Below are 230,210 nucleotides of genomic sequence, written 5' to 3'. Positions count from 1 at the left end.
TTGTGCAGAATATGCATGCCCTCAAACGGCTGGCCCAACCGGAGGAGATCGCTCGCTCGGCCCTTTATCTGGCGTCCGATGCATCGAGCTTTACCACCGGCATTGCCCTGCTGGCCGATGGTGGGGTATCTATTTGTCGCACATGACCTTGTCGCACCCAAGATCCTGCGGCTGCAAACTTATCGTGAGAGCGCCTTATGTCTGATTATGCCCGCATCGCCGATGCCATCCGTTTTATCGCAAGTCAGGTGGAGCGCCAGCCCACCCTGGACGAGATAGCGGCGCACGTGCACTTAAGTCCCTTTCACTTCCAGCGGCTGTTCAGCCGCTGGGCCGGGGTTACCCCGAAGCGCTACTTGCAGGTGCTGACCCTGGATCGGGCCAAGGCGCTGCTGCAGGAGTCGCGCCCGCTGCTGGAAGTGGCCGATACCCTGGGCCTTAGCAGCGGCTCGCGGCTCTACGATCACTTCGTGCAGCTCGAAGCGGTGACGCCGGGGGAGTACAAACAGCGCGGGGCCGGGCTGGTCATCGATCACGGGGTGCACGACACCCCCTTCGGCCAGGCGTTCGTCGCCCTGACCCCGCGGGGGGTGTGCAACTTCTCGTTTCTCGATGACCAGGCTCCAGAGGCGCCGCTGACCGCCCTCGCCCAGAGCTGGCCTGCGGCAGAGCTGCGAGAATCGCCGTCACGCACCCAGGGGGTCATCAACACCATGTTCGATACCAACAAGACGCTGGATCGCCCCATCTCCTTGCACGTGAGCGGCACCAACTTTCAGATCAGCGTCTGGCGGGCGCTGCTGCAGATCCCGCCAGCCAAGGTGGTGAGCTACGCCCAAGTGGCGAGCGCCATCGGCAACCCCAAGGCCGCCCGCGCCGTGGGGCTGGCGGTAGGCGCCAACCCCGTCGCCTTGATGATCCCCTGCCACAGGGTCATCCAGCAAAACGGCAAACTCGGCGGCTATCACTGGGGCGAGACCCGCAAACAAGCGATACACGCCTGGGAAGCGGCGAGGTATGAGTGAACGTGGGCTTTTTCTGTCCGGCCTGATGAGGAAAACAGGAATCTTGGTAGTGAGTCAGCAGACCATCAGGCAACACCAGACAGCGGGCGGCGATATAAAACGGGGGCATGAGCAGAATTGGGGCACAGATCGCCCCTTTTATTGCTTTGGCAAGACATGGCGCTTAGCCACACCACCCCAGCAGATTGACGAAACACGTAGGGTGCAATAAGCGCAGCGCATTGCACCAAAATTACAGAGTGGTATTTGCACAAGATATTTAGCACCGAAAGCGGTGCAATTCACGTTGTTCATTGCACCGTTTGCTGAGCGGCTTTTGTTCAAGAAAGCAGAAACCAAATTAGCGGTGCAATTTCATTGCACCCTACGGCACTAAGCCTCCATCTCTTCTGTCAGAAGTTCAACTTCGGCATTCATTGGTAAGGCTGCCAAAATACTATCTAATTTAGCTTGATCCAAGATCGGTGATGATCTCATTTTTTCTTTGGAAGTGGCGTCAGCAACATCAATTTCATTAAAACGCCCCTCTAGCTTTCTAAAGTGTGCGTAGCATCCTATATCCACAGCAAAAGCTTGAAATGTACCTTCTACTGATTTGTGCGTAAGCGCAGATGCACAGCTGTGAATAATACGATAATCAAGCAACCTGTATATAAGAGCGCGTAATGCATCATTTTGTTGAAGAAGCTTTTCTTCAATAACAAAAATGTTCACCTTTTTGTCTAAACAAAAACGCTTTATTATATAAATGCCCTTAATTAAATCTCCTTGCTCATCATCTTTTGAATCTTGTTTTAGTTCCTCGATCTTACGTTCAAAGTTATTCCTTGAAAGAAGCCGAACTTCATCCTTACCTATTTTACCACCAGAATCCTGTACACTTTCATTAAGAAGATGCAAAAAAAGCGATAATACATCACGTGGAACACCACCACCAGCCATGACTAATCTTTCGAATCCCTCCCCTTTGAAAAGGCTCATCACATCACTTTCGTTCATGCAAGCTTGCTTTCCGAATTGAACTAAAATAGCCCTGTTTTGCTGAAGGGTTTTCTGAAAATTACTGAATGTATAATCTATATCTATTGGTTGATAATCATGGCGTTCCTGTGCACCTATTGGCTGACCATCTCTATCAACATAAAGTGTTGATGAATGCCGAAGAGTTGCTATTTTGAAATAGATTGGAATATCTTTACAAAGTCTATGTACATAATCGACAACAAAGGCTTGATCAGTTCTTTTTAAATGATATAAATCATCAATTTGTAAAATAATACCTTTCACGGAACTAGATATTTCAAACAGATCACGGAGGTTTTCTTTAAGCCTTGGAAGCCACAGATCTAGCTCCTGTAACTTCTCTCGATGAACTTTAAAAGAACGCTCGACTTCTTCGTTATCTTTCCCTGATGATTTATGTGCAAGATTGATTTGATCTATTTTTAAACCTGCATCATACCCAGTGAGTTTTTCCACTGTTTTTTTGCTTTTTACATCCTCATCACGAAGATCTGCTTCGACATGAAGTGCTTCTAGTTTTTCCAAGATATCTTTAATTATTGCTTTCAGTTTTCTTTTCTTTCCAAACCATCCTGATATATTTTTGTCAAGCTCACGAAAAATAGATGATAAAATCTCTACTAAAACGTTAGGAAATGAATGTCTTTTAAAATCTTCACAATTTAAATAAATGCTTTTAAGCTCTGGTCTTAGGTTACGAGAAGAATGGTGGAGAAGCAATGTCTTGCCACATCCACGACGAGCGAAGATTGCATGATTTTGTTTTGCTTTTGCATCCTGCAAGGCGGTGCCAACACTGATGTATTCAACAGGATCACTATCTCGCTGAACACGTAGATTTTCAGAAATTACTTCTCGAAGTTTTTCTAATTTGAGCGCATCTACCATTTTCTCTCACCCTTTAAACTGAGACAGTTCGATGCTATATGAATCCGTATAAACTTACTAGGATTAAATGTTACAAGTACCTGTAATAATATATGTCATATGTACAATTCAAACTTACTCTAATGATTAAATAAGAAAGACGCCCTAAGGCGTCTTTCTTATTGCTGGGTGTTGAGGCAAACCGGTTGGAGGCTATGCCCCGCAACCCACTCAGATCGGGGTAATGGAGGTGATATGGGCATCACCGTCCAGTGATTTGAAGATCTGCACCACGGCTTCGCCATGGATCGGTTTGGCAAGCGGCACTGTGCTCTTGCACTTGAAGCGATAGTTGGTGCCGGCCACCACCTGGGTGCAGACTTCAAAGGGTACGTACTGCACCCCGACAAATCCTTTCAGCGCCTGGTCAAATACCGCCTGATCCTCGGCGGTCAGCTTGTGATATGCGGTCCATCCCCCCACCAACACTGCTTGTTCTGACATAACAAACCCTCCGTGATCTCTTGTCCCTACTCGTATGGCTGTTCGGGTTCCGCCCCGTTGATTCAAGTGGTTGCTGGTCTCCACTGGGGTGACATACCAAGAAAGTTCAATGGTATGACGATGGGCCATCTTGCGCTGGTTAACGCGCCTGTTGGCCCTCCCCTTTGCCACGATCGCCGCCTCACAGCACCGGTCTCAATTGGCATGGCAGAGCCTAGTACCGGATCCGCAAAGCGCCTCTGTCATATCTGACAGGGGCGAAGAGGTCCAAAAGCGGCTAATGAGCAGAAAATTGAGGCGCAAACGATTGGAAAAAGAAAAGACGCCGCAAGGGCGTCTTTTTTGCATTTTTATGCTCGAAGGGCAGAAGGGCGCGAGCCGCTTATTCCCATTCGATTGTTGCAGGCGGCTTGCCAGAGACGTCGTACACCACGCGGGAGATGCCATTGATCTCGTTGATGATGCGGTTCGACACATGACCCAGGAAGTCGTAGGGCAAATGGGCCCAGTGGGCAGTCATGAAGTCGATGGTTTCGACGGCGCGCAGGGCAATCACCCAGTCGTACTTGCGGCCATCGCCCATGACGCCAACGGAGCGCACCGGCAGGAAGACGGCGAACGCCTGGCTGACCTGGTTGTAGAGGTCGGCCTTGCGCAGCTCTTCGATAAAGACGGCGTCGGCGCGGCGCAAGATATCGCAGTACTCTTTCTTCACTTCGCCAAGGACGCGCACGCCCAGACCCGGGCCCGGGAAGGGGTGACGGTAGAGCATGTCGTAGGGCAGACCCAGCTCCAGACCGACGCGGCGCACTTCGTCCTTGAACAGCTCGCGCAGCGGCTCGACCAGACCCATCTTCATCTCGGCCGGCAGGCCGCCGACGTTGTGGTGGGACTTGATGACGTGGGCCTTGCCAGTCTTGCTGGCGGCCGATTCGATCACATCCGGATAGATGGTGCCTTGTGCCAGCCAGCGGGCATTTTTCAGCTTCTTGGCTTCGTCGTCGAACACTTCGACGAAGACGCGGCCGATGATTTTGCGCTTGGCTTCCGGCTCAGCTTCACCTGCCAGGGCGGAGAGGAAGCGCTCTTCGGCTTCGACCTTGATGATGTTCAGACCAAAATGATCACCAAACATCTCCATCACCTGCTCACCCTCGTTCAGGCGCAGCAGACCGTTGTCGACGAACACACAGGTCAGGCGATCACCGATGGCACGGTGTACCAGCATGGCAACCACGGAGGAGTCGACACCGCCGGAGAGGCCCAGGATCACTTCATCGTCACCCACCTGCTCGCGGATGCGGGCAACGGCGTCGTCGATGATGGTGGCCGGGGTCCACAGGCATTCGCAGCCGCAGATGTCCTTGACGAAGTGCTCCAGCATGCGGGCCCCCTGACGGGTGTGGGTCACTTCCGGGTGGAACTGCACGCCGTAGAAGTGCTTGGACTCACAGGCCATGGCGGCATGGGGGCAGGTGGCAGTCTGGGCTATGGTGGTGAAGTCGGCCGGGATGGCGGTGACCTTGTCGCCGTGGCTCATCCAGACGTCCAGCAGCGCATTGCCGTTGGGGGCGATGGCATCTTCGATGCTGCGCAGCAGGGCATTGGTCTGGCCCAGCACTTCAACCTGGGCATAACCGAATTCACGTTCGGTGGAGGATTGCACCTTGCCACCCAGCTGTTCGGCCATGGTCTGCATGCCGTAGCAGATACCGAACACAGGCACACCGGCGTTGAACACATACTCGGGGGCACGGGGGCTGCCAGCCTCGGTCACGGACTCGGGGCCGCCAGAGAGGATGATGCCGCTCGGATTGAATTCGCGGATCTGCTCTTCGGTCACGTCCCAGGCCCACAGTTCGCAGTAGACGCCGATTTCACGGACACGGCGGGCGATAAGCTGGGTGTACTGGGAACCGAAATCCAGGATCAGGATACGGTGCTGGTGAATGTCTTTAGTCATTTTATTCCTGCATCAGGCTGATGTTGTAACAAAAGGCTCGGGGATAAAAACTGGTGGAGAAACGGGGCCGCAGCCCCGTTTTATCAGCCCATCCGATAGTTGGGGGCTTCTTTGGTAATGGTCACATCGTGGACGTGGGACTCTTTCATCCCGGCGCCGGAGATGCGCACGAACTCGGCCTTGGTGCGCATGTCGTCGATGGTGGCGCAGCCGGTCAAGCCCATGGAGGAGCGCAGGCCGCCCATCTGCTGGTGAATGATCTCTTTGAGGCGGCCCTTGTAGGGTACGCGCCCTTCGATCCCTTCCGGCACCAGCTTGTCAGCGGCGTTGTCGGTCTGGAAGTAACGGTCGCTGGAGCCCTTGGACATGGCGCCCAGAGACCCCATGCCACGGTAGGACTTGAAGGAGCGGCCCTGATAGAGCTCAATTTCGCCCGGCGCCTCTTCGGTACCGGCGAACATGGAGCCCACCATGACGCAGCTGGCGCCAGCGGCGATAGCCTTGGCCACGTCGCCGGAGAAGCGGATGCCGCCATCGGCAATCACGGGCACGCCAGTGCCTTCCAGCGCGTCAACGGCGTCGGAGATGGCGGTAATTTGGGGCACACCGACACCAGTCACGATGCGGGTAGTACAGATGGAGCCCGGGCCGATACCCACCTTGACCGCATTGACGCCAGCGGCGACCAGCGCCAGGGCGCCAGCGGCGGTTGCCACGTTGCCACCGATGATTTGCAGCTCAGGATAGGCATCGCGGGTCGCCTTGATGCGATCCAGCACACCCTGGGAGTGGCCATGGGAGGAGTCAATCAGCAGCACGTCCACACCGGCTTCCACCAGGGCGGCGACACGCTCTTCGTTGCCGGCACCGGCACCGACGGCAGCACCGACCCGCAGGCGACCGCGCTCGTCTTTACAGGCGTTCGGCTTGCGTTCGGCTTTCTGGAAGTCTTTGACGGTGATCATGCCCTTGAGTTTGAAATCGGCGTTGACCACCAGCACTTTCTCGATACGGTGCTTTTGCATCAGGGCAACCACCTCTTCACGAGGAGCCCCTTCACGCACTGTCACCAGACGATCTTTCTGGGTCATGATCTGTTCGACTGTCTGGGAGAGATCGATCACGAAGCGCACGTCGCGGCCGGTGATGATACCGACCAGCAGGTTGCCCTCGGTCACGACCGGGTAGCCGGCGAAGCCGTTCTTGTGGCTCAGCTCCTTGACCTGGGCAATGGTCATGTCAGGGCGTACTGTGACGGGGTCAGTGACCACGCCGCTCTCGTACTTCTTGACCTTGCGCACTTCTGCAGCCTGCTGCTCGATGGACATGTTCTTGTGGATAAAGCCAATGCCCCCTTCCTGGGCCAGTGCGATAGCCAGACGGGCTTCGGTCACTGTGTCCATGGCAGCGGAAATCATGGGGATATTCAAGCTGATAGAGGATGTCAGCTGGGTACGCAGATCGGCAGTATTGGGAAGAACATCGGAGTGGGCGGGAACCAACAGTACATCGTCGAAGGTTAACGCTTCTTTGGCAATCCTGAGCATGGCAATATCTCACCGTTGAGGAAGTGGGGGTGTAAAATATTGCCGACGAAGTTTACTCACCGATTGGTCACTGGTAAAGAAGTTTTTTGAATTTTTTATGGCGTAGCCCGTGTTTGACGTGCCAAGGGGCCAAAAAACCAAGATTATCAGTCCTAAAAGGGCACTTTGGGGGCAGAAAAGTTGCCAGACTGCTGTTTTATGCAAAAAGTGCCCGACGACTTTTTCTTGCCAACGGCTGCGCCCCCTTCCCCACTCCCGTCCCTCAACGGCATCCCTCTCCTCGCAAACCGGAGCATGAGCCGACAACACAAGATCCTCATCTCCCATACCTGAATACGATTGTGAATATATTAATCAATATCCATTTAAAATAATGACCATCAGCTGTCACTATCTATCACCAGATCCTCATTGATTATCTCTGACAAGATAGACAACAAAACAAACGCTATTTTTGATGTTCAAAAAGCCATCAAACAAACAAATATAAAAATCCTCACCAGAATATTTAAGCGCCTTGACTTGCTCATGAAAAATCGAACTAAAAATAGAGAGGTTTAATTAATTTTATAATTTCACCTGACCCCTCTCGCGTCTTTTCATTCCAGCATTCGCTCTGAACAGGCCCCCTGATCGACGCTGAAACTTGCACCACATGATTAAAACGCGATTGATAATAGTTATTGTTTGAGGTGCTGAATATGGGGCATGCTGCCGCCATTGGGGCCTGCTTTCAGGGCTTAACGCACACTTTTGAGTATCAATATCCGGAGGATAGAGAAGTGATGGAGGCTTGTAATCCGAGGCCAGCGCTGACCGCTGACAACCCTGGTTCGGTCCGCCTGTGTTGCCTTGCCATCACTGTCGTCTTGCACCTGGCTGTTTTGTGGCTGATATATGAAAACCGCCCCGCAGCCATCACGCCCCCCCTGCCGCTGACCCTGTCTGCCCGCTGGGTCGGCGATGCCAGCGTCAATGACTCACCGGCCAAAGCGGCAGCGGCGGCAATCCCAACTCAAGCTGTCGTTAAAAAACCGGTACCCGCCCAAAAGCAGGCAGTTCAAAAACCGGCCAGCAAGCCCATTCCCAAACCGGTACCCAGACCACCAACCCCCAAGGCCACTCAGGTGGCCAGGGCAGAACCGGTCGCGGCGCCCCCGGCCTCCGCCACGCCGGTGGCTGCCAATGCCCCACAAGGCGACAGTGGCAGTGCGCCGGTCAAGTCTCAGCAGAGCGGCAGCGGGGCTGGCAGCAGCGCACCCATCGCTCGTGATCCGCGGTTGAACAACCCTGAGCCACCTTATCCCTATGAATCCAGAAGAAGAGGTGAGGAAGGACGCGTCATCCTGAAGGTGCGGGTGGCAGCCGATGGCACCGCCTCCTCGGTAGAAGTAGATAAAAGCAGCGGTTATCGGCGGCTGGATATGACGGCACGCAAGACGGTCAGTCGCTGGCGCTTTATTCCCGCCAAACAGAACAATGCGGCCGTCGAGGCCTGGACAAAGGTCACCATTCTCTTTCAATTAAGGGCTTAACTATGGATCCGGAAATAACAAGTAACGGTATGGGGGTTTACCATCTACTCAGTCAAAATACCGGTGTGGGACTGCTTCCCTTTATTTTGCTGGTGTTGATGTCCCTCGGCACCTGCTATTACACCCTGCTGAAAATAGTGCTGGGTCAGCGCGAGCGCCGCCTCAACGCACAATTCGTGACCCGCTTCTGGCAGCACGAAAGCGTGCAGGATATGGAGCGCCAGCTGGCCCATCTCCCGCCGCAGGAGGCCTATGGGCGTGTGACCAGCACGGCGCTGGCTACGGTGGCGCAACTGAACCGGGCCGGGGAGCGGACAGTGTCGCTCAAGCTGGGTTCACCGGACGAGTATCTGTTGCGGGCACTGCGCCAGGCCATTACCCATGAGCGGGTACGGCTGGAACGGGGCCTTGCCTTCCTCGCCTCGGTAGGTTCGGCAGCCCCCTTTATCGGGCTGTTCGGTACCGTCTGGGGTATCTATCATGCACTGCTGGCCATAGGTGCGGCAGGCCAGAGCAGCCTGGACAAGGTGGCAGGCCCCGTGGGTGAGGCGCTGATCATGACCGGCTTTGGCCTCGCCGTCGCCCTGCCGGCTGTGCTTGTCTACAACTTCTTTGTACGGCGCAATCGCCTGAAATTGGCAGCGCTTGAGGCCTTTGCCTACGACCTGTTTGCCCTGCTGGTGACGGGATTTGAACAGAGCGCCTCCAACGTGACCCAGCTGGCCGAGCGGGAAACCGGCAAGGGGCGCAGATAATGGCATTTGGCAAATTGTCGGACGACGGGGACGATCAGCCCCTCTCCGAGATCAACATGATCCCCATGATCGACGTCATGCTGGTGCTGCTCATCGTCTTCATGATCACGGCCCCCTTGCTCACCAATGCGGTCAAGCTCGAGCTGCCGGAGGCCAGCAGCCAGCTCAATCAGCCGGAGAAGGAGGACATCACCCTCGCCATCGATGGCACCGGCAAGATCTACTGGAACGACAAGGAGGTCGATGAGGCCGCCCTGCTCGCCCAGATGGAGACTGCCGGCAAGGCCGAGGGGGAGCTGCCCGAGATCCAGCTGCGCATCGACAAGCGGGTCGAGTACGGCATCATCGCAAAAGTGATGGCGCAGGCGTCCCAGCATGGATTGCACAAGATTGCCTTTGTCAGTCAGCCTGACGGCAAGTAATGGGACAGAGGAGGGTCATGTCAGAAGCAGGAGCCAGATAGCTGCTCCTGCCGCGCACCGGATTAAGACAGCGGCCATCGTCTTATCCCGGCGCAGCCAGGACAGACAACAGGTATTCCATTGAACCTATATACCCCATCCAGTACGGCGACAGGCCGTGAGTCGCGGGTTTTTACCATCCCCCCATCTCAACAACACCAAGCCAGTAACAACAACCCTTGCCCTCCTCTTTGCCGCTGCACACCCGACCACCTGATATTTCCCGCGACCCAACCCCCATAGAACCGGTTATTTCCGGCCAAGCATTCGCAGCAAGGTAAGGTCTTTATCCAACAGGTGATGTTTTAACGCCCCGACAATATGAACCAGCAACAGGGCCAGCATGATATAGGGCAAATAAACATGGACGGCATGGGCAATATCCCGAATGGATTCACTGTATGGAATGACATTGGCAGGATCATTGATATCTGGATTCATCGGGATAATAAACCCACCAAACAGGGCAACGCCACGCCCGGCCGCGCCGGAATAGCAGAGACCTGAAACCGGAATAAGCAGGGTTGAAACAAGCAATCCCCAATGGATCGCCTTGGCAGCCAATGCCTCGTAAGCGGGATATTGGCGAACTGGCGTCGGCCACCCTTTGCCAAGACGGATAATGGCGCGTGGCAGGATCAATACCAGTGCAATGACCCCCAGAGATTTATGCAGGGCGTAGAGATCCCATATTTCAAATTTCACCATCAGATAACCCAGCAGGGTCAAGTCAATCATCAGCAAGGCAACCGACCAGTGCAGCAAGCGGGTCGTCAAACTTAACGGGATCGAGCTTAACGAGATCGAGGAATTCATGAGCTACTCCAAACAGGGTTGTTGATCACAACGCGGCCACAGCCGGTGGTGTCGCAGATATCAGTGGCATCGAGACGATACCGCAAGATGTACAGCTGCTGCGGTCGCTGGCAATCTTGCCGGAAAACATGTTACTCGCCCCCATGGCCAAGCGCGTTTCCAATCTTGCTCTTCTGCCGCTTGCTCCTGGCAGATGACCCCTCTCTTTGCAAAGGCATGTCACCATTGCCATCCTTCGCTCCCGCCCCCCGTTTCGGGTTAAGATAGCGGCCATCGTTTTATCCCGGCGCAGCCGGAGCAGACCAGAGGTGCGCCATTGAACCGATATACCCCATCCAGTGCGGCGAACGGCCGCGAGCAGCAGGTCTTTACCGTCACCCGCCTCAACAGCGCCGTGCGCATGATCCTGGAGCAGGATCTGGGGCTGGTGTGGCTGACGGGGGAGCTCTCCAATCTGGCGATGCCAAGCTCGGGCCACTGGTACTTCTCGCTAAAAGATCTGGGCGCCCAGGTGCGCTGTGCCATGTTCAAGGGCAACAACCGCCGGGTGGCATTTCGCCCGCAGGATGGCATGCAGGTGCTGGTGCAGGCCAGAGTCTCCCTCTATGAGCCCCGCGGCGACTATCAGCTCATCATCGAATCGATGCAGCCCGCCGGCGATGGCGTGCTGGCCCTGCGCTTTGAAGAGCTCAAGCGCCGGCTAGGGGCAGAAGGATTGTTTGACGAGGGCCGCAAACGGCCGCTACCTCGCGAACCGCGCGCCGTGGGGCTGGTCACCTCCGCCACCGGCGCCGCCCTCCACGACATGCTGACAGTGCTCAAACGCCGCGCGCCGGATCTGCCCATCTTTATCTACCCGACACAGGTGCAGGGCAGCGCCGCCATCAGCCAGATAGTCGCCGCCATTGCCCTGGCCAACCACCGCGCCGAGGTGGATGTGCTGATCGTCGGTCGCGGCGGCGGCTCTCTTGAAGATCTCTGGTGCTTCAACGAAGAGGGGGTAGCGCGCGCCATCGCCAACTCTGCCATTCCGGTGATCAGCGCTGTGGGCCATGAGGTGGATGTCACCATCAGCGACTTTGCCGCTGATCTTCGCGCCCCCACACCATCGGCTGCCGCCGAACTGGTGGCACCGGATCAAAGCGCTCGCGCCCAGCGCCTCGCGCATCTGTGGCAGCGACTGGTGCAGGCGATGAATCGCTACCAAACCGCCGCCCGCCACGGCTTTGTGCTGCTGCAAAAGCGGCTCGACCATCAGGATCCCAAACGTCGACTGGAGCAGCAATCCCAACGTCTCGACGAGCTCTCCGCCCGCTTGCAGCAACTGCTGAACCAGCGGCTGCATCAGGGGGAGCGGCGCCTCGCCAACCTCGAACTTCGCCTGCAGGCCAAAAGCCCGGAGCGGCTGCTGGCAATCGGTCGTCGTCGCCACCAACTGGCCGAGGAGCGGCTGCATGCACTTATCGCCAAGCGCCAGGATCAGGCCAGCCATCGCCTCGCCATGCTGACTGCCCGCCTCGACGGCGTAAGCCCGCTCGCCACCCTGGGGCGCGGTTACTCCATCACCCGCACCCAGAGCGGCGACGTGATCAACCGCGCGGCTCAGGTGAACGCCGGGCAAACTCTGGTCACCACGCTGGCGGAAGGGCACTTGCAGGTACGGGTAGAAGAAGTGCACAACCGATAACTGAACACGAGGGCGCTTTGCAGCGCCCCCGTTTCATCCCCTTCCCTTTCGTTGACGCCTGTCCGTCACACCAGTGAGTGGCGCACCATGTCGGCCGGAGCCGGCACCGCATCAGATCCCGCCAGCGGATTGAGTTGCAAGTACTCGAACAAGCCCGCCTGCAGATTGACGTTCCAGAAACGCCCCGCCAGGGTCAACACAAGCTTGTCCTCCGTCAGCGCTACCAGCCCGTGCAACTGCCAAGCCTGAAAGAGCGGCAGCAGATGGGCCCTCAGCGGCGCGGGCAGGCGATCCAGCGTCAACCTGCCGCTGTCGAGGGCACCGCGCAGCAGGCCGTCCATAGGAGCATTGGGGTTCTGCCCCATCACCATGCCAGGCGCTCGCACACCGCCAGCCAGCGCCTCGTGCCAGAGGGCCAGATCCCGGCCATACATGAGGCCATGGCCATGCACGTTGCCTCCGGCCCCCGCCCCGAAGGGAAGGATCGCGGCACCGCGCTTGGCCATCTGGTTGTAGCGGCTCTGCTCGGCATCGCCGCGCCGCCAGTGACTGCAGGAGAGCCGCTGCCAGCCGCCCTGCTCCAGCGTCTGGGCGCCGTAGGCATACATGGCGGCCCGTTGCTGACCATCGGCCGCCCAGCCCAGTTTGCCGCTCGCCTCGGCCCGCTCGAGGTTGGTACCCGCCATGGGGATGAGCTGATAGAGATCCACGCCCTGTACCCCGCTTGCCATCACATCCGCAATATCCTGGCGCCACACGGCATCATCCTGACCCGGCAGACCGAAGATGAGATCCGCCACTATCACGGCCGCATCATCTTGGGTCAGCTCGCCGAGACGGGCCAGCAGGGTCTGCCTGTCATCGAAGCGGGCCGCCTGCTGGCGCACCCGGGTGTCAAAACTCTGTACCCCGAACGAGAAGCGGTTGAAGCCCCCCGCCAGCGCTGTCTGCCACTTGGCATCATCAAAACCGTTGAGGCGCCCTTCCAGGGTCACCTCGGCATCCAGGGTCAGTGGAAAGCGTTGAATCGCCCTGGCCAGCCTCGCCAGATCCTCGAGTGCCATGTCAGTCGGCGTGCCGCCTCCTACATAGACAGCCGAAAAGGGTCTGCTTTGGGCCAAGGGAGTATCCGCTGCCCGGTTCAGGCTGTCGCACAAGGCGGCCATATAGCGGCTCATGCGCGCCGGATTGGCGCCATTTTCGAAGAAATTGCAGAAGCTGCAGCGCTTTCGGCAAAACGGAACATGGATGTAAAGCGCACGCTCATCGGCCTGGCTCCCTTGCTGCCACCAGGCTTGCCAGCCTGCATCGTCGAGAGAAAAGGGGCGAATGCCACCCCGGCTGGCGTGGGCAGAGGTTTTGGCGCTGAAGGCAAACTTGAGAGGATCCGGTGTAGAGAGTCCGGTCATGGTCGGGGTCAGGTGTAATGTCATCGCTGGCTGGTTACCGCATGGAAATAATGCAAATGATAACCACTATCAATTAATGCCAAGTTTGTGCTGGATCAAACCAATCTCATCCAACTCACCTTTGCTACTCACTATTAACCTCTATCATGGATCCAGTTAACAGATAATTTACTCAAGATGAGGTAGGGTGTGCCGATAGAGAACCATCTCCCCCTCCCTGACGAGCGAGCGTGGGGAGAGTCGCCCACCATTGACGATCGCCCACCTGCGCATGGACCAACTAACTATGCAAAACCTGTCACTGAACTGGAAAATTTTTCTCCCTCTCACCCTGGTCATCGGCTGTACCTTCGCCCTCAGTTTCGAACTCTCAGCCTGGTTGCAGCGAGATCTTGCCATCAGGCTGGCCGGTGAAAAAGTCGACAGTGCTGCCAACACCTACATGGATCAACTCAACGTTCTCATGATGACTGGCGGCATGGCCAATCGACAAATCGTGCAGACCAAGCTCAAGAGCGAGGCCGGGATAGTCGAGGCCCGTCTGATCCGCGCCCCCGCCGTGAGCGATCTGTTCGGACCCGGCCACCCGGATCAGAAGGTGCAGGACAACCTGGATGAAAGAGCCATAGTTCAGGGAGAGACCATCCTTGAGCAGCAGGGCAACCAGCTCACCCTGATCAAACCCTTCAAGGCTTTCAAAGAGTATCGCGGCACCCAATGCACCACCTGCCATCAGGTACCGGAAGGCACCGTCATGGGGGCCGTGCGGATCAGTTACGATCTCAGCCACACCTTTGGCGAGATCCGCCATAACAACCTGATCCTGAGCGGCAGCCTGGTGGTGGTGTTCGGGCTCGGTTTCGGGCTGCTGGCCTGGGTGCTGCAACACTACATCAAGCGACCTGTGCGCCACCTGCAACTGACCATGACCCGCATGGCCAAGGAGCGGGATCTCTCCCTCCCCCTGCTCAATCCGAGCCAGGATGAGCTGGGCCAGATGACCCGCGCCGTCAGTGACATGGTGCAAGGTTTTCGCCACAGCCTGCAGGAGGTGGAGCACGCGACTCAGCAGCTCTATCAGGAGTCAAACCAGATCCGCCAGGTCGCCACCCAGACCGAAGGATCGGCCCGCCAGCAGGAGGGCATGACGACCCAGGTCGCCGCCGCCGTCAGCGAATTGGCCGCCAGCTCCCACGAGGTACGCGAGCATGCCCGCCACAGTGCCGAACTCTCCGCCCTCACCAACCAGGATGCCGCCAACACCAGCCGCCTCGCCCAGCACTCCATCACCGACATGGGAGAGATGTCGGCCGAAATTGAGCGGGTCGACCGGGTGATCCAGCAGCTCGACAGCCGCTGCCTGGCCGTCGACGGTGTGCTGGAAGTGATCAAGGGCATAGCGGATCAGACCAACTTGCTGGCGCTGAATGCCGCCATTGAGGCTGCTCGCGCTGGTGAACAGGGACGCGGTTTTGCGGTGGTCGCCGACGAAGTGCGGGCCCTGTCCAACCGCAGTCGCGCCGCCAGCGAAGAGATCTCCCAGATGATTGCCGCGCTGCAAAAAGAGGCACAGAGCGCCGTTGAGGTGATCGGGGATGCAAAATCCAAGGCAGATGAAAGCATTCACAAGACGGAAGCCACCCTGGCCGCCATGCAGAACATCATTGGCCGCATCGCCAGCATCAACGACCTCAATGCCCAGATGGCGCAATCTGCCGAGGAGCAGGACAGGGTTTGCAGCGAAGTGGACAGCTCGGTGAGCGACATTCGCAACACCTCCAACGACACCCTGGGTCAGGCCCACGCCGCCAATCTCGCCAGTATCCAGCTGGTAGAACAGTGCAAGAAGCTGGATCAGTTGCTCAAGACGTACCGCTGGTAAGACACAGCTGTACTCAGCAAAAGCGCGACCATGAGGTCGCGCTTTTTAGTTTCTTGCTGTTTGCCTGCGGGGCCAGCCGCGGGCGGGCACCGATCAGCCAGCGTTGCGGGTGGCCACCGCATCAGCCAGATTGCGCAGCAGCACTTCGGTATCGGCCCAGCCGATGCAGGCATCCGTGATGCTCTGACCGACGGTGAGCTCGCGCCCTTCCACCAGATCCTGGCGGCCTTCCACCAGATGGCTCTCCACCATGACGCCAAACACAGCCTTGCTGCCGGCACGCAGCTGACCGGCCACATCTTCGGCCACCAGCATCTGGTTCTTGAACTGCTTGCTGCTGTTGGCGTGGCTGAAGTCGATCATCACCTTTTGCGGCAGACCGGCCTTGTCCAGCCCCTTCACTACCTCGTCAACATGGGCGGCGCTGTAGTTTGGCTCGCGGCCACCGCGCAGAATGATGTGGCAATCCGGGTTGCCCCGGGTGGCGACGATGGCGGAGTGGCCATACTTGGTGACCGACAGGAAGTGGTGCGGCGCGCTGGCGGCACCGATGGCATCGATGGCCACCTTGATGGTGCCGTCGGTGCCATTCTTGAAACCCACCGGGCAGGAGAGACCGGAGGCCAGCTCACGGTGCACCTGGGATTCGGTAGTACGGGCACCGATGGCACCCCAGCTCATCAGATCTGCCACGTATTGCGGGGTGATCATGTCGAGGAATTCGGAGGCGGTCGGCAGCCCCATGTCATTGAGATCCAGCAGCAGCTTGCGACCGATGCGCAGGCCGTCGTTGATCTTGCAGGTGTTGTCGAGGTAAGGGTCGTTGATCAGCCCCTTCCAGCCCACTGTGGTGCGGGGCTTCTCGAAGTAGACTCGCATCACGATTTCCAGCTGGCCCTTGAGCTCGTCACGCAAGGTCTTGAGACGCTTGCCATATTCTAGTGCCGCAACCGGATCGTGGATGGAGCAGGGACCTATCACCACCAGCAGACGCGGATCTTCGCCGGTCAGGATCCGGTGAATGGCCTGACGGGATTCAAACACGGTAGATGAAGCTGTCTCGGTGGCCGGAAACTTCTCGAGCACCGCAACCGGGGGTAATAACTCTTTGATTTCACTGATACGAACGTCGTCGGTTTGATGCTGCATGACAAGGCTTCCTGCTAGATGACTGCGATAAAGAAACTTCAATCTAGCCCGCAGCAGAGACGGTGTAAATAGAAAATTACATCATCCATCAAGGAATTTTCTGAATGTGTCTTGCAAGTTTGGATAATGCTGCTAGTGCACTGTCTCAAAGCCGGACGAAAAGGCCAAATGCCTTGTGTGAAGAGATCCCTGAAAACAGGCCTGAAAAAAAGCCCGCGCAAAGGCGGGCCTCAAGGGATCAAACAGCCTGACTGATGTCGGCAAGCTTGTCGAAGTAATCCGGGAAGGTTTTGGAAGTACAACCCGGATCATTGATGGTGACGGCGGTATCGGACAGCGCCACCAGGGAGAAGCACATGGCGATGCGGTGATCGTTGTAGGTGTCGATCTCGGCGTGCTTGAGCTGGGTCGGTGGGGTCACGGTGATGAAGTCATGTCCCTCCTCCACCTCCACACCCAGCTTGCGCAGCTCGGTGGCCATGGCATGCAGACGATCCGTCTCCTTCACCCGCCAGTTGTAGATGTTGCGAATGGAGGTGGGCCCCTCGGCAAACAGTGCCGCGACAGCGATGGTCATGGCCGCATCCGGAATATGGTTCATGTCCATGTCGACGCCGTGCAGCGGGCCTTGCTCTGCCTCGATGAAGTCGTCACCCCAGGTGATGCGGGCGCCCATCTTCTCCAGCACGTCGGCGAAGTGGATATCGCCCTGAATGCTGTGCTTGCCGATGCCGGTCACACGCACCTTGCCCTTGATGGCACCTGCCGCGAGGAAGTAAGAGGCGCTGGAGGCGTCCCCTTCCACCAGGAAGTCACCCGGACTGACATAACTCTGGTTGCCCTTGATGTAGAACAGCTTGTAGTTGTCGTGCTCGATGACCACACCGAACTGTTTCATGATGTGCAACGTGATGTCGATGTAGGGCTTGGAGACCAGCTCCCCCTTGATGTGGATACGGGTATCACCGGCCGCCATGGGCGCCGCCATCAAAAACGCCGTCAGGAACTGGCTGGAGACGGACCCATCGACGTGTACGTCACCGCCCCAGAGACCCTTGGCATCCACCACCAGCGGCGGATAACCATCTTTTTTCAGGTACTGGATATGGGCACCTGCTTCACGCAAGGCATCCACCAGATGGCCGATGGGACGCTCCTCCATCCTGGGTTCACCACCCAGCATGTATTCACCGGATCCCAGACACAGGGCCGCACAGAGGGGACGCATGGCAGTACCGGCATTGCCGAGGAACAGATTGACCGGTGCCGATACCGCAAAGCTGCGACCCAGACCGTGCACTGTGCACTCTGTCTTGTCGGCGGAAAGCTTGTACTTGACCCCGAGCTGGGTCAGCGCCGCCAGCATATGACGAATATCATCGCTGTCGAGCAGATTGGTCAGCCGGGTGGTGCCACGGGCAAGGGCCGCCAGCAACAAAGCCCGATTGGATACGCTCTTGGAGCCGGGCAGATTGACCTCACCGGCCACACGAGAAATGGGTTCCAAACGCAACGAATTCATAGACTTCCTGTACTATCTCAATTAAATCACCTGACCGGACGTTAGCAGCCCGCGCCTTGCTCGGCAAGACCGCGCGTGGCACAAAAGCGGGCCAGACTCGCGGCCGATCAGGATCCACTGAAAAAACAGACGCCGGGGAGTCCCCAGCGCCTGCAATTGGGGAAAAACGCCTCAGCCGTGGCGCTTGGCAAAGCCATCCATAAAGCTCACCAGGGCCTTGACCCCTTCCAGCGGCATGGCGTTATAGAGGCTGGCGCGCATGCCACCGACGATGCGGTGCCCTTTCAGGGCCAACAGACCGGCGGCTTCGGACTCGGCCAGGAACTGCTTGTCCAGGGCGTCATTTTTCAGCTGGAAAGGTATGTTCATGCGGGAACGGCAGCTGACATCCACCTTGTTGCCGTAGAAGCTGGAATCGTCGAGGTAGCCGTAGAGGAAATCGGCCTTCGCCTTGTTGCGCGCGGCCATCGCCTCGAGCCCGCCCTGTTCTTTGAGCCACTCGAACACCAGACCGGCCAGATACCAGGCGTAGGTGGGCGGGGTGTTGAACATGGAGTCGTTCTTGGCAGTGAGCTGGTAGTCAAAAATCGAGGGCACGTCGGCTCTCGCCTGGTTCAGCAGATCGTCACGTACGATGGCGATGGCCAGCCCTGACGGGCCTATGTTCTTCTGGGCTCCGGCGTAGATGACCCCAAAACGGCTCACATCCATGGGACGGGAGAGGATGGTGGAGGAGAGATCGGCGACCAGGGGCACATCGCCGGTGGCCGGGATGTCGAACATCTCTATGCCATCAATGGTTTCGTTCGGGCAGTAGTGCACATAGGCTGCATCGGCGCGAAACGCCGGGCTCTGCAGCAAATGGGAGATCCCCTGCTCGTTCTTGGCAACCCCTTGCACCGTCTGGATATCACCATACTTGCGGGCTTCATCCACGGCACTCTGGGACCAGACACCGGTCAACAGGAAGTCAGCCTTCTTGTTCGCGCCTCCCAGTAGATTCATGGGTACGGCGGAGAACTGGCCGCGACCACCACCGTGCATGAAGAGCACCTTGTAGTTGTCCGGCACCGCCAGCAAGTCGCGCAGATCGGCTTCGGCCTTCTCGGCGACCGCCATATAAGGCTTGCCGCGATGGGACAGCTCCATGACCGAGGCTCCCAGCCCCTGAAAATTACAAAATTCGCGCTGGGCGCGCTCCATGACTTCAACCGGCAACATGGCTGGGCCGGCGCAGAAGTTGTAAATCTGTTTGCTCATGACGCTTTCCGTGAGTGGATGAGAGTAATCGATGACTTGTCTGGTTTTACACAAGAGCCGCCCCAGGATCAAAGGCTTTTTGGGAGCTGGCTCAAGCTTTTGTCACCCGGGTCAAGTCGGGCTGCCATCAAAAAAGCCCTGAACGGGTCAGGGCTTGCGGGGAATGTGCATGGAAATGGGGCTTTGCACGCATCCAAAGCAGCAAGCCCCCATTGTAGACAAGATCAGAGTTTGGCGGTGAGCTCGGGCAGCAGGGTGAACAGATCCCCCACCAGACCGTAGTCAGCCACCTGGAAAATGGGGGCCTCGCTGTCCTTGTTGATGGCCACTATCACCTTCGACTCCTTCATGCCCGCCAGATGCTGGATGGCCCCCGAGATGCCGACCGCGATATAGAGCTCGGGAGCGACCACCTTGCCGGTCTGACCCACCTGCAGATCGTTGGCCACAAAACCGGCGTCAACGGCGGCGCGCGAGGCCCCCACCGCCCCGCCCAGCTTGTCGGCCAGTGCCTCGATCAGGGCAAACTGCGCCTTGGAGCCAAGGGCCCTTCCGCCGGAGACCACGACCCGCGCAGCCGCGAGTTCCGGCCTGACGGACAACACGGCGCGGCGCTCGACCAGACGGATACGACATGCCACATCGGCCACCGGCAGCCGCTCAACCGCAGCCTGCCCAGTCCCGAACTCGGCTTTGGCAAAGGCGGTCGGCCTGATGGTCAGCACCTTGATGGGGGCCGAGCTCGCCACCCTGGCAATGGCGTTGCCCGCATAGATGGGGCGCAGGAAGGTATCGCCACTCTCTATGCCGATCACCTCGGAGAGCATCTCCATCCCGAGCCGTGCCGCTACCCGGGGCAACATATCCTTGCCCTGGGTGCTCGCCGCCATCAGGCAGTGCTGATAGTCCCGTGCAATATCAGACAGCAGGGGATCAACGCCGTCGTTCAACCCTTCCGCCAACATGGGATGCTCGGCCAGCAGCACCCTGTCCACTCCTTGCAGGCTGGCACCCTGCTCGCCCGCCTCGGTCAGTCCCTGGCCCAGCAGCAACAGATGCACCTCGCCGCCGAGCTGGCCCGCTGCCGTGACCAATTGGGCCACATTGTCGGCAAGCTTGCCCTGATGATGTTCAGCAATAACCAGTACGCTCATGGCTGCACCTTATCGTTAGCGACTCTTTCCGCCGCGCCAGCCCTTATCCCAGCCAGGGGGCGACACCCAATATGTTCCATCATGACCAGGATGCTCATGGCAGCACCTTGGCTTCGTTCCTGAGTTTATCCAGCAACTCGTCCACAGAGCCGACCTTGATGCCTGCACTGCGCACGGCTGGCGCCATCACACCGAGCAGCCGGGTGTGGCCGGCAGGTTCGACGCCAAGGGTCGCGAAGGGGGCACTCTCGAGTGGCTTGCGCTTGGCTTTCATGATGTTGGGAAGCGATGCAAAGCGGGGCTCGTTCAGGCGCAGATCCACCGTCACCACGGCAGGCAAGGGCATGCCGAGGGTCTCCAGGCCCCCGTCGATTTCGCGGGTCACCTGCAACTCCTCCTCCATCAGCTTGATGGCGGAGGCGAAGGTGGCCAGCGGCCAGTCGGTGAGGGCCGAGAGCATCTGGCCCACCTGGTTGTTGTCAGAATCAATGGACTGCTTGCCGAGCAGCACCAGTGATGGCTCCTCTTGCTCACACACCTTTTGCAGGGCGCGAGCAACCGTCAGCGGAGTGAGCGTCTCATCGGTTACATAGTGAAGGGCCCGATCCGCCCCCAGCGCCAGGGCATGGCGCAGCTGCTCGGCGGCCGCCTCAGGTCCGAAGGTCACCACCACCAGCTCGTTTGCGACACCGGCTTCCCGCAGCCGAACACCCTCCTCCACCGCGATTTCACAGAACGGGTTGATACCCATCTTCACATTGGCAAGCTCCACGTCGGAGCCGTCTCCCTTCACCCGGATCTTGACGTTGTAGTCGACTACCCGTTTGATCGCGACCAGCAGCTTCATGACGCGCATCCCTCGCTTTTCTTGAGTGAATCCATTGACGAACCCTCGCATTTTTTTGCTTACAATTGCTTTACGTTTACGTAAACTACCAGCACTACCCTAGGCCAAGTCGAGCGCAGAGGCAAGATGGAACGCGAAGCAATGGAATTTGATGTCGTCATCGTCGGTGGCGGCCCCGCAGGACTCAGTGCAGCCATCGCCCTGAAGCAGCACAATGCCGATCTCTCGGTCTGCGTGCTGGAAAAAGGAGCGGAAATCGGCGCCCATCTGCTCTCTGGCGCCCTGTTCGATCCCGTCGCCCTCAAGGAGCTGTTGCCGGACAGCTGGCAGCAGGCGCCCCTTGGCATCCCCGTCAACGATGATCAGGTTCATCTGTTGCAAAATGCGCGTCGCGCCCTGCAACTGCCCCACTGGGCCGTGCCGCCGCGCATGCACAATGATGGCAGCCATATCCTCAGCTTGGGCAACCTCTGCCGCTGGCTCGGTCAACAGGCCGAGCAGCTGGGAGTCGAAATATACCCGGGTTTTACCGCAAGCGAGCTCATCATGGAAGCGGGACGGGTGCGGGGTGTGATCACCGGCGATCTCGGGCTGGACAGAGCGGGCAATCCCAAATCGGATCACGTGCCCGGCATGGCGCTCCATGGTCGCTACACCCTGTTTGCCGAAGGTGCCCGCGGCCATCTGGGCAAGCAGTTGATCGCCGAGTTCAATCTGGAAAACAGCGCCCAGCCGCAGCATTACGCCATCGGTTTCAAGGAGCTGTGGCAGGTCCCCCCTGGCCAGGCCAAACCGGGCCAGGTGCTCCATGGCAGCGGCTGGCCACTGGCCGGGCTGCGCACCGGCAAGAGCCAGGGCGGCTTCTACCTCTATCATATGGATGGCAATCAGGTAGCAGTCGGGCTGATTGTCGATCTCAACTACAGCAACCCCTGGCTTAGCCCGTTCGACGAGTTCCAGCGCCTCAAGCACCATCCCCTCATCGCACAGACTCTACTGGGGGGCGAGCGCATCAGCTACGGCGCCCGCGCCATCACCAAGGGCGGCTGGCACTCCCTGCCCCGCATGCACTTCCCCGGTGGTCTCTTGATCGGCTGCGACGCCGGTACCCTGGATTTTTCCCGCATCAAGGGCATCCACACCGCCATGAAGTCGGGGATGCTGGCGGCGAAAACCGTCGCCATGACGCTGCGCGGCGGTGATGAGGGGGGCCGGGATCTGGCCGAGTATCAGGATGCGCTGCAACAGAGCTGGCTGGGGCAGGAGCTCAAAACCGCCCGCAACTTTGGGGCGGCCCTGCATCGTTGGGGCCCCTGGCTCGGCGGCGCCTTCAACTGGTTGGAGCAGCGGGGTGCCTCCTTCCCTCTGCTGGGCTCTATCACCCTGTTGGACAAGGAGCCTGACTACCGTCAGCTGCGCATGGCCAGCCGTTGTCAGCCCATCAGCTATCCCAAACCGGACGGCAAACTCAGCTTTGACAAGCTCTCCTCCGTCTATCTGGCCAACACCAGTCACGATGAGGATCAGCCCTGCCACCTCAAGTTGCAGGACTCGAGTATCCCGGTGGCGGTCAACCTGCCCACCTGGGCCGAGCCCGCCCAGCGCTACTGCCCGGCCGGGGTGTTCGAAATAGTGGAGAGCGAGAACCAGCCTTATTTGCAGATCAACGCGGCCAACTGCATTCACTGCAAGACCTGCGACATCAAGGATCCGAGCCAGAACATCATCTGGACACCACCGCAGGGAGGGTCCGGGCCCAACTATCCCAATATGTGATGAAGTGCAGCGATACCAAGAGGTGACATCAAAGATGCTCAGCCCCAGAACATCGTCTGGACGCCACCACAGGGAGGGTCAGGACCCCACTATCCCAATAGGTGATGCCTGTCCCCCCGGGTGGGCACCTGGCACAATGGGCAGTGAACAGGCAGTCACTTTTACGGCCGGATCCGCTGATCCGACCTCGCTGTTTTTTTGAGCGAACAGGCTGAACCTAGGATGAATAGGCCCTGACAAGCGCTCCCCGCCCCTGTATAGTTCGCCGCATTCAGGTTTTCCATCGGCCCGTTTCGCTTATCCACGGGATCGCTTTCTACGCGATCTAAGGCCGCATGACCTGTGCAACCATCCCTGATGACCCACGACTTTTTAAGGGGGGACAGATGATCACCGCCTACATTCTCAATAACAAGGTACTGGACATAGTCACGCTCGGGCCTGACGACATACTGCCTGACAACACCGTCTGGCTGGATGCCTACAAGCCGGACACGGCGGAGCGAGAATGGTTGACGGGCCTGTTTCTGGAAGAGGTCCCCGACAAGGAAGAGCTGGACGACATCGAAGCATCCGCCCGCTTTTACTGGGATACCGATGGTCTGCACATTCACTCCCTGTTTCCCCAGCGGATCGGTCGTGACACCAAGGGTGTCCACGTCTCCTTTACCCTGCGCAACAACCTGCTGATCAGCATCCGCGAGGATGACATCGGCCTGGTGCGCCTGCTGCGCCACTACATGCGCCAGGACAGGCTGGAAGTGGAGGATGCCCTCGACATCCTGCTGGAAGTGCAGAACCTCAAGGTGGAGTACCTCTCGGATCTCATCGAAGACGGTTACAAGACCCTGGAAAACACCGCCGATCAAATCTTCGAGCCGGATCAGATCAATCCCATGCTCAAGGAGTTGATGGCGCAGGAAGAGGCCAACGGCCAGATCCGTCTCTCCCTGCACGATACCCGCCGCGCCCTGCGCTTTCTCAAACGCAGCCTGCGCCAGCGCATGACGGGCGAGCAGAACAAGTGGATCGACGAGATGCTGCACGACGTAGAGTCCCTCTTGCCCCACACCCAGTTCCTGTTCGACAAGATCAACTTCCAGCTGGAGGCCTCCATGGGGGTCACCAATCTGGAGCAGAACAAGGTGATCAAGATCTTCTCGGTGGCCGCCGTAATTTTCCTGCCGCCCACCCTGATCGCCAGCATCTACGGCATGAACTTTGGTCGCATGCCGGAGCTGGCCTGGGAGTATGGCTATCCCATGTCGCTGGTGCTGATGGTGATGTCATCCCTCGGCACAGGCCTCTTCTTCAAGCGCAAGGGCTGGCTGTAACGCCGCCAGAAAGTGCGATAAAAAGAGACGATGGATTGGGGGGCACTGGCCCCCCGATTAATTCGTGTCACCCGGCACGCCTTGCAAAGGGCGCCACTCTGCCCCATATCCTCTTCATCATTTGCACAACCCAGGCGATAACGGGCGACCATGACCCTCTACCCCGAACACAGATATGACGATCACGGCCAGTTGCGCCCTCCCCTCTGGTTTTGGCCCATCGCCCTCTTGCTGACCCGCTCGGTCTGGCTGTTTCTGATGGCCGGGGTCACCCGCGAGAGCGGCAGCGAGATCCTGACCCTCTTCTATCCGGACAAGATCAGCCTCTACATCAGCCTGCTGACCGACGTGCCCGCCATGCTGGCACTGCTCGCCTTTGGCGGCACCTATCAGCAGACTGACAGCGTGCGCGCCTGGCTCAGACGCCGCAGCCGCGGCCTCTTGCTCTGCTCCACCATCAGCGGCCTGGTGATGCAGCTGCACAGCCTCAACCTGCAGAAATGGTCGTTCAGCTGGCCCACCGCTCTGGTGCTGATCGGCAGCCTCTGGGCACTCTGGTATCTGCTGCGCAGCCGCCAGATCCGCGAATACGCGGCCGATCAACCTCACTGAGCATGCAGGGGTCACTCATTGACGAGTGACCCGGATCTGCAGGGTCTGGCGATCGCTCTGAGAACTGCGGCCTCCCTGCAACTGGGTACCCAGGCTGCTCCCTTGCCCGGCCGAATTGGTGGATAACTCCCCTACCGTCAGCCACTGACCCGGGGCGCCGCTCACCTCGGTGGCATTCTGCCCCGTGGTGACGGTGCCCTGCTCCAGCCTGGCCTGCTCGCTGCTGAGCGCTATCTGCACCCTGTCCCCTATCAGGGTGGCGGTGGCGTAGAGACCGTTGATGAGCGGCATCAAGCCCACCACCTGACCACCGCGCCACTGATAGAAGGTGACCGGCTGGTAGGAGCCCATCTGCAGCAACACGGGCCGCCCCGACAGGCCGCGCACCTGCCAGCTGTCGTTCTGGCTGCGCTGGTATTGCCGGGCATTGCCCTCCAGCAGCCATTGCCGTTTGGCCTCGTCACGACTGATTGAGCCCCCCAGTTGCTGACCGCTGGCGGCGCCATCCACCCGCCATTCGACAAGCAGGCTCTGGGGCGGCTGGTTGAGTTTGGCCAGGGTCGCTTCGGCCTCCTGCAACTGGGCCGCACTGCCGCTCAGCACCAGCTGATTGCCCATGGCACTCACCCCGAGGTCCGGGTAGATCTCCTTGAGGGTCTGCACCATGGCCTCGGCCTCGAATACCGGGATCACCTTGACCTCGGCCCGCAGCGGCAGGCACCAAAACCCCCACAGCAACAAGATCCCGCTCCAACGCCACCTTGTCATCTCTCTCTCCTGTCCGGAAGCCCGGCTCACCGCTTCTGCCAGTCTGGCTATCACCATCATGATCCATCTGCCTTGCTTTTCAATGACTTTGCACCCCAGGGGCAATGGCGGCATGGGCCGGAGCGCCCCCCTTGGCAGCCTGCGAGCGGAAAGGACGGAGATAGATCAAATAACACAAATAAAAATGATTACCATTTGTTGTCACGTAAAAATCGCTCGGATACAATTCGGACTCATTTTTTCGAGCCCACTTCTGATGAAGCCAGCAAACGCCGTCACCACTACCCCTGCTGCCATCCATCTGGCGATGCTGATCAACATGCTCTCCATGGGCAGCATGATGATGGTGATGCCCCTTGGGCCGGATCTGGTCATCAGTCTCGGCATGCAACCGGAACAGACTGGTTATTTCAGCGGCGGCGCTACCCTGGGCGCTGCCCTGATGGGCCTCATCGCCGCCCCCTGGCTCGATCGCGTCAACCGCAAACCCGCCCTGCTGGTACTGCTGACCCTGCGCTTCTTGCTGCTGATGGCTTGCGCCCTGGTCCAGAACAGCCAGCAGCTGCTGATGCTGTTCATACTGTCCGGCTGCGTGGCCGGGCCCCTTTCCGCCATCCTGATGGCCGCCGTGCTGGACCTGGTTCCTCCGGCCGAGCGGGGCCGCCGCCTCGCCTATGTGGGGATGGCGTTCTCGCTGGCCGCCATCCTGATAGTACCTATTGCCCTCATCCTGGCCCAGTGGCTCGGCTGGCAGAGCCCCTTCCTGCTGTTCGGTGCTGGCGGCCTGCTGCTGGCGCTGCTGTGCGCCCTGCTGCTGCCCTCCCTGCCGGTCACCCGTTCTCCCCAGGGTAGCGGGCTGCGCCAGCTGCTGGGATCGCCGCTCTGCCAGGGCGCCCTGCTCATTCTCTCTTTGCAGATGTTCGGTCATTTCCTGCTGATCCCGCATTTTGCCAACTACTTCCAGTTCAACCTCGCCTTCCCCCGCGAGCAGATCGCCGCACTCTACCTGTGTGGCGGCCTTGCCAGCATGGCGACCATGCGGCTGTGCGGTGGCTGGATCGATCAGGGCCGGGCGCTGGCCGCCATTCTGATCACCAGCCTGTTGCTGGCCCTGATCACCCTGCTCGGCTTCGCCGCCCCCGTTGGCGTGCCCGTCTACCTGCTGTTTACCCTCTTCATGGCACTGAGCTCGGCACGATCCAGCACCACACTCGCCATCACGGCAGCCATTCCGGCCCCCCATCAGCGCGCCGCCTTCATGTCTTTTCAGGGCACAGTGACCAATGTGGCGGCGGGTCTCGGCAGCCTGATCTCGGCCAAGTATCTCTTCTCGGACAGCACTGGTGCCCTGCACGGCTTTGCAGGGCTTGCCTGGATCAATATTGCCTGCAGCCTGCTGGCCTGTGGTGGCGTCTGGCTCCTGCTCAAGGGACTGGCGCAGACAAGGAATAACAATAACCCCGCGTCTGGTACGGCCAGACAGGGAAGTCAGTAAGCCACCGGCCCCAGAGCCGGACCCCATAACCTCTGTTTTATTCATGGAGTTTTGACTATGCAGTTGCAGCCTGGCGTATTTCGCTTGAACCCGATTTTGCTCTCCCTCGGTCTGTTTGCCCTGCCGGGCCTGGCCCAGGCCGAGTTACCCAAAGCCAACGAGACCATGGTGGTCACCGCCACCCAGACCAAGCACACGGAACTGTCCGCCCCGGCCAGCGTCTCTGTGGTGACCCGCGCCGATCTGGACAAGATGAACGCCAACAACATAGGCGATGCCCTCAAGCATGTGCCGGGTGTCAACATCATAGGCACCAACCCCACGGGTCGCAGCGAGATCAAGATCCGCGGCATGGGTGGCGACTACACACTGCTGCTGATCAATGGCAAACGGGTCAACGCCCGCGAGACCCTGGGCAGCTCCTTTGGCAATGACTTCGACTTGAGCTCCATCCCCATGGCGGCCATAGAGCGCATCGAAGTGATCCGTGGCCCCGTCTCCTCCCTGTACGGTGCCGATGCCTTAGGGGGTGTGGTCAACGTGATCCTGCGCCAGGCCAAGGAGAAGACCGAAGCGGCCTTCGGCTACACCCACTCCATGCCCACCAAGGGTGACGGTGGCGATGCCAACCAGGGCAGCGCCTTCGTCTCCGGTGCCCTCATCGACAACAAGCTGCTGGGCAGCGTGGTGGTCGAAGGCTACCAGCGTGACCGCTGGCACAGCGATCAGTCCAACAACCTGGATGCCGATGCGCTGGAAAAACGGGAAGTGGTCAATGTGCTCTCCAGCCTGAAGTGGCTGGTCAGTGACAACCAGGATATCGATTTCGATCTGGGCTACAACCAGAACGACATGGACAGCTACTTCAACAACGTGCCCCGTGCCCCGACCGCACCGGCCACCCCGCACAACGTGCAAAAACTCGATCGCCTGAGCCTGGGGCTGACCCACAACGGACGTTGGGAACACTTCGACAGCCGCGCCCGCTACTACTTCGAGCAGACGGATCTGATGGATGACTCCCAGCTCAACGGCGGCGCCGCCGATGTCACCCAGACCAACCACACGGTCGATGGCCAGCTGAGCGGCTATCTGGGGGATCACCTGCTGACCTCGGGTGCCGAGATGCGCAAGACCGAGCTGGAGCACAGCCGCAGCATCACCAACGGCAGCGTGGATGCCAGCCAGAGCGCCCTCTATCTGCAGGACGAATTCAGCCTGGGGGATCTGGCGCTGACCCTCTCCGGCCGCCTCGACCACCACGAAACCTATGGCAACGAGTTCAGCCCGCGCGCCTATGCGCTCTACAAGCTGAGCGACGAGTGGGTGATCAAGGGTGGCGCCGGCAAGGCGTTCAAGGCACCGACCCTGGCCCAGTCCAGCGAAGGCTTCGCCACCACCGCCTGCCGTGGTGCCTGCAAGGTAGTCGGCAACCCGAACCTGAAACCGGAAACCGCCGTCAGCTATGAGCTGGGCACCGCCTACGAGAGTGAGCGTTTCGGCGCAGGTGTGACCGGCTTCCACAACGACATCGAAGATCTGATCCAGAGCGATCAGTGGGGTCCGGGCTACCGTCCGACCGTCATGACCTACCTCAACGTCAAGAAGGCACGGGTGAAAGGGCTGGAGCTGACCGGCTGGGTCGATGTACTGGACAACGTCAAGCTGACCGGTAACTGGAGCCTGCTGGATTCCCAAGACAAGAGCACGGGCGAGGATCTGGCCAAGACTCCGGATCACACCGGCAACCTCAGCCTGGATTGGCAAGCCACCGAGATCGTCAGTACCAACCTGGCCTGGCAATACGTGGGCAGCCAGTTCATCAAGGTGCCGATGCACAACTCCCAGGCGCTCAAGTCCAAGCACTATCAGACCCTGGACCTCAACACCAACTGGAAAGTCACGCCGGCGCTCGACTTCAAACTCGGCATCACCAACCTGACCAACACCCAGCGTGACCAGGTCGCCACCGACGCCGACTTCATTCTGGAAGGTCGCACCGTCTATGCCGGGGTGAATTACAAGCTGTAATCCCCCGTTCGGGAGCCCAAGCGGGCTCCCTTTTTCCGTTTTTATCGCCTCGACAATAAGGAGTATCCGGGTGCTCAGACACCAAACACAGCTGTTCTGGCTGGGAGTTGTTCTCCTGTTCATGCTGATCTGTCTGTCACTGGCCACGGGTGCCGGTGTCTATGGTGGCCGCGAGGTCGCCGGATTTTTGCTGGGCGATCCCGCCCTCATGGCCGACGAAAAGCTCGCCATGATCATTCATACCCTGCGTCTGCCCCGCACCCTGTGTGCCCTGGTGGTGGGCGTCTGTCTCGCGCTGGCGGCTTCCATGCTGCAAAGCGCCACCCGCAATCCGCTGGCCGAGCCCGGCCTGCTCGGCGTCAACGCCGGCGCCGTCTTCGCCCTGGTGATAGGGCTGACCTACTTTGGCGTTGAATCGGCCTACGGTTATCTGCTCTGGTCCGGCATGGGTGCCCTGCTTGGCAACCTCATCGTACTGGGTCTCGGCCTCATGGTGGGTCGCTCCAATCCGCTCAAGCTCATCCTGGTGGGGGTCGCCCTCTCCGCCACCTTTGGCGGCCTCTCCAACTTCCTGCTGCTCTCCAACAAGGTGGTGCTGGAGCAGTTCCGCTTCTGGAACCTGGGGTCTCTGGCGGCCTCGGATCTCGACGCCGTGCTCACTGTGGTGCCCTTCGCCCTGGCCGGTCTGCTGCTGACCCTGGCCCTGTGCCGCCAGCTCACCCTGATGCAGATGGGAGACAACCAGGCCCAGGCCCTCGGCATACGGCCGACCCGGGTGCGGATCGGCGTGCTGCTGGCCGCCACCCTGTTCACCGCCTGCGCCATCGCCATCGCCGGCCCCATCGGCTTCGTCGGCTTTCTGGCCGCCTACTGCGCCCGTCTGGTGGAGCCGGTGCGCCTCGCCATCCAGGTGCGTTTCTCCGCCCTGTTTGGTGTGCTGTTCCTGCTGGGGGCCGACATACTGGCCCGCTGGCTGATCCAGCCGTTCGAGCTGCCCAACGGCGTGATCCTGGCGCTGATCGGCGCCCCCGTGCTCATCATGGTGGTGCGCAGCGGTGGCTTCCGCTCCCTGCTGGCCGTCAAATAAGGTCACCCTGCCTCATGAACAATCCAATGAACACATCGCTGAATGCTTCACTCCCCTCCGGCACCCTCTGCCTGCGACTGGGTGACCGCACCCTGCTGCTGCACCGCCGCGCCTGGCTTATCACGCTGGGCTTGGTGCTCACACTGGCGTTGGTCTCCCTGCTGGCGCTGACCCTGGGCTCAAGCAAACTCACCATGCTGGGGGTCATGCAAACCCTGCTTGGCGAGGGGAGCCGGCTCGATGAGGTGACTGTCTTCAAGATCAGGCTGCCGCGTATCGTCGCCGTCTTGGTGGCAGGCGCCGCCATGGGCCTCTCCGGCTGCCTGGTGCAGACCCTCATTCGCAACCGCCTCGCCACCCCGGACATGATAGGGGTCAACGAGGGGGCGTCGCTGGCCATCATCGCCTTCTCCCTCTACCTCACTCTGGGCAGCTGGCCCTGGTGGGCCGCGCCACTCGGCGCCCTGTTTGCCGCCGTAGTGCTCTACGCCCTGTGCAACAAGCCGGGGGAACAAGGCTATCTGTTCGTGGTGATCGGTATCGGCGTCTCCGAGCTGATGAACGCCATCGGCCAGTTCGTCATGTCCACCCAGTCGCTGGTGCACCTCACCAGCCTCTACCTGTGGAACATGGGCAACTTCGTCGGCCAGGGCTACGGCACAGTGGTGCCTGTGGGGATCCTGATCCTGCTGGTCTGCCCCTGGATCATTTATCTCTCCCGCGCCCTGGGCGTGCTGCGTCTGGGCCCTGTCACCGCACAGAGTCTGGGGGTGAACGTCAACCGGGTGCAGCTCGGCGTGCTGGCCCAGGCCATCGTCGTGGCAGCCCTTGGCACCGCCATCGGCGGTCCTGTGGTGTTCATCGCCATGGCAGCCCCCATACTCGCCTCCTGGATGAGCCGGGATCGCATAGTGCCGCTGTGGATTGCCGCCCTGTGTGGCGCCCTGCTGCTGCTGGCAAGTGACACCCTGGTACGGGTACTGGCCAGCCCCCATGAGGTCGCCACCGGCATCATGACCCGTATTCTTGGCGGCATACTGCTGCTGTTTATTCTGATCAAAGACAGACAGAGAACCGACTGATGACCCTCACCCTAAATCGCCTCCACTTCGGCTATCAGCAAAAGCCCGTCTTCAACGACATCTCCTTCACCATTCCCAAGGGCAAGCTGGTCGGCATCGTCGGCCCCAATGGCGGCGGCAAATCCACCCTGCTCAAGCTGTTGGCCGGCCAGGAGCAGCCCCAATCCGGTGAGATACTGCTCAAGGGCAAACCGCTGGAAAGTTACGGCATGAAGGCGCTGGCCCGGGAGCTGGCCTACCTGCCCCAGCGCCCTCTGGTGCCCTCCGGCATTCAGGTCGAGCAGCTGGTGCAGTACGGCCGCCATCCCCATCAGGGCTGGTTCAATCAGTGGAGTGAAGAGGATGCCCGCATGGTGCGCTGGGCCTGCGAGCGGATGCAGCTTGGCGACATCTTGCAACAGAGCGCCAGCTCCCTCTCCGGCGGCCAGGCCCAGCGAGTGTGGCTGGCCATGGTGCTGGCACAGGATGCGGACATCATCTTGCTGGATGAACCCACCAGCGCGCTGGATATCGGCCACCAGACCGAGGTGATGGAGGCCATCCACCAGATCACCGCCGAGGGCAAGACAGTGCTCATCGTCATCCACGATCTCGCCACCGCCGCCCGCTACTGCGACGAGCTGATCGCCATTGGCGAGGGCAAGATCCAGGCCATGGGCCCGGCTCGCGAGGTGGTGACCAAGCCCCTCATCGACCGCCTCTACCAGACCGACGTGGACATACTGCACGCCCCCGGCGATGGCGCTCCCATCATAGTGCCGCGCCGTCGCCCGCAGGCCTTTGCCATGAAGCAGCAGGCCTGAACTCAGGATCAAAAAAACCGTCTGATGACGGTTTTTTTGATCCCGTGATGCTGGTCAGCAGGTGGCGCGGCAGCGGCCTGCTCAGAGCAGCAGCGTGGTCAGCACGCCCCCCGGCAAGCGTTGCCAGTGCAGGGTACAGTGCCAGCCGACAGACAGATCCGGGGTCAGCTCGCTTTTTAGTTCGAGGGTGAGGGTCTGCTCCGTCATGGCCAGCCAGCGAGCATCGAGAAAGTCAAAATAGCGCCCCACCCTGGGGTAGAGCGCCTTGAACAGGCTCTCCTTGGCAGAGAACACCAGGGTCAACCCCTGGGCCGGACCGAGCGGACAGCGCTGCAACCGCGCCCACTCCTCATCATCCACAATGCCTGGCCAGAGCTCGCACGCCTGCTCATCCTCCAGCCAGGCTTCCAGATCCAGCCCGATACCAGCCTGGCCTCGGCGCACCGCACACAGGGCCATGCCACGCCCCTGCAACAGACTGTGGCTGATGCTGCCCTCAAACCCCGCAGGCCAGCGCGGCTCGCGGGCCGAGCCTATGGCCACCACGTGATCACCCAGCCCAAAGCCGCGCAGAGCCTCACGGGCCGCCAACCGACCGGCCAGAAACTCCCCCAGCCGCTTGGGGGCCGCACGCTGCAAGCTGGCGGGCAGCAGGATCTCGGCCTGCTCATAGCAGGCCGGAGTGAAGGAGGCGGGATCGAAGCAGACCCGCTGCAGCGCAATATGTGCCGCACCGGGCAGCGGCAGGCCGTCGGCATGCAGGATAAAACTGCCTCGGGATCCGGCAGCCATGGGAGCGATTGGCATCAAAAAGGCCCTTGGTTCGAGAGCGGTCATGGTAGCAAATCACCCCCTCTCAGCACCACAAACGCAAATGACAATTTTTATCATTTGAATATGTGATAGCATAAGTCCGCCCGTTTGGGGCCCGGTTTTTCGCTGATTTCACCAAGAAGGATGTAACGATGAAGATCTCCTCCCCTCTGGCCGCCGCGCTCATGCTGGCCAGCCTGGTCGGTTTTCAGGCCCAGGCCAGCACCGAGACCCGTCAGGTGACCGATGCCGATGGCAAGACCCAGGTCGTGCCCACCCAACCCAAGCGGGTGGTGGTGCTGAGCGAAATCGATCTGGATACGGCCCTGACCCTGGGGTTGCAGCCGGTCGGCACCGTCAACGGTCGTGGCCAGGGCACATTGCCCCGTTACCTGCTGAACAAGGCCGGCAAGGATATCGCCGTGGTCGGCGATCTGGACAACCCCAATCTGGAACGGCTGATCGATCTGGAGCCGGATCTCATCCTGACCGGCCAGACCAAGCCCGAGCTGCTGACCCTGCTGCAAGAGATAGCCCCCACAGTGGTCACCGGCAACTGGGGTGATTCCTGGAAGGAGATCTTCAATCGCAGCGCCCACGTGCTGAACCGGGATGCCGAGGGCAAGGCCTTCCTCGCCCAGTATGACGCCCGTCTGCAGGAGGCACGCAGCAAGCTTGCCAAGCATCAGGGCGAGCGCCTGAGCATAGTGCGCTGGAACCCGAAGGGCCCAAGCTACATGCACAGCGGCACCTTCGCCAGCAGCGTGGTGGAAGAGATGGGGCTGGCCCGTCCGACCCACCAGATCGGCGACAAGACCCCCCACTCCCCGGCCCTGAGCCTCGAATCCCTCAACCTGCTGGACGGTGACTGGCTGGTGATAGGCACCCTGAGCGCCAGCGGCGATGCGGTGGATGCCATGAAGCAGGCCGAGCAGACCCCGGCCTTCCAGCAACTAAACGCCATCAAGGGCAAGCGCTTTGGCGCCGTGGACGGCTCGCTGTGGACCTCCACCGGCGGGCCCCAGGCGGCCCTCAAGGTGATCGACGACGTCGAGCAGCTGCTCGCCAAACCGGACGCGGCCCCCATCACCCAATAAGCCCGCGCTCATATGACAGCCAAAAAGAAGCCCGCATCATGCGGGCTTCTTTGTTTATCAAGGCACTCGGACAGAGAGCTCACTCGGGTAACGGCAGCGCCTTTCTATCCAATTTCCCGCTGCCTGTCTTGGGCAGGGCATCGAGCAGGAGGATCCGCGCCGGCACCATGTAGTGCGGCAGCGTGGCCTGCAACCCCTTGCGCAGGGCGAGGCGGTTGAGGACCACCCCGGCTTTGGCCTCCACATAGCCCACCAGCATGGCCTCGTCCCCCTCGCCAAAGAGGCGCACCGCCGCCTCCTGCACCCCGGCTTGGCGGCGAAGGCCCGCCTCCACCTCCCCCAGCTCGATGCGAAAACCGCGCAGCTTGACCTGATCGTCCCGCCGCCCCAGATAGAGGAAGCGATCCGCCCCCAGTCGTCGCACCCGATCGCCAGTACGATAGAGCCGATGGGCATCGACCCGCAGGAAGGCCGCCGCCGTCAGCCCTGGCTTGCGCCAGTAGCCTTCACACAGGGCAGGGCTCTCGATGCAGAGCTCCCCGCACTCCCCCTCAGGTACCGGCAACCCTGCTTCGTCCAGCACCCAGTGGCGATAGCCGGGCAGGCTGTGGCTGATGGTGATCTGCCCATCCGCCGGTGGCCAGCGCACCTCGCTCACCAGCGACCAGACGGTGGCCTCGGTCGGCCCGTAGCAGTTCCACAGCCGCTGGGTACGACTGCAAAGCTGCTCGGCCAATCCCGAGTCCAGCGCCTCGCCGCCACACAGGGCGGTGAGACGCTCGCGCCCCTGCCAGCCTGCTTTGAGCAGCATGCGCCAGCAGGCCGGGGTGGCCTGCAGGAAGTTGATGGAAGGATCCGCCTCGAGCAGCGCCATCATTCCCAGGGGGTCCTTGTTGTGCTCACCGCCGGCCACCGTCAAGCGGCCGCCGCCCCAAAGCGGGCCCAGCATCTCTAGCAAGGAGATGTCAAAGGCCGGGGTGGTGATAAAGAGCCAATGGCTGTTAGGTGATAGCCCGAGCCGCTCGCGGATCCCGTCGAGGAAGCAGATCAGGGCCCGCCGGCTGATAACCACCCCCTTGGGCTCGCCGGTGGAGCCCGAGGTGAACATCATGTAGGCCGTCAGCGCATCGTCCACATTGGGCCACTGCACGGTCGTAGCCCCTGCGTGACCGAGGCCGGCGAGGGAGCGCAGCGGACAGCCAAACGCGGGCACATCGCCATGCCCATCACAGATCACCGCCGAGAGCCAGGCCTGACGGGCGATACCCTGCAGCCGCTCCACCGGAAAATCCGGATCGAGCGGCACAAAGGTGAGGCCGAGGCGCAGGCAGGCGAGCAGGCAGGCCACCAGATCCGGGCCTCTCTCCAAGTAGAGGCCGACCCGCTCTCCCACCGCCAGCCCCTGCAGGCGGGCGGCGATCTGACCGACCCGCAGGCTGAGCTCGCCATAGTTGAGCCAGGCGCCGGGACCGGCCTCGCCCGTGCCTTGCTCACTCATGCCGCGCTCATTCACACCAACCCCGCCCATGCCGATGGCGGGGGCCAGCGGCGTGGCGGCGAGGCAATCGGCCAGACGCGAGCCCAGGGTCTGCTCTGTTGCCAGCCCCCCTTGCGGAAGGCTCAACTCCCGATTGGCTTTCGGTTTGACGGGAGCCTGGTCAATCTTGGTCAGGGCCGTCATAGCACCTCCTCGGGCAGCCGCACCAACCAGTGCTGATAGAGCCGGCTGGGGGATGAATGGGCCTTGAGATCCCGCAGGGTGAGCGGCGCACGCTCGCCGGCAAAGGCGGTATTGAGAGCCGCCAGCAGGGCGAGCTGCTGCACCGAATCCACCCCGAGTTCACACAGGGTCTGTTGCCAGACGCCGGGCACGCCGCACTGGCGCTCCCACAGGGCCACCAGCGGACGAGCCGCGGGCGGACAGGGCCCAGCGACTGGCGCCGCGACGCGCGCGGCCACGGGGGCAGGCAGGCTCATCTCATTGGGTCTGGCCGGCAGCGCAAGGTGCGCCCCCGCCAGCCAGCCGAGCTCGGTCAGCCAGGTGGCCAGCACGGCTTCCGCCTGCGCCATGGGGATCAGATCCCCGTCGAACTCGAGGCGCAGATTGAACTGGCCGCTGCAGGCGTTCACCACCAGGGAGAGCGGCAGTTCCACCTTCTCCACCACGGCGCCAAAGCGCGGCACCAGCTGATGGGGTTCTGGCTCCTCTGGCAGCGCCGGCACAGGGTAGTTCTCGAACACGAACAGGCTCTGGAACAGGCGCGCCCTGCCTTGCGTCAGCGCGGCGAGCGACTGGGTACCGTGCTCGTTGAGTGCCATCAAATCCGACTGCAGCCGGGCGATATGCTCGGCCAGAGTCGCCTCGGTGCGCCAATCCAGGATAAGCGGCAGGCTGTTGATATAGAGGCCGACGCTCTGGGTGATCCCCTCGATGGGGAAATCCCGGCCCGGCGTCACGTTGCCAACCAAGGTGATGTCGTCGCCACAGCGGCGGGCCAACAGGCGATGCCAGGCGTATTGGGCCAGCAAGCCCGTACTCACCCCCAGCTCGCGGGCGCGGGCTTCCAGTTGAGCCGACACGTGTGGCGCCAGGGTTTGGCCGCACACAGCAGGCCTGTGCTGCGTCAGCTGCGGCTCCAGCGCCACCCCGAACAGGCGGGAGAGATCATTGGGTCGGGCCAGCAGTTCGGCGCGCCCCTGCCAGTAGGCCTCGCTGGCGCGGGTTTGGCTCGCGATATGGCGGCCAAATTCGAGCCAGGCCCCATCCGCTTCGGCTTGCGGCAGCAGGCCGTTCATCAGGGCTTGGTAGCAGCGATGCAGGGAGCCCAGCAATACGGGGCCGCTCCAGCCATCCAGCACGCCATGGTGGGCGCTGAAGATGATCTTGTGGTGATCGGGCGCCAGTTTGAAGCAGGCGACCCGCAACAAGGGAGCCTGATCAAGCGGGATCGGGCGGGCCAAATCCTGCTGGCGATAGGCCGCGATGCGCGCCTCGGCCTGCTCATCCCCCACCAGATCCTGATAGTGGAATGGCAGCTCGGCATGGCGCAGGATGCGCTGCAGCGCCACCCCATCCGCCAGCACCAGCTCGCTGCGCAGGGCCGGCCAGCGGGCGATCTGCGCCTGCCAGGCCTGTCGGTAGACGGCCAGGTCCAGTGGCTGGCGGTACTCAATCTCGGTCTGCAGGTGATAAGCCGTGTCACGAGGCGCCAGCGCCCTGTGATAGAGCATGCTCTGCTGCAAGGACGTCATGGGCAGCAGTGTCTCCACCTCGCGCCCGCTCAGCACCTGGTCGAGCGCCGCTTGCGAAAGGCCAAGCCCCGGGAAGTCGCTCGGGGTGTGGCGCGGGGCGCTCACTTCACAGCAGTGATCCACCAGGGCACGCAGGTTGGCCGCCAATCTCACCATCAGGGCATCGCTCCCTTGCTGGTTGAGGGCGCCGACCTGGCGCAGGGTGAGACAGCCGTCATAGACGCCCCCGTGCAGGCTGACAAGCTCTCGCGGCAGGTTGTCCGGTGAGGAGGGCGACCCCGGTGCCATGGGCAGGGGCTGCCAGGGCTGACCTGCGGCGCCTTGCGCTCGTGATGCCTGATGGCTGACCCCCAAGTAGTTGAAGACGATGAGGGCTTCGGGCAGCTCCCAACCACGGGGATGGTGCAGACGAAGGGCGTTGAAGCCTACCCCCTTGTCCGGTACGGCCCGCAGCCGCTCCTTGGTGGCGCACACCAGCGCATCCCACTCTGGCTCATCGGTCAGCGCCAGCGGATAGGTGCTGGTGAACCAGCCCAGGGTGCGGCTCACATCGAGTTCAGCATCGATGGCCTCGCGGCCGTGCCCTTCCAGCATCACACAGTGACGTGTGCCATAACCCAGCTCGCTCAGGGTGCGGGTCAGGGCGGCCAGCAACAAGTCGGGTACCCGGGTGAAGAAGGCCTGATTGGCCGGGTCGATCAAGCGGGCCGTGGTCTCCTTGTCCAGTTGCAGCAGGCTGGCGGCGGCGCGGCCATCTTCGGCGCGCTGTGCTTCCAGCAGTCCTCGCTGGTTGCCCTCCCCCTGGGCCAGCCAGAACGCCAGCTGATCCTCTTCGCGCAGGGCGTAGGCGGCCAGCCCTTCGCCCCACTGGCGATAGCTGCTGCCCTTGGCGGGCAGGGGCTCGCCCCTGCTCACCCGGGCCAGATCCTCGGCCAGAATGCGCCAGGAGACGGCATCGATGACCAGATGGTGGAAGGCGAGGAAAAGCCCCTCCACTGGATCGATCTCACCTTCGATGGCCAGGTTGCGCAGGCGGGCCCAGGCCAGGGTGTGGCCGCTGGCAGGATCGAGATCCCCCTGCAGCTCGGTCAGGCGGGCCTGCAGTTCAGCCCCGCCGAGTGCCCCTGCATCCAGGGTCGGCAAGGGCGGCAGCGCCAGCTCGGCCAGATAGCGCTGGCCGGTCGTGGTCACCGCCAGACGCAGGGCGTCGTGGTGCTGGCGCAGTGTGGTCAGCCAGCCGGCCAGGGTGTCATCATCGATCCCGGCGGGCAGGCGCAGTATTACCCCCTGGTTCCAGTGGCCTGGCTTGGCGAAGCCCTGCTCGAAGAACCAGTGCTGGATGGGATGGAGCGGGAAGTCGCCGACCAGGTTGCCCTGTTCGGTCTGGTGGCTGACCGCCTGCTGCTGGCCGAGCTGGCGGCAGAGGCGGCGCACCGTCTTGGCCTCGAACACGTCCTTGACGCTGCAGTGCAGCCCCGCATCCCGCAGCCTTGTGGTGAGCTGGATGCTGAGGATGGAATCGCCGCCTAAGCGGAAGAAGTCATCCTCCACTCCGAGGGGCTGCTTGAGCACCCCCTGCCAGATGGAAAGCACAGTCTGCTCCAGCTCGCTTTGTGGCTCACTCTTGCTCTGCTGCCAATCAATGGCGGGCAGGCGGCGCAGGTCCAGCTTGCCGTTGGGGGTAAGCGGCATCTCGGGCAGCCAGCAGAGTCGTACCGGCACCATGTATTCGGGCAGGCATTCGCCGGCCCGTTGCAGCAGGGCCTCGCCGTCCGGCTCACTCGCCCCCTCATGCAGGCAGGCGTACGCCAGCAGGCGGCCGTCCTGCACCACTACCTTGATCTGGCGGATGGCCGGGCAGAGCGCGGCGACTTGCGTCTCTATCTCGCCGGGCTCGATGCGATAGCCGCGCAGCTTGATCTGCTCATCAATCCGGCCCAGATATTGGACCTTGCCGTCGCGGCGCTTGAGCGCCCGATCGCCGGTGCGGTAGAGGCGATGGGTACGACCGTCGAGAGCCAGCTCGATAAAAGCCTCTTGGGTTCGCTCAGGCAGATTGAGGTAGCCACGGGCAAGGCCAAGACCACTCAGGCAGAGCTCGCCGGGCACCCCCACGGGGCAGAGGTTGCCCCCTTCGTCCAGGATCAGCGCTTTTAAATTGCTTATAGGCTGGCCTATGGTGATGGGCTGACCCGGCACCAGCCGCGCGCAGAGCGCCGTGACTGTGCACTCGGTCGGGCCGTACATGTTGTAAAGCGCAACCCGCTCCCCCCAGCGTTCCACCAGGCTGCTCGGGCAGGCTTCACCGCCGAAACCGATAGCCTTGAGGGAACCGAGATCCGCCGGTGGCAACAGGTTCGCCAGCAGGGCGGTGGGCAGGATCATATGGCTGGCGCCACAGTTGATCGCGGCCGTGATGGCCCCCTCACCCGGCTCGCCAAAGTGCAGGGCAGCGCCGCAGTAGAGCGGCAGCAGGGTGGTCATGTTGCCTGCATCGAACGACAGAGACATGCAGTTGAACATGGCGCCATCCTGATCAAGGACGATGCGCGCGCCGTGATCCACCATCAGGTTGACCAGGCTGCCCTGCTCCACCATGACCCCCTTGGGCAGGCCGGTACTGCCGGAGGTGTAGATGATCTGGGCCAGCATGGCTGCGTCCCGGGGGATGGCGGGAGTGCTGGTTGGCAGCCCATCCAGCGCCAGCCGATGCAGGTTGTGGTAACCGGCATCTGTGCCCTTGATGGCCTCGGCGAGCTGGACATCCGGCTCTCCCCCCAGCACCAGCGCAATGCTGGCGTCGCTCAGGATATGGGCCAGCCGCTCGGCGGGATAGGCGGGGTCAAGCGGCACATAGGCCGCCCCCGCCTTCCAGCAGGCGAGCAGAGCAACCACGAAGGCCACATCCCGTTTGGCCTGGATGCCGATGGCACTCCCCGGGGTCACGCCGCTGGCCAGCAGCCAGTGGGCCAGCCGGTTGGCGCGCGCCTCCAGCTCGCCGTAACTCAGGGCGCCTTCGCCATCACTCACCGCAAACGCATCGGGAAACTCCGCTGCGCGGCGCTCGATGTGGCAGAGCAGGGTGTCGCGGCTGGGGTAATCCAGGGGCAGGCTGGCAAGCTCGGCGGCCAGCGCTGCCTGGTCTGTGCCCGCCTCCAGCGGCAGTTGCCAGATGTCGGTCTCGGGAGCCGCCACCACGGCGCGCATCAGGTGCAGCAGACGATCGGCGTAAGCCTGGATGGTCTCTCGCTCGAACAATGCGGTGGCAAACAGCCAGTCCACCCTGGCGGAATCCATCAACTCGGTCACCTTGACCGAGATGTCGGTCTTGGCAGGCAGCACCGGCGAGGTCTCCTCCACCAGCTGACAGCCGGGGATGAGATCATTGAAATCCACCTTGGCCTGATAGACCAGCATGATCTGGAAGATGGGGTTGATGGCGGTGGTGCGATCGGCGCCTATGGCCTCGGCCAGTGCCTCGAAGCGGTAGAGCTGGTGATCGAAGGCCGCCAGATCCTCCTCCCGGCACTGCTGCAGATAGTCGACAAAGCTGGGGCGACCGTCGAGCCGGGTGCGCAGCACCAGGGTATTGACGAAGAAGCCCACCAGGGACTCTATCTCGTGACGCTCGCGGTAGGCGAGCGGCGTGCCGATCACCACCTCCTTCTCGCCACTCTGGCGCACCATCAGCAGGGCAAACAGAGCGTGCAGGCCGATGAAGTTGGAGGTGTTGTGGCGCTGGCACAGCCGCTTGAAGCTCTCCCACAGGGCATTGTCTATGGTGGAGAATACCAGCTCGCCGCCGCTGGCCTGATGGGCCGGGCGGGGCTTGTCCAGCGGCAGACCGTGCACCTCGGGGCTGCCACCGAGCCTGTCGACCCAGAACGGCTTGAACTCGGCGTGGTAATCCAGAAAGCGCGGCGAGTTGAACCAGTGGGCATAGTCGAGGTAGGTGAGCGGCAACTCGGGCACGCTCAAGGGCTCCCGGTTCTGATGGGCCAGGAAGGCACGCTTCAAGTCGGCAAACATGTTCTTGACCGACCAGCCGTCGGAGACGATGTGGTGCTGGGTAATAAGCAGCACATGTTCATGAGACCCCAACCGGATAAGGTGCACCCGGCTGAGGTCCCCTTGAGTCAACGAGAAGGGCTTCCCTATCTCCTCACGTACTCGTCTGGCCACATAGGCCTCGCGCTCGGCTGCGGGCTGCTCACTCACGTCCTCAATATGCAGCTTGAAGGGCACGTGGGGCAGTATCTCCTGGGCCCCCCTGCCCGCCTCGTCCTTGACGAAACGGGTTCGCATGCTGGGGTGGCGGGCAAACAGGTGGTCGAAGGCAAATTCCAGAGCTCGGGTATCCAGCTCGCCGATCACTCGAAAGTAAACCGGCATATTGTAGAGATGGGAGGCCTCCTCGTACTGCTCGATAAACCAGAGCCCGCTCTGGGAGGAGGAGAGCGGCCCGCTCTGAACACCTTGAGCGACAATGGGGGCCTCGAAGGCGGCGCGAGCAGCCAGGCAGCGCACCAGCTCATCCTTGTGCGCCTTGATTTGGGCGCCGATGGCGGGGGTCAGTGCCTCCTTGCTCGACTGGGAAATCAGCTGCCCTTTCTCGTTGAGGGCCAGCCTGACACCTTGGCGTTCCAGCTGTTTTAACAGCGTTATCATATTGTTCATGACTTACCTCAGGCGCTCAGGGTGGCGCCGCCGTCGACGACCAGATCCTGCAGCGTGATATGGCTGGCCAAGTCCGAGGCCAGGAAGAACACTGTATTGGCGATCTCCGCCGGGGTGGCGATTTTGCGCAGGGGAATACCGAGCTTGAACTGATCCGGCAGCCCGGCAATGGTGCGGGCCATGGCCCCCTCGTCCGGCAGCATGCCGCGCAACATGGGGGTATCCGTCGAGCCCGGCGACACCAGGTTGACCCGCACACCGAAGGGGGCCAGCTCCAGCCCCACCGTCTGGGTCAGGCTGGTGACCGCCGCCTTGGACGCGCAGTAGGCCGCCATCTGCATGCGCGGCACATGGGCGGCGTTGGAGCCTATGGTGACGATGGCGCCGCGCCGCTGCGTCTTGAAGTGGGGCACCAGGGCACGCAGCAGATAGAAGACCCCCGTGGCGTTGACCGTCATGCAGTCGTGCCAATCCTGGTCGCTCAAGTTTTCGGTGGGCCCGAGGCGCAAGACCCCGGCCCCGTTGACCAGCACATCCAGCCCGCCGTCCGCCAGCAGCGCTGCGCAGCAGGCGTTCACCACCGCCGCATCACCGATGTCGAGCAGCCGGGTGGCATAGGGGTAGTCTGCCTCGGGGAACGCCAGATCCAGCCCCACCACGGCGGCGCCGGCGGCCACGAACTGTTCGGCCACCTCGCGCCCTATGCCACGGCCAGCTCCGGTCACCCAGACCCGCTTGCCACTGAAATCAAAGGCCATCGCTTGTTGCTCCTTGCTCATCACCACACCATCTCCACGCTCTCTTCATCCTCGGTCAGCTTGCCGTCGAGGAAGCGGCAGAAGTCGTCCAGACGGGGGTGGTCGAACACGTCGGAGACCTTGACCTGCACCCCGAACTCGGCGCCGAGCCGGTTCACTATCTGTATGGTCTGCAGGGACTGGCCCCCCAGCTCGAAGAAGTTGTCCGCTGGCGCCATGGTGGCCAGCCCCAGGATCTGCTGCCAGATGGCGCCGACCCGGTTCTCGGTTTCACTGCCGAGGGTCAGTGCCTCATCCGTGGACTGGTACTGAGCCAGCAGGGCCTTGCGATCCAGCTTGTTGGAGCCGGTGCGGGGCAGCTGGTCATAGTGGCGATAGTCAGTGGGGATCATGGCGGCAGGCAGCACCTTGGCCAACTGCGCCTTGATGACCCGGCTGTCGCACTCCGGCCCCGCCACGAAGGCCACCAGCCGGCGCACGCTGCCGATGCTCACCCCCTGCACGCAGGCCTCGTCCACCCCCGGCAGGGCCAGCAGCTGGGCCTCCACTTCGCCGGGCTGGATCCGATAGCCGCTTATCTTGAATTCGTTGTCGCGCCGGCCGAGGTAGACCAGCCGGCCGGCCACCAGGCGCACCCGATCGCCGGTGCGATAGACGGGCATCAGCTCCGCGCCAACCCGCAGGGTGCCAAAGCTCCCTTGCACGCCCCCCACATAGCCATTGGCCAGCTGCGGGCCGAGCAGCACCAGCTCCCCCTCGTTGGCGGGTTGCTCCCCCGCCCCCAGAATGAGCGCCTGCATGCCGGGCAGCGGCAGGCCGATGGGTAGCTGGACCTGGCTCAGATCTTCCTGCTGCAGCTCCTGAGTGGTCACCACCACGGTCGTTTCGGTGGGGCCGTAGGTGTTGAAGAGGCGCACATCGGAGCGGCCCTGACGCTGCCACTGGGCCAGCTGCTCGGGATAGACCGCCTCGCCGCCGATGATGACGGTGGTAAGCCCGGCAGGAATGTGGGCCTGACCCGCCGTCAGCGCCACCACCCACTCATTCCAGAACGCGGTGGGCAGGTCGAGGTGGGTGATCCCCATCTGCTCCACCCCGGCCGCAAAGGCGGGCATGGATTCGAGCAGGGCGTCGGTGCGCAGCACCAGGGTGGCGCCGGCGCTCAGGGTGGCGAACACCTCCTCGATGCTGGCATCGAAGTTGAAGGGGGCGAATTGCAGCATCCGCGCCTCTTCATCCAGGTGATAACGGCTGCGGGCGGCGGCGGCGAAGTGATCCAGCGCGCCGTGGCTCACTGCCACCCCCTTGGGCAGGCCGGTCGAGCCCGAGGTGAACATCAGGTAGGCGACGGCGCGGCCGGCAGCCGGTTGGTTCAAGCGGTTATCGCTCACCAGATCCCCCGCCAGGAGCGTGCGCCCCTCAAACAGGCTGGCCAGCTTGTGGCGGTACTCGGCCTGGGTGATCAGGGTCTTGACCTCCCCCAGCCGCAGAATATGACCCTGGCGCTCCAGCGGCTGCTCGGGGTCGAGCGGCACGTAGACGGCGCCCGCCAGCAACACCGCCAGCTGGGCGAAGATGGCCTGGGGGGTGCGGGCCAGCATGACCCCTACCTTGTCGCCGGGGACGACGCCTGCGGCCTGCAGGGCGGCCGCCATCTGTTCGCAGCGGGCCAGCAGCGCCTCGTAGCTGAAGCGGGCCTCTCCCTGCGCCGTGCTCTGAATCAAGGCAATCTTGTCCGGGGTCTGGGCGGCGAAGTGGCAGAGCGCCTCCAGCACCGGCCGTGCCTTGATCACTTCATGGGCGGGGCCGGCGATCAGGGCGCGGGCCCGCTGCTCGGCCAGCCAGTCGGCCTTGAGCGCCCCCAGGGTCTGGGCGGGCTCGGCCAGCCAGCGGCCCAGCAGGGCAAACAGGGTATCGGCGATGGCCGCCAGCTCCCCCTGCTGGTAACAGCCGGGGTTGGCGTCCAGATCCAGTCTGGGCTGGCCATCGACGCCGACCTGCACCTCGATGGTGAGATCCTCCACCGGGCCGGCGCTGATGTTGAGAATATGGGCAGATAGCGGCCCGAAGCGGCGAGCGTGATCGAACGGCATGATGTTGACCAGCGGGCCGAACAGGCGCTTGTCGCCCCCCACCAGGCCAAGGTCGCGGCGCAACAGCTCGTAACGGTAGTGCTGGTGTTTCCGCACCCCGCGCTTGGCCTTGGCCACGGCGCCGGCGGCACCTGCCAGATCCAGTTCTTCACCCAGTGTCAGCGCCAGCGGGGTGATATTCATCTGCATGCAGGGCACGGTCAACGATGCCGAGCCGATGCGGTTCATCATCATCAGGCCGAGCAGGGTCTTATCCTGGCCGCTCGACAGCGACAGCTGGGCAGAGAGGCCGGCCAGCAGCAGATCGGGCCAGCCCAGCTTGTGCTCGTCGGCAAAGCCGGTCAGGGATTGCCACAGCGCCGCCGGCAGCGGACGGCTCTCGCGGATAAATTCGGCGGCGATGGGGGCGCGGATCTCGCCAAAGGATTTCACCTCGGGCCAGCCTTGCAGCTGCTCCTGCCAGAAGGCGCAAGCGGCGGCGTTCTTGCCGCTTAGCTCGCGGCTCGCCTCTTCGGCCAGCACCTCCGCCAACGAGCCGAAGGGCGATGGGGAGTCCATCTCACCGGCCAGCCCCTCTGCATACAGCTCGGCGATGCGCTGGAACAGCAAGGTGGTGCCAAAGCCGTCGAGGGCGATGTGGTGCACGCAGCTGTAGAGATAATCGCGGCCAGGGCCGCGCAGCAGGGCGAAACGGCTGGGCGCCTCTTGGGTCAACTCGAACGGGCGGCGCAGATCGGCCCATGCCCAGGCGCGGGCGACGACCTCATCATCGCTTTCAAGGTTCACCTCGTCATAGGCGAGTGGCGCCTCGTCCGAGACGAAGCAGACCGCCTCCCCATCGTCTTCGAAGTGGCCCTTGAGCGCCTCGCACTCACCCACAGCCCGGGTGAGGGCAGCCACCAGCACGGCCACGTCGACCTTGCCATCGAAGGAGATACACTCGGCGGTGTTGAACATGGCCTTGTCATCATTGAGTAGATGACCGGACCAGAGCCCCTGTTGGGGTATGGTCAGAGGGAAGCGGCTCATGGGGTCACCTCCAGCGCCTGTGCTGCCAGCTTGGCCTCGATGAGGCGCCACCAGCCGTTGAGGGTCGGCAGCTTGGCGAGATCCACGAAGCCAAGCTCCACCCCGGCGGCGCGCCACTCGGTGAGCAGGGCCATGATCCGCACCGAATCCAGGCCGTAGTCGATGAGGTTCTCGTCCGGGTCAAACTCCCCTTCGTCTTCATCGATATGGCTCAACAGCCGCGCTTTGAGTCCCTCATACGTCAGCAACGGATTAGTCTGGACGGCGAAAGTGGAAGCCGGGGCAAGTGCCAGCACCTCCTCGCAGGGGATCACCTTGCCGCAGCGGGTCGCCACATAGTCGAGCGCCATCTGGTGATCGGCCAGGGAGAAGTCCGCTATCCCGTCTGCCAGGAAGAAGGGCTGGATGTCGCGCATGAAGGCGTCACAGGCGGTCATCATGCAGCCGATATGGCCGTAGATGCCGCCTATGATGAGCTGATCCCGCCCCAGGTCTTTGAGCATCTGTTCGAGTTCGGAGCGCTGGAAGGCGCTGTAGCGCCACTTGACCAGCACTGTGTCGTCACGCTCCGGGCGCAGCCCTGCCACCACCTGTTGCAGCTCTGGACTCTTGTTCAGACCCGGGCCCCACATGTCGTTGAGCAGGGCGCGATCTTCGGGGGATTGATCCTTGGGCTGGGCCGTGTAGAAGACCGGGATGCCGAGGGCCTTGCACTGTTTGCGCACCGCGGCGAGCCGCTCGGTGAGGGCCTGGATCAGCGGGCTGTTCTCGCCATAAAACGCGGTGAAGTACTCCTGCATGTCGTGGATCAGCAGGGCGGCGCGCTTGGGATCCAGGGTCCAGTTGACCTTGTTGGCCTTCCACTGGCTGGGCATGGCGTAGTTGTTCAGGGTTGGGATAGCCATAACGTCATGATTCCTTTTTAGTTTTAAGCTGTTGTCAGGGGTTGGCTGGCGGCGATGACTTGCGCGATGCGCGCTCGCAGCCCCTGCTTGTCAATCTTGCCCACCGCCGTCATGGGCAGGGCATCCAGAGTTTCGAAACGGTCGGGCAGCTTGAAATCCGCCACGCCGCGCTCACGCAGAAACTTGCGCAAGGCCAGCGGCTTCAACCCGGGATCCGTGCTGACGATGAAGGCGCAGCTCTTCTCCCCCATGGCGCTGTCGGGCATGGAGACCAGGGCCGCCTGGGTGATGGCCGGGTGGTGCAGCAGCTGGTTCTCCACCTCTTCCGCCGCTATTTTCTCGCCGCCCCGGTTGATCTGATCCTTCTGCCGCCCCACCACAGTGAGGTAGCCATCGGCATCCTGCACCACCAGATCGCCGGAGCAGTAGAAGCCATCGGCATCGAACACACGGGCGTTGTGGGCCTGGCTCTTGTAGTAACCGCGGAAGGTGTAGGGACCACGAGTGTGCAGAGCGCCGGGCTGGCCCGGGGCGACCGGGTTGCCCGCTTCGTCCAGAATGCGCACCTCGTCATCCGGGCTCATGGGGCGGCCCTGGGTGTGAATGATCTTCTCGTCGGGGTCAGAGAGCCGGGTGTAGTTGACCAGCCCCTCCGCCATACCGAACACCTGTTGCAGCCGGCAGCCGAGCAGCGGGGTGATCTTGCGCGCCACCGCTTCGGCAAGCTTGGCGCCGCCCACTTGCAGCAAGTCGAGGCTCACGAGCTGACTGCACACTGACGGGTCAGATTCAGCCGCCTGCAACCAGAGAGAGACGGCCGGTGGCACCAAGGAGGTCAAGTTGACCTTGTGGCGGGCCACCAGCGGAAAACAGCTCATGGGGCCGGGATCCGGCGCCAGCACCACGGCGCCGCCCGCCTCGAACACACCGAGGGCACCTGGGGAGCTCAAGGGGAAGTTATGGGGAGCCGGCAGGGCGCATAGATAACGGGTATGGGGGCCGAGTCCACAGATTTCATTGCTGCGGCGCACGCTGTAGTAGTAGTCGTCATGGGTGCGCGGGATCAGCTTGGGGGTGCCGGTGCTGCCGCCGGAGAGCTGGAAGAAGGCCACCTCGTCCGCAGGACTCGGGCCATAGGCGGGGACGGCCAATCCCTCGCTCTTGGCCAGATCACTCAGCCAATGAGTCAGCCCCAGCTCCCCGCTCTCACCATCGAGCAGCACCAGCTCGGCGCCTATGCCTCGCAGCAGGTCACTGTGGCGCGCCCCATTGGCAAACAGCGCATGGGCGAGCGAGCCGATAAAGAGGCGGGGGGTGATCTGCTCGGCGTAAGAGATGAGCTCCAGCCGGTTGTGGCTAAAGAGGGCGTTGACCGGCGCTATGCCTGCTTTGAGCAGGGCAAAGAAGACCAGATAGAATTCGGCCACATTGGGCAGTTGCACCAGGGCTGTGTCCCCGACCCCCAGACCATGGCGGGCCAATCGCCCGGCCAGTCGGCTCGAGGCGGCGTCCAGCTCGCGATAACTAAAAATGCGTTCGCCGCAGAGGATAGCGGTGGCATCCGGCGCCACTTCGCACTGGCGATCCAGCATGGCGGTCAGCGGCTCGCCGCGCCAATAGCCCTTGGCGCGGTACTGCTCTGCCAAGGCTTCGGGCCAGCGGGTATAGGGCAGGAAGCGGTTGGCCTGAGTCATTGCGCCACCTCCAGATCCAGACCAAGAGCCTTGAGCATGGTGCCCAGCTTGGTGCCGGTCTCGGCCCACTCCATGGCAGGATCCGAGCCTGCCACTATGCCGGCGCCGGCAAACAGCTCTACCTGATGACCATCGAGCACGCCGCAGCGGATCACCACGGCCCACTCTCCATTGCCCTGGCTGTCGCACCAGCCGACGATGCCGCTGAACAGGGCACGCCTGAAGGGCTCCTGCTCGAGGATGAACTGGCGCGCCAGCTCTGTGGGATAGCCGCACAGGGCCGGGGTCGGATGCAGCTGACAGGCCAGGGAGAGCACAGAAGCCTGACCCGGATGCAGCTGGCCGGCGATGGGCGTGCCCAGATGCCAGAGGGTATCCGTGCTCATCAGGGTGGGATTGGCGGGAATGGCCAGCTCGCGACAGTGCGGTGTCAGCACCCGGCGGATCTCGTCGATCACCAGACGGTGTTCATGCTGATCCTTGCGGGAAGCCAGCAGATCCCGGGCCACCCGTTTGTCCTGTTCTGGCTCGTTACCACGCTTGGCAGAGCCCGCCAGCGGGTGAGTGAAAACCTCTCCCCCGCTGACCCGCAGCAGCAGTTCGGGGCTGGCCCCAAGCAGACGGCGATCTTGCCCGAGCGGCAGGGAGAAGTGGAAGGCATGGGGGTTCTGGCTCATCAGGCGGGCCAGCACCTGCTCGGGATCGGCTGGCTTGTGCAGCGTGAGCGATAGCTTGCGCGACAGCACCACCTTGGAGAGACGACCTTGTGCAAACGCATCCAGCGCCGAGCTGACCGAGGCTATGAACTCGGCCGCCGCCGGTGTGCTCTGTACCGAAATGACCTGGTTGCTCGCAGGTGCGCTGGCCAGGGCGGCTTTGGCTGCAAACGTCATCGGCTCGGAGGCCATGCGTACGCCCCGCTCATAACGGCCAGGCACATAGAGGCAGGAGGCTTCGGCCGGATCGAAGGCGAAGGCACCGATCAGCAGCGGATTGGCTTGCCCTGCGGCCTCGGCCGCCGCCAGCGCCCGGGCTATCTGTCGCTCCAGCAAGGGCCATTCACAGGCGGGGGTGGTGATAGGCTGGCCCAGGTCGTAGGCACTGATCGTGCCCTGACCTGAGGTAAACAAGAAATCGGGCGGGGACGCAGCCTGGGCAGGCGCGCTATTTTCCATCACAAGAGTATCCACGTTACACCCTCAAACATGATTCAAAATGATAATGATTATCAATTTGCATTTGTGCGGCGGTAAAATACTCGCTTTGAAATCACCCGGTCAATGGGATTTTTATATCGTTAAAACGGGAACTTATCTGTGGATATTGGGTGGGCCGCGCCAGCCGCGGGCTGCCTTGTCATTACACCCGCAGTTACTCGTATGAACATGCAGCTCACACCCCATATGAGGCTGCGACAAAAACGGGGGCTAGGTGCTCATGCTGGCAGCCAGGGGCGTTTCCCCCTAAGATGGCGCCATCTTTTTGGTCATGTATCTCAACTCACGGAACTGTCGATGTTAAAGCACCTGCTTCTGCTTCCCCTCAGCCTGCTGCTGGCAGCCTGTTCGCTCACCCAGTACAACGTCAGCGAAAGCGAAATCAACCAATACCTCAAAGAGAGGGTCGCCTTCGAGAAACAGCTGGGGATCCCCGGCATCATGTCGAGCAAGGTTCGTCTCGACGAGATGCAGAGCCGCATCGGCCGCAGCCGCGCCGATCGGATCGAGCTGGATGCTGCCGGTGATCTGCAGGTCAGCAGCCCCCTTGGCAGCCAGCAGATGAAGATCCGCTTCTCCCTCAGCGCCCGCCCCGACTATGTGGCCGAGCAGGGTGCCATCTATCTGCGCGATCTGGAGCTCGTCTCGGTCAAGACGGAGCCAGCCGACGTGGGCGCCGCCCTCACTCCCCTGCTCTCCACCTTCAACCAGTCCCTCTCCCTGTTCTTCTCCCAGACCCCCGTCTACCGTCTGGATGGCAGTCGCAAAAACGAAGCCAGGATCAAAGACAAGATAGAAGCACTCAAGGTAGAACCGGGTCGACTGGTCATCCCTTTCAAGCTGCTGTGACCCTCTGGCCGCGCCCCTCTTCTCTTCAACCCCCGGGGCGCGGTTTTTTCTTCTCAAGCTCCCCCCTTTGTCTCATAATGCACACCATTCTCATTTAGATTCATGAGAAGCGTCATAATAAAATCAAACATATGGTGAGAAGGGACATGAGAAAAACCGTACTGGTACAGGCGATCGCCTGCGCACTGCTCAGTGGCGCCGCACAGGCTGCCGTCAAGGTGGAAGACAAGACATTCAACACAGCCGCCAACATGCTGGCCTATACCGAATTCGAGCTCTCCGGCGAGCCGCTGGCCGAAGCGCTGGGACTGGATCTGGATGTGCTGGATGCCAACCGCGCCGATGAGCCGACCCCGTTCGACTTCGCCGCCGGCATCGAATCCTATGAATATTCCGAAGAGGCCATGTACGCGCTGAACTATCAGTCCGGCATGGGCCCCCATCTGGTGAACGGTCCGCAAAACCTGGCCCGCGGCGGCACCCTGGCCGACCTTGGCAAGCGGGTGCTGGCCATGGCAGAGGCTGTCGGCTTCCCGGCCGATGAAGTGCCACAGGGCATGTATCCCCTCTCCCTGCCCTATGCTTCCGCCAATCCGGAGTTTGCCCAGGCGGTAAACACCACCCCGGTCAACGGCGATCAGGTCACCATCAAGACCGCCAAGGGCACCGAGAAAACCGTCAAGACCCAGGTGCCCGCCTATTTTCGTGACTACGCCACCCTGCGCTGGAGCGGTGCCGACAACCTGCTGAACCCGGCAGCCGTGGGCGGCATACTGCTCAAGGAAGTGATGTGGTCCCAGGATTTCCTCGGCGGCATGCACGTGGCCGAGAGCGATGAAGAGGTGGAAGCCGCGTCCGCCACCATGGATCAGGACGGCAAGCACAAGCTCGGCGTCTCTGCCGCCGACGGCTTCAACGGCATGATGCTGACCGAGCAGTCCATCGACAAGCTGGCCATCATGCAGGGCCAGCTCGGCTTCGATGGCAAACAGCTGGGTGCCAACATCACACCGCAATACGATCCGTCCAAGGGTATCGTCTACTTCCCCCATCAGGTGAAAGTGACCGAAACCAGCAAGAATGAGGTGGGCGCCATCGGCAAGCTGGAGGTGGTGGATAGCTCAGCCCAGCTGCGCGATGCCTGGATGATGCTGTGGCCGCTCTCCGAATTCTACGCCTTCAGCGATCAACGCACGGCCAACACCAACCAGAACCCGGCCTTCCACGCCGTGTTTGACGGTGCCCCGTTCGCCGCTGCCCCTGCCGCCAACAAGGGCAGCGATGCCGCCAAGCTGGTGGTAGGGGAAGATGCCTTCTCCCTGGCGCTGAACCTCTCCGGCATGGTGTTCAAGAACCTCAACGCCCTGCACTTCGAGCCCAAGGCCGGTACCCTGGTCGACAGCTGGCAGGCCGGCAAACAGGGCAAGCACGTCACCACTTTCGACGCCGCTTACGCCCTGGTCGCCTTGCAGATTTTCCAGCGGGCGCAGGATGCTCTGCCGGTCGGTTATGCCGCCGGTGACAACGGCGAGCTGGATCTGAAAACCGCACAAGGCCAGCAGGCGCTGGTGCTCATTCGTCAACAGGCTGATTTCATTCTCGGCCAGTTGATGGGCAAGAACGGCCTGGTGTATGACGGCCTGACCCTGGGTGGCAAGCCGGATGCGGGTCAATCTGTGGATGCGCAATTTGCCGCCGTGCGCGGGCTGACCGCGGCCTTCCTGGCCACCTCCGATGCCAAGTACCGCAATGCAGCACGCGAGCTGTTCATCGCGACCGACAAGGCGTACTTCAATACCAAGGCAGGCACCTGGCTTGCGGGCAAGCAGGGTGAATACACTCCCTGGACCCAGGCCGCCATCTCTGGCGCCCTGCGTGCTGCCATGCTGAACCTGCGCAACGAAGGCACGGAAAAGGCCCCCGAGCTGGAGCTGACACAGCTGACCCAGCGCTATGTGGGCTGGTTCCGTGGCACAGTCAACGGCGGCATGCAGATGGCCGAGTGGATCGGCGACTCCGGTGAAAACGTCATCGAAGGGGCCGGTGGCGACACCGACGAAGATGGCGTGCCGCAAGTCACCGCAGCCGGTGGCAAGCACGGCACCGCCATGGTGATGGCCGCCAAGGCCATTGTGAGCGAAAAATAAGTCCGCGAGTAAATCCAGCGATCACACCATAAAGAAAGGGAGCCGATTCGGCTCCCTTTGCATTACAACGTCTGACACAGTTTCACGTTTCTCTCTCACGCCAGCTTGGCCAGCATCTCCTTGGTCACCAGCACGATTCCCTGCTCTGAACGGTAGAAGCGACGCACATCCTCATCGGCGTTCTCACCTACCACCAGTCCATCTGGCAACACGCAGCCTTTATCCACCACCACCCGGCGCAGACGGCAACCGGCACCTATCTCGACACCGGGGAAAATCACCGCCTGATCCAGGGTACAGAAGGAGTGCACCCGCACATTGGTAAAGAGTACAGAGTTGAGTACGAAAGAGCCGCTGACAATCGATCCCCCCGCGAACATGGAGTTGATGGTCATGCCGTGCTGGCCGTTTCTGTCCTGCACGAATTTGGCGGGGGGAGACATGTTCTGGCTGGTCCAGATGGGCCAGCTCTCGTCATAGATGTCGAGCTCGGGCACCACGGAGGCGAGATCCATGTTCGCCTCCCAGAACGAATCCAGGGTCCCCACGTCACGCCAGTAGGGTTCCTGCCCCTCCTTGGCACCGACACAGGACATGGTGAAGGGGTGGGCAAACGCCTTGCCCTCGCCCACGATGCGCGGGATCAGGTCCATGCCGAAGTCATGTTTGGACTCCAGATTGTTGATGTCCTCTTCAAGCAGCTGATAGAGGTACTCCGCCTCGAAGATATAGATGCCCATGGAGGCCAGGGAGCGATCTTCGCAGCCGGGCATGGCCGGTGGATTGGCCGGTTTCTCCACGAAGGCGCGGATCTTGCGCTGCTCGTCAATGTCCATGACACCGAAGGCAGACGCCTCGGCGCGCGGCACCTCGATACAGGCCACTGTCACCTTGGCGCCGAGGCGCACGTGATCGAGCAGCATGGCGGCGTAATCCATCTTGTAGATGTGATCCCCTGCCAGCACCACTATGTATTTGGGACCGTAGTCGCGAATGATGTCGACGTTTTGATAGATGGCATCGGCGGTGCCGCGATACCAGTGCACCTCGTCCACCCGCTGCTGCGCGGGCAGCAGGTCGATGAATTCGTTCATCTGGTAGCGCAGGAAGGACCAGCCCGATTGCAGGTGGCGCAGCAGGCTGTGGGACTTGTACTGGGTCACCACACCCACCCGGCGAATGCCCGAGTTGATGCAGTTGGAGAGCACGAAATCGATGATCCGGAACTTGCCGCCGAAATGGACGGCAGGCTTGGCGCGGTTGTCAGTCAACTGCTTCAAGCGACTGCCGCGTCCCCCCGCGAGCACCAAGGCCATACTCTGATTCAATAGTTGCCGTGCTTTGGCAGTATTTACGGGTTCTAACAACATAATTACCTCTGCCTTGTTTGATCTATTTTCAACCCATCTTCGCCTTTTTAAGGGCTTATGAAAGTGGTTTCACTCACATTTAGCCGATTTCAATTGGCCCTTTTCCAGGAGTTGAGCGGTATCCCATGCTTTGCGTCGTGAGCTTGGTTAGAATTTCAGCATCACAAACATCATCAAGGATGACAAGATGTTGAACAAGCTCGGGAGTAACCTGTTACTGATCGCAGCCGTTACCTGTGCTCCTCTGCTGCTGTTGCAAGGCATCTGGCTCGCCGCACAGGCAACCCCTCTGACCCTGACACTCATTCTTGGCACCTCTCTGCTCGGTTTCGGCCTGCTGTTCATGCTGGCCTATCGCGCCCGCAATGCCGAACGGGCCCAGCAGGACCGCGTCTGGATCAAAGCCCTGCAACTGCGTGACCCTGCGGTTCTGGAGACGGCAGAGGCCCAGGCGGCACTGCAGCAGTTGCTTTCTCACTTCAATGAAGCCGATCTTGATGCCCATCGCCAGATAGACGAGTTGCACAATCTGGCGACTCAGGATGAGCTGACCCAGCTGCAAAACCGCCACGCATTTCGCCGCGACATGACGGCTCTGCTGCAACGGGATCAGGATACCCAGACCGCCACCCTGGTGCTGATCCGTGCCACCGAGCTTGGCAAACTCAATGCCCAGCGCGGCTTTCAGTCGGGGGATGCCTATATCAAGGACATCGCCAATCTTATCACCCGGGTGGTGAGCCGCTTTCCCGGCCATCAGGTCTATCGTATCTCGGGGGCCGACTTCGCCGTGCTGGTGCAGCCGGTGGCCAACATACCGCCCCCCCTGCTCGGGCGAGATCTGAAGATTGCCTTTGACCACTATCAACAGCAGCACGAGCTGGAAAGCGCTGCCTATTCGGGGCTGACGCGCCTGAGCAGCGGGCAGAAGATAGAAGCCATACTGGCACGGGCCGATCTGGCACTCGCTCGCGCCCAGACGGAGACAATCAACGGCTGGGCCATCCAGCAGGACGATGATGAGGTAGTCGACTTGCAGGGTCAGCACCACTGGAAACTGGTGCTCAACGAGCTGCTGGATCAGGAACGGATAAGCTTCACCTATCAACCCATCCAATCCATGCACCGCAGCATGCTGGCCTACAACGAGATTTATACCCGCTTCAGCAGTGCTGACGGCACTGTGCTGCCAACGGACACCCTGTTTGCCATGGCCCAGCGCCTCGACATGGTGATGAAGCTGGAACAGATGCTGGTGGTTCACATCATGCGCCAGTACCGGGCATTTGGCGCCAACCAGAGCCGCTGGGGCATCAACCTCTCCAGCAACCTGTTGCAAAACAGCACCTTCCTGATCTGGCTGGACAGGCAGCTGCTCAAGGATCCCAACACCAGCGCCAATCTGGTGTTCGAACTGGATGAGGAGCATCTGGAGCGCAACATGACGGGGGCCAAACGGGTGTTCGAGCTGCTCAGGCGCAACGGCAGTCGCTCCGCCATCTGCAACTTCGGCAAGGGAATAGGATCATTCAACCTGTTTCGTGAACTCAAACCCGATTACATCAAGCTGGATCCCGCCCTCATCACAGGGCTGGAGCAGGATCTGACCAACCAGCAGTTCGTGCGGATGATCGTCGATGTGTCACACCGTATGGGTTGCCAGGTGATAGCAGAAGGGGTGGAGCAACTGGGGCAGAAGCAATTGCTGCAAGGCATGTATGTGGACGGATTGCAGGGCTATCTCATCGCCAGGCCGCAACCGCTGCGACCGGACATCAGCCAGCTGGGGCTGTTTACTGAGGACGTTTCAACTTCAGCAGAGTCAGAATGATGTCGTTGAGCTGGCGATAGCGCTCCAACTCTTTCTGATCGTAACGGGTCGCCAGGGTGGTGGGATTGTGGCGATTCTTGAGGTAACGGTTGATCTGCAGACGATTGAAACCCGCCACCTGATAGATTTGACCCAGCAGCGCATTGAGCTCTTCATGTTCAAAGCCGGCTCTGGCGAGGTAATCGGTCTGGGCCGGGCTCTCCAGCTGGCTGCTCTGCCTGGCGATACGGCCAGTCTCCTGCAAATAAGAGAGCCACTGTTCCACATAGAGGGGCTTGCTGCCGGCCAGCAGATTGAAGAAGCCGACCGCATCACAGCGACAGTCGGTGAGCAGCAGCACCGCCAGTTTATCGTCATCACAGCTGAAGGTGACAGGGCCTGTCTGCCCCCAGTCCAGCGCCTGGACCCGGATCTCGGCACGCTCCCCTGCAACGCCGGTTACGTCAAATACAAACATGGCTCCTCCCGATCGGCAAAAGAGTGATGATGGACCATCCCCCTGACAGGTGCAAAGCCAAATCGCCTTTTAATCCATCATGATGGCGCTGGGCCACAAAAAAACCGACATCCTTGCGGATATCGGTTCTTTGTTGCTGCCGGTGACCTTGTTAGGGGCCATCCATCAATGCAGAACTGTTCAGGCGTCCAGTTCAACCAGCGCCTTGGCCAGCTCGATGGGCTCGAGCTCCTGGCCTTCCAGATCGGCGTTCCAGTTCGGGCCGATCAGCACATCATCCTCGTTCAGGTCATTGATCCAGATGTCGAGGAACTCTTCCAGCTCGATCACTTCCGGCTCGTAGTCAGCCCACTCGTCTACGCAGTGCAGACGGGCATCTACTTCGGCGGACCAGAGCGGCATCACATCGGCATCTTCGAATTCGGCAGAGCGGCAGACAACCCAGTCTTCACCGTAACGCAAGCCCCAGACCTGACCCGACTCGCGGACTTCTTCGATGAACAGTTTGAAATTGGCGTCAAGATTGTCAGTTAGTTTGCTCATGGGGTCTCTCTCTTACAGGCTGTCGGCCAGTGCTGGCCAAGAATGGGGCAGATGGTGTCCCAAAAGCCCCCCAGACTCAAGTCAAATCCCTAAAAAGGCGGGAGCCCCCCTCATTAAGTGCGATATCGCACCACCAGGGCACTCAGCTCATCGCTGGAGTGAGCCAAGGTACCTGCCGCCTGCCCTGTGCGCTGATTTTCAGCAAGTGCCTTGTTGGCTAGCTGGGTGATGGCGGAGAGGCGTTGCGTGATCTCGTCCGTCGATCGACTCTGCTCACTGGCGGCCTCAGCTATCTGATTGTTCATGGCCATGATGGTGCCGACCGCCTCATCAATGTCACCGATGGCGCCCTCGGCATCCCCGGCCTTCTCTGCCGTCGAACGCGAGAGTTGTTGCAACTGCCCAATCCCGGTCGCCACCTTGCCAGCCCCCTCTTGCAACCGCTGGATCATCTGCCGGATCTCGTCGGTCGAGTTATGGGTGCGGGTCGCCAGTGTACGCACCTCATCGGCCACCACCGCAAATCCACGCCCCTGTTCACCGGCCCGCGCCGCTTCAATGGCCGCATTGAGCGCCAGCAGGTTGGTCTGCTCGGCGATCCCCCTGATCACGTCAAGCACTGAGCCTATCTGCTTGGTGTCCTGCTCAAGACGCGCCACCGCCTGCACTGTCTCCTCCATCTCATCGGCCAGTTGCCCTATGGTGGCAATGGTCTGCGCTACGACCTGGCGGCCATGCTGAGCCAGGTGCTGCGCCGTGTCGGCTGCCGTTGCGGCCTGCTCGGCATTCACGCCGACGGCGCGACTGCTGATGGTCATCTGGGCCATGGCATCGGCGACCCGCTGGGTATCCTGTTCCTGATCCGTGACGATGGCGCTGGTTCGCACCACAACCTGCTCCAGTTGATGAGCCGCCTCCCGGTTCTGATAGGCGATCTGCTGGGTGCGAGCCACCAACTGGGCCATCTGGTTGGCAAAGAGGTTGAAATTGGCCGACAGCAGACTCACCTCGTCTCGTCCGCTCTCTGGCAGACGAAAACGCAGATCCCCCTCACCCTTTGCAATATTGCCCAGGGCCGAGACGGACTGAGCCAGCGGTGTCACTATGCTGCGCCCAATCAGGGTCACGGCGCCCAGCAACAGCAAGGCCAAGACGGCACCGATCCCCAGCAGGGTGCGCAGCACTTCCTGATACTGGGCATCGACATCATCCACATAGACACCGGTACCTATGATCCAGTCCCAGGGGGCAAAGAGCTTGACGTAGGAGATCTTGCGAACCGGCTCGTCAACGCCGGGTTTGGGCCAGTAGTAAGCCACCTCACCACCGGCAGCCTGCTGCTTGACCCGCTCGACAAACGCAACAAACAGCTTGAGCCCCTGCTTGTCTTCCACCCCGGAGAGATCCTTGCCATCGAGTTCGGGTTTCATGGGATGCATCACCATGGTGGGATGACTGTCATTGACCCAGAAATAGTCGTCCTGGCCATACCGCAATCCCCGCAGGGCCGCCAGGGCCTGGGTCCTGGCACTAGCGTCGTCCAGCTCACCCTGTCTTGCCCTCGCCTCGAAACCGGCGACCAGACTGTAGGCGGTCTCCACCTGGGCGCGGGTCTGATTGCTCTTCTCCGCCATCAATCCCTGATGATAAACCCGCAGGCAGGTAACGAGGAGCGCAGCCACTATGACCAGCACCATCAACGCCACCAGCAATAACCGGTGGCCAATACTCCATTGCCTCAACATAGCGTGAACCCGACCTTGGTACAGTTTGTTAACAAGGTATGTCGCCAGCTTGATAAATGTCCATGACCATAGCCAATTGAGCGTCAGAAACATGATCCAGCCCCAAAACAGAAAGGCGCCCTGTTGGGCGCCTTTCTCGATACGGGAAAACGGGGGGGATCAACGCTCCCAGTAAACCTCTTCCAGGCTGTCTTCCTTCTCGGGCAAACCACGGGAAAGACGTGGGCTGCTCTGGGCCAGCACCTCATAGCTCACCCGGTTGGCGTACTTGCACACCTGGGCGAGGGAGGAGTAGGTCAGGAACTCGGACAGGTGCTTGGCGGAGTTCGGCACATTCATCCGGTGATAGGCGTTGGCCACCATGTCATGCAACACGGCAGACAGGGCCCCATCCCCTGCCCCGTTGGTGTTCTTGATCTTCTCCGGGCCCCCCATGTAAGGGGAGATGTGGGAGTAGATGCGCGCCGGATTGCGGCACTTGTCACGGGCCATGGGGCGGCTGAACTCATACATGTTGAACTCGGGGATGACGCCGGGCAACAGGGTATGGGTGGTCTCGCGCTTGTAGTCTTCCTCGGTGTAACTCGCCATGTAGAGGCCGATGGGGCCTGCGGTGCAGAGCACCATGTCGGCCCAGTCCAGCGCCTTGTCGGCGGCGCCGAGGGGATCGGCGATACCGGTCAGGGCCTCGGCCTCATCTTCATTCATCGCCAGCACTGTCACGTTCTCGGCGATGAAGTCGCGCCACCACTGGGGATTGCCTTCAATCACGAAGCGGGTGCCCAGGGTCAGCACCACGGGCACACCGGCCTCGCGGGCGTAGCGCACGGCGGCCATGGCGGCCTCCTTCATGGGCGTGCCATCTTCACCGCGCACCAGATAGGCGGTGATCACCAGAGCGGAGGACTCCTTGATGATGGCTTCGGGAATGTGCGCCACATCGAGGTGATCCATCTTGCCGGCATTGATGCCGAAACTGCGCTCTCCCCCCTCGGTAATGAAGGTGAAGCAGCGACCGACCGGGCCATTGACCGGCTGCAGGTAGTCGAGGTTGACGCGAGAAGAGGTATTGCACAGATAGCGGTAGGCGTAGCTGCCGATGCGGATGTCCTGGCTCATGACCCCGAGCAGGATGGAATGGGAGTCGGCCAGCACTGAGTAGTTGTGCATTGTGTTGCCAATGGTGCCACCGGCAAACTCGCTCACCACCATGTTGTTGGCCTTGAGCTCTTCGTAAACACGCTCGGCCACGTCGTCGCTGATCACCACCGAGTGGCCTTTGCTCAGGCCATAACGGTTCAGGAAGTCTTCATCCACATGGGCTTCGATGTCCACCAGTGTCTGATCGATACCCACTACATAGGCTTTGCCCAGTTCGGTAAGCAGGGGATTTTGCGGGATCAGAGGATCGCGTCTGTCGACCGGGAAGTAGTGTTTGGACTTGCGCTGACCGGGAAATTTCATGGCAATCTTCTGTGCTCTGGGGGAAAGAGGGGCGGGATTTTAACACAATCCGCCGTGCCGAAAAGTCGCCTGATTAAAATATGGGGTCAGTATAGACAAGGGCTGCAGAGGAAAACGTTTACCGGGATTCATCTTAAAAACCACCTCGCAGGGAGGTGGTTTTTCGGATCGGCCGAGACGAGGCGATCAGCCGAACGAGAGCCCCTGTACCAGTGCCAGCACAGAAAACAGCCCCAGTGCCAGCCAGAACAACAGGGTGCCAAACAGCCGCGGCATGTTGGGGGCCTTGGGGATCTGGATACCGATGGCATGCAGGATGCGCCCCACCAGCAGGCAAAGACCGCCGACATGGAGCCAGAACGCCCCCACCCCAGCCAGTTCACACAGGGCCATCAGCAGCAGGGTCAGCGGCACATACTCGGCGAAGTTGCCATGAGCCCGGATCGCGGAGCGCATCTCGGGCGCCTCCCCTTCCCCTATCATCACCTTGAACTGGGCACGGCGCTTGACCACCCAGAAGGAGAGCAACAGAAACAGCAGCCCCAGCAGGCCTGCGTAAATCAACGTGATATGCATCATCATGACACTCCTTATCCTTGGGTTCTGAACGCGGGAAACTTATGCCAGCTGGCGGCACATGAAAGAGACCATCATGCCAGCTCGCGGCAAATAAGGGAGACCATCATGCGAATGTGGGCCTGATCGCTGTTGAGCGCAGGTATGTATTCAAACTGCTCGCCACCGGCTTCCATGAAGATCTCCCGGTTCTGCACTTCGATCTCTTCCAGGGTTTCGAGACAATCGGCGGCAAAGGCCGGGCAGACCACATCGAGCCGCTTGATGCCCGCTGCCGGCAAACCGGCGATGGTCACATCTGTGTAGGGTTTGAGCCACTCCTCCTTGCCAAAGCGGGACTGGAAACAAGCCGTCCACTGCCCGGCTTCAAGCTCGAGCGCCTCGGCCAGCAAGGCGGCGGTACGACGACACTGGTGACCATAAGGGTCGCCTTCGTTTTCGTAACGCTCGGGAATGCCGTGAAACGACATCAGCAGGTGCTCGCCCTGGCCGTGCTGCTCCCAATGGCGGCGCACGCTCATGGCCAGCGCCTGAATGTATTCGGGGTGGGCATGGTAATCACGAATGAGCCGCACCACAGGCAGGTTGCGCTCTTTCTTCATCGCCTTGGCCCAGGCATCAAACACAGAGGCTGTGGTGCTGACCGAATATTGCGGATAGAGCGGCAACAGTATCACCCGGTTGACCCCCTTGGCCTTGAGCGCCTGCCAGCCATCGTCCATGGAGGGCGAGCCATAGGTCATGGCCAGTTCCACCGGCACATCGACCCCTTCCCGCTTGAGCTCCTGCTCCAGTGCAGCACGCTGCTGCTTGCTGATCACCATCAAGGGTGAACCCTGCTCGGTCCACACCTGCTGATAAAGCTTGGCGACTCTGGGAGAGCGGGTTGGCAATATGATGAAGTGGAGCAGCGGGCACCAGAGATAGCGAGGCAAGTCGACCACTCGCGGGTCGTGCAGAAACTGGCTGAGAAAGGCCTTGACGGCCGCCGTGGTTGGCGCGGCTGGGGTACCCAGATTGACCAGCAAGATCCCGGTTTTTGTGGTCACGATTGCTTCCTGTCTTTCTGTTGTTCTATCTGAATGCAAGAAAGGGCCCTGCATGGACCCTTGTCTAATGGCACAGTGCCATTGCTCATTTTCGCAATGTCGGGCTTAGCCCAGGATGCTCGCCAGCTGCTTGCTGACCTGATCCACCGGCTGGGTACCATCAATCTTGACGTAACGGGTGTTGCCCGCCTCCGCCTCTTTACCGTAGAAACCGATGAGCGGCGCAGTCTGCTGATGATACACATCCAGACGCTTGCGCACAGTGGTCTCTTCGTCGTCGGCACGGATCACCAGATCTTCGCCGGTCACGTCATCCTTGCCTTCCACTTTCGGCGGGTTGAACACCACGTGGTAGGTACGGCCGGAGCCGGAGTGAACGCGACGACCGCTCATGCGCTTGACGATCTCTTCGTCCGGCACATCGAATTCCAGCACGAAATCGACCACGACACCGGCATCCTTCATGGCTTGCGCCTGGGGAATGGTGCGCGGGAAACCGTCCAGCAGGAAGCCGTTGGCGCAATCTGGTTGGGCAATACGCTCTTTGACCAGGCCGATGATGATGTCGTCAGAGACGAGCTGACCTGCGTCCATCACGGCTTTGGCCTTGAGGCCCAGCTCGGTGCCCGCCTTGATCGCCGCACGCAGCATGTCGCCGGTGGAGATCTGCGGAATACCGTGTTTTTCCATGATGAACTGAGCCTGAGTACCTTTGCCGGCACCCGGAGCCCCCAACAGAACAATGCGCATACACGCTCCTATTGATTGGTTATTCAATTCTTGAGAAGGCAAAAAACTACACGGTTTCGCTCATTTTCACAAGCTTGCCCCGTGTGAGTGGCTTATTTTTCACCATGTTCCCGCAGCGGCGAGGCGACTCGAGCCGCAATGCTGCCCTGAAAAAATGAGTGAAAATGCAGCGCCCCTCAATAACGAAGAGAGGCGCTTGCCCCTTGTCGGACAAGCGCCACATAAAAAAAGCCCACTGCATGCAGTGGGCCGAAACATCATGCCTGGAGTAGCAGACGGTTGATACGGGAGACGAAGCTCGCCGGATCATTCAGACCGCCCTGCTCTGCCAACTGGGCCTGTTCGTGCAGCAGGGTGACCCACTCGCCAAACAGCGCCTCGTCTTCGATGGTGTCGAGTTTCTTCACCAGAGCGTGATCCGGGTTCAGTTCCAGAATGTACTTCTGCTCCGGCACCGGCTGGCCGGCGGCGCGCATCAGCTTGATCATCTGGGTGCTCATGCCGTGGTTATCGGTGACGATGCAAGACGGTGAATCGGTCAGACGGTGGGTGACACGTACCTCTTTCACCGCTTCACCCAGGCTGGTCTTGACCCGCTCCACCAGGCCGGCGTTGGCCTTCTCGGCATCGATCTGCGCCTGCTTGGCGGCTTCATCTTCCAGATCGCCGAGATCCAGCTCGCCACGGGTGACGGAGACCAGCTGCTTGCCATCGAACTCGGTCAGGTGGCTCATCAGCCACTCGTCCACACGCTCCCACATCAGCAGCACTTCGACGCCCTTCTTGCGGAAGATCTCGAGGTGCGGGCTGTTCTTTGCAGCGGCGAAGCTGTCGGCGGTGATGTAGTAAATCTTCTGCTGGCCTTCTTTCATACGGCCAACATAATCCTCGAGAGAGACGGTCTGGGCTTCGCCCTCGCCCGCCGTGCTGGCAAAGCGCAGCAGCTTGGCAATCTCTTCGCGGTTGGCGTAATCCTCGGCCGGGCCTTCTTTCAAGACATTGCCGAATTCGCTCCAGAACTTGGCGTACTTCTCACTGTCATCCTTGGCCAGCTTGGCCAGCATGGTCAGCACCCGCTTGGAGCAGGCCTTGCGCAGGGAGACGGTCACCTTGTTGTCTTGCAGAATTTCACGGCTGACGTTGAGGGGCAGATCGTTGGAGTCCAGCACCCCTTTGACGAAGCGCAGGTAGGTCGGCATGAACTGCTCGGCGTCATCCATGATGAAGACGCGCTGCACGTAAAGCTTCAGGCCGTGCTTCTGCTCGCGGTTGTAGAGGTCGAACGGTGCACGGGCCGGCACGTAGAGCAGGCTGGTGTACTCCTGCGCCCCTTCCACCCGGTTGTGACCCCACAAGAGCGGATCTTCGAAATCGTGGGCAACGTGCTTGTAGAACTCCTGATACTCCTCGTCCTTGATCTCTTTCGGGTTGCGGGTCCAGAGTGCGGTCGCGCGGTTGACCTGCTCCCACTCGCCCGGCGTGCCGACGACGGTCTCGCCATCTTCTTCGCGATCCGGGGTGCCCTCTTTGAACATCTCCACCGGCACGCTGATGTGGTCGGAATACTTGGCAACCACGGCGCGCAGACGCCAGTCGTCGAGGAACTCCTCCTCTTCGGCACGCAGGTGCAGGATGACGTCAGTACCACGGCCTTCCTTGGTCACATCGGCCACGGTGAAAGAGCCTTCCCCTTCCGATTCCCACTGTACGCCCTGCTCTGGAGCAGTACCGGCGGCGCGGGAGACCACTGTCACCTTGTCGGCGACGATGAAGGCGGAGTAGAAGCCCACACCAAACTGACCGATCAGCTGGGAGTCGCGGCCCTGATCACCGGACAAGTTTTTGAAGAACTCGGCGGTGCCGGACTTGGCGATGGTGCCCAGATGCTCGATCACCTGATCACGGGTCATACCGATACCGTTATCAGAGATGGTCAGGGTCCGATTTTCTTTATCAACCACCAGGCGAACGCGCAACTGGCCGTCGTTTTCAAACAAAGAGGCATCGGAAAGCGCCTTGAAGCGCAGCTTGTCCGCCGCATCGGAGGCGTTGGAGATCAGCTCGCGCAGGAACACTTCTTTGTTGGAGTAGAGGCTGTGGGCCATCAGGCTCAGCAGTTGTTTGACTTCAGTCTGAAACCCGTGGGTTTCGGCATGAACGCTTTGGGTCATCGACACTATCCTCAGGCGATTCGGGTTGAACATATTCCTGATACAAGATGGGGCCGTGGATCCCCATTTCAAGGGGGAAAAATATCTTGGCAGTGCGAATGGCGATTTTTACGCCAACGCCCCCGATGCGCCGAACAGCAGCCAAACAAAAACCCGCCGAAGCGGGTTTGAGAAACAGTGAGCCTGACACGGACTCAATTAAGGGGCTGACGCGGACTCAGTTCAGGGGCTGACGCGGACTCAGTTCAGGGGCTGACGCCCCATCAAGGAATGAGAGAGGGTGGTGCCATCCACCAGCTCCAGCTCGCCACCTACCGGCACCCCATGGGCAATCCGGCTCACCTTGACACCAGCGGCGCGGGCCATGTCGGCGATATACCAGGCGGTGGCATCCCCTTCAATGGTGGGGTTGGTGGCCAGGATCAGCTCGCTGATGGACTCCGCCTTCAGACGCCGCTCCAGGATCTCCAGCCCCAGCTCCTCGGGGCCTATGCCATCGAGGGGGGACAGGTGCCCCATCAACACGAAGTAACGGCCGGAGAACTGGCCCGTGTGCTCGATGGCAGCCACATCCGCCGGGCTCTCCACCACACACAGCAAGCCGCTCTCTTCGCGCTTGGGATTGGCGCAGATCTCGCAAAGCGCATTCTCGGTGAAGGTGCGGCAGTGGCTGCAGTGGCCTATCTCGGTCAGCGCCCGGTTGAGCAGCTGGGCCAAACGCAAGCCGCCGCTGCGCTCACGCTCGAGCAGGGTAAAGGCCATGCGCTGGGCCGACTTGGGGCCGACACCCGGCAGCACCTGCAGGGCTTTCATCATCTCATCCAGCAGGGGGCTGAATTTCATGGGCTAAGTATCCTTTGACGCTGTGTCGGCGGGCGGCCACCTCAGGCACCCTTACGGGTGCGGGTTGCTCTTCGCCCGGCCGAACCAATCTTGTTGGCGCAGGACTATACCCGAGCCGCCCCCCGTCCGCCAATGGCCTTGTGCCTGCCGGCCCTCGCAAACCACCGATCGGATAACCCGGCATCCATGGCTGCACTACCCCAGCCCGATTCGCTGACGACCGCTGTAGATCTCGGCACGGCCCGGGCGGCAAAAGCCCACCAGGGTGAGCCCGGTCTGCTCCGCCCGCTCGACCGCGAGTTCGGTAGCAGCCGAGATGGCGAGCAGGATCTCCACCCCGGCACTGGCGCACTTTTGCACCATCTCGAAGCTGGCGCGGCTGGTCACCAGGATGGCGCCGTCACGCCGACCGGTGCGCTGCAGGTGCCCCACCAGCTTGTCGAGCGCTATGTGGCGCCCCACGTCCTCGCGAATGGCGAGAATATTGCCTTCCCCGTCCACATGGACGGCGGCATGGGTGGCGCCCGTGCTCTGCCCCAGCAACTGCAAGGGCCGCAGCGCCGCCAGCACCTTGTCGATCAGGGTCACCTCGAAGCGCTGGCTGTCCGGCAGTTGCGGCAGGGTGCGCACCACCTGCTCCAGGCTCTCGCTGCCGCAGATGCCGCATCCCGTACGCCCCGCCAGGGTGCGCCGCTTCTCTTTGAGGCGATGAACGCATCGATTGGCCAGGGTAATGTGCAGCTCGATCCCCTGACAGCCGTCAACTTGCTCGATATCGTGGATGTCCTGCAGACCGTCGATGATCCCCTCAGAGAGCGAGAAGCCGATGGCAAAATCCTCCAGATCAGCGGCTGAACACATCATGACGCTGTGGGCGATGCCGTTGTAGACCAGTGCCACCGGTGTCTCCGAGGGCAACAGCATATCGCTGTCCGTGGTAACGCCGTGGCGCTGGTAATGAACCACTTCCCGGTGGGCGCAAAGCGCCTGCGGGGTATCGCTATCGAGTTCGAGCAACATCTGTAGTGCCCCTTAGTTGAGGGTCTGGGGGGCTTTCGCCGAGATACCGAGCCGTTTCATCTTCGACAGCAGTGTGGTGCGCTTCATACCAAGCCGGTTGGCGGCGCCCCGCTCCCCCGCGACTATGCCGTTGCATTCGCGCAAGGTGTCTATGATGGTCTGGCGCTCGTCCTCCTTCCCATCAGGCTGGCCGTTGCCGCCCTTGAACAAGGCCTGCTCGGGCTCGTCATAGACCAGAGTCTCAATCTTGTGAAAGCCCTTGAGCGGCATCAGCTCGTCGGGGGAGAGGTTGAGCACATGGCCCCGGGTCATCACCACGGCGCGCTCTATGATGTTTTCCAGCTCGCGGATATTGCCGTACCAAGGGAGCGACACCAGCATCTTCATGGCATCGGCCGAGATCGAGGTGATGTTGCGGCGCATCCGCTTGGCGATCTTCTTGATAAAGAAATTGACCAACAGCGGTATGTCTTCACGCCGCTCGCGCAGCGGCGGCAACTCGATGGGAAAGACGTTGAGCCGGTAGTAGAGATCGCTTCTGAAGCGCTTGTTCTTGACCATGGAGAGCAGGTCGCAGTTGGTGGCCGCCACCAGCCGCACGTCGATGGCGATGGGGTTGCTGTTGCCGACCCGCTCCAGCTCGTGTTCCTGCAATACCCGCAAGAGTTTCGGCTGCAAATCCAGCGGCATGTCCCCCACTTCGTCGAGGAACAATGTGCCCTTGTGGGCCCGCTCGAAGCGACCAATACGCTGGGCCAGGGCGCCGGTGAAGGCCCCCTTCTCGTGGCCGAACAGATCGCTCTCGATGAGACCGGTGGGAATGGCGGCGCAGTTCACCTTCACCATCTCCTGTGCGCGGCGATCGCTCAGCCTATGGATGGCCTGGGCGATCAGCTCCTTGCCGGTGCCGGTTTCTCCCAGGATCAGCACGGAGCAATCGCTCTGGGCCACCAGTTTCACCTTCTCCAGCACGCTCTCCATGGCGGCGCTTTGATAGATGATGCTGGAAAAATCGGCGTTGGGCTCGAGCTCCGCCACCCGGATCGTCTTCTCGCGGGCACCGTTGGTGTTGGAGATCTCCTGCTGCGCCTGCACGTTGTTCATGGCAATGGCGGTGCGGGCCGCCACCTGTTCGAGCAGGGAGATATCGATGTCGGCAAAGAAGTCCGCATCCGGGTGGGAGAGGATCAAGACCCCCAGCAGATTGCCCCGATAGCGCAGCGGCAGTATGCAGGAGCTGTCCGCATCGGCCGGCAGTATCTGGGTGCTGAAGCGGCAGCTCGAATCGCAACCGTGACCATGCTCGCGATAAACGAAGAAGGGCTCGCTATGGCCGAGCGCCCCCTGCAGACAGTTCTTCTCGAAACAGGAGTGGTTGATGATGCCGGGCTGATCGCACTCCTGCTGATTGACCAGATAGCTTTTGAAGCTGTCGGAGGTGGCGTTGTACTCCGCCAGACACAGGCTGCTGATGGCAAAGTGGTGCTGCAGGATAGTGAAGAGACTCTTGGGCAGCTCGGCGATGCGCACCAATTTAATCACCGCATTGGTGACATCCACCAGGATCTTGCAGCTGTCGCGCTCCAGACGCAGGGAGTTGGCCTGCTCCAGGGTGCGCTCCTTGTCGAGCACGTTTTCGAGCGCAATGGCGACGATGGCCGCCAGCTGGGTCAGCTTGGCCAGGGTCTCCATCGGGAAGGCATTGGCCTGCGGGCTGATGAACTCCACGCCCCCCAAATGGCTGCGTGCCGTGGTGATGGGCAGCTGGCAATAAGATTGCAGCCCATCATAGACGGGCGTACTGGCCAGCAGATCGCAACGGTTATCAAAACGGGCCGCTGGCAGCACTATGGCCTGCTCTTTGGAAAAATGAAGATCAGCCTTGGCGCAGATCAGGTGCTGTGGGCCCCTCTCTTCCATGAAGTAGAAGAGGGCCTCCTCCCCCGCCCCCAGATTGAGGATCAGGTTGACCCGGGTCACACCACCAAAACAGGCGTCAATCCGGTTCAGCTTCTTGATGAAATCATCCAGGGTGACGGCGGAGAGCAGGTTCTTGGAGAGGGAGAGAAAGCCGTCATCCCAGATGGGGGAGATGTCGGTTAACGGAATGGCACTCACATTCAGCATTCTGGCCTCACGTTACATCTATATGGGCAAAAGATTGCAGTCAGCCACGACGGTAAGCACAGCGTCAGCCATATTCGTCAGATGTTATAATTAATTTTTAAAAACTTAACGCTTAATTATAAAAACTAACATACTTTGAAATAGCGTCGCACTGGCTGATGCATAATAAAGTAGTGCCACTGGCATTACAACCAAGCCAGCCTTGGCCTATATCCACTCACCACCTTGAAATATGTCAACATTGACCGTCAATATTGCGCCACTATCGCAACATCATTATCGCCACAGCGCTATCAGAGCCGCACTATCGGTACCGTTCGCTGTATATCGTGACCAAACAGCCCCCATGCTGCCAGGGTCAAGATGAGATAATCTGGTAGTGATAGAGCTTGAGCCCACCCAGGATGAAACCGGCCGACAGCAGTTGAAAGGCCATCAATAACCCACTGATATTGTCAGCTATTTCTGCCGAGACGACCTGATGGGTCAGGTAGATGGTCAGCGTCATCAGACACATCAGCAGGCAGTTGACCAGGGTGGTGGAGAGAAAGGCAATCAACCAGGCCAGCTGCACGCTCAGTGCCGCCAGTACGGCGCCCATGGCGATGCGCGCGGCGATAAAACAGCCGAAGAAACCGAACCCCAGCAGAAATATCAACTCATCGTGCCACCAGAAGCAGACCAGCCCCAATAACATCACCAGAAAATAAGCGGAAACATAAAAGATCCCGAATGAGAGAGTTAATTCATTTTTCATGAAGGACACCTGCCAGCTGAAAAAAGGATGAGGGGATCCGGGCCCTGTGAACAGAGCCTGGATCCACTTTATTTAACGACGATTACCCTTTGGCGGCGCTGCGCAATTTCGCCTTGAGCGCGCTGTATTCAGTCTGGACGTACACTTCCGCCTCAGGCTGATCCTCAATGCGCTCAATCTTCACCGCGCAGTACTTGTACTCTGGGGTGTAGGAGACGGGATCAAGGTGCTCTATGGTCAGCTCGTTGCACGCCCCGATCCACCACTGGTAGGTCATGTAGACCACTCCGGCGTTGACCCGCTCGTTGTAGTTGGCCCGGGTGATCACCTTGCCGCGTCGCGACGAGATCCACACCAGCCCCTGATCCTTCACCCCAAGCTTTTGCGCATCGCTCGGGTGGATCTGCACATAGCCGGGCTCATCGGCCAGGGTCTGCAGCGCCGAGCAGTTGCCTGTCATGGAGCGGCATGAGTAGTGCCCTACCTCCCGCACTGTGGAAAGCACCAGCGGATATTCGGCGCAGGGCTGCTCCAGCGGTGCACGCCACTCGGAGGCAATCAGCTGACCCTTGCCACTCGGGGTGGTAAACACATTCCCCTCGAACAGGGTACTGGTGCCCGGATGATCCTCGGTCGGACAAGGCCACTGCACGCTCTTGAGATCCGCCATCTTGTCGTAGCTGACCCCGGTATAGAGGGGGCAGAGTGCTCGCATCTCGTCCCAGATCTCTTGTGTGTTCTGGTACTCCATGGGGTACCCCATGGCGGTGGCCATCAGCGAGAAAATCGCCCAGTCGGGTTTCACGTTCTCGGGCGGCGTCACCGCCTTGTAGAAGCGCTGGAAGCCGCGATCCGCCGAGCTGTAGACCCCCTCATGCTCGCCCCAGCTGGTGGCGGGCAGAATGACGTCAGCCATCTCGGCGGTCTGGGTCATGAAGATGTCCTGCACTATCACCAGCTCCATGCCGCCCAGGGTGCGCCTGAACTGGGCCAGATCGGCTTCAGTCTGGGCCGGATCTTCACCGAAGATGTAGAAGGCCTTGCACTTGCCCTCCTCCACCTTGTGACTGAGTTCGGTCAGACGATAACCGGGCTGTTGGGAAAGGGACGGCACGCCCCACGCCTTGGCAAACTTGGCGCTGATGGCGGGGTCGCTCACGGACTGATAGCCCGGGAACTGGTGCGGCAGCATCCCCATGTCGCAGGTGCCCTGCACGTTGTTCTGCCCGCGCACCGGGCCGCAGCCGGTGCCGCGGCGACCGAAGTTGCCGGTCAGCAGCGCCAACCCTGCCAGTCCTTTCACCACGTCCACCGCCTGACCGTATTGGGTCACCCCCATGCCCCACAGGATCATGGAAGCGGGTGACTCGGCATAGGTGCGCATGGCGGCGCGGATATCCGCGGCTTTCAGGCCGGTTATCCCCTCCACGTATTCCGGAGTGTACCTGGCCACCGTGGCCTTGAAGGTGTCGAACCCCTCCGTGTAGTTGGCGACATACTCCTTGTCGTAGAGCCCCTCCGTGATCAGCAGATTGGCAAAGGCATTGACCAGCGCCATGTTGGAACCGTTGTTGAGCGGCAGCCACTGATCGGCGATGCGGGCGGTTTCCACCATGCGCGGATCACAGACGATCAGCTTGGCGCCCCTGGCTTTCGCCTTGAGGATATGGCGCGCCACTATGGGGTGAGAATCGGCAGCATTGTAACCAAACACCAGCAGACACTTGGCATCTTGAATTTCGGGAATGGCGTTGCTCATGGCGCCGTTGCCTACAGTTGTCTCCAGACCGGAGACTGAGGGTGCGTGACACACCCTCGCGCAGTGGTCGACGTTGTTCGTCCCCAGCACTGCGCGGGCAAATTTTTGCATCACATAGTTGGCTTCGTTGCCCGGCCCCCGGGCAGAGCCGGTGGTCATGATGGCGTCGGCACCATACTTGGCCTTGATGGCCGCCAAACGGCTGCTGGCATAGGCGATAGCCTCATCCCAGGAGACGGATTCGAGCTTGCCACCGCGCTCGCGGCGGATCATGGGGCTCTTGAGACGGGGGGTCAGCAGATTGGTGTCGTTGAGAAAATCCCAACCGTAGAACCCCTTGAGGCACAGCTGCCCCTCGTTGGTTCGGCCGTTGGCGCCTTCGGCGCCCACCACCTTGTCGTTTTCAACCAGCAGGTTGATCTTGCAACCGGTGCCGCAATAAGGGCAGACGGTAATGACTTTTTTCATGACTCACACTCTTGTTTGTTTACGATAAACGGAGGGCACCACCAATGGGTGGACCATCACGCTCCGGGCAAACAGGACGCCATCGCCTCGACACTGGCCAGCTGTTTCTGCCGGCTTAGCGTCTCCAGGATCTCGGGGGTCACCAGACGCAGCGCCTGGGTGGGGCACACCTCGACGCAGGCTGGGCCCGCCTCGCGATGACGGCAAAGATCGCACTTCAAGGCTTGCGCCTTGGTCTGCGGGCGCTTGAACAGCGCATCCGCTGCGGGCGCCACCTCTTTCATCACCACGCTCATGGCGCCATAAGGGCAGGCCACCACACAGGATTTGCAGCCGATGCAGCGCGCTTGTATGACCTTGACGCAACCATCCTCGCTGACGATGGCATTGTTGGGGCAGGCCAGGGCACACGGCTTGTCTTCACACTGGCGGCAGAGCACGGGCGTGGTCACCTTGCTGCCCACAATCACCTTCAGGCGCGGCTGAAAATAGCTGTCCCTGGAGACCAGATGTCCATCCTCGATGGCAAGATGCAGGCCGCCTCCCCGCTCAAGGGTTCCCGTACAGGAGCCTGACTGGTGTGACACGGCGCACGCCACCTCACAGGTACGACACCCAATACAGAGACTGGGATCTGCAATCACGAAGCTGTTCATAGAGAGGGATCCTAAATGGTTCGTTACTGCCGCACTGGCATCGCCCTGCGTGCCCAAGTGTCATCGCCCAGGGGGCGCACACTCGAACACCGACGACGCAGCCGGCTCACCCACAAAGCATTTATCAGACCAGAAAAGGAAATGAGCGAAATGAAGTTGGCAAGCAACTGAAAATAAAGGAGTAATCAGAATCGTAGACTAAGACTCTCAGGCCGGTGACGATGACGACAGCAGGCCATCACTGTGATCGACACGACAAAAGTGACGAGCTCGACACCGGCTGACAGGCACGCCAGATCGAACGTCGAAAACCTCTGACAAGCGTTCACAAACACGCGGTTACGATGTAGGGCCAAAAAGGATAAGGTCAGCGCGGCAGGAATGCTGGCCTTGATAAACCAGAACAGGGAGAGGAAGGATGTTAACCCGCAACCACGGGATCATCAGGTATATGATGACTCTCCATAAACTCACGCCACTCTGGCTCCAGCGCAAGATCAGCCTGTTCTTGCAGACTTAGTGAAACCCAGAAGGGCAACCACAGATAATCCCACCAATACTCCACATCCCCCTGTAGTGACCCCACGTTTTCGGGCTCAAACCAGGGAAATGACTCTGCTGGCAGTGGCGGCTGCAAAGCACTGCACTGAACAGCGGCAAGCACGTCAAGATCATTGCAAGCAAACGAGACAATAACACCTCCAAATGCGGGGTACAGAAAGAGCATCATTTTTTGGACGGGCAAATGCTGCGCATTCTTCATCATGACCTGAGTGCTCAGATTTGGATTAACCACATAACCAGCATGCAGGCAGATCTGAAATAACTGCGTCAGGCTCGCCTCTGATACCAAGAATCGGACTACATAAGCCTCAATTGTCATGCCAGGCGGAATTGGCACAGGGTATTGGTCACACACACAGGGTGGCAAACTGGTAAAGCCACTCCCTTTGAATACTTCTCTCATATGCAGGGATGCTCGCGCATGCGTCCCTTTAAATAATTTTTTAAACACACGCCTCAAATCGATGAACACACCTCTCCCCCCTATGCCCGAAAATTTCAAATCTGCAAACAGAAAGGCATTCAAGCTACAACTCGAGTACTGTGACACAGTACACGCAGGCCAAGAGGAGAGCACTCACAAGAGTGCATAATACAGCGGTTCCTTGAAGGCTAGATCAGCTAACCAGTACCGTAGGGTGCAATAAGCGCAGCGCATTGCACCTCTGCTCTTACGCATTTAATTAGCGGTGCAATTCACTTCGTTCTTTGCACCCCACTCCCTACCGCAGACGAATAACCCTTCCGCCCTTCATCACTACCCCGTATCCCTCCCTGTCGACACCGTTTTTACGGGGTGACGAAACCTCTCCCGCCCTTCGTCACAAGTGACGAATGTCACAATTCGACACTGTGCTGCGTCCTCGCCATGGCTCGATATAAAAATTAAAGCCATTTAAAAACAGTAGCTTAAACTCATTTCTGGCATCACCTCAGATTTGGCCCGCATTTTGCCATCCTGCCCCTATTCTCTCCGTTCGCGACACGACAAGGTAGGCTATGAACCGCTTCGTTATCGCTGACCCCAAGCTGTGTATCGGCTGTGGCACCTGTATGGCGGCCTGCAGCACGGTTCACAAGGCGCAAGGTTTGCAGCAAGCCCCCCGATTAACCGTTATGCGACACGAGCAGGCGACCATGCCGGTTCAGTGCCGTCACTGTGACGATGCTCCCTGCATCAAGGTGTGCCCGGTCGAGGCAATTGCCCAGACCGGCGATTGCGTGCAGCTCAACGAATCCCTCTGCATCGGCTGCAACCTCTGCGCCGTGGCCTGCCCGTTCGGCGCCATCCAGAGCGGTGGCAGCCGTCCAGTGGCCATGGCCAACAGCTACGACACCTATATTCCCTGCTCCATCCGCTCCAGCAACCCCTCCACCTCCGCTGGTCTGCGTTGCTTTGGCGAAGATCTGCTGAGCTGGGAGCCGGGCGTGCGCAGCATTGCGGTCAAGTGCGATCTTTGCGAGTTTCGCGCCGAAGGCCCCGCCTGTGTCAGTGCCTGCCCCTCCCAGTCACTGAGCATCGTCAACGACATGGCCTGTGCCAACGCCGCCCGCGATCGCCGCCTGCAAGCGGCCAATGCTCACCCGCAAGGTGCCCCCGCCTTCTCGGCCTCTGCTTGCACGACCGCATCTTGCTCGACCGCCACGACTGCGCCTGTTTCACCCGACGCTTCAATCACTGAAGGAGCCTGCTGATGTTGTCCCCCCTTGTTATGGCCACGCTCCTGCTCTTTTTGCTGGGCGCTGCCGCCGGTCTGCTGCTGCAAAAGCAGCCTTGGCTGGCAAACCGTCTCAATAGTGGCTTCGCCCTGCTGGGCTCGCTGGTCGGCGTGGTTGCCGCCATCAAGGCCCTGGCCCAAGATGCACCGATCGACGGCCAGATCTGGCTGCTGGGCTCGGTCCATCTGGATATGTTGGCCGCGCTGATGCTGCTGGTGATCACGCTCGTGGGCTTGGCTGTCTCCCTCTACTCCTTTGCCTATATCCGCGAATATCAGGGCAAGGGGGATGTGGCCATTGGCGTCTTGATGAACCTCTTCCTGTTCGCCATGGTGGGCATGGTGCTGGCCGACAACGCATTGGGCTTTTTGCTCTGCTACGAGCTGGTGACCCTCACCACCTACTGGCTGGTCAAGACCAATCCGGATGCCGCCAAACAGAGCCGCCTCTATCTGGTGATGAACCATATCGGTATGGCGCTGGTGCTGGTCGCCTTCTGGCTGCTCTGCCGCGAGTCTGGTTCGCTGGAGTTCGCCGCGCTGCGTGAACACCATCTGGCGGGCGCATTGGCATCCCTGGTCTTCCTGCTCAGCTTCTGCGGCTTTGGCCTGCGCGCCGGTTTCGTGCCGCTGCACGGCTGGCTGCCAGTAGCAGAGCCCGTCGCCCCCTCCCATATTTCGGCGCTGATGTCTGGAGTAATGGTGAAGCTCGGTCTGTTCGGCATTTTGCGAGTCAGCATCGATTTTCTCGGTGCCAGCCAGCTCTGGTGGGGCTACATGGTGCTGATCTTCGGTGCCTGCTCGGCAGTGCTCGGGGTGCTGTTTGCGCTGGCGGAGCACGATCTCAAGCGGCTGCTCGCCTACCACACGGTGGAGAACATCGGCATCATCCTGATGGGGATGGGGATCGGCATGATCGGAATCGCCAACCAGCAACCGGCGCTGGTGGTGCTGGGGCTGCTCGGCGCCCTTTATCACCTGCTCAACCACGCCATCTTCAAGAGCCTGCTCTTTATGGGCACCGGCTCCGTGATGTTCCGCCTCCACACCCGTGACATGGACAAGATGGGTGGCTTGGCCAAACTGATGCCCTGGACCGCGCTGGCGTTCCTTATCGGTGCCATGGCCATCTCGGCGCTGCCGCCCCTCAACGGCTTTGTCAGCGAGTGGTTTATCTATCAGGCGCTCCTCTCCATGACCAAACTCGGCACCTCCGTCGTCGCCCCGCTGGCGGTGGTGATGCTGGCGGTGACCGGCGCCATGGCGGTGATGTGTTTCGTCAAGGTGTATGGCATCTGCTTCTGCGGCGCACCGCGTAGCGAAAAAGCGAGTCAGGCCCGCGAAGTACCCAATGCCATGGTGGCAGGCACCCTGCTGCTGGCAGCGGTCTGTCTGGTGCTGGGTCTGGGCGCCCCCTGGATTGCCCCCTTTGTCAGCGGCTACGGTCAGGCCCTCGTCTCTTCTCAGCTCATGGGCCAGATGAGCGTGGCCACTGGCGCAACCCTGCTGCCGCTCGACAGCTCACAGGCGATCCTCTCCCCGCCGGTGATTGCCATCACCCTGCTGGGGCTGTTCCTGATCCCGCTGCTGGTCGTGGCCATCTTCAAGGGGCCCAAGCTGGGTCGTCGTCACGCCGGTACGCCGTGGGCCTGCGGTTACGCCTACGAGGAGCGCATGAGCCTCACCTCCGGCGGTGTCACCCATACCCTGCGCCAGCTCTGCGCACCGCTCTATCGCAAACAGCCCCAGCTCGATCTGGCCACCGCCCTGCACGGGGTGAGCGCGTCTCCCTCGGCCGCTGGCTGGCTCTTGCACGGCCTGGTGCTGGCGCTCTTTATCCTGATGGCTGTAGGAGTCTGATATGCCTGTTCTTGAAATGCCGAGCTGGGGCATGGTTGCCCTCGCCCTGACCCAGGCCATCGCCATGCTGGCGCTGGCGCCGCTGGCCACCGGTTTCAACCGGGTGCTGCGGGCCAAGATGCACTCCCGTCAGGGGCCCGGCCTGCTGCAGGATTACCGGGATATCGGGAAGCTCCTGCGCCGCCAGGAGGTGACCCCGGAGCCTGCCGGTATCATCTTCAACCTGATGCCGGCGCTGCTGATCGCAGCCCTCTTGCTGGTAGGGATGGCGCTGCCGACCCTGACCCACGAGTCCCCCTTTCCCATCGCCGGGGATCTCATCACCGACATCTACCTGTTCGCCATCTTCCGCTTCTTCTTCTCCCTGGCGGGGCTGGACAGCGGCAGCATGTTTGCCGGGATCGGTGCCCGCCGCGAGCTGACCTTAGGGATTTTGGTGGAGCCCATTCTGGTGCTCGCCTGCTTCATCATGGCGATGATGGTGGGCAGTTCGGATCTGGGCAACATCAGCAGCTACGTCGCCACCCAGCCGCTGGCCGCGCCCATCGCTACCCTGTTGGCGGGGGCCGCCTGCGCCTTCGCGGTGTTTGTGGAGATGGGCAAGCTGCCCTTTGACTGCGCCGAAGCCGAGCAGGAGCTGCAGGAGGGGCCGCTCACCGAGTACTCGGGCGCAGGTCTCGCCCTGCTCAAGCTCTCCATCGGCCTCAAGCAGCTAGTGGTGGTGCAGCTCTTTTTGGTGATCTTCCTCCCCTTCGGCAAGGCGGCGAACTGGAGCCTGCCCGCACTGGCGCTGGCCACCCTGATCCTGCTCTGCAAGCTGCTGGTGGCCTTTGGACTTGCGGGCATTATCGAGAATTCCATGGCCCGCACCCAGTTCGTGCGCACCCACAAGCTCACCCGCTATGGCTTGGGGCTGGCCCTGCTGGCGCTGCTCGCCTATCTGGTCGGGGTATAACTCATGCCCGCCATCACAGCTGATTTTTTCGATTTCACCTTTTCCGATTGCTCATTCCCGAACATAAAGTGAGAACTGCATGACCATCGCCATTTCGGATCGCATCGGTTGCGACTATATCCAGCAACTGCGACAGCAACTGCCCCACGCCATTATCGACGAGCAGTGGCAGACCGCCGATCAGGCCACCCTGACCGTCAAGCCCACCAGCCTGGTGGCCCTCACCAGCCTGATCTTCCACAAGCAGGGCGGCTGGCTCTCGGTTTCGTTTGCCAATGACGAGCGCAGCCTCAATGGCCACTTCGCCGTCTACCACGTCTTCTCCATGGAGGGCGACACCAAGAGCTGGATCACCGTCAAGGTGCTGGTCGAAGCCACCTCGCAGGAGTACCCCTCCATCACCCCGACCATACCGGCTGCGGTGTGGGGCGAGCGGGAGATCCGCGACATGTATGGCCTGCGCGCCGTCGGCCTGCCGGACGAACGCCGTCTGGTGCTGCCGGATGACTGGCCCGAGGATATCCACCCCCTGCGCAAGGACGCCATGGATTACCGCCAGCGCCCGATGCCCACCACCGACACCGAGACCTACCCCTTCGTCAACGAGCTGGGCAATGAGGCCAACCGCATCGTGCCGGTCGGCCCGCTGCACATCACCTCGGACGAGCCGGGCCATTTTCGTCTGTTCGTCGATGGGGAAGACATCATAGATGCCGACTACCGGCTGTTTTATGTCCATCGCGGCATGGAGAAACTGGCGGAAACCCGCATGGGCTACAACGAAGTGGCATTTCTGACCGACCGGGTCTGCGGCATCTGCGGCTTTACCCACAGCGTTGCCTACACCACCTCGGTGGAGAACGCCATGGGCATTAAGGTGCCCGAGCGGGCCAAGATGATCCGCGCCGTGCTGCTGGAGGTGGAGCGCCTGCACAGCCACATCCTCAACATCGGCCTGTCGAGCCACTTCACCGGTTTCGACACCGGCTTTATGCAGTTCTTCCGGGTGCGGGAGAAATCCATGACCCTGGCCGAGCTGCTGACCGGCGCGCGCAAGACCTACGGCCTCAACCTGATTGGCGGGGTGCGCCGCGACATCTTCAAGGAGGATCGCATCAAGGGCGCCCAGCTGGTGCGCGAACTCCGTGATGAACTCAAACCGCTGGTGGCCATGCTGCTCGACACCGCCAACATCACCTCCCGTCTGGTGGGGATAGGCCGCCTCGGCCCGCAAATCGCCCGCGATTTCAGCTGCGTCGGCCCCATGGTGCGAGCCAGCGGCTTCAAGCGTGACGTGCGCCGGGTCCACGACTTTGCCGCCTATCGCGAATTGCCGATGGAGATCCAGACCCTGGCGGGTTGCGATGTGCAATCCCGGGTGCTGGTGCGGATCCACGAGCTCTACGACTCCCTCGACATGATTGAGTTCGGCCTTGAACACCTGCCGGAAGGGCCGCTGCTGACCGAAGGATTCACCTATCAGCCGGGCAAGTTTGCACTGGGCTTTACCGAAGCGCCCCGTGGCGAGAACGTCCACTGGAGCATGACCGGCGACAACCAGAAGCTGTTCCGCTGGCGCTGCCGCGCCGCCACCTACGCCAACTGGCCCGCCCTGCGCTACATGCTGCGTGGCAATACCGTCGCCGATGCGCCGCTCATTATCGGCAGCCTGGATCCCTGCTACTCCTGTACCGATCGGGTCACCCTGGTCGACCCCAAGAAGGGCAAGTCCACCGTGGTCTCCTACAAGGAGATCGAGCGCTACGGTATCGACCGCAAAAACTCTCCGCTCAAGTAAGGGGTCATCATGATCAAGCTGTTCAAGACCATCCTCAAGGCTGGCACCCCGACCGCCAAGTACCCCTTCGCACCCATTGATGTGAACCGGGATTTTCGCGGCAAACCGAAATATCAGGCGGATCAGTGCATCGCCTGCGCCGCCTGCACCAAGGCCTGCCCGGCCAACGCGCTGGTGATGGAAGTGGACATGGAGACCGGCGAGCGGCGCTGGGAGATCTCCATGGCCCGCTGCATCTTCTGCGGCCGCTGCGAAGAGGTCTGCCCGACCCATGCCATCGCCCTCTCTCCCGAGTTCGAGCTGGCGGTGACCAACAAGGCCGACCTGTATGAGGAGGCCCGCTTCGCGCTGGCCCCCTGCACCCTGTGTGGCACCTACTTTGCCCCGAGTAAACTGGTGGCACTGGTGGAGGACACCCTCAAGCAGGCGGGCACGCCGCTGGCGACCCCGGAGCGGCTACAGCACTGCCCCGACTGCAAACGAAAACAGAGCATGCTGAGCCAGCCTGACTCGGCCATGACCACACCGATTGCCACACCGATGACCACACAACAGGAGTGGATGTGATGAGCAAGATCAAAGGCATAGAACCGGTTGTCGGCCATGCCCATACCCGCGCCGTGCCGCTGGCACAGGATCCCGAGATCACCAAACTCAAGAAGACCCTGCTCAAAGACATTCGCCGCTCGGCCTATGTCTATCGGGTCGATTGCGGCGGCTGCAACGCCTGCGAGATCGAGATCTTCGCCACCATCACCCCGCTGTTCGATGCCGAGCGCTTCGGCATCAAGGTGGTCGCCTCCCCCCGTCACGCCGACATTCTGCTCTTTACCGGCGCGGTGACCCGGGCGATGCGAGTACCGGCCCTGCGCGCCTATGAAGCAGCCCCCGATCCCAAGATCTGCATCGCCTACGGCGCCTGCGGCTGTGACGGCGGCATCTTCCACGATCTCTACTGCGTCTGGGGCGGCACCGACAAAATCGTACCGGTGGATGTCTATATTCCGGGCTGCCCTCCGACACCGGCGGCTACCATCTACGGCTTTGCGGTGGCGCTCGGTCTGCTTGAGCAGAAACTCAAAGCCACCAGCCACGAGGTGCAACCGGGTGAGCGGGTCGAACTGCGCCACACCGGCATCCCCAATGAAATTCGGGTGATGATCGAGCGCGAAGCGCGCCGCATGGCCGGTTATCGGCAGGGACAGATCATCGCCGACGAGTTTATGGCGCTGCTCGAAGGGGCGACCCAGCAGGATGTGGATCTGCGCATCCAGAGCTACCTCGATCAGCACGACGATCCGCGCCTGGCGGAGATCGTCAACAACCTGGCCAACGCCTGCCTCAACCGGGCGGCAGGCAAGGGAGAGGCGGTACATGGCTGATCAGATTTTCTTCTACCGCCTCTCGCGCAAGTTCGTCGACGAGCAGTTCGACGTGCCGGAAGAGGCCAAAGAGGTGATGTACTACAGCCTCGCCATTGGCCATCACCTCGGCATCGTCGATTGCCTGAGCGCCGATCTGGTCTGCCCGCTGGCGGGTTATCGCGACTGGGTGGCCAAGCTGCCAGAGGGAAGTGAGGCGCGCCGCAAGATGGAGGGGTTTCTCACCTTTGGCGAGATCACCATCTATCGCGAGCACTGCCATATGCTGGCCTGCGCCTTCGACCGGCTGCGCAAAGCCGACAAAGTGCTCGATGAGCAGCAGCTGGGCTGGACCAACACCTTTATGGATCAGCTCACCGCCCTCTATAACGACCCCCATATGTACCTGATGGTAAGGAGCCGCTGATGGGCTGCAATCTCGTGTTGACCGTAGGCAATGCCATGATGGGGGACGACGGTGCCGGCCCTTATCTGGCGGACAAGCTGCAAGCCGCCCCCCTGCCCAGCTGGATCCACATCGACGGCGGCATAGCGCCGGAAAATGCGGTCTACAAGGTGCGGGAGCTGCAACCGGAGCGGGTGGTGCTGGTGGATGCTGCCGAGATCGGCGAGAAGGCGGGCACCCTGCAGGTGATCCCTCCCGAAACCATCGCCGAGATGTTTATCTTCTCGACCCACAATATGCCGCTCAATTTTTTGATCGACGAGCTCAAGACCTTTGTCCCCGAGGTGATATTTGTCGGGGTACAACCGGCCATCGTTGCGTTCTCCTTCCCGATGACCGAGATGGTGAGCGAGGCGATGGATTATCTTTATCAGCATCTTGATACCGCCACGGATGCCAGCTTGTTAATAGAGCGACTGGACCAGTGGAATATTACCAATGCCGAGCGATAGTTATTTTACCAGCTGTTAAACAAGTTATTTATTCGTAACACTGGAGATATAAAAAGAGCCTGGCGTTGTATTCAAACGTCGGGCTAACTGTCCTTTTATTGATATGAAACAACCTCACGCCATATTTACCAAATATCTATAAAATATTAAAAAAATCATTGCCAGTCTGATTTTACTGGCTCAAAATATCAGCCATTACGGAAGTTGATGGGGTCTGGTGGCCTCCTCGGTCTACAAAACCGATGTTAGCCGAGAAGGCTTTGGCAGGTTCGATTCCTGCCTCTTCCGCCAATTTAATATAGTGAATAGTCGAATTCACCTTGTTTAATAACGGTGCGTACTGCTTGCCAATATAATCCGGACATCGGTGTTCAGCCTGGCCAATTATTAGTTTGCCAGCATGAATCAACCATTAATTCATGCTGACATTGCCAGCGCAGAATAATCCGTCAACTCGGCCTCTCTATCGGCGAAGCTGCGTGCATCTCAAACCCACGCACTGCTCTGGTAATCCCATGCCAAACCCGTCTCACGCACCATCCCTTGCTCATCCGCACGGTCAAGCCGAACCCCGGCCTAACGCAAGCAATTCCTTGCCACAGCGCCGCCTGCCACAAGTGGAACAGCTGCTGCAGCAACCCTTTCTCGCAGGTTTTATCGAAGCGCTGAGCCGCCCGCTGGTGACTCAGGCGGTGCGCGATACCCTCAGCGAGCTGCGCCAGAGCGAAGATTTTCGCCAGCATGGCATCGCCCCCGAGCAGATCGAGGCGCTGATTGCCAAACGCTGCCGACAGCAGTTGCTCCAGCGTCAAACCCGGGTGATCAATGCCACCGGCACCCTGGTGCATACCAATCTGGGGCGCTCGCCATTAAGTCATGAGCTGTGGGACGAGGTGCGTGACCTCAACACCGGCTACAACAATCTGGAGCTGGATCTCGCCACCGGCAAACGCGGCGGGCGCAAGGGGCTGATCGCCCCCCTGCTCCGTTGCCTCACCCAGGCCGAGGATTCGCTGGTTGTCAACAACAACGCCGCTTCACTCTTTTTGCTGCTGCAAGAGGTAGCCAAGGGGCGCGAGGTGATCGTTTCGCGCGGCGAGCAGATCCAGATTGGCGGCGGCTTTCGCATTCCCGATATTCTGGCCCTCTCCGGCGCCAAACTGGTGGAGGTGGGCACTACCAATATCACTACCGCCAAAGATTACCTCGATGCCATCACCGATCAGACCGCGCTGGTACTGATGGTGCACAGATCCAATTTCGCCATTCGCGGCTTTACCGAATCACCCGATATCGGCGAGGTGGCCCGCGCCCTGCCCGAGCAGGTGGTGCTGGCGGTGGATCAGGGCTCCGGTTTGACCACCGAAGAGTTTGCACCGGACGAAACCTCGGTGCGCCAGTACATCAAGGCGGGGGCGGATCTGGTCTGCTACTCCGGCGACAAGCTCTTGGGCGGCCCGCAATCGGGCATCATCAGCGGCCGCAGCGACCTTATCAAGCGGCTGGAAAAACACCCCATGATGCGCACCTTCCGCCCGAGCCGCATCGTCTACTCCCTGCTCGAACGGCTGCTCATCCACAAGCTCAACAAGTCCCCCATCGGCGAAGGCATCGCCCAGCGCACCTTGAGCAACCCGGCCGCCATGCAGGCGAGAGCCTCCCAGCTGATGGCCGCCCTGCCCGGCTGTTTTGTGCCGGTTCCCGCCCAGCTGGTGGTAGGTGGCGGCACCTTGCCGGACGAGTTCTACCCGGCGCCCGCGCTCGAGTGCACCGACCCGCGTCCGGCCCAGCAGTTGCTCGATGATTTGCGCGAACTGCCGGTGCCGGTCATCGCCACGGTGCGCCAGCAGAAGGTACTGCTCAATATGGCCACCCTGCTACCAACCGAGATGGGCCTGCTGATCGCCCAGCTTAACGAGCTGCTGCTGCCCGCCCCGATCAATGCAACAGAGGAGCCCTGATCCCATGATCCCATATCGCGCCGTTATCGGCCTTGCCGGCCACGTGGATCACGGAAAGACCCTGCTGATCAAGGCCCTCACCGGCATCACCACCGCCCGCGCCCACGAGCAGGCCATCGGCATGACCCAGGATCTCGGCTTTGCCCACTTCGACGACGGTCAGGGCAACACCATAGGTGTCATCGATGTGCCCGGCCACGAGCGCTATATCCGCAACATGGTGGCGGGGCTCTGGAGTCTGGATCTGGTGCTGCTGGTGATTGCCGCCGACGAGGGGTGGATGCCGATGACCGGCGATCACCTGCGCCTGCTCAAGGCGATGGGGGTGCCGCGCCTCTTGGTCTGCATCAACAAGTGCGATCTGGTCTCCCCCGACGAGCTTTTGCTGTTGGAAGAGAGCCTGCTGGAGCGGGTGATGGACGAGAGCGGCATGGTGCCCGATATCGTCAGCGTCAGCGCCAAAACCGGCGTCAATATGGCTGCCCTGCACGCCGCCATCGTCTGCCAGCTTGCCGATCTGCCAGCCTCACAAGAGGCTCGCGAGCAGGGCGCCCCGCGCCTCTATGTTGATCGTGTCTTTACCGCCAACGGCACCGGCACAGTGCTTACCGGCACCTTGCAACAGGGCCGCCTCAAGGTGGGAGACAAGCTGCGCCTCTACCCCGCCGATCGGGAGGTGCAGGTGCGCTCCCTGCAGGCCTATCACCAGAGCGTCGACGAGATCGGCGCCGTCTGCCGGGTGGCGGTGGGCCTTAAAAAAGTGCCCCACAAGGAGGTGACCCGCGGCCACTACCTGACCAGCGCCGCTGGCCAGTGCGAGGCGGCGACTCACCTGATCGTGCGGCTCAACGCCGAGAGCCTGAGTAGCAAGACACTGCGCCCCTCTCTGCACAACAAGGAGGTCGAAGTGGCCCTAGGCAGCTGGCATGGCCGAGCCCGTTTTGTTCCCATCAAGGATACCCGGCTGGCACGGCTGATCTTTACCAGCCCCATCCCCTGCTTCTTTGGCCAGCCGCTCGCCATCATTCGCCATGGCAGCAGCGAACTGCTGCACGGCGCCCGCATCGTCTGGTGCGGCGACATCTACCCCGCCAGACGCAAGGCGCTGCACGCCCTGCTGGGCGAGCTGCCAGATGAGCTGGAGCGCTACAACCCGGCCACCCTACAACTGGGGCTCAATGGCTATGTGCTGGCCAGCCGCTTTGACCAGCAGCCCGAGCAGGTCACCCCCCTCGGTGAGTGGCTGTTGGACAACCACTGGCTGGCCCAGAGCCGCGACCAGCTGCTCGCCACGCTGGCCAGCGAACCGCTGAGCGCCGCCGAACTGGCAACCCGCTTTGGCATCGCCCTGCCGGTCATTCAGGCCCTGCTCCAGCAGCTCAAGAGCGAGGAGCTTGTGCGCCTGCACCATGACAAGTGGCAGCAGGGCAGCGGCGAGTCGGAAGACGATCTGGGAGAAGAGGCGCAGCTGGTGCTCAAGGTGGTGCGAGATCAAGGCAAGGAGGGTTACGAGCCCGGTAAACTGGGCCCCGGCGGCGTTGAGCTGGATCCCTTTATCACCCGCCAGCTGCCCGCGGCCCTGCAGCAGGGCTTGCAGCAAAAAGGCGCATTGCAAAAGCAGCTGCGCAATCTGGCGCGACTCAAGTATCTGGTGCAGCTCGATGGCCCCATCTACTACGACGCCGAGCTTTACAACCAGATGGTTGCCGCCGTGCTGGCGGGCCAGCAGGTGGGAGATCTGATTGACATGGCATCCTTAAAGGAGATCACCGGCTTGTCGCGCAAATACGCCATTCCGTTCTGCCTGCGCATGGAGATGGATGGCTGGGTGCGGCGCGAGGAGAACGAGCGCCGGGTGCTGCGTTTGCCGCAGACTCAAGATGAGATGGAGCCGGCATGAGCGCCACCATTGCCCCCTCTATCTCTCCGAGTCATGCGGCCAACCGGCTACGCCGCGAGTTTCATATCGACGGTATAGTGCAGGGGGTCGGCTTTCGCCCCTTCGTCTATGGACTGGCGCTGCGCCACAGCCTTGCCGGCTATGTGCTGAACGATGCCAATGGCGTCACCATCGGTGCCGAAGGATCGCCTGAGCAGCTGGCCAGCTTTGCCCGCGAACTGCGGGAACTGGCGCCGCCCTTAAGCCGAATCGATCATTTTAACGAGCGGGAACTGCCCCAAAACCCGAATCCCGATTACAACGGCGCCTTTCATATCAAGGCAAGCCAGCAGCAGAGCGCGGCCACGGTCGCCATCTCGCCGGATCAGGGGATGTGCGAGGCGTGCGCCCGGGACGTGGCCAACCCTTCGGATCGCCACCACCACTACCCCTTTACCAACTGCACCCACTGCGGCCCGCGCTACACCATCATCCGCCACCTCCCCTACGACCGCCCCCACACCGCCATGGCGGGCTTTGCCATGTGCCCGCGCTGCGCTGCGGCCTATGAAAACCCGCTGGACAGACGCTACCACGCCCAGCCGGTGAGCTGCCCCGAGTGCGGGCCCCATCTCAGCTGGCGAAATGGCCGTGGCGATGCCTTGGCCGAGTGCGAGGATGCCCTGCAGGCCGCTGCCAGCGCCCTGCAGGCGGGGGCGCTGATTGCGGTCAAGGGGATGGGGGGTTATCACCTGATATGTGATGCCCGCAATGAACAGAGTGTGGCCAGATTACGAATGCTCAAACGGCGCGAACGCAAGCCGCTGGCGGTGATGATGGGCTCCCTTGCCGAGGCCAAACTGCATGTCACCGGCAGCGAAGACGAGTGGAAGCTGCTCGCCTCTCAGGCCAGACCCATCACCTTGCTGCGCAAGCGCAAAAACGATGATCGGTTCTCAGAATCCCTACTGACAACCGCGCCACTGGCCGAGGGGATCGCCCCCGGCATTCCCTACCTTGGCATCATGCTCCCCTATACCCCGCTCCATCAGCTGCTGCTGGACGCCTGCGCCATACCGCTGGTAGCCACCAGCGCCAATGGTCGCGGCAGCCCGATCCTTATCGAGTGCGAGGTGGTGGTCAAGGAACTCGGCAGCGAGATTGACGGCATCCTGGATCATAACCGCCCCATCCTGCACCCGTGCGACGACAGTCTGGTGCAGTGGGCGGGCGGGCGACGCCAGACGTTACGGCTCGCCCGGGGCTATGCCCCCTGCACCCCCAGCCTGCAACAGGCGGTCAAGGCGCCGCTCTTGGCAGTCGGGGCGCAACAGAAGAACCAGCTGGCGCTCGCCTTCGGCCGCCAGCGCATCTACAGCCCCTATATTGGCGATCTGCACAGCCTGCCGATGCAGGAGCACTTTGAGCAGACCCTGGCGACCTTTCGCGAACTCTACGATCTCAAACCCGAAGTGCTGGTCTCGGATCGCCACCCGGGCTACCTCAGCCACCAGTGGGCCAAAAGCTATTGCCAGGATCAGGATGCAACCCACCTCGAGGTGCAGCACCATCACGCCCACCTGCTGGGGGTGATGGCCGAGCACGACATCACGGGCCCGGTGCTGGGTGTTGCCTTCGATGGCACCGGCCTTGGCGATGACGGCACCCTCTGGGGCGGCGAGCTGCTGCTCGCAGACGTTCAGGGCCTCGAGCGGGTTGCCCATCTCAGGCCCTTCAAGCTGATCGGCGGCGAGGCGGCCATCCGCGAGCCGGTGCGCCAGCTACTGGGGCTGCTGTTTGAATCGCATAGCCCTGAGCAGATCAGCGCCCTCGATATTCCTTTGATCAAGCAACTGCCCCTTAAGCGGATCAGCAATCTGCACCAGCTCTGGCATCTCGGTCGCAACGCCCCTTACACCAGCTCCATCGGCCGTCTGTTCGATGCGGTGGCGGCGCTCTTGGGGGTGATCGACACCCCCGATTACGAGGGCGAAGCAGGACTCCTGCTGGAAGCGGCAGCCTTGCAGCTGGCCCCCGATGAACAGCCCTTCCCCCTTGCCTTTGATCTCAGCCAATCAGCAGAGGGGGCACTGCATATCGAGTGGGTCGAGCTGATCCATACCCTTGTCAGCGAGCTGTGCAAAGGCATCTCCACCGCCAGCCTGGCCGCCGGTTTTATCCGCGCCATCAGCAATCTGGTTATCGCCCTTGCCGAGCGCTTCCCCGGCTATCCGGTGGCGCTTGGAGGCGGCGTTTTTCAAAACCGGGTGCTGATGGACCAGCTGGTGCCCGCTCTCGAAGCGGCCGGCCGGCAGGTATTGACCAGCGAAACCCTGCCGCTCAATGACGGTGGCATCGCCGCCGGTCAGCTCTGGTTTGCCATCCACCATCTTGCCACGCACCAGCCTGTCACAACCGGTTGTGCCACCTTGTCGGAGTCCTGAAATCCATGTGTCTATCCATCCCCTCTCAGGTGGTGCAGCTGCACCCTGAAGATAACTGCGTCACCGTCGACACCCTGGGGGTGCAGCGGCGCGTCAGCTGCATGCTGCTCGAAGAGCCCCTCAACCTTGGCGACTATGTGCTGCTCCATATCGGCTTTGTGATGAGCAAGATTGACGAAGAGGAGGCGCAGGCCAGCCTCGAGAGCTTCCGCCAGATGGTGGCCCTGATGCCCAAACAGGATATCTTGCCATGCTGACCTTGAATGACCTGTTTCAGGGCTTTCGCCAGCCCGAGGTGATCCGTGCCCTCGCCGCCCAGATAACCGAACTGGCCAAATTACTCCCCGAACCGCTGCGGGTGATGGAGGTGTGCGGCGGTCATACCCACACCATCATGAAGTACGGCCTGCACCAGCTGCTGCCAGCCAGCATCGAGTTCGTTCACGGCCCCGGCTGCCCGGTCTGCATCATGCCGAAAGAACGCATCGATCAGGCCATCGAGCTGGCCCGCCAACCCAACGTCATTCTGGTCACCCTGGGGGACATGATCCGGGTGCCGGGCTCCAAGGGCACGCTGGCCCAACAGCGGGCCAAGGGGAGCGATATTCGCCCCGTCTATGACCCTCTCGATGCCCTGCGCATCGCCAAAGAGAACCCGGAGAAAACCGTGGTCTTCTTCGCCATCGGTTTCGAGACCTCCACCCCAATGACTGCAGCGCTCTTGGCAGCAGCTGAAGAGCAAGGGGTCGAGAACCTCTTGTTTCATATCAACCATGTGCTGGTGCCCCCCGCCATTCACGCTGTGATGGCCGACGGGGTTGCCAAGGTGAACGCCTTTATCGGCCCCTCCCACGTCAGCGTCATCACAGGCGCAGATATCTACCTGCCCATAGTCCAACGCTATCAGGTGCCTGTGGTGGTGAGCGGCTTCGAGCCGGTGGATGTGATGGAGGCACTGCTGATGATGGTGCGCCAGAAGGTGGAAGGCCGCTACGCCCTGGAGGTGCAGTACAGCCGCGCAGTCACTACCAGTGGCAATAAAGCCGCCCAGCGGCTGGTCGAGCGCTTTTTCGAGACCCGCGAGCATTTTCGCTGGCGAGGTCTGGGGGACATCAACGCCTCCGCCCTGCGCCTGCGCGATGCCTTCGCCAAGCGCGATGCGGAGCGTCACTTCCAGCTGGACCAGACCCCCATCGATGACCACAAGGCGTGCCAGTGCGCCGATATCCTGCGCGGGCTGGCCAAGCCGAATCAGTGCAAAGTCTTTGGCCGGGGCTGCACCCCGACCCAGCCCATGGGCAGCTGCATGGTCAGCTCCGAAGGGGCCTGCAATGCCTACTACCGATATATGGGGATCCAGCAACAATGAGAGAAATCCAACTTAGCCACGGCGGCGGTGGTGTGGAGATGAACCAGCTGATCAACCAGCTCTTCTTTCACCACTTTGGCAACGAGATCCTGCTGTGCGGTGAAGATGCCGCCCTGCTGCAGGTAGAGGGCCTCGTCGCCTTCACCACCGACAGCTTTACCGTCTCGCCGCTCTTCTTCGAGGGGGGTGATATCGGCAAGCTAGCCATCGCCGGTACGGTCAACGATCTGGCCATGATGGGGGCCAAACCCGAGTATCTGAGCGCCAGCTTTATCATCGAGGAGGGTTTCCCCTACGCCGATCTGGCCCGCATCGTCGAGTCGATGGCGGCGGAGCTTGCCAACAGCGGCGCCCGCATCGTCTGCGGCGACACCAAGGTGGTGCCCAAGGGGGCGGCCGACAAGATCTTCATCAACACCAGCGGGGTCGGCACTTTCCCGCTGCCTGAGCAGAGCCGGGGCATCTCGGTACGCAACCTCAAAGCCGGTGACGCCATTCTGGTGTCGCGGGATATCGGCAGCCACGGCGCCTGCATCCTGATGGCCCGCGACGCCCTGCAACTGGGATCTGATCTCAAGAGCGACTGCACCACCCTCTGGCCGCAGGTAGAAGCGCTGCTGCAGGCGGGCATTACCCCTCACGCCCTGCGCGATGCCACCCGCGGTGGCCTTGCCGCCGTGCTCAACGAGTGGAGCAGCGCCTCCGGCGTTGCCATTGAGCTGGAGGAGTCCGCCATCCCGGTCTGCGATCCGGTGCGCGGCCTGTGCGAGCTCTACGGTTTCGAGCCCTATGATCTCGCCAACGAGGGGACCATGGTGCTGGCCCTGCCTGCCGAACAGGCACAGGACGCGCTGGGCATCTTGCGGCAATTCAACCCAGCAGCCAGCCAGATCGGCGTGGTGCAGGCAAGCGATCGCCACAAGGTGATCCTCAACAACCCCTGGGGCAGCCGCCGTTATCTGGAGTTGCCGCAAGGAGAACTACTGCCGCGGATCTGTTGATCGGCCATGCCGTTCCGTCAATTACAGGGAGGAGTCACTGCTCCTCCCCATATCGGTTAAGGAGTCACCATGCACGAAATGTCTCTGGCCATGGCCGCCATCGATCTGGCGGCCGAGCAGGCCACCCAGCGGGGCTTTAACAAGGTGACCGCCCTCTGGCTCGAGGTCGGCAGCTTCTCCTGCGTCGACCCGGACACCATTGCCTTCTGTTTCGAGGCGGCCGCCAAGGGCACCGCCGTCGAAGGGGCCCAACTGCACTTTCAGCACCAGGCGGCAGAGGCCTGGTGTTACGACTGCAACCAGACGGTCACCCTCACCGAGCGCGGGCAGGCCTGCCCCGGGTGTGGCGGGTACAAATTACGAGTCGCGCAGGGTGATAGCCTGCGCATCACCGACATCGAGGTAAGTTGATATGTGTAGCGTATGCGGATGCGGCCAGGCGCGGATCGCCGACCATGAGCATCATCACGAACATGAACATCACCATGAACATGGTCATGAACACGACCATCATCATGCTCATGACGCCCATCACCATCATGATCACGAGCAGAGCGCGCCGCGCACCCTGATCATTCACCACCACTATCACCATCAGGGGGATGTCCATCACCACTACCACGGGGTGCGGGCTCCCATAAGCCATGAGGGGCATGATCACCCCCACGACCATCATCATGATCATCAGCAGGGTGATCTGCACTACGGCAAAGGGGAAGCGGGATTATCGGTCCCCGGCATGGGACAGCGCCAGCTGATCGCCATCGAGATGGATGTGCTGGCCAAGAACAACGCGCTGGCGGCCCACAACCGCGAACACTTCACAACCGCCGACCAGCTGGTGCTTAACCTGGTCTCTAGCCCGGGTTCAGGCAAAACCACCTTGCTGTGCGAAACTCTGCGCCAGCTGGCCGACAAACGCCCCTGCGCGGTGATCGAAGGGGATCAGCAGACCAGCGCCGATGCGGATCGCATTCGTGCCACCGGCGTCCCTGCCGTGCAGATCAACACCGGCAAGGGCTGCCATCTGGACGCCAAAATGGTCCACGACGCCTGTCACCAGCTGCCCGCCAATGAAGGAGGCATCCTCTTTATCGAGAACGTGGGCAATCTGGTCTGCCCCGCCAGCTTCGATCTCGGCGAGAAGTACAAGGTGGCGATCCTCTCCGTCACAGAGGGGGAAGAGAAGCCGCTGAAATACCCGGACATGTTCGCCGCCGCCCAGCTGATGGTGATCAACAAGATCGATCTGCTGCCCTACGTCAGCTTTGACGTGGCCCGCTGCATCGAGAACGCCAAACGGGTCAACCCCTATATTCAGGTGATCCAGGTCAGCGCCACCACGGGTGAAGGGATGGATGCCTGGCTGAACTGGCTGGCCACGGCCTGATCTCGAACGTCCGATTACGCTGCGCTAATCGACACCACATCTGCACCACTAATGTGCTGTACATGTTGATGAAAAAGAGGGAGGCATCAGCCTCCCTCTTGGGTTGTAACAAGAAGCGCGTTGTCATTAACCCGCAAACCACTTTTCCACGCTGATGTAATAGGTGGTGAAATCACGCCCCGAGAGCGTCGTCTTCTGCACCCTGGTGGATCGCTTGGTGAGCGCCCGATACTCTGGGCGAGTGCTCAGCAGATGGAACATGACCTCCTTATGCCCCATCTGCCTTGCCCATCCAATCATCTCCTTGAAGATGGCAATCCCCGTCCCCCAACCCGCTTTAGCGATCACAACGGCAATCTCGACGCCATCGTCGTCGGGTTGTATCCCGCACCATCCAATCAGCACACCGTCAATGAGCACGGCACGCACCCGGCAACCGGGTAACCTGTCTATTCGCATCTTTTCATCCATCCAGGTGCGTACACTGACCGCATCGAAGGGGGGATGATCAATCAGATGCGTTCTCACTGTGTGATCGTTGACCACGGACAGAAAATCGCCCGCACCCACATCACTGAACAGTTTAAATTCCATACAACTCATAGTGAATCGTGTCCAAAATGGTGGGCTCTGCCATATGATGACTTCCCCGCAAGATGTTTATTGCCCCCCTGATAGGGCGCACAGTCATTATGCCAATCAGGCCAAAACATTTGCAAAGGATGCAAGAATAGAGTGAGTACCTGCCGTGATGCTGAAGGGAAACGCCAGCCCTCAGGCTACATTGCAGACCATCAATTCCTGCTCAGCCGTCTCCTCGCCAAAACGCAGCACCCGATGGCAGATCTGGCGCAGCAGCGCCTGCTGATGACTGAATATCACCATACCAAGCCCGCGCTGCTCGCACTCAACCATCAACTCCCGCCAGAGTTGGCGCTGAATCTGCGGATCCAGCTGGGCGGTCACCTCGTCGGCAATCAGCAGACGAGTGCGGGGATCGAGGGCGCGCAACAGCGCGATGCGGGCCAGCTCGCCACCGGATAGCTGACCGGGTTTGCGACCAAGCCACTCAGGTTTGACCATAAAGCGGGCCAGCATGGCGTCATCGGGGCGCCATACATCCCAGAGCGCCTGCCCGGTGGTGCGATAGGGATTGAAGGTGAGCTCCGGGTGCTGGGGCACCAGCTGGATGGGGTTATAACCTTTTACCTGTTCAGGTACTGGCTGCCCATCCAGCAGGATCTGCCCGCCAGCCCCAACCGGTTGCCAACCGGCCAATACCCGCCCCAGCGTGGTCTTGCCATGGCCGCTCGGTGCGGAGATGCCGAGCCGCTCGCCCGCTTTCACCGTCAGCGATAACCCCTGCCAGAGGGGACGTTCCCCCTGGGCGATAGTGAGATTCCGTACTTCCAACATCAGGAAACCTCCGGCACAGAGAAGAGCGCGTTGAACCCCGGCAGCGCCTGCCACTGAATGTCTGCCACGCCACACACAGCCTGTCTCAGAGAAGCAATCATCAGGAGACCTCCGACGTAGCAGGAAAGAGCGCGTTGAACTCCGGCAGCGCCTGCCAGTGAGCACGGAGCATCTCGCTCCCCTGCCCTTGCCGAAGGTGGTGGCTACTCAAGGTATCGCTCACCTGCCCCTGATGGAGCGCCACGATGCGATCGGCAAAACGGGCCGCCAGCGCCAGATCGTGGGTCACCCAGAGGATACCGCAGCCCTGATTGGCCAATTCACGCAACTGGCCGAGCAGCAGACAGGCCAGCTCCTCGTCGAGCCAGGCGGTGATCTCGTCTGCCAGAATGTAGCGAGCGCCGCCGAGGGCCGCAGTGCAGGCCAGAATGCGCTTGGCCATGCCGCCGGAGAGCTGGCGTGGGAATCTGTCCAGGGTGGTCGCGGGCAGCTGGTAGCGCAGCAGTTGCTCGCCGAGCCGCTCGCGAGAACCGCTCTGGCCGCAGAGGCGTGCCGCACGCCCCAGCTGGCGCTCCACCGTCAGCAGCGGATTGAGGGCGCTCACCCCCTGCGGCACATAACAGAGGGTGTGGCCGCGCAAACGGGCCCGGCTGGTATCGCACAGAGGCGTGCCATCGAGGGAGATGCTGCCGCGCATCCGCAGATTGTCCGGCAGCAATGTCAGGGCGCTTTGCAACAGCAGGCTCTTGCCCTCGCCGCTCCCCCCCACCAGTGCCACTATCTCCCCCGGCGCCAGTTGCAGGCTGATATCGGTCAGCAATGGCTGCCAGCTGCGCCGCCCCAGCCAGGAGTAATGGGCCGCCTCTATGGTCACCTGATCAAAACTCAGCATGGTTCACTCCTGTGCCACAGCAGCTGTTGCAAGGCCCGCGAGTAACCTGATCGAACAGCAGCGCCAGCCAGACTGCGCTGACGCCAGATGGCGGTTTCAAATATCAGCATGGTTCACCCCCAAACCAGAGCTGCTGCAGGGCGCAAGTAGCCTGATCAAACAGCAGGACCAGCAGCAGCAACATCAGCCCCGGGAAGAGGGCCAGCCACCAACCGCCACCGGCCAAATAACGCAGGGCATCGGCCAGCAGCAGGCCCAGCGAGGCCTCGTGGGCCGCCAGACCAAAGCCGAGAAAGCTCAAGGCCGCGCTGTGCAGTACCGCATGGGGAAACATCAGCAGGGTGCCGATAATCCACTGGGGCAACAGGCCCGGTAGCAGGTGGGTGCGCCAGCGACGTAGCGCTCCCATCCCCTGACAGCGGGCCAGCACCACATAGTCGCTGCAAGCTATCCGTCGCGCTTCTGCGCAGAGAATGAGCGCCAGCTTGGGCCAGTGGGTGAGTGCCACCGCCAGGATCACCCCGCGCATGCCGCCCCCCAAGGTAAAGCAGATGAGGATCAGCAGCAGCATATGGGGCAGCGCCAGCATGGCGTCGATCACCATTCGCACCGCCGCATCACATCTGGGGTGAATGAGCGACACGCTTGCCGCTACCATGGCCAGCAACCCGCTACAGAGCGCCGTGCTGATGCCAAGCTCCAGACTGGTGAGGGTGCCCTGAAAGGCGCGCAACCAGAGATCCCGCCCCATCTGATCGGTGCCGAACCAGTGGGTCAGCGAGGGAGGCTGCTGGCGCGCCAGCAGATCCATCGGCACATCCTGATGAGAGAGGCTCCAGCCGTAAGTGGCCAGCAGCGCCAATCCGAGCAGGGCAAAACCCAGCCGCAGTATGGAGGGAAACGGATTAAACAGCATGCTCGCCCTCCCAACCCCGATTGATGCGCGCCAGCAGCAAACTGGCCACAGTGTTGCCAATAAAGACCAGCAGGGTGCAGAAGAGCACGATTCCCATCAGCAGGGGGATATCGCCCCGCAGCCCCGCATCCACGGTGGCCTGGCCGAGCCCCGGATAGGAGAAGACCTTCTCCGCCAACAGCGAGCCGCCAATCAGCTCGCCAAGGGAGGCAAACTGCAGGCAGAGCGCCGGGGTCAGGGCGTGGCGCAGCACGTGAAAACGCAGCATGGGCCAGCCACCATCACCTTGGGCGCGGGCATAGCGGATAAAGTCGCTCTCCAGCACCTCAGCCACCCGCCCCCGGGTATGCAGGGCAATATTACCCACCCCCAGCAGCGCCAGGGTAGTCACCGGCAGCAACAGATGGCGCAATCGCATCAACCAGTCAGCCTCATCGGCAGCGAGCCCCGGCGTCCAGGCGCAGCAGACTGGCAACAGCGGCCAGTGCACCGCAAACAGGGCGAGCAGCAACAGGCCAACCCAGAAGGTGGGCAGGGAGGCGAGCAGGTAGGCAAAGCGGCAGATAAGGCGATCGGGCCAGCGGTTGAGATAGCGACCGGCGTAGAGGCCCAGCAAAATCCCGAAAAAGCCGGAGAGCAGCCAGGCACCCGCCAGCAGCAGGAAGGAGGCAGCAAAGCGCTGGCCTATGACTTCACCCACAGGCGCGTTGTAGAGCATGGAGTAGCCGAGATCCCCCCGCAGCACCTGGGTAAACCAGTGCCAGTAGCGCAGCCAGAGCGGTTGATCCAACCCCCAGCGGGCGGCAATGCGGGCGTACTGCTCGGGCGGCACATGGAGCAGATCGTTGCCGATATAGGCCTTGATGGGGTCGATGGGGGAGTAACTCAGCAACACAAAGGTGGCGACCGAGACCAGACACAAGAGCCCTGCCAAACGCAGCAGGGCTTTTAGCAACAGATAACCTGAATGACACAAGGGCGAACTTAACGGCACGTCCACCGCCAATCCTGCAGGTTGTTGAGCAGGGACCAGCTGCCGTGGATTTCCGGCGCCCCCTTGCCAAGATCGATGCAACGGTTGGCGAGATAAGTGTGCTGCACATTGAGCAGCCAGGCCCAGGCGGCATCTCCCTGCACTCCGGCGCCTGTCTTGCCATCCCACTCCACCTGCTGCCAGAACGGCACGGCCGCCTGCCAGTTCGGGGCATCCAGCGCCTGCTTGAGGTGGTCATCCACCACAGGGTTGCTGTAGTAGCCCGGGTTGTAGAACTCCACCCCACCGGAGCCGCTCTGGTAGTGGTGATAGAGTTCCATGGGATCCAGACTCCCCCACCCCATCAGCACCGGGTTGGCGTGCATCTCCCGCTCCACCTGCTCCCAGCTGCCGGACTTGAGGCTCACCTCAAGACCGATGGGCTTGAGCATGGCGCGCACCGCTTCCGCCAAATCCCGGCGGGTACTGTCGCCACTGGTGTACCAGAGGGTAAAGGCGGCGCGCAGGGAGCCCTTGTGGCGAATGCCGTCGCTGCCCATCTTCCAGCCAGCCTCGTCGAGCAGGGCGTTGGCATGGGCGGTATCGCCATCCTTGAAGGCGGTGGCTTTGTTTAGCCATGGCAACCCTTCCACCGCGCTGTAAGCGGGGATGGCGTGCCCTTCCAGCAGCTGATCGGCCAGCAACTTGCGGTCGATGGCATAGTTGATGGCGCGGCGCACCGCCACATCGGCGGTCACGTCGTTACCAACGGGATAACCCTTGGCATCTTTTTTAGCCTCTTCGCCACGCTTGCTCGCTGCAGGAATGGGGAAGACGATGCCACGGTTCTCCACGCTCGGCCGCACCCAGAGCCGCAGCGAATCTGGCACGGTGGGCGCCAGCGACGGGGGAATGCGCACCAGATCGAGCTGGCTGCTCTGGGCGGCAGCATAAGCGCTCTCTTCATCGATAAAGACAAACACCAGCCGTTTGAAATCATTGTTGCCACCGGCGTAATAGGGGTTCGCCTCAACCACCAGTTGCTGACCGGGCAGGAAGCTCACTAGCCGGTAAGGGCCGGCGCCGACAGGCTTTTGGGCGTACGCTTTTGCGTCGTAATCCTTCTTCGACACTATCCCCAAGGATCCCAGCACGTTGACGAAGGTGCTCTGGGGGGCGCTCAAGACGATGGCGACCTCGGTGGGCGAGAGCACTTTGGCCGAGACAAAGTTGCCCATGTCGATCTTGCCGCCGCCCTTGGCTGCGCTGTTGTAGGTAAAGACCACATCCTCGGCGGTGAGCGGTGCGCCGTTGGAGAATTTGAGATCGGGCTTGAGGGTGATAAGCCACCCCTTGCCATCCTGGTTCGGGGTCACCGATTGGGTGAGCAGATCCTGCCAGCTGAGGTCCGCGTTTTGCTTGAGCAGCGGGCTGTGCAGCAGCAGGTAGCTGCCGTGACTCCAGCCAAGCAAGGGGTCAAACCCTTCGGTGGGCTCGGCGCCGATGGCGAGCTTGAGCTCGGCGGGAACCGGTTGGGCGGCCAGTACGGAATGAGAGAGTCCGCTTGAGAACAGGGCCAGCAAAGTGGCCGCGACGACAGGCACACACTTGCGGCGGCCATGGCATTGAATGGTCATAAGATTCCTTGTTCGTTTGTACCACTCACCTCGAAGAAAAACGTCAAACGAAGAAGCGAGTGAGGGGCCAAAACGGGCCCCTATTCTAAACTTGATTTCGCGTGAAACCTAGCGGCTATGCCGGTTGGCCACGACGAGCACCAAACAGCCGTCTGCGCCCCAGATCCACGCCGATGGCACCTTGCTGCAGCGGCAAGGAGTGCAGCATTTTGAGGGTGCTGCTCACCAGCGAGCGCCCCTCCTCGGCCCCGAGATGGGGATCGAGCGGCGACATCAGGGAGCTGGCCAGCAGCTGTCCCGTCTCGGGCAGTTCGCCCACCATAAAAGTCATGTTGCCGCAGGGGAGCTGCAGAGCGAGCCGATCGCTGCTGCTGCGCACCGGCCACCGTTGATCCGGCCCCGGCAGCACCACCAGGCTCAGCATCCAGGGAGTGAGCACGCAGCCGAGCCACTGCTCTTCAAACAACACGCACTCGGCCACTATGGGCATGGTGGCGTGATAGAAGAGCAGCCCTTGCATTTCTTCCCGGGCGATCCGCTCGTACTGAACCACCAGCAGGGGTGCGGGATTGCTGGCAAAACCGGCAAACTCCTGTACGGCATCAACCTCGCTTAAATGGGACTGCGCCATAAACCCTCCTGCTCTTGTTTTGCCTTTTCCTGTTCGGAAAGCGGCATTGCGGGGGCGCCAACGCTGGCCAGCAGGGTCAGAATCCGATCCTTCGCCTCCCCCATGGCCGCCGCCACTAGCGGGGTGAGGCCGATGCGGGGTTCGAGAGATTCAGGCTCTATGCCTATCAGAGTGAGCCGCTTGGGGGATTCCTCCGTCATGTGCAGCGCCGAGAGCACGTCCGCCAGCCCCAGCTGGTGCGGTGAGATCTTGCGGCCAAACAGGGTCGGGATCTCCTCGCCCTGCAGGGTCACCACTGTGCCCGGCGGGTTACCGCTGCGCACTGCGTCCGCCAGTATGATGTGGTCACGACTGGCCATGGCTTCCAGCAACTCCATGCCGGCGGTACCGCCGTCCAGCAGCTCTATGCCGGGGGCAAAACGGTATTCGCGCCCCAGCGCCTCGACGATGCGCACTCCCACCGCCTCGTCGCTCAAGAGCAGGTTGCCCACTCCCAGGATCAGGGTGTTCATCACAGCACCTTCACCTGAGTCGTTTCGCCATTCTGGGTATCCACCACGTGGACCGCGCAGGACATGCAGGGGTCGAACGAGTGGATGGTACGCACCACCTCCAGCGGTTTGGCGGGATCCGCCACCGGCGTGCCCACCAGTGCCTGCTCGTAGGGGCCGGGTTCGTCGTTGAAGTTGCGCGGACCCGAGTTCCAGGTCGACGGCACCACCGCCTGATAGTTGGCGATCTTGCCCTCCTTGATAACGATCCAGTGGGAGAGCATGCCGCGCGGCGCCTCTTCAAAACCCACCCCGCGAAACTCCTTGTCCGCCGGGATCTCGGCCTTGATGTAGGCGGTGAAGTCCCCCTTGCCGATGTTGTCGATGAGCGCCTTCCACTGGTGCGCCAGGGTGTCTTTCAGCACGCAGCAGCGCACCGCCCGGCCGATAATGCGCCCCATGGTGGAGTGCAGCTGTTCGGTCTTGATGGCAGAGCCGGTGAGTGCCTTGTAGATGCCGTTCAACTGGTCGAAATGCGCCACCGTCTCCGGGTGCTTGGCAGCCAGTTTAACCAACAGATCTGCGAGCGGCCCCACCTCCACCACCTTGCCGTAGAAGGTGGGGGATTTGACCCAGGAGTACTTGCCATCATCCTGCCAGCCGGTGTAGCTGGGTTCAGTTTTGCCCTCCCACGGCTTGAGAGGCTCATCATCCTTGTACCAGGCGTGCTTGTTGCTCTCGGCAATGCCGTCCATCAGCCAAGCATCCTGATGGCTCTCTATGGGGCGATAACCCGCAAGATTGCCATTCTCGATATAGCCGCCCGGCATCAGGAAGCTGCCGCCGTCGGCGTCGGTGGGGAGCTCGGGCACGCTCAGATAGTGCTTGGCCCCCTGCCCCAGCGCCAGCCACTCGGGGTAGTGCGCGGCTATGATGGCGGCATCCACCTTGTAGACCTGCTCGATGAACTCGCCGAGCCGGTCAATAAAGCTCTTCACATAGAGCAGCCGTTCCAGGTTGAGCACACTCGGCGCATCCAGGTTGATGGGGTTGGCCACCCCCCCCACCGCCAGGTTTTGGATATGGGGCGTCTTGCCACCCAGGATGGCGACGATGCGGTTGGCATCGCGCTGGCACTCCAGCGCCTGCAGGTAGTGGGCCACTGCGATGAGGTTCACCTCCGGGCTCAGCTTCATCTCCTTGTGACCCCAGTAGCCGTTGGCAAAGATGCCGAGCTGACCGCTGGCCACCAGCGCGCGGATCTTGTCCTGCACCTTGGTCAGCTCTTCGGCGCTGTTGAGGGACCAGGTAGACACCCCTTTGAGGATGTCCGCCGCCTTTTGCGGATTGGCCTGCAGCGCCGCCGTGATGTCCACCCAGTCAAGCGCCGAGAGCTGGTAGAAGTGGACTATGTGATCGTGGATGTTGTGGGCCGCGATGATGAGGTTGCGGATGTACTGGGCATTGACCGGCACCTTGGCACCGATGGCGTTCTCCACCGCCCGCACCGAGGCGATGGCATGGATGGAGGTGCATACCCCGCAGATGCGCTGCACTATCATCCAGGCATCGCGCGGGTCGTTGCCCTTGACGATCTCCTCCATACCGCGCCACATGGTGCCAGACGACCAGGCCTTGGTGACTATGCCGCCTTCGATTTCGCAGTCGATACGCAGGTGCCCCTCAATGCGGGTGATGGGGTCTATGGTGATACGTTGGCTCATACGTTGGCTTTCCCTCGGGCCTGATAATCTTGGTGAACACGTTCAAGTGATGGCAGTACCGGCAAGAGCCGGATCAACAGCAAATAGGCACACACCTCGATGGCGACGAAGCCCAGGGAGATCAGCACCTCCTCCGCGGAAGGGAAGTAGTGGTAGCCATTGCCGGGGTTGAAGGCGAGCAGGGAGTAATCCAGTCGCCAGAGGGCTGCGCCCAGCAGCATGCTGAGGGCCCCCAGGAACAACATGCGCGAATCCCGGCGGCTCTTGTCCCAGTGGAACACCAGCAGCGGGAAGAGCATCAGCGCAATCTCGCTCCAGAACATGATAGAGAAGCGATTGAACTCGGAGAGATAGGCCGACTTGTCGTTGATGACGATCTCGGCAAAGCGCAGCGCCACAAACAGGATCAGGAAGATGTCGATCACCTGGGTCAGCTTGTAGAACAGCGACTTCTCGTTGGGGCCACGCCCCGCCAGTCCCGCCTGCACCAGGGATCCCTCGAACACCACGATGGAGAAACCCATGATGAAGGCAGTCAGCAAGGAGAAGACCGGCAGCAGCTCATAGCTTTGCCAGAGCGGATGTATCTTCTCCCCCGCCACTATCATCAGGGAGCCCATGGAGGACTGGTGCATGGTGGGCAGCAGGGCCCCCAGCGCCAGCACGAAGAACATGATCTTGTTGAGGCGAATGAGTGACGCCTTCCAGCCAAACTTTTCCAGCAGCACGGGCGCGAACTCCAGCGCCATCACCCCGATATAGATGGTCATGCAGACCGCCGTCTCGAACAGCACAGAGGAGGTGTTGAAGTGGCCGGGCAGGTAGAAGTACGGCAGGTTCCAGTAACGCCCCACGTCTATGGTGATGGAGAGGCCCCCCAGCGAATAGCCGAACAGACTGGCCAAGAGCGCCGGTCGTACCAGGGGGTGATACTCGCCCCGGTTGAACACATAGACCGCCCAGGCCAATGCCCAACCGCCGCAGGCGAAACCGGTACCGATCAGCAGGTCAAAGGAGATCCAGAGCCCCCAGGGATAACCCCCGTTGAGATCGGTGACCGAGCCCAGCCCGAAGAAGAGGCGTTTGAGGATCAGCATGCCGCACAGCACGGCAAAGGGGGCCAGCACCAGCACAGGCCAGCTGACCAGCTTACCGCCGAGCGGGTGCGCCTTGTGATTACTCATGATCCTTGCCTCCCTTTTCATGGCCCTGTTTGCCCGAGCCCTGATCATGGCCATCGCCTTGATGGTGATCGTGGCCATCGCCTTGATGGTGATCGTGGCCGTTCTGCTTGCTGTGGCGACGAATGAGCACAGAAAGACCGGTCAGCACCACCATGGGCAGCACCATCCCCTTGTAGAGGGTGTGCTGAATATGCTCGGAGCGGGCACCGGAGGAGAGCTCCGGCAGGTCGGGCATGTCGAGCTTGGTATAGGGCACCCCGGCCAGCACCAGTACCTGGGTACCGCCTCCCTCCTTCTCGCCATAGACGTAAGGCTGGTAGCTCGGCACCTCATGCAGATAAGGGTCGTTGGCGGTAAGGGTCTGGCGCGGATAGGCGTATTCGCTGCCGGGGCTCGCCAGCAGGCGGCGCTTGGCCTCGGCCATCAGATCCTCGCGGGTGCCAAAAATCACGGCGCCGGTCGGGCACACCTCGACACAACCGGGCAGCTTGCCCTGAGTGATCCGCTCAAGCCCTTTCTGGTTGCAGAGTTCGCACTTGTGGATGGCCCCGAGGGGGTTGTCGTAGTCATATTTGGGCACATCGAACGGGCAGCCCACCATGCAGTAACGGCAGCCGGTGCAGACGCTCGGATCATAATGAACAATGCCGGTCTTGGGATCTTTTGTAAGGGCCTGCACCGGACAGACCGAGACGCAGTTGGGATCGACGCAGTGCATGCACTGCTTCTTGATGTAGGCGTAACCATCTACCAGCTGATCCTTGTGCTCACCCGTGCCGCTCTTCCACACCTGAATGATGTTGTTGGTGTAGGGCGTCAGCTTGTCGTTGGTGGACCAGGTCTGTGCTCCCTCCGGATTGGACGAGTTGCCATTCAAACGCTGGCACTCCGCCACACAGGCCTGACAGCCAACGCAGAGGGTGGAGTCGTAGAGCATGCCGAGCGACCCGGGAATGGGCGGCTTGTTCTTGGCCGCCGCCAGCGCAGTGCCGGGCACGCTTGCCCCTGCCGCCAGTGCGCTGGCAGAGGCGAATTTGAGGAAATTGCGTCTGTTCACGGTTACTCCTCCCGTGATGGGTGCTGCCCGGCTTCGTGGCGCTTCTGCTGGCGACCGAGTTCACGCACCGTCATCAGACTCACCCCCACCAGCACCCCGAGGGCCCCCCCGATGAGACCCGTGGCGGTGGGCGAGGTATAGCCCCCCTCCTGGATCTTCACATCGGGTTTATCCACCCGCGGGGTCGGGTTCTCGACCTTGGCCAGCTGGAAGATCCCCTTGCTGAAACCCACCCCCTGCTCGTTACAGCCATAACAGGGGTGGCCGATGCCGACCGGCCAGATGCCACCGCCCACATCGCAGAACTCCAAAGTCGAACAGTTGCCGTAGGTCTCCGGCCCCTTGCAGCCCAGATGGTAGAGACACCAGCCCTGACGGTGGCCCTCATCGCCAAACTCCTTGGCAAAACGCCCTGCATCGAAGTGCGGACGACGTTCGCAGTTCTCATGGATAAGGCGCTCATAGGCAAACAGCGGGCGCTTCTTGCTATCCAGCGCTGGCAGCTTGCCGTAGGTGATGTAGTAGGCGACCGTGGTGAGGAAGTTGTGGGGGTTGGGCGGGCAGCCGGGAATATTGATGATGGGGGTGCCGATATTGCCGAGGGCCTCTTCGAGGCTGACGGCACCGGTCGGGTTGCCACCGCTGGCAGGCACGCCACCCCAGGCTGCGCAGGAGCCGATGGCGATGACGGCGGCGGCATCGACGGCAGCACGGCGAATATGGTCGACGATGGGCTCACCGGCCACCATGCAGTAGACGCCGCCATCTTTGAGCGGAATGGAGCCATCCACCACCAGCACGTACTTGCCTTTATAACGTTTGATGGCGTTGTGCTTGTTCTCTTCCGCCTGATGACCAAAGGCCGCCGAGAGCACCTCGTGATACTCCAGCGAAATGGTATTGAGGATCAGGTTTTCGATGGTGGGGTGGGTGGCGCGCAGCAGCGACTCGGTGCAACCTGTGCACTCCTGCGCCCCTATCCAGATCACCGGCGGCCGCTCGGGGCTGGTGAGCGCGGTGGCCATCTTGGCCACGGCATTCTGGCTTAGACCCAGGGTTGCGGCCATCCCGGCACACAATTTCATAAAATCACGGCGATTAATTCCATGAGCCGATAAAAAATTATCCTCGACCATTCTTCTTATTCCCGTTAATGAGCACTTGTTTGATAAATGCTTAATGACGGAAATGCTAAGGACTCCCCTCTCCTCACGTGTTGATCTTTATCAAGCCACAGGGCATTACCAAAATATAAAACCCATCGCCATTAATCAAAAAAACCATATGTAGCAAACTCTTAACTATTCCAGCACTGGCACGCACAAATACCCACAAGGGGGTAATTAATGTTGTAATTGAATTAACAACATTAAAATTACGCGTTAATTCTCGATGCTAAATATTCAGAGCGGATATCTGATCACACAAATTATCCCATGCAGATGTTATTGACTCTGAGTAATCCCGGTGAAAATAAACACCGCTACCAGATACACCTTTATTTAATGTAAATGAAATATTACCGAAGCGAACGGAGGTACCAATAAGACGCGCTATCACATGGCCAGGTATTTAATCGACAGACATGAGAAGCTGACACGAAGAGCCTCAAAAGGGTCGTCCACTTGCTGCGTAGGCTCCTCCAATGGCGACACCGTATCATAAGCACGCCAACAAATGACTCATACGAGAGCCTTCATCCTTGCCTCGGAGGCCCTGCTTGTGCATATTGCCCAGTTCCAAATACCAGCGACATATCATCGCTCATCAACACGGGGTTTCTCATATCAGGCATACAGAGATAATGGAGAAGAGGGGGGAAACCACTGTGGATTTTTCTCTTGTCGCTATGTCCCCTTGCGATCCTCCGGGAGCAATTCGTTTCCTGGCTGCAGACAGAAATAATTCCCCGACAAGAAAACGCGATAGAAATCACCAGTCAAAAAACATTGGCAGATGAAAATGCCATGATTTTGTCAAAAAACGATTATTCATCATACACTATTTACCATTACAAGCACGACTGGTAACATAATTAAAACATAGGCAGGTGTATGTGCTAACAGTGTAGTGACCATGCCCCCTACAAAGTCGCTACCTGTATTGAAGCAGTTCACCATGGAGGGCTCAGACAAACTGGCCGATATTTTATATCCATATACCAGTGATGGTTTATTTGTAAAATAGGTATTAGCTCGTCATCACATGGTTGAATATAAAGATAATGCTTATGCCAATTAGATATTCAAATGACATTGTAAATCTTTAATCGCACAAGGAGTGCGATGACTGAATGACGTTTGCCAAACACGCCATGCTTATTGTGCTGCCGGCAATATCCATCTTCATTTTCATGGAAGAAATAACCCATCATGAATACTGTTACTGCCAGCATCGATGTGGATGCACTGCACCATAATTTTGCCGTTGTGCGGCGCCATGCTCCCCACAGCAAGATCATCGCCGTGCTCAAAGCCAACGCATATGGACATGGTCTGTTGCAAGTCGCCAATACCCTGTCTCAGGCGGATGCCTATGGGGTGGCGCGGATCGAAGAGGCGCTGGTTCTGCGGGCAAACGCCATCACCAAGCCCATTCTGGTGCTGGGTGGATTCTTCTCGGCAGAGGCACTCCCCCTGCTGGCGGCTCACGACTTACAGACCACCATTCATACCTGGGATCAGCTGGCACTGCTTGAGCAGGCCGACCTGCCGACACCGATCACCGTCTGGCTCAAGCTTGATACGGGAATGAACCGGTTGGGGCTCAGGGCGCAGGATATTCCCGCCTTTGTCGAGCGGCTGGCCAACTGCAAGAACGTGGTGCAGCCCTTTCATCTCATGACCCATTTCAGCCAGTCCGACGAGCAGGACAGCCAAGCCACCCCGCAGCAGATCGAGGAGTTCAATGCACTCACAGCACGGATGCAGGGCGAGAGGGCCATGGCCAACTCGGCGGGGATCCTGGCCTGGCCAGACTCTCGCAGCGACTGGATAAGGCCGGGAATCATGCTCTATGGCGCCTCCCCCTTTGGCGGACAGCTGGCATCCGAACATGATTTGCGTCCCGTCATGACCCTCAGGAGCCAGCTCATCGCCATCAGACCATGCGAGCAAGGGGAGTCGGTAGGATATGGTGGCCATTGGGTGGCCCATCATGACACCACTCTGGGCGTGGTTGCGGTCGGCTATGGGGATGGATATCCACGCATGGCACCTCAGGGAACCCCTGTGCTCATCAATGGTCGGCGGGTCCCCATAGTGGGGCGAGTGTCCATGGACATGATCACGGTCGATCTTGGGCCCGGTGCCGGTGACAAGACGGGGGATGAAGTGATCCTGTGGGGGGATGGCCTGCCGGTGGAGCAGGTGGCAGAAAAGATAGGAACCATCCCCTATGAGCTCCTGACCCGGCTCACGTCGAGAGTCGTCATCAAACCCGCCAGCAAGCGGGGCTTGTTGACGACAGCAAGCTGATGTGGCCTGCATTGTCATCTCTCACGCGCACAATGGCGTACCTCCACCATTGAAGTGAATAAACCAGCACCATCATTTTGCCTGGCGTGTGGCTGGTATCATGACCAGCCACCTTTTGCTGTCCTGTTGCATATTCCATGCGTCGATTCACGCGAGAGTCGCTGCATGCAGCCGGGCCTGACACCCAATGTATTCATGCCTTCCATGCACAGATTGCCCGACTCCGCCATGCAGATGCCACGTCGCGGCTGACAATATCTCCTCTGCCACACCATCAGCCGGTGCATCTTCAGGCACAAAAAAGCCCCATGGATCTCATGGGGCTTTCTCAATTCATCGCGGTACGAAAGACATGACCAAATAGCATTACACACAAGGGGGATATCGCAGAAAAATGGCATATCTGAAAACAAAAAAACCGACCATCAGGTCGGTTTCTTTAAATATGGCGGTGAGGGAGGGATTCGAACCCTCGATACGTTGCCGTATACACACTTTCCAGGCGTGCTCCTTCAGCCACTCGGACACCTCACCAAATTTTTACTTCTTTGAAGTGGCTTTCGGAGCACGCTACGCGCGCTTTCTTGCCGACTTCGTCGGTGGGCAGCCACTTGGATACCTCACCAAATTTTGGTCTGTTGATTAACGTGTTCAGCCAACACTAGGTTCGCAGCACTGTTGCGCTGGAACGGGGCGTAATTTAGGGGAAAGCCCCGCCTGCGTCAACGGCTTTTTTCGCCAAAGAAACCGTTCGCACATTTAACGCACAAATCAATGCACAGATTCGGATCCGACCTGTATTTCAGGCAGATTCAGGAAGCCGAGGCGCTCGCATTCAGAGACCACTTCGTGGGTCGCGGCCGTGGTGCTTTCAACGAACAACAGGAACTGCTCCACGGAGAGGCCCGCCTTGGTGAAGACGGTGTGACCTACTATGAGGCGCGGCAGGTTGTCGTCGATGATATCGAGGAACACCTTGAGCGAGGGGTATTGCATGTTGAGACGACCCAGTTCGGCCATCAGCGGCAGCAGCGCCGAAGGGCGCACTTCCAGCTCGGATGAAAACAGCAACCCTTCCTCTTCGACAAAGATCCGGCTCTCCTGAATGCCGTCGACAGACTGCAGGGAGACAATGTGGATGCCATGACACTGGTCGCAAACATAGTGCTCGATGCGAGCCTGCTGCAACCAACGCATTATCATTTCAGAGCTGGGGATATTCATCATTTCCACGACACGATAAGGATCAAGGGGCGCAGTCTAAACCAATTTTCCGGCAACCAAAAGTGCAGTGGCCGGATAAGCGGGGGCTCCGCTTCTTTTTGGCAAGCGCTATGCATATACTCAGCCCATTCTCGCACCACCTTCGCTCGACAGAAGGACAGATGACCATCCAAGAAAAGTATCGCCTGCATCTGAAATCCCTCTCGGATGAACTGCTGACTCTGCAAAAGCCCATCCGTATTCTGGATGCCATCAAGTGGCCCCGTCATCTTCAGGCCGAGTTTCTGGCCAAGGGGGGACGAGCGTTGCCCGCCATCGGCCAGCACTTCTACGAAACCCTCCCCCTTGGCTTCGATCCACGCAACAAGTATCTGGAGCTCAAGGAGCTGAGGGACAGGATCCGCAGAAAGCTGGGCCCCCAGGACGATCTGGGCCGCATTCTGCAAGAAACAGTCGATCAGTACATGGTGGTGATCGAGATGCTCCGCCAACGCGGGCAACCTGACTTTCTGCGCTACAGCCAATTGCTCTATGGCTCCGCCAGCGACCACCTGCGCGGCGATCGCAAGACTCTCAAGGAGCTGGGTGCCCGTCTGTGCGATATCTTCTCCCTGCCCGGTGCCCGTCATCTGGTGCGCCCCTACCCCAAGGAGTTTGAAGGGGAAGCGGCGGTCGCCAAGCTGCAGGGCAAGCTGTCGAGCTACTTCAGCGAGGGGACTGTGCAGGTCAAGTTGAGCGATGGCATCGTCTCGGATGCCGCCGCCGGCGGGGATTACATCAAGCTCAGCTCCCACGCCCGCTTCTCCGAGCTGGATCTGCAAGTGCTGGAAGTACACGAAGGCTGGGTCCACGTGGGCACGACCTTGAACGGCCGCCAGCAACCCTACGCCACCTGGCTCAGTGCCGGCTCGCCGCGGATCACCGCTTGTCAGGAGGGGCTGGCAGTATTGATTGAAACCCTTACCTTCAGCTCCTTTCCGGATAGGGCCAAGCGTATCTCGGACAGGGTGATGGCCATCGACATGGCGGAGCACGGCGCCGACTTTGTCGAAGTGTTCCAGCACTTTGTGAAACAAGGCACCAGCGAGCACGATGCCTACAAGATCACTCAGCGGGTATTTCGCGGCGGCATGGTCGAAGGGGGGGCCTGCTTTACCAAGGATCTCTCCTACGTGCGTGGCTACGTGGAAACGGTCAACTTCATTCGCAGCGCCGTGCTGGAAGGGGTACCTGAAATCCTGCCCATGCTGTTCGTCGGCAAGGTGACGCTGGATGACATTCCAGTGCTCTATCAGCACTATCTGGAGGGCTTGATCGATGCCCCCCGCTATCTGCCCCCCATGTTTCGCGACCTCACCGGACTCTATGTCTGGTTTGGTTTCGCCTCCGGCATGTCTCTGGTGGACATAGGCCGGGTACAGCACCATTTTCGCCAACTGTTTCACCGCCTGCCGGTGGCCGACCCCATCATAGCGCCGGTGGATATAGAGATAGACTGAGCCGCTGGCGGCAACAAAAAAGGCGCCATAGAGGCGCCCTTGCTGTCATTCCTATCAGGCTATTTATATGCCCGCCCGGCCAGATAGTGCTTGCGGCACAGAGACACATAGCGATCGTTGCCGCCTATCTCCACCTGCTCCCCATCGCGCATCACCTGCCCGGCTTCGCTCACCCGTGAGTTCATGTGGGCCTTGTTGCCACACCAGCAGATGCTTTTGAGCTCCTCAAACTTGTCAGCGAGGCATAGCAGATGGTAGGAGCCGGGGAACAGCTCCCCCCGAAAGTCGGTCTTCAGACCATAGGCGATCACCGGAATATCCTGCTCATCGACGATGCGGGCCAGCTGGTAGACCTGTTCGCGGGTCAGAAACTGGGCCTCATCGACGATGAACACATCGATGCGTTTTACTGCATGGCGCGCCTTGACCATGTCGAACAGATCGCAGGTATCACTGAACACCTCCACCTTCAACTCCAATCCAACCCGGGCACTGATCACCCCGGCGCCGAAGCGATCGTCGATGGCCGGTGTCATGGCCAGGGGCTGCATGCCACGCTCCAGATAATTGAAGTGGGCTTGGATGAGCTGGGTGGATTTGCCTGAATTCATGGTGGCAAATTTGTAGTGCAGTGAAGCCATTATGCTGTTCCGAAACTGAATTTATGGGGCGCATGCTAACCAAAGCCCCGGACAAAACCAAGGGGCCCATGGGCCCCCTGCTCTTCAAGTGTGTTTTTTGTGCGTTATGCGGTGGCCAGCGCCGGTCGTGTTTTCGCTTTGCGCAGGTGATAAGTGGTAAACACCACGAACCAGAGCGCACTGACGCTAAAGCCCGCCAGCACGGAATGCATCAACCCCATGGCCAGGTAGCCGAGCGCGGCACCAAAGGCGATGGTCAGCGCATAGGGCAGCTGGGTCATGACGTGATCGATATGATGGCAACCGGCACCCGTGGCCGACAATATGCTGGTACTGGAGATGGGCGAGCTGTGATCCCCGAACACTGAGCCTGCGAGTACGGCGGCCAGCATAGGCAACATCAGGCTGATGTCGCTGGCGGCCGCCATGTCACCGGCCAGGGGCAACATGATGCCGAAGGTGCCCCAGCTGGTACCTGTGGCAAATGCCATGGCGCAGGAGAGGATAAACACCACAGCAGGCAGCACTTCGATCGGCAGGTTGCCGTTCGCCAGGGAAGCCAGATATTTACCGGTCTCCACATCCCGCACCACAGAGCCGATAGCCCAGGCAAACAGCAGAATAGTGATCGCCGGCAGCATGGCCATCACCCCTTGGGGCGCGGCCTTGATCCAGTTCTTGGCACCCAGCTTGAGGCGCAGCGCCAGACCGATGGAAACCACCAGGCTGCACAGGGCACCGTAAACCAGAGAGGAGCCGACATTGGTGTTCTCGAACGAACCGAGCACGCTGAAGGGCAGCCCCTTCTCGCTCAGCACGGCAGCCCCTGAGTCAATCATGAAGTAGACGGTTGCGGCGGTCAGCGTCAGGATCGGCAGCACCATGTCAATCATACCGCCATTGCTCTCCTCCGGGCTCTCCATATCCAGACCGATGGGACGGCCCTTGGATTCATCCCACAGCTTGCCTTCCAGCGCCCACTGCTCATGTTGACGCATGGGGCCGATATCGAACTGAAACGCGATCACCACCAGCACCATGATCAGGGTGAACACGGCGTAGAGGTTCATCGGGATCATCTCGACAAACGCAGCAATCGGGCTCTGCTCGGTCAGACCATGCGCCGCCATGATGCCGCCTACCAGGGCGATAATGTAGGCCCCCCAAGAGGAGATGGGCATGAGCACACAGACGGGAGCCGCAGTGGAGTCGAGCAGATAAGCCAGCTTGGCGCGGGAGATCTGGAAGCGATCCGTCACCGGACGGCAGATTGCTCCCACCGACAGACTGTGAAAGAAGTCATCAATAAAGAAGGCAAACACCATCATGCCGGTGAGCGCCTTGGCCCCCTTGCGGGTCTTGGCACGGCGCTCGGCCCACTCGGCAAAGGCGCGGGTGGCGCCGGAGACACTCATCAGGCTGATGAGGCCACCCAACAGCAGCATGAACAGTATCATGTTGACGTTGTCACGATTGAGTGCACCATCGACCCAGAAGATCTTGAGCACTGTGTTCAAGATGTAATGCAGGGAGTCGAGGGGAGAAAACTGATTGAGCAGCAGGCTGCCGGTCAGGATCCCCGCCCCCAGCGACAGCAGGACGCGGCGGGTCAGGATCGCCAGGGCGACGGCCAACAAGGGGGGAACGACAGACCAACCTGAGTCGGCGTACTGAATGATGTCCATGATCTCTTTGCACCTAAAGACAGCAGGTGGAGATCTACCGAGAGGATAAAGAAACAAAACCCATGGGGAGGTTATACTCCTCAGCCCCTTCAGGTAGCGCTCCATAGTGGATGACTATGGCAGTCCTGCACCTGTTCGATGCAGAACCAGCAGCCCGGTATGATGGCCTGGCTACTTCGGCGCTGACTCCTTTCCTTGTGCATCACAGGCATCACCCTCCGCACAAGTAGTCATAGGCAGCGCGCCTCTACTTAAAGGTATTCGGGGCACATTTTATCGTGCTGGCACGTTATGGCAAGTTTTTTGATTAAATCCCCACGTTGGCCATTTTAAAATGGGGAAAAGGTAGTCAAATGGTGCAAATATTTTGGTTTTGTCGCTATTTTCACCTACTTGGAACTCAGTCGGGTATGACGTATTCAATATTACTGAATCCAGTCTGAACTCAAAACAGTTCACTTATTTTGCACGCTGAATTTATTATTTTGCTTATCTTGACTTAATAGCAAGCTGGCGTATAAATTACCCAAAATTACTCTTTTCATTTAATTCCCTCCTTTGCTCGCGTGGTGGACACTATGAACGAATTTTTGAAAGTACTGCTGAATATCCGTAGCTTGCGCGCAGCGTGCCGTGAGTTGACTCTGGAACAATTGGAAGAAGGTCTGGAAAAACTCTCTGCTATTGTTGCCGAACGTCAGCAGGATGAAGCCGCCGATCGTCAGGCCCGTGAAGAACATCAGCGCAAAATTAACGAATATACCGAAATGCTGAAAGCCGCTGGCATTGATCCTGCCGAGCTGGTTGGCACAGTGGCTAACGAGCCGGCCAAGGCTGCGAAAAAAGGCAAGCGTGCCCCACGCCCTGCCAAATACCGCTATCTGGATAATGGTGTTGAAAAAACCTGGACCGGTCAGGGCCGTATGCCTTCCGCGATTGCCAAGGCCGTTGCCGAAGGCAAATCCATCGAGGAATTTGCCATCTGATTGGCAAATCACCGACCAATAAAAAACCTCGCACTGCGAGGTTTTTTATTGCCTGATATAACGCCATCAGCCCCGTTCGGCCGCCTTGATCCAGAGCACTTCCGGCGTCCCGGTGCAGGCCAGCAGGTAGCGGGCTATGGTGAAGAACCAGTCACTCAGCCGGTTTACATAGGGCAGTATGGCCGGGTTGATCTGCTCTGCACGACTCAAACTCAGCAGCAGGCGCTCACAGCGACGGGTCAGGGTTCGCACCACGTGAGCTTGTGACGCAGCACGGGAACCACTGGGCAAAATGAAATTGCGCAGCAGAGGTAAATTGGCGCTGTAGGCATCGATTTGCTGCTCAAGGCGCAAGGTCCATTCGTTATTTACCTGCCAGATGGCCTCATGCTGGCCATCGCTGGAAAAAGCCAACTCCCCACCCAAATCGAACAACTCTTGCTGCAATAATACCAGGTCGGCTAATAAACCGGTTTCAGCTGCGGGCACCTCCGCAATGAGCAGACCTATATGAGAATTCAATTCATCGATATAGCCATAGGTTTCTACCCGCAGCTCATCCTTGGCCAATTGCACACCATCGGCCAGTCGGGTCATGCCTTTATCGCCCTGCCTCGTATATATCCTCATACCGACATCCTGTTAATAATGGGAACAATCATGGATTCGAGCCCGTTCAGCTTGATTTCATAGGCAAGGGCCAGCGTTTGACCCAGCGCACCGGCAGGAAAACCGGTGCGTGCCATCCACACCAGATAGGGCTCCGGAATATCGATGATGCGTCGCCCTTGATATTTGCCGTAAGGCATCTTGTTGGCCAGAGTGAGCAGCACGCGCTCGTCGGATAACCACTCCATATTAATCAATATCCAGATATTTATGAGTCTGGATAGATAGCCGCCAATTACGGGCAATACAGACTGCCATCGCCAGCTGGGTAGCACGGGGCTTCTGGCTGATGGGCTGCAGCGCAATTTCCACATCCGGGCGCAAAGTGGCGGTTGCCAGCAGGACATCGAGCTCCTCGATATGGCGCTCGGTCGCGACCGGGTGCTTTATTTCGTTGGCACGCTCAAGCGCCGATACCAGCACGGGCAGGCCCCCCTTCATACCAATCTTGGGCGAAACTGTGACCCAGGTACTGTCGTGAGTCTTGATCTCGCTGGTACCACTGGTTTCGATCTGCACCTGATATCCCGCCGCCAGCAAGACGGTAGAGAGCTCATGCAGATCATAGAGGCAAGGCTCGCCCCCCGTGATCACCACATGACGAGCCTGATAACCCAGCTGCTGGAAACTGGCCAGGATCTGATCCGTGCTCATCTTGCTCCAGCTATCAGACTCATTGGAGCAGTCCAGCACCGCCTGTACCCCCACTTCACGAGCAGGATCGACAATCCAGGTATGACGGGTGTCGCACCAGGGGCAACCCACGGGGCAGCCTTGCAGGCGAACGAAGATGGCGGGCAGGCCGGTGAAGATGCCCTCCCCCTGGATGGTCTGGAATATCTCGTTGATTGGGTAGTGCATCACGGTCACGGCTTGTTGCAAAAGTCGCGGATTATACCCCAAGCAAGGGCAAGACGCAGGCTCACAGTCCGCTTTTCTCACACAATCCGGTTTTCTCGTACAGCCGGGCCATGATCCCCGCCTTGTCGGCCAGATACAGATCCAGCCCCCGGCTACGCAGTTCGCAGGCAGGACAGTGGCCACAGCCATCGCCAGCAATGCCGTTATAACAGGTGAGTGTCTGCTGGCGCACCGTCTCCAGGTGGCCGTAGTAATCCGCCAGCGCCCAGGTTTCAGCCTTGTCGAGCCACATCAGCGGGGTTTCAAAACGGATGCCGCGATCAAGCCCCAGAGAGACGGCCTGATTGAGCGACTTGACGAATTCGTCACGGCAATCTGGGTAGCCGGAAAAATCAGTCTCGCACACCCCTGTGATCACCGCCTCGGCACCCACCTGGTAGGCATAGATGGACGCCAGGGTCAGAAACAATATGTTGCGGCCCGGTACGAAGGTGTTGGGCAGGCCGTTGTCCTGCAATTCACCACTGACCGGGATCTCGTCCCGGGTCAGGGCCGAGACGGCCAGTTCATTGAGCAGGGTCACATCCATCACCTTGTGGGCTGCGATCCCAAACTGAGTGGCCAACCGGCGAGCAGTCTCAATCTCCTCCCGATGGCGCTGGCCATAATCGAAGGTAATGGCGTGCACCTCGTCATAATGGGCAAGAGCCTGTACCAGACAGGTGGTACTGTCCTGCCCACCACTGAATACCACGACGGCTTTTTTCACGTTCATCACTCCTGGTTTGCAATTTACACGCGGCGACCTTTTACAAAGTCATGCCACTGCTGGTTTAAATGGGTAAAGAGGGTCATCAGCGGGGCGAAGCGTTCGGGTTCACCCTCCCACTGGGACAACAGATGGTAGCCAGTCTCCAGGGTCGACAGCGCCTCGGGAAAGGGTTTCTTGCGAATGGAGTACTGGCCGGGGATAGCGCCGAGCTTGATCCTGGGCAACCGCAGCAAGGCCGGATTGCTGTGCAACATGCGATACGCCTTGCGCCAGGTGCCATCGAGCAGGATGAAGCAGACCTTGCCGCCCTCATCGTTTTGCACTATTCGCTCTCGCACCTGATCCAGCCCCAGAGCCTGCTCGTCGGGCCAGAGCAGATAACAGTGCATCTTGGGATCCGCCAGCAAGGCATTGAGCCACTGAGCCCCGGCAAAGTCTTCTCCCACATGAATACAGGCCTGAGTCAGGGACGCGGCCAGCAGAGCGGCTGTACCCTTGGGATGCCCTGCTTCGCTCGGGTGCTGCAGAATATGAAGGGGAGCGAGATGGGATACCTGCCGAATATAATCACAAAGGCAGGCTTTGAGGGCTCTGGTGCAACGTGTACAGTATCGACTCTTCTTGTCGTTGGGCCGTTTCATGTTGTCTGAAAAATCAGGATTGCTCTGGGTTATCACGCTTTCACTCGCCAGCTTGTTGCTCTTTTTCACCGTACCGAATCACCTGCTCTCCTTCGAGCGAGCCCTGATCGCCCAGGGCGAAGGGTGGCGCATCATAACAGGCAATCTGGCCCATACCAATCTGTGGCACCTGCTGCTCAACCTGAGCGGTCTGTGCGTGCTCTACAGTCTGTTTCGGGAATACCTGACGGGTTGCCGCCTGCCGGTACTGCTGCTGCTCTTGGGTTGCGCCGTCGGCCTCGGGATCTGGTGGTGGTGTCCGCAAACCCAGTGGTATATGGGGTTGTCAGGGGCCTTGCACGGCCTGTTCGTATGGGGAGCCTTGCAGGATATCCGCTATCGCCGCTATTCGGGCTGGCTGATGTTGCTGGGGGTGACCATCAAACTGGGGGTGGACTTCTACAGTGCGGGGGGGAGTCCGGTATCTGCCCTTATCGGCGCCCGGGTACACATAGAGTCGCATCTGATTGGTTCGGGAGCGGGCCTGTTGCTTGGCCTGCTGCCCGTCAGTCTGGGTACCCAAACCGTCAAGGAGTGACTTCTACCGGCAGAGTGCTGTGCCGGTAGAACAGGACAGGCCGGGCGGTCAATCGGCCTGTCCCCTTCAAACCTTATCGCCCTGCCAGCTCGGTATTGATGCTTGAGAGGGTAGCGGCGGGATCGTCTGCCTGGGTGATGGGTCGACCAATCACCAGATAGTCAGCCCCTGCATCCATCGCAGCACGCGGCGTCATCACCCGACGCTGATCACCTGCATCAGAGCCCGCAGGACGAATACCAGGCGTCACCAGCTTGAAGTCTGCACCAAGCAAGGCCTTCAGCTCACAGGCTTCATTGGCGGAACAGACCACCCCATCCAGTCCCGAGGTTTTGGCCAGTGTGGCCAGACGGATCACCTGCTCGGCAGGGCTCACATCCAGACCAAGCGGCACCATGTCGGCTTGCTCCATGCTGGTCAACACTGTCACACCGATCAACAGGGGAGCCTTGTCACCATAGGGAGCCAGCGCCTCCTTGGCAGCACGCATCATCCGCTCTCCACCGCTGGCATGGACGTTGACCATCCAGACACCCAGCTCGGCACTGGCGGCCACAGCCTTGGCCACGGTATTGGGAATGTCGTGAAACTTCAGATCCAGAAAGACATCGAATCCCCTGACCACTAGCTGGCGTACAAACTGGGGACCAAACAGGGTGAACATCTCCTTGCCGACCTTGAGGCGGCACTGGGCCGGAGAGATACGTTCAATGAACGCGAAGGCATCGGCCTCGTGCTGATAATCCAGCGCTACCAGTACTTTGGGATCTAGCATCTCACTTCCTATTGATTGTTATCACTATCTGGTTTGTCGCTCACCATCCAGACCCGGCCTGATGGCGCTGCCGCAGCACCGGAAGTACCTGGCACCTCATTTTTTTTCTATCGATTACTCACCATCCAGGCCACGGATCGGCTTGATGGAACCCCACTGGCGACAGGATGGGCATTGCCAGAACAGCGAGTGGGTGGCAAAACCACACTGCCGACACTTGTGGGTTGATTTGATCTTGATCTGATCGCCGACCAGTTGTTGCAGCAGCTCCAGACTCTCCTTGGCGGGCCCCTCCTCAGCGCTGGCCAGCTGAAAGCCCACCAACTGGTAGAACCCCTTCATGGAGGGGTGACGGCGCAACTGACGCAATACCAGAGCACGGGCCTGGTTCAGGCCATCGCGCTCCTCCACCAGTTTGGCAAGGGCCAGAGTCACGCTCACTCCGGCGTGATCCTCTACCGCCTGCTCCAGCAAGGGAATGAGTTCGAGGGAACGCCCCTGGCGCTGGTAGCACTCTGTGAGGTGAGGGATGGCTTCGGAGGCAAAATCCATGTCCTGCTCGAACACCCGCAGCAGATCCTTGCCGGCCTGTTCATAGTCTTGTACCACCATCGCCAGCTCGGCCAAGCGCAGGCTGGCACGGGCACAGGCAGGATTGACCCCCAGCGCACGTTTGAGCTTGGCGCGCCCCATAGACTCATCGCCATCACGCAAGGCACTCTCCGCCTGTTCGCAATAGAAATGGGAAATGGGATCGGCCAGCTTCTTGCCCTGATATTTCTGCAGTCGCACTGCGACATCGATGGCCTTGTCCCAGTCACGCAACTGCTGATGGATGATCAACAACTGGGCCAGCGCCGTCTCTTCATAGTCGCTGTCTTCGCACAGCTCGTTCCAGAGCGCTTCGGCGCGGTCGAGCAAACCGGCAGCCAGAAAGTCACGGGCCAGCTCCTGCAACGCAAGCTGACGCTGTTCACGGGTCAGCTGACGGGTGACCAGGTTCTGGTGGATCTTGATGGCTCTGTCCACCTCGCCACGCTGGCGAAACAGGTTGCCAAGAGAGAGGTGTGTTTCGATGGTTTCGCTGTCCACTTCCAGCAGCTGGATAAAAAGATCCACCGCCTTGTCCGACTCGTCAGACAGCAAATAGTTGAGGCCCGCCACGTACTGGCGGGAGAATTGATTACTCTGTTTCTGGGTGTCCTGGCGAACACTCCTGCGCCCCATGTACCAGCCATAACCGGCGGCAATAGGCAACAGCAGGAAAAGCAGTTCAAGCATCGAGGGACATTATTCCTTGACTGTCGACCGAGCCAGCTCCAACTCGCGGGATTGACGACGCATGGTGCGATTGAGGGTGCGGTTCTGCATCTTGAGACGCAAAAACAGCAGACCAAAGACCAGCCAGCCCAGCAGGAAGCCACCGCCAAAGAAGAGACCCAGCAACATGGAGAGCGAAAACTCCCCTTGGGCAATCAAATAATTGAACTGCACCAGCTGACCATTTTGCGAACCGATGGCCAGGGTCAGAATAAACACCAGCACCAGCGGAATGAGGGCCAAGATACGCTTCATAGGAGCTCCCTGTCAGTATCTAATGAAAGGCTGATTATCCTTAAAATCATGGGCAGACTCTAGAGCGAATGGGAAAAGACTTGGAGAAACCAGACAATTGACACAAGAGAAGCCACAAAAACAAAAAAGGCATACCCAAGTATGCCGTTTTCTGCATTATTCAATAATGTTCACGCGCTCGCGCAACTCTTTGCCAGGTTTGAAATGAGGGACATATTTCCCGGTCAGTTCAACCTTGTCCCCGGTCTTGGGATTACGACCCACGCGGGGGGCACGATAGTGCAGTGAAAAACTTCCAAATCCACGGATTTCAATCCGGTCGCCGTTTTGCAAAGTCGATGCCATCTGCTCAAGGATCTCCTTGATGGCAGCTTCGACATCTTTGGCCGGCATATGCATGCGGCTCGCAGCCAATTGTTCGATGAGATCTGATTTGGTCATAACGTTAAATCTCCTTCCCCGATCACATGCAATATTCATTACGCCAATATAAAAAAGGGCGGCGTGAAGCCGCCCTTTTCTTGCATCAAGGATTATTCACCCTTGGCAGCTTTGAACGCTTCCATCATAGCATTGCTGAACACAACTTCTTCTTGTTGGTTCAGGCTATCGATAGCAACACGCTCGTCAGCCTCGTCCTTCGCACGGACAGACAGGCTTACGGTGCGGTTCTTACGATCAACGCCCATGAACTTGGCTTCAACTTCATCACCAACGGACAGTACCAGAGTCGCGTCTTCGACACGGTCACGAGCAGCGTCGGAGGCACGCAGGTAGCCTTCTACGCCGTCAGCCAGTTCGATTACGGCACCCTTGGCATCAACCTCGGTAACCTTACCCTTCACAATAGCACCTTTCTTGTTATCAGACAGGTACTTATTGAACGGGTCTTCTTCGATCTGCTTGACACCCAAGGAGATGCGCTCACGCTCCGGGTCCACTTGCAGAACAACGGCTTCGATCTCGTCGCCTTTCTTGAATTCACGAACTGCTTCTTCACCCTGGTTGTTCCAGGAGATGTCAGACAGGTGAACCAGACCGTCGATGCCGCCGTCCAGACCGATGAAGATACCAAAGTCAGTGATAGACTTGATTTTACCGGAAACACGGTCGCCCTTGGCGTGAGTTTCGGCAAACAGCTGCCACGGGTTGGATTTGCACTGCTTCAGACCCAGGGAGATACGACGACGTTCTTCGTCGATATCCAGAACCATCACGTCAACCACGTCGCCAACGTTAACAACTTTGGACGGGTGGATGTTCTTGTTGGTCCAATCCATCTCGGATACGTGTACCAGGCCTTCAACGCCTTCTTCGATTTCAACGAAGCAGCCGTAGTCGGTCAGGTTGGTCACGCGGCCAGACAGACGGGTGGTCTCCGGGTAACGCTTGGCGATAGCAACCCAGGGATCTTCGCCCAGCTGCTTCAGACCCAGAGATACACGGGTACGCTCGCGGTCGAACTTCAGAACCTTGACTGCGATCTCGTCGCCAACGTTGACGATTTCGGAAGGATGCTTAACGCGCTTCCACGCCATGTCGGTGATGTGCAGCAGGCCGTCAACACCGCCCAGATCTACGAATGCACCGTAGTCGGTCAGGTTCTTGACGATACCCTTGACTTCTTGACCTTCTTGCAGGTTGGCCAGCAGGCTCTCGCGCTCGGAGGTATTCTCGGTCTCGATCACGGCACGACGGGAAACAACAACGTTGTTGCGCTTCTGGTCCAGCTTGATGACTTTGAACTCGAGTTCTTTGTTTTCCAGGTGAGCGGTGTCACGGATCGGACGCACGTCAACCAGAGAACCCGGCAGGAAGGCACGGATGCCATTCAGTTCAACGGTGAAACCACCCTTGACCTTGCCGTTGATGATACCGATAACGGTAGCTTGCTCTTCGTAAGCTTTTTCAAGCTGCAGCCAGGCTTCGTGGCGCTTGGCTTTTTCACGGGACAGCTTGGTTTCGCCGAAACCATCTTCGATAGAGTCCAGAGCTACGTCAACAGTGTCACCCACACTGATTTCCAGCTCGCCCAGGGCGTTCTTGAATTCTTCAGCCGGGATGGCGGACTCAGATTTCAGACCGGCGTCAACCAGTACGAAACCGTTCTCGATAGCAACGACAGTACCCTTGACGATGGAACCTTGACGGGTTTCAACGGAGTTCAGGGACTCTTCAAAGAGTTGAGCAAAAGATTCGATCATTGTTTATTTCACAAATGAAACATCCACTTGCAATCCGGCACAAGCGGGGCTGTTTTAAATAATCTGCGCCATCCTTGGTGCAGACGACCGGATGTCAGCTTGCGCTGGCATCACCAAGTTGTTGCTCTGCATAGGCGAGCACTGTTGCCAGCACTTCATCTATGGTCATGGAGGTAGAATCCACCACGAGAGCATCTTCTGCCGCTTTAAGGGGCGCTACGGCGCGATTTCTGTCGCGATCGTCACGTTCCCGAATCTCGGTTAAAAGACGCTCAAAGTTAACATCAAAGCCCTTATCTTGCAACTGCTTATAGCGGCGCTGGGCCCGTTCCTCCGCACTGGCGTCGAGGAAAATTTTTACCTCTGCCTCCGGAAAAACCACGGTCCCCATGTCTCTGCCGTCGGCAATCAGGCCAGGGGTTTGACGAAATGCGCGCTGGCGGCGCAGCAGGGCTTCACGCACTCGCGGAAAGGCAGCAATTTTGCTCGCGGCATTGCCCACCTCTTCGGTACGAATGGTGCGGGAGACATCCTCCCCTTCAAGCACCACCTTGACCTGTTCGCTATCCACCTGGAACTGCACATCCAGATTGGCAGCAAGGGGGACTAGCGCAGCTTCAGAATCGAGTTCCACATCATGGTGCAAGGCAGCCAGGGCTAATACCCGGTAGATGGCGCCGGAATCGAGCAGGTGCCAACCCAGTTTTTCAGCCAGCAACTGACACAAGGTGCCTTTACCGGCACCACTCGGGCCATCGATTGTCATCACGGGGGCCATCTGAGGCATAACTTATCTCCTGCACACTTGTTGCACACATCCCGGAGGGAATGAGGTAATGGGCGCCGATTATACCCAAATGTGCCGAGTCTGGCAGTCGTCAGGGCGCACATTTGCGCAAAAGCCGTCGCGACTGCGTTGTTTATATACAACTGCTCAAGTCATTAAATAGCACAAGGTTTTGTTCTTATGGTTGTTATGGACAAGGCGCGCTAAACTGGCCGCCCTTTTTAAGCAGCTGTAGTAAGGAGCAACCTATGAGCAGCGTTACCCTCGTGGCCAAATCCAAGTTGCCGACCCCCTGGGGCACCTTCACGCTAGTAGGCTTTCAGGAAGCCGGCACCGGCAAGGATCATGCTGCGCTGGTGATGGGCGATGTCACAGGCGATGAGCCTGTGCTGGGCCGTATTCACTCTGAATGCCTGACCGGAGATGCCTTGTTCAGCCTTCGCTGCGACTGCGGCTTCCAATTGCAGGCAGCCATGGAGAACATCGCCAAAGCGGGTCGTGGCGTTTTGTTGTATGTACGCCAGGAAGGGCGTGGCATCGGCCTGCTCAACAAGATCCGGGCCTATCATCTGCAGGATCAGGGCGCCGATACCGTCGAAGCCAATGTGGCGCTGGGCTTTGCTGCCGACATGCGCGACTACACCATCTGTGCCGATATGCTCAAGGCGTTGAACGTCACCAGCCTGCGCCTGATGACCAATAATCCACGCAAGATGAAGGCGATGGAGAGCTTTGGCATTCCGGTGACGGAGCGGGTTCCCCTGCAGGAAGGCCGCAATCCTCACAACGAGTTCTACCTCTCGACCAAAGCAAATAAATTGGACCACATGTTCAAGAAGTGAGCCTCACAACGAGGCCTGCCTTTTGGCCAAAGCGAACGAGCTGGATCACAGGTTCAGAAAATGACTCCTGTGATCAGACGCTGGCATAAAAACGCCTCCCATCGGGAGGCGTTTTTATTGATCTATGCTGCTGGCTGGTATGACGCTAGCGAACCGGCAGCTCTATGTCGGCAAACATGGCATCCACGTCATCGCTCGAGCGCAGCGCGATGGCGCGCTCCACCACATCTCGAGTCAGGTGCGGGGCAAAACGGGTCATGAAGTCGTACATATAGGTGCGCAGGAAAGATCCTTTACGAAATCCTATCTTGGTGGTGCTGTGAGCAAACAGATGGCTGGCATCGAGAGCCACCAAATCGGTATCAACCTGCTGATCCAGCGCCATGGTCGCCATCACCCCTATCCCGACGCCCAGTCGAACATAGGTTTTGATCACATCGGCATCGGTCGCGGTAAAGACGATATTGGGCTCGAAACCGGCCCGATTGAAGGCAAGATCCAGCTCGGATCGGCCGGTAAATCCGAACACATAGGTCACCAACGGGAAGCGGGCGATATCCGCAATGGAGAGCTTGCCAACCTGGGTCAAGGGATGTCCCTTGGGAACAATGACGCTGCGATTCCAGTGGTAGCAAGGCAGCATGATGAGATCTTCATACAGGTGCAGCGCCTCGGTGGCGATGGCAAAGTCGGCTTGCCCCTTGACCACGGCTTCACTGATCTGGGTCGGGGTACCCTGGTGCATGTGCAGAGACACCTTGGGGAAGCGCTTAATGAAACCCTTGATCACATCGGGCAGCGCATAACGAGCCTGGGTATGGGTGGTCGCAATATGCAGCGTGCCTTGCTCGGGATGAGTATGCTGGCTCGCCACCGATTTGATGCTCTCCACCTTTCCCAGGATCTCGTTGGCAATCTTGATCACGTCCCGCCCTGCCGGAGTGATCTGGGTCAGATGCTTGCCGCTTCGCTCGAAAATCTGGATCCCCAGCTCATCTTCCAGCATGCGCACCTGCTTGCTGATCCCTGGCTGAGAGGTGTAGAGGCTCTCTGCCGTTGCCGACACGTTCAGTCTGTGATTGGCAACCTCAACGATATAACGCAACTGTTGGAGTTTCATGATGTTAGGCTCTAAAGGCGACTTGAACTAATACTAACAAACTTTTGCCTGATAGCCTTTCCTTCTTGGCCATTTATGGCCGGGCCTGCGCCAGCAAAAAATCTCGCAAGGCGCGGTTCGCCATGGAGAGCGGATCGCCCCGCCGCCATGCCACACAGAGATCAAGAAAAATGGGGGGAGCAAACGAGATTCCAGTGAGTGAAGGCTCCTCATCCAGCACCATCCGCAGGAAGGTAGTCACCGCAAATCCCTGCTTGACCACCGCCTTGAGCAGGGGGATCAGATTGCTTTCAAACGCAATGTCAGGCTCACACCCCAGCTCCTGAGCCAATGCTTCCATGTGTTCACGGTGGTAAAAACCTCGTCGGAACATGGCCAGTTCCTGGTCAAAAAACTGGGTCAGGGAGACGGCCGAGGCCTGCCGCAACGGATGCTCTTCCCCCACCACCATCAACATCTCTTCACGCAGCAACTGGGCCCCTTCCAGCGCAGGTGGCAGATCGCTGGTGATCAGGATGGCCAGATCCAGGGTGCCATCCACCATGCGGCTCAGCAACTCGCGTGAGCCGGCCTCTTCTACCCGGATCTTCAGACCGGGGTAACGATGCTTGAAGGCCATCAGGATCGGAGGAAAATAGTAAGAACCCATCATGTAGGGGATACCGATGCGCACCTCGCCACGCTCCAGCCCTTTCAGCTCGGCCATCTCGGCTTGCGCCTGATGCATCTGCAATAACAGCCGCTCGGCATGACGACAGAGCACCTCCCCCTCCGGAGTAAGCCGCACGTTGCGATCCTGCCTGTCGAACAGCCGCAGCTCGAGCTGCTGCTCCAGCTTGGCAATGGCCATGCTGATGGCTGGCTGGGCTACATGGAGGCCGTTGGCCGCCTTAGTGAAGGAACCGGCATCCCGTACCGCCAGCAAATAGGTGAGCTGCTTCAAGTCCATATCAATTAATCTTATTAGATGGATAACTTAAATATATTATATTTATGCCCTGTGGCGCACTACTCTGCACAAAAGCCGTCAGGACAACTGCACATGATCGAAGTAGGTAGCCGCGAATGGACGCGCGCCACCCTGGCCCTGAGCCTGGGTTCCTTCCTGGTATTTCTCAACCTCTACCAGACCCACCCCTTGCTGCCACTGCTGGCAAATGTCTTCTCCGTCAGCTCGCTGTCGGCAGGCTGGACACTGGCTGGCTGCACTGCGGGGCTTGCCACCTCCTTGCTGATTTGCGCCCGCCTCGCGGACAGGTTCGGCCGGCGCCGTATCATGCTGTGGACCCTGGGCGGTGCTATTTTGCTCTCCCTGCTCATCAGCCTGGTAAACCAGTTTGAACAGTTATTGCTGTTGAGGATATTACAAGGTGTACTGCTGGCCGGGTTACCCGCCACCGCCATCGCCTATATGGGAGAAGAATTCAGCAAGCGTGCCCTCCTCTCAGCCGTCGGTGTCTACATCGCCGCCAACTCGCTAGGGGGCATAGCGGGCCGTGTCGTCGGCGGCTTGCTGGCAGGCTGGTTTGGCGACTGGCAGCACACCTTTCTCGGCATTGGCTTGATAAGCCTGACCCTGCTGCCCCTCGTCGTCTGGTTATTGCCCGCCCAGACCCGCTTTGTGCCCGTCATTGCAGAACCTGGTCAATTCCAGCGGGCCATCAGCAGCCATCTCGGCAATCCGCTGCTGGTCGGTGCCTATCTCATCGGCGGGCTCAACTTCATGGTGTTTTTGAACCAGTACAGCTACCTCACCTTCCTGCTGGCCAAGGCCCCTTTCTCCCTGCCCACCCAATGGCTCGGCATGCTGTTCCTGACCTATCTGTCAGGCACGGTCGCCTCCTCCTTAAGCGGCCGTTGTGCTCACCGCTGGGGGGCACAGCGCCTGCTGCTGGCGGGGATCTCGCTGATGGCGCTGGGCAGTGCACTGCTGCTGCATGGCTCGCTGGCAGCCATACTGACGGGGCTGCTCATCTCAAGTTTCGGTTTCTTTCTCGCCCACGCCTGTGCCAGTGCCTGGGTCGGTCAGCACGTGGAGCACAACCGGGCGCTGGCATCGTCACTCTATCTGGTGGGGTATTATCTGGGCGCCAGCCTGGGAGGCCTCTACCTTCACCCTTTCTGGGAGCGGGGCGGCTTGGGGGGATTGGTGCTCGGCATCGAGCTGATACTGGTGATCACAGCGGGCTTGAGCCTCTGGCTCGGTCATTTGAAGGGGCGCAGCGCTCGCCCCCGAACCTGCCATACCTGACGACGACAACAGGGGAAAACATGAGAATCCTCCCCCTGCACGGATCAGATACCGTCGTAGTAACCAGCAGGCACAGGCACAACAGCGCCGGTATGCAACTCTTCCCCAATTACCTCGGCCAAGGATCTCAGGTGAAACTTGATCTGACCAGAGGCCAGCATCATGCCCACATCCGGGTTGCGAAGGTCATCGATATTCGCGGTCTTGAACGGCAGATCGGGATACGCGGCCACCAGTTCATGCAGTGAAGGCACTACCAGCTCGATATGCTCCAGACCTGCCTGATGGTTGCGCCCCGGCTTGGGTGCGGCCAGTTCTATGCAGGGCACGCTGACATGACCACATAACACGGGCTGGTGAAGCTGATAGGTGGCGATGGGGCGACCCCCAATCATGCCTTCCACCAGCAGGGTGCCCTGCTTCGCCAGTTCGGCATTCAGCTTCTGATACTCGGCAAGACTCGCCGCCCGGTAACAGAGGTGGTCAACATTGATGCTATCAACGTGAACTGCCAGTTGGTCCAGTTCAGCCAATAGCTGACAAACAAATGGGGCCATGGGCCCCAAAGTGGTATCGAGTGGGTGGAACATGATCACCATTTCTTCTTGGGTTGGAACAGGACGTCCAGTTCGTCCGCCTCTTTGTCCTTGATGTTCTGCAGCTCTTTATCGCTGTGCTGCTGCAAATGTTCATCAAGGCCTTGCAGGCCTTGCCGCATATCCTCTTCCCTGGCCATCAGATAGGGATCCTTGTCGGACACGCTGGCCAAGGCGGCTAGCCCCTTGGTATAGAGCTGGCGGCAGGTGCCGTACTGCCCCTGGATCTGCGCATCCATGGCCCGTTTGACCAGGTTGGCGATGTTGATCTTGAGCTGCATCAGCTCAAGGCGACGATCTTCCTGAGCAAAACCGTGAGGGTCTATCTTGCCCTTGTTGTGCTCAACACGCAGCACTGCCCGCATCTTCTTGACCAGTTGCAGCATCTGAATGGCCTGACGGTCGGATTCGGGGGTCTTGAAGTGCCCTTCATCCTGGCTGCTGTAGTTATCTTGCACATTCTTTATCTGGATCTGCACATCGGCGATACGCTGCTTGATCTGACCATTGGGCATCACCAGGGAGATCGCCCGGTAAGCATCCAGGATCCGGTGTTGCAGCAGCAGAACTATGTTCTTGGAGAAGGGTACCAAATTGACATTCAGTAGCACCTCTTCGGTCTCGTCCGCCACCGCCTTGTGACGAGCAATCGTCTGGCGCTTGTCGGCTTCTGCCTTCTGCTTATATTGCTGCATCACGTTATAGGCGATAACCAGAAACAGGAGTGCGCCAATAGACAGCAATACCAAGGTTAAAATCATAGGATGTTCAAACTCCTGTCCCAATCCAATTGCGTGATCCTACAACAGCTTACCCACTTAAGGTAGTCCGCACCGCAGAGCTTACCCACGATTTATTATCCTCCCCTGTCTCAAAACAGGCAGAGGAGCTCAGGATCATGCAGCGATGGCAACACTGTCATTACCTCATAGTATCGCCCATAAGGTCCATTACTTGAGGTTGAACCCTTTCGATTGCAGGAATTCCTGCATGAAAGGACGCGCCTCCTTGCCGAGAATGGACCGGATCTGGCTGCTCCAGGTCTGCTGCTTGTTGTTGCTGCTGCGGGCCTCATAGTACGACTGGATCTGCTGATCATATTGTGCGAGCAAGGGGCGATCCAGCTCGGCGCTATAGTGGTTCTCATGTACCACCAGCGCCCTCGGCAGACGGGGCTTCTGCTCTGGCTCCTGCGCCGGATGGCCCAGACACAGACCAAACAGCGGTATTACCTGATGGGGCAAGCCCAGCGCCTCGCTCACGGCGGCTGGATTGTTGCGGATACCACCGATATAAACGCCACCCAGCCCCAGTGATTGGGCTGCCAGCAGGGCATTCTGGGCCATCAAGGCACCGTCGATGGCGCCGATCAGCAGTTGTTCGACAAAGCCGGTCTGGGCATCCGGCACGATTTGGGTGTGGCGATGATAATCGGCGCAGAACACCAGAAACTCGGCAGCCTGGGCAACATATGCCTGATGCCCCGCCAGTTCGGCGAGCCGGGTACGCAAGGCCTGGTCCGTCACCCGAACTATGCTGTTGGCCTGCAGGAAGCTGGAGCTGGATGCCGACTGGGCTGCACTCAGTATCTGGTCGAGCTGCACCGGCGTAATGGGCTCAGGCGTAAACTGGCGGATGGATCTGTGGGAGAGAATAAGGTCGATGGTCGGGTTCATGATGCCTCCTGGAAGAAGGTCACACTCTACCCAAAAAAACGCAGCGGCCCAAGGCCATCCCGGAGGAGGAAGATGACAGCATCTGCGTTGAACCTATTCCGCCAATGGATAAGTACCAGCCTTGCAACAGACCGCAAACCGGTTCTCTTCCACCTGAGCCACTGTCATCGGCTTGCTGAACAGGAAGCCCTGAAAGACGTGGCAACCCTGAGCTCGCAGCGCTGCGAGTTCGTGCTCATCTTCCACTCCTTCCGCCATGATGCCAAGCCCCAGGCTGGTTGCCATGGCCACTGTGGCCCGGATCACCGGCAGGTTCAGCCCCACCACGAATGAGCGGTCCAGCTTGATGGTATCGATGGGCAGCCGGTTCAGGTAGGCCAGCGACGAATAGCCGGTACCAAAATCGTCGATGGCGATCTTGATGCCCTGCTCGCTCAGGCCATCGAGGATCTCGATGCAGCCTTTCATGTCCAGCATCAAGACGGTTTCGGTCAGCTCCAGGGTAAGCAGGCTGGCATCCACGTCATACGCCTTGAGTTGCTGGGCCACCAGTTCCGGCAAGGAGGTAGATAGCTGGAAACCGGAGAGATTGACCGACACAGGCACCCTTACTTGACATGCCTGCTGCCAATGGGCCATCTGGGCCAGTGCCGTCGAGAGCACCCAGCTGCCTATCTCCCGAATAAGGCCCATCTCCTCGGCCAGCGGAATGAACTCCACCGGTGAGACATGGCCAAGGACGGGATTGTGCCAGCGCAGCAGTGCTTCAAAGCCAATCAGTTTGCCCTGTGCCACATCCACCTGGGGCTGATAACAGAGGCTCAGCTCCTGCCGACCGATGGCCTTGGCCAGAAATTGCTTCAGGGTCAGCTTGCGATGCAAGGTCTGTTGCATGCTGGGGGTAAACCGCTGCCAGCGCAGGCGTCCCATCTGCTTGGCCTGATACATGGCCATGTCGGCGCGAGTAATGAGGGTGTCACCGTCATCGGCATCGTCCGGGTAGATGGCGATGCCTATGCTGCCGCCTATGGTCACCTCGGGTACACCGCTCAGCTGCAACGGTTTGGTCATCTGGGAGAGCATGAGATCGGCTACCTCCTGCGCCCTGTCGCTGGAATGGGCCAGCGGCACCAGGGCGGTAAACTCGTCGCCGCCGAGACGCGCCAGTTCCACATCCCGCGGACAGACTTGTTTGAGCCGACCGGCCACCCGTTCCAGCAGGCGATCGCCAGCCTTGTGGCCATAGTTGTCGTTGACCAGCTTGAAGTTGTCCAAATCCATGAACACCAGCGCAAAGCGCCCGCCCATGCCGCAATAAGCCTCGAGGGACTTCATCAGACCATAGCGATTGAGCAGCCCGGTGAGCGAGTCGTGCCAGGCCAGATGGCGGTGCTCCAGCTCTTCGAGTTTGCGGTCGGTAATATCGCGCATGGTGAGCAATATCTGTGCCCCCTGCTGGATATGCCGAAACTGATACTGGAACCAGCGCATCCCCTTCCGGGTACGGCACTCCCCTTCTGCCACCACCTCGTCGAGGCGTGAGAGCTTCTGGTAGAAAGCTTCATTGTTGCCGGAAAACACCTGGGAGAGCTGACTGACCTGATCGCCGAAGCAAGTATCGAAGTGGTGGTTGCCGCTCTCAAGCTGGCCCTGATTGTCAAAGAGGCAGGCAAGGGTATCGCCGGTGGCGAGGGAGGACTCCTGATAGAGGGTATCGGCGTCGATCACCGCCTCTGTCATCATCATCAGGCGGCCGGCCAGCTGAATGCCAGACAACCGCAGGTAGATCTGTTTTTTGATCCCCCTGGGGGAGAGCGTCCACCACTCGCTGTAACTGCGCCCCTGCTGGAAATCACCGAGGTAGCGTTGCAGGAGCAGATCGATGGCGGCAGCCATGTCGGCAGAGAAGTCCCGCGCTTGCAGTTCAGCAAGCGAGCTGGCTTCCCATACCCCCAATGCGGTACGGTTGGCCCAGTAAATATGATGATGCCGGATGTCATAAACCCAGATAGGGGTATGCAGGACATCCATCCCGCTCAATAACCGTTCGTCTAGCGTATTCATCTAATGTGGTGATTCATGATGTGTGATCACTGAGAAAGCCTGCTACAAGGTACCCTTTCGGGGCACCCCATGCTGGTACAAAATAGGATCCAGCCCATAATCTGAAAATAAGCTTGCGCACAAGGGCTGACTTCATATGAAAACGCTACATGTGAAACCCATGGTCAGGAAAAACGGACTCACCTTGGTATTGTTGGGCATCATAGTAACCATTACTATGATTTTTATACTTTTTTTCTTCCGTGAACAACCACTAATCCCCTTCATCTCCGGCCTGTTGGCGGGTCTGATGATGATCTTTATCGGCTCGTTGAAGCTGGTCGAACCCCATGTCAGCCTCTCCCTCTGCCACGATTGTTTGCAATATCACCACAAATACGGCGGTTGGATCCTGAAATGGAGAAATATTCAGCGAATTGACCAACCGCGCATCCATCTCGGCTGGGATCTGGTCCCCCTGCCCTACATTGGATTGAAGATAAAAGATTACGATGATTTTTTGACATTGATCACACCCAGATTGGCCGTTCGCCTGCTGACCGAGCAAAGATCCGTGCTGTTGCAGGCCCTGCGCAATGAACAACAGGATTGTCCGAGCGGTACCTGTGGTGGTGTACTGCAGGGGGAAGGCTTGTTGGAGGAGAGCCGTTTTCGCTCTTCGTCAGGCCAGCGTTATGAGGGGGTTATCGCCATGCTGGCCAATCGCATGACCCGGCTGCGTGAGCTGTTTGGTTACGATCTGCTGGTGCCGGACAATAGCCTGGATCGGGATCCAGCCGAATTTATCCGCCTTTTGCACCAATACCAGCGGGAGTCGAATCTAATCCAGATCAATTAAACGCCGGATTGAGCTTGCCAAGGCGGGCAGCTCTTTTTAAGGTCTCCCCCCTGTTACACCCAGAACACCGCTTATGAAGTACATCGAAGAGTTCTATCTGTTCGTCAAGGTGGTGCAAGAGGGAGGCTTCTCCCACGCAGCTGCCGCACTGGGCATGCCGACCGGCACCATCAGCCGACGTATTTCTCAGCTCGAAGAGCAACTCGGCTGCTCTTTGCTGCACAGATCCACCCGCAAGCTCCGCCTCACCGATGAAGGGCTCAGATATTACGAGCGCCTGTGCACCCCGCTGGCCGAGATTGAACAAGCCACGGGGGAGATCCAGGGGCGGGAAGCCGATATCAATGGCGTGATCCGTCTCGCGGCGCCAATCGCCCTCTCCAATACCCTCCTGGTCGACATGCTGGCAGATTTCGGTCTGCACTATCCTGAAGTACAGTTCGACATCACCCAGACCAATGACCATCAGCACCTGTTTGATAACGATAGGGATCTGGTGTTCTTCAACGGTGAGCTGCCGCAATCCATGACCAATGCCCTCTGCCTTGGTCACATCGAATATGGCCTGTTCGCCTCCAGGCTGTATCTGGAGAAAATGGGCACGCCAGCCCACCCAGCCCAGCTGGAAGAACATGCGCTGATCTACTGCTGGCCCCACCAGCACTGGCAATTGATCAGCCAGGATGACCAGACAATACAGATAAAGCGCGCCGCCAAGCTGACCGTCAACCAGACACAGGCGGCCGTCAGGGCAGCCAGACGGCATCTGGGTATCGTCAATGCCCCGCTCCATTATGTGCATCCATTCTTGCAAGATGAGCAGCTGGTGGCCGTGCTGCCGGACTGGAAAACCGGCCATCGCCCCTTCTACATGGTGCGCTGCCAGCCTCAGTTTGCTCCGCTGCGTGTTAAGATGTTCGCTGAATTCGTTGAAAAATACTCGGCGCACTACCGGAACCGCCAATGGGACAACCAATTTTCACCAGCAACCAGTCTGGCCCATTGCATCTGACCGTGAGCGGGCCACACTTATAGCAATCCTCGTTGACCAGGCCAGCCTAACACTATGAATGTATTGATATGTGATGACTCAGGATTCGCTCGTAAACAGCTGGCCCGTGCCCTTCCCGCTGACTGGGATGTGACGCTGCATTACGCCGCAAACGGACTCGAAGGGATAGAGCAGGTGCTGATGGGGCATGGAGACCTGATCTTTCTGGATCTGACCATGCCGGAAATGGACGGCTACGGTGTGCTGGAGACCCTGCAACAGGAGGGACTGCGCAACAAGGTGTTCGTCGTCTCTGGCGACATCCAGCCTGAAGCGCATCAAAGGGTCATGAGCCTCGGTGCGCTCGACTTCATCAAGAAACCCGCCGCCCCCGAAACCCTGACCGCCCTGCTCAGGCAACACGGCTTGTGGCAGCCAAACGGCGTGGCCTCGACCCCCGCCCCCCTCCTCACCGGTATAGCAACAGCTGAGCCCGATGCCGACGTTGGCATCAAGATCAGCCCCGAGATCCGCGACGTATATCAGGAGCTCGCCAACGTCTCCATGGGCCAGGCCGCCGATTTGCTGGCCCGCCTGCTCAATGCCTTCGTGGTACTGCCCATTCCCAACGTCAACGTGCTGGAGGTCTCCGAGCTGCACATGGCCCTCTCGGCCGCCGCAGATTCGGATACCCTTTCCGCCGTCTGCCAGGGCTTCATCGGTGCAGGTATCGCCGGCGAAGCGTTGATCCTGTTCCACGACTCCAGCTTCAAAGACCTTGCCCGGCTGATGAAGCATCAGGGAGCACTGGATCGCAATGCCGAGCTGGAGCTCTTGATGGACACCGCCAACGTGCTGATCGGTGCCTTCCTGCGCGGTTATGCCAGCCAGCTCGACACTCCCTTCAGCCAGGGCCACCCTGTGGTGCTCGGCCAGCACAGACCCATCAAGGATCTCATCAACACCAACAAGAGTCTCTGGCGTCGTACCCTGGCCATCGAGATCAACTACCGGGTCCAGGATTACGCAGTGCAGTGTGACCTGCTGCTGCTGTTTACCGAAGATTCCATCGCCACCATGAACAACAAAATCATGCACATGCTCTAGGGAGTGACCATGGATATTCGTGAATTTCATTGGCTGATGAACATAGTCCAGAACCTGGACGTAGGGCTGGTGGTACTCGACAAGGAGTACAAGGTGCAGGTGTGGAATGGCTTCATGGAGAGCCACAGCGGCCGGATGGCGGGCGAGGTGCGCGATGGTGTCCTGTTCGAACTTTTCCCCGACGTTGACAGGGCCTGGTTCGAGCGCAAGGCCAACATGGTGTTCCAGCTCAACAACCGCGCCTTCAGCACCTGGGAACAAAGACCCTATCTGCTGCGTTTCTCCAACTATCGCCCCATCACAGGCTCGGCTCCCCATATGTTCCAGAACCTGACCCTGGTGCCGCTGGCCGATTTTGGCGGCCAGGTGACCCACATCGCCGTGATGATCTACGATGCCACCGACGAAGCCATGCTGATGACAGGGCAACGGCAGATATGACGAACAAGACCATGCAGTAACAAAACAGGGCGCCGAAGCGCCCTGTTTCATTTCATGGCATTGTCACGCGCCGAGATACTCGGTAAAGGCGTCGATCACCTCTTCGATGTCGTCGTCATTGATCTGCAGATGGGTCACCAGCCGCAGCTCGCCATAACCGGAGAAGAGGATCCCCCGCTCCTTCATGAAAGCCAGCAAAGGTGCACTCTCACCACTCGTCAGTTGCAAGAACACCATGTTGGTCTGCACCTGCCCCAGATCCAGCCTGACGCCCGGCAGCGCCGCCAGCCCTTCGGCCAGCCGTCTGGCGCGGCGGTGATCGTCACCAAGGCGCACCACATGCTGCTGCAGGGCAAACAGACCGGCCTGGGCCAGGATCCCCGCCTGGCGCATGCCGCCACCCACCATCTTGCGCAGCCGTCTGGCACGAGCGATGAAGGCATGAGAACCCACCAGCAGCGATCCCACCGGCGCTCCCAGCCCTTTGGAAAGACAGATGGAAATACTGTCAAACGGCGCGGCCAGCTCACGCACCGAGTGGCCACTCGCCACGACTGCGTTGAACAGGCGAGCGCCGTCCAGATGCAGCAGCAGGCTGTGCTCGTCGACAAACTCACGCATCTCGTGCAAATAGCTTAACGGCAACACCTTGCCGTTATGGGTGTTTTCGAGGCAAACGAGGCGAGTCTGGGCAAAATGGGCATCGTCAGGGGCAATGGCTGCGCGCACGTCGGCCAGCGCCAGTGAGCCATCGGCCTGCATGGGCACGGGTTGCAGGGCCACAGACCCCAGCACGGCAGAACCCTGAGCCTCGTAGCGATAGATGTGGGCTGCCGAGCCCAGCACGGCACCTTCCCCACGCTGGCAATGGCTCATCACCGCCAGCAAGTTGGACATGGTGCCGGATGGCACGAACAGCGCGGCTTCTTTGCCAAGCAGGTCGGCACCATAGGCTTCCAGCCCATTGACGCCCGGATCCTCCCCATAGACATCATCCCCAACCTCGGCATGGAGCATGCTCTGACGCATGGCATCCGTGGGTTGGGTGACAGTATCACTTCGTAAATCGATATAGCGCATGACATCCCTCCTGGTGCAGGAGGATGACGTTAGCCAGCGCAGGCTGGCTTGGCAAGCAGGGAGTTTCTGGAATGTGAGCCCGGTGACCGCCTACCAGGGCAGCGGCTGCCCCTGCAGATCAACAAAAGCGCCAGATTGAGTCAGGGACATGCCTGCAATTAAAGTCAGCAAAGAGGGGGCAACCTGGGCGGGGTCCTGCAACGGAGCAGATGCCAGTGCATGAAAAAAAGGTTGGTTCATGGGGGTTGCCATGAGGCCAGGGTGTATCGTGATCACGCCGGACTTGGGAAAGCGCTCGGCCCACTCATGGGCAAGGGTCCTGACCCCCATGTTGAGGGCCGCCTTGCTCATGCGGTAGCTGTAACGTTCCCCTTGTTCATTTGCGCCTATGGCTCCCGCCAGATCAGAAATGGCACAGAGCCAGACTTGGCTATCCTCCGCCATCAGGCGGCCAAGCCGGGCAGCCACGGCCAGAGTGGGCCAGGCATTGGCCAGCAGGCTGTCACACAGCCACTTGGGATTGACCTCCTCTACCCGCTTCTCCGGCATGAAGTTGATATCGTGCAACAGGCCTATGGTGTTGATCACCACGCTCGGCAGGGCGACTGTGTCATAGAGGGTGAACAGCGCATCGAAAGAGAGCGGATCCACCTCCTGCAACGGAAAGTAGCAGGCCGGATCCAGTCCTTTTGGCAGTTGCCTGCCCGCCAGTACCAGCTCCTCGCCACGGGCTGACAGCTCCCTGGCCAGCGCCGTGCCCAATCCACCACTGCCCAAGATCAGATAGCCCATCACCCTCTCCCTGGATTGACTGCCTGTTTAGAGGTTATCAGAATAATGACCGCTTGCCGCCAAGGGGAGGCGGCAACCCCCATGCGGCTTTATGCCTCACCCAGATGTTTGCCAAACTCCCGTGCCAGCGCCAGATCCAGAAAACCATCTGCCTTCTTGTGGCTGCGCAAGAACTGGTAATACGCGAGCAGGGTGACCAGCTGTTTTTCATCTGGCAGGGATTGCTCGGGAACCAGCTCCTGCAGCAGGGTGCCGGCGGCGGCCAACGCCTCCCGATCCACTACTTCCGCCTGTCGATAGAGGTAGCCGCAACCGGTGGCGAGCCACTCCAGCGAACAGTTGGCTCCCATGGCAATCTGGTTTGCCTTGCCAAGGCCGGGCTCGGCTCCCTTCAGGTACTTGCGGATCAGGGCTTCACTTAAACCCACCTTGCGGGCGAAGGCGCTGACACTGCCCTCCCCGATCAGACTCTGCAACCGCGCGGCAAATCCGTCCATCATGAATCCCGTCAGAACTAAAGTTCGAATGAACAAAAACCACATTATTGCCTTGCCTGGCAGAAGAGACCAAGATGCTGGCAGCATTTATTCCCCTAGGAGTCACCCATGTCTGTATCTCGCCTCGCCCTGCACGCCCAGGGCCCGACCTTCTCTCGCCTTATCATGGGCTACTGGCGTCTGATGGAGTGGCAGCTCTCCCCGGCCGCCCTGCTCGATCTGATGAAGTACCACCTGGACCTGGGGGTGACCACCATAGATCACGCCGATATCTATGGTGGCTACCAGTGCGAAGAGGCATTTGGCCATGCCCTGCGCCTGGAACCCTCCTTGCGTGACCGGATGGAAATCGTCAGCAAGTGTGGCATCGCCCTCACCGCCAAGCCTGAGCATGCCCTCAACCACTACAACACCGGCAAGGCGCACATCATCGCCAGTGCCGAGGACTCCCTGCGCAAACTCGCGACCGATCACCTGGATTTGTTGCTGATCCACCGTCCGGACCCCCTGATGGATGCCGATGAGGTGGCCGATGCCTTTATCAGCCTCAAGCAGGCGGGCAAGGTGAAACATCTGGGGGTGTCCAACTTCAGTGCCCGCCAGTTCGAGCTGCTGCAGTCCCGCCTGCCCTTCCCGCTGGTCACCAATCAGCTGGAGATATCGCCTCTGAATCAGAGCACGACGCTGGATGGCACCCTGGATCTCTGTCAGCAACTGCGCATCAAGCCCATGGCCTGGTCCTGCCTGGGTGGCGGACGCCTGTTCGATGGCCAGGAGTATGCGCCGCTGCGCACCGAGCTCGAGCAGATCCGTCATGAAGTGGGAGCCCAGAACATAGAGCAACTGGTGTACGCCTGGGTAATGATGCTGCCGAGCCAGCCGCTGCCGCTGATTGGCTCAGGCAAGCGGGAGCGGATTGCCGCTGCCGTGGCAGCCGAGTCCATAGCGCTCACTCGCCAGCAGTGGTTCCGCATTCGCAAAGCGGCGCTTGGTTACGACGTACCCTGACCCCTGCTTGATGGCCCAATCGCGCACAAACAAAAACGGCATGGGAAAACCCATGCCGTTTTGCATTAACGAGGCAACTCAACGATGACGCTGGGGGCGACCACGTGGTGCATCTGTCTTCGGTTTGGCTTGGTTGACTGTGATGGTACGGCCACCGATCTCGGTGCCATGCAAACCGGCGATGGCCTTTTCGGCATCGCCATTAACAGGCATTTCAATAAAGCCAAACCCCTTGGACTGACCGGTATCTCGGTCGATGATGATATCGACCTTGTCTACCTGTCCAAATTGGCTGAACACGGTTGTCAGTTCGTCGGCCGTCATCCGGTACGACAGATTACCTACGTAAATCTTCATGCCATCCACTCTCGATTCAAGGTGCCTTCTCTATCCCATCACCAACACAAAGGTAAGGGCACAACCCCCATGCCGGACCTGCCAGGGCGTCATGCCTTGGCACTCCCCGTTCTGCTCACTCAAGTCATTGATCTCTTGGGTGAACAGAACAGGCAAGATCAATTCGAGTCACTGGCAGTATCTGAGCTTTGAGCTGGATTGTCGAGAAAATAGTCAGTTCAAACCGGGAGCAGCTCGTTCAGTACCCCCTTGATCGCCCGGCGGCTATGCCAGGCTCGTTTAAAGCCAAAGCGGTAGATGCCAGGGGCAACCTCATGGGTCCCTTCGCGGCCCAGCCCCATAAGCGTGGTCGCCGCAGCAAGCTGTGCACAGTCGAGTCGAAGGTCCAGACTGAACGCCAGCCACTGGCCGTCGTGACCTACCTTGTACTCCCGTTCGATGGCCACCAGCGCTGTTTTAGGCAAGGCCAGCGCCTGATCATCGCTGCCGTTGAGCAGATAGAGGTGCTCGTCATCCCAACCCAGTTCGGCCAGCCGCCAGCGTTGCCAACTGCGTGGCAGAGAGACCAGGATCCCAGTGATGCCCCCGAAGATGACCCCAACCCAGTGGAGCAACCCCATGGCACCCCGTCCATACCACAAGGAGGCAGCCACCACGCCCCAACTCGTCAGCAACAACAGAAAAATGACGCAGCGATAGGGCATTGCCGGCGGCATCAGCAAGCGAACCCCGGGGGTTGCCAGCAAGGATGTAATTCGCATGAAAGGTTCCTGTGACCGTGAAATGGCGCCATTGTGAATAGACCTCACGGGACTGACAAGGGGGTTTTCTTTGTCATCCCCCTATAAAATCAATACCATGGCATCAATGATACTCAATGGAACTTGTTTCTTGACCAGCTCGCAGCCTTGTGTGCGCTTTTGTGGCGTCAACAAATTCTACGGTGACTTCCAGGCCCTGCATCAGATTGACCTCACCATAGCGCGGGGGGAGAAGTGGGTTATCTGCGGCCCGTCAGGTTCGGGAAAGTCCACGCTGATCCGCACCATCAACGGCCTGGAGGGGATAGACAGCGGCCAGCTGTTCCTGTTTGGCGAGCCCGTTACCCCCGCCTACCTTCGTCGTCTGCAAGGGCGAGTCGGCATGGTGTTTCAGCAGTTCAACCTGTTTCCCCATATGACGGTGCTGGAAAACCTGATGGTGGCCCCTGTACATACGCTGGGACTGAGCACGCAAGCGGCCAAAACCCGTGCCCTCGGCCTGCTGGAACGCGTACGCATTCAGGCACAGGCCGACAAGTACCCCCACCAGCTCTCAGGCGGCCAGCAGCAGCGCGTGGCCATCGCCCGCTCCCTCTGCATGCAGCCGGAACTGATGCTGTTTGATGAGCCGACGTCTGCCCTCGATCCCGAGATGATCCGCGAGGTACTGGATGTGATCCGCGAGCTGGCTGACGAGGGAATGACGCTTATCTGCGTCACCCACGAGATGGGTTTTGCCCGCCAGGTGGCGGACCGGGTGCTCTTCATGGATGAGGGCAAGATCATCGAATCCGCCCCGCCGGCTCAGCTGTTCAGCAAGCCTGCTCACCCGAGAACCCGTGCCTTTCTCGAGCAGGTGCTCAGCTACCATGGCTGATACCCGACCCACCCGCCTCGCCAGCTGGTTGCTGGCAATCCTGTTGCTGATCCTGCTGCTGGGCTGGGTGCTCTACAGTGGTGCCCATCAGATGGGTTATGAGTGGCAGTGGCAGCGGGTCGGCCCCTTTCTCGGGGAGTGGGAAGATGGCGACTTCTACCCTGGCCCACTGCTCAGCGGCTTGCTGGTTACCCTGCAAGTCGCCTTGCTCAGTCTGGTTGGCACCCTGGTCGTCGGGTGTTCCGTCGTCAGCCTGCGTCTGCTTCCCTCTCGTCTGGGCCCCTGGCTTGCCGTCACCTATCTGGCGCTGGTGCGCACCACGCCCCAGCTGGTGCAACTCTACATCCTCTATTTTCTGCTGGGCCCCATGTTGGGACTGGCCCCGCTCGCCTGCGCCGTGCTGAGTCTCTCCCTCTATCAGGGGGCCTTCACCGCCGAAGTGTTGCGAGCAGGAATACAGGCCATCCCCAGCGGACAGTGGGAGGCAGCGCGCTCTCTTGGTTTGTCACGGGCCATCACACTGCGCAAAGTGATACTGCCGCAACTGGTTCGTATCGTGCTGCCTCCGCTCACCAACGAGCTGGTGTCCCTCATCAAGCACTCGGCGCTGGTGAGTGTCATCGCCATCTTCGATCTCACCAACGAAGGGCGTACTCTGGTGGCCGATACCTTCCTCACCTTTGAGGTGTGGTTCACCGTGGCCGCCCTCTATTTGCTGTTGACGCTGACACTGTCAGCCTGTTCGCGGGCGCTCGCCCGTTATCTGGATCCGGAACAACAAGGACGCTAACCATGTCACTCTCGTTCAAAACCGCCCTGTCGGGCGCAGCCCTGCTCTTTACCGCTCTCTTTACCCCTGCCCAGGCAGAAGGCGAGGCATCTGCCACCCTGGCGCAGATAGAACAAAGCGGCACCCTGCGGGTTGGCATGTCCACCTTTGCCCCCTGGGCGATGCGCGACAAACAAGGCGCCCTCATCGGCTTCGAAATCGATGTTGCCCGCCGCCTGGCCACCGATAACGGCTGGCAGGTCGAATTCGTCCCCACCGCCTGGGATGGCATCATTCCTTCCCTGCTGGCAAAAAAATATGACGTCATCATAGGCGGCCTCACCATCACACCCGAACGGGAGAAGAGCGTGCGCTTCACTCAGGCCTACTCCCACTCAGGCATCCAGCTGGCCGCCTCAAAGGCGCAGGCCCAGGACAAAAAGACGCTGTCCGACTTCAACCAGCGCGGCGTGATCCTGGCGGTGCGCCGTGGCGCCTCACCGGTGCAGGTCGCCAAGGAGAACTTCCCCAAGGCGACTCTTCGCCAGTTCGATGATGAATCTCAAGTGTTTCAGGAAGTACTGAACGGCCGCGCCCACGGCGCCCTCTCCTCTTCCCCGAAACCGGAACAAGAGACACTGCGCCACCCCGAAGCTCTTTTTATGCCGTTTGCCGAACCGCTGTCGCAAGGCAGCGAAGGCTTTGCACTGCGCAAAGGGGATGACGCCCTGGCCGAGCAGTTCAACGAGTGGATCGCCGCCCGTCAGGCCGACGGCTGGCTCAAGGTCCGTCATGACTACTGGTTCAAGTCGCTGGCATGGGAAGCCCAGGTCGCCAATCCCTGATGCTGATTGCCATCAAACGCGCTACCCGAGCCGTCGGCTGGCTCGACGGGATACTCATGCTGATACTGCTGCTGGCAGGCATGTGGCTTGCCAGCAGATTGCACCTTGGCGTGGCCTACCAATGGCACTGGCAGGCCGCCTTTGAGTTGCTGTTCACGCGCGGCCCCCAGGGTGAGTTGCCCTATTTTTTCAGCGGCTTGCTCACCACCTTGCGCATCGCCCTGCTCGGCATGGCACTGGCGCTGCTGCTGGGCACTGCGCTGGGTCTGGCGGCATTCAGCCGCCGTCCCTGGCTGGTGTTGCCGGCGACCCTGTTCATCCAGTTGATCCGCAATCTGCCGCCGCTGGTGTTTATCTTCATTTTCTACTTCTTTATCGCCAATCAATTACTGCCGGCGAGCGGCCTCTCCCGCTGGCTCGGCACTCTGTCACTCTCCCCCTGGCAAGAGGCGCTGCTGGGCCCGCCCGCCAGATGGGAGAACCTCATCTCTGGCACCCTCTGTGTCGGCATGATCAGCGCCGCCTTCGTCGCCGAGATAGTCCGTGCCGGTCTCGCGGCCGTGCCCAAAGGGCAGTGGGAAGCGGCGCAGAGTCTGGGGCTCTCGCCTCGGGTGCGGCTGCGCCGGGTGATCCTGCCCCAGGCCATGTTGCTGATGCTGCCTCCCCTCACCGGCCAGCTCATCGCACTGGTGAAGGATACCGCCATCGTTTCCCTCATTTCGGTGCAAGAGCTCACCTTCGTCGGCACCGAGATGGCCAACTCCAGCGGGCTGGTTTATGAAATCTGGCTACTGGTGGCGGCCGCCTATTTATTGATATGTTTGAGTCTGTTTGTGCTGCTCAGCCGACTCGAAGCAAAACAAGGAGCCCATAGATGCTGACGTCCCTGTTACTGGCCTCTGTACTGCAGGCCGAGGCGATCGGCGGTTATGCCGCCGGTTGCCTCAAAAACGGCATGGCCCTGCCACTGGAGGGACCCGGGTATCAGGTGATCCGCACCAAGCGGCTGCGTTACTACGGTCATCCCGACCTCATCCACTATCTGCAGGGGCTGGCCAACCAGACCCGCATGGCGGGCATGCCGGATCTCTATATCGCCGATCTGGCGATGGCCCGCGGCGGCCCCTTTACCTCGGGCCATCGCAGTCACCAGACGGGCCTGGATGCCGACATCTGGTTTCGCATGGCCAACCGCCCCATCAGCAAGTGGGAGCAGGATGCCCCCAAGGAGTGGGCGCTGATCGACGAGCCCAGCTATCGGGTATTGCCGGGTCGCTTCGGTCCGGAGCAACTGAACCTGTTGCGACTGGCTGCCAGCAAGCCCGAGGTGGCGCGCATCTTTATCAACCCCGTCATCAAGGGAGAGGTGTGCAAACGGGCCGCCGATGAGCCCTGGGTTGCCAAACTGCGCCCCTGGGTCGGCCACTTCAGCCACTTTCATGTGCGGTTGCGCTGCCCCGTCGGCAGCCCGGATTGCGAGCCACAAGCCCCCATTCCCCCCGGCAATGGCTGCGGCGCCGAGCTGGCCTCCTGGCTCAAGGACAAGCCACAGCTACCCAAGGTCTCAGGTATCAACAAGATGCCCATCCTGCCCGCCCGTTGTGGCAACTGACCCCAAGCTGGTATGGTGTGCCCATATCCGCTAGAAATTTCAATGGAGAACAACAAGATGGCCACTTCACTCTGGCGCAGCACCACGCAGAGCCTGTTGACACTGACCCTGCTGCTGGGATTGACCGGCTGCGGCATGAACAATATTCCGACCCTGGATGAGCAGGTCAAGGCGAGCTGGGGCCAGGTCGAGAATCAGTATCAGCGCCGCGCCGATCTCATTCCCAATCTGGTGGCCACCGTCAAGGGCTACGCCAGCCACGAACAGGAGACCCTCAAAGCAGTCACCGATGCCCGAGCCAGGGTTGGCAGTGTGCAGGTGAGCGATCCGGCCCAGCTCAAGGAGTTTGAAGCGGCCCAGAACCAGCTCTCCAGTGCCCTCTCCCGCCTGATGGTGGTGGTGGAGCGCTATCCGGATCTCAAGGCAGATCAGCAGTTCCTCACCCTGCAGGCGCAGCTGGAAGGCACCGAAAACCGCATCTCGGTAGCACGCCGTGACTACATAGAGGCGGTGCGCCAGTTCAATACCGAGATCCGCACCTTCCCCGGCATCATCTGGTCCAAGCTGCTCTATTCGGATCTCGAAGCCAAACCGAGTTTCAGTGCCAAACCCGGGGCTGAAGAGGCGCCCAAGGTCAGCTTCCAATGAGCAAATTTGCCCGCTGGTTACTGCCCTGTCTGTTGCTCTGGACCGCAGTACTGCAAGCCGCTCCCGACTTTCCAGCCCTCAGCGGCCGGGTCGTGGACGAGGCGAACCTGATGTCCCGCAAGCAGGCCCACCAGCTGACCCAGCAACTGGCCGCGTTTGAAAAACGCAGCGGCATCCAGCTGGTAGTGGTCTCCATCGACAGCCTGGATGGCGAGACCATAGAGGAGTACGGCTATCAGCTCGGTCGTCATTGGGGCATAGGCCAGAAGGGAAAGAACAACGGTGTGCTGCTGCTGATCGCTCAAGATGAGCGCAAAGTGCGTATCGAAGTGGGCTATGGGCTGGAGGGTGCCCTGCCCGATGCCATTGCCGCCAACATCATCCAGACCCGGATCCTGCCCGCCTTCAAACGTGGCGACATGGTTGCGGGCGTAGTGGCTGGCAGCCAGAGCATCATGCAGGCATTGGCGGGTGAATATCAGCCAGTGGACACCGCCAAGAAAGAGGACAAGCTGGGTGGTCCCTGGCTGTTCATTCTGATGGTGATTGTGATGATAGTGCTGCATAACCTGCGCGGAGGCGGTGGGGGCGGTGGCGGTGGTCGACGCCGCGCGGCTTTTCTGGCCGGTGGTTTTGGCGCCGGTAGCTTCGGCGGCAGAGGAGGTGGCGGCGGTGGCTTCAGCGGTGGCGGCGGCAGTTTTGGTGGCGGTGGTGCCTCCGGTGGTTGGTAACAGGAATAAAGAGACAGACCATGATTTCTAAACAGTTCTTTCACACCCTGCAGGCCAAGGTTCGCGAAGCGGAGCTGGAAACAGACGCCGAGCTGGTCACAGTACTGGCCCCGGCCAGCGACGGCTATCGCTACATTCCCACCCTGTGGGCAGCCCTGATTGCCATGCTCACGCCCCTGCTGGTGTTCGAACTCGGCTTCTGGCTCGGCTGGTACGAGATACTGCTGGCACAGTGGTCAGTCTGGTTGCTGCTGAGCATACTGTTCCACTGGACTCCCATCAAAATGTACCTGATCCCGAAGAAGGTACGCAGGCACAGAGCCGCCCTGATGGCGCGCCTGCAGTTTGTCGAGCAGGGGCTGCACCGCACCCGTGACAGGCTGGGGGTGCTGATCTTTGTCTCTGTGGCCGAGCACTACGTCGAGATACTGGTGGATGACGGCATCGCCCAGCACATCGACAATGACCAGTGGCAGGCGATCATCGATGACTTCACCCGCCGGGTACGCAACAAGGAGGTGGAGCAGGGATTCCTCGAATGCGTGGAGCGCACCAGCGCCATCCTGACCGACGCCTTCCCGGCTACCCGGGATCAAAACGAGCTGCCTGACAGCCTGATCATCCTGGACAAGCCCTGATCGGGTTTAAAATATCGGCATTTTGTTCAAGGGATAGCCGCTCGATAAAGATTATGAAAAATAAGGGGAAAAGTGGTTGACCCAGGCAGCCCTTTCCCCTAAATTACGCCCCGTTCCGGCGCAACAGCGCAGCGAACTCAGTGTTGGCCGAACACGTTAAACTCTGGTCGAAAATTTGGTGTGGTGTCCGAGAGGCTGCCCACCGACAAAGTAGGCAAGAAAGCACGCACAGCGTGATCCGAAAGCCACTTCAAAGCAGTAAAAATTTGGTGAGGTGTCCGAGTGGCTGAAGGAGCACGCCTGGAAAGTGTGTATACGGCAACGTATCGAGGGTTCGAATCCCTCCCTCACCGCCAAATTCAAAAGAACCGACCTGATGGTCGGTTTTTTGCTTTTGGGGAAACCGCAACGCTGATGTCGACGAGGGAGGGTGAGAACCCTCGCTGGGTTCGAGCAGAGCAGCTTGCTGCGATGAACGGCCAACGGCCGCCCCGAAGGGGTGAGCCACGCAGTGGCGAATCATCCCTCCCTCACCGCCAAATTTAAAAAACCGACCTCAGGGTCGGTTTTTTGCTTTTGGGCCGGCCTATCCTCTGCTGCCGACTCTCCTTCCTCTACTCTTACCAAGATTGCATGCTGCAGTGTTGGACGCTCTCCCCTCTGCCCGACCAAATTCCCTTCATTCCCCTCTCGCTGTGTAAACCCGCCATCTTTGCCCATCTCTACGAAACACTGTTTTGCGGGCTTGTTCCAGCCGTTGAAAATCATTCTCAAATGAGAAAATTGACCTTTGTAGCAAAAAACAATTTTACCCCCGCCGATTAATTATTAATCCGCTGAAATGACATGTAAATCAGTATGAAAGTGCCATAATGCGTAACATTATTGTTAAGTCACGTGATTAATTTGGTTAGGGAAAATCTCTATGTTTGCTGATATTGCTGTTCAACATTGGGCTTTTGCCATTTATGTCATTGCAGCCATCTGCCTCTGTCTGGTGATGATCGGCCTCGCCGCCCTGCTGGGTGGCCGCGCCCACGGCCGTGCCAAAAACAAGCCCTTCGAGTCTGGCGTCGATTCGGTGGGTAACGCCCGCCTGCGCTTCTCCGCCAAGTTCTATCTGGTTGCCATGTTCTTCGTCATCTTCGACGTAGAGGCGCTTTACCTGTTTGCCTGGTCTGTTTCCGTTCGGGAAAGCGGCTGGGTCGGCTTCATTGAAGCCGCCATCTTTATCGGCTTGCTGCTGGTAGGACTCCTCTACTTGTGGCGTATCGGCGCCCTCGACTGGGCACCGAAAAAACGCGCCCTGACCGACAAGAAGCCTGACTGACTTACTGATTCTCTTTTTGAGGTTGCACCATGAAGTACACCCTGACCCGGATTGACCCGGATGCGCCCGTTGAGCGCTATCCACAGGAACAGAGCCAGACCGTCGATGACCCGCTGGCACAAGACGCGACGCGCGGCATCATGATGGGGCGTCTCGAAGAGGTGTTGCAAGACACCGTCAACTGGGGTCGCAAAAACTCCCTCTGGCCCTACAACTTCGGTATATCCTGCTGCTATGTGGAGATGTGTACCGCGTTCACTTCCCCCCATGACGTGGCCCGCTTCGGTGCCGAAGTGATCCGGGCCTCGCCCCGTCAGGCGGATTTCATGGTGATCGCCGGTACCCCCTTCATCAAGATGGCGCCTGTCATCCAGCGACTGTATGAACAGTTGCTCGAACCCAAGTGGGTCATTTCCATGGGCGCCTGCGCCAACTCGGGCGGCATGTATGACATCTATTCAGTGGTACAGGGGGTAGACAAGTTCCTGCCGGTCGACGTCTATATTCCGGGCTGCCCGCCCCGTCCCGAGGCCTTCCTGCAAGCCCTGATGCTGCTGCAGGACTCCATTGGCAAGGAACGCCGCCCCCTCTCCTGGGTCGTCGGCGATCAGGGTATCTACCGTCCCGACATGCCGGCCGAGAAAGACCGCAAACGGGGCGAGCGGATCAAGGTGACCAACCTGCGCACGCCGGATGAGATCTGACCATGAAACTGACTCGCGATTTTCCCAGCAATTACACCATGGCCCAGTGGCAACCCAGCGATCACCAGGATACCCAGGTTGTCGGCGAACTGTTTGCCCACTTCGGTGCCGAGCGTTTCACCGTGCAGAGTACCCGTACCGGCGTACCCGTGATCTGGCTCGCCCGCGAACTGCTGCTGGATGTGGTGGGCTTTTTGCGCAAGCTCCCCTCCCCGTTCGTGATGCTGTATGACCTGAGCGCCACCGACGAACGGCTGCGCAGCCATCGTGACGGCCTGCCCCAGAGCGACTTCACCGTCTTCTATCACTTCATCTCCATCGACCGTAACGCCGATGTGATGCTCAAAGTGCCCCTTGCCGAGAGCGACCTGCATCTTCCCACCCTCACAGGCCACTTCCCCAACGCCAACTGGTATGAGCGGGAAGTGTGGGATCTGCTGGGCATAACCTTCGACGGTCATCCCCATCTGACCCGCATCATGATGCCCAAGAGCTGGCAGGGTCACCCGCTGCGCAAGGACTATCCTGCACGGGCCACCGAGTTCGATCCCTTCATGCTCGATGCCGCCAAGCAGGACATGGAGCAGGAGAACCTGCTGTTCAAACCGGAAGAGTGGGGCATGGCCCGTGGCAACGAGAACGAGGACTATATGTTCTTGAACCTCGGTCCCAACCACCCGTCCGCCCACGGCGCCTTCCGACTGGTGTTGCAGCTTGATGGAGAAGAGATACGCAACTGCGTGCCCGACATAGGTTATCACCATCGCGGTGCCGAAAAGATGGGTGAGCGCCAGTCCTGGCACAGCTATATCCCCTACACAGACAGGGTCGAGTATCTGGGCGGGGTAATGAACAACCTGCCTTACGTGCTGGCAGTGGAGAAACTGGCCGGCATCAAGGTGCCGAACCGGGTCGACGTGATCCGGGTGATGATGGCGGAACTGTTCCGCATCCAGAGCCACCTCCTGTTCCTTGGCACCTATATCCAGGACGTGGGGGCCATGACCCCTGTCTTCTTTACCTTCACCGACCGGCAGAAGATCTACACCATCATCGAAGCCATCACGGGTGCCCGCATGCACCCGGCCTGGTTCCGTATCGGTGGCGTTGCCCACGACTTGCCCAAGGGATGGCAGCGACTGGTGCAGGACAATCTGCTGAGCTGGCTGCCCAAGCGTCTGATGGATTATGAAAAAGCCGCCATGCGTAACAGCATTTTGCGCGGGCGCACCATTGGCGTCTCTGCCTACACCACTGAGCAGGCGCTCGCCTGGGGCACGACGGGGGCGGGTCTGCGGGCCACGGGCCTCAACTTTGACGTACGCAAATGGCGCCCTTATTCGGGTTATGACCAGTTCGACTTCGAAGTGCCGGTGGGCAGCAATGGCGATGCCTATGACAGGGCCACGGTACGCATCGAGGAGATCCGCCAGAGCCTGTCGATCATAGAGCAGTGCATGAAGAACATGCCGGAGGGGCCCTTCAAGGCGGATCACCCCCTCACCACACCGCCCCCCAAGGATCGCACCCTGCAAGACATAGAGACGCTGATTACCCACTTCCTGCAAGTGTCGTGGGGCCCTGTGATGCCGGCCGCCGAGTCGTTCCAGATGATAGAGGCCACCAAGGGGATCAACAGTTATTACCTGACCAGCGATGGCTCCACCATGAGCTACCGGACCCGGATCCGCACCCCGAGCTTTGCTCACCTGCAACAGATCCCCTCCGTGATCAAGGGCAGCATGGTGTCGGATCTCATCGTCTATCTGGGCAGTATCGATTTCGTTATGTCGGATGTGGATCGTTGAGTCCTCGGGTAATCAAACCACAGCACTCAACAACCGTGACGAGACAAAAAGAATAAGCCACAAAAGGTTAAGCCATGAGCCAGCAATGTCAGTGCCAAAACAGTCAGACCCCGCAGGGGCAGAGTGCGTGCGGGGGCAAGGGGGATGGACCCGTCCTTGGACCAACAGACGGCTTCGTCCTGAGCCAGGCCGAACGGGACGCTATCGAACATGAGAAACACCACTACGAAGATCCCCGCGCCGCCAGCATTGAAGCGCTCAAGATCGTGCAGCAGGCCCGTGGCTGGGTACCGGACGGTGCCATTTATGCCATCGCCACCGAGCTCGGCATTCCCGCCAGCGACGTGGAAGGGGTTGCCACTTTCTACAGTCAAATCTTCCGTCAGCCGGTAGGCCGCCACATCATCCGCGTCTGTGACAGCATGGTCTGTTACATCAACGGCCACGAAGGGTTGCTGGCCGGCCTCAAGGAAGGGATGGATCTCGCCCCCGGCCAGACCAGCGCCGATGGCCGCTTCACCCTGCTGCCCGTCTGCTGCCTCGGCAACTGCGACAAGGGCCCGGCCCTGATGATCGATGACGACACCTATGGCGGGCTCGATGCCGCCACACTGATCAAGACGCTGGAGGCTTATCCATGAGTCTTCCAATCAACAAGATCCTCGCCTCTCTCGGCACCGCCAACCGCACGGCCCGGGCCCCCGAGACTCATCCGCTCACCTGGCGACTGCGTGACGACGGCCAGCCGGTCTGGCTGGATGAATACCAGAGCAAGCAAGGCTATGACGCTGCCCGCAAGGCGCTGGGCCAGATGAGCCCTGATGAGATAGTCGGCACCGTCAAGGATGCCGGTCTCAAGGGTCGTGGCGGCGCCGGCTTCCCCACAGGGGTGAAGTGGGGGCTGATGCCCAAAGACGAGAGCATGAACATACGTTACCTGCTCTGCAATGCCGACGAGATGGAACCCAATACCTGGAAAGATCGCCTCTTGATGGAGCAGCTGCCCCACCTGCTGATCGAGGGCATGCTCATCTCCGCAAAGGCGCTCAAGGCCTATCGCGGCTATATCTTCCTGCGCGGTGAGTACGTGGATGCTGCCATCCATCTGCGCCGTGCGGTGATCGAAGCCAAGGCCGCCGGCCTGCTCGGCAAGAACATTCTGGGATCCGGCTTTGATTTCGAGCTGTTCGTCCACACCGGCGCCGGTCGTTACATCTGTGGTGAAGAGACTGCGCTGATCAACTCACTGGAAGGCCGGCGCGCCAACCCGCGCGCCAAGCCCCCCTTCCCCGCTGTTTCCGGCGTCTGGGGCAAGCCCACCTGCGTCAACAACGTCGAAACCCTGTGCAACGTGCCAACCATCATAGGCAATGGCGTGGCCTGGTATCAGGGACTGGCGCTGCCGGGCTCTGAAGATCACGGCACCAAGCTGATGGGTTTCTCCGGCAAGGTGAACAACCCCGGGGTCTGGGAGCTGCCCTTTGGCATCACGGCCCGCGAGCTGTTTGAGCACTACGCCGGTGGCATGAAGCCAGGCTACCGCCTCAAGGCGTGGCAACCGGGCGGGGCTGGCACCGGCTTCCTGCTGCCAGAGCACCTGGATGCCCAGATGTATACCGCCGGTATCGGCAAGGTGGGCACCCGCATGGGCACCGGCCTCGCCATGGCAGTCGATGACAGCATCAACATGGTAGGGCTCTTGCGCAACATGGAAGAGTTCTTCGCTCGCGAATCCTGCGGTTGGTGCACCCCGTGCCGTGATGGCCTGCCCTGGAGCGTCAAGCTGCTGCGGGCACTGGAGCGTGGCGAGGGACAGCAAGGGGATCTCGCGACCCTGGAGCAGCTTTGCAATTTCCTTGGGCCGGGCAAAACCTTCTGTGCCCACGCGCCCGGCGCCGTCGAACCCCTTGCCAGCGCACTCAAGTATTTCAGATCCGAATTCGAGGCCGGTATCAAGGGGCCAAGCGACCATCACTCGCTGCTCAAAGGGATCCAGCCCAATCTGCTGGGCGAACGCTGGTAAGCGCCAAGGCGCATCGGGCAATAGCCGATTTCACCATAGGTTTCAGGAACGTTGTATGGCGACCATTTTTGTAGACGGTAAAGAGTACGAGGTAGACGGGGCAGACAACCTGCTGCAGGCCTGTCTGTCGCTGGGTCTGGACGTCCCCTATTTTTGCTGGCATCCGGCGCTGGGTAGCGTGGGTGCCTGCCGCCAGTGTGCGGTCAAGCAGTATCAGAATGCCGACGACAAGCGCGGCCGGCTGGTCATGTCCTGCATGACCCCCTCTACCGATGGCACCTATATCTCCATCGAAGACGAAGAGGCGAAAGAGTTTCGCAAGTGTGTGGTGGAGTGGCAGATGACCAACCACCCCCACGACTGCCCTGTCTGTGAAGAGGGCGGAGCCTGCCACCTGCAGGACATGACGGTGATGACAGGCCACAACAGCCGTCGCTACCGTTTTACCAAGCGTACCCACCAGAATCAGGAACTGGGCCCTTTCATCAATCATGAGATGAACCGCTGCATCGCCTGTTATCGCTGTGTGCGTTACTACAAGGATTACGCCGGTGGCGAGGATCTGGGGGTCTATGGCGCCCACGACAACGTCTATTTCGGCCGGGTCGAAGATGGCACCTTGGAGAGCGAATTCTCCGGCAACCTGGTGGAGATCTGCCCCACCGGCGTGTTCACCGACAAGACCCACTCAGAGCGTTACAACCGCAAGTGGGACATGCAGTTTGCCCCCAGCGTCTGCCAGCAGTGCTCGGTGGGCTGCAACATCAGCCCGGGTGAGCGTTATGGCGAACTGCGCCGCATAGAAAACCGCTTCCATGGCGGCATCAATCACTACTTCCTGTGCGATCGTGGCCGCTTTGGCTATGGCTACGTCAATCTCGCGGATCGCCCGCGTCAACCTCTGCTGAAAGAGGGCAGTGACCAACTGGCCATCACTGTGGATGGCGCCCTCAACCGCGCCGCCGATGCCCTGCGCACCGCCAGCGCCGTCATCGGCATCGGCTCACCGCGCGCGTCGCTGGAGAGCAACTTCGCCCTGCGCGAACTGGTCGGGGCCGACAACTTCTATTGCGGCGTTGAGCAAAGCGAGTGGGCGTGCCTGCAAAAGATGCAGCACATACTGCAGCACAGCGGTATTCGCACGCCGAGCCTGCGGGACATGGAAGAGGCCGACGCCATTCTGGTGCTCGGTGAAGATGTCACCATGAGCGCCGCCCGTATCGCCCTGGCGCTGCGCCAATCGGTCAAGGGCAAGGCCCGTGAAATCGCCCGCAAAATGAAGGTGGACTTGTGGCAGGTCGCCGCTGTGCAGACCCTGGGCCAGAATGAGCGCTACCCGCTGCTCATCACCAGCCTGGACAGCACCCGCCTCGACGACGTGGCGGCAGAAAAACTGCACGCCCCCCATGCGGATCAAGCCCGCCTCGGCTTTGCCATCGCCCATCTGCTCGACAGCTCGGCGCCAGCCCTGTCCGATCTCGGCCAAGAGCAGCAGGCGCAAGCCGCTCGCTGGGCCGACCTGCTTGGCAATGCCAAAAAGCCGCTCATCATCGCAGGCTCAGGCGCCCGCACCCCGGCATTGATCGACGCGGCCAGCAACATCGCCCGCGCCCTCAAAGGCCGCGGTCAGGACGTCAGTCTGGCACTGGTGGCACAAGAAGCCAACAGCCTGGGGCTGGCCATGCTGGCCGGCAACGCCGCCCCGCTGGAAGCCGCACTCACCCGCATCGAGGCCCAGGATAATCTGGCGCTGGTGACCCTGGAGAACGATCTCTACCGCCGTGCCCCGCGCAATCGGGTCGATGCCGCCTTCAATCGTCTGCAACACCTGCTGGTCATCGATCATCAGGCTACCCAGACCGCTCAAAAAGCCGATCTGGTGCTCCCTGCCGCCAGCTTTGCCGAGGCCGATGGCACCCTGGTCAATATGGAGGGGCGCGCCCAGCGCTTCTTCCAGGTCTATGCCCCCGCCTTCTACAACGCCGACATTCAGGTGCGTGAAGGGTGGCGCTGGCTGGCCGCGCTGCAAGGCGCCCTCCTGCGCCAACCGCTGCGCTGGCAGACCTATGAGCAGATAAGCCATGACTGCGCCACCAGCCATCCGCTGCTGGCCACCATGCAGGAAGCGGCCCCCAACGCCGGATTGCGGATCCGTGGCATGAAGCTGGCCCGTGAACCGCACCGCTACAGCGGCCGCACCTCCATGCTGGCAGATCAGAACGTCAGCGAACCCAGAGTGGCGCAAGACCCGGATTCCCCCTTCAGCTTCTCCATGGAGGGCTATGCCGGTGCCCGTCAGCCGATGCAACAGGTGCCATTCGCCTGGGCGCCGGGGTGGAACTCCCCCTCTGCCTGGAACAAGTTCCAGAGCGAGGTAGGTGGCAACCTTAGGGCCGGCGATCCCGGTCGCCGTCTGCTGGAGCCGGGCGACGACACCCTGGCTTGGTTCGATACCATTCCTGCCCCCTTCACCGCCCAGGAAGCCCTGCAGGTGGTCAACTATGACCAGCTGTTTGGTGGCGAGGAGCTCTCCGCCAGAAGCCCCGTCATACAGGCGCGCATGAACGAACCCGAGCTGGTGCTGAACCCGGCCGATGCGGCTCGCCTTGCCCTCAAGGCGGGCAACCAGGTGAGCTTCTCCTGGGGTGGCAACCACTGGCGTCTGAAGCTGCGACTGAGCCATGCCCTGGCGCAGGGCCTGCTGGGACTGCCCCTTGGAGTGAACGGTCTGCCGACCGCACTGCAACAGGCCTATATCAACAACCTGCAGGAGGCCATCGCATGAGTGATTCCCTGATCGACCTGTTGCTGGAGGTTGGCAAGGCATTGATAGTGCTGGTGGGGATAGTGGGGGCTGGCGCCTTCATGAGCTTCATCGAACGCCGCCTGCTAGCCCTGTGGCAGGACAGATACGGCCCCAATCGGGTGGGCCCGTTCGGCCTGCTGCAACTGGCAGCCGACATGATCAAGATGTTCTTCAAGGAGGACTGGATCCCGCCGTTCGCCGATCGCCGGATCTTCATCCTGGCCCCCATCATCGCCTTCACAGCTTTTATTCTGGCGTTTGCGGTGGTACCCATCACCCCTACCTGGGGCGTGGCGGATCTCAACGTGGGGCTGCTCTACATCCTGGCTATCGCGGGGCTCGCTGTCTATGCCGTGCTGTTCGCCGGCTGGTCGAGCAACAACAAGTACTCATTGCTCGGCAGCCTGCGCGCCTCTGCCCAGACCCTCTCCTATGAAGTGTTCCTGGGGCTCTCCCTGATGGGGATAGTGATCCAGACCGGCAGCTTCAACCTGAGAGACATTGTCGAGGCCCAGGCCGGCTTGTGGAACGTGGTGCCCCAGATACTGGGCTTCATCACCTTCCTGTTTGCCGGTGTCGCCGTCACCCACCGTCACCCGTTTGACCAGCCGGAGGCCGAGCAGGAGCTCGCCGACGGTTATCACATAGAGTACGCGGGCATGAAATGGGGTCTCTTCTTCGTGGGCGAATACATCGGCATAGTGCTGATTTCCTCCCTCATAGTGACCCTGTTCTTCGGCGGCTGGCATGGCCCCTGGTTACCCCCTTTCATCTGGTTTGCCCTGAAGACGGCCTGTTTCATGGTGTTCTTCATCCTGCTGCGGGCTTCCTTGCCAAGGCCGCGCTTTGACCAGGTGATGTCGTTTGGCTGGAAAGTCTGCTTGCCGTTGACCCTTGTCAATATGCTGATCACCGGCGCTGTGGTGCTGATAAATGTGCAGTGAGGCACGACTATGAAAATCATTAACATCATCAAGGGTGTCGGCACCCAGTTACGTAGCCTGGGCATGGTGTTCTCCCATGCCTGGCGTCCCCGCGAGACCCTGAGCTATCCGGAGGAATCCGTCTATAGCCCGCCCCGCTACCGTGGTCGTATCGTACTGACCCGTGATCCGGACGGTGACGAGCGCTGCGTGGCGTGCAACCTGTGCGCCGTGGCCTGCCCGGTCGGTTGCATCTCGCTGCAAAAAGCCGAACGCGACGATGGCCGCTGGTATCCCGAGTTCTTTCGCATCAACTTCTCCCGCTGCATCTTCTGCGGTTTGTGCGAAGAAGCCTGCCCCACTACCGCCATCCAGCTGACGCCGGATTTCGAAATGGGGGAATACCGCCGCCAGGATCTGGTGTATGAGAAAGAAGATCTGCTGATCAGCGGGCCCGGCAAATACCCGGACTACAACTTCTATCGCATGAGCGGGATGGCCATCGACGGCAAGCCGAAAGGGGATGCCGAGCACGAAGCCAAACCCATCGATGTCAAAAGCCTGCTGCCCTGAGGAGTCAATCATGGAACTGGCATTTTATGCCGCGGCCCTGGTCGCCGTTTACAGCACGCTGCGGGTGATCAGCACCAGCAATCCCATGCATGCGCTGCTCAATCTCATCATTTCGATCATCGCCGTGGCCATGATCTTCTTCTGCCTGGGGGCCTCTTTCGCGGGCGCCCTGCAGGTGATCGTCTATGCGGGCGCCATCATGGTGCTGTTCGTGTTCGTGGTGATGATGCTGAACCTGGGGTCGTCCCAGGCCCAGGAGAAGAAGTGGCTCACCCCCATGACCTGGGGTGGCCCCGCCCTGCTCTCTCTCATCCTGCTCGGCTTTCTGGCCTACGGCATCCTGGGCGTGACCGGTGGTCAGCTTGGTCTGAGTGACGTCAGTGCGAAAGAGGTGGGCATAGCCCTGTTCGGCCCCTATGTGCTGGCGGTGGAGCTGGCCTCCATCCTGCTGCTGGCGGGTCTGGTGACCGCCTACCATCTGGGTCGTGAAGACAAGAGCGGCGAGGTGCTTTCTGTCCCCCGCGCCTCATCACGTTCGTCACAAGAAGGAGGACCGCTATGAATGGCATTCCAATGGAACACGGCCTTCTGCTGGCTGCGATCCTGTTCTGCATCGGGTTATGCGGTCTGCTGATCCGCCGTAACTTGCTGTTTATTCTCATGAGTATCGAGATCATGATGAATGCCTCGGCGCTGGCGTTCGTGGTGGCTGGCAGCCGCTGGGCCCAGGCCGATGGCCAGATCATGTACATACTGGTGATTTCTCTGGCGGCAGCGGAGGCCAGTATCGGCCTCGCCCTGTTACTGCTGCTCTATCGTCGTTACCACACCCTCAACGTGGACACTGTGAGCGAGATGCGCGGATGAGCCTCTTATACCTGACGTTTCTATTTCCGCTGCTGGGATGGCTGGTGCTGGCCTTCTCCATCGGCCGTTTCGGCGAGCGCACCTCGGCCCTGATCGGGGTTGGCAGCATAGGGTTGTCGGCCCTCATCACCCTGTGGGTCGGCGTCGATTTCCTCACTGCCATGCCGGTCGGCGGCGTCTATACCCAGACCCTGTGGCAATGGATGGCGGTGGGCAACTTCAGTCCCAGCTTCCGCCTCGCACTGGACGGCCTGTCGCTGACCATGCTGGGGGTAGTGACAGGGGTGGGTTTCTTCATCCACCTGTTCGCCTCCTGGTACATGCGCGGGGAAGAGGGCTATTCCCGCTTCTTCACCTATACCAACCTTTTTATCGCCAGCATGGTGTTTCTGGTGCTGGCCGATGACCTGCTGTTTGTCTACCTCGGTTGGGAAGGGGTGGGGCTGTGCAGCTACCTGTTGATCGGCTTCTACTACCGCAACCCGGCCAACGGGGCTGCCGCCCTCAAGGCGTTCGTGGTGACCCGGGTTGGCGACGTCTTCCTCGCCATCGGCCTCTTCATCCTTTACCGGGAGCTGGGCACCCTCAACATCCACGAGCTGCTGGTGCGTGCCCCCGTCATGTTTGCCGAGGGCTCCCCTGCCCTCTCCCTGGCCTGCCTGATGTTGCTGGGCGGTGCGGTCGGCAAATCTGCCCAGCTGCCGCTGCAAACCTGGCTGGCGGATGCCATGGCAGGCCCGACCCCGGTCTCGGCCCTCATCCACGCCGCCACCATGGTGACCGCCGGTGTCTACCTGATTGCCCGCACCCACGGCCTCTTCCTGCTGACCCCCGAGATCCTGCATCTGGTGGCGCTGGTCGGTGCCATTACCCTGGTGCTGGCCGGTTTCGCAGCCCTGGTGCAGACCGACATCAAGCGGATCCTCGCCTACTCCACCATGAGCCAGATCGGTTACATGTTTCTGGCCCTCGGGGTCGGTGCCTGGGAAGGGGCCATTTTCCATCTGATGACCCACGCCTTCTTCAAGGCGCTCTTGTTCCTCTCCGCCGGTGCCGTCATCGTTGCCTGTCACCATGAGCAGAACATCTTCAAGATGGGGGGCCTGCGCAAAAGCTTGCCACTGGTCTATGCCTGCTTCCTGGTGGGAGGCTCGGCGCTGGCTGCATTGCCGCTGGTGACCGCCGGTTTCTACAGTAAAGACGCCATCCTGTGGCAGGTGCAGGCATCCGGCCAGACCCCCCTGTTGTGGGCGGGTCTGGTGGGCGCCTTCCTGACCTCGCTCTATACCTTCCGCCTCATTTTCATCGCCTTCCACGGCAAGGTGCAGACGCAAGCCCATGCCGGTCACGGTCTGGCCCACCAGCTGCCGCTGCTGGTGTTGCTGGTGCTCTCCACAGGTATTGGGGCCCTGATAGTGCCGCCACTGGCCGGAGTACTGCCAGCCGGGCCGGGAGACAATATCGAAGCGGGTCGCCATACCCTGGAGATCGTCTCAGGCATTGTTGCCATCGCGGGCATTGCCCTGGCGGCCTTCCTGTTCCTCGGCGAACGACGCCTGGCAAACAAGATTGCATCCAGTGCGCCGGGCCGGCTGCTCAGCACCCTCTGGTTCAATGCCTGGGGCTTTGACTGCTTGTATGAACGGCTGTGGGTCAAACCCTATCTGCTGGGGACCCGACTGCTTGGCAAGGACCCGCTGGACTGGATGATGAACCTGCCCGCCTGGCTGGCACAGCGCGGCCACCAGCTGTTGGTCTGGACCGTTTCCGGCAAGTTGCGCTGGTATGCCGCCTCCATGGGGATGGGTGCCACCCTGATCCTGGCTCTGTTGCTGCTTGGCTGATCCCATGCGGCCCCTGAACGCGGACTAGTACCATTACTCGCACATAAACGAGAGCTGATATCGTGACCTTACTCTGGATCTTGTTAATTCCTTTCATCGGCGGTCTGCTCTGTTGGCAGATGGAGCGCCTTGGTGAGCAATTCGTACGCTGGGTTGCCCTGTTGTCGATGAGCGCCTGCCTGTTGCTCTCCTGCGCCATCTGGTGGAGCGGTGACTTCACCCTGATCAACCAGACCGGCGTGCCCGTCTGGGCCGCCGAGCTGCAACTGCCCTGGATCCCCCGCTTTGGCATCTCCTTGCACCTGGCGGTGGATGGCCTCTCCCTGTTGATGGTGATGCTCACCTGCTTTATCGGGGTGCTGGCCATCCTCTGTTCCTGGAAGGAGATAGTGCAGCGCATCGGCTTCTTCCACCTCAACCTGCTCTGGATCCTGGGGGGCGTGCTCGGTGTCTTCATGGCCGTGGACCTGTTCCTGTTCTTCTTCTTCTGGGAGATGATGCTGGTTCCCATGTACTTCCTGATCGCGCTGTGGGGCCATTCGGTCACCGATGGCAAGTCACGGATCAACGCCGCCACCAAGTTCTTCATCTACACCCAGGTCAGCGGCCTCATCATGCTGGTCGCCATCCTGGGTCTGGTGCTGACCCACCATGCCGCCACCGGCGTCTTCACCTTTAACTACGAGGATCTGCTCCACACGCCCATGAGCACGGGTGTCCAGTGGCTGCTGATGCTGGGCTTCTTCATCGCCTTCGCGGTCAAGATGCCGCTGGTGCCACTGCACGGTTGGCTGCCGGATGCCCACAGTCAGGCGCCGACCGCAGGCTCGGTTGACCTGGCAGGCATCTTGCTCAAAACCGCTGCCTACGGCCTGCTGCGTTTTGCCCTGCCCCTGTTTCCGGAGGCCTCTGCCGAATTTGCCCCCTACGCCATGGCGCTGGGTCTCATTGGCATCATCTACGGCGCCCTGGTGGCCTTTGCCCAGACCGACATCAAGCGGCTGGTGGCCTACACCAGCATCTCCCACATGGGCTTTGTGATGATCGCCATCTACTCAGGCAGCGAACTGGCATTGCAAGGTGCCGTGGTGCAGATGATTGCTCACGGACTCTCTGCCGCTGGCCTCTTCATCCTGTGTGGTCAGCTTTACGAGCGGCTGCATACCCGGGATTTGCGCCTGATGGGTGGCCTCTGGGGCCGACTGCGTTACCTGCCCGGCGTCATGCTGTTCTTCTCGGTGGCTTCCCTTGGCATGCCGGGCACCGGCAACTTCGTCGGCGAGTTCCTGATCCTGATCGGCAGTTTCCAGGTCGCCCCCGTCATCACTGTCATCGCCACCTTCGGGCTGGTGCTGGCGTCCGTCTACTCCCTCATCATGCTGCAACGGGCCTGCTTCGGTGCGCCCAAAGAGACCACCATGCTCAAGGGGCTGGATCGCCGCGAACTGGTGATGATGATGACCATAGCCGGCCTGCTGGTACTGCTCGGTGTCTATCCCCAGCCCATTCTCGATACCGCTGGCAGCAGCCTGATGAGCGTGCTGCACTGGTACGCACTGCCATCCGCAGGAGCCTTGCAATGACACCTTCCTCTCAACGGCCCACCCTGTTGCCTTTCTTGCACACGACAGGAGCACTGCAATGACCTTCACCGCTTCTCAACTGCTGGCGCTCTTGCCCCTGCTGCTGACCACGGGGACCATGGTGGCCCTGATGCTGGCCATCGCCTGGCGGCGCTGTGACGACACCGCCTTCATCGTCACCATCACGGGCCTGAACCTGACGCTCTTCTCACTGCCCATCGTCATGGCACAGGGTGACCAAGGGATCACTCCCCTGCTGCAGATCGATGGCTACGCCATCTTTTACATGGGACTGGTACTGGTCGGCGCGCTTGCAACCTGTACCTTCGGTCGCTCCTGGCTCAAGGGTTATCCGGACAACCGGGAAGAGTTCTACCTGCTGCTGGTGATCGCTACCATAGGCGGGCTTGTGCTGGCCGGCTCCCGTCATCTGGCGTCGCTGTTCATCGGGATCGAGATGCTGACCCTGCCCATGTTCGGTCTGGTGGGTTACGCCTACCGCGAGCGCCATTCGCTGGAAGCCAGCATCAAGTACATGGTGCTCTCCGCCGCCGCCACCGCCTTTCTGCTGTTCGGCATGGCCTTGCTCTATGCCCAGGCAGGCAGCCTGAGCTTCAGTGATCTGGGGCTGACCCTGGCACAGAGCCCGGCCCATCATCCACTGCTGATGGGCGGTCTCGGGTTGATGCTGGTCGGCTTTGGTTTCAAGCTGTCGCTCGCTCCCTTCCACCTCTGGACACCCGACGTCTATGAAGGCGCACCGGCGCCGGTGGCCACTTTCCTCGCCACCGTCAGCAAGATAGCCGTGTTCTGCGTGCTGCTGCGATTCTATCTGGCGGTACCGGCGGCGGCGGATCCCATGATCCACTGGTTGCTGGCGGCCATGGCAGTTATCTCCATCGTCATCGGCAACCTGCTGGCGCTGCTGCAAACCAACATCAAGCGGATGATGGGGTACTCCTCCATCGCCCATTTTGGTTATCTGCTGGCAGTGGTGGTGGCGAGCCGCCTCGGCCAGATACCGGTGGAAGCCGCCGGTGTCTACCTGTTGATGTACCTGTTCACCAGCCTGGGTGCCTTCGGCGTCATCAGCATGATGTCCAGCCCGTATCGCGGCAAGGATGCGGACTCCCTGCACAGCTATCGCGGCCTGTTCTGGCACCGTCCTTACCTGACCGCAGTGCTGACAGTGATGATGCTCTCCCTGGCCGGTATTCCCATGACATTGGGCTTTATCGGCAAGTTCTATCTTATTGGCGTAACGGTCGAAGCCCGGCTGTGGTGGCTCTCTGGCGCCATAGTGCTCGGCAGCGCCCTGGGGCTCTACTACTACCTGAGGGTCATGGTCACCCTCTATATGCGCGAACCCGGCATGCAGATGCGTGACGCCAGGGGCGACTGGGCCCTCTCCTCGGGCGGGCTGGTGGTACTGCTCTCCGCCATCATGGTGGTGGCCATGGGCATCTATCCCCAACCGGTCATCAGCCTGGTGCAGGGCTTGCAGAACGTGGTCTTGCGCTAACCCGCCCTGATAGCCAATGCCCCTTGTGTCAGGCACCATTGGCCATCTTCCAGATATGAAAAAAATCCGAAACCAGCTTGGCTGGTTTCGGATTAATGTGATTGTCAGCAGATGAAGCCAACAGATTCAGAATAGAATTTTAGTCGACACATGCTATTCATGTGTTTATTAAGATCCTTTATATTCATGACAAGAATCTATTTTTTCAACGTAAAGTTATAGTTCCCCTCGCCATTATAAGAATAAACTTTAAACCGATAATAACCACTGCTTGCAACATAGTTAATCGCTTCATTCGAGGTGACGCTGGTGGATGTTGCCACAGATATCCAGGTACTGTTCTGCCATTTTTCCAGTGACAAATCGAAGTCAGCATTGCCGGGACCGGTCAACACACCATACAGGGTTCCACCATCATATTGAAACCAGCTGCCATTCGGAATGATATGACTAACGCCTTTCCCACTCAGATAACCTGAGTAATTTTCTTGATTTGAATTACCATCACCACCGATGTCGAATGTCATTCGACTTGAGACAGCGCTAATATTCGTCAGTTCCAACCCTGAATCAGCACCACTCCACCAGCGTGAGTTGGTTCCTCGACTGGACAGCGCATTGGGTTGAGTATCACCAAACGTGTCTTTCCCAGAAGCATGATACATATCATAAGCATCACCAAGATTAATATTTTTCTCTGGGTCACGATTCCCGTCCGCATGTTCCATCTGAACATATGGATACCACTCATTATTATTGGAGCCATCAGGATCAACATGCCATACAATCAGACCTTGCCCTGGCATATACTGATTTTGCCCGGTCTGAGTTCTTGTCTCTATATAAAAAGCTTCACCGGCTTTATTCGGGTTGGACCAGCGGTATAGTGTGTTGCTGTTAGCCTGGTGACTCAATAGACCTGAAGGTGCATTGCTATTAACCGCAGGATTGAGCTCAGTGATCGTTTCCCAGCCACTCAGTGAGCGAAAGTAGCCATTGGGTGGAACTGGTTTTTTATGTCTGTTACCGGTTACACCGCCATATCCCATAATGCAGTGCGAGCCAGCGGATCCTCCTGAACTGCCATCGTAATCGTAAAGATCAGGCCAGCCGAACAACAGGTGTCCTGACTCGTGGATGAAGGTCCCGATAGATAAACTGCTATCCATGTTGGAGATCTGGTATTTGGATGCACAGACCCCATCGGCACACCAGCGGTTCAAGCCACCTTGATGAGGCCATAGGCCCTGAGCCCAGCCACCACCAGTACTGCCAGAATAGAACACATTCAAACCACGAATATCGCCGTTACTATCTTTCGAGATGGTCGAAAAGTCGAAACCTTCGGTGTATTCAAGCCAATCCAGCGCTTCGACGATCAACTCTCTTGCTCTGGCACCATAGGTTATCGTGGGGTCTGTGTAGTAGGACTTATATTTCTTGGCCGTATAATATCCAACCACAGTATTGGTATAGTCCAATTTATTACCAGACACGGCACGAAAATAGTCCCTGATTGATTGTGCATTTCCATGGCCTGTGTAACCGATTTGGTTGGTGTAGTTGATGACCTCACTGGATGGAATGGAGCCGGATTCATCAGGAAATTGAATCAATATGGTCAACCCTCGAACATTACCTGTTACATTGGCATATTGATTGGCAAAACCACTGATTTTGGGTGATTGGGCTTGATATTGTAAAACTTGTAATTGCTTGGCGTTACGTTGCACGATAGAACGCTTGGCATGTTGAGGAATATCAGTGTCCTTCTGTATGGACCTGGTGCTAATACCATTCGATTCGGTAACCAGAATTCCGGTCGACTCAAACATCTCTTCATTTTCTGAAAGCTTGGCATAAGCGTAACCTTTCAGGGTATTGTCATAGATAACCGGATAGCCATCTTTAGTTCGTTGATCTGCGTAAAGAGTTGAACCATTGAGGATCAACTCAAGTGTCGAACCATCCGGCTGCGTAACCGTATGGTGATAGTTGACGTAAGGTACTGCGGCTTCCGTTTGAACAGCGAACATGACTGACCCTATGATGGTTAAAATATTTAACCATACTGCTCTTCCATTTTTCATTTTATCTTCCTTGTGAGACCCGTGCAGAATAAGTCTTATATCCAGTTCACCAAGGGATCAAATTTTATTTTCAAACTGGGATGTGTGTAACCATTCACCGACGTGAATTCAAACAGAACCATGTCATTTTTTGTGGTTATATCCCAGATCAGAGAAGCGCCCCGCTATTCCCATGACATTGCACTTATTCGGGACTTTGCCACGCTCCCAGCCGGTGGCAGTGCCGTTCAGCACATGCCCTATGTCTGTACCTGAACACAATGCTGGATAAACAGCAGGCCAGCTCGCTGGGTCATACCCGCCAGCCAATAAACAAAGAGGGAGGCACAATGCCTCCCTCTTGTTATTCACACCTGTCACAAAACGGGCCAAGGATTGGATCCCCTGAGCACATTGCCCAACAACCCGTTTTGCCTGCAAGGGCTGGCGAGTCAGGTCATGCCGCTTCCGCCAGCTCTTCCTCTTTTTTCTGGTACGCCTGGGGCGTGAGTCCCAGCAGCTCCTGTACGGTCGATGCTACCGTGATGGAAGAGATGGTACCCACCAGGACGCCGGTAAACAACGTGAAGGCGAAGCCGAACAAGGCATCCCCCCCGAACAGCAGCAGGGCTCCCACGGTAAAGAGGGTGGTCCCCGAGGTGATCATGGTGCGGCTGAAGGTCGCCTTGATCGCCACATCCGAGCACTCGTAGATGGAGAGTTTGGTGCGTGAGCTCAAGATGTCCCGCAGCCGGTCCGAGATGACGATGCTGTCGTTGAGCGAGTAACCGATCACCGCCATCAGGCCGGCGATCACGTTGAGGTCAAACTCGATGTGGAACAGCGCCAGCAGCCCTATTGCCACCAGACCATCGTGCAGCACAGAGATCAGGATGCCGATGGCCTGGCGCCACTCGAACCGTACCGCCAGGTAGGCGGAGATGGCCAGTGAGGCCACCAGTACCGCCAGCATCCCCTGCTGGAACAGCTCGGCGCCCACCTGGGGGCCGACTATGGTGGTGCGCAGCAGCTCTACCGGCACATTCAGCTGTTGACCCAGCATGACCGCCAGCTCCTCGGCCGGCCAGGGCAGCTCGTGAGGCGGCAGCTTGATGAGCCACTCTCCCGGAATGCCGGCGCCATTCAGTTCGATGGCCCCTGCCAGCGGCGCGCTCAACAGGGTGTTGAGTTCATGGGCCTCTTTCAATGTCTGGATACGAAACTCCAGCAAGATACCGCCGGTGAAGTCGAGCCCGAGCTCCAGGCCGTTGATGGCCAGCACGGCTATGCTCGCCACTGTCAGCAACACGGAAATCCATAATCCAATGTAACGCCAGCGGGTCAGGCCCATGGCAACGATCATTCTCAGCATTGTTCTACCCTCGGCAACAGGTGACTCATGCTTCCCGCTGGGAAGCGCGTGGCGCAGACGTTGAGTTGGCTCAGCCGTGCGGCGCTATGGCTCGGATTGGATGCACAAATCATGGTCACACCCTCAGCAGCTTGGCGCTGCTCTTGCCCCACAAGGGGTTGATGATGGCGCGAGTACCCCAGATACCGGTCACCATGCTGGAGATGAGGCCCAGGATCAGGGTGATGGAGAAGCCCTGCAGCGGACCAGAGCCGATGGAGTAGAGCACAACGGCACAGATCAGTGTGGTGATGTTGGCATCGAAAATGGTGCGAAACGCCGAGCGATAGCCAAAGTCGATGGCATTGGCAAGGCTGCCCCCTTCACGCAGGCGGTCCTTGATCCGCTCAAAGATCAGCACGTGGGTATCCACCGCCATGCCGACCGTGAGCACCAGACCGGCGATCCCCGGCAGGGTCAGTACGGCTCCCGGCAGCACGGCCAGCATGCCCACCTGCATCAGCAGGTTGGCGATGAGCGCCGTGATGGCAACCCAGCCAAACTTGCGATACCAGGCCATCATGAACAGCATCATGCCCGCCATACCGAACGCCAGCGCGGTGAAGCCAGCCTCGATATTTTGCAGCCCCAGGGTCGGCCCGATTGAGCGCTCCTCCAGGATCTTCAGCGGCGCTGTGAGGGCACCAGCCCGCAGCAGCATGGCCAGTTCCTGGGCTTCGGGTACGCTGGCAAGGCCAGTGATGCGGAACTGGTTGCCAAGGGCAGTCTGTATGGTGGCGACGTTGATCACTTCGCTCTGGGCACGCAGCTTGCCCTGGGCATTGGTCTTGTATTCGGTGAAGACGGTGGCCATGGCGCTGCCCACATGCTGGCGGCTGAACTGGTTCATCTTGCTGCCACCCAGGGTGTCGAGCACTATGCTCACCTGGGGTTGTCCCATCTCCCCCATACCTGCCCGCGCATCGACTATGTGCTCACCGGTCAGTACCGGCTTGCGCGCCATGCCGACCGCCTGACCGTTGCGATCCGCCATGAAGAAGCGGCTCTCCGGCTGGGCCTGATAGAAGGCGAGTGACGCCGTGGCGCCTATCACTTCCTTGGCTTGCTTGGGATTGTGGACCCCTGGCAGCTCGATGCGAATGCCATCTTGGCCCTGACGCTGGACCGAGGCTTCGACGATGCCTAGCTCGTTGATCCGTTTTTTGAGGATCGACAGGTTCTGGGTCACGGCGTTATTGGCCAAGAGGGTGCGCTCGGCCTCGCTCATCACCAGTCGCAGCTCGTTGCCGCTGCGATTGAGGGTCCACTGATCCTGTCGGGTACCGGCAGAATCCTTGATGATGTTGAGCCAGGGAGCCTGATCGGCCACCTCGGGCAGTATGACCCGCACCTCACCCTCGCTCACCCGGGCCACGTTGGCACCCCGCAGGCGCGCTTCACGGAACTGGCTGCGCAGCATGTCCACCAGGTTTCTGGTCTGGTTGTCCACCACGAAGCTGAGATCGACCCCGATCAGCAGCTGGGAGCCGCCACGCAAGTCCAGCCCGAGCTTGATGGGAGCCGCGCCGAGCTGGCTGATCCAGGTCGGGGCATTGGAATAGAACTCCAGGGTCAGGGCGGCGCTGTCATAGCCTTGCTGCTCCAGCAGCTGCTTGGCCCTTTGCTGTTCAGACTGGCTGCTGAACACCAGTTCGACCCGCTCTTTTTGTTGTACCTGTTTGACCGGCGCTATCTGGTTGTCGGCCAGCAGGGTGCGCTGCGCTTCGGTCAGGCTGGTCTGGCCGTGCAGGCCCAGTGAGGGTTGCTCACCGAAGAAGGTAGGCAGGGAGTAAAACGCGAAAGTGAACAGCATGAGCAGCAGCAGGGCGTACTGCCACTTGCTCATGCGGTTCAGGGTGATACGACTCTTTTTTCTCATGGCAAAAGCCTCTGTCAGGAGAAGGCGGCGGGCACGCACACCAAAAAGGTGAACGGCACGCAAGAAAATACAAATGAGACAGTGAGCCTGTTCACGCGCGGTGAGCAGGCTTTACGGGAGGCGATGAGGCTGTGCAGTAAGACCGGACCCCATCGGGATCAGGCGAGGTAGCTCTGGGAGAAGCGATATTGCAGGTGTTGGCGTTGCAACCTGTGCCGATGAATGGTGGCAAAGCGGTCGCGGAAACTGTTTTTGGGGGAGTAGAGGACGGCGTAGAACAGCAGGCCGCACAGCAGCAACAGGATCGCCTGCTGCGACCAGCTCATGATCAGCTCGTAAACAACGCGGCCGGGCTGACTATCGCTGCGCAGGGAGTGCTCGAGACGCAACAGGTGATTCTGGTGGGATCCGACAAACTTGACGATGCCGTCATCGCTGTCACTGGCACTGTGGAGCGCCCGCGAGCTGTCTGACGGCTCGCCTGTGCCGGCATCATTCATCACTTGAGCGTGCTGGCTGGCAGACGGATGAGCGGATACCTCGAGCCCCTCCACCGAGACGGTAGAGAGCAACAGAGTGAGCGAGATGAGCAGTGTCATCAGCGCCAGTTTCACTTTGTCCAGCAGGCTCAAAAAGTTAATTCCCAAATTATAGAAAGGGCAAACTACCACAGAGGCCCGCCAAGGACAAGGCGGCAAGGCGCATCACCTCGCCGCGCTGACCTTGCAATGCCCCCCTGCGCTTACCCCTCGGACATCTTTCTAAAGTCCCGGGCATAGTCCTTGAGCAGGGAGTAAAGATGGGCGCGCTGGGAGATATCCAGCGACTGGCTCAAGGCGCTCAGCCAGTTGACGGTACGCTGGCGGGATTGATCCGTGTAGCCGGTGAAACGGCCATCCATGAGCCCATCCCCCTGCTGCAACAGGGCGGTGAGCTGGGCACCGAAGTCCGGGCTCTGGCGCTGCTTCATCAACCGGGCCAGCTCCTTGGTCCAGGCGGTCTGGAACTCCAGCCAGGGGGCTTGCAGCTCATACTGCCACTCCACCCACTGCGCCACCAAAGGCGCCTGCGCCGGTTTCACTTCGCCAATCCAGAACACCAGTCGCTCGTTCATCTTGTCGGTGAACTCCTTGAGCATCTCGGCCTTGGGCTTGCGGGCAAAGTCCTGCTCCCGCTCGGCCTGACGGGTAAGCCTGTCCTTCATGAACATGGCCACCTGGTCTTCGGTCAGGGTGCGGGCCAGCCGAACGGCACGGGGAACCGTGTTCTCCAGGGTACGAGTCAGGCTCTGCTGGGCCGCATCCAGATGGCGGGAAACCTGCGCCGGGCTCATGGGGCTCGCGACCGCCTTGGCCAGGGCATCGAGATCATTGGCATAACGGGGCACCTCGTGCTGACGGTGCCAGGCCATCAGCCCTTTTACCTCATGATCCAGCAAGCGCTTCTGGCTAGAATCCAGCGAGAAGTAATCATCCAGCTGCCAGACGATGGCCACGTCCAGCCAGTAATAGACAACGCGGGTGGAACAGCCCACCAGCAGCAGGCAGAGCAACAACAGACTCCAGCTGCGGGGCTGACGCCAGGAAAAGGTGGTCATCATGCACTACTCCAAACGTTGACGATTCATGTCGATCAGGGCCTGATAATCAGGCTCGGCTTGTTGCTCGGCCATCAGCAGGGCCCACAGCAGGCCAATGTAATCGACCCAGGGCAAGAAGGCCTGACTCTGAAAGCCCTTTGCTCCCAGCGTCCTCCCTGCCCGCTCAAGATAGCGCTGTTCCAGTGCCGCTCGCCGCTCGTCATCCCAGCCGTGGGTGCGCTGTATGCTGGCGACCTCGAAACCGGGGTGACCGGCGGCGCCATACTCCCAGTCGATGACCCAGGGGCGCGACCCCAACAAATTAGCCGGATTGAGATCGTGATGGCAAGGGAGCCAGCAGTCGTCAGGCTCGCGGCTGGCAAGCAGCGCACGCTCCAGCGCAGGCAACCACTCAGGGATCCGGGCCAGACGGCCGCGATAACCAGCGGCATGAGCCCGCACCGCCATCACGACGGCGGGCACAGGCAGCCGGTGCAGTCGCACCAGCACCTCAGCCAGCAGACCGGGCTGCTCGGCCAAGGGGGGTGGCGCCTCGGCCCAGTTTGGCTCGTCGCACCAGTCCAGCAACATCAAACCGGTGGCGGGTTCACTGTGGTGGCAGGGCAGCGCCAGCCCTTGTGCCATGGCGCCCTGATAGAGCTGCCACTCTGTGGCTCTGTCGATGCCAAGCCGATAGGGGTCGGGGTGACCAAGCCGCAAAAAATGACTGCGCCCCGAGGGGAGGCGCAGTCGATAGTTGCAGTTGGTCAGGCCACTGGCCAGGGATTCCAGCCGCCCCGAGCACCAGGGGACGGGCAGGCTGGCCAGCAGCTCGAGCTCTGCCAGATCACCAGCCAAAGGTGGATTTCTTCGCCTGTTTGCGGATCTCTTTCTGGTCGGCCCACAGCAGTTCGCCGTTTTGCAGATCCATCAGGTTCATGGTCATCTGGTAGTAAACGTCCTTCACCTTGCCGTTGTCCTTGACGATGCTGCTGAGGTTGCCATAGACCATGTAGCGGGCACCGGTCTGCTTGCCCAGACGCACCATGGAGGCAGGATCCACCATGCCGCTGCTCTGCTGGTATTCAAGCTGCTGCTTGACCGCGGCCACCTTGCTCATGTCGACGAAGCGGAACTTGCCAACGCGCAGCAACTTGGTGCGGATGGTATCCGTGATGGCTTCGGTATCGATGTGCTCCGAGGTCTTGTTGCGGATGGAGTCCATGAACATAACGGGACGACCACCTGCAGTGATCTCGCTGGTCGCCGGTGAAGCGAGCATGGAATCCGCCATCTTGTCGGCAATGGCCTGCAGATCCGATGAGCCGTAATCCACGGTCACCGTCTCGGTTTCGGTGGGGTCGCCATAGCTGACGGTGGTACTGGAACAGCCGCCAAGCAGCAGGGCGCCGCTCAATATCAGCAGGGCATGATTCATTTTCATCAGTTGGATTCCTCAATCACTTCGCGTACATAAATCCGGTATCCCTGAGCGGCCGGGCTCGGCGCCAGAGCAGACAGGGTGCGGCTCTGATAGCCGTGGAGCTTGATGGGTGTCCAGCCGCGACCATCACTGGCCACTTCCTGCCCCGCCTCATCATACCAATAGAACATATATTGCAGCTTGTTGTCGCCACGCTGGGTACTGGCAGCGGCCACATTGACCTGCAGCAGGCCGTTTTGCTCGCGCCGGCTCAGCTCGGTCAGGGTCACATTGACGTTCTGATGCTGCTCCTGCACAGGTGCCACGCCCGCTGCGCCATAGAGCGCCACGCCGGACGTATTGGTAGCGCAGCCTGCCAGCAGCATAACCAACCCCAGGGCCAACCCGTATGCTTTCATCTTGATCTCCTTAGCCGGCGGCCACAGGGGCCCAACCGATCAGTCATGGGTGTCATTGTCGTTTGAGTGCGTACCTAGAGCGGCATCACCCGGGTAGTCAGGCCAGCGCCGAGCCGTTGCACCCACACCAGGGTGGTGCGTCCGCCATGTATGGTGAGCGGCAACTGGCGCATGGCACTCCCCGCCCCCAGAGTGAGTTGCACCTCGCCTGCCGGCAGCATGCCCTGCCAGCTGGATGCCTGAGCAGGCAGCGTCAGCCAGCTGCGGGTATCGGCCCGCTCAGAAAGGGTGTTGAAGATGCCCACCAGAATATTGCCCACATCACCTCCCTCCTTGGCGGCTGTGCGCCTCAACTGCTCCTTGGCCACCAGCCGCAGCGCCTGACGGGTCAGCATGCCCGGCAGTCGCTCCTGCAGATCCTTGGCGGCCAGCGCTTCCAATCGCACCAGCTCGCTGGTCTGCTCGATTCGCTTGCCAACCGAGACCACAAGGGGACCAGTCTGACTGGCTCTATTGTCGTAATAGGGGACGGCCACGGTAAAGGTACGAAAATCACCGCTGGAGGTAGAAATGGGCAGCGGCAGGAACAGCTCCCGCCGCGCCGGGATCAGCCCATCTTCAAACAACACCACCAGCTGACCCTGATCCTTGGCAAGCAGCGGCGCTTTGCGGCCCACCTTTTTCTCGGTCTCTTTCAGCTCATCCGGCGAGCCACGCAGCCGTGCCAGACGCAGCAAGGCGTCCTGCAGGCTCTGGTTGTCCGGCGCTATCTGGTAACCCCGCTGATAGTCGACCCAGGCGTCGTTGAGATCCCCGGCCGCCTCATAGAGCACGCCGGAGAAATAGAAGGTGTAGGCGTTCTGAAAACCGTTTTTCACCTTGCCGATCAGCCGATCCAGGTCCGGTGCCCCGCGCGACATGAGCTGGCGCATATTGCGCTCTGTGCTGGCTTCGGCGCCTTTTTCCCGGGCCTTGCTTACCTCCCCCGCTCGCGCCTTGAAGGCCCGCTCCTGCACCTGGTTGGCACGGCGTACCTCCACCAGCGCGCCGTCGGCATCCCCCCGTTGCAGGTAATTAAGCGCCAGATAGTGATGCAGCATGGTGCGCTCATAATCCGGCGTCAGGTAGGCCATGCTCTGATCGTTGGTAAGCAGGCTGCCCGCCTGACTCAGGCCCTGGCTCAGCCGATACTCGGCCTGATTGTCTTCCCACTCGAGGCGGCTGTCGGCGGCGGCAAAGGCCTGCTTGCTGCCCGCATCCTGCCCGGCCAGCCAGGCGATGCGCCCCTGCTCCAGCCGGTCCAGCACATAGGTGTCATCACCCAGGGTGGATTCACGCACCTCGGGCAGGGCCTCGGCGGCGTGTCCCAGCAGCAGCTGGTTGCGCAGGGGCACCATCTGATCGGAATAGGAGACGAACATATCCTGCCACTGGGAGGCGCAGCCCCCCAGCAGGGTACTGGCCAGCAACAGACCGGCCAGACGGGGAAACGGACTCATCACCGGCAGAGCAGCGGCCCCAGGGATTGACCACCCACCAGATGCATATGGATGTGGTAGACCTCCTGCCCGCCGTGGCGGTTGCAGTTCATGATGAGGCGATAGCCATCCTCGGCGATACCGGCATCGGCGGCCAGCTTGCGTGCCACCGTGAACATGCGGCCAAGGGCCAGCTCATGCTCGGGCTCTACATCGTTGACGGTGGGGATCAGCACGTTCGGCACTATCAGGATATGGGTCTTGGCCTTGGGTTGAATGTCCCGGAATGCGGTCACCAAATCGTCTTGATAAAGGATGTCGGCGGGGATCTCTTTACGGATGATTTTGCTGAAAATGGTTTCTTGCGCCATGGATAACTCCCTTATATGAAAAAGAAAATTCTAAACCCACCTCAAGCGGCTCCCAAAGTTGCCGTCAGGGCCGGTCAAGTGTGACACAAGCCGATATTTGACACAGCCGTTGTCCCATTCTCTTCAGTTATTGTTAAAAATACCGATAGCCGGAGGACGTCTGCCGACGTCGCTCGCCCAGGGTGATAGCAGGGTATCAAATGGACGGGGTATTCAGGCAAGGGACTTTTGCATATACAGCGGGACAATAATGAAACAATCCATGTCAGACCTCTCCATCTTGCAGAGGGTCTATTTAGGCTTTGCCATTCTGGTGGCCGTGATGGCGGCGACCTCGGTACTCACCTTTCGCAGCCAGAGCGAGCTCAATCAGGCGCTGGATCAGGTTACCCGGCAATCCATGCCGCTGGTGATCGCCAGCAGCCAGACCCAGATCAGCCTGCTCAGCGCCAACAAATGGCTCACAGACGTGTTGACCGAGCAGGATCCCAAGCAGATCCCGGCCGAAGTGGCCGAGCTGCAACAGGCCAAGGCCCAGGTCGACAAGACACTCGCCACCCTCAGCCAGCAGGCCGCGGCGCACCCGCAACTGCAGGGTGACATGGCAACACTGACCAAACTGGTCAGCGACTATCTGCAGCTGACCGGGACGCTACCCACCGAACACCAGGCCCTGCTCACCCGTCTGCACAAGGTGAACCAGGCCAAGGGACAGTTTCAGGTCAGTCTGCCCCAGTTCAAGAAAAACCTCGGCGACATGATGATCACCATCGACGACAGCTTCATCAAGATGCTGTCCGAGACCTTGACCACCAAGCTCTCCGCCATCGAGCTCTCCACCATGGATGCGCTCAACCAGAGCATCCCCGCCCCCATAGAGGCGGCGCTCAAACGCAACAAGATGCAGATAGAGGGCTTCAACAGCACCATCAAGGATCTGCAGGGGGAGCTCAAGGATTTCGACAACAACATGGGGCACTACGTCCATGGGTTCGTGCGCGACACCACTTCCAGTGAAGGGGTGCTTGCCCAATACCTGGCGTTGATGAAGCAGCAGCAGACCATGCGCGAGCAGAGCAAGCAGGCCAGCCAGCTCATCGTCAACATTCAGAGCAAACTGGAAGGGATCACCGATCAGAGCCAGCAGCTGATGAACAACAGCATTCGCGCCTCCGGCAAGGTGCAAGCCCAGAGCACCCTGACCCAGGGGCTCAGCATCGCCATCGCCATTTTCATCGCCATCCTGGTGGCCTACACACTGGGCAAAGCCATACGCCGCCCCCTCAAGGAGCTGCTGCGGGTGCTGACCGAAGTGACCCAGGGGGACATGACACAGCGCGTCGGTTTCAAGAGCCAAAATGAGTTCGGCCAGCTCGGCAGCCAGGTCAACCTGCTGATCCAGCAGATGGGGGATGTGCTCACCCAGCTCTCCCAGGCCTCAACCCAGCTCAATAGCGCCGCCCACGACAATCGCCACACCACGGAATCGGTGCGGGCGGATCTGGAAACACAGCGCCAGGAGACCGCCTCGGTCGCTGCCGCCATGACCCAGATGGAAGCCTCGGTGCGGGAAGTGGCCCAGGCCGCCAACCAGACCCTGGAGCGGGTACAGGACGTGGAGAAAGCCTCCGAGACCGGCCGCAAGGTGATGGCGGGCAACATCACCACCACCCATCAGTTGGCAGGCAAGTTGCAACAGACCGGCAAGGTGATAGGCGATGTCAGCGCCATGAGTGGCCAGATTGGCAATATCCTCGACGTCATTCGCGGTATCGCAGAGCAGACCAACCTGTTGGCCCTCAATGCCGCCATTGAGGCGGCCCGTGCCGGCGAGCAGGGCCGCGGCTTTGCCGTGGTGGCCGACGAAGTGCGCAGTCTGGCGGGGCGTACCGCCCAGTCCACCAGCGAGATCCAGACCATGATCGAGAACCTGCAACAGGGGGTCGCCAAGGCGGTGACAGTGATGCAGGAGTGCTCCCGCGAGATGGACAGCTGTGTGGATCAGAGCTCCCACGCCAATACCGCCATGGAGGAGGTGCAGGCCATAGTGGTGCTCATCAGCGACATGTCGAGCCAGATCGCCTCCGCCGCCGAGCAGCAGCAGGCGACCAGTGCCGACATCGCCACCAACCTCAACCGCATCTCGGATATTTCGGATCTCAACTATCAGGGCATTGAACGGGTCGCCGAGACCAGCCAGCAGCTGGACGCCCTGGCCGAGCAGCAGGAGAATCTGGTCAAGCGCTTCAAGCTCAGCGCCTGAGTCTCTCTCGCTGAAACAACAAGGCCCCGCTGTTGGCGGGGCCTTGTTTATCTGGTGGCAGTGCGGTGGGATCAGGCGTAGGCGATGGCACCCTTGCCGACCCCTTCATAGGCCACGACCTTCACAAACTTGTCACCCACCGCTTTTTTCACTTCACGGGCTATGTAGCACGCCAGCAGCTCTATGGTGGTGTCGGTGTCGATCATCTCCACCTCGGCCGCCGGCATGGCGAGCTGAAACAGCCCCTGGGGGGCCACATACTTGAATCCCAGGTGCTGCTCGCCCAGTTGGGCCCGGGCGACATCGCTCAAGTTCAGCTCGCTCAGGTCCACCTTGTCTTCGTCGGTGCCGAGGTAGATATCGGCCCAGCGCTCGGCCCAGTTCAGCTCGAGCTCACCGTCACGCATCCCATCCACATGGATTTCGATGGGAGAACGGTGGCCGTGGGCGATCCGCTGGCAGTTGCCATCGTGCTTCTTGAGACCGTGGCTGTAGTGATAGAAGGCACCGTCGATCTGCTCCTGACGCAGGGTCACCGACAGATCCCGGATGTTGCCGGGCAGACGCTGGGCCAGCACAGCCAGCAGGTAGCGGGTGACGGACTCTTTATCGACCTGGGGCGCCGGTATGAAGGCAAAGCCCTGAGTCGGGCAGCGCAGGTGAATGGACCCCTGGGGGCGCAGCAGATCGACCGTGCTCTCCTCCCCCTCCAGATGCGCCACATGGATCAGGGCGCACTCGGCCGGCACCAGCAGCTTGTGATCCACCTCTTCGTCGATGATCGACTTGATCAGCTTTTTCACCCGACCAAAGTCCAGCAACATGCTCATCTCGTTGAGTTCGCCGCTCATCTCGACGTCCACCAGCCAGCTCTCCCCCACCATGCCGCGGCGTTCGCACAGGTAGCTGGAGTCGATCACGGTCAAATCTCTTACAAATAACTTCATCAGTCAGACCTTGCTACAGAGAAAGTACAGTTTGCGATATTATGACCCGCGATCACTGACAAAGGAACTGGACTCCCCCATGAACAAATTGCTTATCAAGAATGCCACCCTGGTCAACGAAGGCCGCATCTACGCCTCTGATGTATTGATTGAAGGGGAACGGATCGCCCGGATCGCCCCCCATATCGAGGCGCCCGATGCCGTTGTGATCGATGCGGCAGGCCGCCACCTCATCCCCGGCATGATCGATGATCAAGTCCATTTCCGGGAACCTGGCCTGACCCACAAGGGGACCATCGCCAGTGAATCCCGGGCCGCCGTGGCAGGTGGCACCACCAGCTTCATGGAAATGCCCAACGTCAATCCCCAGACCACCACCCTCGACGCCCTCGAAGCCAAATACCAGATAGCCGCCAACTCCTCCGCCGCCAACTACAGCTTCTATCTCGGCGCCACCAACGACAACCTCGACGAGATCAAGCGCCTCGATCCCAAGCAGTCCTGCGGGGTCAAGGTGTTCATGGGGTCGTCCACCGGCAACATGCTGGTGGACAATCAGGAGACACTGGCGGCGATTTTCCGCGAGAGCCCTGTGATGATAGTCACCCACTGCGAGGACACCCCCTCCATCAAGGTGCTGGAAGATGAGGCCCGCGCCAAGTGGGGCGAAGATGTACCGATGCGCGAGCACGGCCGCATTCGCAATGACGAGGCCTGTTACAAGTCCTCCAGCATGGCGGTGGGTCTGGCGAAAAAGTACGGTGCCAAGCTGCACGTGCTGCATTTGACCTCCGCCAAGGAGCTGTCGCTCTTTACCGCCAGCCACGACTTGAGCGAGCTGAAAGACAAGAACATCACCGCCGAGGTATGCGTCCACCATCTCTTCTTCAACGAGGCGGATTACAACACTCTGGGCAGCCAGATCAAATGCAACCCGGCGGTGAAGACAGCCGCCGACCAACACGCCCTGCTGGATGCTGTGCGGAGCGACGTGCTGGACATCATTGCCACCGACCATGCCCCCCACACCTGGGAGGAGAAGCAGAACAGCTACTTCAAGGCGCCGTCCGGCATCCCCCTGGTGCAGCACTCCATGCTGGCGCTGCTGGAGCTCTACCACAACGGCGTGTTTTCACTGGAGACTATCGTCAAGAAGACATCCCATGCGGTAGCCGAGCGCTTCCAGGTGCAGGATCGCGGCTACATTCGTGAGGGCTACTTCGCAGATCTGGTGCTGCTGGATCTGGGCAAGCCTTATGTGGTCAACGACAGCAACCTGCTCTACCTGTGTGGCTGGTCACCCTTCAACGGTTACCGCTTCCACAGCACGGTGGAGATGACCCTGGTGAATGGCCAGATCGCCTGGCAAAACGGTCAGGTCACCGATCAGGTGCTGGGCAAGCGGTTGACCTTCAACCGCTGATCAGATCACCACTGATGCAAACGGCCGCCTCCAGGGCGGCCGCTTTTTTATGGTGCCTTGAAAAATACGTCACAACGCCCCCTGAAATGCGCTATCGATGGCCGAATTCAACCACTGTGGCGGCACTTTGAGCGTCAATTGCTCGCAAAGCAGGCAAACAGTCTCAGAGCGGGATTTCCCCTGTTGACAGGGTCGGAGCATCTCCATAAACTCAGCCCCCGTCAGCCGAGCTGACTCCGTCGGTGTGTAGCGCAGCCAGGTAGCGCATCTGCATGGGGTGTAGAGGGTCGGAGGTTCGAATCCTCTCACACCGACCAAATTCCCCGGTAGAGGCCTTGTCAAACGACAAGGCCTTTTCTTTTGTGCCGCGTCTCTGGCACTGCCCGTTGATGACCTGAGCGACGATTGTCTCACTGATCAGTTTGTGCTGTAGTGACAAGGTGTTTCGCCAACCGGCCATCGAGATGCAACGTCCGCTCCTCCTCTCCTTTTGCTCACCCCTGCATGTTCTGCTGCTTGTCGTCAGCCTGTTCGGCACCCTACTGGGCGGCTGTGCCACCTCCTATCACAGCGAAAAGTCATTCTGGAACGGCAGGACCGGCTTCTCAAAGACACAACTTGGCCCCGACAAGTGGCAGCTGGAGTTTGTCGGTAACGATCTGATCGACCGGGAAACGGCTCGCAAGTATGTGCTCAAGCGCGCGGGCGAGATGGCGCAAAGCCGGGGCTATGAGTGGATTGAGGTGAACGAACTGACGCTGCAGCGCGATGCGGTCAGGGTCACCCCCTCGCGCCCCGTGTTCGGCTTTGATGAAGAGGAACCTGACCTCTTCCTGGCACAGATGCAGGTGCAACACACCACCTCGGCCCTGCTAATTTTTACCCTGCTGCATCAGCCCTTACACGAACAGTGCATGGAAGCCAAATATCTTGTTAACATCAAAATAAACGGCGATTAATATCGATAAAATGCAAGATCCATATCACATACAACTAACGACAGCATAAAACACTGATACAAGACGCTGGATTTACCCCCCCGAATTAGGCATGCTGCAAGCACACCGGCTGTCAGGAATCTACGGCCCGGATCACAAAAACGGACTGAAGTGGCACCCCTGCCACTCAAAACGCTTTGCACTTATCAAAACTGGGACCACCTCATGAAAATGAATAAATTGACGGCTGCCATCATCATTTCGATGTTATGTGGCATCCTCACTGGTCAAGGCTATCGCGTGTTCGCCCCGGAGCAGGCCGCAGGCTTTGCCGACGATATCACCATACTGACCGACATTTTTTTGCGTCTGATCAAGATGATCATCGCCCCCCTTGTCTTCACCACGCTAGTGGTCGGCATCGCCAAGATGGGCGACACCCGCACCGTCGGTCGCATCGGCGCCAAGACCCTTGGCTGGTTCATGCTGGCCTCCCTGCTCTCCCTGACACTGGGACTGGTGATGGTTACCCTGCTGCAACCGGGCGTGGGCCTCTCTCTCTCCTTGCCGGATGATACCGCCAGCTCAGGTGTGGTCGTCACCGCCATCTCCCTCAAGGACTTTGTCACCCACGCCATACCGAAAAGCGTGGTAGAGGCCATGGCCACCAACGAGATCCTGCAGATTGTGGTGTTCTCCCTCTTCTTTGGACTGGCCTCCGCCGCCTTGGGCGATACCGCCAAGCCAGTGGTCAAGCTGATGGCCAGCGGCGCCGAGATAATGCTGAAAGTAACCGGCTACGTGATGAATTTTGCGCCGTTCGCGGTATTTGGTGCCATCGCAGCCATGGTCGCCAAGGAAGGTCTGAGCATTCTGGCCACCTACGGCACCTTCATGGCGCAATTCTATCTGGCGCTGGGTTGCCTCTGGCTGCTGCTGATTGCCATGGGCAGTCTGTTTATCCGCCGCCGCATCCTGACCCTGCTGGCCATGATCCGCGAACCCATACTGCTCGCCTTCTCCACCGCCAGCTCCGAAGCTGCCTACCCCAAAACCCTGGATCGATTGGAGAAGTTTGGTTGTGACAAGCGCATCGCCAGCTTCGTGCTGCCCATGGGCTACTCCTTCAACCTGGACGGCTCCATGATGTACTGCACCTTCGCGGTCATGTTCATCGCCCAGGCCTATGGCATAGAGCTCTCCCTGGCTCAGCAGATCACCATGCTGTTGCTGTTGATGGTCACCTCCAAGGGAATGGCCGGTGTGCCACGCGCCTCGCTGGTGGTCATCGCTGCCACTCTCAACCAGTTCCACATCCCGGAGGCAGGCATTCTACTGCTGCTGGGTATCGACCATTTCCTCGACATGGGCCGTTCAGCCACCAACGTGCTGGGCAATGCCATCGCCGCCAGCGTGGTCGCCAAAACCGAAGACAGCCTGGGGGAAACCGAACCTCTGGGTGAGGTCGATACCGCCAAGGCGTGATCCTTCCCACGAAAAGCAGAACGGCCCGCTGATGCGGGCCGTTTTTTATCTGTATTTTTTCAGCGTGTCCCGCGGCTCAGCACCAGCGACGAACCCGCCGGCAGTACTCTGCATACGCCTCACCGAAGCGAGCCTGCAGAGCCCGCTCTTCCGGCACGATTTGAAAGCGATTCAACCAGCCCCACAGCACCAGGGGCCCGATCCAGACCCCCATGCCACCCAGATAGCAGGCCAGCGCCATTGTCCAGCAGAGCAGCCCCAGGTACATGGGATTGCGGCTGAGCCGATAAAGCCCTGCGGTCACCAACACGCTGGCCTGCGCCGGCCGGGTTGGACTGACGGTGGTGCCATGCTGGCGAAAGCGCAGCACGCCGCCAAAACCGAACACACAGCCGACCACCGTCAGCAACAGGGCCAGCTCTGGCCACCCCTTCCCGCTACCGCCCCCCAACACCATGGCCAGCACCACTATGCCAAACAGCAGGACAGGCGGCACACGACACTCCAGATCTCTCATCTACTGGCTCCCATGAGACGTGCCACAATCGACACCTTGCGATACACTTCCCACGGGAATAATGCCGCAGGAAATTGACAAAGTTCATAACAATAACAATGCCTTGGCTACACTCTATCCCATCTGCATGACAAAGGCCGTCATAAGGTCGTCATGCACCTCAACGCCAACAATAAAAAAGGAATCACCCCATGCACAAGAAGACACTGCTGGCCACCTTGATCCTGGGCCTGCTGGCCGGTCAAGCCGTCGCAGCCCCCTATCTGCCGCAGGCGAGCGATCATCGCAACGGCGAAGTACAAACCGCCAGCAACGCCTGGCTGGAAGTAGACCTGACCGCGTTTGAACAGAACCTGCAGACCCTCAAGACCCGCCTCGGCGACAAGGGCCCGCAGATCTGCGCCATCATGAAGGCGGATGCCTACGGTCACGGCATCGACCTGCTGGTTCCCTCCGTCATCCAGGCTGAGATCCCCTGTATCGGCATCGCCAGCAACGAAGAGGCCCGCGTCGCCCGCGAGAAGGGGTTTACCGGTCGCCTGATGCGGGTGCGTGCCGCCACACCTATCGAAGTGGAACAGGCCCTGCCCTTCAAGCTGGAAGAGCTGGTTGGCAGCCTGGTGAGTGCTCAGGGGATCTCCGAGATCGCCCTGCGCCACAATACCCGGATCCCGGTGCATATTGGCCTCAATTCCGCCGGCATGAGCCGCAACGGCATAGACCTGCGTCTGGCCGATTCCAAGCAAGATGCGCTGGCCATGCTCAAACTCAAGGGGATCACCCCGGTCGGCATCATGACCCACTTCCCGGTGGAGGAAAAAGAGGACGTCAAGCTGGGGCTGGCCCAGTTCAAGCTGGACTCCCAGTGGCTGATCGAGGCGGGCAAGCTGGATCGCAGCAAGCTCACCATCCACGCGGCCAACTCCTTCGCCACCCTGGAAGTGCCGGAAGCCTACTTTGACATGGTGCGCCCGGGCGGCCTCATCTACGGCGACTCCATCCCCTCCTACACCGAATACAAACGGGTGATGGCATTCAAGACCCAAGTGGCGTCGGTCAACCATTATCCGGCAGGCAACTCCGTCGGCTATGACCGCACCTTTACCCTCAAGCGTGACTCCCTGCTCGCCAACCTGCCGCTCGGTTACTCCGACGGCTATCGCCGTGCGCTCAGCAACAAGGCCTATGTACTGATCCAGGGTCAGAAGGTACCTGTGGTGGGCAAGACCTCCATGAACACCATCATGGTGGACGTGACCGATCTCAAAGGGGTGAAACCCGGTGATGAAGTGGTGCTGTTTGGCCGTCAGGGTGAGGCCGAAGTGAAACAGGTCGATCTCGAGGAGTACAACGGTGCCCTGCTGGCGGACATGTACACCATCTGGGGCTACACCAACCCCAAGAAGATCAAACGCTAAGACATGACAATCTCACCAGCAAAGAGGGCTCCCGCGGGAGCCCTCTTCACATTCACCGTTCTGCGTTGACCGACGGCTGGCTGCGAGTAGTCCAGAGGCTCAGCCCCATGGAGATCAGCAGGATCAAGCTCACGACCCCAAGGGCAATGCCGGTCGGTATCTTGAAGATATCCAGCAGCAGCATCTTGACCCCGATAAACATCAGGATCAGCGCCAGACCGTATTTCAGCAGGGCGAAACGCTCGGCCACACCGGCCAGCAGGAAGTACATGGCGCGCAGGCCCATGATGGCGAAGATGTTGGAGGTCAGCACGATGAAGGGATCCGTGGTCACCGCGAAGATGGCCGGGATACTGTCTACCGCGAAGATGAGATCGCTCACCTCCACCAGCACCAGAATGAGCAGCAGCGGCGTCGCATACCGCACACCGTCACGCCAGACGAAGAACTTCTCCCCCTCCAGGGTCTCGGTCACCTTGAAGCGACGGCGCATCCAGCCCAGCAGCGGGTTGTTGGCCAAGTCAGGCTCCTTATCGGCTGCCCACAGCATCTTGACCCCGGTCAGCAACAAGAAAATCCCGAACAGATACAAAATCCAGTGAAACTCCTCGATGAGCCAGCTGCCCGCGAACACCATGCCTGCCCGCATCACTATGGCACCCAGTACCCCATAGAGCAGCACACGGCGCTGCAACTCGGCCGGGATGGCGAAGTACCCGAACAGCATCAGCCAGACGAAGACGTTGTCCACCGCCAGCGCCTTCTCGAGGAGGTAGCCGGTGAGAAACGCCAATCCCTTCTGGTTGGCGATTTCGCGGCCTGCGCTGTGATCCAGCCAGAGCCAGATTGCCAGGTTGAAGAGCAGCGCGACGCTGACCCAGACCAGAGACCAGATGCCCGCCTCTTTGAGGGATACCTTGTGCGCCTTGCCACCACCGACAAAACGTATATCTATCCATAACAGGACCAGCACTATGCTGAAGAAACCGGTCCACATCCACCATTCACCCATGTTCATCTCTCCCAAAAACGACAAAACCCACGACCGAGAGGCGTGGGTTTGCGTTTGGAGCAGATACACCTTGCCTCTCGGCAAGGTCTCACTTACAGCTGATTTGCATCAACTGCCCGGCTGCCGGGTGCACTGCAGGAAATGAGTGCACCGTAATGACGACAAACCAGCGAGAAGTTACTCCCCTTGTTAAAGCGGATAGTAACAGCAGCAAAAGATAACGCCAAGATGCATCTTGTCCAAATGCAAAATGAATCGGGGCGCCACCTGGGCGCCCCGTATCGGATGCTCACACTCAGAGCGGATCGGCCTTGAGGCAGGATACGGCGTGGTCGAAATTTCCCTCCAGCTGGGGCCGGGTCTTGGCACACTCGGGACCCGCCACTGGGCAGCGGGTACGGAACACACAGCCGGACGGCGGATTCATGGGGGATGGCAAGTCCCCTTCCAGGATCTGGATGACCTTGCTGCGCTCCAGATCCGGATCCGGAATGGGCACGGCCGACATCAGCGCCTTGGTGTAGGGATGCAGGGGGTTCGCGAAGATCTCCTTGCGCGTACCCAGCTCCACCGCATTGCCCAGATACATCACCAGCACCCGATCCGAGATGTGCTTGACCACGGACAAATCGTGGGCGATGAAGATGAGCGACAGCCCCATCTCCTTCTGGATTGCCTTGAGCAGGTTCACCACCTGAGCCTGGATGGAGACATCCAGCGCCGAGACAGGCTCGTCACAGATGATCATCTTGGGTTCCAGGATCAGCGCCCGGGCGATGCCGATACGCTGGCACTGGCCGCCAGAAAACTCGTGGGGATAGCGGTTCACCAGGTTGGGCAGCAGACCTACCTTGCTCATCATGGCGCGCACCTTCTCCTTTACCTGCTCTTTGGAGAGGTTGGGATAGAAGGTGATGAGCGGCTCGGCGATGATGTCGCCGATGGTCATGCGCGGGTTCAGGGAGGCCAGCGGATCCTGGAAGATCATCTGGATCTCTTTGCGCTTCTCCCGCAACGCCTTCTGGTCAAGCTTGGTCAGATCGTTGCCCAGCCACACCACCTTGCCGTCGGTAGCCGGCACCAAGCCTATCAGGGCACGGGCAAACGTAGACTTGCCACAGCCTGACTCCCCGACTACGCCAAGGGTTTCCCCTTCATACAGGCGCAGGGTTACCCCATCTACCGCCTTCAACGCCGAGGGCTTGGCCCAGGGCCAGGCCTTGTCACTCTTGATGCTGAAGTGGACCTTGAGGTCGGACACTTCCAGCAGCAGTTTCTTGTCAGTACCCATTTAATTCGCCCCCTTGATCATGGCATCCGATACCCAACGACATGTCCGCTCACGCCTGTCGTTGAACGGCGTCAGGATCATGGAGGATGGCTGGCCGCATATAACCGCATTCATACGCTCACCTCCTTGGCGTTGATGGCATCCGATACCCAATGGCAGGCCCGCTCACGCCCGTCGTTGAACGGCGTCAGAACAGGTGACTGCTGGCCGCAAATCTCGCTCACCCGGTGGCAGCGCTCCTGGAAGGGGCAGCCGGTGGGCAGACGCAGCAGGTTGGGCGGATTGCCCGGTATGGTGGGCAGCTCTTCCCCTTCGGTGTCGAGGCGGGGAATGGCGCGCAGCAAGCCTTCGGTATAGGGATGGCTCGGGCGATAGAAGATATCGTTCACCCGGCCGTACTCCATGGTTCGACCGGCGTACATCACCAGCACCTTGTCACAGATACCCGCTACTACGCCGAGATCGTGGGTGATCATGATGATGGAGGTGTTGAACTCGTGCTTGAGCTCGTTCATCAAGGTCATGATCTGGGCCTGCACCGTCACGTCCAGCGCAGTGGTCGGCTCATCGGCGATGAGTAGCTGCGGCCGGCAGAGCAGGGCCATGGCGATCATCACCCGCTGGCGCATGCCACCGGAAAACTCGTGAGGATACATATTCATCCGCTTGCGCGACTCGGGGATCTTCACCGCATCCAGCATGCGCACCGACTCTTCGAACGCCTCGGCCTTGCTCACTCCCTTGTGCAGCATCAGCACTTCCATCAGCTGATCCTTCACCTTCATGTAGGGATTGAGCGACGTCATGGGGTCCTGGAAGATCATGGCGATCTTCTCGGAGCGGATCTTGTTGAGCTTGTGCTCCGGCAGGTTGAGGATCTCGTCACCCTGAAACTTGGCCGACCCCGTTATGATGCCGTTTTTGGCCAGCAGCCCCATGATGGCAAATGCCGTCTGGGACTTGCCGGATCCTGACTCGCCGACGATCCCCAGGGTCTCGCCAGCCGCCAGGGAGAAGTTGAGGTCGTTGACCGCCACCACATTGCCATCCGGAGTCTTGAACTCGACCCGCAGATCTTTTACATCCAGTAATTTCATAAAAACTCCTTATCGATCTTTGGCCGCTCTTGTTATCGATCCTTCGGATCGAGTGCGTCACGCAGACCATCCCCGAGGAAATTGAAGCAAAACAGGGTCACCACCATGAAACTGGCAGGGAACAAGAGTTGCCATATGGCCACTTCCATCGACTTGGAGCCTTCATCCAGCAGGGCACCCCAGCTGGTCATGGGTTCCTGGACGCCGAGGCCCAGAAAACTCAGGAAGGATTCAAACATGATCATGCCCGGCACCAGCAAGGTGGCGTAGACGGCCACGATACCGAGCACGTTCGGCACTATGTGACGGGTGATGATCTTCCACTTGGAGACGCCACAGACGTGAGCCGCCTCGATAAACTCCTTGCTCTTGAGACTCAGGGTCTGGCCTCGCACTATCCGCGCCATGTCGAGCCAGCTTACGGCCCCGATGGCAATGAAGATGAGCGCCAGATTGCGGCCAAAGAAGGTCACCAGCATGATCACGAAGAACATGAAGGGGAAGGCGTTGAGGATCTCGAGAATGCGCATCATCAGGCTGTCGACCCGACCACCGATGAAACCGGATGCCGCGCCATACAAGGTGCCGATGACCACGGCCACCATGGCCCCCATGATGCCGACCATCAGCGAGATGCGGCCACCCAGCAGGGTGCGCACAAACAGATCACGCCCCAGACTGTCGGTACCGAACCAGTGGCCGGCTTCCATATCCGGCGCAGACTGCATGGCGCCCCAATCTGGATCGTCGAAGGTGTATTGGGACAGATGGGGACCGACGATCACAGCCAGACCGATAATGGTCAGTATGATGAGGCTGGTCAGTGCCGCCCTGTTACGCAGGAAACGGCGACGGGCATCCTTCCACAGGGAGCGTCCCTCCACCACTTCCACTTGCTGTGCGAACGCCTCGACGGCCTCGCGTTTTTCAGTTGTGACAACCATGATGAACTCCCGACTTAGTAACGGATCTTGGGATCGATAAAGGCATAGAGAATATCGACCACGGCGTTAAAGGTAATGGTGAGGGCACCGACCAGAATGGTCAGGCCAAGCACCATGGAGTAATCACGGTTGAGGGCACCGTTGACAAACAACTGACCAATTCCCGGCAGACCGAAAATGGTCTCTATCACCACTGAACCCGTGATGATGCCCACAAACGCAGGCCCCAGATAGGAGACCACTGGCAGCATGGCCGGACGCAGCGCGTGTTTCAGTATGATGTGACGCAGCGGCAAGCCCTTGGCACGGGCGGTACGGATGAAGTTGGAGTTCATGGTCTCGATCATGCTGCCACGCATGATGCGCGAGATGGCGGAGATGTAATACATCATCATGCCAAATACCGGCAGTACCATGAATTGCACCCCGCCCCCCTGCCAGCCACCGGCCGGGAACCAGCCCAGATAGATACTGAAGAAGAGCACCAGCAAGGGTGCCAGCACAAAGCCCGGGATCACCACACCAGCCATGGCCGACGACATCAAGAGATAGTCGATGAGGGTGTTCTGTTTCAAGGCTGCAATGGTGCCAAAGGTCACCCCCAGCAAGACGGCAAAGACGAAGGCCGCGCTCCCGATCTTGGCGGAAACAGGCAACGCCTGGCTCACCAGATCATTGACGCTGAAGTCCTTGTACTTGAAAGAGGGGCCCAAATCGCCCTGTACCAGGTTGCCCAGGTAGGTGAGGTATTGCACGCCTATGGGCTTGTCCAGGCCGTACTTGGCCTCGATGTTGGCCAACACTTCCGGCGGCAGGGCACGTTCGCTGGTAAAGGGGTTACCGGGCGCAAAACGCATCATGAAGAAAGAGACGGTGATCAAGACCAGCAGAGTCGGGATCGCTTCCAATAGACGTTTAAAAATGAATTTCAACATAGACAATTCCTGTCCTGTACTGCTTCCAAAGGGTCGCGGTTTTAATACTAAGGCCCGCCGTCTGGCGGGCCTGCTTGTTATGCGACTTGTTATTTTACTCAGTGAGCAACGATGTACATGTCTTTGCTGTAGAGGTTGTCCAGCGGGTTGGCCGGATAGCCGCCCACATAGGGTTTTACCATACGGGCAGTCACGTACTGGTAGATAGGCGCTATCGGCATGTCCTTGGCCAGGATCTCTTCAGCCTGGACATAGAGCTGGTTGCGGGCAGCCACATCGACCTGATCACGGGACGAATCCATCAGCTTGTCGAACGTCGGGTTGGAGTACTTGCCATCGTTGTTGCCATGAGTGGTCTGCATCAGATCCAGCATGGAGGAGGCTTCGTTGTAGTCGGCGATCCAGCCAGCACGGCCCACATCAAACTGGCCCTGTTTCTTGGTTTCCAGGTAAGTTTTCCACTCCTGGTTCACCAGGCTCACCTGCACACCCAGCTTCTTCCACATGGAGGCCACGGCAACCGCTACCTTCTTGTGGTTGTCGTCAGTGTTGTAGAGCAGCTCGAATTTCAGCGGCTTGCTGGCATCAAAGCCTGCCTCTTGCAGCAGGGCTTTTGCCTTGGTGTCACGCTCAGCCTGGGTCAACTTGGACCACTCGGGGGCAACCGGCTTGAAGCCATCCACAAAATCAGGCACCAGGGTGTAACCCGGAGTCTGGCCCTGCCCCATCACCTTGTCGGCAATCACGTCACGATCGATGGCGTAGGAGAGCGCTGTCCGCACCCGCACATCATCAAACGGCTTCTTCTTGACGTTGTACTGGTAGTAGTAAGTACCGACATAACCGGTCACTTTCAGCTCATCCGGCTTATCTTTCTTCATCTGCTTGAAGCGTTCGATGGGCATCTGATAAGTCATGTCCACTTCGCCTGCCAGATAGCGGCTCAGCTCGGCATTGGTGGATTGGATCGGCAGATAAACCACCTTGTTGATCACCGTCTTGGCGTTGTTCCAGTAGTTGGGGTTGCGCTCGACGTCGACGCGCTCGTTCACCACCCAGTCTTTCAGTTGATAGGCACCGTTGGATACCATATTTTCCGGCTGGGTCCACTTGTCACCAAACTTCTCGATCACCTTCTTCGGCACCGGGTAGGTGGTGGTGTGGGAGAGCATGCTGACGAAGTAAGGGATCGCTTTTTCCAGCTGCACTTCGAAGGTGTAATCATCGACCGCCTTCACGCCAAGGGTATCTGACGGCTTCTTGCCGGCAATGATCTCGGTGGCGTTGATTATGGTCGGGATCTCCAGATACCAGGAGTAAGGAGAGGCGGTCTTGGGATCCACGGCCCGCTTGAAGGCGAACTCGAAATCGTGGGCTGTCACGGGATCCCCGTTGGACCACTTGGCATCTTTGCGCAGGTGGAACACGAACTTTTTGTTGTCCTTGGTTTCCCAGGACTCGGCCACAGCAGGGAGCACTTCTCCCTTGGGGCCGGAAGTAACGAGACCTTCGAACAGGTCACGCAGAATATTGGATTCAACCGTTCCTTCGGTTTTGTGGGGATCGAGCGTTGCGGGCTCGGAGCCGTTGCCTTTCACCAACTGCTGAACATCAGACAGTTTGGTACCTGCGGGGACATCAGCAGCGTGCGCCGCATTCATTCCGCCAAATAGCGCTGCCACCAATAGGGTATTAATCATTGTTTTTTTATGAGTCATTTCCATTTACTCCAACAAGAACATTCCATGCATTTGTCCATCAACGAGATAAGTACCCCGCTGCCAGCATAATTCCCTGACAATTCTAATAATGCAATAGATATCATCAGGCTAGGCTAGGCTTCATGGTTAAAAAAACAGCTTTTAGCCAATTATTCAGCATTTAAATATCGCGCCGCGGACGTTTTTTATACAAACCCGCTCGATTCTAGGAAATGACTAACAAAAAAGAAACAATAAAAAGCCGGTCACGAGGACCGGCTCCGACAAAACAGACCTGAATCACATCAATCCGGGGAAGACTCCCTTGATCCCTGCCACCATGATCTCGATGCCCAGCGACATCATGATAAGGCCCATGATCCGGGTAACCACGTTGATGCCGGTGTTGCCCATCAGCTTGAACAGCAAGGGGGCAGCGCGGAAGATGAGCCAGGAGCAGAATGCAAACACCATGACCACCAGCGACATGCCCAGCATCTGGGACCAGGTGCTCTGGCTGGCGTAGACAATAGAAGAAGAGATGGCACCCGGACCCGCCATCAACGGCAGTGCCAAGGGCACCACAGCGACAGATTCGCGCGCGGCCAGCTCACCCTTCTCCTGTTTGTTATGCTTCACTTCCCCCAGCTTGCCCTGCAGCATGGACCAGGCGATCAGGGTAATCAGGGATCCACCGGCGATGCGAAACGATGCCAGCGAGATGCCAAAGCCATCGAGGATCAGCTGCCCCATGTACATGGAGACCAGCAAGATAATCATCACGGCAATGTTGGCAGTGGTGTTGGTCTTCATCCGCTCTTCCGGCGTTTGATGGCCGGTCAGACTGACAAACACCGGCAACAACCCCAATGGGTTGATGATCGCGAACAAACCGATGAAGAACTTCAGATATAAAGAGACGTCAATTGCTGCCATAGGCGCCATCCAGAAGTAAGCAAGGCCACGGGGATCCCCCCGATAAATCGTGCGTAAATTTACACCATGCCAATGCCCTTCACCAATCAAATAATCTCACCCTTTCCGTGGCTTTTCAGTTAGTTCCTCTAATGCATGGCCAAAATTCAACACATTGATTTGTTAATAAAGATTGTCGCCATTTAACACTCTGGTAAAATCACGTCGAGCTTTATGCGGCCATGGAGTTTTGGCGCAAGATTTCATCTCAGCAAACAAGGATTTTGTAATGATTGATACGGACATCAAGTTGAAATGGCACCTGGATGCGCTGCCGGCAGGCACGGTCGACCCCCTGCTCGGCTTTTTTGATCGACTGCCGGTCGATCCCTATATTCAGGGCACCTTTCGGGAACGCCGCTATGGCCGTGTCGAGAAAGAGGGGGCACGCTTCTTCCCCCTCGACAACGGCGTCTTCTTTCAGGCCGCCGCCATCAACAAGTTCCTCGGGGATGTGCCCAGAACCTATGCCGAGCTGGATCCCGCTTTTGTCGCCCATCCCGCCTTTGGGCAGATGCTGACCCGCTTTGCCCGTCATGTTCGACTCGCGGATGGCAAGGCGATCGGCATTCACCAGATGCGGATCACCACGGCCCAGGGCGAGAGCGTGCCTCCCGCACCGGAAGGCGTCCATCAGGATGGCTTCGACTTTATCGGCGTGTTCTTTTGTGGCAGCGAAGGCGTCAGTGGCGGCGCGCTTCAGCTTTATCATGGATTAAAAGAACAACCATTTTTCCAACAAGAGTTACATCCTGGAGAATATCTGGTCCTGGATGATCGCCGTTTCTATCACAATGCAGCCCCTGTACTCCCCCTGACCCCGACCCGTGGACACTGGGATGTAATCGTGCTAACTGCTTGAAAAATAGTACGTGACACTCTGTTCACCCATGATTCATCCCGCTTTTGTTTCACTCTACATCCTAGTAACATCCGGAAAACATGTATTGTGAAACAAAATTTCTTTTGTTCTTTTGTTACACATGATCCAGATCAAATTTTTCTGAGCCAGACCCGCTCTATAATCGGCTCAGAAAGCAATTTAGTAAGGCATGTAAATACCCCCTTATAGTGATTCTCGCCTTGACAGGGCGACTATAATTGCCGGGCATTGCCAAACTCTTACTAAACAGTTTTCAAATCATCAGGAGATAAACATGGCAGTAACCAATTTGGCTGAACTGGATGCACTGGTCGCCCGCGTCAAAGAAGCCCAGCGTGAATTCGCCAGCTTCTCGCAAGAGCAGGTAGACAAGGTTTTCCGTGCCGCCGCCCTGGCCGCCAGCAATGCCCGTATCCCCCTGGCCCAGATGGCCGTGGCAGAATCCGGTATGGGTATCATCGAAGACAAGGTTATCAAGAACCACTTCGCCTCCGAATACATCTACAACGCCTATAAAGACGAGAAGACCTGCGGCATCCTGAGCCAGGATGACGAGATGGGCACCATGATCATCGCCGAGCCGGTAGGTATCATCTGCGGTATCATTCCGACCACCAACCCGACCGCTACCGCGATCTTCAAATCTTTGATTTCCCTGAAGACTCGTAACGCCATCATCTTCTCCCCGCACCCCCGCGCCAAGAACTCCACCAATACCGCTGCCAAGCTGGTGCTGGATGCAGCCGTTGCCGCCGGTGCACCGAAAGACATCATCGGCTGGATCGATCAACCGTCCGTTGAGCTGTCCAACGCACTGATGAAACACAACGACATCAACCTGATCCTGGCCACCGGTGGCCCGGGCATGGTGAAAGCCGCTTACTCTTCAGGCAAGCCTGCCATCGGTGTAGGTGCCGGTAACGTGCCAATCGTAATCGACGAAACTGCCGATGTGAAACGTGCCGTCGCCTCTATCCTGATGTCCAAAACCTTCGACAACGGTGTGGTCTGTGCTTCCGAGCAAGCCGTCATCGTCGTTGACTCCATCTACAACCAGGTAAAAGAGCGTTTCTCCAACCACGATGGCTACATCCTGTCCAAAGATGAAGCGGACAAGGTACGTAAGGTGCTGCTGATCAACGGCGCGCTGAACGCAGATATCGTCGGTCAGCCAGCCACCAAGATCGCCGCCATGGCCGGTGTGACTGTGCCTGCCACCACCAAGATCCTCATCGGTGAAGGCCTGGAATTGTGCGCTGAAGATGAGTTCGCTCATGAGAAGCTCTCCCCGACTCTGGGCATGTTCCGCGCCAAGAATTTTGAAGACGCTGTCGAGATGGCCTGCACCATGGTCAACATCGGTGGTATCGGTCACACCTCAGGTCTGTACACCGACCAGGATCGCAACCAGGACCGTATCAGATACTTCGGCGACAAGATGAAGACCGCCCGTATCCTGATCAACACCCCTTCCACCCAGGGTGGTATCGGTGACCTGTACAACTTCGCTCTTGCTCCTTCCCTGACCCTGGGTTGCGGCTCCTGGAGTGGTAACTCCATCTCCGAAAACGTCGGTCCCAAGCACCTGATCAACAAGAAGACAGTCGCAAAACGGGCAGAAAATATGCTGTGGCACAAACTTCCGAAATCCATCTACTTCCGTCGTGGTTCCCTGCCGATCGCCTTGGGCGACCTGGAAGGCAAGAAGCGCGCCATGGTGGTAACTGACCGTTTCCTGTTCAACAACGGTTATGCCGATGACGTGGTTCGTCTGCTCAAGAAGCTGAACATGGAAGTGGAAGTATTCTACGAAGTGGAAGCTGACCCGACCCTGTCCATCGTCCGCAAGGGCGCCGAGATGGCCAACTCCTTCAAGCCGGACGTTATCCTGGCGCTGGGTGGTGGTTCACCCATGGATGCGGCCAAAATCATGTGGGTCATGTACGAGCACCCGGATACCGCGTTTGAAGACTTGGCCATGCGCTTCATGGACATCCGCAAGCGTATCTACAAGTTCCCGAAAATGGGCGTGAAGGCCGAACTGGTCTGTATCACCACCACGTCCGGTACCGGTTCTGAAGTCACTCCGTTTGCAGTCGTGACCGACGACGCCACCGGCATGAAGTACCCGCTGGCCGACTACGAGCTGACCCCGAACATGGCCATCGTGGATGCCAACCTGGTCATGAACATGCCCAAGTCCCTGTGCGCCTTCGGTGGTGTGGATGCGGTCACTCATGCCATGGAAGCCTACGTTTCCGTACTGGCCAACGAATACTCCGACGGTCAGGCGCTGCAAGCCCTGAAGCTGCTGAAAGAGTATCTGCCTTCCAGCTACCAGAATGGTGCCAACGACCCGGTTGCTCGCGAGAAGGTGCACAATGCGGCCACCATCGCCGGTATCGCGTTCGCCAACGCCTTCCTGGGTGTCTGCCACTCCATGGCGCACAAACTGGGTGCTGAATTCCACATCCCGCACGGCCTGGCCAACGCCCTGCTGATCAGCAACGTCATCCGCTACAACGCGAACGACAACCCAACCAAGCAGACTGCGTTCTCCCAGTACGACCGTCCGCAGGCTCGCCGTCGTTACGCCGAAGTCGCCGACCACCTGGGTCTGACTGCCGCCGGTGACCGCACCGCTGCCAAGATCGAGAAGCTGCTGGCCTGGCTGGACGAGCTGAAAGCCACCCTGGGCATCCCGGCCTCCATCCGCGAAGCTGGCGTGAACGAAGCCGACTTCCTGGCCAAGGTTGACCAGCTCGCGCTGGAAGCGTTCGATGACCAGTGCACCGGCGCCAACCCGCGCTACCCACTGATCACCGAGCTCAAAGCCATCCTGATGGACACCTACTATGGTCGTCCCTTCACCGAGGAAGCTCAGGTAGCGACCAAGGTAGAAGCCAAGGTTGAGACCAAGGTAGACAGCAAGAAGAAATCCAAGGCCTGATAATCGGACTTGAACTCGAGAGCCCGCGCACATGCGCGGGCTTTTTTGTTTGTCTATCTCTCTAATTTTGCTAGCTTGTTGGTAGGCATTCATGAAATGCGAGTTAGCACATGGCGCTGATACAAGCCTCGATAGAGCAGTTACGGATCGGCCACTACATCCATCTCCCCACGGGATGGACCAGTCACCCTTTTATGTTCAATGCCTTCAAGATCAAGGATCAGCAACAGCTCGACATCATACGTCACCTCGACCTCACCCTCTTGATGGTGGATCCGGACAAGAGCGATCTGCCCATCGAACCCATCTTGCGGGGCGATGTCCCTTCTGCCGGCCCTGATCTGTCGACCATTGACGAGATAGTAGACGCAGGCCCTCCCCCTTTTGATGAGAAAGCCTTCCGCCGCTCCCTGCGCGCCGCAGACAAGGCCTTTGGCCAATCCATGTCCGATCTGCGCGATGCGCTGGGGGCCCTCAACCTCAAGCCTGACGAGGGGCTGGCCAACACGGCGCAGATAGTGCGCAACGCAGCCGCCCGCATCAGTGAACATGAAGGGCCACTCGGCCTGCACCTCATTCGCAGCCCGCACACTGACATCCTGCTGCAGCACAGCCTGAACGTGGCTTTCATTGCCATGCTGATGGCACGGGAACTCGGCATGAACCCGGTCGAAATCGAGGAGACCGGGCTGGCAGGCCTGATCCATGACATAGGGGAGATGAAGATACCTAGCCAGATCACCCAGAAACGGGGAGAGCTCAACAAGTCGGAGCAGAACTTTCTCAACATGCATCCCCAGTACGGACTGGAGATGCTGACACAGTTGCAGGCATTCGAACCCAAGATCCGCCAGGTGGCCCATCTGCACCATGAGCGTCTCGATGGCAGCGGTTATCCTCTTGGCATCAAGGGCGGCGAAATCCCCCCGCTGGCCAGGATAATAGGGCTGGTAGACTACTATGACGAACTGCTGCATCCACGCAACAGCTCCACACCTGCGGCACCCAGCCAGGCCATCAGTCTGCTCTACAAGCTGTCACAGAAGAAGTTCGATCAGGATCTCGTCAAGCTGCTGATCAAGGTGTTGGGGGTCTATCCTCCCGGCTCGCTGGTTAAACTCTCAGATGAAAGCATTGCACTGGTGCTGTCCACCGAGCCCACCATGCCCCTCAAACCCAAGATACTGCCCTATATCAAGGCACAACGACCGGAAGGGGTGGCCATGCTGGACTTGCGGGAGGATGAACGGACCATTACCGGTGTGCTGAAGCAGGAAGATCTGGATGAAGGGCAACGGCTGTTTTTTAACCTGACCCGGCGCTTCTGTTACTATTTTGCCTTCTGAGTTATCCCCAGAAGCTGGGGATAACTCATTGGACAAACCTGAATAATTGCCCGATTACCCTCAAAACGGTTCACTGTCGACCCTGGATAAAAAACGCCCAGCCAAGGGGCTGGGCGGAGCATGCCACTTCCATGTGGCGTATCCAGCGGATACATTCATGCTCCACCCAGCAATATCAACCCTTTGGCGATTACACAAATATCAATTTAACATGCTGATTTAATATGGTTTTATTTCACGTTTCTGGCAAACTGCGCACGTGTTCGGGTCGGGGGCGCCCGCAGAACAAGATCCTGATCACATTTGTCCATCCCGGCCACCTTTTTTGGTATGAACTCTGAGGAACGTTTTTTATGCAGTTGGTCCTCTCTCTGCTTCAACAGATGAGCGTCAGCCTGGTGATCGCCTACCTCTTCTCCAAGAGCCCCCTGCTGCGTCCCCTGGCCAACTATTCCGTAAGACTTCCTCACAAGATACTGATATACATCATTTTTTCTTGTTTTTGCATCCTGGGCACCTATGTGGGACTGGATATTGACGATGCCATCGCCAATACCCGTGCCGTCGGTGCCGTGCTGGGGGGACTGCTGGGGGGGCCGCTGGTGGGTTTTTTGGTCGGACTGACCGGGGGTCTGCACCGCTACACCCTGGGGGGATTTACCGACCTCGCCTGCGCCATCTCCACCACCTGCGAGGGGCTGCTGGGCGGGCTGGTGCACTGGCGGCTGATGCGCTCGGGGCGTATGAATGCGCTGTTCGAACCCAGAATTGCGTTCTTCACGACATTTGGCGCTGAAATATTGCAGATGGTCATCATACTGCTGGTGGCGACCCCCTTTGACAAATCCCTGCTGCTGGTACGCACCATAGCCACTCCCATGATCCTGGCCAACTCCTGCGGTGCGGCGCTATTTATCAGCATGATCCGCGATCAGCAGCGGATGTATGAGAAGTTCTCCCGGGTCTTCTCCGCCAAGGCGCTCACCATTGCCAACCGCACCGTCGGTATCATGAGCCAGGGTTTCACCGCTGAGGCAAGCAGCAAGATAGCCCATATCGTAAAAGAGGAGACAGGGGTCGGCGCCGTCGCCATCACGGATACCGACAAGATCCTCGCCTTCATCGGCACGGGGGAAGATCACCACAAACCGGGTACTCCCATTGCCTCCGCCATCACGCTGCAGGCCATTGCCCAAAACAAGGTGCTGTTTGCCGATGGCAACAGCCAGCCCTACCGCTGCAGCCTCTCGCCCCAGTGCCAGCTTGGCTCAGTATTGGTGATACCGCTGCACGGTGATGAGGGGGTGATAGGCACCATCAAGCTCTATGAGCCCAAGAAGCGGCTGTTTCTCAAGATCAACCACACGCTGGGGGAAGGGATAGCCAACCTGCTGTCACAACAGTTGCTGGCCGGGCGACTGGAGCAGCAGCAGCGACTGCTGGTGCAATCCGAGCTCAAGCTCATTCAGGCCCAGATCAATCCCCATTTTCTGTTCAATACCCTCAATACCATCAGCGCCATTACCCGGCGCGATCCGGACAAGGCCCGGGAACTGCTGCTGCACCTGTCGCTGTTCTTTCGCAAGAACCTCAAGCGCCAGAGTGGCCTCGCCACCCTGCAGGAAGAGCAGGAACACTGCCAATCCTATCTGGAGATAGAGCTGGCCCGCTTTGGGGACAGGCTGACCGTCATCAACGAGATCCCGCCTCATCTTGCCAACCTGAAGTTGCCGAGCTTTACCCTGCAGCCGCTCATTGAGAATGCCATCAAGCACGGCATCTCGACCTTGCTGGAGCAGGGATACATCCGCCTTTATACCGAAGAGCATCAGGAGAGCGTGACTATCTGCGTGGAGGACAATGCCGGCACCTGGCAGGAGAAACCCGCAGGGGATGGTCTGGGCATGACCATAGTGGATCGGCGCCTCAAGAGCGCGTTTGGCAATCGTTATGGCGTCAGTGTCAGCTGCGAGCCGGAGCGCTGGACCCGCGTCTCCTTCACCCTGCCCAGAGACGCATCCGGATGCTGAACCTCCTGATATTGATGGGGTGCACTCCCTCCCCCCATGGCCACTCACCCATTGTCACTCTGTTCAGGAGATCCCATGATCCGCACACTCATCGTCGATGATGAACTCTATGCCCGTGAGGAGCTGGCCCTGCACCTTGGCCAGGACCCCGATATCGAGATCCTGGGCCAGGCGGCCAATGCCATCGAGGCTTTGCCACTGATACAGCGGCTCAAGCCGGATGTGGTGTTTCTCGACATCCAGATGCCCAAGCTGAGCGGCATGGAACTGGTCGCCATGCTGGATCCCCTGCCCCGTATCGTGTTTGTCACCGCCTTCGATGAATACGCCATCCAGGCCTTCGAAGAGAACGCCTTCGACTATCTGCTCAAACCGGTAGAGCCAGCCAGGCTGGCCAAGACGCTGGCTCGCCTCAAGCAGGATATCAGCCCCCAATCCATGGCGATGCTGGCTCCGGCTATCCGCCACATTCCTGGCTATTTGCACAACCGGGTGCGGCTGCTGCCCATCGAGCAGGTGGAGTACGCCTTCTCCGATCTCGGCGGTGTGCACGTCGCCTGTCAGGGCGAGCTGTTTCATACTCAGCTCACCCTTAAATCTCTGGAAGAGAAGACCCCCCTGCTGCGCTGTCACCGCCAGTATCTGATCTCTCCCGGCGCCATCTTCGAGATCCAGCTGCTGGAAAACCAGCTGGCCCAGATCGTTACCCCAAGCGGCGCCCGGGTACCGGTCAGCCGTCGCTACCTCAAGGAGCTCAAAGACGAACTGGGACTGGAATAGTGGCGTGGGACTGTGCGCCGGATCACAGCCGGCGACCACTCGAGTCACCATGGCGCCGCTCGGCGCGTTTCACCTGCCCTTGACAGACAACCCCATTAGACTGGCTGCGCACACCATAAAATAACAATGCAGGAGCGTAGCAATGATCTGGTTCTTCCTCTGTGTCGGCTTACTTGTCGCCGGCTATTTTATTTACGGCAAGTTCATCGAGCGGATATTTGGCCCGAAACCCGAGCGCGCCACCCCCGCCATCACCATGGCTGACGGGGTGGACTATGTGCCCATGTCGGACAAGAAAGTCTACCTGGTGCAACTGCTCAACATCGCCGGCGTCGGCCCCATCTTCGGCCCGATCCTCGGCGCCCTCTATGGTCCGGTCGCCATGCTATGGATCGTATTCGGCTGCATCTTTGCCGGTGCTGTGCACGACTACTTCTCCGGCATGCTGTCGGTGCGCGCCAAGGGCGCCTCCGTACCGACCGTGGTCGGTGAACATCTGGGCACGGTCGCCAAGCACTTCATGAACCTGTTTGCGGTCGTGTTGCTGATGCTGGTAGGCGTGGTCTTCGTACTGAGCCCGGCGGGCCTGCTGGCCAACCTCACCTCCACCGATCTGGTCTACTGGATTGTGGCGATTTTTGCCTACTACATCCTCGCCACCATAGTCCCCATCGACAAGATCATCGGTCGCTTCTATCCCATCTTCGGCGCCCTGCTGGTGTTCATGTCGGTCGGCCTCATCATAGGTCTCATCGTCTCCGGCAAAGGCTTCTACAACACAGGGATGGACTTCTCCAACCTGCACCCCACCGAGCTGCCGCTGTGGCCGCTGCTGTTCATCACCATCGCCTGTGGCGCCGTCTCCGGTTTCCATGCCACCCAGTCGCCGCTGATGGCGCGCTGCATGCAAAACGAGAAATCCGGCCGCTTCATTTTCTACGGCGCCATGATAGGTGAAGGGGTCATCGCCCTTATCTGGTGCACCCTGGGACTCTCCTTCTACGACAGCACAGAGGCGCTCAACGCTACCATGGCCAGCGGCGGCCCGGCGGCAGTAGTGCATGAAGTGTCCACCAGCCTGCTCGGCACAGTGGGCGGTATTCTGGCCATCCTCGGCGTGGTGATCCTGCCCATCACCTCCGGCGATACGGCGTTTCGCAGCGCCCGCCTGATTGTGGCTGACTTCCTCAACCTGACCCAGAAACCCATGGCCAAGCGTCTGCTCATCGCCATTCCCATGTTCATCCTTGGTTTTATCATCTCCAAGGCGGAGTTCGGGGTGATCTGGCGCTACTTCGGCTGGGCCAACCAGACCACGGCCGTGATCATGCTGTGGGCCGCGGCGGCTTATCTGGCCAAAGAGGGCAAGCTGCACTGGGTCTGCACCATTCCCGCCATGTTCATGACGGCTGTGGTGTTCACCTATCTGGCCAATGCCCCCATAGGTTTCGGGCTGGAGATGGGCATTTCCACCGTTATTGGCCTGGCATCCACCGCCGCCATTACCATTGCCTTCCTGCTGAAATACCGCCCGACCCTGGTCAGCAACCCAGGCGAAAGCTGAACATCACGCTGCAAATAAAGGGGGAGCCAAATTGGCTCCCCCTTTTTCGATCATCCGCGGCGGCTGGCAAGCACAAACAGGCGGCCTGTGTCACCAACCAAACGCGCACCTTTTCGCTCGTAAAAATGAGTCCTGCATCAATGTTTAATTATTCCATTCTGCTTAAGCTTCGATACAAGATCAGGCTGTAAAATCCCGCCGCATCCCGGATAAATATGTGATCTTTAATTGCTTTATCTAAAATTGAATCCAATGATTGGTTGTGCATCAAACCTGTGGAGACACCCATGTTCCTTGATTATTTTGCCCTTGGCCTGCTCTTCTTTGTCGGGCTGGTCATGTTCTACGGGATCATAGTGATCCACGATATTCCTTATGAAATAGCCAAACACCGTCAGCACCCCCATCAAGATGCCATTCATGTGGCGGGATGGGTCAGTCTGTTTACCCTGCATGTGCTCTGGCCCTTCCTCTGGATCTGGGCCACCGTCTATCGTCCTGATCGCGGCTGGGGCTTCAACCAGCGTCTGCAACAGGATGAAGACGAGATACAGCTTCTCAAGCAGGAACTCGCCGATCTCAAGGCACGCATCGATACCATCCAACAGACTGAACAACAGGGATAAATCATGGACCTGCTACTGATCCTGACCTACACGGCCCTGTGTGTGGCCGTGTTCAAGATTTTTCGCATCCCGCTCAACAAGTGGACTGTGCCCACGGCAGCGCTGGGTGGCGTGCTCATCATCGGCACCCTGATCATGCTGATGAACTACAACCACCCCTACTCCGAAATGGCCCGCAACTACTACGTCTCCACGCCGATTGTTCCCCTGGTGAAGGGGCGGGTCGTCGAGGTACCGGTACAAGCCAACCAGCCGGTGAAAAAAGGCGACGTACTGTTTCGTATCGAGTCCGAACCTTTCCAGCTGAAGGTGGATAGCCTGAGTGCGCGACTCGACGCCAACCGTGAACACCTCAAATCCATCGAGGCCAGACTGCGTTCTGCCAGACTGGACAGGGATCGCGCCAGTGACTTGATGCGGCGGGGAGTTGGCAAGCAGCGGGATCTCGATGTCACGCAAGCGAATGTGGACGACATAGTGGCCCAGATTGACCAGCAAAAAGCCACCCTGGAAGATCTGCAAGCCCAGCTGAACGAGGCAAAATACCAGCTGGCACAGACAGTGGTTTATGCCCCCAGTGATGGCCATGTGGTGCAGCTGGCCCTGCGCCCCGGCATGATTGCCACCCCTTTCATGTACCGCCCCGTGATGACCTTCATCCATAAAGACGATACCGCCTATGTCGGCTGGTTCTGGCAAAACAGCATGCAGCGTCTGGCAATTGGTGACGAGGCCGAAGTGGTGATCGATGGTATCCCCGGCAAGATCTTCAAAGGCACTGTCACCGCCGTGGTACCGGCTATCGCCGCCGGCAATGTCCAGGCCAATATTGGTCTGCTGGATCAGACAACAGCGGTACGTCCGGGTCGTCTGCCTGTGGTCATCTCCATCACGGATCCCGAGTGGCACAAGTATCAGGTGATCGCTGGCGCAAGTGGTCAGGCCGCCATCTATACCCAGCACTTCCACCATGTTTCCGTGATGCGCAAGGTGCTGCTGCGCATGGCAAGCTGGATGAACTACGTCTTCCCCTTCCATTAATCAGAATAAGGGATCCCAGCGGGCCGGCATCATGCCGGCCCGCTGTTTTTGTGGCGCCAAGATCCCTATAATGGCGCCATCCTGCACCACATCCGTTCCCCATGTTTGTTCTCAGACCCTATCAAATCGAGGCCGTCAACGCCGTTATCAGCCACTTTCGTCGGCATCCTGACCCTGCTGTGGTAGTGCTGCCAACCGGTGCGGGCAAGAGCCTGGTGATCGCCGAACTGGCCCGCAAGGCCCGTGGCCGGGTGCTGGTGCTGGCGCACGTCAAGGAGCTGGTGGAGCAGAACCACGCAAAGTACGAAGCCTGGGGGCTCAAGGCCGACATCTTCGCCGCTGGTCTGGATCGCAAGGAGGCCAAGGCCCAGGTGGTATTTGGCTCGGTACAATCGGTCGCGCGCAATCTGGATGCCTTCGATGGCGCCTTCTCGCTGCTGATCATCGATGAATGTCACCGGGTGTCGCTGGATGACGAGAGCCAGTACCACCAGGTGTTGGGCCATCTCAAAGCCAGCAATCCGGCCCTGAAAATTCTCGGCCTCACCGCCACGCCTTACCGCCTGGGGCTGGGCTGGATCTACCGGCGTCACTATCACGGCATGGTAAAGAGCCATGGCGAGCGTCTGTTTGGCGATTGCGTGTTCGAGCTCCCCTTGCGCTTCATGGTGAAAAATGGCTACCTGACGCCGCCACGGCTCATCGACGCCCCCATAGTCCACTACGACTTCAGCAAGCTGGTTGCGCGGGAGAATGGCCTGTTCAGCGAGGCGGATCTCAACGGCGAGCTAAAACGTCAGCAGCGGGTCACCCCCCATATCCTGAGCCAGGTGCTGGAATATGCAGCCGATCGACAAGGGGTCATGATCTTCGCCGCCACCGTCGAACATGCTGGTGAGATCCAGGGGCTGCTGATTGCAAAATCCCAGACGGCAGCCCTCATTACGGGCGAGACACCGGGCCCGGAACGCGATGCCCTCATCAGCGCCTTCAAGGCGCGGGAGATCAAGTTTTTGGTCAATGTGGCTGTGCTCACCACAGGTTTCGATGCTCCCCACGTCGATCTCATCGTCATGCTGCGCCCCACTGAGTCGGTGTCGCTCTATCAGCAAATCGTGGGCCGCGGTCTTCGCCTCTCACCAGGCAAGGCCGATTGTCTGGTGCTCGATTACGCGGGCAACAACTTCAACCTGTTCGCTCCCGAGGTGGGTGAACCCAGACCCCACGCCGGCACCGAGCCGGTACAGGTGCCCTGCCCGGCTTGCGGTTTTGCCAACACCTTCTGGGGCAAGACTGATGAAGAAGGCAAGGTGATTGAGCACTACGGCCGTCGCTGTCAGGGGCTGTTTGAAGATGACGAGGGCCACCGCGAGGAGTGTGACTACCGCTTTCGCGCCAAGGTGTGTCCCGCCTGCGGCGCCGAAAACGACATCGCCGCCCGCCGCTGCCAGAATTGTGATCAGCTGTTGGTGGATCCGGACGACAAGCTCAAGGAGGCCCTCAATCTGAAAGACTGCATGGTCATTCGCTGCGCCGGTCTCACCCTCACAACGGGCCGTGGCAAACAGGGGGAGCGGCTGGAGGTGACCTATCACGATGAGGATGGTCTTACCCTGATGGAGTACTTCGGTTTTCACTCCCCGGGTGCACGGCGCTTGTTTCAACAGCGCTTTGTGCGTCATCATTGGCCCGCCCCGGGCCTGGAGCCGGAATTCACCACTCTGGAGAGCGTGCTGGCCGCATCAAACCAGTTTCGTCACCCCGACTTTGTCATCGCCCGCAAGTCAGGTCGCTTTTGGCAGGTGAAAGAGAAAATTTTTGATTATGAAGGCCGGTACCGCGCCGCCAATGCCCTTGGCTGAGCGTGGCTCATACCTTGGCCGGTGAACGTAAACATAGTGATTATCAGGGTGGGTAGCGCACTACCGACCCCTTCGTTAAGTTAGAGGATCTTATGCAGCGGCTGTTGATTGGTTTTTGTGCTCTATTTTCCACACTTGTTCCGACTCTGGTTCAAGCCGCCACGCTGACGCCGCCCAAGGGGGGCCAGTACGCCATCATAGTGCAGGGCAATGGCGGCATAGAGTTAGCCCGCAATGCCGATGACATGATAGCCCCCGCCTCCACCATGAAGGTGCTCACCGCCCTGGCGGCACGGCTCGAGCTCGGTGCCGACTTCCGTTTTACCACCGACATTCAGGCCCAGCCAGGTGCCAAACAGGGTGATGCCATCAATGGCGACATCTGGATCAACTTCGTCGGCGACCCCACCTTGTCACGGATGGATCTGCTGGCCCTGTTCAAGCAGCTCGGCGTCAACCGCATCAAGGGCAATGTCTACGTCAATACCGGTGCCTATAACGGTTACGAGCGAGGTAACGGCTGGTCCTGGGGGGATCAGACCCTCTGCTTCGCAGCCCCCGTCTCCTCTGTCATCATCGACAAGAACTGCGCCTACGCCACCATTACAGCCACCCAGATTGGTCGCCCCGCCACCGGCAACGTCGCCACCGGCGTGCCCATCGGCATTGGCACCGACAGGGTGGAGGTGATGAGCTATGGCGACATGGCACGTCAGTTCTGCGCACTGGAAGTCGACATGGCCAAGGGCAACTTTTATGAGCTCAAAGGCTGCATCACCCCCAACAAGGAACCCCAGGGGCTTCGCTTTGCCATCCACGACGTGGAAGCCTGGGGCTGGGACAACATCCGCTGGGCAATGGACAGAGCAGGCATAGCACACGAAGGGCTGCTTCAGGTCACCCACAAGGCACCAGGCAGTGCCGAGACCCTGGGTACCCATTACTCTGTCTCATTGCCCATCATGCTCTCCAAGATGCTGAAGAAATCGGACAACCTCTACGCCGATACCTTCCTGAAAACGGTAGGCCGCCACTACTACAACAAGCCGGGCAGCTATCGCAGCGGCACCATGGCGGTACGCGCCATCCTGACCAAGCAGGGCATCGACCTCGGTAATGCCACCCTGGCCGACGGCTCCGGCCTCTCTGCCCATAACCTCATCAGCGCACGCCAGATGCTGTCTGTGCTCAACTTCATCCAGAAAAATGATGCCGAACTCGGTCTCATCAAGTTGCTGCCCAGCTCTCAGGTGGATGGCACCCTGGCCTGGCGTCGCAGCGTTACCGCCCCCATGATGAAAAACCGGGTGCATGCCAAGACAGGCACCATCACGGGTACCTCCAATCTGGCCGGTTTTATCGACACAGTCGGTGGCCAGCGCAAGGCGTTTGTCATGTTCCAGCGCGGCCTGTCGCAGGACCCGGCCACCCACGAGCGCTACCGTGCCAGCAAGGCACCCTGGCCCTGGACCGTATTTGAAAAGGGAGTGCTGGAGAGCATCTACCAGCAACAACCCATCCAGATCATCGAGCAGTAATGCGGGGAGCCCCCTTGCCAACAAGATGACTCTTATGCCCTGAACAAGGTTCTAGAAAGGAGTGCTGGAGAGCATCTACCAGCAACAATTCATCCAGGTCATCGAACAGTAATACGGGGAGCCACCTTGCCAGCAAGGTGACTCTTATGCCCTGAACAAGGCTCGGGAAAGGAGTGCAGGAGAGCATCTACCAGCAACAACCCATCCAGATCATCGAACAGTAATGCGGGGAGCCACCTTGCCAGCAAGGCGGCTCTTATGCCCTGAACAGGGTTCGAGAAAGGAGTGCAGGAGAGCATCTACCAGCAACAATTCATCCGGCTCATCGAGCAGTAATGCGTCGGCTTATCGGAAATGGCGAATGGTCATATCGACAATTTGCACTTTGATCGATACCGAGGCGGGGCTATGCTGTGCCCTGCCTCAATTCAACGGAGAGAGAAGATGTTTGCAGTGATTTTTGGTCGTCCCGGTTGCCCCTATTGTGTCCGTGCCAAGCAGATCGCCGAGCAACTGGTTGAACAGCGTGACGATTTCAATTTCCGTTACGTGGATATCCACGCAGAAGGCATCACCAAGGAAGATCTGGCCAAGAGCGCCGGCAAGCCGGTCAATACAGTGCCACAAATCTTCCTGGACGAGCAGCACATCGGTGGCTGCACCGATTTTGAAGCCTATGCCAAAGAGAACCTGGGTCTCTACCAGTAAGCTCTACTCCATAGAAAACAGGCGCCTGATGGCGCCTTTTTTTATGGTGAAAGTGACAGACTCAACCCCCCATCGGCGTGAAGCGGCTCACCACCTGCCCTTGATGCTCGATCCACTCCATGAACATGGCCACAGGGCGGGCATAGACGACCCCATCCTGCTCGGATTGGTAGACCACCAGCTGCTCCCGGGTTTCGGTGTGCAGGGCCAGGGTGAGCACCTGATAATAGCCCCCCTTGAAGTGGCGATAACGGCCGGGCGCGGGTGCATGCATGGACATACCTCTGTGAGTGGGGACTCGATGAACAAACGAAGAAGAAAGCCGCAGGCCCTGTTGTCTGCGCCCTCTTTATTATTCGCTGGCACGGGCGAGAAGGCGATTTAGGGCCCAAGCCAATCGTGCCATTGGATACGAATATTTCAACACAGTCGGGTAGCTTTGTTAATCAGCCCCTCATCTTTCACTAGTGAACCTCGGTTCACACAAACGATCGTGCTGAATTTAACGTTTCAGCAACCCTGTTTTAGGGCTAAAAATCAGGGAATTCTACTAAAAAGAAGATTGTTCTAGCATTCAATTCTGTGAAGAATAGGGGAAAAGAAATTTGATACTAAAAATCGCATTTTTCGCCAACGCGTCCCCACGGGGAAGGAAGCACACTCACCATGTTCACTATCGACAAGTCGCACAAGCTCGACGATGTCTGCTATGACATTCGCGGCCCGGTGCATAAAGAGGCTCGCCGTCTCGAAGACGAAGGCCACCGCATCATCAAGCTCAATATCGGCAACCCGGCCCCGTTTGGTTTCGATGCACCAGAAGAGATCATCAAGGATGTGATCCTCAACATGCCGCTGAGCCAGGGCTACTGCGACTCCAAGGGGCTCTTCTCGGCCCGCAAGGCAGTGATGCAGTACTACCAGCAAAAAGGGATGCGCAAGGTCGATATCGATGACATCTACATCGGCAATGGCGCCAGCGAACTGATCGTGATGGCCATGCAGGCGCTGCTCAACAACGGCGACGAGATGCTGGTGCCCTCCCCCGACTATCCGCTGTGGACCGCGGCGGTGACCCTCTCCGGCGGCCATGCGGTGCATTATCGCTGCGATGAAGGGGCCGACTGGTATCCGGATCTGGATGACATCCGCGCCCGCATCACACCACGCACCCGTGGTCTGGTGCTGATCAACCCCAACAACCCGACCGGCGCCGTCTACGGCAGCGAGTTCCTGCTGGAAGTGATCGAGATAGCTCGCCAGCACAACCTCATCATCTTCGCCGACGAGATCTACGACAAGATCCTCTACGACGACATCTCCCACACCAGCGTCTGCACCCTGTGTGACGATGTGATGGTGGTGACCTTCAACGGCCTCTCCAAGGCCTATCGTGCCTGTGGCTTCCGTCAGGGCTGGATGGTCATTACCGGGCCCAAGGGCCGTGCAAAGGGGTATATCGAGGGGCTGGAGATGCTGGCCTCCATGCGACTGTGTGCCAACGTGCCCATGCAGCACGCCATCCAGACCGCCCTTGGCGGCTACCAGAGCATCAACGAGCTGATCCTGCCGGGCGGTCGCCTGCGCAAGCAGCGGGACAAGGCGTGGGAGCTCTTGAACGAGATCCCCGGCGTCTCCTGCGTCAAACCCAAGGGGGCGCTCTACATGTTCCCGCGCCTCGATCCCAAGGTGTACGACATTCGTGACGACCAGAAGATGGTGTTCGACCTGCTGCAGCAGGAGAAGCTCTTGCTGGTGCAGGGTACCGGCTTCAACTGGCCGGCGCCGGATCACTTCCGGCTGGTATTCCTGCCCCGGGAAGAGGAGCTGGAAGAAGCCATCGGCCGCCTCGCCCGCTTCCTCAAGGGCTACAAGCAGTAAGCACGGCTCATGAAAAAGGCTCCTTCGGGAGCCTTTTTGCTATCTGTCATGTGCAGCTGAATCATCAGCCATGCAACAGGGTGCCCGCCACCAGCACCGCCATTGTGATGAGGGCCACCCCGACGATGAAGGGCAGCACCCAGCGCACGAAGCGATCGTAGGGGATCCTGGCCAGCGCCAACCCCGCCACCAGATGGGCAGCGGTGGGAGCGAACAGGTTGATCCAGCCGGAGGCGGATTGATAGGCGGTGATCACCAGATCCCGCGAGATACCGGAAAAATCCGCCAGCGGCCCCATCAGCGGCATGGAGACGGTCGCCAGCCCCGAGGTTGAGGGAATAAAAAAACTAAGAATGATGTGCACCAGATAAGCCATCAGGATGAACACCGACGAGGAGAGACCGCTCACCAGCCCTTCGGCCCAGTGCAAAATGGTGTCTATGATGACGCCCTGCTCCATCACCACATAGATGCCACGCGCCACCGCCACCACCAGCGCCACCCCGATGAGATCCCGCGCTCCGCTCAGGAAAGTCGCCACATAGTTGGACTCGGGCATCCGGTTGATGAGCGCTATCAGGATGGAAGCGCTGAAAAACAGGGTGGAGAGCTCGTCAAACCACCAACCCAGGGTTGGCAGCAGATCTATCCCCAGATCCGACCAGGGCACCACCGCATAGATCATCAGCAGGAAGGTGCCGAAGAACACCAGCATGGTGAGCTTCTGCTTGCCGGTAAAGGCCGAGTCGCTGCGCTTCATCTGGGAGAATTCATCGTCATAGACGATGTCCGCCAGCACGGAGCGGGACTTGTCCTGCTGCACCTGCTTGGCGTAGCGCATCACGAACCAGGAAGCGAAGATCACCAGCAGCAGCCACTGGATGACCCGCAGCCCAATCCCCTCCCCGATGGGAATACCGGCAAAACCGGAGGCGATGCCGGTGGCAAACGGGTTGACGGTGGAGGCGAGCACACCGACGCCGGAGCCAAGCAGGATGATCCCCGCCGCCACCATGCGATCGAAGCCTGCCGCCATCATGACGGGCACGATGAGCGCCCAGAAGGCCACCGTCTCTTCCGCCATGCCGAAGGTGGAGCCGCCGAGGGCAAACAGAGCGATCAGCACCGGGATCAGCAGCCGCTCGCGCCCGGCGAAGGTGCGCACTATGGCCCCCACACCCGCATCCAGCGCGCCGCTTTGCATGGTCACCGCCAGAAAGCCGCCGATGATGAGCACGAACAGCGCCACGTCGGCCGCCTTGTGAAAGCCCTGAATGGGTGCCTCGAGCACCTCGAACACCCCTTGCGGCTGGGAGGGCAGCTCGGTATAGCTGCCGGGCACAGGCAGCAATCGCTCATCGCCGCTGTAATCGGCCACTGTGGCGGCCGCAACCGGCTGCTGGCTCTTGGCGGTGACATAGTCATATTTGCCCGCTGGCAGCACCCAGGTGAGGGCCGCCATCAGAGCGATGATGATGAACAGCAGTGTGTATACGGTGGGGAGTTGGCGCTTCTTGGGCGCCTCATGTGGGGTGGTCATAGCTTCCATTCCTCGGCAGCGCCGTCATGTGATCCGACAGCGCAAGATTAGCGGGTTTGATATGGGGAAAAGGTGATCGCGGATAATAAAATTTCGTGATTTCACCAGATTGTTGACAAAAAAACAGGGCCCCGCAGGGCCCTGTTTTCACCTGAGTCAGACTCAGAGCTCAACCACGTCGAATTTCACGTCCGGGTTCACATCAGCCTCGTAATCCACCTCGGCCAAACCGAAACCGAACAGGCGCAGGAACTCCTGCTTGTAGCCGGTGTAGTCGGTAAGCTCGGAGAGGTTCTCGGTGGTGATGGAAGGCCAGAGATCACGGCAGGTCTGCTGCACGTCTTCACGCAGTTCCCAGTCATCCATGCGAATGCGGGCCTGCTCGTCCAGCGCCAGCTCTTCCCCATAGAGACGGGTACGCATCATGCGGTAGACCTGCTCCATGCAACCTTCGTGGATACCCTTCTCCTTCATGATCTTGAAGGCCATGGAGATATAAAGCGGCATCACCGGAATGGCAGAAGAGGCCTGGGTCACCACGGATTTCAGCACGGCCACGTGAGCGGTGCCGCCCTTGGCGGCCAGATCGCCACGAATGGCGGTGGCGGCGCGATCCAGATCTTCCTTGGCGCGACCCAGGGTACCGTGCCAGTAGATGGGCCAGGTCAGGTCGGTGCCGATATAGGAGTAAGCCACGGACTTGGCGCCGTCGGCCAGCACACCTGCATTGCGCAGGGCCGCCATCCACAGCTCCCAATCCTGACCGCCCATGACGGTGATGGTGTTCTGGATCTCTTCCTCATTCGCCGGCTCGACGGTGGCGGTGATGATCTGATCCTTGTTGGTATCGATGGCGGTGGTGGTGTAGGTCTCGCCGATGGGTTTCAAGGCTGAGCGCACCACTTCACCGGTATCCGGCATCTTGCGTACCGGCGAGGCCAGGGAGTAGACAACCAGGTCAATCTGGCCCAGATCGGCCTTGATAAGCTCGATCACCTTGGCGCGGCATTCGTTGGAGAAGGCATCGCCGTTGACACTTTTCGCATACAGACCCGCCTCTTTGGCGGCCTTGTCGAAAGCGGCCGAGTTATACCAGCCCGCAGTCGCCGTCTTGGTTTCGCTGCCGGCTTTTTCGAAGAAGACGCCTATGGTGGCAGCACCGCTACCGAAGGCAGTGGCAATCCGGGAGGCCAGACCATAACCGGTGGAAGCGCCAATCACCAGCACTCGCTTGGGACCATTGGCAATCATGCCCTGCTCCTGGGTGTAAGCAATCTGACGACGAACATTGGCTTCACAGCCGACCGGGTGAGTGGTGGTGCAGATAAAGCCGCGAACCTTGGGTTTGATAATCATAGAGGGGTCTCGACACCGTTAAATGGATGAAATCGGGGCATAAGATACCTCATCTTGCTGCCCTAGGGTGCTCTGATGTGTTGGACTGCGGGGAAAATGAACAGATCCACGGTATCCGCACGGCCAAAACCGGGCCGGCGCCAGGGAGATGGCGCAGGAATAAGCCAAGGCATGAGGCCTGTGCCGGCCGCACACCCGAGTCTGCTCACCCCGATGGTGACCAGAATAAATAAAATAAAAACAGATAATTACCCTCCATATCCGCGCCATTGGACAAATATTCTGTACTAGTATCCAGCCGGTCGACTATTGTCACGACAAGTCTCACAAGGGTCTCACGGAGGAGCTCCACCATGTTTTGGAAACGTAAGCACAGCAATGAACAACGCGAGCAAGAGGCGGCACTGGCGGAACTGGGCGCCTTCGAACAAGCCATTCAGTCCCGGGTACCCTATATCCAGTTCACGCCGGAGGGCGTGGTCACCTTCGTCAACGATCTTTTTCTCGATATCGTGGGCTATCAACGCGAGGAAGTGGTAGGCAAACACCACAGCACGCTCTGCTTCCCGGAAGATGTCAGTACGCCCGATTACGAGCTGTTGTGGAGCGCTCTGCGCAACGGCGAGTTTCGTAATGGCCGCTTCATTCGCCAGGCGAGGTCAGGCAAAGCCGTCTGGCTGGAAGCCACTTACTTTCCCATCATTGTTGATGGCAAGGTCATCAGGGTAGCCAAGGTCGCCTCGGACGTGACCCAGCAGCAGTCATCCCTGGAGCGGACCCAAGCCCTGCTGGCGGCGCTGGACAAGTCACTCGCCGTCATCGACTTTCAGCCTGATGGCACCGTCATCAACGCCAACCAGAACTTCCTGCTCTGTTTCGGATACCGGCTGGATGAGGTGGCGGGCAAGCACCACAGCATGTTCTGTGATGACGAGTTTTATCGGAAAAACCCCGACTTCTGGCGAGATTTGGGCTCGGGAAATATCCAGTCTGGTCTCTTCATGCGCCTTGGCCGCCACGGTGAAAAGATCTGGCTGGAAGCCACCTACAACCCCATCTTCAACCACGAAGGCAAGGTGATCAAAATCATCAAGCTGGCGAGCAACATCACTGAGCGGGTCGAAAAATCCATCTCGGTGCGCGAAGCGGCGCAAAAAGCGTGCGCCATCGCTGGTGAAACAGTGTCGAGCGCCGCCAAGGGGCGCGAGGTGATCGACAAGGTGCTGGAGACCTCGTCGCACATCAACACCTCGGTCAACGAGGTCAGCAGGCAGATTGAGAACCTCAACCAGCAATCGAAAAGCATCGAATCCATCATCTCGACCATCAGCGGTATCGCGGATCAGACCAATCTGTTGGCACTCAATGCCGCCATCGAGGCAGCCCGGGCCGGTGAGCAGGGTCGTGGCTTTGCCGTAGTGGCGGATGAGGTACGCCAACTGGCTGCCAGAACCTCCAGCTCCACTGGCGAGATCATCTCGGTCATCAAGCTCAACTCGGACATCACCTCCAGGATCACCCAGACCGTCTCTGTGGTCTCTGACAAGGCCATGGCGGGCCAGGAGCAGGCCAGCATCATTGCCACCGTCATCAAGGAGATCATCGAAGATGCCAACTCCGTCTCCGCCACGGTCAAGGACTTGTCCATCTGATAAGGAATGGCGATGCAAGGCAACAAGCGGCGGGGATCTCGTCGCTTGTTCCATTCTGTAGAATGGTTGTCCGCAAGGCGACACAACCGCAGGGCGGCGCAGATGGCCATATTGATGTGGGCGGCAAGAGTGTGGCGAGCAAGGGGTGAACAGGCGCTATGCCCTCGCCCATCCCCGGCGTTCGAGATAACCAGACCCGATACTCAGCCTTCCCCCTTCATATAATGGCGAGCCGCTTCGTCAGCCTGCATCAGGGCGGCCTCCCACAGTTCAGCGATCAGCAGCCCCTCCTCTCCCACCGCCGCCTCCTCCAGTGCTTCCAGCGACCTGGCATCGTCCAGCGTAAAGGGATTATGGGTCAACAGGGCCTGTGCCCTGGTCAATAACATCATGCTGTTCATCGGCATTCTCCCGGATAAAGCCTGGCCAAGGTGATGAGCGACACACGCCCTTTGACTGTGCTGACTCTAGTCCATCGATCAGCCTCCGGGATAGATCAGCTGTCGGCGATAACCGGCTCGCGCACTTTGCGCCGAGCGGGCAGCTGGCCCACGGCAATCCCCAGCAGGACGGCGCCACAGGCAAGCCATTGCAATGGCGTCAGAGTTTCACCGAGCAGCAGATAGGCCAGCAACAGAGTAAAGACCGGAATGAGGTTCACATAGGCCGCTGCCAGGGTCACCTTGACCTGGGTCACCGACCAGTTGTAGAGCAGGTAGGCTCCGAGCGTCACAAAGGCGCCAAGAAAGACGATGACCGCCATGTCCTGCCAGGCCCAGGCGGTGGGCCAGGGTTCGCTGAAGGCGAAGGGGGCGAAAAAGAGGGTACCGACGAAGGCCTGCAGCGCTGTCAGGGTCAGCACGCCATAGCGGCTGGAGAGCTTCTTGAAGACCACAGAATAGGTGGCGGCGCACAGCATGGCCGCCATCTCCAGGCTGTTGCCGAGCAAGGCGTTGGGGGCAAACTCATCCACGCCGCTACCCAGCCCCAACAGGGCAATGCCAATGATGGCGATGGCAAAGCCGAGCAACTGGCGGCGACTGACCCGCTCCTTGAGCAGCACAAAGGCCACCAGGGCCACGATGAGCGGCAACAGGGCACAGACCATGCCCGCCTGACCGGCACTGGTGTAACGCAGGGCATTGACCTCCAGCAGGAAATAAAGGCAGGGCTCCAGTCCCCCCATCAGGGCCAGCCAGCGCCAATCCCACTTTTGATAGGTGAAACTGCCCAGATAGCGGTAGCAGAGCAGCCAGCAGAGCGCCGCCACACTCATGCGCATGAACAGCACCTGACCGAAACCCCAGATCCCCAGCACGTGCTTGAGGGCGATAAAGGAGCTGGACCAGAGCAGCATTGCCAGGGTCAGGGTAAAAATGGGTAAAGGGCGCACATTTCCTCCATGAAATTGGCCATTTGAATAATAACCATGCGGCCTTGCGGTTGTTTAAGGAGACCTAAAATCAGATAATACCGCCGCCTTCAAACCGGATAACCCATCTCCCATGACTGAGTACCTGCTTTTATTGGTCAGTACCGTGCTGATTAACAACTTCGTGCTGGTGAAGTTTCTTGGCCTGTGTCCCTTTATGGGCGTCTCCGGCAAGCTGGAGACCGCCGTCGGCATGGGGCTGGCGACCACCTTCGTGATGACGCTGGCCAGCGCCAGTTCCTATCTGATGGAACACTATATCCTGATCCCGCTGAACATCGCCTACCTGCGCACCCTTGCCTTCATTCTTGTGATCGCCGTCGTAGTGCAGTTCACCGAGATGGTTATCCGCAAGAGCAGCCCGACCCTCTATCGCCTGCTGGGCATCTTCCTGCCGCTCATCACCACCAACTGCGCCGTGCTGGGGGTGGCACTGCTGAGCATCAACGAGCGTCACAACTTCATTCAAAGCATCATCTACGGATTTGGCGCAGCCGCAGGCTTCTCGCTGGTACTGATACTGTTTGCCGCCATGCGTGAACGCCTGGTGGCGGCCGACGTTCCCACTCCGTTTCGCGGTGTGTCGATTGCCATGGTCACCGCCGGCCTGATGTCGCTGGCCTTTATGGGCTTTACCGGCCTGATCAAGATATAGCGCTATGACTCACATACTCTTTGCCGTTCTGGTACTGGCCCTGCTGGCCCTTGCCTTCGGAATCATTCTGGGCTTTGCCGCCGTCAAGTTTCACGTGGAAGCCGATCCCATCGTCGATCAGCTTGACGCCCTGTTGCCGCAAACCCAGTGCGGCCAGTGCGGTTACCCTGGCTGCAAACCTTATGCCGAGGCGCTGGCCAATGGCGATCAGATCAACAAGTGTGTGCCCGGTGGCGATGCCGCCATGCGCAAGATAGCCGACCTGATGGGGGTCGACCCTCAACCGCTGGGCAGTGCCGAGGCCGCCATCCCGGTCAAGAAAGTCGCCTTCATCCATGAAGATCAATGCATCGGCTGCACCAAGTGCATCCAGGCCTGTCCGGTCGATGCCATCGTCGGTGCCACCAAGGCGATGCACACCGTCATCACCGACGAGTGCACCGGCTGCGATCTCTGTGTCGATCCCTGCCCGACCGACTGTATCGAAATGATCCCTGTGCCGACCACGGTCGACAACTGGAAATGGGATCTGGCCAGCGTCGCCATTCCGGTCAAGATAGTGGAATAAACAGCGGAGTAACCATGCAGCATCTGCTCGAACGCATCAAAGCCGGCACTCTGTGGGATTTTCACGGCGGCATTCACCCTCCCGAGAACAAGCACCAATCCAGCCTGACACCCGTGGTGGACGCGGGTCTGCCGCCCCAGCTCATCATTCCGGTGCGCCAGCACGCAGGGCCGGCCGGCGATCTGCTGGTGCAGATCGGCGACAAGGTCAAGAAGGGTCAGCCGCTGACCCGCTATGACAAGGGCCGCATAGTGCCCGTGCACGCCTCGACCTCGGGCACCATCACCGCCATCGGCCACCATACTGTGGCGCACCCCTCGGGTCTCGATGATCTCTGCATCACCCTGACGCCGGATGGGGAGGATACCTGGGGTGAGCACCAGGGCAAGCCAGACTACTGGAATCTGGATCGAGGCGAACTGCTCGAGCGCATCCAGCAGGCCGGCATTGCGGGTCTGGGCGGCGCAGTGTTCCCGACTCACAGCAAGCTGGACGGCCGCGGTCAGCTCACCGAGATCCTGATCGTCAACGGGCTGGAGTGTGAGCCCTACATCAGCACAGATGATCGGCTGATGCAGGAGTATGCCGACGAGATCATGGACGGCATCCGGGTGCTCAAGCATCTGCTCAAACCCAAATTGACCCTGATCGGGGTGGAAGACAACAAACCCGCCGCCATTGCCGAACTGACTCGCCACGCCACCGACGAGGACGTGCTGGTGAAGACGGTGCCGACCAAGTACCCCTCGGGTGGTGCCAAGCAGACCATAGAGCTGCTTACCGGCCGTCAGGTGCCCAAGGGTGGGCGGGCGGTGGACATGGGCATCATGGTGCTCAACGTGGCAACCGTGTTCGCCATCAAGCGCGCCATCATCGACGGCGAGCCGCTCATCTCCCGCATCGTCACCCTGACTGGTGACGCCTTCAAGAAGCCAGGCAATGCCTGGGTACTGCTGGGCACGCCAGTGCGCTGGCTGTTGCAGCGTTTCGAGCTGCAACCCGAGGTGGACCAGAGGGTCATCATGGGAGGCCCCATGATGGGCTTCACCCTGCCCCACGCCATGGTTCCCGTGGTCAAGGCCACCAACTGCCTGCTCTCCCCGACCCGTGCCGAGCTGCCGCCCCCCGGTCCCGAGCAAGCCTGCATCCGTTGCAGCGCCTGTGCCGATGCCTGCCCGGCCAATTTGCTGCCCCAGGAGCTCTACTGGTACAGCCGCGCCAAGGAGTACGACAAGGCCGAAGGGCTCAACCTGTTCGACTGTATCGAGTGCGGCGCTTGCGCCTGGGTCTGCCCCAGCCAGATCCCTCTGGTGCAGTACTACAAGATTGCCAAGGATGATATTCGCGAGGCCCGTGCCGAGGCCGAAAAAGCCGAGCGTGCCAAGCTGCGTTTCGAGGCCAAGCAGGCACGCTTCGAGCGGGAAAAAGCGGCCCGAGAAGCCCGCCATGCCGAGGCTGCGGCACAGCGCCGCCAGGCCATGACGGCCAGTGGAGGGGAAGATCCCGTCGCTGCCGCCCTCGCCCGCATCAAAGCCAAGCAGGAAGTCACGGCCAGCGCTGTTGGCGAGCAGCCAGACAACAGCGCCATGATTGCCGCCCGCGAGGCGCGCAAGCAGGAGGCCCTCGCGCGGCGCGCCGCCAAGGCCGCCAGCAGCGGTGAACCCGCTGACGTTGCCGCCGTCGTTGCACCAACGCCAGAGACGCAGGATCCGAAAAAGGCCGCTATCGCAGCAGCCCTTGCTCGTGCCAAGGCCAAGAAAGCCGCGCAAGCTTCGGATGAAAACATCGCCAAGCCCGAGGCTATGGCTAACGAGGCCCAGCCGCTCAGCGAACCCGCACTGGCGACTGCCGAGGTCGACCCCAAGAAAGCAGCCATTGCCGCTGCCATCGCTCGGGCCAAAACCAAGAAGGCCGCTCAAGCTGCGGATGAAAACGTCGCCGAGCCTGAGGCTATGGCTCACGAGGCCCAGCCGGTAAACGAACCCGCACCGGCGACTGCCGAGGTCGACCCCAAGAAAGCAGCCATTGCCGCAGCCATCGCACGGGCCAAGGCAAAAAAAGCCGCGCAAGCGGCGGATGAAAACGTCGCCGAGCCCGAGGCTATCGTTACCGAGACCCAGCCGGCCAGTGAACCCGCACCGGCAGTTGCCGAGGTTGACCCCAAGAAAGCAGCCATTGCCGCCGCCATCGCTCGGGCCAAGGCAAAAAAAGCCGCGCAAGCGGCGGATGAAAACATCGCCGAGCCCGAGGCAACGGCTACCGAGGCCCAGCCGGTCGGTGAACCCGCACCGGCGACTGCCGAGGTCGACCCCAAAAAGGCAGCCATTGCCGCCGCCATCGCCCGTGCCAAGGCCAAGAAGGCCACTCAAGCGGCGGATGAAGACATCGCCCAGCCCGAGGCTATCGCTACCGAGGCCCAGCAGGCCAGCGAACCCGCGCTGGCGACTGCCGAGGTTGACCCCAAGAAAGCAGCCATTGCCGCCGCCATCGCGCGGGCCAAGGCCAAGAAGCTGGCAGCAGAGGCTGCCGCACAAGGCCTGACCACCCAAGCACAGTCACCTTCTCCATCGCCAGACAAGAGCCACTGATCCATGTTCAATATCGCGAGTGCGCCGTTTGCCCATAACCGCAAACAGACCCAAACCCTGATGTTGCTGGTGATCCTGGCTTGCCTGCCCGGCCTGCTGGCCCAGACCTGGTTCTTTGGCTGGGGTTCCTTCATCCAGATCCTGCTGGCGCTGGTGACAGCGCTGGGAGCTGAGGCGCTGGTGCTTCGCTTGCGCCGCCGCCCCATCAAGCCCGCCCTGATGGATGCCAGTGCCGCCTTGACCGCCGTGCTGATCGGCCTCTCTTTGCCCCCCCTGCTGCCCTGGTGGATGCTGGTACTGGGCACCGCCTTTGCCATCATCATCGCCAAGCACCTCTATGGCGGCCTGGGCCAGAACCTGTTCAATCCGGCCATGGTGGCCTATGTGTTGCTGTTGGTCTCCTTCCCCGTGCAAATGACCAGCTGGTTGCCGCCAGACACCATTCGCGCCTATGACATCGGCTTTGGCGATGCAGCGTCCGTCATCTTTACCGGCTTCAGCCTGGATGGCTACAGCATGGCGCAGCTCAAGCAGGGGGTGGATGGCCTCACCATGGCTACGCCACTCGATACCCTGAAGACAGGGCTGAATCAGGGGCTCACCACGGGTGAAGTGATGAGCCACGCCGTATTCGAGGGCTGGGGCGGCATCGGCTGGAGCTGGGTCAACCTGGGTTACCTGCTGGGCGGCCTGTTCCTGCTGCAGCAAAAAGTGATCAACTGGCGTATTCCGGGTGCCATCCTGGGCTCCTTGTTGCTGGCCGCAACCCTGGGTTATCTGATGACGCCGGATGCCACCGCCACCCCCATGTTCCATCTGTTCAGCGGTGCCACCATGCTGGGGGCCTTCTTCATCGCTACCGATCCGGTCAGCGCCAGCACCACGCCCCGTGGCCGTTTGGTATATGGCGTACTGATCGGCGTGCTGGTCTACCTTATCCGTCGCTTTGGCGGTTACCCTGATGCCTTCGCCTTCGCCGTGCTGCTGGCCAACTTGTGTGTTCCGCTGATCGACAGCCTGACACGTCCTAAGGTCTATGGAGACCGTCGCAAATGACCCCGGCGCAAACCTCACTCTCAGGAAGTATCCAATGTTAAAGAGCATGCGCAAAAACGGCGTCACGCTAGCACTGTTTGCCCTGGCCTGCACCGCCGTTGTGGTGCTGACCAACGAGCTGACCCGTGACAGGATCGCCCATCAGCAGCAGCTGGAAAAGCTGCGCACCCTCTCCGCCCTGTTGCCAGAGGGAAGCTATGACAACGACCTGGTGGCCAGTTGCAAGCTGGTACAGAGCAAAACCTATCTGGGCAGCGATCAGGCCATGCCGCTCTACACTGCAACCCTGAAAGGCGAGACCACGGGTTATGCGCTGGAAACCGTGGCACCTGACGGCTACAGTGGGGCCATTCGCCTCATCGTCGGTACCGATGCCAAGGGCAGCGTCAGTGCTGTGCGGGTGCTGGCCCACAACGAGACGCCGGGCCTGGGTGACAAGATAGAGCTGAAGAAATCGAGCTGGATAGACAGTTTTGTCGGCAAGTTCCTCAGCCGCGACAACGAGGCAAGTTGGGCAGTGAAAAAAGATGGCGGCGAATTCGATGCTTTCACCGGCGCCACCATCACCCCCCGCGCCGTGGTCAAGGCAGTGAAAAACCTGCTGCTGCTGGAGCAAACGCACCCTGAGTTGCTGCGTGATGCCCCTCCGTGCGACCCCACGCCATAAGCCTGGGCCCACACATATGAAACAGACTGATGTGCTATGCATATCCATGTGCCATCTCAGCCGGAGCCGATAAATGGAACACTCTCATACACTGGATGACCAGACCCCGATCAGTGAGGGCAAGGGCCGTCGTGAAGAGCTCAAGGAGCTGATGCTGCAAGGGCTGTGGAAGAATAACCCCTCCCTGGTGCAGGTGCTGGGGCTCTGCCCTACCCTGGCAGTTTCCTCCACCTTTACCAATGCGCTCGGACTGGGATTGGCCACCATGGCGGTGCTGGTGAGCTCCAACCTGGCCATCTCACTGGTGCGCGACCTGGTGCCCAAGGACATTCGCATTCCCATCTACGTGATGATCATCGCCGCCCTGGTCACCAGCGTGCAGCTGCTGATGAATGCCTATACCTATGGCCTCTATCAGGCGCTCGGTATCTTCATCGCCCTGATTGTCACCAACTGCGTCATCATAGGCCGGGCCGAAGCCTATGCCTCCAAGAATCCGCCCCTGCTGGCGGCATTGGACGGTTTCATGATGGGGCTGGGCTTTACCCTGGTGCTGCTGGTGCTGGGTGGCCTGCGGGAGATCATCGGCATGGGGACCTTGTTTGACGGTGCCGAATTGCTGCTGGGTGACTGGGCCAAGTCCCTGCGCATCGAGCTGTTTCATGCCGATGCCAGCCTGCTGCTGGCGATCCTGCCGCCGGGGGGCTTTATCGGGCTAGGCCTGATGATCGCCGGCAAGAATGCCATCAATGACTGGCGTGATCGCAAGCAAGCCGCCCCCCTTGCCGATAGCAGTGTGCCGGTGGCGGGTGTGCGCGCCACCCAGCTCTGACCTGAGATGTGAGAAACCATGAACAACCAGAAACGCAGGCAGATCCTGGAGCGACTGCGGGACAACAATCCCCATCCCACCACAGAGCTCAACTTCACCTCGCCCTTCGAGCTCTTGATTGCCGTGTTGCTGTCAGCCCAGGCCACCGACGTAAGCGTCAACAAGGCCACCGACAAGCTCTATCCGGTGGCCAATACCCCGGCCGCCATACTGGCGCTCGGGGTGGATGGGCTGAAACAGTACATCAAGACCATAGGCCTGTTTAACACCAAGGCCGAAAACGTCATCAAGACGTGCGCCATCTTGCTGGAACGCCATGGCGGCGAGGTGCCGGAGAACCGCGAAGCGCTGGAAGCGCTGCCCGGTGTGGGTCGCAAAACCGCCAACGTGGTGCTCAATACCGCCTTTGGCTGGCCCACCATCGCCGTCGATACCCACATCTTTCGGGTGTCGAATCGCACCGGCTTCGCGGTGGGCAAAAACGTTGATCAGGTGGAAGAGAAACTGCTGAAAGTGGTGCCTGCCGAGTTCAAGCTGGATGTGCACCACTGGTTGATCCTGCACGGCCGTTACACCTGTCTGGCTCGCAAACCGCGCTGTGGCTCCTGTATCATCGAAGACTTGTGTGAATACAAAGAAAAAGTCTATCCACAGGAATAAGGCAGCACGCAGGCTGTACGCTACAGCCCGCAAACTTCTGCTGCGATTCCTGTATCATCCAAGACTTGTGTGAGTACAAATATCTACCCGGAGAACTGAGCAATGAGAATTCTGCATACCATGCTGCGTGTTGGCGATCTGCAACGCTCCATCGACTTCTACACCCGAGTGCTGGGTATGAAACTCTTGCGCAAGAGCGAAAACAGCGAATACAAATACACCCTGGCCTTCGTTGGCTACGGTGACGAGAAAGACGAAGCCGTCATCGAGCTCACCTACAACTGGGGTGTCAGCGAGTACGAACTGGGCTCGGCCTACGGCCACATTGCGCTGGAAGCGGACGACATCTATGCCACTTGCGACGCCCTGCGCGCCGCCGGCGCCAAGATCACCCGCGAGCCAGGTCCAGTGAAGGGCGGTACCACTGTCATTGCCTTTGTGGAAGATCCGGATGGTTACAAGATTGAACTGATCGCCAAGAAAGATGCAGGCAGTGGCCTGGGTGACAGCTTCTGAGGCAATACCTCAAGTAACACCCAATAAAAAAGAGCGCTGCGGCGCTCTTTTTTCATCTCAGTCTACAGGCTGTCAGATGGCGCCATTGCGGCCCATATTGATCACCACCCGCCTGTTCTTGGCGCGACCGTCTTCGGTTTCATTTGAACGGACATGACGCTTCTCGCCATGCCCTTCCACCGAGATCTTGCCCGGATCGATCCCCAGATCCACAAACACCTTCTTGATGGCATCGGCCCGCTTCTCGGAGAGTTTCTGGTTGGGCCAGCGGCCGCCATAGCTGTCGCTGTAGGCGTTGATCACCACCACATCTATGCTCTTGTCGACCTTCACATACTCGCCGATCATCGCCAGTCGCCGCCGGGAGGCCAGTGACAGCTGATCGCTGTTCTTGTCATAGGAGAGCACGCTGAAGGCGATGTCATTGAAGCTATAGGGCAACAATCCACTCAGGCAATCCACAAAGGCCTGGTACTTGACCCGAAAGTTGACAGAGGAGAGGGAGACCCGCACCGGCCGGTTCTGACGGTACCAGTCACGATACTGGAAGGTTGGCATGCGGCCACCCTCCAGCTCATCGAGCATGGTCCAGGCAGTCTGCCCCTCCACCAAGCCATCAAACTGCTGGTAAAAGCGCAACTGGCTCACTTCCCGCCCGGCAACACCGGGACGCCAGAGTGGCGGCATAATCCCCAGACTGACCGTCTGGGTCTGGGCTTGCTGTCGCAGCCCCTTGAGTTCGAAATCCAGATTGATCTTGCGACCGGCTCGGCTGACGAAAGCCCCCGTCCCCCAGTTGGGAATAGGGTGTTCTAGGCGGCACTCCACTTGCGTATCCGAAGTCAAACGCCAGACGGATTGATCCAGGCCGGCACCAAACTCGGTAACCCCCGCCTGTAATTGCATACTCACTGATATGCTGACCAACCCGACTATCCAAGCGTTCAAGTGCCTGCCCTCCACACGATCTCACGTTAGGTATCGGCAGGGGCAGGGCAAGCTTTAGGGCAAAGCACTCAGTGGGGGGCTGGACGATCCATCAGCTTGAAGCTGGCAATGCGACCCGCCAGCTCGCGAGCCAGCAGATCCAGCTCGGCGCTGTTTTGCTGCAAGGTTTCAGAGTGCAGGCGATGAGCTTCATACACCTCGCGTATGGTCATCACATTGTGCTGGATATCGTCAGTGACGTAGCGCTGCTCCTCCGTCGCGGTGGCCACCTGGGCAGTCATGTCGCTCACCTTGCGCACCTCGCTCACTATGTCGCTCAGCTCGCTCCCCGCCCGTTTGGCTTCGGTCACGCTCAAGCCCGCCTGTTCAGTGCCCAGATGCATGGCCGTGACCGCCTGATCCGCACCCTGGCGCAATCGGGACAACATCCGCTCTATGTCCTCTGCCGCCTGCTGAGTGCGAGAGGCCAGTGCCCTCACCTCTTCCGCCACCACGGCAAAACCACGACCAGATTCACCGGCCCGGGCAGCCTCTATGGCTGCATTGAGGGCAAGCAGATTGGTGCGATCCGAGATCTGCTTGATGAGATTAAGCGCCTCGCCGACCGACTCTGTATCCTGATACAGGCTATCCACCAGTTGCTGGGTGTTGGCCAGGGTGCCCGCCACCAGCTGGATGGCGTCTATGGTCTGATCCACCTCCTTGTCGCCCTGACGGGCACGTCCGATAGCCTGCTGGGTCGCCAGCGACGTCTGGGTTGCATTGCGCGCAATCTCGGCCACCGTCGAAGCCATCTCGGTGGCTGCCGTCGCCACCAGGTCCACCTGACCGAAACCTTTGACGACGCCAGCATTCACCTCGGCGATCACGCCTGCCGAGGTGGCGGCGCTGCGGGCCAGCACCTCGCAGGAGCGACGTACCGCCAACAACAGCCCCTCAAGGTGCGCGAGGAAATGGTTCAGATCCTGCGCCAGGGCGCCCAGTTCGTCACCGGACCGCCAGTTGACCCGCACCGTCAGATCATTCTCCTGTACCAGCCGTTTGAAGGTCTGGTGCAACGCCATAAAACCCAGGTGCAGGTCTCGCACCACCCGCCAGCAGACGAAGGTGGTCAACGCAACGCACAACAGCACACCGAGCGCCGCCCACCAGAAGTCGCTGGCACTCTTTGCTCGCATCTGCTCGACCCGCTCGAACAACTGCTGATAAAGGCGATCTTCACTCTCCTTGAGCAGACCTATCTTGTCGGTACTCAAGGCAAACCAGGCTTCGGCATCGACCCCGAAGCCGCCTGAGGTGGCTTTGTCCAGCGCCAGTTGCTCCATGGCGGCGACCTTGGCTACCACGGGAGAGGTCAGGCTGTCGGCCAGCAGTTGACGTTGTGACGGGCTCGCCACCGCCTGGAAACGCTCGAGATAGGTATTCTGGGCCGCCAGCAGGGAGATGAATTGCTGCAACAACGCGGGGGTAAAGTGGTCACGGCCGAACACATTGCTCAGGGTTGCCCGCTCCAGCCCCATTCGTTCCTTGCTCTGCAAGAAGGCGGCGTAGGCATTGGTCTGCAGCGCTATGGTGGCATCCTGACTGTTGAGACTGACCTGGTCCACCACCGCCAGCAGCTGGCTGATAAGACGGCTGTAAAAGCCAACCTGCTCGACCACTTCGACCCCCAGCGCGCCAACCCGCTCACGCATGGCGGTGAGCCCGGTCAGCGCCTGTTGCACCTCTCCCAACGCCAGCAAGGCGGGATCCTCGTGAAAACGGACCAGCAGGGTATCGACCAGCTTGCGCTGGGCAGGCAGGGCGTCGCGAAACTTGTTGCCACCAGAGCCCAGGAAACCTGCCGACATGCCGCGCTCCTTTTGCAGCTCGTGGGCCAGTTGCGCCGCCTCCCGCACGACATAGAGTGCCGCTTGTGCCTGGCTCATCTCCTGTTCAACCTGATAACGCTCATACACGTATCGGCCAGAAAAAAACAGCAAGGCCAGCAGTGGCAGGCAGACCACCAGCAACATCTTGTGTGCCAATCCCAGCTTGTTCATCCCCTCTCCCCATTCCATTGTTGAAGTGGTCAATTATAAGCACGAGTGCCGAGAATAGAATCTGACGTCCGTCTCATGGCTGCTGATGAGGGACAAAGGCTGGCTTTTTTGCCATAATGCCGCCTCATTTCACGCCGACCGAGATACCATGACCGACGCTGTACACACTCTCAAGGGCCGTTTTCGTGGCTTTTACCCCGTCGTCATCGATGTTGAAACCGCCGGGTTCAATGCCAGGACAGACGCCTTGCTGGAGATAGCCGCCTATACCCTCAAGATGGATGAGGATGGCTGGCTCGCTCCCGATCAGGTCTTTCATTTTCACGTCGAGCCGTTCGAAGGCGCCAACCTGGAAAAGGCGGCGCTGGAGTTCACCGGCATAGACCCCTTCAATCCGCTGCGCGGCGCCGTCAGCGAGAAAGAGGCGCTGACCGAGATTTTCAAGGGCATTCGCAAAGGGATGAAGGAGAGCGACTGCAACCGCGCCATCATAGTGGCCCATAACGCCACCTTCGATCATGGCTTCGTCATGGCCGCCGCCGAGCGGGCCGGCCTCAAGCGCAATCCGTTCCATCCGTTTGCCACCTTCGACACTGCCGCCCTCTCCGGCCTGGCCCTGGGTCAGACAGTGCTGGCCAAGGCGTGCCAGAGCGCTCGCATCCCGTTTGACAATAAAGAGGCGCACTCGGCCCTCTATGACACCGAACGCACCACTGAGCTGTTCTGTCATATCGTCAACCGCTGGAAGAGCCTGGGTGGCTGGCCGCCAGCCCACCCGGATGATGCCCCCGTCGATGACGCGAACGAACAAGCGGGATAAGCAACGAGCAAGAAGGCTGCCATGGCAGCCTTCTTCTATTGGGATACGGCATCAACGTGGTTTGACCAGAATGGCAGGCAGACCCGGACAGCACAGTTTTCAACCGCTCTGCTCCCCTCGCTCACCCCAACCCTGCGGGGATGCGTCTCACAGGCCAATTGCCTGATTTTTTACTCGACATTTGTCGTGATTTTCGCAAACTAACTGCCTTTCAAAAGACAGACAACCAATAACCATTAAAAGGAAGTCACATGAACCCTGTTGTTGTCGCGGTCTCGCTGATGCTGGTGCTCAGCCTGCTGCGGATCAATGTGGTGGTCTCGCTCTCCATCAGTGCCATCGTAGGTGGCCTGCTGGGTGGCCTGTCCCTGGCCGACACCCTCAGCACCTTCAGCGGTGGCCTGGGCGGTGGCGCAGAGATCGCTCTCTCCTATGCCATGCTGGGGGCCTTTGCGGTCGCCATCTCCCGCTCCGGGATCACCGACCTGCTGGCCCGCAAGGTGATCAACCAGCTGGGGCAAGATGCCAGCAGCTCGCGCATCCTCTGGGTCAAGACACTGCTGCTCGGCGCCGTCCTTTGCGTATCCGTCGCCTCCCAGAACCTGATCCCGGTCCACATCGCCTTTATTCCCATCCTGATCCCGCCGCTGCTGCATGTGATGGCCAAGATGAAAGTCGACCGCCGCCAGGTGGCCTGTGTCATCACCTTCGGCCTGACCGCGACCTATATGCTGTTGCCGGTGGGCTTTGGTGGCATCTTCCTCAACAACATACTGGCCAAGAACCTGATCGACAACGGGGTACCGGTCAAGCTTGGCCAGCTGCCGATGGCCATGGCAATCCCTGTGCTGGGGATGTTCCTTGGTCTGCTGGTCGCCGTGTTCATCACCTACCGCAAGCCACGCCAGTATGACATGGACAAGATCCTGGCCGCCGAGCCCGAATCCACCGAGCTCAATCTCAACCATATCTGGGTTGCCCTGCTGGCCATCGCCGTCGCCCTCGGGCTGCAGCTGATGACCAACAGCATAGTGCTGGGTGCATTGGCGGGCTTTGTCATCTTCACCTGTGGCGGTGTCATCAAGTTTCGCGAGAGCCAGGACGCTTTCACCCAGGGCGTGCGCATGATGTCCCTCATCGGCTTCATCATGATCTCAGCCGCCGGCTTCGCCGCCGTGATGAAGGCGACCCAGGGGGTGGAGAGCCTGGTGCAATCCGTCTCTGCGGTGATCGGGGATCAAAAAGGCCTCGCCGCCTTCCTGATGCTGCTGGTTGGTCTCTTGATCACCATGGGGATAGGCTCTTCCTTCTCCACTGTGCCCATCATAGCCACCATTTATGTGCCGCTCTGTATCCACCTCGGCTTCTCCCCCATGGCGACCATGGCCCTGGTCGGCGCCGCCGGTGCACTGGGGGATGCAGGTTCACCCGCCTCGGATTCGACCCTGGGCCCCACGTCGGGTCTCAATGTCGATGGTCAGCACGACCATATCTGGGACAGCGTGGTGCCCACTTTTATTCACTACAATATCCCGCTCATCCTCTTTGGCTGGGTGGCGGCCATGGTGCTCTAGCACTCGGGCAAGATGCAGACATGCAAAAGGCGACCTCGGGGTCGCCTTTTCATTGGATGCAAACCTTGGCCTATATCATCAGCCGACAGAGTGGCTCTCCCCCTTGGTGACCAGGCCATACCCCAAAGCCAGCAGCGCACCAGCAATTGCTACCGGCCTGGAGCCAAGCGTGTCAGCCATTCGTCCCGCCAGGGGCGCCGCCAGCACGCCCACTATGCCGATCACCCCGAACAAGCCGGCAGCTGCCGCACCGAGGTGGTACTCGGAATGGGCGAGATAAAAAGCCAGCACTGTCCAGAAAGCGCTGAACGAGGCGAACAGCAGAGCCTGGGCCAGGGTTGCCCGACGCAAAGCAGGCTCTTCTCGCCACAACACCAGCAGAGAACGCAGCAAGCTGGCATAGCTCATCGTGGAACGGGGCAGATGCAGCGGTATCATACGCGCCATCAGCACGGCCCCCAGCAAGGCCAGCGGCACACCGAGCCAGAACATGACTCGCCAGCTGGCATAGGCGGTGATAAAGCCCGCCAGGGTACGGCTGAGCAGGATCCCGCTTAGCAAACCGCTCATTACGCTGCCGACGACGGCTCCCCGTCTGGCGGGATCGGCCAAGGTCGCCGCAACCGGCGCTATCTGCTGGACCGCGGTTGCACCGATACCCAGCACAATGGAAGCCAGCATCAATGCTGCCTCTCCCGTCGCCATTGCCGCCATTGCGCAAGCCGCTGCAATCAGCACGAACTGCGCCACAATCAACCAGCGACGCTCCAGCACATCCCCCAATGGAACCAAAAACAACAAGCCGGCGGCATAGCCCAGTTGAGTCAGCATGGTAATCATGGCAACCGCTGGCTGGCCGGGGAAATCCCGCGCCATCACCTCCAGCATGGGCTGGTTGTAATAAATGTTGGCGACCGCCAAACCACAGGACATCGCCATGGCGAATACCAGCGATGAACTGATCCCGGCGCTCGGCAGGACCGCCGGGCGGCTTGATACCGATAAAGTCATGACACCATCCTCATACATGATTGAAATCCCGTGACGAACACGATCTTGATGAGCACAGGGTAACGAAGATGAGGAAGACTCAGTAGACAAGCGGCGGCAATAACACCTATTCCGCCGGGGAATGGATCAAGGATGGGTTGATGGCATATGCAATACGGGGAGTGCTGTCACGAACGCCAAAAACGCTTGAGACTTGGCGCTGATCTGCCGCCCCGAGGGAAACAGAGCCCACAGATCAAGCCGGGGAAGCTGCCAGTCAGCAAGAATTGCCATGACTTCGCCACTGGCAAGCTCGGGGGCAAACATACACTCGGAGGTAATGCCCAGTCCCACTCCCGCCAGCACGGCGGCTCGCATCCCTTCGGCGGCGGAGACAGTCAGCCGCCCCTGCACAGTCAATGTGACCTGATCTTCACCCTGTATAAAGTGCCACTGCTGCCCCATACCGGGCTTGGGGCTGTAGACCACCAGCAGACATCCTTGCAACTCGCCGGGGGATGAGGGCGTACCATGGGTTGCAAACCAGGCCGGCGCCCCCACCACTCTCATGGCGCAGTGCCCGAGCTTGCGGGAAACCACACCAGAATCGACCTGCTCACCGAGACGCAAAGCCACATCGATGCCTGCGGCGATCAAGTCGACATTGCTGTCATCCAACGGGCGCTCACCCGCAGGCGGCCGCTCAAGCTGCTGCGGCACTGCGCAACAGTAGCATCGGCCTCTCTGATATCGTCGAGGATCTGCCTGGCTCGCAGATAATACGCCTCACCTGCCTCTGTTGGCATCAGGCCGCGGGTCGAACGCAGCAATAGACGACTGCCAAGCTGTGCTTCCAGCTGGGCAATCAGCTTGGATATGGCTGGCTGACCCAGCTTGAGCCGACGTGTCACCGCAGAGAAAGAACCGGTCTCCACCGCCAGCACAAACGCTTCCATTGCCCCGGGCCTGTCCATTATCCCCTTCCCCTTCTTTAATACCATCATGCGGCTTCATGCAGGCCACTGCTAACGTCACCCCAAAATGCGCTCTTTAAACGCCTGTCATGCCCATGGGTCAGCTATCGCTGATCTCTGGATAAATGCAGCCGGAACCGAGACAGGTCTACAGTAGCGCAACCTCATGTACAAAAACAAAAAAGGCCGCTCGATGAGCGGCCTTTTTATCAATGCAGTCAGGACTTAGCTGTCGCGGCGCTTGTTGCCACCGAACTTGCGATCTTTGTTGAAGCCACCCTCACGGCGCTCCCCGCTCTTGTTGAACGGACGGTCACCGCTGGGGCGGCGATCCTTGTTGAAAGGACGGTCGCTGCGGGGCGGACGGGGAGCAGTATTGCTGCCAGCCGGCACCTCTGTGTAGCGAGTGATCATCAGCGGACGCTGGCAAACACGAGCTTTCTTGATCACTTCCAGTACATCGGCGGTCATGCCCTTGGGCAGGTCGACAGTGGAGAAGTCATCAGCGATATCGATGTTGCCGATGAAACGGCTCTCGATGTTCGCTTCGTTGGCGATAGCGCCCACGATCTGGCCCGGCTTGACACCGTGATGGGCACCCACGTCTACGCGGTAGCGCTCCATCTCGACATCCGGGTTGTCTTTCAATGGACGCGGCTCGAGGGACGGCATGCGACGGGCAGGACGATCACCACGGTCAGCAAAATCGCTGCCACCGTCACGGCGTTCGAAATCACGACCACCACGATCATTGCTGCTGAACTGCGGCTCAGGGATGGAGTCATCCAGCAGCAGCGGTTGATCACCTTGAACCAGCTTGGCCAGGGCGGCAGCCAGTTCCAGCGGATCGGCAGAATCTTCTTCGATCAGCTCGTTCACTAGGTTCAGGTAGAGCTCAAGCTCTTCGCCCATCATGGTTTCCCGGATGCGCTCTTTGAACTTGGTCATACGGTGCTGGTTGATGTCCTCGGTGCTCGGCATCTTCATCGGCTCGATTGCCTGACGAGTGGCGTGCTCGATGGCGCGCAGCATACGACGCTCACGAGGGGCAACAAACAGGATGGCCTCACCCTTGCGACCAGCACGACCGGTACGGCCGATACGGTGAACATAGGATTCGGTATCGTACGGAATGTCGTAGTTCACCACGTGGGTGATACGCTCGACGTCCAGACCACGGGCGACAACGTCGGTGGCGATCAGGATGTCCAGCTGGCCTTGACGCAGCTTGTCAACGGTACGCTCACGCAGCTTCTGCGGGATGTCACCGTGCAGCGCTTCACAGGCGTGGCCACGAGCGGCCAGTTTGCCAGCCAGCTCTTCGGCAGCATTCTTGGTGCGCACGAAGACCAGTACGGCTTCGTACGGTTCGACTTCCAGCAGACGGGTCATGGCGTCCAGCTTGTGCAGACCGGTTACCTGCCAGTAACGCTGGCGGATGGTCGGTGCAGTGGACGTCTTGGTGATGATCTTGATCTCTTTGGGCTGCTTCAGGTGTTTCTGGGCAACGCGACGGATCTGGTCCGGCATGGTGGCGGAGAACAGGGCAACCTGACGGGTGGCCGGGCACTGCTCCATGATCCAGTCCACGTCGTCGATGAAGCCCATACGCAGCATTTCATCGGCTTCGTCCAGTACCAGGGCTTTCAGGCCGGAGAGGTCCAGGTTCTTGCGACGGATCAGGTCCATCACACGGCCAGGAGTCCCCACGACAACCTGGGCACCGCGACGCAGGGCGCGGGTCTGGGTTTCGTAAGAGGAGCCACCGTAGATGGGCAGTACGTGGAAGTCAGGCATGTGCTTGGCGTAACGTTGGCACGCCTCAGCAACTTGCAGGGCCAGTTCACGGGTCGGAGCCAGCACCAAAACCTGGGTGTTGCGGTTACCAGCTTCCAGACGAGACAACAGAGGCAAGGCAAAAGCAGCGGTCTTCCCTGTACCGGTTTGCGCCTGCCCCAGCAGATCGTGTCCCGCCATGAGGTGGGGAATTGCTGCGGCCTGGATCGGTGACGGGCGCTCATAGCCCACGTCTTGCAGCGCTTTCAATACAGGCGCGGCCAGTCCAAGCTCACTAAAAAGGGGCAGTTGTTCGGTATCAGACATAGATTCTTCCAGATTAAGGCAGGCGGCTAAGCACCGCGGAATAGCAAAAAGGCGGCGATTATAGCGCCACTTTGTTCTGCTGTCTTGAAAAATGTGATAGGCCTCTCAAGACGTTGGCAATTATAGAGGGATCTCGCGACTATGGCTTGCTTATTTTGCACTACTGGTGCGTTATTGCCGGTCACTCCCCGCTGGAGTCCTTGTCCCGCTTGTGTTTGAGCACCGCCATGGTCAACCGACTGGTGCACAACAAACGCCCACGTTCATCCCGAATTTCAATCTGCCACACCTGGGTCGTTGCCCCCAGATGCAGGGGCGAGCAACGTCCTGTGACCACCCCTTCCCGCTTGGCGCGCAGATGGTTGGCGTTCACCTCCAGTCCCACACAGTAGCTATCCGGCCCGACCGCCATATTGGCAGCCAGCGACCCGAGCGTCTCCGCCAGCACTACAGAGGCGCCGCCGTGCAACATGCCAAGGGGCTGATGGGTTCTATGGTCCACCGGCATGGTGGCTTCGAGCCAGTCGGGGCCAACATCCGTGTAGATGATATCGAGGTGGGCCATCAGGGTGTTGTGCGACGAGGCATTGAGCCCTTCCAGACTCATGGGCTTGCGCCAGATAGGGGCAGTATCGTGACTCATGGGGGTAGTGACTCCTCTGAGGTGAGAAACAGGTTGAAACAATCGGCAGGAAGCAAAGATGGGGCCCGGCAGCACAGCGGCAAGGCCCCATGGAAATAATCGCATTACCAGGGATAGGTGACGCCAGGCCACTCACTCCAAGGCGTATCACGCCCGGGCAGGCGCGGCGCAGACCAGCGCCATGCCTTGCCAAGCCAGGCACGCAGCTCGGTTTCCAGCTCGGCATCGGTCAGCGGCGCGTCGGCCACCTTCCAGAAGAAGATCTCCACTTCCACCTCCGGCAATACCGAGGGGTAGAGATAGACGCCTCCCCAGAACTGCAACTCCCGATCCGGGCTCCAGAGGCCATAGGAAAAGGAGCGCTTGGCCAGAAACTCGGCCTGCTGCCACTCCAGATCCCCCTCGTGCTGGCTCAGGCTGAACTGGTCAGAGGGCCAGACATCCTGGGGGCGAAACAGTTGATGAAGCTGCTCCCGTTCACGCTGCATGGCCACAAACTCCACCACGGCCTGAGCCGGGGTGGCTGGCAACAGCAGGAAGTGCGGGTGCCGGTAGGCTTGCGGTACCCGAAAGCGCTTGGGAAAAGTCAGCATCAGAGCAGTTCCAGCAACGCCTGCAGCGGATGCTTGAGTTTCTCCCCCTCCATCCGCTTGACCTGACTGCGACACGAATAACCGGTAGCCAGACAGCGATCGTTGGGCAACCTCGACAGGGGCTCTGCCCAGCTGAGACCATAGATCCCCTTGGAATTCTCCACCTGTTTTGCATCGTGGCCATAGGTACCGGCCATGCCGCAGCAACCCACAGAGACAGGCTGCAAACGAGCACCGAAGCGGCGGAACAGAGTGCCCCAGTCAACGTGAGTCGAGGGCTTGGCCGTCTTCTCGGTGCAGTGGGCAAACAAATACCAGGGCTCAGCCTCTCCTTTTTCATCGACATCCGCGGTGGGCTTGGCAAGGGGCAGGGTGTCGGCCGGAAGAGAAAGCAGCCACTCCTGGGGCAACAACACCTGAAAATCGCCACGGGCCGCGCCGAGGGCCTTGGCATATTCGTCGCGATAGCAGAGCACCAGAGAAGGATCGACGCCCACCATGGGGATGCCGAGCGCCGCTATCTTGTTGAGGAACTGGGCGCTGTTGGCCGCGGTGCGGGCGAAGGCGCGCAGGAACCCCTTCACGTGCTGGGGTTTGCCGTTGGGCTTGAATGGCAGCAGATAGGGTTGCAGCCCAAGCTTGCTGGCGAGCTTCACCAGATCGCGTACCACGGGGGCGTCGTAATAACTGGTGAAGGGATCCTGCACGATCAGCACCACTCTGGCACGCTGCTCGGCACTCATGGCCTCAAGGCCCGGCAGGTCGAAATAGCGCGCCTTGTTGTCGTGCAGGGATTCGGCCAGGGTCGGTACCGAGAGCAAGGGCACATCCACCATGCCGATGCTCTTCTCGGTCGCCTTCTGGGCCCACTCTTTTTCCAGGAAAAAGTTGACCAGTTTCGGCGCCTTGGCCAGCAGCGGCGCATAGCTTTCCACTGTACCAACGAAGTAATCCTTGGGGCCCCGCAGATAACGGCTGTGGTAGAGCTGCATGAAACGGGCACGGAAGGTGGGCACATCCACCTTGATGGGGCACTGGCTGGTACAGGCTTTACACGCCAGACACCCCTCCATCGCCTCCATCACCTCGTGGGAAAAGTCATACTGGCCACGGGCGCGGGCCAGGGTGTTGCGAAACTTGTCGACGATCGCCTTGAAGCGCAGGCCACCCGATTGCAGCGCCACTTCTTCGGCCAGAGGATCGAAGCCCTGCTCCGCCAACTGGCGCAACCATTCGCGCATCAAGCCGGCACGCCCCTTGGGAGAGTGACGTCTGTCTTTGCTGATCTTGACCGAAGGACACATGGGGGAGTCGGTTTCGAAGGTGAAACAGAGGCCGTTGCCGTTGCAATCCATGGCGCGGGTATAGCTTTCCCGCACGGCGATGGGGATCTGGCGGTCGAACTTGCCACGCTTGGGGCCATCCACTGACACAAGCGGAGCTCCGCTGCCATAAGGCATGCAGATCTTGCCCGGGTTGATGCGGTTGTCGGGGTCAAAGGCGCCCTTGACCCGCTGCAACTCCTCCCACAGCTCGCCGAAGAAGGCGGGGCTGTATTCGGAGCGAAAACCCTTGCCGTGCTCCCCCCACATCAAGCCGCCATATTTGGCGGTGAGCGCCACCACCTGATCCGAGATGCGGCGCAGCAGCACCTCCTGCTCCGGGTCGCACA

At 59.6% G+C, this 230,210-nt stretch carries 202 protein-coding genes, 4 tRNA genes, 1 other RNA gene and 1 riboswitch (2 of these 208 cut by a window edge); of the genes, 99 read left to right on the top strand and 108 right to left on the bottom strand.

Annotation, left to right across the window (positions count from 1 at the left end):
• Together GWQ31_RS05360 and GWQ31_RS05355 are read left to right on the top strand one after the other, a co-directional pair.
• On the top strand, positions 1 to 146 hold the end of the coding sequence (locus GWQ31_RS05360; protein ID WP_275908833.1) for an SDR family oxidoreductase. It extends 619 nt beyond the left edge of the window; 146 of the gene's 765 nt are visible here — the last part of the coding sequence; its start codon lies off the left edge, out of view; the stop codon is at positions 144 to 146.
• A 51-nt stretch (positions 147 to 197) separates the two neighbouring features.
• Complete coding sequence (locus GWQ31_RS05355; protein WP_275908832.1) at positions 198 to 1,025, top strand: methylated-DNA--[protein]-cysteine S-methyltransferase; 828 nt, start codon at positions 198 to 200, stop codon at positions 1,023 to 1,025.
• Between the two features lie 372 nt (positions 1,026 to 1,397).
• On the opposite strand, the gene GWQ31_RS05350 is transcribed toward GWQ31_RS05355, so the two are convergent.
• From GWQ31_RS05350 to guaB, 4 genes are all read right to left on the bottom strand, one after another.
• A complete protein-coding gene (locus tag GWQ31_RS05350; RefSeq protein WP_111587744.1) occupies positions 1,398 to 2,936 on the bottom strand; it encodes a hypothetical protein in 1,539 nt (512 codons plus the stop codon).
• 210 nt (positions 2,937 to 3,146) lie between these two features.
• On the bottom strand, positions 3,147 to 3,419 hold the full coding sequence (locus tag GWQ31_RS05345; protein WP_021141118.1) for a hypothetical protein: 273 nt from the start codon (positions 3,417 to 3,419) through the stop codon (positions 3,147 to 3,149).
• Positions 3,420 to 3,801: 382 nt separating this feature from the next.
• Complete coding sequence (gene guaA, locus GWQ31_RS05340; protein WP_131730798.1) at positions 3,802 to 5,382, bottom strand: glutamine-hydrolyzing GMP synthase; 1,581 nt, start codon at positions 5,380 to 5,382, stop codon at positions 3,802 to 3,804.
• A gap of 83 nt (positions 5,383 to 5,465) precedes the next feature.
• Positions 5,466 to 6,929: an IMP dehydrogenase gene (guaB, locus tag GWQ31_RS05335; protein ID WP_017412971.1), complete on the bottom strand. Its 1,464-nt coding sequence runs from the start codon at positions 6,927 to 6,929 to the stop codon at positions 5,466 to 5,468.
• Positions 6,930 to 7,714: 785 nt separating this feature from the next.
• Between guaB and GWQ31_RS05330 the strand changes: the two genes are divergently transcribed.
• Genes GWQ31_RS05330 through GWQ31_RS05320 form a run of 3 tightly spaced genes read left to right on the top strand, consistent with a single transcriptional unit; the run spans position 7,715 to position 9,641 of the window.
• Complete coding sequence (locus tag GWQ31_RS05330) at positions 7,715 to 8,464, top strand: energy transducer TonB (RefSeq protein ID WP_275908847.1); 750 nt, start codon at positions 7,715 to 7,717, stop codon at positions 8,462 to 8,464.
• 2 nt (positions 8,465 to 8,466) lie between these two features.
• The gene (locus tag GWQ31_RS05325) at positions 8,467 to 9,219 is read left to right on the top strand and encodes a MotA/TolQ/ExbB proton channel family protein (RefSeq protein WP_275908831.1); all 753 of its coding nucleotides are present in this window, start codon (positions 8,467 to 8,469) and stop codon (positions 9,217 to 9,219) included.
• Complete coding sequence (locus GWQ31_RS05320) at positions 9,219 to 9,641, top strand: biopolymer transporter ExbD (RefSeq protein WP_219598913.1); 423 nt, start codon at positions 9,219 to 9,221, stop codon at positions 9,639 to 9,641. The genes GWQ31_RS05325 and GWQ31_RS05320 overlap by 1 nt, the downstream gene beginning before the upstream one ends.
• 288 nt (positions 9,642 to 9,929) lie before the next feature.
• On the opposite strand, the gene GWQ31_RS05315 is transcribed toward GWQ31_RS05320, so the two are convergent.
• Positions 9,930 to 10,496 (bottom strand): cytochrome b, encoded by a 567-nt coding sequence (locus GWQ31_RS05315; protein ID WP_275908830.1) that lies wholly within the window; start codon positions 10,494 to 10,496, stop codon positions 9,930 to 9,932.
• A 316-nt stretch (positions 10,497 to 10,812) separates the two neighbouring features.
• On the opposite strand from GWQ31_RS05315, the gene xseA reads away from it, so the two are divergent.
• Positions 10,813 to 12,183, top strand: coding sequence for an exodeoxyribonuclease VII large subunit (xseA, locus tag GWQ31_RS05310; protein ID WP_275908829.1), 1,371 nt, complete (start codon positions 10,813 to 10,815; stop codon positions 12,181 to 12,183).
• A 65-nt stretch (positions 12,184 to 12,248) separates the two neighbouring features.
• Here the strand turns inward: xseA and hutW are convergent, their stop codons facing one another.
• A complete protein-coding gene (gene hutW, locus GWQ31_RS05305) occupies positions 12,249 to 13,616 on the bottom strand; it encodes a heme anaerobic degradation radical SAM methyltransferase ChuW/HutW (protein WP_275908828.1) in 1,368 nt (455 codons plus the stop codon).
• A 262-nt stretch (positions 13,617 to 13,878) separates the two neighbouring features.
• Here hutW and GWQ31_RS05300 point away from each other — a divergent pair, with 262 nt between their 5' ends.
• Entirely contained in the window at positions 13,879 to 15,474 is a 1,596-nt protein-coding gene (locus tag GWQ31_RS05300) for a methyl-accepting chemotaxis protein (protein ID WP_265421488.1), read from the top strand.
• A 93-nt stretch (positions 15,475 to 15,567) separates the two neighbouring features.
• On the opposite strand, the gene aroG is transcribed toward GWQ31_RS05300, so the two are convergent.
• From aroG to GWQ31_RS05275, 5 genes are all read right to left on the bottom strand, one after another.
• On the bottom strand, positions 15,568 to 16,623 hold the full coding sequence (gene aroG / locus GWQ31_RS05295; protein ID WP_169046001.1) for a 3-deoxy-7-phosphoheptulonate synthase AroG: 1,056 nt from the start codon (positions 16,621 to 16,623) through the stop codon (positions 15,568 to 15,570).
• A 238-nt stretch (positions 16,624 to 16,861) separates the two neighbouring features.
• Positions 16,862 to 18,145, bottom strand: coding sequence for a 3-phosphoshikimate 1-carboxyvinyltransferase (gene aroA, locus GWQ31_RS05290; RefSeq protein WP_058394033.1), 1,284 nt, complete (start codon positions 18,143 to 18,145; stop codon positions 16,862 to 16,864).
• A 171-nt stretch (positions 18,146 to 18,316) separates the two neighbouring features.
• Positions 18,317 to 19,405: a 3-phosphoserine/phosphohydroxythreonine transaminase gene (gene serC, locus GWQ31_RS05285; RefSeq protein WP_005315304.1), complete on the bottom strand. Its 1,089-nt coding sequence runs from the start codon at positions 19,403 to 19,405 to the stop codon at positions 18,317 to 18,319.
• A 224-nt stretch (positions 19,406 to 19,629) separates the two neighbouring features.
• Positions 19,630 to 20,559 carry an FAD-binding protein gene (locus GWQ31_RS05280; protein ID WP_113721526.1) on the bottom strand — a complete coding sequence of 310 codons (930 nt, stop codon included), beginning with the start codon at positions 20,557 to 20,559 and terminating at the stop codon, positions 19,630 to 19,632.
• Between the two features lie 94 nt (positions 20,560 to 20,653).
• A complete protein-coding gene (locus GWQ31_RS05275) occupies positions 20,654 to 21,406 on the bottom strand; it encodes an electron transfer flavoprotein subunit beta/FixA family protein (protein WP_275908827.1) in 753 nt (250 codons plus the stop codon).
• 126 nt (positions 21,407 to 21,532) lie between these two features.
• Between GWQ31_RS05275 and GWQ31_RS05270 the strand changes: the two genes are divergently transcribed.
• From GWQ31_RS05270 to GWQ31_RS05260, 3 genes are all read left to right on the top strand, one after another.
• Complete coding sequence (locus GWQ31_RS05270) at positions 21,533 to 23,182, top strand: electron transfer flavoprotein-ubiquinone oxidoreductase (RefSeq protein WP_275908826.1); 1,650 nt, start codon at positions 21,533 to 21,535, stop codon at positions 23,180 to 23,182.
• Between the two features lie 386 nt (positions 23,183 to 23,568).
• Positions 23,569 to 24,516: a magnesium/cobalt transporter CorA gene (corA, locus tag GWQ31_RS05265; protein ID WP_005315297.1), complete on the top strand. Its 948-nt coding sequence runs from the start codon at positions 23,569 to 23,571 to the stop codon at positions 24,514 to 24,516.
• A gap of 150 nt (positions 24,517 to 24,666) precedes the next feature.
• On the top strand, positions 24,667 to 25,128 hold the full coding sequence (locus GWQ31_RS05260; RefSeq protein WP_219598905.1) for a DUF2919 domain-containing protein: 462 nt from the start codon (positions 24,667 to 24,669) through the stop codon (positions 25,126 to 25,128).
• Between the two features lie 15 nt (positions 25,129 to 25,143).
• Here GWQ31_RS05260 and GWQ31_RS05255 read toward each other — a convergent pair whose 3' ends face one another.
• Complete coding sequence (locus tag GWQ31_RS05255; protein WP_275908825.1) at positions 25,144 to 25,896, bottom strand: hypothetical protein; 753 nt, start codon at positions 25,894 to 25,896, stop codon at positions 25,144 to 25,146.
• 256 nt (positions 25,897 to 26,152) lie between these two features.
• Here GWQ31_RS05255 and GWQ31_RS05250 point away from each other — a divergent pair, with 256 nt between their 5' ends.
• The 5 genes from GWQ31_RS05250 to GWQ31_RS05230 all read left to right on the top strand — a co-directional run bounded on the left by GWQ31_RS05250 (position 26,153) and on the right by GWQ31_RS05230 (position 32,394).
• Entirely contained in the window at positions 26,153 to 27,391 is a 1,239-nt protein-coding gene (locus GWQ31_RS05250; RefSeq protein WP_275908824.1) for a siderophore amonabactin export MFS transporter, read from the top strand.
• Between the two features lie 57 nt (positions 27,392 to 27,448).
• Positions 27,449 to 29,422, top strand: coding sequence for a siderophore amonabactin TonB-dependent receptor (locus GWQ31_RS05245; RefSeq protein ID WP_169045994.1), 1,974 nt, complete (start codon positions 27,449 to 27,451; stop codon positions 29,420 to 29,422).
• 70 nt (positions 29,423 to 29,492) lie between these two features.
• Positions 29,493 to 30,509 (top strand): amonabactin ABC transporter permease subunit 2, encoded by a 1,017-nt coding sequence (locus tag GWQ31_RS05240; protein WP_005315288.1) that lies wholly within the window; start codon positions 29,493 to 29,495, stop codon positions 30,507 to 30,509.
• 14 nt (positions 30,510 to 30,523) lie between these two features.
• Positions 30,524 to 31,591, top strand: a complete 1,068-nt coding sequence (locus tag GWQ31_RS05235) for an amonabactin ABC transporter permease subunit 1 (protein WP_275908823.1) — start codon at positions 30,524 to 30,526, stop codon at positions 31,589 to 31,591.
• Positions 31,591 to 32,394 (top strand): amonabactin ABC transporter ATP-binding protein, encoded by an 804-nt coding sequence (locus GWQ31_RS05230; protein ID WP_275908822.1) that lies wholly within the window; start codon positions 31,591 to 31,593, stop codon positions 32,392 to 32,394. The genes GWQ31_RS05235 and GWQ31_RS05230 overlap by 1 nt, the downstream gene beginning before the upstream one ends.
• A gap of 81 nt (positions 32,395 to 32,475) precedes the next feature.
• On the opposite strand, the gene amoD is transcribed toward GWQ31_RS05230, so the two are convergent.
• Positions 32,476 to 33,201: an amonabactin biosynthesis phosphopantetheinyl transferase AmoD gene (gene amoD / locus GWQ31_RS05225; RefSeq protein WP_275908821.1), complete on the bottom strand. Its 726-nt coding sequence runs from the start codon at positions 33,199 to 33,201 to the stop codon at positions 32,476 to 32,478.
• 158 nt (positions 33,202 to 33,359) lie between these two features.
• Here amoD and GWQ31_RS05220 point away from each other — a divergent pair, with 158 nt between their 5' ends.
• A complete protein-coding gene (locus GWQ31_RS05220) occupies positions 33,360 to 34,304 on the top strand; it encodes an amonabactin ABC transporter substrate-binding protein (RefSeq protein ID WP_065403230.1) in 945 nt (314 codons plus the stop codon).
• A 79-nt stretch (positions 34,305 to 34,383) separates the two neighbouring features.
• Here GWQ31_RS05220 and GWQ31_RS05215 read toward each other — a convergent pair whose 3' ends face one another.
• Genes GWQ31_RS05215 through GWQ31_RS05185 form a run of 7 tightly spaced genes read right to left on the bottom strand, consistent with a single transcriptional unit; the run spans position 34,384 to position 49,902 of the window.
• Positions 34,384 to 35,985, bottom strand: a complete 1,602-nt coding sequence (locus GWQ31_RS05215; protein ID WP_275908820.1) for an amino acid adenylation domain-containing protein — start codon at positions 35,983 to 35,985, stop codon at positions 34,384 to 34,386.
• Entirely contained in the window at positions 35,982 to 42,233 is a 6,252-nt protein-coding gene (amoG, locus tag GWQ31_RS05210) for an amonabactin biosynthesis non-ribosomal peptide synthetase AmoG (RefSeq protein WP_275908819.1), read from the bottom strand. Before amoG ends, GWQ31_RS05215 begins: the two co-directional genes overlap by 4 nt.
• Positions 42,234 to 42,241: 8 nt before the next feature.
• Positions 42,242 to 42,991, bottom strand: coding sequence for a 2,3-dihydro-2,3-dihydroxybenzoate dehydrogenase (gene dhbA / locus GWQ31_RS05205; protein WP_265461874.1), 750 nt, complete (start codon positions 42,989 to 42,991; stop codon positions 42,242 to 42,244).
• A 20-nt stretch (positions 42,992 to 43,011) separates the two neighbouring features.
• A complete protein-coding gene (amoF, locus tag GWQ31_RS05200) occupies positions 43,012 to 46,113 on the bottom strand; it encodes an amonabactin biosynthesis non-ribosomal peptide synthetase AmoF (protein ID WP_275908818.1) in 3,102 nt (1,033 codons plus the stop codon).
• Positions 46,110 to 47,018: an amonabactin biosynthesis bifunctional protein AmoB gene (gene amoB, locus GWQ31_RS05195; protein WP_275908817.1), complete on the bottom strand. Its 909-nt coding sequence runs from the start codon at positions 47,016 to 47,018 to the stop codon at positions 46,110 to 46,112. Before amoB ends, amoF begins: the two co-directional genes overlap by 4 nt.
• A gap of 23 nt (positions 47,019 to 47,041) precedes the next feature.
• The gene (locus GWQ31_RS05190) at positions 47,042 to 48,712 is read right to left on the bottom strand and encodes a (2,3-dihydroxybenzoyl)adenylate synthase (RefSeq protein WP_275908816.1); all 1,671 of its coding nucleotides are present in this window, start codon (positions 48,710 to 48,712) and stop codon (positions 47,042 to 47,044) included.
• Entirely contained in the window at positions 48,709 to 49,902 is a 1,194-nt protein-coding gene (locus tag GWQ31_RS05185; protein ID WP_275908815.1) for an isochorismate synthase, read from the bottom strand. The genes GWQ31_RS05190 and GWQ31_RS05185 overlap by 4 nt, the downstream gene beginning before the upstream one ends.
• Before the next feature lie 324 nt (positions 49,903 to 50,226).
• Here GWQ31_RS05185 and GWQ31_RS05180 point away from each other — a divergent pair, with 324 nt between their 5' ends.
• Together GWQ31_RS05180 and GWQ31_RS05175 are read left to right on the top strand one after the other, a co-directional pair.
• Positions 50,227 to 50,778: a lipoprotein gene (locus tag GWQ31_RS05180; protein ID WP_059168051.1), complete on the top strand. Its 552-nt coding sequence runs from the start codon at positions 50,227 to 50,229 to the stop codon at positions 50,776 to 50,778.
• A gap of 146 nt (positions 50,779 to 50,924) precedes the next feature.
• On the top strand, positions 50,925 to 52,925 hold the full coding sequence (locus GWQ31_RS05175; RefSeq protein ID WP_275908814.1) for a hypothetical protein: 2,001 nt from the start codon (positions 50,925 to 50,927) through the stop codon (positions 52,923 to 52,925).
• A gap of 95 nt (positions 52,926 to 53,020) precedes the next feature.
• Here the strand turns inward: GWQ31_RS05175 and glgC are convergent, their stop codons facing one another.
• Entirely contained in the window at positions 53,021 to 54,295 is a 1,275-nt protein-coding gene (gene glgC, locus GWQ31_RS05170; RefSeq protein ID WP_087755565.1) for a glucose-1-phosphate adenylyltransferase, read from the bottom strand.
• Between the two features lie 187 nt (positions 54,296 to 54,482).
• Here glgC and GWQ31_RS05165 point away from each other — a divergent pair, with 187 nt between their 5' ends.
• Entirely contained in the window at positions 54,483 to 56,126 is a 1,644-nt protein-coding gene (locus GWQ31_RS05165; protein WP_275908813.1) for a GGDEF domain-containing protein, read from the top strand.
• Here the strand turns inward: GWQ31_RS05165 and GWQ31_RS05160 are convergent.
• The 15 genes from GWQ31_RS05160 to GWQ31_RS05090 form a co-directional block, all read right to left on the bottom strand.
• Positions 56,089 to 56,583, bottom strand: a complete 495-nt coding sequence (locus tag GWQ31_RS05160) for a hypothetical protein (protein WP_005315253.1) — start codon at positions 56,581 to 56,583, stop codon at positions 56,089 to 56,091. The two genes, GWQ31_RS05165 and GWQ31_RS05160, sit on opposite strands and share 38 nt — an antisense overlap.
• A 180-nt stretch (positions 56,584 to 56,763) precedes the next feature.
• On the bottom strand, positions 56,764 to 57,126 hold the full coding sequence (locus GWQ31_RS05155) for a DUF2750 domain-containing protein (protein ID WP_005315249.1): 363 nt from the start codon (positions 57,124 to 57,126) through the stop codon (positions 56,764 to 56,766).
• A gap of 113 nt (positions 57,127 to 57,239) precedes the next feature.
• Entirely contained in the window at positions 57,240 to 58,871 is a 1,632-nt protein-coding gene (locus GWQ31_RS05150) for a methyl-accepting chemotaxis protein (protein ID WP_275908812.1), read from the bottom strand.
• Positions 58,872 to 59,030: 159 nt separating this feature from the next.
• Positions 59,031 to 60,335, bottom strand: coding sequence for an inosine/guanosine kinase (locus GWQ31_RS05145; RefSeq protein ID WP_021139168.1), 1,305 nt, complete (start codon positions 60,333 to 60,335; stop codon positions 59,031 to 59,033).
• A 186-nt stretch (positions 60,336 to 60,521) separates the two neighbouring features.
• Complete coding sequence (locus GWQ31_RS05140) at positions 60,522 to 60,914, bottom strand: MAPEG family protein (protein ID WP_021139169.1); 393 nt, start codon at positions 60,912 to 60,914, stop codon at positions 60,522 to 60,524.
• A gap of 71 nt (positions 60,915 to 60,985) precedes the next feature.
• Positions 60,986 to 61,960, bottom strand: a complete 975-nt coding sequence (gene hemH, locus GWQ31_RS05135) for a ferrochelatase (protein WP_275908811.1) — start codon at positions 61,958 to 61,960, stop codon at positions 60,986 to 60,988.
• A 105-nt stretch (positions 61,961 to 62,065) separates the two neighbouring features.
• A complete protein-coding gene (gene adk, locus GWQ31_RS05130) occupies positions 62,066 to 62,710 on the bottom strand; it encodes an adenylate kinase (RefSeq protein ID WP_021139171.1) in 645 nt (214 codons plus the stop codon).
• Positions 62,711 to 62,967: 257 nt separating this feature from the next.
• On the bottom strand, positions 62,968 to 64,881 hold the full coding sequence (gene htpG, locus GWQ31_RS05125; RefSeq protein ID WP_275908810.1) for a molecular chaperone HtpG: 1,914 nt from the start codon (positions 64,879 to 64,881) through the stop codon (positions 62,968 to 62,970).
• 240 nt (positions 64,882 to 65,121) lie between these two features.
• Positions 65,122 to 65,724 carry a recombination mediator RecR gene (recR, locus tag GWQ31_RS05120; protein ID WP_042871452.1) on the bottom strand — a complete coding sequence of 201 codons (603 nt, stop codon included), beginning with the start codon at positions 65,722 to 65,724 and terminating at the stop codon, positions 65,122 to 65,124.
• A gap of 195 nt (positions 65,725 to 65,919) precedes the next feature.
• Complete coding sequence (gene fdhD / locus GWQ31_RS05115; RefSeq protein ID WP_275908809.1) at positions 65,920 to 66,744, bottom strand: formate dehydrogenase accessory sulfurtransferase FdhD; 825 nt, start codon at positions 66,742 to 66,744, stop codon at positions 65,920 to 65,922.
• A gap of 12 nt (positions 66,745 to 66,756) precedes the next feature.
• Complete coding sequence (locus tag GWQ31_RS05110; protein WP_275908808.1) at positions 66,757 to 68,871, bottom strand: sigma 54-interacting transcriptional regulator; 2,115 nt, start codon at positions 68,869 to 68,871, stop codon at positions 66,757 to 66,759.
• A 358-nt stretch (positions 68,872 to 69,229) separates the two neighbouring features.
• Positions 69,230 to 69,628 (bottom strand): hypothetical protein, encoded by a 399-nt coding sequence (locus GWQ31_RS05105; RefSeq protein ID WP_275908807.1) that lies wholly within the window; start codon positions 69,626 to 69,628, stop codon positions 69,230 to 69,232.
• A gap of 82 nt (positions 69,629 to 69,710) precedes the next feature.
• Positions 69,711 to 71,855, bottom strand: a complete 2,145-nt coding sequence (gene fdhF, locus GWQ31_RS05100; protein WP_275908806.1) for a formate dehydrogenase subunit alpha — start codon at positions 71,853 to 71,855, stop codon at positions 69,711 to 69,713.
• A 56-nt stretch (positions 71,856 to 71,911) separates the two neighbouring features.
• On the bottom strand, positions 71,912 to 72,511 hold the full coding sequence (locus GWQ31_RS05095) for a 4Fe-4S dicluster domain-containing protein (protein ID WP_275908805.1): 600 nt from the start codon (positions 72,509 to 72,511) through the stop codon (positions 71,912 to 71,914).
• A gap of 421 nt (positions 72,512 to 72,932) precedes the next feature.
• On the bottom strand, positions 72,933 to 73,601 hold the full coding sequence (locus GWQ31_RS05090) for a hypothetical protein (RefSeq protein WP_146612909.1): 669 nt from the start codon (positions 73,599 to 73,601) through the stop codon (positions 72,933 to 72,935).
• A 473-nt stretch (positions 73,602 to 74,074) separates the two neighbouring features.
• Between GWQ31_RS05090 and GWQ31_RS05085 the strand changes: the two genes are divergently transcribed.
• From GWQ31_RS05085 to hypA, 16 genes are all read left to right on the top strand, one after another.
• On the top strand, positions 74,075 to 74,770 hold the full coding sequence (locus GWQ31_RS05085) for a 4Fe-4S dicluster domain-containing protein (RefSeq protein WP_275908804.1): 696 nt from the start codon (positions 74,075 to 74,077) through the stop codon (positions 74,768 to 74,770).
• Positions 74,770 to 76,653, top strand: a complete 1,884-nt coding sequence (gene hyfB / locus GWQ31_RS05080) for a hydrogenase 4 subunit B (RefSeq protein ID WP_275908803.1) — start codon at positions 74,770 to 74,772, stop codon at positions 76,651 to 76,653. The genes GWQ31_RS05085 and hyfB overlap by 1 nt, the downstream gene beginning before the upstream one ends.
• A 1-nt stretch (position 76,654) precedes the next feature.
• Positions 76,655 to 77,608 carry an NADH-quinone oxidoreductase subunit H gene (locus GWQ31_RS05075; RefSeq protein ID WP_275908802.1) on the top strand — a complete coding sequence of 318 codons (954 nt, stop codon included), beginning with the start codon at positions 76,655 to 76,657 and terminating at the stop codon, positions 77,606 to 77,608.
• Between the two features lie 79 nt (positions 77,609 to 77,687).
• Positions 77,688 to 79,406: a hydrogenase large subunit gene (locus GWQ31_RS05070; protein WP_275908801.1), complete on the top strand. Its 1,719-nt coding sequence runs from the start codon at positions 77,688 to 77,690 to the stop codon at positions 79,404 to 79,406.
• 9 nt (positions 79,407 to 79,415) lie between these two features.
• Positions 79,416 to 79,973: a formate hydrogenlyase complex iron-sulfur subunit gene (locus GWQ31_RS05065; RefSeq protein WP_275908800.1), complete on the top strand. Its 558-nt coding sequence runs from the start codon at positions 79,416 to 79,418 to the stop codon at positions 79,971 to 79,973.
• Positions 79,973 to 80,788 (top strand): NADH-quinone oxidoreductase subunit B family protein, encoded by an 816-nt coding sequence (locus GWQ31_RS05060; RefSeq protein ID WP_271774786.1) that lies wholly within the window; start codon positions 79,973 to 79,975, stop codon positions 80,786 to 80,788. Before GWQ31_RS05065 ends, GWQ31_RS05060 begins: the two co-directional genes overlap by 1 nt.
• Positions 80,781 to 81,194 carry a formate hydrogenlyase maturation HycH family protein gene (locus tag GWQ31_RS05055; RefSeq protein WP_275908799.1) on the top strand — a complete coding sequence of 138 codons (414 nt, stop codon included), beginning with the start codon at positions 80,781 to 80,783 and terminating at the stop codon, positions 81,192 to 81,194. The genes GWQ31_RS05060 and GWQ31_RS05055 overlap by 8 nt, the downstream gene beginning before the upstream one ends.
• On the top strand, positions 81,194 to 81,685 hold the full coding sequence (gene hycI, locus GWQ31_RS05050) for a hydrogenase maturation peptidase HycI (protein WP_275908798.1): 492 nt from the start codon (positions 81,194 to 81,196) through the stop codon (positions 81,683 to 81,685). The genes GWQ31_RS05055 and hycI overlap by 1 nt, the downstream gene beginning before the upstream one ends.
• 199 nt (positions 81,686 to 81,884) lie before the next feature.
• Positions 81,885 to 81,976, top strand: a tRNA-OTHER gene (locus tag GWQ31_RS05045).
• Between the two features lie 224 nt (positions 81,977 to 82,200).
• Positions 82,201 to 83,646, top strand: a complete 1,446-nt coding sequence (gene selA / locus GWQ31_RS05040; RefSeq protein WP_275908797.1) for an L-seryl-tRNA(Sec) selenium transferase — start codon at positions 82,201 to 82,203, stop codon at positions 83,644 to 83,646.
• A gap of 4 nt (positions 83,647 to 83,650) precedes the next feature.
• A complete protein-coding gene (gene selB, locus GWQ31_RS05035) occupies positions 83,651 to 85,546 on the top strand; it encodes a selenocysteine-specific translation elongation factor (RefSeq protein ID WP_275908796.1) in 1,896 nt (631 codons plus the stop codon).
• Positions 85,543 to 87,969, top strand: coding sequence for a carbamoyltransferase HypF (gene hypF, locus GWQ31_RS05030; protein ID WP_275908795.1), 2,427 nt, complete (start codon positions 85,543 to 85,545; stop codon positions 87,967 to 87,969). Before selB ends, hypF begins: the two co-directional genes overlap by 4 nt.
• 5 nt (positions 87,970 to 87,974) lie before the next feature.
• Positions 87,975 to 88,226, top strand: a complete 252-nt coding sequence (locus tag GWQ31_RS05025) for a HypC/HybG/HupF family hydrogenase formation chaperone (RefSeq protein ID WP_043136559.1) — start codon at positions 87,975 to 87,977, stop codon at positions 88,224 to 88,226.
• Positions 88,220 to 89,338, top strand: coding sequence for a hydrogenase formation protein HypD (hypD, locus tag GWQ31_RS05020; protein ID WP_275908794.1), 1,119 nt, complete (start codon positions 88,220 to 88,222; stop codon positions 89,336 to 89,338). Before GWQ31_RS05025 ends, hypD begins: the two co-directional genes overlap by 7 nt.
• On the top strand, positions 89,335 to 90,339 hold the full coding sequence (hypE, locus tag GWQ31_RS05015; RefSeq protein WP_275908793.1) for a hydrogenase expression/formation protein HypE: 1,005 nt from the start codon (positions 89,335 to 89,337) through the stop codon (positions 90,337 to 90,339). Before hypD ends, hypE begins: the two co-directional genes overlap by 4 nt.
• Positions 90,340 to 90,408: 69 nt before the next feature.
• The gene (hypA, locus tag GWQ31_RS05010) at positions 90,409 to 90,750 is read left to right on the top strand and encodes a hydrogenase maturation nickel metallochaperone HypA (RefSeq protein WP_042658210.1); all 342 of its coding nucleotides are present in this window, start codon (positions 90,409 to 90,411) and stop codon (positions 90,748 to 90,750) included.
• Here hypA and GWQ31_RS05005 read toward each other — a convergent pair.
• The gene (locus GWQ31_RS05005) at positions 90,728 to 91,042 is read right to left on the bottom strand and encodes a hypothetical protein (RefSeq protein WP_275908792.1); all 315 of its coding nucleotides are present in this window, start codon (positions 91,040 to 91,042) and stop codon (positions 90,728 to 90,730) included. The two genes, hypA and GWQ31_RS05005, sit on opposite strands and share 23 nt — an antisense overlap.
• Between GWQ31_RS05005 and hypB the strand changes: the two genes are divergently transcribed.
• Positions 90,965 to 91,729, top strand: a complete 765-nt coding sequence (gene hypB, locus GWQ31_RS05000) for a hydrogenase nickel incorporation protein HypB (RefSeq protein ID WP_275908791.1) — start codon at positions 90,965 to 90,967, stop codon at positions 91,727 to 91,729. The genes GWQ31_RS05005 and hypB overlap by 78 nt on opposite strands.
• A gap of 126 nt (positions 91,730 to 91,855) precedes the next feature.
• Here the strand turns inward: hypB and GWQ31_RS04995 are convergent, their stop codons facing one another.
• The 12 genes from GWQ31_RS04995 to hybO all read right to left on the bottom strand — a co-directional run bounded on the left by GWQ31_RS04995 (position 91,856) and on the right by hybO (position 103,786).
• Positions 91,856 to 92,323 (bottom strand): N-acetyltransferase, encoded by a 468-nt coding sequence (locus GWQ31_RS04995; RefSeq protein ID WP_265461830.1) that lies wholly within the window; start codon positions 92,321 to 92,323, stop codon positions 91,856 to 91,858.
• Between the two features lie 180 nt (positions 92,324 to 92,503).
• Positions 92,504 to 93,145, bottom strand: a complete 642-nt coding sequence (locus GWQ31_RS04990; protein WP_275908790.1) for an ATP-binding cassette domain-containing protein — start codon at positions 93,143 to 93,145, stop codon at positions 92,504 to 92,506.
• A gap of 100 nt (positions 93,146 to 93,245) precedes the next feature.
• The gene (locus GWQ31_RS04985) at positions 93,246 to 94,037 is read right to left on the bottom strand and encodes an ATP-binding cassette domain-containing protein (RefSeq protein ID WP_275908789.1); all 792 of its coding nucleotides are present in this window, start codon (positions 94,035 to 94,037) and stop codon (positions 93,246 to 93,248) included.
• Between the two features lie 103 nt (positions 94,038 to 94,140).
• On the bottom strand, positions 94,141 to 94,953 hold the full coding sequence (locus tag GWQ31_RS04980) for an ABC transporter permease (RefSeq protein ID WP_275908788.1): 813 nt from the start codon (positions 94,951 to 94,953) through the stop codon (positions 94,141 to 94,143).
• Complete coding sequence (locus tag GWQ31_RS04975; protein ID WP_275908787.1) at positions 94,943 to 95,953, bottom strand: ABC transporter permease; 1,011 nt, start codon at positions 95,951 to 95,953, stop codon at positions 94,943 to 94,945. Before GWQ31_RS04975 ends, GWQ31_RS04980 begins: the two co-directional genes overlap by 11 nt.
• Positions 95,938 to 97,563 (bottom strand): ABC transporter substrate-binding protein, encoded by a 1,626-nt coding sequence (locus tag GWQ31_RS04970; RefSeq protein WP_275908786.1) that lies wholly within the window; start codon positions 97,561 to 97,563, stop codon positions 95,938 to 95,940. The genes GWQ31_RS04975 and GWQ31_RS04970 overlap by 16 nt, the downstream gene beginning before the upstream one ends.
• A 115-nt stretch (positions 97,564 to 97,678) precedes the next feature.
• Positions 97,679 to 98,194 carry a hydrogenase-2 assembly chaperone gene (gene hybE / locus GWQ31_RS04965; RefSeq protein ID WP_275908785.1) on the bottom strand — a complete coding sequence of 172 codons (516 nt, stop codon included), beginning with the start codon at positions 98,192 to 98,194 and terminating at the stop codon, positions 97,679 to 97,681.
• Positions 98,176 to 98,706, bottom strand: a complete 531-nt coding sequence (locus tag GWQ31_RS04960) for a HyaD/HybD family hydrogenase maturation endopeptidase (RefSeq protein ID WP_275908784.1) — start codon at positions 98,704 to 98,706, stop codon at positions 98,176 to 98,178. Before GWQ31_RS04960 ends, hybE begins: the two co-directional genes overlap by 19 nt.
• Complete coding sequence (gene hybC / locus GWQ31_RS04955; protein WP_275908783.1) at positions 98,706 to 100,409, bottom strand: hydrogenase 2 large subunit; 1,704 nt, start codon at positions 100,407 to 100,409, stop codon at positions 98,706 to 98,708. The genes GWQ31_RS04960 and hybC overlap by 1 nt, the downstream gene beginning before the upstream one ends.
• Positions 100,406 to 101,593 (bottom strand): Ni/Fe-hydrogenase cytochrome b subunit, encoded by a 1,188-nt coding sequence (gene hybB, locus GWQ31_RS04950; protein WP_275908782.1) that lies wholly within the window; start codon positions 101,591 to 101,593, stop codon positions 100,406 to 100,408. Before hybB ends, hybC begins: the two co-directional genes overlap by 4 nt.
• A complete protein-coding gene (gene hybA, locus GWQ31_RS04945; RefSeq protein WP_111588736.1) occupies positions 101,586 to 102,650 on the bottom strand; it encodes a hydrogenase 2 operon protein HybA in 1,065 nt (354 codons plus the stop codon). The genes hybB and hybA overlap by 8 nt, the downstream gene beginning before the upstream one ends.
• A 2-nt stretch (positions 102,651 to 102,652) precedes the next feature.
• The gene (gene hybO, locus GWQ31_RS04940) at positions 102,653 to 103,786 is read right to left on the bottom strand and encodes a hydrogenase 2 small subunit (protein ID WP_219598866.1); all 1,134 of its coding nucleotides are present in this window, start codon (positions 103,784 to 103,786) and stop codon (positions 102,653 to 102,655) included.
• A 1,236-nt stretch (positions 103,787 to 105,022) separates the two neighbouring features.
• Here hybO and alr (GWQ31_RS04935) point away from each other — a divergent pair.
• Entirely contained in the window at positions 105,023 to 106,126 is a 1,104-nt protein-coding gene (gene alr, locus GWQ31_RS04935; RefSeq protein ID WP_275908781.1) for an alanine racemase, read from the top strand.
• Between the two features lie 446 nt (positions 106,127 to 106,572).
• On the opposite strand, the gene GWQ31_RS04930 is transcribed toward alr (GWQ31_RS04935), so the two are convergent.
• Both GWQ31_RS04930 and GWQ31_RS04925 read right to left on the bottom strand, forming a co-directional pair.
• A tRNA-Ser gene (locus GWQ31_RS04930) sits at positions 106,573 to 106,660 on the bottom strand.
• Between the two features lie 237 nt (positions 106,661 to 106,897).
• A complete protein-coding gene (locus tag GWQ31_RS04925; protein WP_080561576.1) occupies positions 106,898 to 107,353 on the bottom strand; it encodes a YbjN domain-containing protein in 456 nt (151 codons plus the stop codon).
• Positions 107,354 to 107,511: 158 nt separating this feature from the next.
• On the opposite strand from GWQ31_RS04925, the gene GWQ31_RS04920 reads away from it, so the two are divergent.
• A complete protein-coding gene (locus GWQ31_RS04920) occupies positions 107,512 to 108,849 on the top strand; it encodes a flavohemoglobin expression-modulating QEGLA motif protein (RefSeq protein ID WP_113721246.1) in 1,338 nt (445 codons plus the stop codon).
• A 59-nt stretch (positions 108,850 to 108,908) separates the two neighbouring features.
• Here the strand turns inward: GWQ31_RS04920 and GWQ31_RS04915 are convergent, their stop codons facing one another.
• Together GWQ31_RS04915 and GWQ31_RS04910 are read right to left on the bottom strand one after the other, a co-directional pair.
• The gene (locus GWQ31_RS04915) at positions 108,909 to 109,490 is read right to left on the bottom strand and encodes a thymidine kinase (RefSeq protein WP_005315094.1); all 582 of its coding nucleotides are present in this window, start codon (positions 109,488 to 109,490) and stop codon (positions 108,909 to 108,911) included.
• Between the two features lie 104 nt (positions 109,491 to 109,594).
• Positions 109,595 to 111,175, bottom strand: coding sequence for a Na+/H+ antiporter NhaC family protein (locus tag GWQ31_RS04910; protein ID WP_058394088.1), 1,581 nt, complete (start codon positions 111,173 to 111,175; stop codon positions 109,595 to 109,597).
• Positions 111,176 to 111,261: 86 nt separating this feature from the next.
• Positions 111,262 to 111,433, bottom strand: a riboswitch (Lysine riboswitch).
• A gap of 320 nt (positions 111,434 to 111,753) precedes the next feature.
• Between GWQ31_RS04910 and GWQ31_RS04905 the strand changes: the two genes are divergently transcribed.
• Positions 111,754 to 112,161 (top strand): H-NS family nucleoid-associated regulatory protein, encoded by a 408-nt coding sequence (locus GWQ31_RS04905; protein WP_058394089.1) that lies wholly within the window; start codon positions 111,754 to 111,756, stop codon positions 112,159 to 112,161.
• A 66-nt stretch (positions 112,162 to 112,227) separates the two neighbouring features.
• Here the strand turns inward: GWQ31_RS04905 and GWQ31_RS04900 are convergent, their stop codons facing one another.
• The 5 genes from GWQ31_RS04900 to GWQ31_RS04880 all read right to left on the bottom strand — a co-directional run bounded on the left by GWQ31_RS04900 (position 112,228) and on the right by GWQ31_RS04880 (position 115,104).
• Entirely contained in the window at positions 112,228 to 112,791 is a 564-nt protein-coding gene (locus tag GWQ31_RS04900; RefSeq protein ID WP_275908780.1) for a cob(I)yrinic acid a,c-diamide adenosyltransferase, read from the bottom strand.
• On the bottom strand, positions 112,788 to 113,018 hold the full coding sequence (locus tag GWQ31_RS04895; protein ID WP_005315061.1) for a DUF3820 family protein: 231 nt from the start codon (positions 113,016 to 113,018) through the stop codon (positions 112,788 to 112,790). Before GWQ31_RS04895 ends, GWQ31_RS04900 begins: the two co-directional genes overlap by 4 nt.
• Before the next feature lies 1 nt (position 113,019).
• Positions 113,020 to 113,691, bottom strand: a complete 672-nt coding sequence (gene queE / locus GWQ31_RS04890) for a 7-carboxy-7-deazaguanine synthase QueE (RefSeq protein WP_165484261.1) — start codon at positions 113,689 to 113,691, stop codon at positions 113,020 to 113,022.
• 61 nt (positions 113,692 to 113,752) lie between these two features.
• Entirely contained in the window at positions 113,753 to 114,460 is a 708-nt protein-coding gene (gene queC, locus GWQ31_RS04885; protein WP_021140295.1) for a 7-cyano-7-deazaguanine synthase QueC, read from the bottom strand.
• A gap of 23 nt (positions 114,461 to 114,483) precedes the next feature.
• Entirely contained in the window at positions 114,484 to 115,104 is a 621-nt protein-coding gene (locus GWQ31_RS04880) for a tRNA-uridine aminocarboxypropyltransferase (protein WP_275908779.1), read from the bottom strand.
• Here GWQ31_RS04880 and rrtA point away from each other — a divergent pair.
• The gene (gene rrtA / locus GWQ31_RS04875; protein WP_011898635.1) at positions 115,103 to 115,681 is read left to right on the top strand and encodes a rhombosortase; all 579 of its coding nucleotides are present in this window, start codon (positions 115,103 to 115,105) and stop codon (positions 115,679 to 115,681) included. The genes GWQ31_RS04880 and rrtA overlap by 2 nt on opposite strands.
• 73 nt (positions 115,682 to 115,754) lie before the next feature.
• Here the strand turns inward: rrtA and pyrF are convergent, their stop codons facing one another.
• The 6 genes from pyrF to cmk form a co-directional block, all read right to left on the bottom strand.
• Entirely contained in the window at positions 115,755 to 116,456 is a 702-nt protein-coding gene (gene pyrF / locus GWQ31_RS04870; RefSeq protein ID WP_169045946.1) for an orotidine-5'-phosphate decarboxylase, read from the bottom strand.
• Between the two features lie 114 nt (positions 116,457 to 116,570).
• Positions 116,571 to 117,737, bottom strand: coding sequence for a lipopolysaccharide assembly protein LapB (lapB, locus tag GWQ31_RS04865; RefSeq protein ID WP_275908778.1), 1,167 nt, complete (start codon positions 117,735 to 117,737; stop codon positions 116,571 to 116,573).
• Positions 117,738 to 117,746: 9 nt separating this feature from the next.
• Positions 117,747 to 118,031, bottom strand: coding sequence for a lipopolysaccharide assembly protein LapA domain-containing protein (locus GWQ31_RS04860; RefSeq protein ID WP_005315045.1), 285 nt, complete (start codon positions 118,029 to 118,031; stop codon positions 117,747 to 117,749).
• A 156-nt stretch (positions 118,032 to 118,187) separates the two neighbouring features.
• Positions 118,188 to 118,472 carry an integration host factor subunit beta gene (gene ihfB, locus GWQ31_RS04855; RefSeq protein ID WP_005299934.1) on the bottom strand — a complete coding sequence of 95 codons (285 nt, stop codon included), beginning with the start codon at positions 118,470 to 118,472 and terminating at the stop codon, positions 118,188 to 118,190.
• Between the two features lie 92 nt (positions 118,473 to 118,564).
• Positions 118,565 to 120,235 carry a 30S ribosomal protein S1 gene (gene rpsA / locus GWQ31_RS04850; RefSeq protein ID WP_005315043.1) on the bottom strand — a complete coding sequence of 557 codons (1,671 nt, stop codon included), beginning with the start codon at positions 120,233 to 120,235 and terminating at the stop codon, positions 118,565 to 118,567.
• A gap of 94 nt (positions 120,236 to 120,329) precedes the next feature.
• A complete protein-coding gene (gene cmk, locus GWQ31_RS04845) occupies positions 120,330 to 121,022 on the bottom strand; it encodes a (d)CMP kinase (RefSeq protein WP_159166617.1) in 693 nt (230 codons plus the stop codon).
• A gap of 248 nt (positions 121,023 to 121,270) precedes the next feature.
• Between cmk and ribA the strand changes: the two genes are divergently transcribed.
• Positions 121,271 to 121,864, top strand: a complete 594-nt coding sequence (gene ribA, locus GWQ31_RS04840; RefSeq protein ID WP_021140653.1) for a GTP cyclohydrolase II — start codon at positions 121,271 to 121,273, stop codon at positions 121,862 to 121,864.
• Positions 121,865 to 122,009: 145 nt separating this feature from the next.
• Here ribA and cysB read toward each other — a convergent pair whose 3' ends face one another.
• Together cysB and GWQ31_RS04830 are read right to left on the bottom strand one after the other, a co-directional pair.
• Entirely contained in the window at positions 122,010 to 122,984 is a 975-nt protein-coding gene (gene cysB, locus GWQ31_RS04835) for an HTH-type transcriptional regulator CysB (protein WP_005315034.1), read from the bottom strand.
• A gap of 73 nt (positions 122,985 to 123,057) precedes the next feature.
• Positions 123,058 to 123,933 (bottom strand): LysR family transcriptional regulator, encoded by an 876-nt coding sequence (locus GWQ31_RS04830; RefSeq protein WP_265461847.1) that lies wholly within the window; start codon positions 123,931 to 123,933, stop codon positions 123,058 to 123,060.
• Positions 123,934 to 124,026: 93 nt separating this feature from the next.
• Between GWQ31_RS04830 and GWQ31_RS04825 the strand changes: the two genes are divergently transcribed.
• Positions 124,027 to 125,235: an MFS transporter gene (locus tag GWQ31_RS04825; protein WP_275908777.1), complete on the top strand. Its 1,209-nt coding sequence runs from the start codon at positions 124,027 to 124,029 to the stop codon at positions 125,233 to 125,235.
• Positions 125,236 to 125,279: 44 nt separating this feature from the next.
• Here the strand turns inward: GWQ31_RS04825 and GWQ31_RS04820 are convergent, their stop codons facing one another.
• The 4 genes from GWQ31_RS04820 to GWQ31_RS04805 all read right to left on the bottom strand — a co-directional run bounded on the left by GWQ31_RS04820 (position 125,280) and on the right by GWQ31_RS04805 (position 129,538).
• Complete coding sequence (locus GWQ31_RS04820) at positions 125,280 to 125,834, bottom strand: VOC family protein (RefSeq protein ID WP_275908776.1); 555 nt, start codon at positions 125,832 to 125,834, stop codon at positions 125,280 to 125,282.
• The gene (locus GWQ31_RS04815; RefSeq protein WP_275908775.1) at positions 125,828 to 126,592 is read right to left on the bottom strand and encodes a DNA repair protein; all 765 of its coding nucleotides are present in this window, start codon (positions 126,590 to 126,592) and stop codon (positions 125,828 to 125,830) included. Before GWQ31_RS04815 ends, GWQ31_RS04820 begins: the two co-directional genes overlap by 7 nt.
• Before the next feature lie 189 nt (positions 126,593 to 126,781).
• Complete coding sequence (gene nfsA / locus GWQ31_RS04810; protein WP_271774757.1) at positions 126,782 to 127,507, bottom strand: oxygen-insensitive NADPH nitroreductase; 726 nt, start codon at positions 127,505 to 127,507, stop codon at positions 126,782 to 126,784.
• Positions 127,508 to 127,600: 93 nt separating this feature from the next.
• Complete coding sequence (locus GWQ31_RS04805) at positions 127,601 to 129,538, bottom strand: EAL domain-containing protein (protein WP_275908846.1); 1,938 nt, start codon at positions 129,536 to 129,538, stop codon at positions 127,601 to 127,603.
• A gap of 169 nt (positions 129,539 to 129,707) precedes the next feature.
• On the opposite strand from GWQ31_RS04805, the gene GWQ31_RS04800 reads away from it, so the two are divergent.
• From GWQ31_RS04800 to GWQ31_RS04785, 4 genes are all read left to right on the top strand, one after another.
• On the top strand, positions 129,708 to 130,409 hold the full coding sequence (locus tag GWQ31_RS04800) for a DUF2982 domain-containing protein (protein WP_345893581.1): 702 nt from the start codon (positions 129,708 to 129,710) through the stop codon (positions 130,407 to 130,409).
• 73 nt (positions 130,410 to 130,482) lie between these two features.
• Positions 130,483 to 131,421: a LysR family transcriptional regulator gene (locus tag GWQ31_RS04795; protein ID WP_275908773.1), complete on the top strand. Its 939-nt coding sequence runs from the start codon at positions 130,483 to 130,485 to the stop codon at positions 131,419 to 131,421.
• Between the two features lie 54 nt (positions 131,422 to 131,475).
• Positions 131,476 to 132,507 (top strand): response regulator, encoded by a 1,032-nt coding sequence (locus GWQ31_RS04790; protein WP_125601988.1) that lies wholly within the window; start codon positions 131,476 to 131,478, stop codon positions 132,505 to 132,507.
• Positions 132,508 to 132,516: 9 nt separating this feature from the next.
• Positions 132,517 to 132,948, top strand: a complete 432-nt coding sequence (locus GWQ31_RS04785; RefSeq protein WP_005314981.1) for a PAS domain-containing protein — start codon at positions 132,517 to 132,519, stop codon at positions 132,946 to 132,948.
• Between the two features lie 63 nt (positions 132,949 to 133,011).
• Here the strand turns inward: GWQ31_RS04785 and ltaE are convergent, their stop codons facing one another.
• The 3 genes from ltaE to GWQ31_RS04770 all read right to left on the bottom strand — a co-directional run bounded on the left by ltaE (position 133,012) and on the right by GWQ31_RS04770 (position 135,317).
• Complete coding sequence (ltaE, locus tag GWQ31_RS04780) at positions 133,012 to 134,028, bottom strand: low-specificity L-threonine aldolase (RefSeq protein WP_275908772.1); 1,017 nt, start codon at positions 134,026 to 134,028, stop codon at positions 133,012 to 133,014.
• 90 nt (positions 134,029 to 134,118) lie between these two features.
• Positions 134,119 to 134,820, bottom strand: coding sequence for an SDR family oxidoreductase (locus GWQ31_RS04775; protein ID WP_265421547.1), 702 nt, complete (start codon positions 134,818 to 134,820; stop codon positions 134,119 to 134,121).
• Between the two features lie 89 nt (positions 134,821 to 134,909).
• Positions 134,910 to 135,317 (bottom strand): hypothetical protein, encoded by a 408-nt coding sequence (locus GWQ31_RS04770; RefSeq protein ID WP_005314974.1) that lies wholly within the window; start codon positions 135,315 to 135,317, stop codon positions 134,910 to 134,912.
• A gap of 108 nt (positions 135,318 to 135,425) precedes the next feature.
• Here GWQ31_RS04770 and GWQ31_RS04765 point away from each other — a divergent pair, with 108 nt between their 5' ends.
• Entirely contained in the window at positions 135,426 to 136,325 is a 900-nt protein-coding gene (locus GWQ31_RS04765; protein ID WP_275908771.1) for an aldo/keto reductase family oxidoreductase, read from the top strand.
• Positions 136,326 to 136,403: 78 nt separating this feature from the next.
• On the opposite strand, the gene GWQ31_RS04760 is transcribed toward GWQ31_RS04765, so the two are convergent.
• Positions 136,404 to 136,682 (bottom strand): RNA-binding protein, encoded by a 279-nt coding sequence (locus tag GWQ31_RS04760; RefSeq protein WP_011898630.1) that lies wholly within the window; start codon positions 136,680 to 136,682, stop codon positions 136,404 to 136,406.
• 218 nt (positions 136,683 to 136,900) lie between these two features.
• Positions 136,901 to 137,443, bottom strand: coding sequence for a hypothetical protein (locus GWQ31_RS04755; RefSeq protein ID WP_275908770.1), 543 nt, complete (start codon positions 137,441 to 137,443; stop codon positions 136,901 to 136,903).
• 106 nt (positions 137,444 to 137,549) lie between these two features.
• Between GWQ31_RS04755 and GWQ31_RS04750 the strand changes: the two genes are divergently transcribed.
• The 23 genes from GWQ31_RS04750 to nuoN all read left to right on the top strand — a co-directional run bounded on the left by GWQ31_RS04750 (position 137,550) and on the right by nuoN (position 159,546).
• A complete protein-coding gene (locus GWQ31_RS04750) occupies positions 137,550 to 138,320 on the top strand; it encodes an amino acid ABC transporter ATP-binding protein (RefSeq protein ID WP_011898629.1) in 771 nt (256 codons plus the stop codon).
• Entirely contained in the window at positions 138,313 to 139,110 is a 798-nt protein-coding gene (locus GWQ31_RS04745; protein WP_275908769.1) for an amino acid ABC transporter permease, read from the top strand. Before GWQ31_RS04750 ends, GWQ31_RS04745 begins: the two co-directional genes overlap by 8 nt.
• Before the next feature lie 2 nt (positions 139,111 to 139,112).
• Positions 139,113 to 139,934 (top strand): transporter substrate-binding domain-containing protein, encoded by an 822-nt coding sequence (locus GWQ31_RS04740; RefSeq protein ID WP_275908768.1) that lies wholly within the window; start codon positions 139,113 to 139,115, stop codon positions 139,932 to 139,934.
• Positions 139,934 to 140,815 (top strand): amino acid ABC transporter permease, encoded by an 882-nt coding sequence (locus GWQ31_RS04735; protein ID WP_345893293.1) that lies wholly within the window; start codon positions 139,934 to 139,936, stop codon positions 140,813 to 140,815. The genes GWQ31_RS04740 and GWQ31_RS04735 overlap by 1 nt, the downstream gene beginning before the upstream one ends.
• The gene (gene mepA / locus GWQ31_RS04730; RefSeq protein ID WP_058394109.1) at positions 140,809 to 141,546 is read left to right on the top strand and encodes a penicillin-insensitive murein endopeptidase; all 738 of its coding nucleotides are present in this window, start codon (positions 140,809 to 140,811) and stop codon (positions 141,544 to 141,546) included. Before GWQ31_RS04735 ends, mepA begins: the two co-directional genes overlap by 7 nt.
• A gap of 42 nt (positions 141,547 to 141,588) precedes the next feature.
• Positions 141,589 to 142,194 (top strand): LemA family protein, encoded by a 606-nt coding sequence (locus GWQ31_RS04725; RefSeq protein ID WP_275908766.1) that lies wholly within the window; start codon positions 141,589 to 141,591, stop codon positions 142,192 to 142,194.
• Positions 142,191 to 142,925 (top strand): TPM domain-containing protein, encoded by a 735-nt coding sequence (locus tag GWQ31_RS04720; RefSeq protein WP_125601964.1) that lies wholly within the window; start codon positions 142,191 to 142,193, stop codon positions 142,923 to 142,925. The genes GWQ31_RS04725 and GWQ31_RS04720 overlap by 4 nt, the downstream gene beginning before the upstream one ends.
• 20 nt (positions 142,926 to 142,945) lie before the next feature.
• Positions 142,946 to 143,563: a TPM domain-containing protein gene (locus GWQ31_RS04715; RefSeq protein ID WP_005314938.1), complete on the top strand. Its 618-nt coding sequence runs from the start codon at positions 142,946 to 142,948 to the stop codon at positions 143,561 to 143,563.
• A gap of 268 nt (positions 143,564 to 143,831) precedes the next feature.
• Positions 143,832 to 143,919 (top strand) — tRNA-Ser (locus tag GWQ31_RS04710).
• Positions 143,920 to 143,973: 54 nt separating this feature from the next.
• Positions 143,974 to 144,102: non-coding RNA, RtT sRNA (locus GWQ31_RS04705), on the top strand.
• Positions 144,103 to 144,488: 386 nt separating this feature from the next.
• Positions 144,489 to 144,893, top strand: coding sequence for an NADH-quinone oxidoreductase subunit A (locus GWQ31_RS04700; RefSeq protein ID WP_021140926.1), 405 nt, complete (start codon positions 144,489 to 144,491; stop codon positions 144,891 to 144,893).
• Positions 144,894 to 144,922: 29 nt separating this feature from the next.
• Positions 144,923 to 145,597, top strand: coding sequence for an NADH-quinone oxidoreductase subunit B (locus tag GWQ31_RS04695; RefSeq protein WP_005314925.1), 675 nt, complete (start codon positions 144,923 to 144,925; stop codon positions 145,595 to 145,597).
• Between the two features lie 38 nt (positions 145,598 to 145,635).
• Complete coding sequence (gene nuoC / locus GWQ31_RS04690) at positions 145,636 to 147,405, top strand: NADH-quinone oxidoreductase subunit C/D (protein ID WP_338149975.1); 1,770 nt, start codon at positions 145,636 to 145,638, stop codon at positions 147,403 to 147,405.
• Between the two features lie 74 nt (positions 147,406 to 147,479).
• Positions 147,480 to 148,046 (top strand): NADH-quinone oxidoreductase subunit NuoE, encoded by a 567-nt coding sequence (nuoE, locus tag GWQ31_RS04685; RefSeq protein WP_275908765.1) that lies wholly within the window; start codon positions 147,480 to 147,482, stop codon positions 148,044 to 148,046.
• Positions 148,043 to 149,428, top strand: coding sequence for an NADH-quinone oxidoreductase subunit NuoF (gene nuoF / locus GWQ31_RS04680; protein ID WP_275908764.1), 1,386 nt, complete (start codon positions 148,043 to 148,045; stop codon positions 149,426 to 149,428). The genes nuoE and nuoF overlap by 4 nt, the downstream gene beginning before the upstream one ends.
• A 55-nt stretch (positions 149,429 to 149,483) precedes the next feature.
• Positions 149,484 to 152,213: an NADH-quinone oxidoreductase subunit NuoG gene (gene nuoG / locus GWQ31_RS04675; RefSeq protein ID WP_275908763.1), complete on the top strand. Its 2,730-nt coding sequence runs from the start codon at positions 149,484 to 149,486 to the stop codon at positions 152,211 to 152,213.
• Positions 152,210 to 153,178 carry an NADH-quinone oxidoreductase subunit NuoH gene (gene nuoH, locus GWQ31_RS04670; RefSeq protein WP_021140921.1) on the top strand — a complete coding sequence of 323 codons (969 nt, stop codon included), beginning with the start codon at positions 152,210 to 152,212 and terminating at the stop codon, positions 153,176 to 153,178. Before nuoG ends, nuoH begins: the two co-directional genes overlap by 4 nt.
• A 9-nt stretch (positions 153,179 to 153,187) precedes the next feature.
• Positions 153,188 to 153,730, top strand: coding sequence for an NADH-quinone oxidoreductase subunit NuoI (gene nuoI / locus GWQ31_RS04665; RefSeq protein WP_021140920.1), 543 nt, complete (start codon positions 153,188 to 153,190; stop codon positions 153,728 to 153,730).
• Between the two features lie 10 nt (positions 153,731 to 153,740).
• The gene (gene nuoJ, locus GWQ31_RS04660) at positions 153,741 to 154,292 is read left to right on the top strand and encodes an NADH-quinone oxidoreductase subunit J (protein WP_058395411.1); all 552 of its coding nucleotides are present in this window, start codon (positions 153,741 to 153,743) and stop codon (positions 154,290 to 154,292) included.
• Positions 154,289 to 154,597 (top strand): NADH-quinone oxidoreductase subunit NuoK, encoded by a 309-nt coding sequence (nuoK, locus tag GWQ31_RS04655; RefSeq protein WP_005314891.1) that lies wholly within the window; start codon positions 154,289 to 154,291, stop codon positions 154,595 to 154,597. Before nuoJ ends, nuoK begins: the two co-directional genes overlap by 4 nt.
• Entirely contained in the window at positions 154,594 to 156,441 is a 1,848-nt protein-coding gene (nuoL, locus tag GWQ31_RS04650) for an NADH-quinone oxidoreductase subunit L (protein WP_275908762.1), read from the top strand. Before nuoK ends, nuoL begins: the two co-directional genes overlap by 4 nt.
• Positions 156,442 to 156,503: 62 nt before the next feature.
• Positions 156,504 to 158,024, top strand: a complete 1,521-nt coding sequence (gene nuoM, locus GWQ31_RS04645) for an NADH-quinone oxidoreductase subunit M (protein ID WP_021140917.1) — start codon at positions 156,504 to 156,506, stop codon at positions 158,022 to 158,024.
• A gap of 58 nt (positions 158,025 to 158,082) precedes the next feature.
• A complete protein-coding gene (nuoN, locus tag GWQ31_RS04640) occupies positions 158,083 to 159,546 on the top strand; it encodes an NADH-quinone oxidoreductase subunit NuoN (RefSeq protein ID WP_111588703.1) in 1,464 nt (487 codons plus the stop codon).
• Positions 159,547 to 159,743: 197 nt separating this feature from the next.
• Here nuoN and GWQ31_RS04635 read toward each other — a convergent pair whose 3' ends face one another.
• From GWQ31_RS04635 to hinT, 10 genes are all read right to left on the bottom strand, one after another.
• Positions 159,744 to 161,636, bottom strand: a complete 1,893-nt coding sequence (locus GWQ31_RS04635; protein ID WP_275908761.1) for a M6 family metalloprotease domain-containing protein — start codon at positions 161,634 to 161,636, stop codon at positions 159,744 to 159,746.
• Positions 161,637 to 162,072: 436 nt separating this feature from the next.
• Positions 162,073 to 162,987, bottom strand: a complete 915-nt coding sequence (gene secF, locus GWQ31_RS04630) for a protein translocase subunit SecF (RefSeq protein WP_275908760.1) — start codon at positions 162,985 to 162,987, stop codon at positions 162,073 to 162,075.
• Positions 162,988 to 163,102: 115 nt separating this feature from the next.
• Positions 163,103 to 164,905, bottom strand: coding sequence for a protein translocase subunit SecD (secD, locus tag GWQ31_RS04625; protein ID WP_046400730.1), 1,803 nt, complete (start codon positions 164,903 to 164,905; stop codon positions 163,103 to 163,105).
• Positions 164,906 to 165,063: 158 nt separating this feature from the next.
• The gene (locus tag GWQ31_RS04620; RefSeq protein WP_275908759.1) at positions 165,064 to 165,537 is read right to left on the bottom strand and encodes a hypothetical protein; all 474 of its coding nucleotides are present in this window, start codon (positions 165,535 to 165,537) and stop codon (positions 165,064 to 165,066) included.
• Positions 165,538 to 165,647: 110 nt separating this feature from the next.
• Positions 165,648 to 166,505 carry a DUF6279 family lipoprotein gene (locus tag GWQ31_RS04615; protein ID WP_275908758.1) on the bottom strand — a complete coding sequence of 286 codons (858 nt, stop codon included), beginning with the start codon at positions 166,503 to 166,505 and terminating at the stop codon, positions 165,648 to 165,650.
• A gap of 3 nt (positions 166,506 to 166,508) precedes the next feature.
• A complete protein-coding gene (locus tag GWQ31_RS04610; protein WP_275908757.1) occupies positions 166,509 to 167,342 on the bottom strand; it encodes a phosphotransferase in 834 nt (277 codons plus the stop codon).
• Entirely contained in the window at positions 167,332 to 167,928 is a 597-nt protein-coding gene (lpoB, locus tag GWQ31_RS04605; RefSeq protein WP_005314873.1) for a penicillin-binding protein activator LpoB, read from the bottom strand. The genes GWQ31_RS04610 and lpoB overlap by 11 nt, the downstream gene beginning before the upstream one ends.
• On the bottom strand, positions 167,928 to 168,326 hold the full coding sequence (locus GWQ31_RS04600) for a YcfL family protein (protein ID WP_275908756.1): 399 nt from the start codon (positions 168,324 to 168,326) through the stop codon (positions 167,928 to 167,930). The genes lpoB and GWQ31_RS04600 overlap by 1 nt, the downstream gene beginning before the upstream one ends.
• Before the next feature lie 74 nt (positions 168,327 to 168,400).
• Entirely contained in the window at positions 168,401 to 169,825 is a 1,425-nt protein-coding gene (locus GWQ31_RS04595; protein ID WP_275908755.1) for a hypothetical protein, read from the bottom strand.
• Positions 169,825 to 170,175 carry a purine nucleoside phosphoramidase gene (gene hinT, locus GWQ31_RS04590; protein ID WP_271774739.1) on the bottom strand — a complete coding sequence of 117 codons (351 nt, stop codon included), beginning with the start codon at positions 170,173 to 170,175 and terminating at the stop codon, positions 169,825 to 169,827. Before hinT ends, GWQ31_RS04595 begins: the two co-directional genes overlap by 1 nt.
• 262 nt (positions 170,176 to 170,437) lie before the next feature.
• Here hinT and GWQ31_RS04585 point away from each other — a divergent pair, with 262 nt between their 5' ends.
• Positions 170,438 to 172,438 (top strand): methyl-accepting chemotaxis protein, encoded by a 2,001-nt coding sequence (locus GWQ31_RS04585; RefSeq protein WP_275908754.1) that lies wholly within the window; start codon positions 170,438 to 170,440, stop codon positions 172,436 to 172,438.
• 71 nt (positions 172,439 to 172,509) lie between these two features.
• Here GWQ31_RS04585 and GWQ31_RS04580 read toward each other — a convergent pair whose 3' ends face one another.
• On the bottom strand, positions 172,510 to 173,385 hold the full coding sequence (locus GWQ31_RS04580) for a 6-carboxytetrahydropterin synthase (RefSeq protein WP_198315470.1): 876 nt from the start codon (positions 173,383 to 173,385) through the stop codon (positions 172,510 to 172,512).
• A 79-nt stretch (positions 173,386 to 173,464) separates the two neighbouring features.
• Between GWQ31_RS04580 and GWQ31_RS04575 the strand changes: the two genes are divergently transcribed.
• The 4 genes from GWQ31_RS04575 (at position 173,465) to GWQ31_RS04560 (ending at position 177,231) form a co-directional block, all read left to right on the top strand.
• Complete coding sequence (locus tag GWQ31_RS04575) at positions 173,465 to 174,808, top strand: dihydroorotase (protein WP_275908753.1); 1,344 nt, start codon at positions 173,465 to 173,467, stop codon at positions 174,806 to 174,808.
• 240 nt (positions 174,809 to 175,048) lie between these two features.
• A tRNA-Pro gene (locus GWQ31_RS04570) sits at positions 175,049 to 175,125 on the top strand.
• Positions 175,126 to 175,272: 147 nt separating this feature from the next.
• Positions 175,273 to 175,767, top strand: coding sequence for a hypothetical protein (locus GWQ31_RS04565; protein ID WP_234593193.1), 495 nt, complete (start codon positions 175,273 to 175,275; stop codon positions 175,765 to 175,767).
• A 204-nt stretch (positions 175,768 to 175,971) separates the two neighbouring features.
• Entirely contained in the window at positions 175,972 to 177,231 is a 1,260-nt protein-coding gene (locus tag GWQ31_RS04560; protein WP_059112229.1) for a dicarboxylate/amino acid:cation symporter, read from the top strand.
• Positions 177,232 to 177,307: 76 nt separating this feature from the next.
• On the opposite strand, the gene GWQ31_RS04555 is transcribed toward GWQ31_RS04560, so the two are convergent.
• Positions 177,308 to 177,748, bottom strand: a complete 441-nt coding sequence (locus tag GWQ31_RS04555; protein WP_265434104.1) for an isoprenylcysteine carboxylmethyltransferase family protein — start codon at positions 177,746 to 177,748, stop codon at positions 177,308 to 177,310.
• 191 nt (positions 177,749 to 177,939) lie between these two features.
• On the opposite strand from GWQ31_RS04555, the gene alr (GWQ31_RS04550) reads away from it, so the two are divergent.
• Entirely contained in the window at positions 177,940 to 179,166 is a 1,227-nt protein-coding gene (alr, locus tag GWQ31_RS04550; RefSeq protein ID WP_275908752.1) for an alanine racemase, read from the top strand.
• A gap of 52 nt (positions 179,167 to 179,218) precedes the next feature.
• On the opposite strand, the gene GWQ31_RS04545 is transcribed toward alr (GWQ31_RS04550), so the two are convergent.
• From GWQ31_RS04545 to GWQ31_RS04515, 7 genes are all read right to left on the bottom strand, one after another.
• Positions 179,219 to 180,178: a TerC family protein gene (locus tag GWQ31_RS04545; RefSeq protein WP_275908751.1), complete on the bottom strand. Its 960-nt coding sequence runs from the start codon at positions 180,176 to 180,178 to the stop codon at positions 179,219 to 179,221.
• Positions 180,179 to 180,473: 295 nt separating this feature from the next.
• On the bottom strand, positions 180,474 to 181,469 hold the full coding sequence (oppF, locus tag GWQ31_RS04540) for a murein tripeptide/oligopeptide ABC transporter ATP binding protein OppF (protein ID WP_058395427.1): 996 nt from the start codon (positions 181,467 to 181,469) through the stop codon (positions 180,474 to 180,476).
• Between the two features lie 110 nt (positions 181,470 to 181,579).
• On the bottom strand, positions 181,580 to 182,566 hold the full coding sequence (locus GWQ31_RS04535; protein WP_275908750.1) for an ABC transporter ATP-binding protein: 987 nt from the start codon (positions 182,564 to 182,566) through the stop codon (positions 181,580 to 181,582).
• Between the two features lie 32 nt (positions 182,567 to 182,598).
• The gene (gene oppC / locus GWQ31_RS04530) at positions 182,599 to 183,510 is read right to left on the bottom strand and encodes an oligopeptide ABC transporter permease OppC (protein WP_275908749.1); all 912 of its coding nucleotides are present in this window, start codon (positions 183,508 to 183,510) and stop codon (positions 182,599 to 182,601) included.
• Between the two features lie 14 nt (positions 183,511 to 183,524).
• Positions 183,525 to 184,445: an oligopeptide ABC transporter permease OppB gene (oppB, locus tag GWQ31_RS04525; protein ID WP_021139963.1), complete on the bottom strand. Its 921-nt coding sequence runs from the start codon at positions 184,443 to 184,445 to the stop codon at positions 183,525 to 183,527.
• 98 nt (positions 184,446 to 184,543) lie between these two features.
• The gene (locus GWQ31_RS04520; RefSeq protein ID WP_099992811.1) at positions 184,544 to 186,163 is read right to left on the bottom strand and encodes an ABC transporter substrate-binding protein; all 1,620 of its coding nucleotides are present in this window, start codon (positions 186,161 to 186,163) and stop codon (positions 184,544 to 184,546) included.
• Positions 186,164 to 186,445: 282 nt separating this feature from the next.
• Positions 186,446 to 187,081, bottom strand: coding sequence for a YchE family NAAT transporter (locus tag GWQ31_RS04515; protein WP_005314822.1), 636 nt, complete (start codon positions 187,079 to 187,081; stop codon positions 186,446 to 186,448).
• Between the two features lie 268 nt (positions 187,082 to 187,349).
• Between GWQ31_RS04515 and GWQ31_RS04510 the strand changes: the two genes are divergently transcribed.
• The 11 genes from GWQ31_RS04510 (at position 187,350) to GWQ31_RS04460 (ending at position 202,448) form a co-directional block, all read left to right on the top strand.
• The gene (locus GWQ31_RS04510) at positions 187,350 to 187,982 is read left to right on the top strand and encodes a 2OG-Fe dioxygenase family protein (RefSeq protein WP_275908748.1); all 633 of its coding nucleotides are present in this window, start codon (positions 187,350 to 187,352) and stop codon (positions 187,980 to 187,982) included.
• A gap of 295 nt (positions 187,983 to 188,277) precedes the next feature.
• Positions 188,278 to 190,953: a bifunctional acetaldehyde-CoA/alcohol dehydrogenase gene (gene adhE / locus GWQ31_RS04505; RefSeq protein ID WP_169045920.1), complete on the top strand. Its 2,676-nt coding sequence runs from the start codon at positions 188,278 to 188,280 to the stop codon at positions 190,951 to 190,953.
• Positions 190,954 to 191,063: 110 nt separating this feature from the next.
• On the top strand, positions 191,064 to 192,299 hold the full coding sequence (locus GWQ31_RS04500) for an HD-GYP domain-containing protein (protein ID WP_111588691.1): 1,236 nt from the start codon (positions 191,064 to 191,066) through the stop codon (positions 192,297 to 192,299).
• A 353-nt stretch (positions 192,300 to 192,652) separates the two neighbouring features.
• Positions 192,653 to 194,329: a sensor histidine kinase gene (locus GWQ31_RS04495; protein WP_275908747.1), complete on the top strand. Its 1,677-nt coding sequence runs from the start codon at positions 192,653 to 192,655 to the stop codon at positions 194,327 to 194,329.
• Positions 194,330 to 194,404: 75 nt separating this feature from the next.
• On the top strand, positions 194,405 to 195,109 hold the full coding sequence (gene btsR, locus GWQ31_RS04490) for a two-component system response regulator BtsR (RefSeq protein ID WP_021139958.1): 705 nt from the start codon (positions 194,405 to 194,407) through the stop codon (positions 195,107 to 195,109).
• A gap of 142 nt (positions 195,110 to 195,251) precedes the next feature.
• Entirely contained in the window at positions 195,252 to 196,673 is a 1,422-nt protein-coding gene (locus GWQ31_RS04485; protein ID WP_021139957.1) for a carbon starvation protein A, read from the top strand.
• 287 nt (positions 196,674 to 196,960) lie between these two features.
• Positions 196,961 to 197,299, top strand: a complete 339-nt coding sequence (locus GWQ31_RS04480; RefSeq protein ID WP_005314799.1) for a DUF3302 domain-containing protein — start codon at positions 196,961 to 196,963, stop codon at positions 197,297 to 197,299.
• A gap of 3 nt (positions 197,300 to 197,302) precedes the next feature.
• Positions 197,303 to 198,340, top strand: a complete 1,038-nt coding sequence (locus tag GWQ31_RS04475; RefSeq protein WP_111588688.1) for an HlyD family secretion protein — start codon at positions 197,303 to 197,305, stop codon at positions 198,338 to 198,340.
• 101 nt (positions 198,341 to 198,441) lie between these two features.
• Positions 198,442 to 200,202 (top strand): DEAD/DEAH box helicase family protein, encoded by a 1,761-nt coding sequence (locus GWQ31_RS04470; protein WP_275908746.1) that lies wholly within the window; start codon positions 198,442 to 198,444, stop codon positions 200,200 to 200,202.
• 92 nt (positions 200,203 to 200,294) lie between these two features.
• Positions 200,295 to 201,740 carry a D-alanyl-D-alanine carboxypeptidase/D-alanyl-D-alanine-endopeptidase gene (dacB, locus tag GWQ31_RS04465; protein WP_275908745.1) on the top strand — a complete coding sequence of 482 codons (1,446 nt, stop codon included), beginning with the start codon at positions 200,295 to 200,297 and terminating at the stop codon, positions 201,738 to 201,740.
• Positions 201,741 to 202,184: 444 nt separating this feature from the next.
• Positions 202,185 to 202,448 (top strand): GrxA family glutaredoxin, encoded by a 264-nt coding sequence (locus GWQ31_RS04460; RefSeq protein ID WP_005314790.1) that lies wholly within the window; start codon positions 202,185 to 202,187, stop codon positions 202,446 to 202,448.
• A gap of 61 nt (positions 202,449 to 202,509) precedes the next feature.
• Here the strand turns inward: GWQ31_RS04460 and GWQ31_RS04455 are convergent, their stop codons facing one another.
• Positions 202,510 to 202,722: a DUF1653 domain-containing protein gene (locus GWQ31_RS04455; RefSeq protein WP_005314787.1), complete on the bottom strand. Its 213-nt coding sequence runs from the start codon at positions 202,720 to 202,722 to the stop codon at positions 202,510 to 202,512.
• Positions 202,723 to 203,114: 392 nt separating this feature from the next.
• Here GWQ31_RS04455 and GWQ31_RS04450 point away from each other — a divergent pair, with 392 nt between their 5' ends.
• The gene (locus GWQ31_RS04450) at positions 203,115 to 204,329 is read left to right on the top strand and encodes a pyridoxal phosphate-dependent aminotransferase (RefSeq protein WP_005314784.1); all 1,215 of its coding nucleotides are present in this window, start codon (positions 203,115 to 203,117) and stop codon (positions 204,327 to 204,329) included.
• Positions 204,330 to 204,393: 64 nt separating this feature from the next.
• Here the strand turns inward: GWQ31_RS04450 and GWQ31_RS04445 are convergent, their stop codons facing one another.
• Complete coding sequence (locus tag GWQ31_RS04445) at positions 204,394 to 205,869, bottom strand: YfcC family protein (protein ID WP_275908744.1); 1,476 nt, start codon at positions 205,867 to 205,869, stop codon at positions 204,394 to 204,396.
• A 162-nt stretch (positions 205,870 to 206,031) separates the two neighbouring features.
• Positions 206,032 to 207,225, bottom strand: coding sequence for an enoyl-ACP reductase FabV (fabV, locus tag GWQ31_RS04440; RefSeq protein ID WP_275908743.1), 1,194 nt, complete (start codon positions 207,223 to 207,225; stop codon positions 206,032 to 206,034).
• Between the two features lie 353 nt (positions 207,226 to 207,578).
• Here fabV and GWQ31_RS04435 point away from each other — a divergent pair, with 353 nt between their 5' ends.
• Entirely contained in the window at positions 207,579 to 208,877 is a 1,299-nt protein-coding gene (locus GWQ31_RS04435; RefSeq protein ID WP_275908742.1) for a methyl-accepting chemotaxis protein, read from the top strand.
• 203 nt (positions 208,878 to 209,080) lie between these two features.
• Here the strand turns inward: GWQ31_RS04435 and GWQ31_RS04430 are convergent, their stop codons facing one another.
• Together GWQ31_RS04430 and GWQ31_RS04425 are read right to left on the bottom strand one after the other, a co-directional pair.
• Complete coding sequence (locus tag GWQ31_RS04430; RefSeq protein ID WP_005310661.1) at positions 209,081 to 209,278, bottom strand: hypothetical protein; 198 nt, start codon at positions 209,276 to 209,278, stop codon at positions 209,081 to 209,083.
• A gap of 95 nt (positions 209,279 to 209,373) precedes the next feature.
• On the bottom strand, positions 209,374 to 210,270 hold the full coding sequence (locus tag GWQ31_RS04425) for a DMT family transporter (RefSeq protein ID WP_275908741.1): 897 nt from the start codon (positions 210,268 to 210,270) through the stop codon (positions 209,374 to 209,376).
• A gap of 112 nt (positions 210,271 to 210,382) precedes the next feature.
• Between GWQ31_RS04425 and rsxA the strand changes: the two genes are divergently transcribed.
• The 8 genes from rsxA (at position 210,383) to gloA (ending at position 217,851) form a co-directional block, all read left to right on the top strand.
• On the top strand, positions 210,383 to 210,964 hold the full coding sequence (gene rsxA, locus GWQ31_RS04420; RefSeq protein WP_005310657.1) for an electron transport complex subunit RsxA: 582 nt from the start codon (positions 210,383 to 210,385) through the stop codon (positions 210,962 to 210,964).
• Between the two features lie 4 nt (positions 210,965 to 210,968).
• A complete protein-coding gene (gene rsxB / locus GWQ31_RS04415; RefSeq protein ID WP_275908740.1) occupies positions 210,969 to 211,532 on the top strand; it encodes an electron transport complex subunit RsxB in 564 nt (187 codons plus the stop codon).
• A 14-nt stretch (positions 211,533 to 211,546) separates the two neighbouring features.
• A complete protein-coding gene (gene rsxC / locus GWQ31_RS04410; protein WP_275908739.1) occupies positions 211,547 to 214,120 on the top strand; it encodes an electron transport complex subunit RsxC in 2,574 nt (857 codons plus the stop codon).
• A gap of 3 nt (positions 214,121 to 214,123) precedes the next feature.
• A complete protein-coding gene (rsxD, locus tag GWQ31_RS04405; RefSeq protein ID WP_275908738.1) occupies positions 214,124 to 215,176 on the top strand; it encodes an electron transport complex subunit RsxD in 1,053 nt (350 codons plus the stop codon).
• A gap of 34 nt (positions 215,177 to 215,210) precedes the next feature.
• The gene (gene rsxG, locus GWQ31_RS04400) at positions 215,211 to 215,843 is read left to right on the top strand and encodes an electron transport complex subunit RsxG (protein WP_059112211.1); all 633 of its coding nucleotides are present in this window, start codon (positions 215,211 to 215,213) and stop codon (positions 215,841 to 215,843) included.
• Positions 215,844 to 215,916: 73 nt separating this feature from the next.
• Positions 215,917 to 216,675 carry an electron transport complex subunit E gene (locus GWQ31_RS04395; protein WP_265462831.1) on the top strand — a complete coding sequence of 253 codons (759 nt, stop codon included), beginning with the start codon at positions 215,917 to 215,919 and terminating at the stop codon, positions 216,673 to 216,675.
• A gap of 18 nt (positions 216,676 to 216,693) precedes the next feature.
• Entirely contained in the window at positions 216,694 to 217,335 is a 642-nt protein-coding gene (gene nth, locus GWQ31_RS04390) for an endonuclease III (protein ID WP_265422275.1), read from the top strand.
• A 102-nt stretch (positions 217,336 to 217,437) separates the two neighbouring features.
• Entirely contained in the window at positions 217,438 to 217,851 is a 414-nt protein-coding gene (gloA, locus tag GWQ31_RS04385; protein ID WP_005310643.1) for a lactoylglutathione lyase, read from the top strand.
• 72 nt (positions 217,852 to 217,923) lie between these two features.
• Here the strand turns inward: gloA and GWQ31_RS04380 are convergent, their stop codons facing one another.
• Together GWQ31_RS04380 and GWQ31_RS04375 are read right to left on the bottom strand one after the other, a co-directional pair.
• Positions 217,924 to 218,799, bottom strand: coding sequence for an OmpA family protein (locus GWQ31_RS04380; RefSeq protein WP_265422274.1), 876 nt, complete (start codon positions 218,797 to 218,799; stop codon positions 217,924 to 217,926).
• A gap of 68 nt (positions 218,800 to 218,867) precedes the next feature.
• Positions 218,868 to 220,841 carry a methyl-accepting chemotaxis protein gene (locus tag GWQ31_RS04375; protein WP_275908737.1) on the bottom strand — a complete coding sequence of 658 codons (1,974 nt, stop codon included), beginning with the start codon at positions 220,839 to 220,841 and terminating at the stop codon, positions 218,868 to 218,870.
• Positions 220,842 to 220,989: 148 nt separating this feature from the next.
• Between GWQ31_RS04375 and rnt the strand changes: the two genes are divergently transcribed.
• The gene (gene rnt, locus GWQ31_RS04370) at positions 220,990 to 221,661 is read left to right on the top strand and encodes a ribonuclease T (RefSeq protein WP_005310637.1); all 672 of its coding nucleotides are present in this window, start codon (positions 220,990 to 220,992) and stop codon (positions 221,659 to 221,661) included.
• 251 nt (positions 221,662 to 221,912) lie between these two features.
• Complete coding sequence (locus GWQ31_RS04365) at positions 221,913 to 223,235, top strand: Na+/H+ antiporter family protein (RefSeq protein ID WP_111588678.1); 1,323 nt, start codon at positions 221,913 to 221,915, stop codon at positions 223,233 to 223,235.
• A 78-nt stretch (positions 223,236 to 223,313) separates the two neighbouring features.
• On the opposite strand, the gene GWQ31_RS04360 is transcribed toward GWQ31_RS04365, so the two are convergent.
• The 7 genes from GWQ31_RS04360 to GWQ31_RS04330 form a co-directional block, all read right to left on the bottom strand.
• Positions 223,314 to 224,246, bottom strand: coding sequence for an MFS transporter (locus tag GWQ31_RS04360; RefSeq protein WP_275908736.1), 933 nt, complete (start codon positions 224,244 to 224,246; stop codon positions 223,314 to 223,316).
• A 126-nt stretch (positions 224,247 to 224,372) separates the two neighbouring features.
• The gene (locus GWQ31_RS04355; RefSeq protein ID WP_275908735.1) at positions 224,373 to 224,903 is read right to left on the bottom strand and encodes a substrate binding domain-containing protein; all 531 of its coding nucleotides are present in this window, start codon (positions 224,901 to 224,903) and stop codon (positions 224,373 to 224,375) included.
• The gene (locus GWQ31_RS04350) at positions 224,879 to 225,229 is read right to left on the bottom strand and encodes a LysR family transcriptional regulator (protein WP_275908734.1); all 351 of its coding nucleotides are present in this window, start codon (positions 225,227 to 225,229) and stop codon (positions 224,879 to 224,881) included. The genes GWQ31_RS04355 and GWQ31_RS04350 overlap by 25 nt, the downstream gene beginning before the upstream one ends.
• 195 nt (positions 225,230 to 225,424) lie before the next feature.
• Positions 225,425 to 227,302, bottom strand: a complete 1,878-nt coding sequence (locus GWQ31_RS04345; RefSeq protein WP_275908733.1) for a DEAD/DEAH box helicase — start codon at positions 227,300 to 227,302, stop codon at positions 225,425 to 225,427.
• Positions 227,303 to 227,483: 181 nt separating this feature from the next.
• A complete protein-coding gene (locus tag GWQ31_RS04340) occupies positions 227,484 to 227,945 on the bottom strand; it encodes a hotdog fold thioesterase (RefSeq protein ID WP_125600497.1) in 462 nt (153 codons plus the stop codon).
• A 104-nt stretch (positions 227,946 to 228,049) separates the two neighbouring features.
• Complete coding sequence (locus GWQ31_RS04335) at positions 228,050 to 228,538, bottom strand: hypothetical protein (protein ID WP_275908732.1); 489 nt, start codon at positions 228,536 to 228,538, stop codon at positions 228,050 to 228,052.
• A protein-coding gene (locus GWQ31_RS04330) for an FAD-binding and (Fe-S)-binding domain-containing protein (RefSeq protein WP_275908731.1) crosses the window boundary here: on the bottom strand, positions 228,538 to 230,210 show its 3' portion. Its footprint extends 1,405 nt past the window's final position; the window shows 1,673 of its 3,078 coding nt (coding positions 1,406-3,078); its start codon lies beyond the right edge, outside the window — the gene reads right to left on this strand; the stop codon is at positions 228,538 to 228,540. The genes GWQ31_RS04335 and GWQ31_RS04330 overlap by 1 nt, the downstream gene beginning before the upstream one ends.

The organism is Aeromonas sp. 2MA4 (assembly GCF_029237305.1).
Lineage (GTDB): Bacteria > Pseudomonadota > Gammaproteobacteria > Enterobacterales > Aeromonadaceae > Aeromonas > Aeromonas salmonicida.
This window is presented reverse-complemented; position numbering and strand designations above follow the sequence as displayed.

What these genes read in the sequence shown, in the direction of transcription:
- GWQ31_RS04585 (WP_275908754.1), top strand. Translation starts at nt 170,438, where the DNA reads ATGTCAGACCTCTCCATCTTGCAGAGGGTCTATTTAGGCTTTGCCATT.
- rsxB (WP_275908740.1), top strand. Translation starts at nt 210,969, where the DNA reads ATGACTCACATACTCTTTGCCGTTCTGGTACTGGCCCTGCTGGCCCTT.
- GWQ31_RS04535 (WP_275908750.1), bottom strand. Translation starts at nt 182,566, where the DNA reads ATGAAATTACTGGATGTAAAAGATCTGCGGGTCGAGTTCAAGACTCCG.
- nth (WP_265422275.1), top strand. Translation starts at nt 216,694, where the DNA reads ATGAACAACCAGAAACGCAGGCAGATCCTGGAGCGACTGCGGGACAAC.
- guaA (WP_131730798.1), bottom strand. Translation starts at nt 5,382, where the DNA reads ATGACTAAAGACATTCACCAGCACCGTATCCTGATCCTGGATTTCGGT.
- GWQ31_RS04795 (WP_275908773.1), top strand. Translation starts at nt 130,483, where the DNA reads ATGAAGTACATCGAAGAGTTCTATCTGTTCGTCAAGGTGGTGCAAGAG.
- GWQ31_RS04860 (WP_005315045.1), bottom strand. Translation starts at nt 118,031, where the DNA reads ATGAAGCGTATCTTGGCCCTCATTCCGCTGGTGCTGGTGTTTATTCTG.
- GWQ31_RS05060 (WP_271774786.1), top strand. Translation starts at nt 79,973, where the DNA reads ATGAGCAAGATCAAAGGCATAGAACCGGTTGTCGGCCATGCCCATACC.
- btsR (WP_021139958.1), top strand. Translation starts at nt 194,405, where the DNA reads ATGATCCGCACACTCATCGTCGATGATGAACTCTATGCCCGTGAGGAG.
- GWQ31_RS04995 (WP_265461830.1), bottom strand. Translation starts at nt 92,323, where the DNA reads ATGGAATTTAAACTGTTCAGTGATGTGGGTGCGGGCGATTTTCTGTCC.
- GWQ31_RS04515 (WP_005314822.1), bottom strand. Translation starts at nt 187,081, where the DNA reads ATGGCAGCAATTGACGTCTCTTTATATCTGAAGTTCTTCATCGGTTTG.
- secD (WP_046400730.1), bottom strand. Translation starts at nt 164,905, where the DNA reads ATGAGAAAAAAGAGTCGTATCACCCTGAACCGCATGAGCAAGTGGCAG.
- GWQ31_RS05095 (WP_275908805.1), bottom strand. Translation starts at nt 72,511, where the DNA reads ATGAACAGCTTCGTGATTGCAGATCCCAGTCTCTGTATTGGGTGTCGT.
- GWQ31_RS04615 (WP_275908758.1), bottom strand. Translation starts at nt 166,505, where the DNA reads ATGATGACCACCTTTTCCTGGCGTCAGCCCCGCAGCTGGAGTCTGTTG.
- serC (WP_005315304.1), bottom strand. Translation starts at nt 19,405, where the DNA reads ATGAGCAAACAGATTTACAACTTCTGCGCCGGCCCAGCCATGTTGCCG.
- GWQ31_RS04815 (WP_275908775.1), bottom strand. Translation starts at nt 126,592, where the DNA reads ATGATTTTAACCTTGGTATTGCTGTCTATTGGCGCACTCCTGTTTCTG.
- corA (WP_005315297.1), top strand. Translation starts at nt 23,569, where the DNA reads ATGATCACCGCCTACATTCTCAATAACAAGGTACTGGACATAGTCACG.
- GWQ31_RS04575 (WP_275908753.1), top strand. Translation starts at nt 173,465, where the DNA reads ATGAACAAATTGCTTATCAAGAATGCCACCCTGGTCAACGAAGGCCGC.
- GWQ31_RS05230 (WP_275908822.1), top strand. Translation starts at nt 31,591, where the DNA reads ATGACCCTCACCCTAAATCGCCTCCACTTCGGCTATCAGCAAAAGCCC.
- selB (WP_275908796.1), top strand. Translation starts at nt 83,651, where the DNA reads ATGATCCCATATCGCGCCGTTATCGGCCTTGCCGGCCACGTGGATCAC.
- GWQ31_RS04915 (WP_005315094.1), bottom strand. Translation starts at nt 109,490, where the DNA reads ATGGCTTCACTGCACTACAAATTTGCCACCATGAATTCAGGCAAATCC.
- nuoG (WP_275908763.1), top strand. Translation starts at nt 149,484, where the DNA reads ATGGCGACCATTTTTGTAGACGGTAAAGAGTACGAGGTAGACGGGGCA.
- nuoF (WP_275908764.1), top strand. Translation starts at nt 148,043, where the DNA reads ATGAGTCTTCCAATCAACAAGATCCTCGCCTCTCTCGGCACCGCCAAC.
- aroG (WP_169046001.1), bottom strand. Translation starts at nt 16,623, where the DNA reads ATGCAGCATCAAACCGACGACGTTCGTATCAGTGAAATCAAAGAGTTA.
- GWQ31_RS05165 (WP_275908813.1), top strand. Translation starts at nt 54,483, where the DNA reads ATGTTGAACAAGCTCGGGAGTAACCTGTTACTGATCGCAGCCGTTACC.
- GWQ31_RS05320 (WP_219598913.1), top strand. Translation starts at nt 9,219, where the DNA reads ATGGCATTTGGCAAATTGTCGGACGACGGGGACGATCAGCCCCTCTCC.
- GWQ31_RS04715 (WP_005314938.1), top strand. Translation starts at nt 142,946, where the DNA reads ATGATTTCTAAACAGTTCTTTCACACCCTGCAGGCCAAGGTTCGCGAA.
- glgC (WP_087755565.1), bottom strand. Translation starts at nt 54,295, where the DNA reads ATGTTGTTAGAACCCGTAAATACTGCCAAAGCACGGCAACTATTGAAT.
- GWQ31_RS04925 (WP_080561576.1), bottom strand. Translation starts at nt 107,353, where the DNA reads ATGATGAATATCCCCAGCTCTGAAATGATAATGCGTTGGTTGCAGCAG.
- GWQ31_RS05055 (WP_275908799.1), top strand. Translation starts at nt 80,781, where the DNA reads ATGGCTGATCAGATTTTCTTCTACCGCCTCTCGCGCAAGTTCGTCGAC.
- GWQ31_RS04775 (WP_265421547.1), bottom strand. Translation starts at nt 134,820, where the DNA reads ATGGGCTATCTGATCTTGGGCAGTGGTGGATTGGGCACGGCGCTGGCC.
- GWQ31_RS04895 (WP_005315061.1), bottom strand. Translation starts at nt 113,018, where the DNA reads ATGGAGTGGTTATCCGACGAGCGCGTGCTGCTCACTCTGGCCAACAAG.
- GWQ31_RS05160 (WP_005315253.1), bottom strand. Translation starts at nt 56,583, where the DNA reads ATGTTTGTATTTGACGTAACCGGCGTTGCAGGGGAGCGTGCCGAGATC.
- ihfB (WP_005299934.1), bottom strand. Translation starts at nt 118,472, where the DNA reads ATGACCAAATCAGATCTCATCGAACAATTGGCTGCGAGCCGCATGCAT.
- GWQ31_RS05275 (WP_275908827.1), bottom strand. Translation starts at nt 21,406, where the DNA reads ATGAAGCTGCTGGTCGCGATCAAACGGGTAGTCGACTACAACGTCAAG.
- nuoJ (WP_058395411.1), top strand. Translation starts at nt 153,741, where the DNA reads ATGGAACTGGCATTTTATGCCGCGGCCCTGGTCGCCGTTTACAGCACG.
- GWQ31_RS04545 (WP_275908751.1), bottom strand. Translation starts at nt 180,178, where the DNA reads ATGGGTGAATGGTGGATGTGGACCGGTTTCTTCAGCATAGTGCTGGTC.
- GWQ31_RS05215 (WP_275908820.1), bottom strand. Translation starts at nt 35,985, where the DNA reads ATGACGGCCCTGACCAAGATTGACCAGGCTCCCGTCAAACCGAAAGCC.
- GWQ31_RS05175 (WP_275908814.1), top strand. Translation starts at nt 50,925, where the DNA reads ATGAGAAAAACCGTACTGGTACAGGCGATCGCCTGCGCACTGCTCAGT.
- GWQ31_RS04880 (WP_275908779.1), bottom strand. Translation starts at nt 115,104, where the DNA reads ATGAAACGGCCCAACGACAAGAAGAGTCGATACTGTACACGTTGCACC.
- rrtA (WP_011898635.1), top strand. Translation starts at nt 115,103, where the DNA reads ATGTTGTCTGAAAAATCAGGATTGCTCTGGGTTATCACGCTTTCACTC.
- nuoL (WP_275908762.1), top strand. Translation starts at nt 154,594, where the DNA reads ATGAGCCTCTTATACCTGACGTTTCTATTTCCGCTGCTGGGATGGCTG.
- nuoK (WP_005314891.1), top strand. Translation starts at nt 154,289, where the DNA reads ATGAATGGCATTCCAATGGAACACGGCCTTCTGCTGGCTGCGATCCTG.
- GWQ31_RS05330 (WP_275908847.1), top strand. Translation starts at nt 7,715, where the DNA reads ATGGAGGCTTGTAATCCGAGGCCAGCGCTGACCGCTGACAACCCTGGT.
- oppF (WP_058395427.1), bottom strand. Translation starts at nt 181,469, where the DNA reads ATGGGTACTGACAAGAAACTGCTGCTGGAAGTGTCCGACCTCAAGGTC.
- amoG (WP_275908819.1), bottom strand. Translation starts at nt 42,233, where the DNA reads ATGAACAATATGATAACGCTGTTAAAACAGCTGGAACGCCAAGGTGTC.
- GWQ31_RS04785 (WP_005314981.1), top strand. Translation starts at nt 132,517, where the DNA reads ATGGATATTCGTGAATTTCATTGGCTGATGAACATAGTCCAGAACCTG.
- GWQ31_RS05255 (WP_275908825.1), bottom strand. Translation starts at nt 25,896, where the DNA reads ATGACAAGGTGGCGTTGGAGCGGGATCTTGTTGCTGTGGGGGTTTTGG.
- rsxG (WP_059112211.1), top strand. Translation starts at nt 215,211, where the DNA reads ATGTTAAAGAGCATGCGCAAAAACGGCGTCACGCTAGCACTGTTTGCC.
- hycI (WP_275908798.1), top strand. Translation starts at nt 81,194, where the DNA reads ATGGGCTGCAATCTCGTGTTGACCGTAGGCAATGCCATGATGGGGGAC.
- GWQ31_RS05315 (WP_275908830.1), bottom strand. Translation starts at nt 10,496, where the DNA reads ATGAATTCCTCGATCTCGTTAAGCTCGATCCCGTTAAGTTTGACGACC.
- GWQ31_RS04820 (WP_275908776.1), bottom strand. Translation starts at nt 125,834, where the DNA reads ATGGTGATCATGTTCCACCCACTCGATACCACTTTGGGGCCCATGGCC.
- fabV (WP_275908743.1), bottom strand. Translation starts at nt 207,225, where the DNA reads ATGATTATCAAACCCAAGGTTCGCGGCTTTATCTGCACCACCACTCAC.
- GWQ31_RS04560 (WP_059112229.1), top strand. Translation starts at nt 175,972, where the DNA reads ATGAAAATGAATAAATTGACGGCTGCCATCATCATTTCGATGTTATGT.
- adhE (WP_169045920.1), top strand. Translation starts at nt 188,278, where the DNA reads ATGGCAGTAACCAATTTGGCTGAACTGGATGCACTGGTCGCCCGCGTC.
- GWQ31_RS04340 (WP_125600497.1), bottom strand. Translation starts at nt 227,945, where the DNA reads ATGAGTCACGATACTGCCCCTATCTGGCGCAAGCCCATGAGTCTGGAA.
- GWQ31_RS04485 (WP_021139957.1), top strand. Translation starts at nt 195,252, where the DNA reads ATGATCTGGTTCTTCCTCTGTGTCGGCTTACTTGTCGCCGGCTATTTT.
- nuoI (WP_021140920.1), top strand. Translation starts at nt 153,188, where the DNA reads ATGAAAATCATTAACATCATCAAGGGTGTCGGCACCCAGTTACGTAGC.
- GWQ31_RS04365 (WP_111588678.1), top strand. Translation starts at nt 221,913, where the DNA reads ATGAACCCTGTTGTTGTCGCGGTCTCGCTGATGCTGGTGCTCAGCCTG.
- dacB (WP_275908745.1), top strand. Translation starts at nt 200,295, where the DNA reads ATGCAGCGGCTGTTGATTGGTTTTTGTGCTCTATTTTCCACACTTGTT.
- GWQ31_RS04595 (WP_275908755.1), bottom strand. Translation starts at nt 169,825, where the DNA reads ATGAGTCCGTTTCCCCGTCTGGCCGGTCTGTTGCTGGCCAGTACCCTG.
- adk (WP_021139171.1), bottom strand. Translation starts at nt 62,710, where the DNA reads ATGCGCATTGTTCTGTTGGGGGCTCCGGGTGCCGGCAAAGGTACTCAG.
- GWQ31_RS04825 (WP_275908777.1), top strand. Translation starts at nt 124,027, where the DNA reads ATGATCGAAGTAGGTAGCCGCGAATGGACGCGCGCCACCCTGGCCCTG.
- GWQ31_RS05150 (WP_275908812.1), bottom strand. Translation starts at nt 58,871, where the DNA reads ATGTTGAGGCAATGGAGTATTGGCCACCGGTTATTGCTGGTGGCGTTG.
- GWQ31_RS05145 (WP_021139168.1), bottom strand. Translation starts at nt 60,335, where the DNA reads ATGAAATTTCCCGGTCAGCGCAAGTCCAAACACTACTTCCCGGTCGAC.
- hybB (WP_275908782.1), bottom strand. Translation starts at nt 101,593, where the DNA reads ATGAGTAATCACAAGGCGCACCCGCTCGGCGGTAAGCTGGTCAGCTGG.
- GWQ31_RS05190 (WP_275908816.1), bottom strand. Translation starts at nt 48,712, where the DNA reads ATGACTCAGGCCAACCGCTTCCTGCCCTATACCCGCTGGCCCGAAGCC.
- oppB (WP_021139963.1), bottom strand. Translation starts at nt 184,445, where the DNA reads ATGTTGAAATTCATTTTTAAACGTCTATTGGAAGCGATCCCGACTCTG.
- GWQ31_RS04990 (WP_275908790.1), bottom strand. Translation starts at nt 93,145, where the DNA reads ATGTTGGAAGTACGGAATCTCACTATCGCCCAGGGGGAACGTCCCCTC.
- rsxD (WP_275908738.1), top strand. Translation starts at nt 214,124, where the DNA reads ATGTTCAATATCGCGAGTGCGCCGTTTGCCCATAACCGCAAACAGACC.
- hypA (WP_042658210.1), top strand. Translation starts at nt 90,409, where the DNA reads ATGCACGAAATGTCTCTGGCCATGGCCGCCATCGATCTGGCGGCCGAG.
- GWQ31_RS05105 (WP_275908807.1), bottom strand. Translation starts at nt 69,628, where the DNA reads ATGAAAAATGAATTAACTCTCTCATTCGGGATCTTTTATGTTTCCGCT.
- GWQ31_RS05270 (WP_275908826.1), top strand. Translation starts at nt 21,533, where the DNA reads ATGGAACGCGAAGCAATGGAATTTGATGTCGTCATCGTCGGTGGCGGC.
- GWQ31_RS04510 (WP_275908748.1), top strand. Translation starts at nt 187,350, where the DNA reads ATGATTGATACGGACATCAAGTTGAAATGGCACCTGGATGCGCTGCCG.
- gloA (WP_005310643.1), top strand. Translation starts at nt 217,438, where the DNA reads ATGAGAATTCTGCATACCATGCTGCGTGTTGGCGATCTGCAACGCTCC.
- GWQ31_RS04360 (WP_275908736.1), bottom strand. Translation starts at nt 224,246, where the DNA reads ATGACTTTATCGGTATCAAGCCGCCCGGCGGTCCTGCCGAGCGCCGGG.
- GWQ31_RS04830 (WP_265461847.1), bottom strand. Translation starts at nt 123,933, where the DNA reads ATGGACTTGAAGCAGCTCACCTATTTGCTGGCGGTACGGGATGCCGGT.
- GWQ31_RS04725 (WP_275908766.1), top strand. Translation starts at nt 141,589, where the DNA reads ATGGAGAACAACAAGATGGCCACTTCACTCTGGCGCAGCACCACGCAG.
- hyfB (WP_275908803.1), top strand. Translation starts at nt 74,770, where the DNA reads ATGTTGTCCCCCCTTGTTATGGCCACGCTCCTGCTCTTTTTGCTGGGC.
- GWQ31_RS04375 (WP_275908737.1), bottom strand. Translation starts at nt 220,841, where the DNA reads ATGAACAAGCTGGGATTGGCACACAAGATGTTGCTGGTGGTCTGCCTG.
- GWQ31_RS05280 (WP_113721526.1), bottom strand. Translation starts at nt 20,559, where the DNA reads ATGAGCGTACTGGTTATTGCTGAACATCATCAGGGCAAGCTTGCCGAC.
- GWQ31_RS04745 (WP_275908769.1), top strand. Translation starts at nt 138,313, where the DNA reads ATGGCTGATACCCGACCCACCCGCCTCGCCAGCTGGTTGCTGGCAATC.
- GWQ31_RS04350 (WP_275908734.1), bottom strand. Translation starts at nt 225,229, where the DNA reads ATGATGGTATTAAAGAAGGGGAAGGGGATAATGGACAGGCCCGGGGCA.
- GWQ31_RS04480 (WP_005314799.1), top strand. Translation starts at nt 196,961, where the DNA reads ATGTTCCTTGATTATTTTGCCCTTGGCCTGCTCTTCTTTGTCGGGCTG.
- GWQ31_RS05220 (WP_065403230.1), top strand. Translation starts at nt 33,360, where the DNA reads ATGAAGATCTCCTCCCCTCTGGCCGCCGCGCTCATGCTGGCCAGCCTG.
- GWQ31_RS04335 (WP_275908732.1), bottom strand. Translation starts at nt 228,538, where the DNA reads ATGCTGACTTTTCCCAAGCGCTTTCGGGTACCGCAAGCCTACCGGCAC.
- GWQ31_RS05075 (WP_275908802.1), top strand. Translation starts at nt 76,655, where the DNA reads ATGCCTGTTCTTGAAATGCCGAGCTGGGGCATGGTTGCCCTCGCCCTG.
- GWQ31_RS04905 (WP_058394089.1), top strand. Translation starts at nt 111,754, where the DNA reads ATGAACGAATTTTTGAAAGTACTGCTGAATATCCGTAGCTTGCGCGCA.
- GWQ31_RS04600 (WP_275908756.1), bottom strand. Translation starts at nt 168,326, where the DNA reads ATGAAAGCATACGGGTTGGCCCTGGGGTTGGTTATGCTGCTGGCAGGC.
- GWQ31_RS04985 (WP_275908789.1), bottom strand. Translation starts at nt 94,037, where the DNA reads ATGCTGAGTTTTGATCAGGTGACCATAGAGGCGGCCCATTACTCCTGG.
- lpoB (WP_005314873.1), bottom strand. Translation starts at nt 167,928, where the DNA reads ATGAAAATGAATCATGCCCTGCTGATATTGAGCGGCGCCCTGCTGCTT.
- hypD (WP_275908794.1), top strand. Translation starts at nt 88,220, where the DNA reads ATGCTGACCTTGAATGACCTGTTTCAGGGCTTTCGCCAGCCCGAGGTG.
- GWQ31_RS05350 (WP_111587744.1), bottom strand. Translation starts at nt 2,936, where the DNA reads ATGGTAGATGCGCTCAAATTAGAAAAACTTCGAGAAGTAATTTCTGAA.
- GWQ31_RS04755 (WP_275908770.1), bottom strand. Translation starts at nt 137,443, where the DNA reads ATGCGAATTACATCCTTGCTGGCAACCCCCGGGGTTCGCTTGCTGATG.
- hinT (WP_271774739.1), bottom strand. Translation starts at nt 170,175, where the DNA reads ATGGCGCAAGAAACCATTTTCAGCAAAATCATCCGTAAAGAGATCCCC.
- alr (WP_275908781.1), top strand. Translation starts at nt 105,023, where the DNA reads ATGAATACTGTTACTGCCAGCATCGATGTGGATGCACTGCACCATAAT.
- GWQ31_RS05250 (WP_275908824.1), top strand. Translation starts at nt 26,153, where the DNA reads ATGAAGCCAGCAAACGCCGTCACCACTACCCCTGCTGCCATCCATCTG.
- GWQ31_RS05065 (WP_275908800.1), top strand. Translation starts at nt 79,416, where the DNA reads ATGATCAAGCTGTTCAAGACCATCCTCAAGGCTGGCACCCCGACCGCC.
- ltaE (WP_275908772.1), bottom strand. Translation starts at nt 134,028, where the DNA reads ATGCGCTATATCGATTTACGAAGTGATACTGTCACCCAACCCACGGAT.
- rsxA (WP_005310657.1), top strand. Translation starts at nt 210,383, where the DNA reads ATGACTGAGTACCTGCTTTTATTGGTCAGTACCGTGCTGATTAACAAC.
- GWQ31_RS04435 (WP_275908742.1), top strand. Translation starts at nt 207,579, where the DNA reads ATGTTTTGGAAACGTAAGCACAGCAATGAACAACGCGAGCAAGAGGCG.
- GWQ31_RS04980 (WP_275908788.1), bottom strand. Translation starts at nt 94,953, where the DNA reads ATGCTGTTTAATCCGTTTCCCTCCATACTGCGGCTGGGTTTTGCCCTG.
- GWQ31_RS04445 (WP_275908744.1), bottom strand. Translation starts at nt 205,869, where the DNA reads ATGACCACCCCACATGAGGCGCCCAAGAAGCGCCAACTCCCCACCGTA.
- nuoN (WP_111588703.1), top strand. Translation starts at nt 158,083, where the DNA reads ATGACCTTCACCGCTTCTCAACTGCTGGCGCTCTTGCCCCTGCTGCTG.
- GWQ31_RS04695 (WP_005314925.1), top strand. Translation starts at nt 144,923, where the DNA reads ATGAAGTACACCCTGACCCGGATTGACCCGGATGCGCCCGTTGAGCGC.
- nuoC (WP_338149975.1), top strand. Translation starts at nt 145,636, where the DNA reads ATGGCCCAGTGGCAACCCAGCGATCACCAGGATACCCAGGTTGTCGGC.
- alr (WP_275908752.1), top strand. Translation starts at nt 177,940, where the DNA reads ATGCACAAGAAGACACTGCTGGCCACCTTGATCCTGGGCCTGCTGGCC.
- fdhF (WP_275908806.1), bottom strand. Translation starts at nt 71,855, where the DNA reads ATGAAAAAAGTCATTACCGTCTGCCCTTATTGCGGCACCGGTTGCAAG.
- htpG (WP_275908810.1), bottom strand. Translation starts at nt 64,881, where the DNA reads ATGACCCAAAGCGTTCATGCCGAAACCCACGGGTTTCAGACTGAAGTC.
- hybO (WP_219598866.1), bottom strand. Translation starts at nt 103,786, where the DNA reads ATGGTCGAGGATAATTTTTTATCGGCTCATGGAATTAATCGCCGTGAT.
- GWQ31_RS04635 (WP_275908761.1), bottom strand. Translation starts at nt 161,636, where the DNA reads ATGAAAAATGGAAGAGCAGTATGGTTAAATATTTTAACCATCATAGGG.
- selA (WP_275908797.1), top strand. Translation starts at nt 82,201, where the DNA reads ATGCCAAACCCGTCTCACGCACCATCCCTTGCTCATCCGCACGGTCAA.
- GWQ31_RS04565 (WP_234593193.1), top strand. Translation starts at nt 175,273, where the DNA reads ATGCAACGTCCGCTCCTCCTCTCCTTTTGCTCACCCCTGCATGTTCTG.
- secF (WP_275908760.1), bottom strand. Translation starts at nt 162,987, where the DNA reads ATGCTGAGAATGATCGTTGCCATGGGCCTGACCCGCTGGCGTTACATT.
- GWQ31_RS04460 (WP_005314790.1), top strand. Translation starts at nt 202,185, where the DNA reads ATGTTTGCAGTGATTTTTGGTCGTCCCGGTTGCCCCTATTGTGTCCGT.
- oppC (WP_275908749.1), bottom strand. Translation starts at nt 183,510, where the DNA reads ATGGTTGTCACAACTGAAAAACGCGAGGCCGTCGAGGCGTTCGCACAG.
- GWQ31_RS05155 (WP_005315249.1), bottom strand. Translation starts at nt 57,126, where the DNA reads ATGAGCAAACTAACTGACAATCTTGACGCCAATTTCAAACTGTTCATC.
- GWQ31_RS04520 (WP_099992811.1), bottom strand. Translation starts at nt 186,163, where the DNA reads ATGACTCATAAAAAAACAATGATTAATACCCTATTGGTGGCAGCGCTA.
- GWQ31_RS04765 (WP_275908771.1), top strand. Translation starts at nt 135,426, where the DNA reads ATGTCTGTATCTCGCCTCGCCCTGCACGCCCAGGGCCCGACCTTCTCT.
- GWQ31_RS04500 (WP_111588691.1), top strand. Translation starts at nt 191,064, where the DNA reads ATGGCGCTGATACAAGCCTCGATAGAGCAGTTACGGATCGGCCACTAC.
- GWQ31_RS04720 (WP_125601964.1), top strand. Translation starts at nt 142,191, where the DNA reads ATGAGCAAATTTGCCCGCTGGTTACTGCCCTGTCTGTTGCTCTGGACC.
- GWQ31_RS04970 (WP_275908786.1), bottom strand. Translation starts at nt 97,563, where the DNA reads ATGACCATTCAATGCCATGGCCGCCGCAAGTGTGTGCCTGTCGTCGCG.
- GWQ31_RS05260 (WP_219598905.1), top strand. Translation starts at nt 24,667, where the DNA reads ATGACCCTCTACCCCGAACACAGATATGACGATCACGGCCAGTTGCGC.
- GWQ31_RS04455 (WP_005314787.1), bottom strand. Translation starts at nt 202,722, where the DNA reads ATGCATGCACCCGCGCCCGGCCGTTATCGCCACTTCAAGGGGGGCTAT.
- GWQ31_RS05140 (WP_021139169.1), bottom strand. Translation starts at nt 60,914, where the DNA reads ATGATGCATATCACGTTGATTTACGCAGGCCTGCTGGGGCTGCTGTTT.
- GWQ31_RS04770 (WP_005314974.1), bottom strand. Translation starts at nt 135,317, where the DNA reads ATGGACGGATTTGCCGCGCGGTTGCAGAGTCTGATCGGGGAGGGCAGT.
- GWQ31_RS04700 (WP_021140926.1), top strand. Translation starts at nt 144,489, where the DNA reads ATGTTTGCTGATATTGCTGTTCAACATTGGGCTTTTGCCATTTATGTC.
- GWQ31_RS05235 (WP_275908823.1), top strand. Translation starts at nt 30,524, where the DNA reads ATGAACAATCCAATGAACACATCGCTGAATGCTTCACTCCCCTCCGGC.
- GWQ31_RS04900 (WP_275908780.1), bottom strand. Translation starts at nt 112,791, where the DNA reads ATGAGGATATATACGAGGCAGGGCGATAAAGGCATGACCCGACTGGCC.
- GWQ31_RS04960 (WP_275908784.1), bottom strand. Translation starts at nt 98,706, where the DNA reads ATGAACACCCTGATCCTGGGAGTGGGCAACCTGCTCTTGAGCGACGAG.
- GWQ31_RS04450 (WP_005314784.1), top strand. Translation starts at nt 203,115, where the DNA reads ATGTTCACTATCGACAAGTCGCACAAGCTCGACGATGTCTGCTATGAC.
- GWQ31_RS04800 (WP_345893581.1), top strand. Translation starts at nt 129,708, where the DNA reads ATGAAAACGCTACATGTGAAACCCATGGTCAGGAAAAACGGACTCACC.
- cysB (WP_005315034.1), bottom strand. Translation starts at nt 122,984, where the DNA reads ATGAAACTCCAACAGTTGCGTTATATCGTTGAGGTTGCCAATCACAGA.
- GWQ31_RS05355 (WP_275908832.1), top strand. Translation starts at nt 198, where the DNA reads ATGTCTGATTATGCCCGCATCGCCGATGCCATCCGTTTTATCGCAAGT.
- cmk (WP_159166617.1), bottom strand. Translation starts at nt 121,022, where the DNA reads ATGCCTCAGATGGCCCCCGTGATGACAATCGATGGCCCGAGTGGTGCC.
- dhbA (WP_265461874.1), bottom strand. Translation starts at nt 42,991, where the DNA reads ATGGCCTTTGATTTCAGTGGCAAGCGGGTCTGGGTGACCGGAGCTGGC.
- GWQ31_RS05325 (WP_275908831.1), top strand. Translation starts at nt 8,467, where the DNA reads ATGGATCCGGAAATAACAAGTAACGGTATGGGGGTTTACCATCTACTC.
- rnt (WP_005310637.1), top strand. Translation starts at nt 220,990, where the DNA reads ATGACCGACGCTGTACACACTCTCAAGGGCCGTTTTCGTGGCTTTTAC.
- GWQ31_RS05110 (WP_275908808.1), bottom strand. Translation starts at nt 68,871, where the DNA reads ATGCTGAATGTGAGTGCCATTCCGTTAACCGACATCTCCCCCATCTGG.
- GWQ31_RS04580 (WP_198315470.1), bottom strand. Translation starts at nt 173,385, where the DNA reads ATGAAGTTATTTGTAAGAGATTTGACCGTGATCGACTCCAGCTACCTG.
- aroA (WP_058394033.1), bottom strand. Translation starts at nt 18,145, where the DNA reads ATGAATTCGTTGCGTTTGGAACCCATTTCTCGTGTGGCCGGTGAGGTC.
- queE (WP_165484261.1), bottom strand. Translation starts at nt 113,691, where the DNA reads ATGCACTACCCAATCAACGAGATATTCCAGACCATCCAGGGGGAGGGC.
- hybC (WP_275908783.1), bottom strand. Translation starts at nt 100,409, where the DNA reads ATGAGCCAACGTATCACCATAGACCCCATCACCCGCATTGAGGGGCAC.
- GWQ31_RS04805 (WP_275908846.1), bottom strand. Translation starts at nt 129,538, where the DNA reads ATGGATGTCCTGCATACCCCTATCTGGGTTTATGACATCCGGCATCAT.
- fdhD (WP_275908809.1), bottom strand. Translation starts at nt 66,744, where the DNA reads ATGTTGCTCGAACTCGATAGCGATACCCCGCAGGCGCTTTGCGCCCAC.
- lapB (WP_275908778.1), bottom strand. Translation starts at nt 117,737, where the DNA reads ATGCTTGAACTGCTTTTCCTGCTGTTGCCTATTGCCGCCGGTTATGGC.
- GWQ31_RS05180 (WP_059168051.1), top strand. Translation starts at nt 50,227, where the DNA reads ATGTTAAAGCACCTGCTTCTGCTTCCCCTCAGCCTGCTGCTGGCAGCC.
- GWQ31_RS05345 (WP_021141118.1), bottom strand. Translation starts at nt 3,419, where the DNA reads ATGTCAGAACAAGCAGTGTTGGTGGGGGGATGGACCGCATATCACAAG.
- GWQ31_RS05245 (WP_169045994.1), top strand. Translation starts at nt 27,449, where the DNA reads ATGCAGTTGCAGCCTGGCGTATTTCGCTTGAACCCGATTTTGCTCTCC.
- amoD (WP_275908821.1), bottom strand. Translation starts at nt 33,201, where the DNA reads ATGCCAATCGCTCCCATGGCTGCCGGATCCCGAGGCAGTTTTATCCTG.
- nuoH (WP_021140921.1), top strand. Translation starts at nt 152,210, where the DNA reads ATGAGTGATTCCCTGATCGACCTGTTGCTGGAGGTTGGCAAGGCATTG.
- GWQ31_RS04345 (WP_275908733.1), bottom strand. Translation starts at nt 227,302, where the DNA reads ATGTCTGATACCGAACAACTGCCCCTTTTTAGTGAGCTTGGACTGGCC.
- hypF (WP_275908795.1), top strand. Translation starts at nt 85,543, where the DNA reads ATGAGCGCCACCATTGCCCCCTCTATCTCTCCGAGTCATGCGGCCAAC.
- GWQ31_RS04790 (WP_125601988.1), top strand. Translation starts at nt 131,476, where the DNA reads ATGAATGTATTGATATGTGATGACTCAGGATTCGCTCGTAAACAGCTG.
- GWQ31_RS04910 (WP_058394088.1), bottom strand. Translation starts at nt 111,175, where the DNA reads ATGGACATCATTCAGTACGCCGACTCAGGTTGGTCTGTCGTTCCCCCC.
- GWQ31_RS05070 (WP_275908801.1), top strand. Translation starts at nt 77,688, where the DNA reads ATGACCATCGCCATTTCGGATCGCATCGGTTGCGACTATATCCAGCAA.
- GWQ31_RS04395 (WP_265462831.1), top strand. Translation starts at nt 215,917, where the DNA reads ATGGAACACTCTCATACACTGGATGACCAGACCCCGATCAGTGAGGGC.
- GWQ31_RS04470 (WP_275908746.1), top strand. Translation starts at nt 198,442, where the DNA reads ATGTTTGTTCTCAGACCCTATCAAATCGAGGCCGTCAACGCCGTTATC.
- amoF (WP_275908818.1), bottom strand. Translation starts at nt 46,113, where the DNA reads ATGAGCCGCTTCCCTCTGACCATACCCCAACAGGGGCTCTGGTCCGGT.
- GWQ31_RS04475 (WP_111588688.1), top strand. Translation starts at nt 197,303, where the DNA reads ATGGACCTGCTACTGATCCTGACCTACACGGCCCTGTGTGTGGCCGTG.
- rpsA (WP_005315043.1), bottom strand. Translation starts at nt 120,235, where the DNA reads ATGATCGAATCTTTTGCTCAACTCTTTGAAGAGTCCCTGAACTCCGTT.
- GWQ31_RS04495 (WP_275908747.1), top strand. Translation starts at nt 192,653, where the DNA reads ATGCAGTTGGTCCTCTCTCTGCTTCAACAGATGAGCGTCAGCCTGGTG.
- GWQ31_RS04430 (WP_005310661.1), bottom strand. Translation starts at nt 209,278, where the DNA reads ATGAACAGCATGATGTTATTGACCAGGGCACAGGCCCTGTTGACCCAT.
- nfsA (WP_271774757.1), bottom strand. Translation starts at nt 127,507, where the DNA reads ATGAACCCGACCATCGACCTTATTCTCTCCCACAGATCCATCCGCCAG.
- GWQ31_RS04750 (WP_011898629.1), top strand. Translation starts at nt 137,550, where the DNA reads ATGATACTCAATGGAACTTGTTTCTTGACCAGCTCGCAGCCTTGTGTG.
- GWQ31_RS05025 (WP_043136559.1), top strand. Translation starts at nt 87,975, where the DNA reads ATGTGTCTATCCATCCCCTCTCAGGTGGTGCAGCTGCACCCTGAAGAT.
- pyrF (WP_169045946.1), bottom strand. Translation starts at nt 116,456, where the DNA reads ATGCTAGATCCCAAAGTACTGGTAGCGCTGGATTATCAGCACGAGGCC.
- hybE (WP_275908785.1), bottom strand. Translation starts at nt 98,194, where the DNA reads ATGGCGCAGTCCCATTTAAGCGAGGTTGATGCCGTACAGGAGTTTGCC.
- ribA (WP_021140653.1), top strand. Translation starts at nt 121,271, where the DNA reads ATGAGCAGCGTTACCCTCGTGGCCAAATCCAAGTTGCCGACCCCCTGG.
- GWQ31_RS05085 (WP_275908804.1), top strand. Translation starts at nt 74,075, where the DNA reads ATGAACCGCTTCGTTATCGCTGACCCCAAGCTGTGTATCGGCTGTGGC.
- hutW (WP_275908828.1), bottom strand. Translation starts at nt 13,616, where the DNA reads ATGACATTACACCTGACCCCGACCATGACCGGACTCTCTACACCGGAT.
- nuoE (WP_275908765.1), top strand. Translation starts at nt 147,480, where the DNA reads ATGAGCCAGCAATGTCAGTGCCAAAACAGTCAGACCCCGCAGGGGCAG.
- GWQ31_RS04555 (WP_265434104.1), bottom strand. Translation starts at nt 177,748, where the DNA reads ATGAGAGATCTGGAGTGTCGTGTGCCGCCTGTCCTGCTGTTTGGCATA.
- recR (WP_042871452.1), bottom strand. Translation starts at nt 65,724, where the DNA reads ATGAAATTCAGCCCCCTGCTGGATGAGATGATGAAAGCCCTGCAGGTG.
- mepA (WP_058394109.1), top strand. Translation starts at nt 140,809, where the DNA reads ATGCTGACGTCCCTGTTACTGGCCTCTGTACTGCAGGCCGAGGCGATC.
- rsxC (WP_275908739.1), top strand. Translation starts at nt 211,547, where the DNA reads ATGCAGCATCTGCTCGAACGCATCAAAGCCGGCACTCTGTGGGATTTT.
- GWQ31_RS05300 (WP_265421488.1), top strand. Translation starts at nt 13,879, where the DNA reads ATGCAAAACCTGTCACTGAACTGGAAAATTTTTCTCCCTCTCACCCTG.
- amoB (WP_275908817.1), bottom strand. Translation starts at nt 47,018, where the DNA reads ATGGCTATCCCAACCCTGAACAACTACGCCATGCCCAGCCAGTGGAAG.
- guaB (WP_017412971.1), bottom strand. Translation starts at nt 6,929, where the DNA reads ATGCTCAGGATTGCCAAAGAAGCGTTAACCTTCGACGATGTACTGTTG.
- hypE (WP_275908793.1), top strand. Translation starts at nt 89,335, where the DNA reads ATGAGAGAAATCCAACTTAGCCACGGCGGCGGTGGTGTGGAGATGAAC.
- GWQ31_RS04920 (WP_113721246.1), top strand. Translation starts at nt 107,512, where the DNA reads ATGACCATCCAAGAAAAGTATCGCCTGCATCTGAAATCCCTCTCGGAT.
- GWQ31_RS04740 (WP_275908768.1), top strand. Translation starts at nt 139,113, where the DNA reads ATGTCACTCTCGTTCAAAACCGCCCTGTCGGGCGCAGCCCTGCTCTTT.
- GWQ31_RS04760 (WP_011898630.1), bottom strand. Translation starts at nt 136,682, where the DNA reads ATGAAGATTTACGTAGGTAATCTGTCGTACCGGATGACGGCCGACGAA.
- GWQ31_RS04735 (WP_345893293.1), top strand. Translation starts at nt 139,934, where the DNA reads ATGCTGATTGCCATCAAACGCGCTACCCGAGCCGTCGGCTGGCTCGAC.